The following is a 222,276-nucleotide window of genomic DNA, read 5'->3' on the forward strand; positions in this document are numbered from 1 at the left end:
GTGCTGTCCGACGTCATCGGGCGTTTGTCTGGTTCGACCGCCGGCGTGATGCCCCTGAACTACATCGGAGTGATGCTCGTGAGCAAGCGTACCTACCAGCCGAACAACCGCCGGCGCCACAAGGTGCACGGCTTCCGGCTGCGCATGCGCACCCGCGCCGGTCGTTCCATCCTGTCCTCCCGGCGGCGCAAGGGCCGCAAGAGCCTCGCGGTCTGATCCTCGACCCGACTGGCTCGTGACCCGGACCTGTGCTGCCGGCGACGCATCGACTCACCCGAGGTGGTGACCTGCGGCGCGTCTCCCGCACCGGTCAACGCGCCGGCTCCGGCTCCCTCGTCGTGCACGTCGTGCTCGCCGACGCGCAGGGGCCGGCCCGGATCGGGTTCGTGGTCAGTCGAGCCGTGGGCAACTCCGTGGTCCGCCATCGTGTCCAGCGCCGTCTCCGTCATCTGTGCCGTGAGCGTCTCGGCGACCTCCCACCCGGGTGTGAGCTCGTCGTGCGGGCCCTCGCCCCGTCGGCGTTCGCGTCGTACGCGGAACTCGGCGCCGACCTCGACCGTTGTCTGCAACGGGGCCTGGTCCGCAGGCCCGGGACGGTGAGCTGAGCGTGCGGTTCCTGACCCTGCTGACCCGGATCCCGCAGTACCTGCTGATCGGTGTGCTCCGCCTGTACCGCCTGGCGATCAGCCCGCTGTACGGCCAGGTCTGCCGCTACCACCCGTCCTGCTCCGCCTACGCCCTCGGCTCGGTGACCGAGTACGGCGCCGTCCGGGGTGTCTGGATGTCCGCCCGCCGACTGCTGCGCTGCCATCCCTGGGCGCCCGGCGGCTACGACCCCGTGCCACCGCGCACGACTCCCAACCAAGGAGCCTGACCCGTGCATTTCCTCGGCACCATCGGCCACTTCATCCTGACACCGCTCTACTACGCCATCTCGGTGGTGCTGGTCGGCTGGCACAGCCTGTTCAGCCTGTTCCTGCCCAAGGACGGCGGGATGTCGTGGGTGCTCTCGATCATCGGGCTGACCCTGGTGATCCGGGCGGCCCTGATCCCGCTGTTCGTCAAGCAGATCAAGTCCAGCCGGAACATGCAGCTGATCCAGCCCAAGGTCAAGGAGCTGCAGAAGAAGTACGGCCACGACCGTGAGCGCCTGGCCGCGGAGACGATGACGCTCTACCGCGAGACCGGCACCAACCCGTTCGCCGCCTGTCTGCCGCTGCTGGTGCAGATGCCGATCTTCATCGCGCTGTTCCGGCTGCTGGACCACGCGGCCAAGAACAAGACCGGGCAGGGCGTGCTCACCACGAAGCTCGCTACCAGCTTCGGTGAGGCCAAGCTGTTCGGGACGGTCCCGATCTCGGCGACCTTCGTCAAGCCGGACGGCGTGCTCGGGGTCCAGATCCTGGCCGCCATTCTGGTGCTGGCGATGACCGCCACCACCTTCCTGACCCAGCGCCAGCTGATGAGCAAGAACATGCCGGCCGACGCGCTGAGCGGGCCGTACGCCCAGCAGCAGAAGATGCTCCTCTACGTGCTGCCCGTGGTCTTCGCCGTGGGTGGCGTGGCCTTCCCGATCGGCGTGCTCTTCTACTGGACCACGACCAACCTGTGGACGATGGGCCAGCAGTTCTACGTGATCCGCCGCAACCCGGCGCCGGGCACGCCCGCGTTCGACGCGAAGCTGAAGCGCGACCGGGCCAAGGGCAAGGTCACCGAGGTGGCCGAGGAAGAGGCGCTGGAGGATGCCGTGGAGCATCCGACCGAGCAGCGCAAGCGCCAGCAGCCCAAGAAGATGACGCGGGAGCAGCGCAGGCGGGCCGCGCAGCGTCCGCCCCAGCGGGAGCCGGGCGAGAAGGATTCGGGCCAGACCGAACCGGGCCCAGCGGAGCCAGGCCAGTCCGAGCCGGGCGACGCGGACGACATCGACGATGAGGGGAAGCCAGCATGAGCGAGACCGAGACCCAGGCCGACGGCACGGAGTTCGACGGCACCGAGTTCGACGGCACGGAGACCGAGGCCACCGAGAGCAACGACCTCGGGGTCGAGGAGCCAGCGGCGGACCTCGAGGGCCCGGATGACGACGCGGTCGAGGAGACCGGCGACGACGCCGCCGGGGAGCCCGTTGACGCGTCCGACGACGACCTCGCCGGAGAGCCGGGCCGCCCGTCGCTGCACGACCGCCTCGAGCACGAGGGTGACGTCGCCGCGGACTACCTCGAGGAGCTGCTCGACATCGCCGATCTGGACGGTGACCTGGACATGGACGTCGAGGGCGACCGGGCCGCGGTCTCGATCGTCGGCGCCGACCTGACCCACCTGGTGGGCGAGCGAGGCGAGGTGCTGGACGCGCTGCAGGAGCTGACCCGGCTGGCGGTCTACCGCGAGACCGGCGAGCGTTCCCGCCTGATGCTGGACATCTCCGGTCATCGCGCCGAGCTGCGTCGCCAGCTCGAGGAGCTGGCCGGCACCACGGTGGCCCAGGTGAAGCAGAGCGGCGAGAAGGTCGCGCTGCGTGCGATGTCGCCGTTCGAGCGCAAGGTGGTGCACGACGCCGTCGCCGCCGCGGGCCTGGTCTCGGAGTCCGAGGGTGTCGAGCCGCGGCGCTACGTGGTCGTTCTGCCGGCCTGAGATGGCCGATGTTTCACGTGAAACACCGGAGCCGGACCCCGCGCTGATCACGGCCGTCTTCGCTCCGGACCGGCTGCCGGCCCTCCGGAGGTACGTCGCACTGCTGGCCGGGGACGGAGTGGACCGGGGCCTGATCGGCCCCCGCGAGGTGCCCCGGCTGTGGGACCGACACGTGGTGAACTGTGGGCTGCTCGCTCCGCTGCTGCCCGAGGGTGCTCGGGTGGCTGACCTGGGCTCGGGAGCCGGTCTGCCGGGCCTGGTGCTGGCGATCGCCCGCCCCGACCTGGCGGTGACCCTGGTGGAGCCGATGCTGCGGCGGACCACCTTCCTGAACGAGGCGTGCGAGGCGCTGCACCTCGAGCGGGTGCAGGTGGTCCGCGGTCGCGCCCAGGAGCTGGTCGGCGAGCGGTTCGACGTGGTCACCGCCCGGGCCCTGGCGCCACTCCCGAAGCTGCTCACCTGGGCGCTGCCCCTGGTGGCCCCGGGCGGCGCCCTGCTCGCCCTGAAGGGCTCCTCGGCGGCCGACGAGGTGACGGCGTCGGCCGACGAGCTGGGGCGATGGCGTGCTTCGGCCGAGGTGCTGAGCCTGTCGGTGCCGGGCTCCTCGATCACCACCGTGGTCCGGGTGGTCCCGGGCCGGACCACGGCGATAGGTTGGCGACCCGACCCCGCACCAGGATCGTCGCGCCCGAAACGGAGGAAGCGCTCGTGAGCCACCAGCAGGTCGACCATCCGGCGGCGCGCAGCTACGGCGACCTCGGCTGGCCGTCCGAGACCGGGTCCGGATCTGGCGGCGCGGAGTTATCCACCGGTCTGGGATGGCCCGCTGAGCGTGAGCGTCCACAGGTTTCCCCTAGTTATCCACAGCCGGGTGGGACTAGACCGACTACCGAGGGGACTAGTCCCGTTTCACGTGAAACCGAGCCGGCCACGACGGCAGGGGCCGTCACCGCCGCCGCCGACCCCCCGATGAGCACGTCGGCGCCCTCGGCGTACCGGACGGCCGGCGAGCTCGCCGCCGCCAGCACCGGGCTGGACGACGACACCACGCCCCTGGCCCGAGCCGCGGCGGACACCGTCCTGGCCCGGCAGGCCGCCGGCCAACGGCCGCCGCTGCCGCGGCCCGAGCGCACCCGGGTGATGGTGGTGGCCAACCAGAAGGGCGGCGTGGGCAAGACCACGACGACCGTGAACGTCGCGGCCGCCCTGGCCCAGCTCGGCCAGCGGGTCCTGGTGATCGACCTGGACCCGCAGGGGAACGCCTCTACGGCTCTGGGGGTCGCCCACCAGCGTGGCGTGCCCTCGACGTACGACGCCCTGGTCGACGGCGAGCCCCTGGCCGACGTGACCACCGCGTCCCCCGACCTGCCGCTGCTGCACGTCGTCCCGGCCACGATCGACCTGGCCGGCGCGGAGATCGAGCTGGTCAGCGTGGTCGCCCGGGAGAACCGCCTCCGGCGGGCGATCGCCGGCCATGCCCTGATCGGCTCGGCGGAGGCGGCCGGCGACGACCGCTACGACTTCGTCTTCATCGACTGCCCGCCGTCCCTGGGCCTGCTGACCCTGAACGCACTGGTCGCCGGGGCCGAGATGCTGATCCCGATCCAGGCCGAGTACTACGCCCTCGAGGGGCTCGGCCAGCTGATCGAGACCGTGGAGATGGTGCGGGCCCACCTCAACCCCGGGCTGGCGATCTCCACCATCCTGGTCACGATGTACGACGCCCGCACCCGGCTGGCCTCGGGCGTCGCCCAGGAGGTCCGGTCCCACTTCGGTGACCAGGTGCTGCGCACCTCGATCCCGCGCTCGGTGCGAGTCTCCGAGGCGCCGTCCTACGGGCAGACCGTGATGACCTACGACCCGGCGTCCCCGGGAGCATTGTCCTATCTCGAGGCGGCTCGGGAGATCGCCAGGAAGGGTGCCCCGCGATGAGCCAGGACCGACCCCGCCGTGGTCTTGGCCGCGGCCTCGGCTCGCTGATCCCGACCGGGCCTCCCTCCGGCCCCTCGGATGCCACCACCCCGCCCGGACCCACGGACGCCTCAGCGGACAGCGGCGCGGTCGCGGCGGGGTCCGGTACCGAGACAGGCGTCCCGGCCGGCGCCTACTTCGCCGAGGTCCCGATCGACCAGATCACGCCCAACCGGGTCCAGCCGCGCGAGGTCTTCGACGAGGACGCGATGGCCGAGCTGGTGCACTCGATCCGCGAGGTGGGCCTGCTCCAGCCCGTCGTCGTGCGGGCCACCGGCCCGGAGGCCTTCGAGCTGGTGATGGGCGAACGCCGGTGGCGGGCCGCCCAGGCAGCCGGCCTGTCGCTGGTCCCCGCCATCGTCCGGCAGACCGACGACGCCGACATGCTGCGCGACGCCCTGCTGGAGAACCTGCACCGGTCGCAGCTGAACCCCCTGGAGGAGGCCGCGGCCTACGCCCAGCTGCTCGAGGACTTCTCCTGCACCCACGAGGAGCTGGCCGAGCGGATCGGTCGGTCCCGGCCCCAGATCAGCAACACCATCCGCCTGCTCAAGCTCTCGCCGGCGGTCCAGCGCCGGGTCGCTGCCGGGGTGCTGTCGGCCGGGCACGCGCGCTCTCTGCTGGCCGTCCCCGACGCCGACCAGCAGGACCGGCTCGCGGCTCGGGTGGTGGCCGAGGGGATCAGCGTGCGTGGCCTCGAGGAGATCGTCGCGGTCGGCGGGCAGGAGTCGGCCCAACCGACCACCCGCCGCAACCGCCCGACGGCGCCCGGCCTGGCCGACCTGGCCGAACGGCTCTCGGACCGGTTCGAGACCCGGGTCAAGGTGGATCTCGGGCAGCGCAAGGGCCGGATCAGCGTGGAGTTCGCCTCGATGGACGACCTGCGACGGATCGTGGACATCATGGATCCCCGCAACCGGAGCGACCGCCCGATCTAGCGACCTATCGACAGGTCGATAAGTCGACAAAGAGATTCGTCGATGGAACGACGTGCGGTGGTCAGTGGTGGCGCTGAGCGCGGGCGGCGGCCCGCTTGGCGGCCCGCTCGCGCTTCTCGGCCGCGTCCAGCTCGGCCGCGCGCTCCGGAGTGGGCGCCGAACCGCCGTACGACGCGGGCAGCCACCAGGCGCCCGGCTCGTGCTGCGGGTAGGCGGCGATCGACTCGGCCAGCAGGCCCTGCAGCGCCTCACGCAGGGCGCGGGTCTCAGCGATCGGGTCGGCCCCGGTGACCGGGATCGGCGGGCCGATCCGGATCGTGATCGCGGTGCCCCGCGAGAAGTCCTTGTCGTGGTCCTTGGTCATCAGCCGCTGGGTGCCCCACAGGACCATCGGGATCAAGGGAGCGCCGGCGCGCTGGGCGATCCGGGCCGCGCCGGTCTTGAGCTCCTTGATCTCCATCGACCTCGAGATCGTGGCCTCCGGGAAGATCCCGACCAGCTCGCCCTCCGAGAGGTGCCGCAGCGCCTCGGCCAGCGAACCCTCGCCGTCGGCCCGGTCGACCGGGATGTGACGGCAGGCCCGCATGATCGGGCCGCTGACCTTGTGCTCGAAGAGCTCGCGCTTGGCCATGAACCGCACCCGCCGGCCGATCCGGTCGGGCGCGAAGCCGCCGTAGATGAAGTCGACGTAGCCGATGTGGTTGAGCGCCAGCATCGCCGGCCCGGTCCGGGGCAGGTGCTCCAGGCCGGTGATCTCGATCGGCTGCCCGAGGGCCCGCATCGCGAGCTTCGCGGTGCGGATGACATTGGTGTAGACCACCTCGGGCATGCGGGCAGCCTAGGCCCGCCGCGGTACGGCGTTCAGCGCCGGGTGGTCAGGAACTCGGCGATCCGGCCGATCGCCTCCTCGAGGACCGCGACGTCGGGCAGCGTGACCAGGCGGAAGTGGTCCGGCTCGAACCAGTTGAAGCCGGTGCCGTGGGTCACCAGGATCCGCTTGGCGCGGAGCAGGTCGATCACGAAGGCCTCGTCGTCCTCGATGGCGTAGACCGCGGGGTCCAGGCGCGGGAAGCAGTACAGCGCGCCGCGCGGCGTGACCGACGAGACGCCGGGGATGCAGTTCAGCAGGCGGTCGGCCAGCATCGTCTGCTCGTGGAACCGGCCGCCGGGCGCGACCAGCTCCTCGATCGACTGGTAGCCGCCCAGGGCGGTCTGGATCGCGTGCTGGGCGGGCACGTTGGCGCACATCCGCATGTTCGCGATCAGGGTCAGGCCCTCGAGGAAGTCGGTGGCCAGCTCCTTCGGGCCGGAGATCATCACCCAGCCGGCCCGGAAGCCGCAGACCCGGTAGGCCTTGGACAGCCCGCTGAAGGTCAGGCAGAGCACGTCGTCGCCGGCGTACGTCGCGGCGTGGTGGTGGACCGCGTCGCCGTAGAGGATCTTCTCGTAGATCTCGTCGGCCATCAGGACGAGGTCGTGGCGACGGGCGATGTCGACCAGCCCGCGCACCGTCTGCTCGCTGTAGACGGCCCCGGTGGGGTTGTTGGGGTTGATCAGCACCAGGGCGTGGGTGTTCTCGGTGATCCGGGCCTCGATGTCGGCCAGGTCGGGGTCCCAGCCGTTGCCCTCGTCGCAGCGGTAGTGCACGGGGGTACCCCCGGAGAGGGTGACGGCCGCGGTCCACAGCGGGTAGTCGGGGGCGGGCACCAGGATCTCGTTGCCGTCGTCGACGAAAGCCTGGAGGACCATCGAGATCAGCTCGGAGACGCCGTTGCCGATGAAGACGTCGTCGACGTGGACGTCGCGCAGGCCGCGCTCCTGGTAGTAGTGCGCGACCGCGGTGCGGGCGGGGTAGATGCCCTGGGACTCGCTGTACCCCTGGGCCTCCGGCAGGTGGTGGATCATGTCGGCGAGGATCGCCTCGGGAGCCTCGAAGCCGAACGGCGCGGGGTTGCCGATGTTCAGCTTCAGGATGCGGTGACCCTCGGCCTCCAGCCGCTGGGCCTCGACCAGGATCGGCCCGCGGACGTCGTACCGCACGTGCTGGAGCTTGCGGCTCTGTCGGATGGGGCGCACGCAGTCATCCTCTCAACATCGTGGACGTGCCTACGATGGTGTCCGTAGCGGGCGACGCCCCTCGTCTCCCGCACCGGCGGAGGTCTCCATGTCACGCAAGGTCGTCCGGATGACGCTGGACCACCTCGCCGAGCTCGAGGCGCCGTGCCGCACCTGCGTCTTCTGGGAGCTCGACCCGGTCAGCCGGGCCCGGGTCGAGGACCCCGCCGACGAGAAGCAGACCTGGGTCTCGACGGTGCTGCGGGAGTGGGGCTCGTGCGGGCGGGTGGCCCTGCAGGACGACCGCCCGGTCGGCTACGTGCTCTACGGTCCCCCCGCGTTCTTCCCGGGGGCGAACGGCTTCCCGACGGCGCCGGTCGCGGCCGACGCCGTCCTGCTGTCGGCGGTGTACGTCGATCCGGCGGCCCGCGGCGGCGGCCTCGCCCGGATGCTGGTCCAGGGGATGGCCCGCGACCTGATCGAGCGCGGGGACATCCATGCGGTGGAGGCGTTCGGCGACACCCGTGGGCCCGGCCTGGCCGGAGGCGGACGATGCGTCACGCCCGTGGACTTCTTGACCAGCGTCGGTTTCCGGACCCAACGCGCGCACGCCACGACGCCGCGCATGCGGATGGATCTGCGCAGCGCGCTGTCGTGGCGCGACGAGGTGGAGTCGGCGCTGGAGAGGCTTCTCGGAGCGGTCCGGCCGGCACCGAAGCCGCGCGCGGACCACCCGAGGGCGACCCGGTCGAGCGACTGATCAGGCGGTGATGAACTCGTCGAGCTCCTTGAGCAGCGCCGCCTTGGGTCGGGCACCGACGATCGACTTCACGACCTCGCCACCGTGGTAGACGTTGATGGTCGGGATGCCGTTGACGCGGTAGGACGAGGGGACGACGGGGTTCTCGTCGACGTTCATCTTCAGGAAGGTGATCTTGTCGCCGTGCTCGGCGGCCAGCTCGTCGAGGATCGGGGCCACCTGGCGGCACGGCCCGCACCACTCGGCCCAGAAGTCGACCAGGACCGGCTTGTCGGACTTGAGCACCTGCGAGTCGAAGTCGGCATCGGTGACGGCAGCGAGGTTCGCCACGGGGGTTCCTTCCTGTTGGCACCCGGCCTCGGGGGCCGGGCGTCTGAGTCGCGCGTCTGGGGCACCAGCGCTGTCACTGGAGTGAACACCATGATGCCGACACTTGTTCCGCGTCCGGGGACGGCGCGCACGTGGCGCCGGCACCGGAGCCGGCGTGAACGCTCAGAGACCGGCGGTCGTGACGTGCTCGTCGGCGGCTGACCCGGCCACGGCCCGCTGGGCCTCGCCCGAGGTGGCCGCACTGTGGTCGAGCTCGGCGACGTAGCGCTCGGCGTCGAGGGCGGCGGCACAGCCGGTGCCGGCGGCGGTGATCGCCTGGCGGTAGTGGTGGTCGACCAGGTCGCCGCAGGCGAAGACGCCCGGCAGGTTGGTGGCGGTCGACGGGTGGGCGACCAGCGCGTAGCCCTCGTCGTCGAGCTCGACCTGCCCCTTGACCAGCTCCGAGCGCGGGTCGTGGCCGATCGCGATGAACAGACCGGTGGCGGGCAGCTCGCTCTCGGTGCCGTCGACGGTGTTGCGCAGGGTCAGCGACTCGAGGCGCTCGGTGCCGTTGATCGCGGCGACCTCGGAGTTCCACACGATCTCGAGCTTGGGGTCGGCGAAGGCCCGCTCCTGCATGATCTTGGACGCGCGCAGCTCGCCACGGCGGTGGATCAGGGAGACCTTGCTGCCGAAGCGGGTCAGGAAGGTCGCCTCCTCGATCGCCGAGTCGCCACCGCCGACCACTGCGATGTGCTGCTCCCGGAAGAAGAAGCCGTCGCAGGTCGCGCACCACGAGACGCCGCGACCGGAGAGCTCCTTCTCGTTGGGCAGGCCCAGCTCGCGGTAGCCGGATCCGGTAGCCAGGATCACCGAGCGGGCGGAGTAGGTGTCGGTGGCGGTGCTGACCGTCTTGACGTCTCCGGTCAGGTCGACCGAGACGACGTCGTCGGAGACCAGCTCGGCGCCGAAGCGCTCGGCCTGGGCCCGCATCTCGTCCATGAGGGCCGGGCCCATGATGCCGTCGCGGAAGCCGGGGAAGTTCTCCACCTCGGTGGTGTTCATCAACGCACCGCCGGCCGTCACCGAGCCCTCGAAGACGAGGGGCCGAAGGGAGGCGCGGGCGGCGTACACCGCAGCGGTGTATCCCGCCGGACCCGAGCCGACGATGATCACGTTGCGGACGTCGCCGGAAGCGGACTGCGGGGACTGCGTCGTTGCCTGGGACATGACTCCTGCTCCTGAGTGCCGGATCGGGACTGCTGGACGGGCCACCGGCGCGGCTCCTCGACCGTTCGTACAACAGATCGTAGGGGAGCGGGATTCCCGGGTTGCCGGCCCCGGCTCAGGGTGACGGCAGCGTGACCGAGCGCACCGGCCGGGACGAGCCGCAGACGTAGAGGTCCACGACCTGGGTGCTGCCGGCCGGGGCGTGGTAGACCAGCGCCGCGGGTGCCTTCTCGTACGTCGCCCGGAGCACCACGGCGTCGGGGACCTGGGGTGCGCACCGGCGCGCCACCCCCTCGAGCGCGTCGTACTGGCGCCCCGATCCCTGGGTCGCGACGGCTCGGGCGGACAGGGCGTCGGCGGGGAAGTGCCCGGGTCGCACGAGCACCCGGCCCGCCACCGCCTTCAGCGGCGCCGACGACTGCGTCTCGGGGCCCGGGGAGACCTGAGGTGCGCCGCCGGACGCACTCGGCAGCCCGGTGGAGTCACCGGCCACGCTGTCGCGTGCGGTGGTGCCGCCGGCCGTGGACCGGGTCCCCGAGTCACCCGGCAGGTGCTGGACCAGCGTGACGCCACCGACCACGATCGCGGCGGCCGCGACGAGCATCGCCGTGGCGCGCCGGCGTCGGTGCAGTGCCAAGGGGACGACCTCGGCTCCCCGGGTTGCCTCGCTCCGCTCGGCCGAGAGGCCGCTCAGGACGCGGTCCATCCGGGCCGCCACGTCGTCCGGGATCGGCTCCTCGTGCCGGGCCTCGGCCAGGAGGCGGCGTACCGCGACGTGCTCGGGACGCTCGGCGTCGGCGCTGTCGTCGCTCACGGTGCACCTCCTTCGGGGTCGGGACGGGTGGTGGTGGCAGGGATGGGACGGGGCGGACCCCCGGGTGGTTCCGGGTGAGGCCCGTCACGGGCCTCGCCCAGGCGGTCGCGGAGCAGACCGGCCAGCCGGTCGCGGCCCCGCGAGCACCGCGACTTCACGGTGCCCTCGGCGCACTCGAGCATCCGGGCGACCTCCGCGACGGGATAGCCCTCCATGTCCACCAGCACCAGGGCCGCCCGCTGCTCGGGCGGCAGCGTGGCCAGCGCCTCGAGCACCGCACGCCGCCGGTCGTCGGCGAGCGCCGCCTGCTCCGGGTCGTCGACCGGGCTGGTCGAGGTGTACGACGAGCCCCGCCCCGCGTGGTCGTCGAGGTCGTCGGGCAGGGCGTCGGCGCGTCGTACCTTCGCCGCGCGAAGCCGGTCCAGGCAGGCGTTGACCACGACCCGGTGCAGCCACGTGGTGACCGCTGCGTCGCCGCGGAAGCTGTCGGCCCGGCGGTACGCCGCGATCAGGCCGTCCTGCAGGCCGTCGGCCGCATCGTGGGGGTTGCCCATGGTGCGCAGCGCTACCGCCCAGAGCCGGTCGCGATGGCGGGTGAACAGCCTGGCGAACGCGTCGGGGTCGCCGGCCACGTGCGCGGCCAGGAGGTCGGCATCGGTGGGTTCGAGAGCGGCCGGCTCAGTCACCCTTGACCACGGCCTCGGCGATCTCGCCGCGGAAGCCACCGGGCACCGCGGGCAGGGAGGTCAGCCAGATCACGACGTAGCGGCCGCGTGCGGCCGGCTCGAGCCGGACCGCGCCCCGGGTGCCGGTGACGGTGGTCTGGCCGGCCACCTGGAGCCCCTGGAGGTCCGTGGGGCGGCGGGAGGCGACGTACACCTGCACCCGCGTCGGCGAGCCGACCGTGGTCAGGTCGACCTCGCTGACACCGTGGGTCGCCCCGAGGTCGAGCACCAGGCCGACACCGGTCTTGAGCCCGCCGGGGCCGAAGTTCTCGTTGTAGCGCAGGGTCTGCCACGTCGTCGCCGGGTTGCCGTCGACGACGTTGGGCGCCGAGGCGGGGTTCTCCTCCGGGGGGCTGCCCTGGGGGTCGAAGTCGGTCGCGCTGACCCCGGTGAGGACACCGGTGCTCGGGCCGCTGGACGACGGCTCGGGGGAGCGGCTCGTGGCCGGGTCGGAAGGGTTGGTGCCGAGCGCCGTGCGCCCGCGGCCGAGGTTGAAGGCGATCACGCAGCCGATCAGCAGGAGCAGGCACGCGGCGATGATCCCGGCCAGCCGGAGCCAGCTGGACCCCGGTCGGCGCGGCTCGTCGTCCTCACCCGGGACCGGCGCGAAGACGCCGCTGCCGGTGCTGCTGCCGGCCCCGGTGTGGGGCTCGGACTCCCACGGCCAGAAGCCGCTCGCGCCCCTCTCGGCCGGAGGTGGTACGACGCGTGGCCGGCGTGCGGGCGCGCCGTCGGCCGGGTCGGGGGCGAACAGCGGCCGGGCCGGCGGCGGCTCGAACGGCGGGGGCGGCGGGGCCGGCTCGCTGCGGTGCTGGAGCCAGGTCACGTCGTCGGTCTCGTCGTGGAAGATCGGCAGCCCGGCCTGCGTCGGCAGACCCTCCTCGGCGCGCGGCTGCCCGGCCACGTCGGACTCGGGACCTCCGGCTCCGGGGACTTGCGAGGCTGGAGGGGCTTCCGGGGTCTCTGGTGCCGGTTCCGCCGGGGGGTCGGGCAGCGGCGGGAGGACGACCGGCGCCTGACCGGGCTGCTGGTGCTCGATCCGGCCGAGCCAGGCCTCGGCCGCGCCGGCCGACGTACCGAGGAACTCGCGCAGCGAGTCCGCGACCCGAGCAGCCGGGACGTCGGCCACCTCGCGATGGTTGAGCACCTGGTCGCAGAGGGCGTCCAGGGGCCGCGGGATCCCGGCCCGGACCTGGCGCGGCCGCAGCACCCGACCGTGCTCGGAGGGAGCCGGAGGCATCAGCGAGCGGGAGATCCCGGCCCACTTGCCGGTTAGGCCGGCGTACAGCAGGCCCACGAGGTCCACCTCGTCGGCGGCGACCCGGCTGGCCGGGTGTCCGTGCAGGGCGGCATCGACGGCGAAGCCGATCAGCCGCACCGCGCCGTCGTGGTCGATCAGGACGTTCTCCGGCACCAGCCGGCCGTGCGCGACGCCCGCGTCGTGGGCCAGCGCCAGGGTGTCCCCGACCTCGGCGACGATCCACGCCGCGACGGTCGGCGAGAGAGGGTCCCGGTGGGTGAGCAGGATGTCGAGGCTGGTGCCGGACCCCCACTCGTTGACCACGAAGAGCCGGTCGTCGGCCTCGTCGATGTCGAGCACCCGCAGCATCCGGCGGTCCAGGATGGTCGCCGAGCGACGGGCCGCTTCGCGCAGGAGCGGGGCGCGCTCGTCCGAGAGCGAGATGATGTGCACGGCGACGTCGCGGTGGAGCACCCCGTCGAAGGCGCGCCAGAACCGGCCGCCCTGGCTCTCGGAGAGCAGGTCGGTCAGTCGGTACCGGTCGGCGAGCACGTCGCCGGGCCGGGTGTGCTCGGGCACCTGCCCCCTTCCGGTCGCCTCCGTTTCGGGCGGCCCGCCCAATCCTAGGAGGCGGGCGTGCCCCGGCGTCGGCGGACGATCACGTCGATCACCTGGGTCACCTCGGTCAGGCGCATCGCCCGCGCCATCGCCAGGAAGACCGCGCCGTCGACCCCGCTCAGCACGAGCACCCGCATCCCGGCGACCAGGTGGGAGGCGGTCCGCTCCGCGCCGGGCAGGACCGAGCCCAGGCCCCAGGCCGCCGCGGTCGAGACCAGGGCGGCGATCAGCAGCCGGACCAGGAACCGGACCAGCTCCTTGCTGTGCAGCCCGCCGAGCACGGTGCCCAGCATCAGGTAGGAGACCACCGACCCCACGAGGTACGACGCGGCGTAGGCCAGGACGAGTGCCGGCGAGGTCTGCTCCGCGCTCGCCCGCTGCACCAGGACCACCGCCACCGCGATGTTCGTGGCGGCGATCGCGCACTGGATGTAGAAGACCGTGCGGGTCCGTTCCAGCGCGTAGAAGCCGCGCAGCATCAGGTAGTGCACGGTGAACAGCACCGTGCCGGGCCCGAACAGGATCATCGACTGCACGAAGTGGTCGAAGGTGGACGAGGTCGCGCCGTAGCCGAACAGCACCTTGGCGATGTCGTAGGACAGCACCGGCAGGAGGAGGGCGAAGGGGATCGCCACGGCCAGGGCGGTGCGCAGGGTGTCGGCGAGGGTGGTCGCCAGGCCCCTCAGGTCTCCCTCGGCGGCCTTGGCGGACAGCCGCGGCAGGATCGCGGTCGCCAGCGAGACGGTGATGATCGCGTGCGGCACGCTGACGAACAGGTAGGCGCTGGAGTAGACGGTGAACCCCGTGGAGTCGGGCGCCGCACCCACGTGACCGCAGCCACCGGACGCCGTACCTCCGGAGGCGAGGCGGACCACCACGGTGAAGGCGACCTGGTTGACCACGACGAAGAGCACGGTCCAGATGCCCAGGCGCAGGGTGTGGCCCAGGCCGGTGTGCCGGAAGTCGTAGCGGGGCCGGTAGCGCACCCCGGCCCGGCGCAGGTAGGGCACGAGGATCAGCACCTGGACGACGATCCCTAGGGTCGCGCCCCCACCGAGCAGGAGCTCCTGCCTGCTCGTGTACGCCGACCCGCTGGCGTTCAGGGCGAGCGGGCCGAACCACACCAGGTAGATCACCAGGACGAGCACCGAGATCACGTTGTTGGCGATCGGCGCCCACATCATCGGTCCGAACCGGCCGCGGGCGTTGAGCACCTGTCCGAGCAGCACGAACATCCCGTAGAAGAACACCTGCGGCAGGCAGTAGCGGGCGAAGGCGATGGCGGACGCCCGCTGCTCGGCGAGGCCGGGGCAGTCGTAGGAGTGGTTGAGGAACAGCCGCATCACCAGCGGTGCCGCGATCACCAGCAGCACGGTGACCGCACCGAGGAAGAGCATGGCCAGGGTGATCACACGGTCGGTGTAGGCAGCACCGCCGTCGCGGTCGGACTTCTGTGCCCGCACCAGCTGGGGGACCAGCACCGCGTTGAAGACACCGCCCGCGAGCAGGATGTAGAGCATGTTCGGGATGGTGTTGCCGATGTTGAACAGGTCGGCGTGGAGCTCGTTGCCGATCGCGGCGGCGAGCAGCAGGTTGCGGGCGTAGCCGCTGACCCGCGACACCACGGTGCCGGTCGCCATCACCGCCGAGGAGGCCAGGATCCCCCGGCTCTCCTCCTGGTCGGCCCCGGAGCCCTCGCTCATGCGCGGCTCCGGCGCACCCGGCGGACGAGCCGGACCACGATCGCCCCGAACAGCAGGGCCAGGCCGGCCCCGATGATCACCCAGATCAGCTGGCTGACCTGCTCGGCCCGCATCGGGAAGGCGTCCTGGGAGCCGAGGGGGGTGCCGGCCTTGTTGGTCACCTCGAGGGTCACCGTGTGCACGCCGAGCACGTGGGTGGTCGCGTCGAGCAGGACCGACTGGCGTCCGTGCGGGGGCAGCTGGACGGTCTCGCCCCCGCTGATCTTCAGGTGGGAGTCCGCCACCGGCCGCACCCGCACGGTCACGGGCACGTCGAGGTCGTTGCTGACCAGCACCGAGAACTTGCCCGACGTGCTGGTCAGCGTCACCGAGGGCGGTGCGGCCAGGGTGATGCCGTCCAGACCGGCCCGGACCCAGGCGGTGGTGGAGCGCACGCGAGCGGTGGCGCCGAACGGGTCGGCGGCGGCGGCGTACGACGTGTTGCCGGTCGTCTCGTCGAAGATCTGCTGCTGGAGCACCCGGTTGCCGGGGAGGATCGACTGGAGGGTGCCGGCGTCACCGAGGACGAGCTCGACCCCGGCGAAGAACTCCGGCCCGAGCCCCGGGGAGGACGTGACCGGTTGGCGCAGCCGCGCGCCTTGCAGCGGCTTGGGTGGGCTCGTGGCGGCGCCGTCCAGGGTGGTGAGGTGGAGCCAGGGGACGTCGAGCCCGGAGAAGAAGGAGCCCGGGACCCGCGAGCGCCACCGGGTGGGCAGCTCGACCACGAGGGGAGCCCCGTTGCCCAGGAAGTGGAGGGCCGCCTCGCTCAGGATCCGCTGGCGGCGGGCGAGAGGGCTGTGCGGGTCCAGCGGGCCGGGACCGCCCTCGGCGGCGCCGGTCGAGGCGAGCACGACGCGTCGGCCGTCGACCCGGTTGACGACCGGGGCAGGTCCGACGACGCCGCGGTCACTGAGCAGCACCCGCGTGTGCCGCGGCAGAGCACCCACGACTGCGGCGGTGAGCCGGCCTCCGGGAGGAGCGACGACCGGGCCGGCGATGGGCAACTTCCACGGCGCCAGGGTGGTCCCGGTGCGCCGGAGATCGGCGTCGAGGTAGGGGCGGTCGTAGCGGGCGGCCGCGGAGACCTCGAGGTCGCCGTAGGGGAGGCCGAGGATCTCGCCGGTCCCGTTCGCCAGCACCCGGTGGAGGCGCCGCAGCCAACGGGCGGCCGACTGTGCGGTCGCCGACGGCGCGGTGCCGGCGGATGTCGACCCGGTGCCGGACGCCGAGGCGTCCGCGCTGGGCGACGCACCGGCCGAGGGGTTGCCGGAGGTCGAGTCCCTCGCCGAGGTCAGGCTCCGGGCCGGGTTGCCGCGGGCCAGGGCGCGCACCGCGTCGGTGACGGCGGGGTCCAGCAGCCAGGTCAGCGGCCGCCCGTGGGCAGCGCGCCCGAGGTCCGCCGCGTGGTCGAGCGCTCCCGAGTCGAGGTTCGCCATCCAGCCGAGGGCGTCGAGGATCGAGCCGTCGGTGCCGCGGGTCACCGCTGCCCGCACGGGTACGACGAGGGCCGCGTCCACCGGGATCGCGCCGTTGGAGGCCGACTCCGGCACCAGCGGCAGGAAGGTCCGGTCGCGCCCGGCGGCGCCGGTGCCGCTGCCGGCCGCGGTCGCGCCCAGGGCGTGCACCCCGAACCAGTAGACGCCGGGAGCCGAGACCGGGAGCTGCGAGCGGGGCAGCCGCACCGTGAACCGGACGGTCTGGCCGGGTTGCAGGGTCTCGAAGGTGTCGAACGTCCCGGGGGCGGTGATCCGGTGTCCCACGTCCGCGGTGACCGGGGTGGTGGCGGCCGCCGCCAGCTCGGCGCTGGTGGTGATCGGGGTCGCGCCGATGAAGGCCTCGACGTTGATCGCGGTCCACTCCTCGTTCGAGGCGTTGGTCAGCGTGCCGCGGACGACGATCGGGCCGTGGTCGGGGATGTAGTCGGGCGTGATCGACCGGATCCGCGGCACCAGCGGCTGGGCGGGGTCCCGCGGCGCGTCTGCCGCGGCCGACTCGGCAGCTCCCAGCCGCGGCCCGGCCAGTCCTGGTGCCACGACTGTCGCGCCCAGCGAGCCGGCCAGCACCGCGGTCACCACTGCCAGGGCGCGCGGCAGCGACGACGAGCGGAGCACGGGCCGACTCTAGTGGGCGGGCCCGCGGCCGCAGACGCACGCGCAGGGCCGAGGCGGCCACGGTCCGTCGTACCCCGTTAGGCTCCGGAGGGTGCCCAGTCCTGTGTCCGGCGAGGCAGATCGCCGGCCGCCGGGGTCCGTCCGGCTCGTCGACGCCCAGCGCGACGTCGCCGCCGAGCTCGACCGGCTCGCGCCGGTCCTCGACGCCCTCGGCGCCCGGTTCGACACCGCCGGGCACGAGCTGGCCCTGGTGGGCGGCCCGGTGCGCGACGCGATGCTCGGGCGTCGCCACAACGACCTCGACTTCACCACCTCGGCCCGACCCGACGAGATCGAGCGGCTGCTCGCGGGCTGGGCCGACGCCACCTGGGACATCGGGCGGGCGTTCGGCACGATCGGCAGCCGCAAGGGGCCGTTCCAGATCGAGATCACGACGTACCGCTCGGAGAGCTACGACCCGACGTCACGCAAGCCGGCCGTGGACTTCGGCGACTCGCTCGAGGGCGACCTCGGGCGGCGCGACTTCACGGTGAACGCGATGGCGGTGCGGGTGCCGTCGCGGGACTTCGTCGACCCGTACGGCGGTGTCCTCGACCTCGGGCACGGCCTGCTGCGCACGCCCAACCGGCCCGAGGACTCCTTCTCCGACGACCCGCTCCGGATGATGCGGGCCGCCCGCTTCGCCGCCCAGCTCGGTTTCACCGTCGACCCGGCGGTGGTCGCGGCGATGACCTCGATGGCCGAGCGGATCGCGATCATCTCCGCCGAGCGGGTCCGCGACGAGCTGACCAAGCTCGTGCTGTCGCCCTACCCCCGGCTGGGGCTGTCCCTGCTGGTCGAGACCGGCCTGGCCGCGCTCGTCCTGCCGGAGCTGCCGGCACTGATCCTGGAGAAGGACGAGCACCACCGCCACAAGGACGTCTACGAGCACACGCTGACCGTGCTGGAGCAGTCGATCGACCTGGAGGACCGGCTCGGCGGTCCGGACTTCGTCTCCCGCTTCGCGGCGCTGATGCACGACATCGGCAAGCCGCGCACCCGCAGGTTCATGGGCGACGGCACGGTCACCTTCCACCACCACGACGTGGTCGGCGCCAAGCTGACCCGGAAGCGGATGCAGGCCCTGAAGTTCTCCGGCGACGACATCGACGCGGTGGCGCGCCTGGTCGAGCTGCACCTGCGCTTCCACGGCTACGGCTCGGGGCAGTGGACCGACTCCGCCGTCCGCCGCTACGTCCGCGACGCGGGCGACCAGCTGGCCCGGCTGCACGTGCTGACGCGGGCCGACTGCACCACCCGCAACCAGCGCAAGGCCGAGCGGCTCCGGCAGACCTACGACGATCTCGAGGAGCGGATCGCCCGGCTGTCCGAGCAGGAGGAGATGGCGTCGATCCGGCCCGACCTCGACGGCACCCAGATCATGGAGATCCTCGACATCCCGCCGGGGCGAGAGGTCGGCGAGGCCTACCGCTTCCTGCTCGAGCTCCGTCTCGACGACGGCCCCGCGTCGTACGACGTGGCGAAGGCGGCGCTGCTCGCGTGGTGGGCCGCTCGCGACTGACCTGTGGAGGGGCCGCGGTCCGCCGTCGGTCGTGACTGGTAGACAGGTCGCGATGACGCCCACCACCGCCACCACCGACCGCGCAGCCGTCCGGGCCGAGGCGGAGCGGCACCTGCGCGCGCTGGTCGGCCGCGAGGCCGCGCGCCTGCGCGACGACCAGTGGGCGGCGATCGAGGCGCTGGCCGTGCAGCGCCGGCGCTCGCTGGTCGTCCAGCGCACCGGTTGGGGCAAGTCCGCCGTCTACTTCGTCGCGACCCTCCTGCTCCGGGCCGAGGGGGCGGGGCCGACCGTCATCGTCTCGCCGTTGCTGGCCCTGATGCGCAACCAGATCGCGGCCGCCGAGCGGGCCGGCATCCGAGCGGTCACCATCAACTCCACCAACTCCGAGGAGTGGGAGCCGATCCAGGCGGCGGTCCGGGCCGGGGAGGTCGACGTCCTTCTGGTCAGTCCCGAGCGGCTCAACAACCCCGGCTTCCGCGACGAGGTGCTGCCGCGGCTGGCCGCCACGTGCGGGCTGCTGGTCGTCGACGAGGCGCACTGCATCTCCGACTGGGGCCACGACTTCCGGCCCGACTACCGCCGCATCCGCACCCTGCTCGCCGAGCTCCCGGCCGGGATCCCGGTGCTGGCGACCACGGCCACCGCCAACGCCCGGGTCAGCGCGGACGTCGCCGAGCAGCTCGGCGCCGACGTGCTGGTGCTCCGCGGCTCCCTCGACCGCGCGTCGCTGCGGCTGGCCGTGGTGCGCCTGCGCACCCCGGAGCAGCGCCTCGGCTGGCTGGCCGACCACCTGGCCGAGCAGCCTGGGTCGGGCATCGTCTACTGCCTGACCGTCGCGGCCACCCAGGAGATCGCCGACTACCTCCGCTCGCGCGGCCACGACGTCGCGGCCTACTCCGGCCAGACCGAGCCCACCGAGCGGCTCGCCCTCGAGCAGCGGCTCGCGACCGGGCAGGTCAAGGCCCTGGTCGCGACCAGCGCGCTGGGCATGGGCTTCGACGCCACCCTCGGGTTCGTGGTCAACATGGGCGCACCGCAGTCGCCGGTCGCCTACTACCAGCAGGTCGGGCGCGCCGGCCGCGGCACCGACGAGGCCACGGTCGTGCTGCTCCCGCAGCAGGAGGACCGCGAGATCTGGGCCTACTTCGCCTCGCTCGCGTTCCCTCGCGAGTCGCTGGTGCGGCAGACCCTCGCGGTGCTGGCCGAGCACGGCACGATGAGCACGGCCGCCCTCGAGTCCTGGGTCGAGCTGGGCCGCAACCGGCTCGAGCAGATGCTCAAGGTGCTCGACGTCGACGGCGCGGTACGCCGGGTGCGTGGGGGCTGGGAGGCGACCGGTCGGGAGTGGACCTACGACGCGGATCGCTACGCCCGGGTCACCGAGGCGCGCGAGCGCGAGCAGCGCGCGATGCTCGACTACCTCGACACCGACCGGTGCCGGATGCGCTTCCTGCGCGACCAGCTCGACGACCCCGCGGTCGGCGAGGGTCCGCCCGAGTGCGGTCGCTGCGACAACTGCGGCGGCTTCGCGGTCTCCGACTCCGTGTCCGAGACCGCCCTGTCCGAGGCGCGGGCCCGGCTCGACCGGCCGGGCGTGGTGATCGAGCCGCGCCGGATGTGGCCGACGGCGCTGGCCAACCTCGGCCTCGACCTCAAGGGCCGGATCTCAGAGTCCGCGGAAGAGGGCCGGGCCGTGGCGCGGCTCACCGACCTCGGGCACGGCCAGGCCCTCCGCGAGCTCTTCGGCCGGGCCGATCCCGACGGCCCGGTCCCCGAGTCGCTGGCGCGCGCGGTCGTCGAGGTGCTCGCCGACTGGCGGCCGGAGGTGGCCGGCATCGCGGTCGTGGAGTCCGCGACGCGACCGGCGCTGACCGCCGATCTCGCCGACGGGCTCTCCCGTTACCTCCAGCGCCCGGTCGTCGCGACGTACGCGATCGTGGACCGGTCGGTGGCGCCCGGCGCCGGCGCCATGAACTCCGCGCAGCGGGTGGCAGCGGTCTCGCGGCGCTACCGGCTCGAGGGAGACGTGCCGGCCGGCCCGGTGCTGCTCGTCGACGACCAGGTGGCCACCGGCTGGACCCTCACCCTGGCCGCCCGGGCGCTCCGGGCCGCGGGAGCGACCAGCGTGCTGCCACTGACCCTCGCCGTCCGCTCCTGACCGGTCAGGGCACGACCGGGTCGCCCTGGAGCCGGCGGAACGTGTAGGCGAGCCCGATCAGGACCACCGGGCCGGCCACGAGCAGCCCGACCCCGCATAGGAGGGCGCCCACGATCAGGCAGATCGCGGCGAGCACGTAGAACAGCAGCGTGCTCACGAAGTTCTTGGTGACCAGCTGGACGCTGGCCTTGATCGCCTCGACCGCCTCCAGCTCCTTGTCGACGACGAACAGCAGCGTGTACATCGTCAGGAAGGAGAAGATCACGCCCGGCAGGTAGCACAGCACCGTGCCGATGAAGGTGCCCACGGCGATGAAGAGAGAGGCGTAGAGCACCTGGGCCTTGTTCCAGCCCTCGAACATCTGGTTCAGGCCGAACGGCTTGCCGTCGGTGACGTGCGTGGCGCCCTTGTAGAGGCCGGCCAGCAGGAGCTGCGCGACCAGGTTGATCAGGGCACCGGCGAGACCAGCCGCCAGCAGCTGGGTGAAGAAGCCGGGGCCGCACTGGGCGGAGACCTGGCCTCCGAACGTCGAGGTGGTGCACGTGTGGGTGCCGGTCATGGCGCCGATGATCGCGAACTCGACGATCAGCGAGACCACCACGATGCCGACGAAGACCACGATCATCGGGATCAGCAGCGTCGCCGGGCTGGCCGAGAACTTGCGCCAGCCGTAGGACAGCGCCTCCGTCGGGCTGTAGGCGCCGCCGGCGTCCCCGTCGTACGGCGGGGCCGGGGGTGGCGGGCCCCCGTAGGCGCCGGCACCTCCCGCACCGGGTGCGCCCCACGGACTGTCGGCCGCAGGCGGCGCGGAGGGCGGGGCCGGGGGTGCCGAGGGGGCGGGCTCGTCCGCGTAGCCGTCCGGACGAGGTGGTTCGTTGGTGTCACTCATGCGGCGCACCCTAGGGGTGAACAGCATCACCTGTCATGAGTCCCGTGGACCCGGGTGCTCCGGACGTGGGGACGACCGTGGGACGACGCGGGCCCCGGCCCGCCGAAGCGGGGCCGGGGCCCGGACGTCGTACGACCGTGCGGTCAGGACGAGACGGTCACTCCTCGCCGCGGATGAAGGCCTCGACGCGGGCGCGTCCCTCGTCGTCGGGCAGCTGCACCGGCGGGCTCTTCATCAGGTAGGACGACGCCGAGATGATCGGGCCGCCGATGCCGCGGTCCTTGGCGATCTTGGCCGCCCGGAGCGCGTCGATGATGATGCCGGCGGAGTTCGGGGAGTCCCAGACCTCCAGCTTGTACTCCATGTTCAGCGGCGCGTCGCCGAACGCGCGGCCCTCGAGGCGGACGTAGGCCCACTTGCGGTCGTCGAGCCACGCGACGTAGTCGGACGGGCCGATGTGCACGTTGCGGTCGAGGTGGCCCTTGCCGCCGAGGGGACCGGTCAGGTTCGAGGTCACCGACTGCGTCTTGGAGATCTTCTTCGACTCCAGGCGCTCACGCTCGAGCATGTTCTTGAAGTCCATGTTGCCGCCGACGTTGAGCTGGTAGGTGCGGTCCAGCACGACGCCGCGGTCCTCGAACAGCTTGGCGATCACGCGGTGGGTGATCGTCGCGCCGACCTGGCTCTTGATGTCGTCGCCCACGATCGGGACGCCGGCGTCCTCGAACTTCTTGGCCCAGACGGGGTCGGAGGCGATGAAGACGGGGAGCGCGTTGACGAACGCCACCTTGGCGTCGATCGCGCACTGGGCGTAGAACTTGTCGGCGTCCTCGGAGCCCACCGGCAGGTAGGACACCAGCACGTCGGCCTTCGTGTCCTTGAGGACCTGGACGACGTCGACGGCCTCGGCGTCCGACTCCTCGATGGTCTCGCGGTAGTACTTGCCGAGCCCGTCGAGGGTGTGGCCGCGCTGCACGATGACACCGGTCGGAGGGACGTCGCAGATCCGGATCGTGTTGTTCTCCGAGGCCTGCGTCGCGTCGGCGAGGTCGAAGCCGACCTTCTTCGCGTCGACGTCGAACGCCGCCACGAACTCGACGTCGGAGACGTGGTAGTCACCGAACTTCACGTGCATCAGGCCGGGCACGTTGCCGGCCGGGTCGGCGTCCTTGTAGTACTCGACGCCCTGGATCAGGGACGTCGCGCAGTTGCCGACGCCCACGATTGCTACTCGAACCGAACCCATGGGGTTTCCTTCCGTGCGGTGTGACCCTGAGGTCACGTGGTGGCGTCGGCCACCGTGGCCGCGCTCGTGGTGGTGGTGTCGTCCGCGGGCCCCGTGTCGGCGGCCGTGCGGGATGGAGCAGATGTAGCGGGTGTGACGGGCTTCGCGGGTGTCTCGGGCGTGGAGCGCTCGGCGTTGATCAGGTCGGTCAGCCACCGCACCTCACGCTCGACGGACTCGATGGAGTGCCGCCGCAGCTCGCTGAGGTAGCGGTCGTCGCCACCGGCGGCGTGCTGGGCGCGGTCGAGGCGCTCCTGCAGCCGGGACCGGCGTCCCTCGAGGATGCCGAGCCGGACGTCGGCGTCGGTACGGGAGAAGAACGCGAACCTCATGTTGAAGTTGTCGTCCTCCCACGCCGAGGGCCCGCTGTCGGTGATCTCCTCGCCGAAGAACTTCTTCCCGGCCGGGGTGATCTGGTACACGATCCGCTGGCGCCGCGACACCCCGGGGGAGGCCGCGGTCACCTCGGTGATCCAGCCGGCGCGCAGCAGTCGCTTCAGCGCCGGGTAGAGGGAGCCGTAGGACAGCAGGCGTCCCCAGCCGAGCAGGAGGTTGAGCCGCTTGCGCAGCTCGTACCCGTGCAGGGGGGACTCGTGGAGCAGGCCGAGAACGGCCAGCTCCAGCGATGCCGCCTTGCGTGCCATGCTCGGGATCCCGTCGTGGATGTGTCGCGATGTTCTATCGGCTGAACCTATCGTAACGATATATCAGGACACAAACCCGACGGGTTTCGTGGCGTGAGGGTCCGCCCCGTACCCTCGTCCTCGACGGTGTGCCGCGCCCCGGTGGTCTCCGGGTGCTGGCGGCCACCGTCGCGTGCACCGTTCCCCCGACGCACCTGGAGAGACCCGTGAGCGCCAAGCGCAGGGCCGACGGCCCAGCCGTCACCCGCACCCCCAAGCGGCCCGGCGTCGCGCGGCAGCGGCTCCGCCGTGTCCTGAAGTGGTTCCTGATCGTGGCTCTGGTCGGCACGCTGATCCTGATCGGCGGCTTCGTCTACCTCTACAAGACGATCCAGATCCCGAGCCCCAACAAGGACTTCCAGACCCAGACGTCGTTCGTCTACTACGCCGACGGCAAGACCCAGCTCGGCCAGTACGCCAAGCAGAACCGCGAGATCATCCCGCTCAGCGACATGCCGCAGCACCTGCAGGACGCGGTCGTCGCCGCCGAGGACCGCACCTTCTACTCCAACAGCGGCATCGACCCCAAGGGCATCATCCGGGCCGCGTTCAACGACGCCCGAGGCGGCCCCACCCAGGGCGCGTCCACGATCACCCAGCAGTACGTCAAGATCCTGTACCTCAACCAGGAGCGGTCGCTGACCCGCAAGATCCACGAGGCGATCCTGTCGCTGAAGATCCAGAAGCAGCAGAGCAAGGACGAGATCCTCACCGGCTACCTCAACACCATCTACTTCGGTCGCGGGGCGTACGGCGTCCAGGCGGCGGCGAAGGCGTACTTCGGCGTCGACGCCAAGGCGCTGACCCTCAAGCAGAGCGCCGTGCTGGCCAGCGTGCTGAACAACCCGTCGCAGTTCGACCCGGCCAACGGCAAGAGCAACAAGCGCGCGCTCAAGGCCCGCTACGCCTACGTCCTGGACGGGATGGCCAAGATGGGCACGATCCCTGCGGCCAAGGCCACGCAGGCGGCTCGGCACCTGCCGCCGTTCCCGGTGTTCCGGGAGTCCAGCCAGTACGGCGGCCAGCGCGGGCACGTCCTGACCCTGGTCCGCCAGCAGCTGCACAACCTCGACTTCACCGACTCCCAGATCGACGGCGGCGGGCTCCGGATCACCACCACCCTGACCGCCCGCGCCATGAACGCCGCGCGTCGCGGCGCGCTGCAGGTGCGGCCGAACATCAGCGACAAGTTCCTCCACGTCGCCGTCGCCTCGGTCCAGCCCGGCACCGGCGACCTGGTCGGGTTCTTCGGCGGTCAGGACTTCCTGCGCTCGCAGATCAACTGGGCCGAGGCCGGCGGCATGGTGGGCTCGACCTTCAAGCCGGTCTCGCTCGCTGCCGCGATCACCGACGGCTACTCGCTGAAGAGCACCTGGGACGGCAACTCGCCGTTCACGTTCCCCGACGGTCTCGAGGTGCACAACGAGGGCGCGCCGCCCGGCACCAGCTACGGCTCGAGCGTGACCTCGGTCTATGCCCTGGAGCAGTCGATCAACACCGCGTTCGTCGACATGTCCAACAGCATGAAGAACGGTCCGCAGAAGATCCTGGCGATGGCCAACAAGATGGGCATCCCGCCGGCCCAGGCAGATCCCCACTACCCCGGGATCCCCAGCTCCACGACCGACCTCGCGCCGGACGCCCTGATCACGCTCGGGAAGTCGCGGGTCAGCGCCATCAACATGGCCAACACCTACGCCACCATCGCCAACGGCGGGGTGCGTGCCGACGTGCACGTGATCGACAAGGTCACCGACAGCACCGGCAAGGTGCTCTACCAGTACAAGCCGCACGTCACCGAGGCCGTCGACCCCGACATCGACAAGGACGTCAGCTACGCGATGCAGCAGGTGGTGCTGCACGGGACCGGCACCAACGCCCAGGCGCTCGGGCGTCCCGCGGCCGGGAAGACCGGTACCGCCACCAACGACGCCAACCAGGTCTCCTCCTCGTGGTTCGTGGGCTTCACCCCGCAGCTGTCGACGGCCGTCATGTACGTGCGCGGCAACGGCAACGGCCAGCTGGACGGCGGCTGGCTGCCGCCGTACAACGGCGCGGCCGGCTACTTCGGCGCCGGCTACCCGACCGCCACCTGGGCCGCGGTGATGAAGGCGGACCTCGCCGGAGAGCCGGTGATGAACCTGCCCCTGCCGGCCAACGTCCCCGCGCACGCCCCGGAGCCCGGTCACGACCCGACCACCGCGCCGCCGCCCCCGCCGCCGAGCACCCATCACACGTCGGCGCCGCCCACGAGCTCCGCGTCGTCGAGCGCTCCGTCCTCCAGCCCGCCGTCGTCGAGCCAGACCACGACCTCTCCGGCGACGAGCGCCACGACCACGCCGCCGTCGTCGAGCCCGACGGCGACGATCAGCCTCCCGACCCCGACCGGCACGGGCGGCACGACACCAAGCGCCAGGCCGATGGCCCGGCAAGAGTCGTGGTGGTGAGCGGGAGCGAGGAGAACGACCACCGTCGGATCGTGCACCCGACGGTGGACGACCCGATCACGGCGGCGCTCAGCCTTGGAGTCGGCGGTCCGGTCGGGGAGCACGCCGGCCGGCACTCCTGGTGGACGCCCGTGCAGGTGCTGCTGGCCCTGACCGCGATCTGCTTCGCGCTCGGCTTCGTGCAGAAGACCCCCTGCTACCGGGCCACCTGGAGCAGCAGCGAGACCAACTACTCCGACATGTGCTACTCCGATCTCCCCTACCTCTACGTCGACCGCGGCTTCGCCGAGCTGGACTGGCCCTACTCGAGCGCGATCGCGGTCCGGGACCGCTACCAGGTCATGGAGTACCCCGTGGGGATCTCCTACTTCGCCTACGCCTCGGCGTACCTCACGCACTGGCTCTCCGGCTCACCGAACCTCGATGCCCGCGGGGGCATGTCGCAGCCGCAGCTGGCCGCCGACCCGAAGGTGCATCGCGAGACGCTGCTGTTCACCGCGGTCGAGGGTGTCGGCTTCGCGCTGTGTGCGCTGCTCGCCGTGTGGTTCCTCAGCGGGGTGCACCTGCGCCGGCCCTGGGACGCGGCGTACTTCGCGGTCTCCCCGGCCCTGCTGCTCGAGGGCCTGATCAACTGGGACCTCCTCGCCGTGGTCTGCGTGGCCGGCGCCCTGTGGGCCCACGCCCGCGGCAGACCGGGGTTGACCGGGGTGATGATCGGGCTCGGCACGGCGATGAAGCTCTACCCGCTCTTCCTGCTCGGTGGGCTGGTGGTCGTCTACGGCCGGGAGCGGCGCTGGCGCGACCTGGCCGGGGCCACGGCGACCGGGCTGGCGACGTGGGTGGTCGTCAACACCCCGGCGTTCGTCTCCGGTCGGGCCCAGTGGAACGTCTTCTGGAGCTACAACACGCACCGTGAGGCCGACCTCGGCTCGGTCTGGCTGATGCTCCAGCAGATGACCCAGCACACCTTCGGGGTGCACACGATCAACGTCGTGTCGTGGCTGTTCTTCGGCGCCTGGTGCGCGGCCGTGGCCGTGCTGGGCTTCAGCGCCCGGCTGACGCCCCGGCTGGCTCAGCTCGGCTTCCTGCTGGTCGCCGGGTTCCTGCTGGTGAACAAGGTCTACTCGCCGCAGTACACCCTCTGGCTGCTCCCGCTCGCGGTGCTCGCCCGGCCTCGCTGGCGTGACCAGCTGATCTGGCAGGGCGGCGAGATCCTCTACTTCGCGTCGGTGTGGTGGTACCTCGGCGGACACCTCGAGCCCGGCGGCGGCGGCGACCCCGGCTTCTACTGGCTGGCGATCATCGTGCGGATGGCCACCGAGCTGTACCTCGTGGGCATCGTGGTCCGCGACGTCCTCCTGCCGGAGTACGACGTGGTGCGCGAGGTGAGCTGGCGCGACCACTTCTCGTGGTGGCGTCAGGGCGGGCCCGGCCAGCTGGCGCTGACCCCGTCAGCCGACGGCGCCGGCTGACCGTCGTACGACGTGGTCAGGAGATGTCGACGCGGTCGAAGGTCGTGGCGGTGTGCCGCACCCGGACCGCGACCTCCTCGCCGACCGCCGGCACCCGGGGTCCGTGCGGGAGGAACAGCATCGAGACCTGCATGTGCGGCGGCTCGGCGAACAGTCGCGGCTTGCCGTCGACGGTGAACGGCGAGCGCACGAAGCCGGCCGCGTCGAGCCCGCCGCGCGCCACGGCGGCGGCACGGGCCTTGAACGAGTGGTCGCCGATGGGAGCCTCGAGCCCGATGCCGTGCGACGTACCGCCGGAGACGACCAGGATGTGCCCGGCCTTCGGCACGGTGCGGCCGCGGTAGCCGAAGACGTCGCCGCGCTCGACCTCGTGGACGTCGAGCACGGTCGCGGTCACCCGCAGCGCCCCGGGGTCACCCAGCCAGAGCGCGGTGCCGACGCGTGGGCGCACGTCGTAGTCGGCGTACGACGCCCGCAGCCGGGCCAGCTCGGGCGGCGTCAGGTGGCTGATCCACAGGGTGCGGGTCGGCAGCTCGGCGGCGACCACGTCGTTGACCAGGTGCTCGACCTCCGTGAGGTGGGCCCCGTGCGCGAGCGGTAGATGGAAGGCGACGCCCTCGAGCCGGGCCGGCCGCTGGTCCAGGAGCCGGCCCGCGGCGCGCAGCTCCTCGGCCGACATCCCGTGCCGCCGCATGCTGGTCAGGCGCTCGAGCACGATCCGCGCGTCGGGCTGCCGGTCGAGCAGGGCCAGCAGGTCGGCGAGGCGGCTGACGGTGTGGATCACCCGACCCGGGGCCAGGGACTCAGGGGCCACCGGACCGGTGGGACGCCAGGGGCCGAGCACCATCAGGTCACCGGCGAAGGCCTGCTCGACCGCGGACAGCTCGTGGTAGGTGCCGACCGCGATGGTGTCCACGCCGAGCCAGGTCGCGGTCTGTGCCAGCCGGGTGATCCCGAAGCCGTAGCCGTTGCCCTTCACCACCGGCACGAGGCCGGGGTCGGCGTCGGCCACGCTCCGCAGGTGGCGGCGCCAGCGCTCGCCGTCGACGGTCAGGGTCAGGCTCATCCGGTCACCCGCCGCGGCGCGCGAGGTAGAGCTCGAACCCGCGGTAGAGCACCCGGTTGAGGGGGAGGTCCCACTCGCCGACGCTCTCCACCGCCTCGCCACCCGTGCCGACCTTGAACTGGATCAGGCCGACGTGGGGGTCGTCGGGGTCGAGGGTGTCGGTGATCCCGCGCAGGTCGTAGACCTCGGCCCCCTGCGCCATGGCGTCGCGGATCATCGCCCACTGGACGGCGTTGGACCCGCGGACCTCGCGCTTCGCGGTCGAGGACGCGCCGTAGGAGTACCACGCGTGGGTGCCGACGCGGACCGCGATCGTCGCGGCGACCAGGTCGGACTCGTGGTGCGCCAGCCACAGGGTGATCCGGTCGGGGTCCTCTGCGCCCAACGCGTCGTACATCGTCTCGAAGTAGGACAGCGGGCGCGGCGTGAAGTGGTCCCGCTCGGCCGTGTGCGCGTAGAGGTCGTGAAACGCCTTGAGGTCCTCGGCCCGACCCTGCGTCACCACCACACCGGCCTTGTCCGCCTTGCGGATGTTGCGCCGCCACAGCTGGTTCATGCCGGCCAGCACGTCGTCGTCGGTACGACGCGCACCGGCGTCGTCGACCAGCGGGATCACGAACGTGTACTGCGGCTGGCCCGCGGCGAAGCCACCCTCGGAGACCTGCGGGCGCCAGCCGAGCGCCTCGAGCTGCTGGATCACCCGGGCGCCCGCGGCGGAGCGCTCCAGGGGCGCGATCTCGCCGAGCCGGGCGACCCCCTCGTCGGCGATGCCCTCCTTGACCTGGGCCGCGCTCCAGCGGCGGGTGACCACCGGCGGACCCATCCGGACACCGAAGGCGCCCTGCGAGCGCAGGTGCGTGGTCATCGGTGCCAGCCAGGCGCCCAGGTCGACGGCCCAGTCGAGGACGGGACCCTCGGGCAGGTAGGCGAGGAAGCGCTTGACGCGGGGCAGCTGGCGGTAGAGGACGAGCCCGGCCCCGACCAGCCGGCCCTCGTCGTACCAACCGAGCGACTCGGCCCGCCACTCGGACTTCACCGCCGCCCAGGCCGGCGTCTGGAGGAAGCTGGCAGACGAGCGGCCCGCGATGAAGGCGCGGTGCTCGTCGGCCGAGATCGGCCGGACGGTCGGAGTCACCCGACGAGGCTACCGGGGGGTGCGGGCTCCCCGGCGGCCGCCGTCACAGGTGCGCCCGGATCGCCTCGAAGTCGGCCAGGTGCTCCTCGGCGCCGCCCGGCGTCTCGAAGACCACGGGCGCGGCGGCGTCGCGGACGACCTGGGCGAGCAGGGCGGGGTCGATCCGGCCGCTGCCGACGTTGGCGTGCCGGTCGGCGCCGGAGTCGAACTCGTCGCGGCTGTCGTTGCAGTGCACGAGGTCGATCCGGCCGGTGATCGCGCGGATCTCGTCGACCACCGTCTCCAGCGCGATGCCGCCGGCATGGGCATGGCAGGTGTCGAGGCAGAAGCCGACCTGGTCGCGACCGTCGGCGGCCGAGACTGCGTCGAAGACGCCCTTGATCCGGTCGAGGTGACGGGCCATCGCGTTGTCACCACCGGCGGTGTTCTCGATCAGGAGCGGGATCTTGAGGTCGGTGGCCTCGATCGCCTTGCGCCAGTTGTCGAAGCCGACCCCGGGGTCGTCGTCCTTGTTCACGTGGCCGCCGTGCACGATCAGGCCCCGCGCCCCGATCGAGGCCGCGGCGTCGAGGTGCTGCTGGAGGAGCTTGCGGCTCGGGATCCGGATCCGGTTGTTGGTCGTGGCGACGTTGACGATGTAGGGCGCGTGGACGTAGAGACCGATGCCGGCCGCCTCGGCGTCGGCCCGCAGCCCCTCGGCACCGCCGGCGTAGCGGATCTCGGGGCCCTTGTATCCCTGGGGGTCACCGAGGAAGAACTGCACGTGCGGCGCCCGCCGCGCCTGCGCCTCGGCGATCGGGTCGGTCTGCTCGACGTGGGCCCCCAGGGCCGGGTCTCCTGCTGGAGTCATGTCGACATCGTAGGAAGAGGCGCCGACACCGCCCCGGTCGGCCGCGAGTGGCAGGATCGGGCCATGAGCATCGTCGTGCTGATCGCCCTTCTCCTCGTCTTCGGCGGCATCGTCGCCGCTGCGGCCGCCGTGCTCGTCGCGGTCGCCAGCAACCGCACCCGCAACTGAGCGTCGTACCACCGGCGTCGCGTGGACGGCTCCAACTCGGGCCGCCCCCGGTCACCCGAGCGAGCCGGCGCGGGGCCTCACCGCCAGGTCGGCAGCCAGGTGCCCAGCCCGGAGCGCCGCTCGGGGTGCCGGTCGGGTACGTCGGGTGGGTGCGGTCGCCGCAGCCACGGCGCCCCCTCCGGCACGCCGGTCCGGCGCAGGAGGTCCAGGGCCGCGGCCGCGCTGGGTGGCCGCTGGTCGGGAGCCGCCGCGACCAGCGCGCGCAGCACCGGCCGGAGCGGGCCGGGCGGCAGGTCGTCGGCTGCCGCCGGCAGCCGGCCGGTCAGCAGCTCGGCCGCGGTCATGCCGGCGGCGAAGAGGTCCTGACGGAGGTCGGGCGGCGCCCCGGCGGCCTGGTCGGGGGCGAGGTAGCCGTCGGTGCCGGCGGCTTCGGCCCCCCGGGTGCGGCTGGTCTCGACGGCGACGCCGAAGTCCGCGAGGCGCAGGTGGGGTCGGCCGGTGCCGGTGGGCTCGAGCAGGAGGTTGGCCGGCTTCACGTCCCGGTGCACGAGCCCGGCGCGGTGCACCGCGTCGAGCGCCTGGAGCACCTGGTCGAGCAGCACGGCCACGTAGGCCTGCGGCAGGGCGCCGTACGCCGCGAGCAGCTGGTCGAGCGAGCCGCCGCGGACCAGGTCCATGGCCAGCACGACCACGCCGTCGTCCGCGGCCCAGCCGTGGGGCGCCACCACGTGGGGGTGGGCGACCCGCAGGGTCTGCTCGCGGACGAAGCCCAGCACCTCGTCGGCTCCGCGCCGCGACAGCACCTTGGCGGCGACGGTCCGGCGATGGCGCCGCCGGTCGCGGGCCCGCCAGACCGTGCCGGTGCGGCCACGGCCGATCTGCTCGATCAGCTGGAAGCGGCCCGCCACGACCTGGTGCACCGCGGCAGGTTAGGGGTCTCCGGCAGCTCGCTGCTCGGGGGCGCGGGCACCCTGTGGACGGGCGCGGCGGGACGGCCGGACGGCCTAGTCCGCTGGGACGATCTTCGGCGAGGAGCGTTGCGTTCGCCTGCGTTTAGTAGGACGCTTCCGCTGTCCAGAGCACCCAGGAGGGTGGAAACGCCATGACCGAGCAGCCCGGGAACCCCACGGATCCCACTCAGCCCGACCCCGCCGCGTCGAGTGACGCAGCGCCGACTCCTCCGCCCGCAGCGCCCACGCCACCCGCGCAGTCCAGTGCGCCGGCCGCCGGTGCGTCCCAGTACGACTTCAACCAGGCCAAGTCCACGCTCCAGGGTGCCCACAAGTTCGACCTGGGGATCATGGCCGCGGGCCTGGTCGCCTTCATCGCCGGACTCCTGCCCTTCTACACGATCTCGGTGAGCGCCGGCGGCTTCGGCGGCGCCTCGGACTCGGTGACGGCCTGGCACGGCTTCTTCGGCTGGTTCGGCGTGCTGCTGGCCCTGGTCGGGGCCGTGGTCGTGGCGCTGGCCCTGTTCGCCAACGTCACGCTGCCGATGCCGCTCTACCAGCTCGCCACGGCCGCCTTCGGCGCGGCCCTGATCTGCCTGATCCTGGCGCTGTTCGTGATCCCCGGTGGCGGCTGCAACGGCGCCGGCGCCTTCGGCGTCAAGTGCGACACCGGCCACGGCATCGGCTACTGGCTCGCCCTGCTCGCGGTGATCGCCGGCCTGGCCCTGTCGGTGCTGCGGATGCGCGAGACGACGACCACGGGCACCACCGCGGCCGCCTGACCCGCTCCCGAACGACCACGACCGAGCCCCGCGGGCAGCGCCCGCGGGGTTCGTCGCGTCCGGATTCGTGGGCCTCCGCGGGCCGCTGCTAACCTTGCCCGGTTGTCCTCCGCCCCTGGTGGTGGGCGACCTCGGCGGCCGGCCCACGTCGTACGCCGAGGAAACGCACAGCCCTCCTGCCACGGATCGTCCGTGGCCGCTCTAGCCCAGAGGAGGTGGAGACCGCTATGCGTGCCTATGAAGTCATGGTCATCCTCGACCCGAGTCTCGAGGAGCGTACGGTCGAGCCGTCGCTCGACAAGTACCTCAACGTCATCCGCAAGGACGGCGGCTCGGTCGAGTCCGTCGAGGTCTGGGGCCGGCGCCGCCTGGCCTACGAGATCCGCAAGAACGCCGAGGGCATCTACGCCGTCGTGCAGCTCACCGCGGAGCCCGCGACGGTCAAGGAGTTCGACCGCCAGCTCGGCCTCAACGAGTCGATCCTGCGTACCAAGGTGATGCGTCCCGACGCTCACTGAGCGCTCCACCGGTGGTCGAGCGACGTCGAGACCCCCTGTGGATCACCAGTGGCGGATGTCGGTGCGTCACGCAACGATGACCTCGATCCTTACCCATCCCGCTGAGGAGACCTGACATGGCAGGCGATACCCAGATCACCGTGGTCGGCAACCTCGTCGACGACCCGGAGCTCCGCTTCACGCCCTCGGGCGCCGCGGTGGCCAACTTCCGGATCGCCTCGACGCCGCGCACGTTCGACAAGCAGTCCAACGAGTGGAAGGACGGCGACGCGCTGTTCCTGTCCTGCTCGGTGTGGCGGCAGGCCGCGGAAAACGTCGCCGAGTCCCTCCAGAAGGGGATGCGGGTCGTCGTGCAGGGCAACCTGCGCTCACGTCAGTACGAGACCCGCGAGGGTGAGAAGCGCACCGTCTTCGAGATCCAGGTCGACGAGGTCGGTCCGTCGCTGAAGTACGCCACCGCCAAGGTGACGCGGACGCAGCGCTCGGGCGGCTCGTCGTACGGCGACGGTGGCGGGTCCCAGGGTGGCGGTCAGGCCTCCGGTCCGTCCGGCAACGACCCGTGGGCGACCCCGGCCCAGGGCGGCGGCGCACCTGCCGCCCCCGCCGGCGGGAACGACCCGTGGGCCACGCCGGGCGTCAGCGGCAACGACGAGCCCCCGTTCTGACCCAGCACCTTCCACAACCGAATAGCCCAGTTCAGGCCCACCATTCCGGCTCAGCACTCGTTGCGGCCGGGCTCACTTGAGAGGGAGCACCACAATGGCCAAGCCAGTCTTGCGCAAGCCGAAGAAGAAGGTTTGCCAGTTCTGCAAGGAGAAGGCGACCGGAGTCGACTACAAGGACTCCACGCTGCTCCGCAAGTTCATCTCCGACCGCGGCAAGATCCGCGCGCGTCGGGTCACCGGCAACTGCGTCCAGCACCAGCGGGACGTCGCGATCGCGGTCAAGAACGCCCGCGAGGTCGCGCTGCTGCCCTACACGTCCACCGGACGCTGAGCGGAGGCTGCGACATGAAGATCATCCTGACCCAGGAAGTCACCGGCCTCGGGCAGCCCGGCGACGTGGTGGAGGTCAAGGACGGCTACGGCCGTAACTACCTCCTGCCGCGCAACGTGGCGATCCGCTGGACCCGTGGCGGCGAGAAGACCGTCGAGTCGATCAAGAAGGCCCGCGCCTCCCGCGCGGTCCGCGACACCGAGCACGCCGACCAGATCAAGGGCAAGCTCGAGGCCGCCCCGGTCGATGTCCGCGTCAAGGCCGGCCCGGCCGGCCGCCTGTTCGGGGCGGTCACCACCAACGAGATCGCCGGTGCGCTGGCCGAGGTCGCCGGCGAGTCCGTCGACCGCCGGACCATCGCCCTGGCCAACCCGATCAAGACGCTCGGCTCCCACTCGGTGACCGTGCGCCTGCACGACGACGTCTCGGTGGACGTGGCGCTCAACGTCATCCCCGCCTGACGCAACCACGTCACCACCACAGCCCGTTCCGGTCCGCCGGGGCGGGCTGTGGTGCGGTAGGCCTCAGGCGCGGTCGAGCAGGGCGGCGATGCCCTGCTCGGAGTCGAACATGACGCGTACGCCGCTCACGTCCTCGTGCGGCACGCCGTACCTCATCAGCAGGATCCGGACCTGCGCCGGCAGCCAGCCCTGGCGCTCTAGCGCGAGGTGCTGCTCCTGCGTGGCGGTGGTCAGCCAGAGCACCGGCTCGCCGTCGGGCCCGGGCAGCCAGTGCGCACCGGTGACCCCCCACGGCAGGAGGGAGGCGACCAGGCCGGGGATCGCGTTCCCGACGTCGCGACCGGCTGCCCGGCTCATCGCGTCACGCCCTCGGGGACCATGCCGTCGAGCCTAGGTCGTGGCCCCTGAACGGGTTCCCGCTGCCGCCCTGCGCCCCGCCCGGGACCTCTCAGTCGAACCAGCCGCTTCTCAGGCGATATTTCGGCTGGGTAGCGTCGGTTTCACCGGTGGACCGGGGAAACCTGCGCCCCCGCCCACGCCCGCGAGGCGTAGGCGAAGAGCAGCCAGACCAGCAGCAGGAGGGCCAGCGAGGCGGCGACGTACGTCGCCCCGACCAGGCCGTCGAGGCCGCCGCCGAAGACGACCGCGGGCAGGACGGTGACGACGACCAGCAGGGTCCGCGCGGTGAGCAGCCAGCGGCGGGCACCGAGGTCCTCGGCGGCCAGTGCCTGCTGGGCCAGGGCGTGGGCCAGCACGATGGTGGTGACCAGCTGCGGGAGGTTGGCGGCCCAGGTCAGGGACGGGTCGACGTCGTCGAGGTGGGCCGGCACCGACGGGATCCACAGCGCGCACGAGACCGCGAAGGCCAGCCAGCCCAGCCCGAGCAGGGTGCCGCGCTGCGGGCAGGGAAGCGCTCGCAGCCCGGTCAGCGCCAGCAGCCAGCCCAAGGGGTCGGGCAGCAGGTCGTAGCCGTGCACGGGGGCGGTCAGCAGGACGATCACCAGGCCCATGCCGACGGCCTGCAACGGCTTCACGGCGGTCAGGGTATCGGGGGCCTGTCCGGGCTGTGCAGAAGCGGTGGATATCCCCCGGATCGGCCCCGGGTCGGGCCTAAGTCGACAAACCAACTGCCAAATCCCAGATGGCGAGTAGATGAACGAGAATTGCCGGCACCTTTTCGGTTTCCACAGCTGTGGAACGGCGTTTGTGCAGGTCAGGGGCCTGTGGCGCGAGCCGACCCGGGAGTTGTGCACAGGTTATCCCCGGCCCGGACCACAGCCCGCCGCGTGTCGTCCACGCCGGGACCTGAGTTATCCCCAGCACCTGTGGACAGGGTCCTATCCAACCGGGTCCGGAGCGCCTAGATTCGCCGCTCGGCAGGTCGGTTCCGCAGCAGGGGTGACCGTGGTGGGGATCCAACCCCACGCATCGCAACCTCCGCCAGGGACGCTCGGGCGCCACTGTCGGCGGTCACCCCTAGCGTCACTCCTGTCACAGCGGTCCGGCTCATCCAAGATGTCGGGCAGGCACGGAGGAGGCGGGGTTGAGCATCACCGAGCAGGGGTCGTGGGACGTCCCCGGAGCATCGGAGCCGCCCCGAGACAGCGTCGGCGACGACTGGGGCGACGGCCCCGCGGCGTACGAGCCGGGTCAGCGGCCCAGCCGCCCCGGCGACCGCACGCCGCCCCAGGACAACGCCGCCGAGCAGAGCGTGCTCGGCTCGATGCTGCTCTCCAAGGACTCCATCGCCGACGTCAGCGAGGTGCTGCGCGGCATGGATTTCTACCGTCCGGTCCACGAGGTCATCTACGACGCGATCATCGACCTCTACGGCCGCGGTGAGCCGGCCGACCCGATCACGGTCTCCAACGAGCTCCAGCGCAAGGGCGAGCTGGCCCGGGTCGGCGGAGCGCCCTACCTCCACACGCTGTCGGCCAACGTCCCGATCGCGGCCAACGCCGGCTACTACGCCGAGATCGTCCGCGAGAAGGCGATCCTGCGTCGGCTGGTCGACGCCGGCACCCGGATCGTGCAGATGGGCTACGCCGGCGCCGGCGAGGTCGACGACGTCGTCGACGCGGCGCAGGCCGAGGTCTACCAGGTCACCGACCGTCGCTCCGCCGAGGACTACGCGCCGCTGTCCGACATCATGGACGGCGTCCTCGACGAGATCGAGGCGATCGGCAACCGCGACGCCGGGCTGTACGGCGTGCCCACCGGCTTCGCCGACCTCGACGACCTCACCAACGGTCTGCACAACGGCCAGATGATCATCGTCGCGGCCCGCCCCGCGATGGGGAAGTCGACGCTCGCCCTCGACCTGTGCCGGGCGGCGTCGATCCACAACAACATGACCAGCTGCTTCTTCAGCCTGGAGATGACCCGCTCCGAGATCACGATGCGGCTGCTCTCGGCCGAGGCCAAGGTGCCCCTCAACCACATCCGCAACGGTCAGATGAACGACGACGACTGGCAGAAGCTGGCTCGCAAGATGGCCGAGGTGTCCAGCGCCCCGCTGTTCATCGACGACTCGCCCAACATGACGATGATGGAGATCCGGGCCAAGGCCCGGCGGCTCAAGCAGCGTCACGACCTGCGCGTGATCGTGATCGACTACATGCAGCTGATGTCCTCGGGCCGCAAGGTCGAGAGCCGCCAGCTCGAGGTCAGCGAGTTCTCCCGGCAGATCAAGCTGCTGGCCAAGGAGCTCGAGATCCCGATCATCGCCCTCTCCCAGCTCAACCGTGGCCCCGAGCAGCGCGGCGACAAGCGGCCGATGATGAGCGACCTGCGCGAGTCCGGCTCCCTGGAGCAGGACGCCGACATGGTGATCCTGCTGCACCGCGACGACGTCTACGAGAAGGAGTCGACCCGCCCGGGCGAGGCCGACCTGATCGTGGCCAAGCACCGCAACGGCCCGACCCGTGACATCACCGTCGCCTTCCAGGGTCACTACTCCCGCTTCGTCGACATGGCGCACTGACCGGCGTCGGGCGATGAGGTTCACCGAGCACGAGCTGACCTCCGCACTCACCGGGGCCGCGAAGGCGGTGCTGGCCGCTCAGGACAAGGACGTGCGCCGGGGTCGGGTCGACGTCGAGACGGTCTGGGCCGCTCTCGACCGCTATCAGCGCTTCCAGATCCTGGACGGGCTCGGGAGCCAGATCCTGCCGGTGCTGGTGGCGCTGCCGGACGTGCCCGTCGCCGCCGGCACCCGGGCGTCGTACTCCGACCGCCAGGTCAGCGACACCGTGGAGAGTGTCGTCGGCGACGCCGGCGGCAGGGTGCGTCGGGCCGTGCTCGTGAAGGCCCGGACCGCCCTGGTGCAGTCCGCGCTCGCGCACCTCCCGCCGCGCCAGGACCCCGACGGCCTGATCGTCCCCGATCACCTGTAGCCGGGGTCGCCAGCGCGACGCGGTACAACTGGCGCATGGCGAACGACGCGATCAGCACCTCCCGACTCCTCAGTGCCGACGTCGCGGTCGAGGCCGTCCGCCCCGACGGAGCGTCGGCCGCCCTGGCCACGGCGGCGGCGACCCTCGCGGAAGGAGCGGTCGAGATCGGGCTCTGGGAGGCCGGGCCGGGCACCGATACCGACACCGAGGTCGACGAGGTGTTCCTGGTGCTCTCCGGCACCGGGTCGGTGACCTTCGACGAGGACGGCAGCACGATCGACCTGCGGCCCGGCGTGCTGGTCCGGCTCCGGGAGGGCGACCGGACGACGTGGAGCGTCACCGAGCGGCTGCGGAAGCTCTACCTGGCCTGAGCGTCAGCGGTACGGCGTGGACCGCACCAGCTGGAGCGCGCGGTCCTTGGCGAACGGCTGGCTGCCGACGTGGTGGAGCCAAGGGCGGCCGAACCACAGGTAGGCATCGACGTGGCGTCGGGCCTGGGCGGCGGCGGTGTCCGACAGTCCCCACGAAGCGGCGGCGACGTCCGCGGTCGGCGGGATGCCGAGGGTCTCGCAGGTGACCGACTTCGCGGTGGTGACCGAGGGACACACGACCGGGTTGACGGCGTCCGGGCCCGTGTACTGGCCGTACTTGTAGGGGTGCCCGCTCGAGCTGGTGTTGATCACCGCGGTCCGGCCCGGGTAGCCGCGCGCGGCCAGGGTCTTGGCGATCGCGGTGGCCCGCCCGATCTCGTCGCTGACGGAGTCCTCGTGGGTGGTGTCCAGTGCGAAGCCGTGGGCGTACTGGATGCCTCCGCGCACCAGGATGTCGACCGCGGCGTCCACGCCGCCGTTGCTGCCGAACATCGGCCAGTCCGCGGCGCCCGCCTCGATGTAGACGTCGGTGCGCGGCTGCGCCGACAGCACCCGGGCGGCGTACGACACCAGCTGCGAGGGGACCGTCGAGCCGTGCGGTGCGCACAGCGCGAAGGGACCGTCCGGCTGGAGGACGATCGCCATCGGGGTGTTCCCGATGGCGGTGGCGAAGCGGTCGATCCATGTCTTGTACGACCTGCGCTCGGCCCGGGTGGGCAGCCGCGAGCAGATCTCGTGCTCCCACGGCTCCATCCGGAAGATGCTCAGCTGCACCAGGGCGTTCGGGTCGCCGTGCTGGGCGTTGGCGACGTAGGTGTGCACCTGCTCGGCGATCTTGTCGTCGGGGTTCCACGAGCCGAACCAGTGCGCGATCGGCTGGTGCGCGATGTAGCCGAGCAGCTTCTTCTGGTGGCCGGTGGCCTGCACGTAGGGGTTCCAGGTCTGCTCCATCGGGCCCTGGTACACGCCCCACGGGTAGGCGCGGAACGGGTTGTCGCTCGCCGTCGACCGGGCCGGCGCGGTCGCGGCAGGCGTCGTCGAGCCGGCCCGGCCGGTCGGGCTCGTCGGATGCGGGGCGAGTGACGGCAGCAGACCGGTGGCCAGGCTGAGCACGAGGGCAGGCAGGAAGAGCAGGTTCGCCATGGGGGGATCGCTTTCGGGGGGGAGCCCGCGCCGGGCGTCGACGCGAGCTGGCCCCAGCATGCCTTCTCCCGCGGGGCGATGGTCAAGTTTTCGCAGACTCGCGTAGCTACTGCGGGGCCCGGGCGTCCTACGCTGCGAGCTGATGACGACGTTGGCCGAGCGGGTCAGGGCACGCCCGCACCCCACCCGGGAGACCGTGCTCGTGGGAGCCGGCCTGCTGCTGATCTACGTCGTGTGGGGCTCGGTGTACGTCGCGATCCGCTACGTCGTGCAGGACGTGCCACCCCTGCTCTCGATCGGGGTGCGCTACGTCGTCGCCGGCCTGCTGCTCGCGTCGTACGTCGCGGCTCGGCGGGGGACCCGCGTGCTGCGGACGAGCAGGCGGGCGCTGCTGGGGTGCGTGCTCCTGGCGGTGCTGCTCCAGGTGCTGACCAACGGCACCACGACCTGGGCCGAGGCAGCCGGGGTGCAGGCCGGCCCGGCGGCGCTGCTGTCCGCGCTGGCACCGATCGGGATCATCATGTTGCGGCTGGGGACCGGCGACCGGCCGCGGGCCGTCACCTGGCTGGGCGTCGTGGCCGGGTTCGCCGGCCTCGCGGTGCTCCTGCTGGGTGGGCGCTCGGTGCCGGGCTTCCCGCTGTGGCCCTCGCTGCTGGTCGTCGCCGCCGCCGGCTGCTGGGCCGTCGGCTCGTTCCTCCAGCCTCGACTCGACCTGCCGGTGGACACCTTCGTCACCGCAGCCTTCCAGCTGCTCGTCGGCGGGGCGCTGCTCACCCTGGCCGGGCTGCTCGGGGGTGAGCGGACGAGCCTCGGCTTCCCGGGCGAGACCTGGTGGGTGCTGGGCTACCTGACCCTGTCGTCGGTGGTGTCGTACACGACGTACGTCTGGCTGCTCGCTCACGCCCCCATCTCACTGGTCTCGACGCACGCCTACGTCAACCCCGTGGTGGCTGTCGTCCTGGGCTGGTGGTGGCTCGGGGAGCCGGTGACCTGGCCGGTGGTCGTCGGCGGGGCCGTCGTGCTGGTGGCGGTGGGGCTGATCATGGCCGAGCGCCGCCGGCTGCCCGAGGAGCCCCCCGTCGCCTGACGGTCGGCCGAGGCTCAGCGGCCGTCCTGGCGCTGCTCGTCGAAGTACGGCGTGAGGCGCGCCATCGCGCGGTGGGCCCGGACCGAGTCGTCCCAGATGTCGCGGATCGTGCCCCGCAGGCGGCGGGACTTCCTGGTGGTGGAGTTCGTGGTCATGTCTCCATGCTGAGCCGCCTGACTGTTCAGGACAAGCGAATGTTACTAACGAAAGATGTAGCAGTGCTGTAGAGTTGTGGCATGCTCGACATCCAACGACTCCGGGTCTTCCGGGCGGTGGTCGCCAGTGGCTCGGTACAGGCCGCCGCCGACCACCTCGGCTACACCCCCTCGGCGGTCAGCCAGAGTCTCAGCACCCTCCAGCGGGAGACCGGGCTCGTCCTCTTCGAGAAGGCGGGCCGCGGGATCGCCCCCACGCCGACGGCCCGGGTGCTCGCTGCCGAGAGCGAGGAGCTGATGGGCAGCCTGTCCCGGCTGGGCGGATTCGTCGATCACCTCCGCGAGGGGCACACCGGGAGCCTCTCGATCGGCTCGTTCGCCTCAGCCGCCCAGTTCTGGATCCCGCAGGTGGCCAAGGGGCTGCGCCGGGAGTTCCCCGACCTGGTCCTCGAGCTGAGCCTCACCGAGTTCGGCCCCGGCCCGGGCAGCCCCGAGCGCCACGACATCGACATCACCACCGAGCCGGCGGACGGCCCCGGTCCGGCCAGGCCGGGCTACAGCCGACACGTCCTCGTCGAGGAGAACTACCGCGTGGTGGCCCCGCGCGGGCACCACCTGCTGGCCGAGCACGCCGAGCGGGTGCCGATGGCGGCCCTGGACGGGGTCCCGATGGTCGACAACGACTTCCACGACAACACCTGTGGCCGGATCCTCGCCGAGGCCTGCCGTGCGGCCGGCTTCTCCCCCCGTTTCGTGGCCCGGTCCGAGGACCACCACACCGCCCTGGCGTTCGTCGCCGCGGGCATCGGCGTCACCGTGCTGCCGGAGCTCGCCGTACCCGAGGCCACGGCCGGCATCGACCACCGTGAGCTCGTCAACCCGGCCCCCCGCCGGCGGATCGTCGCCCAGATCCGGGACGGCGCCCAGTCGGCACCGCCCGTGGCGTGTGCGATCGAGCTGATCGAGGCCGCCGTCGCCGACACGGTGCGGCGGCGCGGAGGTCGCTGAGACCCGGGCCACGGGCCGGCACCGGTAAAGATTGCGGCGATCGGCCACCGCGACCGCCCGACGGGAAGACGATGAGTTCCACCACCATCGCTCACCCCCCGGAGCACCTGATGACTCGCACCCGCTGGGCGGCCGCCGCAGTCGCGGCCCTCGCCCTGACCCTCGCCCCGACCGTCGTCGCCCAGGCGCACCCGGGCCACACCCACCTGCACGGCCACGGTGCGACGCACACGTCGGCCGGACACGGACCCGACGCCCGCGCGGCCAAGGCGCTGGCTCACCTCGACCGCCGCCTCGCCGGCGCCGTCAAGGACGCCCGGCTGGCCCGCCTCGGCGACGCGGACTCCGCGGCGCTGCGAGCCAACGCCGCCGCAGACGAGGCCACCGTCGAGGCGGCCGCCGCGGCCCTCAAGGCGGATGGCAGCGATCAGAACCTCGCGGCCGCGCACGACATCCTGGGCTCGTTCCGCCCACAGGTGTACGTCGTCGCGACCAACATCGTGCGCCACGGCGAGCGGGTGCTGGCCCGGGTCACCGACCTCCAGCCCCTGGTCACCCCCGGCAGCACCGACGAGACGGACCTGACCACCGCGGCCGGTCTCCTGGCCTCGGTGCAGGCAGGCGGCTTCACCGCCACCACCGACGGCGCCACCCTGCGCGCCGCCCAGCACGCCGTCGTCGCGGCCCAGGCGCTAGCAGCCCGGGTCGCGGACGACGTCGCCGGAGGCTGAGCCGGACCTCGGCCTCCCAGCACCGGGTCCGTCGCCCCATGGGGCGGGCCCGGTGCGCACACCACAGACGACGCCCGGCTCGCGGTGGGTGCGAGCCGGGCGCCCTGGGTCTCGGAGCTCAGCTGGCCAGCGCGAGCTCGTCGTGATCGTCGGCGAGGTGCACCGCCCGATGGGCCGAGCGGAGCGCGGCGAACGCCGTCGCGCCCCCGGCGACCACGAGCACGGCCGCGAGCAGCAGACCGGCGTGGAAACCGCTCAGGTAGGCGTCGACCGGCGTGTGCCCGGCGGCCAGCGCCGCCCCCTGACGGCTGGTCAGTACGGCGCCGATCACGGTGATCCCCAGGAGCCCTGCCACCTCGCGGGAGGCGTTGAAGACCGCGGAGGCCACGCCGGCCTGACCGGTCGGCATCACGCCGAGGACGGTCGCGGTCAACGGGATCGTCAGCCCGCCGCCCACCCCGATCACCGCGAAGCTCGGCATCAGGGACAGGAACGAGGCGTGTGCCCCGAGCAGCGCGGTCGACCCGATGCCCAGGCCCATGGCCAGCATCCCCACGCCGGTCGACCGGTAGGCGCCGAACCTGGCCGCCACCCGGTCGGAGACGATCGCCGAGGCCGCCATCAGCAGGGCCATCGGGACGAAGGCGGAGCCGGCCTTGGTCGGCGAGAAGCGCAGGACGTCCTGCAGGTACAGCGACGTGAAGAAGTAGATCCCGAACAGCCCGAAGGCCCACAGCATCAGAGCCACGATGCCACCGCTGAACTCGCGTCGCGCGAAGAGGGTGACGTCGACCATCGGCTGCGCCACCCGGCGCTCGACCGCGACGAAGGCGACGGCGGTCAGCGCGGCGAGGCCGAAGGCGCCCAGGACGAGGGCGGAGGTCCAGCCCCGGTCGTGTCCCTCGATCAGGGCCCAGGTCAGGGCGAAGAGCGAGGTCGTGGACAGGCTCAGACCGGGCAGGTCGAGGGGCCGCACCTCGGGCTCACGCGACTCCGTGATCGACCAGGCGCCCAGGGCCAGGGTGGCCACGCCGATCGGCACGTTGATCCAGAAGATCCACTCCCACGAGACGTGCTGGGTGAGCAGTCCGCCGAGCACCGGACCCACGGCCAGGGCGAGGGCTCCGACACCGCCCCAGATGCCGACCGCGGCATTGCGCTCGCGCGGGTCGGAGAAGGTCGCACTGATGATGGCCAGCGTGGTCGGGGTGACCAACGCGGCGCCGACACCCTGCACCCCCCGGGCGGCGATCAGGGTCGCGGCCCCACCCGCGAAGCCGGCGAACAGTGACGACCCCGTGAACACCGCGAGCCCGACCAGGAAGAGCCGGCGGCGACCGAACGCGTCGGCCAGGCGGCCTCCCGCCAGCAGCAGGCCGGCGAAGGTGAGGATGTAGCCGCTGACCACCCACTCGATGCCGGCCGTGCTGAGGCCCAGCTCGCGCTGGATGTCGGGGATCGCCACGTTGACGATGTTGTTGTCGAGATAGGTCATGAAGGTGGCCAGAGCCACCGAGACCAGGGTCCATCGGTTGCGGTTCACCACATCTCCTGTACGTCGTACATGTATGACGTACAGGGAACGCTCTACAGCGTATATTTGTCAAGCCATATCGTGTATAGTTCTGCTCATGAGCCCCAGGACCGCCACCGCGACACCGTCCACAGGGGCGACGCCGGGCCGCACCGAGCTCAGCCGGGAGGCGATCGTCGACCGGGCCCTGACCGTGATGGACGCCGAGGGCCCGGACGCGATCACGATCCGGCGGATCGCGCAGGAGTTCGGGGTCACCCCGATGGCGCTGTACTGGCACGTCGCCAACAAGGACGAGCTGCTCGCCGCGATGGGCGACGCGTTGCTCGCCGGAGTCCGGCCCCCGCCGGCGACCGGCCCGTGGCACGTGCAGCTGCGTGGAGTCGTGGATGCGCTGATCACCGAGCTCTCCCGGCACCCCGCTGCGGCTGATCTGGCGATGCCGCGGATGCTCCAGACCGAGCCGGGGCTGCGGCTGGCCGAGTTCACGTTGACCCTGCTCGAGGGCGCCGGGTTCACCCGCGACCAGGCTGCCGACCTGGCCCGGATGGGCCTCCAGACCGCGCTGATGCTGGTCACCCAGCTCCCCGGCTCCGAGAGCCAGGCCGCGATGGCCGAGCGCGAGGCGCTGCAGGCCCAGAAGCAGGCTCATCTCGAGTCGCTGCCGGCCGACGACTACCCGCACGTCCGGGCCGCCGCCGAGGTGCTGACCAACTGCGACGACGAGGCCGCCTACTACGGCTTCGGCGTCGACCTCTACATCGAGGGAGCCCAGGCGCTGCTGCGCCGTCAGCGCCGCAGCGCCTGACGCGTCTGCGCCTCGGGACAAACCCCGCGACGCACCCCGCCGGATCGGGGATGCTGGCGCCCGTGCTGACGCGACGACTCCAGGTGCCGGCGGTGCTGCGCGAGGAGCCCCAGTACCGCCTGCTCTTCGGCAGCCAGGTGCTCTCGATCCTCGGCGACCGGGTGACCGGCATCGCGCTGCCGTTCGCGGTGCTCGCGGTCGGCGGCGGGGTCGGCAGCGTCGCGCTCACCTCGGCGGCGCAGTTCCTCCCGTTCGTGCTGCTGGCGCTGCCGGCCGGGGTGTGGGCGGACCGCTGGGACCGCAAGCGGATCCTGATCGCGTCCGACCTGGTGCGGCTGGTCACGCAGGCGGTCGCGGCCGTGCTCCTGCTCACCGGCACGGCCCACGTCGTCCACCTCGTCGTGCTGGCGGCGGTGTTCGGCGCGGCCGACGCCTTCTTCGCCCCCGCCTTCAGCGGGCTGCTGCCGACGACGGTGGCGCCGGCCAACATCCAGCCCGCGAACGCCCTGCGCGGCCTGACCTTCTCGCTGGGCAACGTGGTCGGGCCGGTGCTGGCCGGGTTGCTGATCGCCTACGCCGGCGGGCCGGGCAGTGCGCTGGTGCTCGACGCGGTCAGCTTCGCGGTCTCGGTGGCGCTGCTGCTGCCGCTGCGACCCCGCCTGGTCTCCGACGCGGTCGCCGAGGAGGACCCGACCGCGACCACCACGTCGTTCGGGGCCTCCCTGCGCGAGGGCTGGGGGGAGGTGCGTTCGCGCCCGTGGGTGCTCGGCTTCCTGGGCGGCTTCAGCGCCTACCACGTCGTCGTGCTGCCCTCGATCTTCGTGGTCGGACCGGTGCTGATGCTCCAGGAGTACGACGGGGCGCGGTCCTGGGCGCTGGTGACCGCGATGTTCGGGCTCGGCAACATCCTGGGCGACGTGCTGCTCCTGCGCTGGCGTCCCGCCTACGCGCTGCGCACCGGCGCCTACCTGCTGATCGGCTCGTCCTGTCAGGCGGCGATCATCGGCAGCCACCTGCCGGCGTGGGGGATCGGCGTGCTCGAGCTGCTCACGGGGATCTGCGTGACCGGCATGTTCACCCTCTGGGAGACCTCCCTGGGCGAGCACATCCCCAGCGCGGCGCTGTCGCGGGTGTCGAGCTACGACTACCTCTCGACCACCGGGGTGATCCCGCTGGGGAACCTCCTGGTCGGCTTCTCCGCGGCCACGTTCGGCCTGTACCCGAGCCTCTACGGGATGAGCGCGATCGGGATCGCGGCGGCCTTGCTCGTGCTGCGCGTGCCGTCGGTGCGGCACCTGCCGCGGGGCGCCGTGCCGGCCGAGACCTGACTCGGCGCGTCAGGCCGTCGTACCCGGCTCGAGCCGGGCACCGGCGGGGAGGACGGAGTCGACGGTGGAGCCGGCGCCGACGAGCACGATGTCGTCGTCGACGGCCACCCGACCGGACGGGACGGCGCCGATCCTGGCGCCGGGGCCGATCTCGCACCCCACGTCCACCACCGCGGTCTGCACGACCGCGCCGGAGCGCACCACGACGTCCTCGAACAGCACGCTGTCCACCACCCGGGCTCCCTTCTCCACCACCACGCCGGGGCCGAGCACGCAGCCGTCGACCTCCCCGGCGACGTCACAGCCCGGCGAGAGCAGGCTGTCGGTCAGCCGGGCGCCGGCCCGGACCCGCGCCGCGGGTCGGTCGGGCCAGTGCGAGATCACCGGCCGGTCCCGGTGGTCGAAGACGTCGACCTTCCCGGCCAGTAGGTCGCGGTGACCCTGGAGGTAGGTCCCGGGTTGGCCGAGGTCGCGCCAGTACCCGTCCAGGGGTACGGCGTGCACCGTGCCGGTCTCGATCAGTCGCGGGAGCAGGTGCTCACCGAAGTCCCCGAGGCCGCTGGAGTCGCCGTCCGCCTCGTCGTCGAGCTCGGCACGCAGTGTGGCCAGCGCCCCGAGCAGGGCCTCGGTGCGGTAGACGAAGATCTCGGTGGCGACGGTCCCGGTGCTCGGACGGGCGACCTTCACCTCGAGCCCGGTGACCACCCCGCCTCGACCCGTCAGCACCGCCACGTTGTCGGAGGCGTCCTTCTTGGTCACCTCCGCGGTGAGCAGGGTCGCGGTGCTCCCACGTGAGATGTGCTGCTCGACCACCGGCGCCAGGTCCATGTTGAACACGTGGTCGGCGCTGCTGACCAGCACGTGCTCGGGCGCGTGCGCGGCGATGTCTGCCGAGAGCTTGAGCAGCAGGTCGGCGTTGCCGTCGGAGAACCCCTCCTCGCTGGTCGGCCCGGTGCCGGTCTGGGGCACCATCCGCCGGAACCCGCCGCGGTTGCGGTCCAGGCTCCAGGGGCGGCCACCGGCGAGGTAGTCGTCGATCGAGGCGACCTGGTACTGCACGCTGACCCAGACGTCGACCAGGTCGGAGTGGGCCAGGCTCGACAGCGCGAAGTCCACCAGGCGGTGCACGCCGCCGAAGGGCAGCGCCGGCTTGGCGCGCTCGCGGGTCAGCACGTCCATCCGGGAGCCCTGGCCACCGGCCTGGACGATCGCCAGCACCTGTCCTCGTCGCATGCCGGGAGCCTGCCCCAGGCGTGGAGCACGCCGCCTCACCCCACCGAGGGAGGCGACTGTGGGCGCCGCCACCTACCCTCGGCCGGCATGGACATCATCCTGATCCCGGGCCTGTGGCTGACCGCCCGGTCGTGGGACGCGACCGTGCCCCTGCTCGAGGCGGCCGGTCACCGGCCCCACGCCCTGACCCTGCCCGGCATGGAGGCGGTCGACGCTGACCGGTCGGCGGTGACCCGACAGGCCCACGTCGACGCGGTGGTGGCCGCGATCGACGCGACCGACGCCGCGGAGGGCCCGGTCCTGCTGGTGGGCCACTCGATGGGTGGCGTCCTGGCCTGGGCCGCGGCCGCCGCCCGGCTCGACCGGGTGGCGGGGGTGGTCTTCCTGGCCAGCGAGCCCGACATCCCCGACGAGTCCGACTCGATGTTCCCGGTGGAGGGCGGCGAGGTCCCGCTTCCGGCATGGGACTTCTTCGACGACGAGATGGTCGCCGACCTCGACGACGACCTGCGCCGCCGGATCCGCGCGACCTCCGTGCCCTCACCGCTCACTGCCGTGACCGACCGCCTGGCCTTCGGCGACGACGGCCTCTACGACCTGCCGGTCACCATGGTCACGGCGGAGTACGACGCCGCCCAGCTCCAGGAGTGGACCGCTGCCGGGGAGTCCGGCACCGAGGAGATCGCCAAGCTCCGCCAGGTCCGCTGGGTCGACCTCCACAGCGGTCACTGGCCCCAGTTCAGCCGACCCGGCGACACCGCGCAGGTGATCCTGGAAGCCGCCCGCGACACCCGCGGCTGAGCCTCAGCGGGCCTTGAAGAGGCCGGCGACCAGGGCGTCGTCGGCGGCCAGGGCGAGCACCTCGTCGCCGGCCACGAGCTCGGTGGTCCCACGCACCTGCACCAGCCGCCCCGACCGGCTGACCATGCTGATCCAGACGTCCTCCTCGAGCGGCAGGTCGCCGATCGTGGTGCCGTCGGCGGCCGACCCGGCCTCGACCTCGAAGCGGTGCAACCCCTCGGGCTCGTCCCTGAAGCGCATCCCGAGCGCCCATGGCTCGGGCTCGACCACCCGCATCCGCACCTCCCACACCCGGGCGAGGGTCGGCACCAGCCCGCCCTGGACCAGCACGGAGACCAGCACCACGACGAAGATCACCGCATAGATCCGCTCCCCGCCGCGGACGCCCTCGGCGAGCACGTACGTGCCGAGCAGGATGGGCACCGCGCCCTTGAGCCCGGCCCAGAGCACGAATGCGCGCTCGCCACGACGCAGGCGGATCGGGGCGATCACCAGCCCGACGAACACCGGCCGGACGACCAGGATCAGCAGCGCGGCCAGGGCCAGGCCGGTCCAGCCGCGGCCGTGCCCGAAGGCCTGCGAGATCGGGATCGACAGGCCGAGCACGGTGAAGGCGACGATCTCCCCGAGGCTGCTGGCCGCCGAGGCGAAGCGCTCGATCTCCCGTTTGTACGGCGCCCGGACGTCGCCGACCAGGATCCCGGCGAGCAGCACCGCGAGGAAGCCGGACCCGTGCGCGAGTGTCGTGACGCCGTACACGAGGAGGGCGAAGGCCACCGCCCGCAGCGGGTACAGCGCCTCGTTGGGCAGCGGTACGTGCTGGAGGAGCCACCGCAGACCGAGGCCGCCGGCGACGCCCAGGACGATGCCGAGCACCATCTGGAGCGCGAACTCGCCGGCGCCGTGCGCGACCGCACCCCAGCCGGCCCCGGTGGCGCCGAGGATCGCGAGCATCAGCGCGATGCCCACGGGGTCGTTGGCGCCGGACTCCCCCTCGAGCAGCGTGCCGGTGCGGCCGGACACCTCGCGGCGTCCGAGCACGGAGAAGACCACGGCGGGGTCGGTGGGAGCCAGGGCGGTCCCCAACAGCAGGGCGCCCCGCCAGTCGAACCCGAACAAGCCGTGCGCGAGGAGGGCGACCGCACCGCCGGTCACGAACGTCCCCGCGACACCGAGCCAGACCACCCCGCCGGCGACCGGGCGGAACCTCTTCATGCCGATGTGCATCCCGCCGTCGAACAGGATCAGTACCAGCGCGACCGTGACGATGCGCTGGTCGGTCCGGATCGAGAGCGAGCCCAGCTCGTGGGGCCAGAGGTCGGCACAGACCGACGCCGCCACCAGGAAGATCGCCGGGGCGGGGATCCGCAGCCGCTCGCTGAGCCGGCTCGAGCCGGCGGCGGCGAGCACCGCGAGGGCGCAGGCGACGACCACGAGCGCGAAGGGGGCGACATCGTGCACGGGCGTCTCCTGGGGTCGAGGGCATCACCGCCGACCAGACTTCCCGGCACTCCGCCGTGCAGCCTAGCGACAACCGGGCCCGGCGGGCTGGTTGTCGCCGACCCCGGGCGGGTGAGGTGGGTCGACCGGGGACCGGCGAGACTGACCGGGTGACCACGGTTCTGGTGCTCGGTGCGACCGGCTACGTCGGCTCGCGGCTCGTGCCGGCCCTGCTCGACGAGGGGTACGACGTGGTGGCGGCGTCGTCGTCGGCGCCGGACCCGGAGCGCTTCGCCTGGGGCCACCGTGTCGTCTGGCGCCGGTGCGACGTGACCGACGCCGCGGCCGTGGGCCGGGCGGTCGACGACGTGGACGCGGTCTGCTACCTCGTCCACTCGCTCGACGAGCGCGACTTCACCGCCCGCGACCGCGTCGGCGCCGAGCACGTCCGCGACGCGGTGACCGCTGCCGGGGTCGGGCGGCTGGTCTACCTCTCCGGCCTGATCCCGGCCCTGGCGCCGGGCGAGCGTCAGTCGGCCCATCTCGCCTCACGGCTCGAGGTCGAGCAGATCCTGTCCGAGGCGGGGTGCCCGACCCTGACCCTGCGGGCCGGGGTAGTCCTCGGCGCCGGCTCCACGTCGTACGAGGTGATCCGGCAGCTGGCGTCGCTGCTGCTGGTCCAGCCGATCCCGCGCTGGCTGGACACCCGCGTGCAGCCGGTCGCCGTCACCGACGTGGTCCGGGCCCTGGTCGAGGGGCTCGCGGGCAATGCGACCGGCTCCCTCGACGTCGGGGGTCCCGACGTGGTGCCCTACCCCCGGCTGCTCGGCGCCTACGCCCGGGCTGCCCGGCTGCCCCGGCTGCGCGTGCCGGCCCTGGTCGCGCCGGTGACCGCGGTCGGCGTCGGTACGGCGCTCCTGGTCGGGGCGCCCTTCTGGACCGTGACCGCCCTGGTCGAGAGCCTCCAGCACGACATGGTCTGCCGCCCCGGTCACACCTGGGAGCCAGACGGCGAGCCGCTGCTCGGCGTCGGCGAGGCGATGGCCCGGGCGGTCGGCCGCCGTGGCCCGGAGGTGGCCGAGGCTCCGCTGCCCAGCGACCCGGCCTGGACCCGGATGCGGGCCCCACTCCTGGACCGCCTGCACGCCCCGACGGTGCTGCGAGCCGGTGCCAGCCTGGCCCGGCGCCGCGTGACCGGTCTGCTCAACCGTCCTTGACGCACCGCGTCGCCCAGGGCCGGGCCTCGAGCCGGCCCTCGGGGATCGGCTCGCCGCAGACCTCGCAGACGCCGTAGGTGCCCTCGACGACGAGCTGGCGGGCACGTCGTACCTCGGTGAGCATGGCCAGCAGGGCCTCCTGGGTGGACACGGCCGCCAGCCGGTCGACCGCCATCGAGGTGCCCTCCCCGACCCGCTTGCCGAACGAGATCGAGCCGATCTCGGCCGGCAGCCGGGTGAGCTCGGCCAGCTCGGCCTCGAGCTCGGCCTCGCGCGCAGCGAGGATCACGTCGGGTTCCATCTCTCCAGCGTAGGTCGGCCCGGCTAGCGTGGCCGCATGCTCTCCGCCCACCGCAGCTTCGTGACCTCCTCCGCCCCCGACACGGTCCACGCCTACCTCGCCGACTTCACCCACGCCGAGGAGTGGGACCCCGGCACGGTCGAGTGCACCCGCCTCGACGGTGACGGCGGTGTCGGCACCCGCTACCGCAACGTGTCGTCGTTCCTGGGCCGCACGACCGAGGTGCAGTACGTCGCCGAGGAGATCACCGCGCCGACGTTCGTGCACTTCGCCGGTCACAACGCGCAGTTCGAGGGTCACGACCGGATCCGGCTCGAGGCCGTCGGAGGTGGCACCCAGGTGACCTACGACGCGTCGTTCTCCTTCAAGGGGGCCAGCAAGGTCGCCGTCCCGCTGGTCGCGCTCTACCTCCCGATCCTGGCCAACAAGACCGTGGCACAGCTCAAGCAGTCGCTGGATCGCCTTGGCCCGGCCGCCTGACCAGCGCTTCCAGGGCACCATCGCCGGCCTGGGCTCGACCAGCGGTGTGCGGGTGGTGGTCGGCTGGTGGGAGGCGTCGCCGTACGGCGCCTTCGCCGACGTGATGCTCGCCCAGCCCGACGGCACCCGGGTGCTCCTGGCTCCCGACGCGCAGATCGCGGACTTCGTGGCCGGCACCTACTCCTTCGACCGGGTCGAGGTGGCACCGGTGGTGGTCGCGCGCACCGCGGCGACGGTGCACGTCCGTGCCGGCGCCCTCGACCTGTCGTACGACGTGGGCTCGCGCGCCCCGCTGGGCCGGCTCCTGCAGCTGGTCCCGCGCGCCCTCGCCACCAGCCCCGGCTGGAGCCGGGTGACCGACCCGGTCGCGCGGCTGGTCCTCCGGGGGGTGCGGACCCGCGGCTCGGCCGGAGGCGGCCGGACCGAGGTCTACGGAGCGACCGACCTGCACCGGATCGTGCGCCTCGACGGGACCTGGCAGGGGCGGCCGCTGGGCGACCTGCGACCGCTGACACCCGAGCCGGGCTTCGGCTTCGGGTCGACCCCACCGGCGCCGTCGGTGACCACCCTGGTGACGACGGTCCGCGACGCGCCTAGCCTGACCTCGTGACGAACGACTCCGACCAGACGGGCCCGGCCCACGGCGATCCGGCCCGGCCCTGCACCCACGTCCCCGGCGACGCGCTGAGCGAGGCCGACCCGACCCCGGGGATGACCCGCCGCCTCGCGTCGCACACCGAGGGCATGTGGACCGGCACCGTCGACACCGAGCCCGGCACGGTGTCGGGGTGGCACCACCACGGCGAGAACGAGACCACCATCTACATCGTCAGCGGGGTGATGCGGATCGAGTCCGGACCCGGCGGCCGCGAGGTCGTCGAGGCCGGGCCCGGCGACTTCCTGCGAGTACCGGCCGGCGCCGTGCACCGCGAGTCCAACCCCACCGGCGACCCGGCGCGGGCCGTGGTCGTGCGCTGCGGCAGCGGCGAGCCGACCTTCAACACCGACGGCCCGGCGCCCGACGCCTGAGCCAGCTCCACCACCCGCACCACCACGAGGAGAGCCGGCATGTCGATGATCACCCTGAAGGACGGACGCGACCTCGAGGTCGAGGTCAGCGGGCCGGAGGCCGGCGACGTCGTGGTCTTCCACCACGGCACACCGGGCGGCTCGGAGCAGGCCAGGTTCATGGCCCGCGCCGTGCACGCCCGCGGGCTGCGACTGGTGACGTGGTCGCGTCCCGGGTACGGCGCCTCGACCCGGCAGGCGGGCCGCACCGTCGCCGACGTGGTCGCCGACACCACCGCGGTGCTCGACCACCTGGGTGCGCAGACCTGCCTCGTGGCCGGCTGGTCCGGCGGCGGGCCGCATGCCCTGGCCTGTGGCGCGCTCCTGGCGGACCGCGTGCGTGGCGTGCTCTGCATCGCCGGCGTCGCGCCGTACGGCGTGACAGGGCTGGACTTCCTGGCCGGCATGGGCGCGGACAACATCGAGGAGTTCGGCGAGGCGCTGCGGGGTGAGGACGCGCTGCGCACCTGGCTGGACGCCCAGCGTCCCGAGATGCTGGAGCTGACCGCCGACCAGGTCGCCGACTCGCTGGGCAACCTGATCCCGCCGGTCGACGCCGCGGTGCTGACCGGTGAGTTCTCCGAGGACCTCGCCTCGGAGTTCCGCCAGGCACTGTCGGTCGGCGTCGACGGCTGGCTCGACGACGACCTGGCCTTCACCCGTCCCTGGGGCTTCGACCTGGCCGGGATCGCGGTGCCGACCTACCTCTGGCAGGGCAGCGACGACCTGATGGTGCCGTTCGCGCACGGGCAGTGGCTGGCCGGGCAGATCCCCGGCGTCACCGCGCACCTCGAGCAGGGTGAGGGCCACCTCTCGGTCGGGATCGGTGCCTTCTACCGGATGCTCGACGAGCTGACCGGCGCGTGAGCGCGGCCGCCTGATGGAGCGGCACTGGATCGCCGAGCGGCCCGGCGGGTTGGAGGTCTTCGACCTCGTGCCGTACGACCCGCCGGCACCGGCGGCCGGCGAGGTCACGGTGCGGGTGCGGGCCGCGGGCGTCAACCCGGCGGACGCCAAGCACGTGAAGGTCGGCAGGGCGGAGGACTTCCCGCGGGGCGTCGGCTACGAGATCGCCGGGGTGCTCACCGCGGTCGGCCCCGGGACCGAGATCGCCTCGGGCGGGGGCGTGGTCGGTGACGCGGTGCTCGCCTTCCGGGTGCGGGGCGGCTGGGCCACCGCGATCACGGTGCCGGCCCGAGACGTCTTCGCCAAGCCCGCCTCCCTCTCGTTCGAGGAGGCCGCCAACCTCCTCCTGGCCGCCACCACCGCCTCGGAGATGCTGCACGTGACCGGGGTCGCGCCCGGCGAGACCGTGGTCGTGCACGGCGCCTCGGGCGCGGTGGGGGTCAGCCTGCTGCAGCAGGCGGCCCGCCTCGGACTGCGCGTGCTGGGCACCTGCAGCGAGTCCCGCTTCGACGAGGTACGGCGCTTCGGCGGCGAGCCGGTCGGCTACGGCCCCGGGCTGGAGTCCCGGCTGCGGGCCGCGGCGCCCGACGGTTTCGACGCCGCGCTGGACTGCGTCGGCACCGAGGAGGCGGTCGACGTCTCGCTCTCGCTGGTGCCCGACCGTGACCGGATCGTCACGATCGCAGCCAAGCAGCGCGGTGCCCAGGTCGGGATCCGGGTGATCGGCGGCGACCTGCCCGAGAGCGCTGCCTATCGCGACGGCGTACGCGCGGAGCTCGTCCGGCTGGCCGGGGAGGGCGGGCTCGTGGTGCCGATGGCCCGGACCTTCCCGCTCGAGCAGGCGCTGGCCGCCGCCGACCTCCTCGCCGGTGGGCACCCCGGCGGGAAGGTCGCGCTGATCCCCTGAGCCGATCCGGGCGACCCGTCCGTCCACCCCGGGCACCCGATCCACGCCTGCCGGGTCGTGCGATGCTCCCCGCATGCTGCTGCGACGGATCCTGGTGCTCGCGGTCGCGGTCGCCTACGTCGGCTATCGCGGCTACCTCCGCTTGGCGCTGGCCCGCGCCCGGCGCCGGGGCGACGTCGCGCGTGAGCAGGTCCTGCGGCGGCGTTCGGCCGCGATCACAAGGTGGGCGGTCGGGGGCGCGCTCGTGGTGATGGCGTTCCTGGTGCTGCTGGTGGTGCTCAACTCGCGCCAGTGACCAACCGGTGGGCTCAGGAGTAGCGGTGGCTCTTGGCCGCGTGACCCTGCTCGCGGGTGCAGGTGCGGCCGCTCATGTTGCGGTGGCCGCAGAGCTCCTCGGCGGCGGCGGCGGTGGCGTTGGCGGCGGCCGGCTCCGGCGCCGACCGCACGGCTGTCGCGGTCGCCACCGTCGACGAGGGCCGCTTCGGTGCGGGAGTGCCCTTGCGGGCGCGGGCCTCCGCCTCGGCGTACCGGGCCTCGCGCATCGCCCGCAGGCCGTCCATCTTGCTCATCGTCGCCTCACCCCTCAGACCCTAGGTGCGGCCACCGACAGCGCTCGACCGCCTCGCCGGTCGGGTGCCGCTCAGGTGGTCGCGTGGTCGGCCAGGACGGCCCGGGCCAGGGCCAGCCGTTCGGTGCAGCGGACCGGCATGGTGGTCCAGTAGTAGGGGAAGGTCATCAGCGCCAGGGCCAGCGCCCAGGCCCGGCCGCGGAGCCAGGTCGCCTCGTCGACGCCGACCAGGTCGCGGAAGGTGGCTCGCGCCGCCGGGTCGAGGAGCTCCCAGGCGACCACCAGGTCGACGGTCGGATCTCCGACCGCCAGGCCGCCGAAGTCCAGCACCGCGGCGAGCCGTCCGTCGCGCCCGAGGAGGTTCTCGGCGAGGAGGTCGCCGTGGTACCAGCCGGCGGCGACGTCAGGCGTCCGCGGGAGCGCGACCGCGTCGTCCCAGACCTCCGCGCAGGCCACGAGGTCGAGGTCGAGGCCGGCGATCTCGCGGCAGGCGGCCAGCGCAGCCCGGGTCGAGGTGTCCATGGTGTCCAGCGGCTCGCCGCGGTACCAGCGCAGGTCCGGGTCCTGCAGAGCCGACGCCGGGACTGCCGTGTCGGCCAGCCCGGTCACGACGGCCGCGAGGTCGCGGGCCAGATCGTGGCGCGGGGGCTCCCCGGAGACCGGTGGCGTGGGCGGCTCACCCGTCAGCCAGCGCACCACCGACCACCGCTCGGGATAGCCGAAGCCCGGTCCGCCGACCTCCACCACCTCGGGGACGGCCACCGGCAGGGCGGGCTCGACGTACGGGAGCCAGCGCCGCTCCTTCTCGATCGTCGCCGTGCCGCCGGGCTGACGGGGCAGCCGTACCAGCAGGTCGCCACCCAGGCGGAACAGTGCGTTGCTCGAGCCCGAGGCATCGAGCCGGTGCAGGGGCAGCGCGTCGTACGACGTCGAGAGCGTGCCCAGCAGCGACCGCACCAGGCTCTCGTCGATCGGGATCTCGTCGTCGTGCAGCGGTCCGGTCACCCACCCACCCCACCGCACTCCGGGTGGGCTGTCGAGCCGGTTCCGGCGCGCGGTGGTAGACCTGAGCCCATGCCCGAGGCGTACGACGTCCCCGTCGCCGGGGGATCCCTGCGGGTGACGAGCTGGGCGGGCTCCGGCCCGCCGGTGCTGGCGATCCACGGCATCACCTCGTCGTCGCGCTCCTGGCCGTTCCTGGCCCAGGCGCTGGGCCGGACGGTGCTCGCCCCCGACCTGCGCGGCCGCGGGCGGTCCAGCGGCCTGCCCGGCCCGGTCGGGATGGCGGCGCACGCCGAGGACTGCGCCGCGGTGCTCCGCGCGATCGCCGACGAGCCGCTGGTCGTGGTCGGGCACTCGATGGGCGGCTTCGTGGCCGGTGTGCTCGCGGCCCGGCATCCCGACCTGGTCCGGGCGCTGGTTCTGGTGGACGGCGGGCTCCCGTTCCCGCCGGCCGACGAGCAGGCGACCCTGGCCGGCCTCGCGCCGATCACGCAGCGGCTCCAGGCGTCGTACACCCGCGAGGAGTACCGCGACTGGTTCCGGCGCCACCCGGCGTTCGCGCGCGACTGGACCCCCGAGGCGGAGGAGTACGCCGACTACGACCTGCCCACGGAGCCGGGCCGGCCCAGCGCCGACCCGGAGGCGGTCGCGGCCGACCAGGTCGACATGGTCAGCGGGACGACGTTCGCCGAGGCGATCACGCGACAGACCCACCCCCGGGTCTTCCTGCACGCCGGCCGAGGCTTCGCCGACGACCCGCCGGGGCTCTATCCCCAGGCCACGGTCGACGCGTACTCCGCCCGCTGGCCCGACCTCGACGTGCGCCGGGTCGCGGACGTCAACCACTACACGATCGTGCTCAGCCGCCGCGGCGCCGCCGCCGTCGCAGCGGCGGTCACCGACCTGGTGCCGTAGCTCAGCGCAGCCGGCTGGTTGCCGAGGCCCCGGTTCCGCGCTGCCTGGCGGCCCGGCTGGTCCCTGGTCTCAGGCGTCGGCAAGCGGCGGGAACTCGCCCATCGCGTGGTCGGCGATCCGCTTCATCATCCAGCTGTCGATCCCGGACCCCATCACCCCGCCGACCACGGGTACCCCGCGGCCGAGCCGGACGAACGCCTTCTCGCCCACCCCGCGCATCAACCGGAAGGCGATCGCCTTGTTCAGCATCAGCAGGGCTGCCGGTGGCAGCTGTCCGGACACGAGCCTCAGCGCCCGGCCGCCGCCGGTGGCGAGACCGGCCTTGGCCAGGACCTCGTCCGCGTCGGCGCCCACCAGGGTGAGCAGGATCGCCGTCCGGACCCGCGGCTCGTCGACGTCGTACCCGCGCAGGACCGCGATCGAGCCCACCATCCGGGTCGCGAGCACGTAGAACTCGACGACGTTGACGGGGAGGGCGATCGGCATCGTCACGAACCCGCCGATGCCGGTGACGAAGCCGCCGACCGCGCCGCGGGCGAGGTGCGAGCGGGCGACCCGGGCGATGGCGGCGTCGTTCGACCGGCTGCGCGCCACCGCAGCCGCAGCGATCTCGCGCGACGAGCTGAGCGGCCCGATGCCGTCGATCCCGGCGTCGAGCAGCACCTGGACCAGTCGGGACACGGCGTTGTCGTCCGTGGTCTGCGAGGCGGCGAGGTCGAGGGCGTGGACCGGCTCGAGGCTGCGCGAGCGCTTCGACGACCTCATGCCGGCTCCCCGACGTACGCCGCGACCGCGTCGTCGCAGAACGTCCAGAACCGGGCCCGGTCGGCCGCCGACTCCTGGTGCCGGCCGAAGGCGTGGGTCGGCCGGACGGCACGGTCGTGCCAGAAGCCGCCCGTCGGTGGCTCGAGGTGGTCGGCGGCCAGCAGCCAGACGATGGTGTCGGCGCCCTCCTCCGACGTGCGCAGGATCGGCCGGGTCAGGCTCCGGAACCTCGGCAGGTGTCGCTGGACGCCCGGGGTGTCGGCCCAGCCGGGATGCATGGCGCGGACGGTGATGTCGCGGTCGGCCAGTCGCTCGGCCCACTGCTCGGCCAGCACCACCTGCATCCGCTTGGCCCGAGCGTACGCCGTCACCCCGGAGTACTCGCCCTCGCGGAACTCCGGGTCGTCGACCGCCAGCGGCTGCGAGTACATGCCTCCGGAGGAGACGAACAGCACCCGTGACCCGGGCACCAGCACCGGGACCAGGAGCGAGGTCAGCAGGTGCGGCCCGAGCACGTGGACGCTGAGGGTGAGCTCGTGCCCCTCGGGGGTCTCGGTGCGCGGATCGGCCATCAGCCCCGCGTTGTGGACCAGGCCGTGGAGCGCGGGCACGCGGGCGCCGAAGTCCTGCGCGAACGCCGCCACGGCGGGCAGTGAGCCCAGGTCGCACTCCTCGACCACGATCTCGGCGTTCGGCACGCGGCGACGCACGCCCCGCGCCGCCGACTCACCGCGTTGCCGGTCGCGGCCCAGCAGGTGCACGGTGGCACCGAGCCGGGCGCAGGCCTCGACGGTCGCCAGCCCGAGACCGGACGTGCCGCCGGTGACCAGCACCACGCGGCCGTCGAGCGCACCGTCGGGCAGCGGCGACCACTGCCGCCGGCGCAGGTGGTAGCCGATCCGGGAGTAGCCCGGGGCCACGGTCCGGTCGAGCACCTGGTCGACGACGCCCGCTATGGAACCCATGTCCCGACCCTAGCCAGCCGCTCCGAAGCCGACCCCGCCCCAGGGGGTGGGTCGACGCCCCCGGGCCGGTGACAGACTCCGGGGAATGACCGCGTTCACCGTCCGCAACCGCTCGTCGGCCACCGTGGACGCCAAGCCGGCCGAGGTCTGGGCCGCGCTCACCGACCCCGACCTGCTACCCCGGCTCACGCCGTACCTCCGCGAGATCGAGGCCGAGGGCGACCGCTGGGTCTGGCACCTGAGCAAGGTGCCGGTCCTCGGCATCGCGATCGCGCCGTCGTTCACCGAGCTGATGTCCTTCGAGAAGCCCACGCAGATCACGTTCACCCACGACCCCGAGCGGGCCGGGGAGCGGGCCGGGGTCGACGGCACCTACCGACTCAGGCCCTCGGGTTCGGGCACCGACCTGGCGATCGACCTGTCGATCACCGTGGAGCTGCCGTTCCCGGGCCTGGCCCGCCCGGCCGTGCAGACCGCGATGCGCGGCGTCGTGGCGGCCATGGGCAGCCGGTTCTCCGCCAACCTCCTGCGCCATCTCGGCAGGTCGACCCGGGGTTCGGGTGTGCGCTCCTGAGTCGTGGGTACATCTCTGACATGACCGAACCAAGTACTGACCACGTCGCCGGCGCGGAGACCGAGATCTCCGCCTCGCCCGAGCAGGTCTGGGCCGCACTCACCGATCCCGAGGCGATCTCGCGCTTCATGTTCGGCTCGCAGGTCGAGACCGACTGGCAGGTCGGCAGCGCGATCACCTGGACCGGCGAGTACGACGGCACCTCGTTCGAGGACAAGGGCGAGATCCTCGAGGTCGACGAGCCCTCCCGGCTGCGGATGACCCACTACAGCCCGCTCAGCGGACAGCCGGACGAGCCGTCGAGCTACCACCACCTCGACTACCGCCTCGAGGCGAGCGACGCCGGCACCCGGCTCACCCTCGAGCAGGACGGCAACGACTCCGAGGAGCAGGCCGAGCAGTTCGCCGCCAACTGGCAGACCATGCTCGACCAGGTCAAGGAGTACGTCGAAGAGGGTCGCGGCAACCAGGGCTGAGCCGGCCCGCGCGCCCGGTCAGCGGAAGCGGCGCAGGCGCAGGCTGTTGCCGACCACGAACAGCGAGGATGCCGCCATCGCGGCCCCGGCGATCATCGGGTCGAGCAGACCGGCCGCGGCGAGCGGGATCGCGGCCACGTTGTAGGCGAACGCCCAGAACAGGTTGCCGCGGATCGTGGCGAGGGTACGACGGGCCAGCCGGATCGCGTCCGCGGCCACCCGCAGGTCGCCCCCGACCACGGTGAGGTCGGCGGCCGCAATCGCGACGTCCGTCCCGGTGCCCATGGACAGCCCGAGGTCGGCTGCGGCCAGCGCGGCCGCGTCGTTGACGCCGTCCCCGACCATCGCCACCACGCGACCCTCGGCCTGGAGCCGGGTCACGGTGGCGACCTTGTCGGCCGGCAGCACGCCCGCGACCACGGTCTCGATGCCGACATGCGCCGCGACCGCGCGCGCCGCCGACTCGTGGTCACCGGTCAGCAGCACGGTGTCCAGGCCGAGGGCGTGGAAGCGGCGCACCGCCTCGGCCGACCCCTCCTTGACCGTGTCCGCCACGGTGACGACCCCGCGCGCCCGGCCGTCCCAGCCGACCACCACGGGCGTGCCGCCGGCCACCGCCCCGAGGGCACGACGTACGGCGTCGGGCAGGTCGGCGAACAGCGACGGCCGCCCCACCGTGACGTCGTGGCCCTCCACCCGACCCCGGGCACCCTCACCGGCGAGGCCGGCGAAGTCCTCGACCGGGGGCAGCGGGCCGTGCTCGGCCGCGTACGCGGCGATGGCTCGCGCGATCGGGTGCTCGGAGGCGGCCTCGACGGCACCGGCCAGCCGCAGCGCCTCCGCGGTGGAGCCGTCGGCGACCACGTCGACCACCGACATCCGCCCCGTGGTGACCGTGCCGGTCTTGTCGAGCAGCAGCGTGTCGATCGCTCGCGTCGACTCCAGCACCTGCGGGCCCCGGATCACGATGCCCAGCTGGGCGCCGCGCCCGGTGCCGACCATCAGGGCGGTCGGTGTGGCCAGGCCGAGGGCGCAGGGGCAGGCGATGATCAGCACCGCGACCGCCGCGGTGAAGGCGTCGGTGGCCGAGGCCCCCGAGAGCAGCCAGCCGGCCAGGGTGAGCACGGCCAGGCCGAGCACCACGGGGACGAACACCGCCGAGATCCGGTCGGCCAACCGCTGGACCGGCGCCTTGCCCTGCTGGGCCTCCTCGACCAGCCGGGCGAGCTGGGCGAGCTGCGTGTCGGAGCCCACGCGGGTGGCGCGGACGACGAGCCGCCCCGAGGCGTTGACCGTCGCGCCGACCACGCCGTCGCCCGGACCCACGTCGACCGGGGTGGGCTCGCCGGTGAGCATCGACGCGTCGACGGCCGAGATGCCGTCCTCGACGACCCCGTCGGTGGCGACCTTCTCACCGGGTCGCACCACGAACCGGTCTCCGACCCCGAGCATCGCCGCGTCCACCAGCTCCTCGCGCCCGTCGCGCAGCACGGTGACCTGCTTGGCCCCGAGCTCCAGCAACGAGCGGATCGCCTCGCCGGCCCGGCGCTTGCTGCGTGCCTCGGCGTAGCGGCCGGCCAGCAGGAAGGTGGTCACCACGGCGGCACTCTCGGCGTAGAGGTGCCCCTGGCCCCGGAGCACCGCGACCGCCGACCATGTCCAGGCCGCCGAGGTGCCGATCGACACCAGGGTGTCCATCGTGGTCGCCCCGTGCCGCAGGTTGACCACGGTCGCTCGATGGAACGGCCAGCCGGCATAGCCCACGACGACCGCCGAGAGCACCAGCGACCACCACTCCCAGGCGGGCGGGCGGAGGCCGGGCGACATCGCGAAGGCGACCACCGGCACCGAGAGCACCGCGGCGACCAGCAGCCGGACCGGCCGGACGACCGGCTCCGGTGACGGGTCCGCGGTCGGCAGGGACGCGTCGTACCCCGCCGCGCGCACGGTCTGGATCAGCAGGTCCGCCGGCACGTCGGCGGCCCGGCGGACGTGCGCGCGCTCGGTGGCGTAGTTGACGCTCGCGGTGACGCCGTCGAGCTTGTTCAGCTTCCGCTCGATCCGGTTCGCGCAGGAGGCGCAGGTCATGCCGGAGATGTCGAGGTCGACCTCGACAGCGGCGTCCTGCGTGGTGGAGGTGGTCATCTCAGGCGAGCGCGTAGCCCGCCTCCTCGACGGCACGTCGGACGTCGTCGTCGGCGAGCGGGGCGTCGGCGGTCACGGTCACGGTGCCCTCGGCGAGGAGCACGTCGACGCTGCGTACGCCGGGCAGCTCGGCGACCTCCTCGGTCACCGAGGCCACACAGTGCTCGCAGGTCATCCCGGTCACGGTCCAGGTCTGGGTCTGGGTCATCTCGGTCCTCCTTCAGGAACGCACGAGGCGGGCGATCGCGGCCGACGCCTCGGCGAGCTTCTCGTCGGCGTCGACCCCGGTGCTGACGGCGTCCCGCACGCAGTGCGCGAGGTGGTCGTCGAGCAGGTTGAGCGAGACGGCCTGGAGCGCCTTGGTCATCGCCGAGACCTGGGTCAGGATGTCGATGCAGTACTGCTCCTCCTCGACCATCCGCTGCAGGCCGCGGGCCTGCCCCTCGATCCGACGCAGGCGCTTGAGCACGTCGTCCTTGCTGCTGACGTATCCGGGGTGGTCCATGACGCCACCATACCCCCTTGGGGTATTAACGGGAGAGTCGGAGGTCCTCTCCCCTCCCGGCGGGGCGGACCGGCCCGTGGGCGGCGACACACGTGCGTCACATCCATCGGGAACGATGCAGGCATGGACGACGACGCCAGCAGTACGCCGGACCGCGCCCTGCGCCGCGACATCCGCAGCGTCACCTCGATCCTGGGCGAGACCCTGGCCCGCACCGAGGGGGACGACATGCTCGCCCTGGTCGAGCAGGTGCGCTCGCACGCCAAGCACGGCCGGCTCGACCAGCTCCCGGACTTCGACCTGGCCACGATCACCCGCCTGGTGCGCGCGTTCACGGCGTACTTCCACCTCGCAAACATCACCGAGCAGGTGCACCGCGGCCGGGCCCTGACCCGCCAGAAGCAGGCGGACGGGGGCTGGATCGAGCAGGCCCTCGGCCGGATCCGCGAGGCCGACCTGCCGGCCGAGGAGCTGGCCGGCCTGCTGCGCACCGTGGGGGTGCGCCCGGTCTTCACCGCCCACCCGACCGAGGTGGCGCGGCGTTCAACGATCGACAAGCTGCGTCGCGTGGCGAGCCTGCTCGAGGAGCCGGAGGGGCCGCGCCGTGACCGCCGGCTGGCCGAGGCGATCGAGCTGCTCTGGCTCACCGACGAGCTCCGGATCGAGCCGCCCCAGCCGACCGACGAGGCACGCAACGTCGTGTACTACCTCGAGGGGCTCTCCGCCGCGGCCCTGCCCGACGTGCTCGAGGAGCTGCGCGACCGGCTGGCGACGATGGGAGTCGAGCTGCCGGCCGACGTGCGGCCCCTGCGCTTCGGCACCTGGGTGGGTGGGGACCGGGACGGCAACCCCTACGTCACGCCGGCGACCACCCGCGAGGTGCTGGCGCTCCAGGCCGTGCACGGCGTGCGGATGCTGCAGACCCTGGTCGATCGGCTGCGCCGCGAGCTGTCGGTCAGCGACCGGGTCAGCGCGGTCTCCGGAGAGCTGACCGACCGGATCGCGGAGCTGCTGCCGGGTCTGCCCGAGGTCGAGCCGCGCTACCGGCGCCTCAACGCCGAGGAGCCCTACCGGCTCTTCCTCACCTGCGTGCACGTGCGGCTGGGGCTCACCGAGCGGCGGATCGCCGGTGGGCGGCGGCACGTCGAGGGTCGTGACTACGCCGACGACACCGAGCTGCTCGACGACCTGCTCCTGCTGCACCGCTCGGTGCTCGCCCAGCAGGGCACCGTGGTCGCGAGCGGCGAGCTCGAGCGGCTGGTCCGCACCGTGGCGGCGACCGGGCTCACCCTGGCCACGCTCGACGTCCGCGAGCACTCCGCGAAGCACCACCACGCCGTGGGCCAGCTGCTCGACCGCGTCGGCGAGCTCGCCACGCCGTACGCCGCGCTCGAGCCGCACGCGCGGACCAAGGTGCTCAGCGAGGAGCTGGCCAGCCGCCGGCCGCTGGCCCGCAGCCCCCTGCCGCTCGACGAGGAGGGCGCGGTCACGGCCGAGACCTTCCGGGCGATCCGGTGGGGGCTCGACTCGCTGGGGCCCCGCGTCGTGGAGAGCTACATCATCTCGATGACCCACGACGCCGACGACGTGTTCGCCGCCGTGGTGCTGGCCCGCGAGGCCGGGCTGGTCGACCTGCCGTCGGGGGTGGCGCGTATCGGTTTCGTGCCCCTGCTGGAGACGGTGACCGAGCTCGAGCAGGCGGAGTTCATCCTCGACGCGATGTTCGCCGACCCGTCGTACCGCGAGCTGGTCCGGCTCCGTGGCGACGTCCAGGAGCTGATGCTCGGCTACTCCGACTCCAACAAGGCCGGCGGGATCACCACCTCGCAGTGGCAGATCCAGCGCGCGCAGCGGCGCGCCCGCGACGTCGCCCGGAGGTACGGCGTGCGGCTCCGGTTCTTCCACGGCCGCGGCGGCTCGGTCGGCCGCGGCGGCGGTCCGACGTACGACGCGATCATGGCGCTGCCGTCGGGCACCGTGGACGGCGAGGTCAAGATCACCGAGCAGGGCGAGGTGATCAGCGACAAGTACGCCCTGCCCGCGCTGGCGCGGCAGAACCTCGAGCTGGCGGTGGCGGCCACCATCGAGGCCAGCGTCCTGCACCGCACGGACCGCCGTACCCCCGACGAGAGCCGGCGCTGGGACGCGATGATGGACCGGATCTCCGAGGCCGCCCACACGCGCTACCGCGGCCTGGTCGAGGAGCCCGGGCTCGCCGAGTACTTCCTGACCTCGACGCCGGTGGACCTGCTCGGGGCCCTGCACATCGGCTCCCGCCCGGCCCGGCGGCCGGACTCCGACGACGGCCTCGACGACCTGCGCGCGATCCCCTGGGTGTTCGGCTGGACCCAGTCGCGCCAGATCGTGCCCGGCTGGTACGGCGTGGGGTCGGGGCTGGCGGCGGTCGCCGGTGACGTCGAGGTGCTGCGCGAGATGTACGCGCGATGGCCGTTCTTCCGCACCTTCCTGGGCAACGTGTCGATGACCCTGGTCAAGACCGACCTCGAGATCGCCGCACGCTACGTCGCCCTGGCGCCGGAGTCGCTCCGGCCGCTGCTGGAGAACGTCCGCGCGGAGTTCGACCTGACCGTCGAGCACGTCCTCGCCGTGACCGGCGACGCTGCGCTGCTCGACCGCGAGCCGACCCTGCGCACCACGCTGGACATCCGGGAGAACTACCTCGAGCCGCTCCATCACCTGCAGGTCGAGCTCTTGGGTCGCTACCGGCGCGGGGAGGACGATCCGGCGCTGGAACGTGCCCTGCTGCTGACCATCAACGGGATCGCGGCCGGAATGCGCAACACCGGCTGAGCCACCGCGCATCCGGCCCGGGCCCTTGTGTCGCCCCGATGGTCGCCGTACGCTCGCGATATATCGTGATCGGTCGACGACAGTGTCGGCTGGACGGGAAGAAGCGGGGCGATCATGGGTGAGCAGGGTTTCGGGCGTCAGTGGGCGCGCGAGTTCGAGTCGCGGTTCGGCAACCACCAGGCGTGGCAGAGCTTCGGTGGTCGGGGCGGCCCGTGGGGCGGCAGCTGGGGGCCGCAGGGGCGTTCGGGTCCGCCGCCGTGGCTGGCCGGGCTCTTCGGGCTGGCCGGCCAGGACCCGCCGCGCGGACCCCGGGTCCGCCGTGGTGACGTGCGGGTGGCGATCCTGGCGGTGCTGGCCGACGAGCCGCTGAACGGCTACCAGGTGATCGGCCAGATCGCCGAGCGCTCGGGCGGCGCGTGGCGGCCGAGCCCGGGCTCGGTCTACCCGACCATCTCGCAGCTGGAGGACGAGGGCCTGATCGAGGGTGACGACGAGCGCGGTCGTCGTACCCTGCGGCTGACCGCCGACGGCCGCACCTATCTCGCCGACCATGCCGACGAGGTGGCCGCGGTGTGGGCGCCCTTCGACGGACCCGGGGAGACCGGGGAGAGTGGCGAGGCCGAGCGGTCGTCCTCGTCGTGGGCCAAGGGCCGGTCCGACTTCTCGGCGCTGAAGCCCGAGCTGGGCCGGGTGATGAACGCGGTGTGGCAGATCATCAGCACCGGCACCGACGAGCAGCGCCGGGCCGCGATCGGGGTGCTGGTCGAGGCCCGCCGCGGCCTCTACGGCATCCTGGCCGACCACCCGGGCGACGAGATCGACGAGATCGACGACCTGGGCGACCGGCACGATCCGGACGGGCAGGACCTGGGAGACGGGGAGCGGTCGTGAGCGGCGCGCAACTGCGGATCGGCGACGACGACCGCGAGACCGCCGCCCGCGAGCTCGGCGAGCACTTCGCCCTCGGCCGGATCACCGCCGAGGAGCACTCCGAGCGGCTGGACCGGATCTGGGCGGCCCGGACCCAAGCCGAGCTGAGCCCGGTCTTCGCCGACCTGCCGAGGCCGCCGGGTGCGCGCCAGGCACCCTCCGGCCACGCGGCCTGGGGCTCGTGGCAGCCGCCGGTCGTCGCCCGGTCCCGTGGCTGGCGTCCGCCGGCTGTCCCGTTCCTGCTCAAGGCGCTGCTCGCGGTGATCGTGCTGGTCCTGGTGCTCTCCCACCTCTCGCTGCTGGTGGTGGCGCTGCTGCTCTACGTCTTCGGCGTACGGCGGCTCGCCCGCCGCGGCCACCGTCATCCCCGCTGGCGCTGACCGGGAGGATCAGACGTCGACGGCGCGGTGCACCCAGGTGCCGACGACCTGCATGCCGACCTTCTCGTAGAGCCCCAGCGCGCCGGTCCGCGAGTCGGTGGACAGTGCCGCCCGGGTCGCGCCGTGCTCGCGACCCCGCGCGAAGGAGTCGACGAGCAGCGCCTGGGCCAGGCCCTGGTGCCGCTGGTCGCTGCGCACCGCCAGCCGGCTGATGAAGGCCTCCAGCGGCGGACCCTCGAACATCTGGACCAGTGCGCAGCCGACGATCACCCCGGCCGCGTCGGTCACGACCCGGAAGTGCCAGGGCTCGAAGCCGGGGCGCCGGACCGTGACCGCCAGGAAGTCGTCGTACGTCGACCGCTCGCGCACGCTCCACTCCAAGAACGCGTCCTCGACGACGTCGAGCACCGCGGGGTACTCCTCGGGATCGGCCGTGCGGATCGCGTAGCCCTCGGGAAGGGGCCGCTCCGGGATGTCGGTGCCCTCCGGCAGGGCCAGCGCCCAGCTGGTCCAGCGGACGAACCAGCCCAGGCTCTCCAGCAGCCGGTCGGCGGTCGACCCCTCGGGGACCGGACTGCCGATGATCGTGCCACCGAGCCGCGCGGTGCGGACCGGCATCCAGGCCGCGAGCGCCGTACCGATCCCACGGCGGCGGTACGACGGGTGCACGCCGGCGTCGCCCCGGCCGCTCGCGCTCACCTCGGCGTAGGCGACCAGCGTCGGGCCGTCGAAGACGCCGACCGTCGACTCCTCGACGTCGAAGCTCGGCCGCTGCCAGTCGCCGACGATGTCGGCCTCCTCGATCTCGACCTTGCCGAGATCGGCCTGCTCCTGGGCGGCCATCACCTCGTAGACCGCCCGGGCGTCGGTCATGGTCAGCGGTCGTGAGGTCAGGCCGTCGGCCAGCACCTCCGCCGGCAGCGTCAGCTCGTCCACGGGCGGCATTCAACCGCCCCGGCCGCTCGGGTGCACCCCAATAAGCTCCGACCCGGCTGGTGGGCACCAGCCGGGTCGGAACGTCCTCGTGCTACTTGGCGATCGCGGAGATGTCGAAGTCGAGCTTGATCTTGTCCGAGACGAGGAAGCCGCCGGTCTCGAGGGCGGCGTTCCAGGTCAGGCCCCAGTCCTTGCGGCTGATCGTGGCCTGGCCCTCGAAACCGATCCGCAGGTTGCCGAACGGGTCGCGGGCCGATCCGCTGGCCTCGAAGTCGATCGAGATCGGCTTGGTGACGTCCTTGATGGTCAGGTCGCCGACGATCGTCCAGTCGTCACCGTCGCGCGAAACGTCGGTGGAGGTGAAGGTGATCTCGGGGTAGGTCTCGACGTCGAAGAAGTCGGCGCTGCGCAGGTGCGCGTCGCGGTCGGCCACGCCGGTGTCGATGCTCTCGGCCTTGATGTTCACGACGACCTTGCTGGCTGCCGGGTTGGCGGTGTCGACGACGGCCTCGCCGGTGAAGTCCTTGAACTGGCCGCGGACGGTGGTGACCATCGCGTGCCGCGTGCTGAAGCCCAGGCGGGAGTGGGTCGGGTCGAGCGCGTAGTCGCCCTTGATGTCGTCGACGACGGTGGTGGCGGGGTCGAACGTGTTGTCAGTCATGTGGGGGTCTCCTCTTGGATGAATTTTCAACCACTTGGTGAGTAGAACGCAGGACCGCCGAGAACATTCCCGGGACCTGGGGTGACCCAGGTCACACAGGCTCACCCGGGCGGCGCGCACCAGGTCGATGACCGGCGGACCGCCCGCCGGGGCCTCCAGAAACCTGGGGCTGACAAGCCGGTCACCGAGTGCTTGGCTCGGGCCATGCCCCGGACCGCCGACCACAAGATCCTGCTCGCCGAGAGCGAGATGCCGACCCGCTGGTACAACGTGCTGCACGACCTGCCGACTCCGCCACCCCCGGTGCTGCACCCGGGCACCGGCCAGCCGGTCGGCCCCGAGGACCTCGCGCCGCTGTTCCCGATGGACCTGATCCTCCAGGAGGTCTCGCAGGACCAGTACGTCGAGATCCCCGGCGAGGTGCTCGACGTCTACCGCCTCTGGCGGCCGTCCCCGCTGTTCCGTGCGCACCGGCTGGAGAAGGCGCTCGGCACCCCGGCCCGGATCTACTACAAGTACGAAGGCGTGTCGCCGGCCGGCTCGCACAAGCCCAACACCGCCGTGCCCCAGGCCTTCTACAACAAGCAGGCCGGCATCTCGAAGCTGACCACCGAGACCGGCGCCGGTCAGTGGGGTACGGCGCTCGCGTTCGCCTGCTCGCAGTACGACCTCGAGTGCGAGGTGTGGCAGGTGCGGGCGTCGTACGACCAGAAGCCCTACCGACGGATCATGATCGAGACCTTCGGCGGCGTCGTGCACCCGAGCCCGAGCGACCTGACCGAGGCCGGCCGGTCGATCCTGGCCCAGGACCCGAACTCCACCGGGTCGCTGGGCATCGCGATCAGCGAGGCGGTCGAGGTCGCGGCCCAGCGAGGCGACACCAACTACGCCCTGGGCAGCGTGCTCAACCACGTGCTGCTGCACCAGACCGTGATCGGCGAGGAGGCCCTCCTCCAGCTGGCGATGGTCGGCGAGACGCCCGACCTCCTGGTCGGCTGCACCGGCGGCGGGTCCAACTTCGGGGGTCTCGCCTTCCCGTTCCTGCGCGAGAAGTGGGCCGGCCGGATGTCGCCGGTGGTCCGCGCGGTCGAGCCCTCCTCGTGCCCGAGCCTGACCCAGGGCACCTACGCGTACGACTTCGGCGACACCCTCGGGATGACGCCGCTGATGAAGATGCACACGCTCGGTCACGACTTCATCCCCGACCCGATCCATGCCGGCGGCCTGCGCTACCACGGCATGAGCCCGCTGATCAGTCACCTCTACGAGACCGGCGAGATCGAGGCGATCGCGAAGAAGCAGTCGGAGTGCTTCGCCGCCGGCGTCCTCTTCGCGCGCACCGAGGGGATCATCCCGGCCCCCGAGCCGACCCATGCCCTCGCCGCCGCGATCGAGGAGGCGCACCGGTGCACCGAGACCGGTGAGGAGAAGGTGATCCTGACCGCGCTGTGCGGGCACGGCCACCTCGACCTCGCGGCGTACGACGCCTACCTGCGCGGTGAGATCACCGACCACAGCTGGGACGACGCAGACCTCCAGGCCGCGGTAGCCGCCGCGCTGACCCGGCTGCCTTCCCTGGCCTGACCGCCGGCCCTCCCGGGCCTTTGACAGGATGGCCGCCATGGGGACCCCTCGGCTGCCATCTCTCCTCGTCCTCCCGGCGGCGCTGGTCGCGCTGGTGCTCGCGCTGGCCGGCTGCGGGGGCGGGGGCGACTCCGGCCCGAGCCCCGACCCGACGGCGAAGGCACTGGCGGACGGACTCTCCTCCGGTGACCTGTCGAAGGTCGCGTTCGTCGGCAGCACCCCGACCATCGTGCAGAAGCAGTACGCCGCCGCCGTCTCGGGGCTCGGTGCGGTGAAACCGACGGTCACCGTTTCCGGCGTCTCGAAGAGCAGCAGCACCGCGGCGACGGCCACCCTGCACTGGACCTGGCCGCTCGGGAGCGGTTGGAGCTACACCACCCGCGTGCCGATGCAGACCACCCAGGACGGCAGCGGCTGGAGGGTCCCGTGGCGGCCGGCCCTGGTCGAGCCGACGTTGCAGCCGGCCGAGACCCTGTCGGCGACCACGGTGCCGGCGACGCGCGGCGACATCCTCGGGCCCGGCGGGGTGGGACTGGTGACCGACCGACCGGTGGTCCGCTTCGGGGTCGACCGCACCAAGGTGGGCCCCGCCGCCGCCCTCGACTCCGCCCGGCGGCTGGCGCAGCTGACCGGCATCGACGTCGCGTCGTACGTCAAGCAGGTCAAGGCGTCCGGCCCCCAGGCGTTCGTCCAGGCGATCGTCTACCGCCAGCAGGACGCGCCGTCGGGGCTGGTCGGGCGGGCGACCGCGATCAAGGGCGTCGACGCCCTGGCCGACCAGCTGCCCCTCGGGATCACCAAGGAGTTCGCGGCCCCGATCCTGGGATCGGTCGGGCCGGTGACCGCCGACATGATCAAGCAGAACCCCGGCGTCTACCGGGTCGGTGACCTGGCCGGCATCTCCGGCCTCGAGGCGCGGTACGACGAGCAGCTGCGGGGCACGCCGGGGGTCGAGGTGGACGCGGTCGGCTCGGACGGCAAGCACCGCAAGCTGTTCGCGACCAAGCCGGTCGACGGCACGCCGCTGAAGCTGACCATGGTGCCTCGCCTCCAGATGCTGGCCGAGCGGATCCTGGCGAACGTGGCCCCGGCCAGTGCGATCGTCGCGATCCGGCCTTCCACCGGCGCGATCCTGGCGGCGGCCAACGGGCCGGGCAACAACGGCTACAACGACGCGACCTACGGCCGGTTCGCGCCGGGCTCGACCTTCAAGACCGTCGACTCGCTGGCGCTGGCGAAGAAGGGCGTGACCCCGTCCACACCCGTCGACTGCCCGACCAGCGTCACGGTGAACGGCAAGGTGTTCACCAACGACAGCTTCTACCCGCCGTCGGCCAACGGCCGGATCACCCTGGCGACGGCGATCGCCAACTCCTGCAACACCGCCTACATCAACGAGCGGACCCGGCTGGGCTCCTCCGACCTCGTCGACGCCGCGGCCACGCTCGGCATGGGGGTCGACCACGACCTCGGCTTCCCGGCGTACTTCGGCAACGTCGTCCCGCCCGCGTCGGAGACCGAGAAGGCCGCGGACATGATCGGGCAGGGTCAGATCCTGGCGTCGCCGATGACGATGGCGACGGTGATGGCATCGGTCGTGGCCGGGCACACCGTCGTACCCCAGCTGGTCACGTCGGTGCACCCCGACCCCACCTCACCGACGCCGCTGACCTCGGCCCAGGACGCGATGCTGACGACACTGCTCCGCGGTGTCGTCACCGGGGGCACCGGTATCGGGCTCAAGGACGTGCCGGCACCACCGGTGATCGCGAAGACCGGCACCGCGGAGTTCGACCGCAACGGCAAGATCCTCACCCACGCCTGGATGATCGCCGGCCACGGAGACCTCGCCGTGTGCGCGTTCGTCGACGTCGGTACGACCGGCGCCGGCACCGCCGGTCCCCTGCTGGAGCAGTTCCTGCGCGGCGCGCACGTCCGGTGACGATCCAGCGGCGCTGCTGGACTGGCGCCGTGCCGAGCGCGACCATCGGTCATGGGCGATCGCGGACGGCGGCGGGGCGGGCGGGCGTCCGGCCTGGCCATCGCCCTCGTGCTGGTGGGCTGCGGCCACTCGCCTCCCGCCCCGAACGTCGCGACGGTCACTCGGACCGACGACGTGAGGGCGGCGTACGACGCAGCGCTCGCGGGGCTCGACGCGCAGTATTTCGACGGGCTCGACGTGAGCTCACCGACCACGGTGCGACAGGTGCTGCGCGTGGCTCCGGATGGACATGACCAGATGATCGCGGAGTGGGAGGGCGCGCTGGCCGCGGGGGCCGCTCGGGCCCGGCTCCGGCATCCCGCGCGGCTGAGCCTGGTCGCCGTCTTCGAGCACGCCGCGGGGGAGGCCGTGCCCGACGAGGAGGAGTACGGCTACCGGGTCACGGGTCATCCCGTCGCTACCCGGGCCTCCGACTCCGAGCTCGAGGCGGAAGCGACGGCTGTCCTGCGGGGCTTTCCCCTGACACCGACGACGGTGCGGGTGCTCCATCCCCTCGGCCCGGCCGTGGTCGTCGAGGCGACAGCGGCGGACGCCGCCTCGGTCGACGGCCGGATGGGGGAGCTCGAGACGGCGTTGTCGTCCCGGCTGCCCGGAATCGACGGTCTGTACCTCGCGGTGGACGGACCCCGCGGCCCGCTGTTCCGCGGCGAGAGCGCGGCCCGCATCTCCGAGGGCGGACAGTGGTTCGCGAAGGGGTTCGACAGCGGGATCGCGCACGGGTGACCCGGACGGACCAGGCCCCGCCTCAGCGGTCGCGGCGGGCGACGGTGGCGGCGACGTCCTCGGGCATCGGTTCGTAGTGGCCGAAGGAGCGGGTGAAGGCGCCGGCGCCGTGGGTGGCGGAGCGGAGGTCGACGGCGTACCTGACCAGCTCGGTCTGGGGCACCTCGGCGTTGATCACGGTGCGGTCGTCGCCGACCTTGTCGGTCCCGAGGAGCCGGGCTCGGCGTGCCGAGAGGTCGCTCATGGTGGGGCCGATGTGCTCGTCGGGTACGACGACGGCCACGACGTCGTAGGGCTCGAGCAACGTCACCGTGGTGCTCGAGGCGGCCTCCCGCAGGGCCAGTGACCCGGCCATCTGGAAGGCCATGTCGGAGGAGTCGACCGCGTGCGCCTTGCCGTCGGTCAGCGTGACCCGGAGGTCGACCATCGGGTAGCCGGCCCGGACCCCACGCTCCATCTGGGCCCGCACTCCCTTCTCGACCGAGGGGATGAACTGGCGCGGCACCGAGCCGCCGACCACCTTGTCCACGAACTCGAAGCCGGCGCCCTCGGGGAGCGGCTCCACCTCGACGTGGCACACGGCGTACTGCCCGTGGCCGCCGGACTGCTTCACGTGCCGGCCGAGTCCCTTGCCGAGGCCTCCGAAGGTCTCGCGCAGCGAGACCAGGAACGGCTGGGTGTCCACGTGGACGGAGTAGCGGTCGGCCAGCCGCGCGATCAGCACGTCGGCGTGCGCCTCGCCCATCGTCCACAGCACCAGCTGGTGGGTCTCGGGGTTGTTCTCGACGCGCACCGTCGGGTCCTCGGCGGCGAGCCGGGCGAGCGCCTGCGACAGCTTGTCCTCGTCCTGCTTGCTGCGGGCCACGATCGCGACCGGAAGCAGCGGCTCCGGCATCGACCACGGGCGCAGCACCCGAGGGTCGTCGACGGCCGACAGCGTGTCACCGGTCTCGGCCCGGCTCAGCTTGCCGATCGCGCACAGGTCGCCCGCGACCACCCTGTCGGCGGCCACCATCTGCCGGCCGAAGGGGTAGGCCAGCGAGCCGACCTTCTCGTCCTCGTCGTGGTCCTCGTGGGTCGAGTCGGCGAAGAACGACGTGAAATGGCCCGAGACGTGGACCGGTGCGTCGGGGGTCAGGGTGCCGGAGAAGACCCGGACCAGGCTGACCCGTCCGACGTACTGGTCGCTGGTGGTCTTGACGACCTCGGCGACGAGGGGCCCGGCGGGATCGCCGGTGATCGCGGCCGCGACCGCGCCGGCAGGGGTGAAGACCTCCGGCGACGGGTGCTCCAGCGGCGAGGGGAAGCCGTCGACCGCGAGGTCGAGCAGCTCGGCGCAGCCGACGCCGGTCACCGAGCACACGGGAACGACGGGATGGAAGCTGGCCCGGGCGACGGCCTTCTCGAGGTCCTCGGTCAGCGTCTCGTGGGCGATCTCCTCGCCGCCGAGGTAGCGGTCCATCAGGGTCTCGTCCTCGGACTCCTCGATGATGCCCTCGATCAGGGCTCCGCGGAGGTCGTCGTGCTCGCCGTCCTCGACGAGCAGGTCGATCACGCCGGTGACGGCGCCACCGTCGCGGACCGGCACGTAGAGCGGCAGCACCTTGTCGCCGAACGCCGCCTGCGCGGCCGCCAGCACGCCGTCGTAGTCGGCCCGGGCCTGGTCGAGCTTGGTGATCACCACGGCCCGGGGCATGCCCACCTCGGCGCACTCGCGCCACAGCGCGGCGGTGGCGTCGTCGAGGGCGTCGTTGGCCGCGATCACGAAGAGGGCGCAGTCAGCGGCCCGTAGGCCGGCGCGCACCTCGCCGACGAAGTCGCCGTACCCAGGGGTGTCGACGAAGTTGATCTTGGTCCCGCGGTGCACCACCGGTGCGATCGCCAGGGAGATGGAGCGCTCGTGGGCATGCTCGGAGTCCTCGAAGTCGCACACGGTCGTGCCGTCCCGGACCGAGCCGGCCCGCGGGATGGCTCCTGCGCAGGCGAGCAGCGTCTCGACCAGGGTGGTCTTCCCGGACCCGCCGGGCCCGACCAGCACCACGTTCCGGATCCGGTCCGGGCTGCCCGCCCCGAGATCTTGCCCGGCTGGTCTACGGCCGCCCGCCTTCTCCGCCATGTCTCGCCTCCAGGTCCGCTGGCGGCCGGAGTCGGCCGCCGACACGTGTCGCTGGTCCGAATCAACTCCTCCCGGAGCAGATGTTCAAGAGGCCAAGGGGCCCGGCATTCGGGGGAGGAACGGGCCGAGCCCCTCGCAGCATGGGGTCAGCGAGGGGCTCGGGTACGGCCAGGTGACATGCCCCCCGGCGCGCACGGACACAGTCGCAGAACCGCTTCAGAGGTGAGAAGGCTTTCGGCAAACTTCACCGAGGTGCGAGGCTATTTCACATGACTGGACTAGACCTCTTGGCAAAGACCGGCTCGCGCGGTCTGTTCATCGCTGGACAGTGGCGCGAGTCGAACACCGGGGCGAGGTTCCAGGTGCACGACCCGGCCGACGAGTCGGTGATCACCGACGTCGCGGACGGCGACACCTCCGACGCCATGGCGGCCCTCGACGCGGCCGTCTCCGTCCAGGCCGACTGGGCCGCCACCGCGCCCCGCGAGCGCGGCGAGATCCTGCGTCGCGCCTTCGAGGCGGTGATCGACCAGGCCGACGACTTCGCCGAGCTGATCAGCCTCGAGATGGGCAAGACGCTGGCCGAGGCCAGGGGAGAGGTGACCTACGGTGCGGAGTTCCTGCGCTGGTTCTCCGAGGAGGCGGTGCGGATCCACGGTCGCTGGATGCAGGCGCCGGCGGGAGGCTCACGACTGCTGACGATCCGCAAGCCGGTCGGTCCGTGCCTGTTCATCACCCCGTGGAACTTCCCGCTGGCGATGGGCACCCGCAAGATCGGCCCGGCCGTGGCCGCGGGCTGCACGATGATCGTCAAGCCGGCCGAGCTGACCCCCCTGACCATGCTGGCCCTGGCCCAGGTGATGGACGAGGCCGGTCTGCCGGCGGGGGTGCTCAACATCGTGACCACCCACCACAGCAAGGAGCTCAGCTCGACGCTGATGGCCGACGAGCGCCTGCGCAAGGTCAGCTTCACCGGCTCGACCCCGGTCGGCAAGGTGCTGGTCCGCCAGTCCGCCGACCAGCTCCAGCGGATGTCGATGGAGCTCGGCGGCAACGCGCCGTTCGTGGTCTTCGAGGACGCCGACGTCGAGGCCGCCGTCGACGGCGCGATGGTCGCCAAGATGCGCAACATGGGCGAGGCCTGCACCGCGGCCAACCGCTTCCTGGTGCACGAGTCGGTGGCCCGGCAGTTCGGCGACCTGCTCGGTGCGCGGATGGGTGCCCTGCGCACCGGTCGTGGCCAGGAGGCCGGCACCGACGTGGGGCCGCTGATCAACGACGACGCGGTGCAGAGCATCGGGCAGCTGGTCGCCGACGCGGTCGACGACGGTGCCGAGGTGCTCTGCGGTGGCTCGGCGCCCGACGGCCCGGGCCACTTCTACTCGCCCACGGTGCTGCTCGGCGTCCCCGCCCAGGCTCGGATCAACCGCGAGGAGATCTTCGGGCCGGTTGCGCCGATCACCACCTTCACCACCGACGAGGAGGCGATCGCGCTGGCCAACGACACCGAGTACGGCCTGGCCTCCTACGTCTACACCAGGGACCTGGCCCGCACGATCAAGGTCGCCGAGGCGCTGGAGTTCGGCATGGTCGGCATGAACACCGGCCTGCTCTCCAACCCCGCGGCGCCGTTCGGCGGGGTGAAGGCGAGCGGGTTCGGGCGCGAGGGCGGCTTCGAGGGCATCGAGGAGTACCTCGACACGACGTACGTCGCGCTCCCGGTGTGAGCGCCGGCTGACCGCGCGCCTTCCAGAGGTCAGCGCTGCTGGCGCGGCTGCGCCAGCGCGTCGGCCAGCTCGCCGCGCGAGGTGATCGACAGCTTGCGGAGGATGTGCGAGACATGCCACTCCACCGACTTCACGCTTACCCCGAGCTCCTCGGCGATCTCGCGGTTGCGCTTGCCCGTGACCACGCGCTGGGCCACCCGGCGCTCGGCGGCGCTGAGCTCGGCCAGGCGCCCCGGCAGCTCGCCGTCGGCGTGCTCGCCGAGGCGCTCGAGCAGCCAGCGCACGCGGGAGAGCAGGGGCCCGAGGTCCTCGCGCCGGGAGTAGGCCTCGGCCGAGCGGAGCAGCTCGACCGAGCGCGCCTTCTCCGCCGGCTGCAGGAGCATCAGCCAGCCGGCCAGGTCGGTCCGGATCTGCGCCTCGAGGCGGGCGGCGCCGACCCCGGCGAGGGTGTCGAGCGCGTCCTCCAGCAGCCCGATCCGGTCGCTGGTCGGGGCCACCGCCGCGAGGGTGCGCAGGGCATAGGCCACGGCGTACGGCGAGTCGCTGCTGCGCGCCTCCGCGAGCTCCTTCTCGACCAGGGCGTTGGCGGTCGCGATCTCACCGCGGCCGGCGATCAGGCGCGCCACCCCGCTGCGCCACGGCAGCCACGGGTGGTCGCGACCGGTGGACTGCTCCTCGTCGACGTGCTCGAAGGCCGTGATCGCGAGATCGGTCTGCGCCCGGGCGGCGGCGAGCTCGGCCAGCCCGTACCACGCGAGAGCGGCGACCCGACCTCGCTCACGGGTCAGGCCGGTCAGCTCGCGGGAGTAGGGAGCGGCGCCACGGACGTCACCGCGAGCGAGCCGCGCGACCAGACCGATCAGGGCCAGACCGGCCCGCACCTCAGCAGGGACGTCGTCGCGACCCACGCTGTCGACGGCGGCCGAGGCGTCGCCGATCCGACCCTGTGACAAGGCGTCACGGGCCAGGATCAGCACACGGGCGGAATCGTCCGCAACAGGTTCGTACGACGTGCTTGAGTCCGCCCCCCAGGGCTCGAGCATGGGTCGAGGGTAGGGGAGAGCGCACCCGGTTGGGGAGGGGCGGCCCCACTATTTAACGAGCCGCGATCAACAACGAGCCGCCGCCACGCCCAGAGCCCGGCGGGCGAGGGGCTCGGCGGCCTCCCGATCCTCGGCGACCAAGCCGACCCGGGTACGCCGGTCGAGGAGGTCGGCGACGTCGAGGGCGCCCTCGTGCGTGACCCCGAAGACCAGCTCGGCCAGGGTGACCGGAACCCGGGGCGACACGGGGGCGAGCAGCTCGTCGTCGGCCAGCCCGGTCACCGCCCGGGCGTCGGCGAGGACGAGGTCCGCGTCGGCGCCGTACCTGCGGACCAGGCGTGGCGACGGCCCGGCGGCGACGAGCCGGGCCAGCTCCAGCCGTGGGGCCGCGCCGGCCAGCGGCAGCGTCGCGGTGCGGCTCGGCGCCGCGCTCAGTCCGGGCCGGGACACGGCGGCGTCGACGGCGTCCTGGGCCATCCGGCGGTAGGTGGTGAGCTTGCCGCCGACCACCGTCACCACCCCGGTGGTCGAGGTCAGGACGGCGTGGCGACGGGACAGGTCGGCGGTGCGGCCCTCGGCCTGGAGCAGCGGACGCAGGCCGGCGAACGCCCCGACGACGTCGGAGCGGGTCAGCCGGTGGCCGAGGCCGGAGGAGACGGTGTCGAGCAGGAAGTCGATCTCGTCGTCGGTGGGCTCGGGCACGTCGGGCCGCTCGCCCTCGACCGGCTCGTCGGTCAGGCCGAGGTAGACCTGGCCGTCGGGCTGCGGGAGCGCCATCACGAAGCGGTTGCGCTCACCGGGGACCGGCAAGGTCAGGGCCACCCGGAGGGCGGGGAGGGTCTCGGCGCGCAGCACCAGGTGGGCGCCGCGGCTGGGGCGGAGCCGGATGTCGTCGACGAGGTCGCCGGCCCACACGCCGGCGGCGTTGATCACGGCTCGGGCGGTGACCTCGTGCGTCCGCCCGGTCACCTCGTCGCGCAGCCGTGCCCCCCGGCCGTCGAGCCCGACGACCCGGCTGTGGGTGCGGACGTCCGCCCCCAGGTCGGCTGCGGTGCGCGCGATCGTGGCCACCAGCCGGGCGTCGTCCTCGAGCTGGCCGTCCCACGACAGCAGGGCGCCGCGCAGGCCCTCGGCCGCCAGGACCGGTGCGAGATGGAGGGCCTCGGTGGCCGAGAGGTGACGAGGGCGGGGCAGGGTGCCGCGCGAGGTGCCGGCCGCCAGGCGCAGGAGGTCGCCGGCGCCGATCCCGGCGCGCAGCAGGGTGCCCTGGGTGCGCCCGGTCCCGGTGCCGAGCGGGAGCAGCATCGGGAGGGGGTGGGTCAGGTGGGGTGCGGTGACCTCCATCAGGATCCCGCGCTCGACGGCGCTCTCGTGGGCCACGGCGAGCTGGCCGTTGGCGAGGTAGCGCAGGCCGCCGTGGACCAGCTTGCTCGACCAGCGCGACGTACCGAAGGCGAGGTCGTGGGCGTCGACGGCGAGCACGCTCAGCCCGCGTGAGACGGCGTCGAGGGCGCAGCCGGCGCCGGTGACACCCAGGCCGACGACCAGGACGTCGACCGCCTCGGGAGCCTCGACCAGCCCGGGCCGGATCCGGCCGGTCGGCACCGGAGCCGTGCTCATCGGGTGACCGCCCGGCGCACGAGCTGCTCGAGCTCCTCGTCCAGGTCGGACTCCTCGACGTCGTCGTCGACCATGGTGTGCAGGCTCAGCACGAAGCCGTGCATGGCCAGCAGCAGGGCCCGGGCCATGGCGTCGGGCCGTCCCTCGCGGATGCTGCCGTCGCCCTGGCCCTCGCGGATCCGGCCGGCGACCAGGTCGGCGACCGCCTGCTGGCTGCGACCCCGCCGGGTCAGCAGGTAGGGCAGCAGCAGCTCGGCGTCGAGCTCCACGATCCGCACGAACAGCTCGTTGTCGCGCAGTGCCCGGCAGGTCGCGACCACCTCGGCGACGAGGCGGTCCGCCGCCGTCGCCGTCGTGCGGGTCGCATCGGCCTCGGCCACGGCGCGGGCCACCACGGCTCCCCACTCGCGGGTCATCAGGTCGCCGAGCACCGTCGGCATGTCGGGCCAGGCGCGGTAGATGGTCATCCGGCTCACGCCCGCGCGGCGGGCGACCTCGGTGAGCGTCGTACGCCGCCAGCCGACGTCGAGGATGCAGGCCCGGGCCGCGTCGAGATAGGCCGACTGCGGGCCCCCGTCGTCATTGTGACGAAGTGACGTCATGTGTCACACTGTAACACGTGAGCGACCTCGAGATGCACCCCACCCGCTGGGGCGACCCGGCCCGCGCGACCGCCCTGCCCGACTCCGCCCGCGGGCTGGTCGAGCTGGCGTTCCCGACCGGTGACCACACCGTCGCCGACGACGCACCGGTGTCCCTGCCCCCGGTGCGGCTGGAGCCCGAGGTGCTGGCGGCGTTCGCCGAGGTCCTCGACGCCGACCAGGTGCTCACCGACGACCGGAGTCGCCGGCTGCGCACCCGCGGCAAGTCGACCCCCGACCTGCTGCGGGCCCGAGCGGGCGACCTGGGCGACGCCCCCGACGCCGTGCTCCGGCCGGCCGACGCCCAGCAGGTGCAGGCCGTGCTCGAGGTAGCGACCCGTCATCGGGTGGCGGTGGTGCCGTTCGGTGGAGGTACGTCGGTCACCGGCGGCCTGGTCGCCCGTCGCGAGGGGTTCGCCGGTGTGGTCAGCCTCGACCTGGTCCGGATGAAGCGGCTGCTGGCCACCGACCGGGTCTCGATGACCGCGACGCTCGAGCCCGGGCTGCGCGGCCCCGAGGCCGAGGCCCTGCTGGGCGAGCAGGGCCTGACCCTGGGTCACTACCCGCAGTCGTTCGAGTACGCCACGATCGGCGGCTTCGCCGCGACCCGGTCCAGCGGGCAGTCGTCGGCCGGCTACGGCCGCTTCGACTCCCTGGTGACCGGGCTGACGGTGGCGACTCCCGTGGGCCCGGTCTCGCTCGGGCACGCCCCGGCGAGCGCCGCCGGCCCCGACCTGCGCCAGCTGTTCCTGGGCTCCGAGGGTGCGTTCGGGGTGATCACCTCGGTCACCGTCCGGGTCCGTCCCCGCCCCGAGATCCTGGTGCACGAGGCATGGCGCTGGCCGTCGTTCGACGCCGGGGTCGAAGCGATGCGGGTGCTGGCACAGGCGCAACTGCTGCCGACCGTGCTCCGGCTCTCCGACGAGACCGAGACCGCCCTCAACCTGGCCGACCCCGACTCGATCGGTGGCTCGGCCGCCGGCGGCAGCCTGATGATCACCGGCTTCGAGGGGACCCCCGAGGCCGTCACGGCCCGTCGTACCGCCGTGACCGCACTGTTCAGCGACCTCGGCGCCACCCTCGCGGGCGACGGGCCGGGCCGGGCCTGGGCCGCCGGCCGCTTCGACGCGCCGTACCTGCGTGACTCGATGCTCGACGTCGGCGTGCTGGTGGAGACGCTCGAGACCGCGACGTTCTGGTCGCACCTGCGTGAGGTGTACGACGCGGTGTCGGCCGCCCTGATCGCCGCCCTCGGCGAGCCGGTGATGGTGCTGTGCCACGTCTCGCACGTCTACGAGACCGGGGCGTCGCTCTACTTCACCGTGGCCGCGAGCGAGGGTGACGACCCGCTCGGGAAGTGGCTCGCCGCCAAGCGCGCGGCGATGGAGGCGATCGTCGCGACCGGCGCGACGATCACCCACCACCACGCGGTCGGGACCGATCACCTGCCGTGGCTGGAGTCCGAGATCGGGCCGGTCGGGGTGTCGGTGCTGCGGGCCGTCAAGGCGTCGCTCGACCCCGAGGGGATCCTCAACCCGGGGGTGCTGGTCGGCTGACGCCGGCCCAGGGACCGGTTCAGCCGTCGAAGGACCAGGCCAGCAGCTGGGTCGGCACCGCGGCCGTGACGCCGAGGCCGCGCCCACCGTGCTCGGTGAGCTCGAAGGCGTCGCCGGCCGCGAGGGGCTCGGCCAGGCTGGAGCGGACCAGCGCGCCGCTGACCACGAAGACGTAGGCGCGCGCCGCGTCCGGGAGCGCGATCGTCTCGCCGGCGGCGACGTCCGCGAGGTCGAGCCGGGCTCCGGCGATCCCGAGTGCGAGGCCGCCCTCGCCGGCGACCCGGACCCAGCCGGGAGCGCTGAGGTCGGGGGTGCCCACCTCGCGGCGGAGGTCGCCTCCGGAGGCATCCGGGGTCAGCCACATCTGCACGAACCTGGTGACCTCACCGGCCGCGCGCTCGCTGTGGGTGGTGCCGCTCCCCGTGGCGGTGACCGCGACCTGGCCCGCGGGCTGGCGCGTCGTACCGAGCGGGTCGGTGTGCTCGAGGCAGCCGGTCACCACCCAGGTGACGATCACGAGGTCGGAGTGCTCGTGCTCCGGGTAGCCGGCGTCGCGGCCGAGCAGGTCGTCGTTGAGGGCGACCAGCGGCCCGAAGGAGACCCGTTCGGGGTCGTAGAACGGCCCGAACGAGAACGAGTGGCGGGTCTGCCGCCCGGCCTCACGGGCCGTGAACCGGGCCAATCCCCGACGAACGACGACACTCACCGACACAATGATCCTCGTGGGTCACCCTCTGCTTCCACCGGGCTTCCGGTTCGGTGCCAGCACCGCGTCGTACCAGGTCGAGGGGGCGGCCTCCGAGGACGGCAAGGGGCCCAGCATCTGGGACACCTTCAGCCACGAGCCCGGACGGATCGTGGACGGGTCCACCGGCGACGTCGCCTGCGACCACTACCACCGCCTCACCGAGGATCTCGACCTGATGGAGCGGCTCGGGATCGGCGGCTACCGCTTCTCGATCTCGTGGCCGCGGATCCAGGCCACCGGCTCCGGTCACGTGAACGCCGACGGGCTGGACTTCTACGAGCGGCTCGTCGACGGCCTGCTCGAGCGGGGCATCCAGCCGATGGCCACGCTCTACCACTGGGACCTGCCCCAGGCACTCGAGGACGAGGGTGGGTGGCTGAACCGCGACACCGTCGAGCGGTTCGCCGAGTACGCCGCGCTGGTCGGCGAGCGGCTCTGGGACCGGGTCGAGCACTGGGTCCCGGTCAACGAGCCCAACGTCGTGACCATGCTGGGCTACGGCACCGGCACGCATGCGCCGGGCCGCACCCTGCTCTTCGACGCGCTGCCGGTCGCCCATCACCTCCTGCTGGCGCACGGCCGCGCGGCGATCGCGTTGCGGGCGGTCGGGGCCGGCAGCATCGGCTGCGCCAACAACCACGCCCCGATCTGGCCGGCCAGCGACGACGAGGCCGACGTGGGCGCCTCCAAGCTCTTCGACGCGATGTGGAACGGGATGTTCTCCGAGCCGATGCTCTTCGGCCGCTACCCGCGCGACCTCGCCCCGCTACTCGAGGACGTCGTCCACGCCGGCGACCTGGCCACGATTCGCCAGCCTCTCGACTTCTACGGCGTCAACTACTACAACCCGATCCGGATCGCCGCGGCCCGTGAGGACGCGCCGATGCCGTTCGAGGAGCGCGAGCTGGTCGGCTACCCGACCACCGACTCCGACTGGCCGGTGGTGCCGGACGCCCTGCGGGAGTGGCTGATCACGTTGCGCGCCCGCTACCGGGCCGCCCTGCCGCCGATCATCATCACCGAGTCCGGTTGCTCCTACGGCACCGCCCCGGACGCGGACGGTGTGGTCGACGACGCGGCCCGGATCGAGTACCTCGACGCCCACCTGCGGGCCGTGGCCACCGCGGTCCGGGCCGGGGTCGACGTACGCGGCTACTACACCTGGTCGCTGATGGACAACTTCGAGTGGGCCGAGGGGTACTCCCAGCGTTTCGGCCTGGTCTACGTCGACTACGAGACCCTCGAGCGGACGCCCAAGCGCTCCTTCGAGTGGTACGCCGAGACGATCAAGGTGCAGCCGCCCGACAACTGAGCGGTCGGGTCAGGCGTGGGCGAGCACGTACATCGACTGCCCGTCGGTCTCCTGGCCGTGCTCGAACCGGTCCACGCGGAGGCCGGCCGCGGCCATCAGGGACTCGAAGAACTCCCGGTCGAAGCGGACGCAGTGCAACGGCCCGCGCCAGTCGAGCTTGAGGTAGTCCTGGGGGTTCTCCACGCAGTCGGGGACGCCGTCCTCCACGAAGCAGGTCAGCCAGATCCGGCCCTCCGGCGCGAGCACGCGTGCCATCACCTGGGCGTAGCCGGCGACGTCGTCGGTGAGCATGTGGGAGAAGACCGAGTAGGAGTAGAGGACGTCGACGCTGCCGTCGTCGGCGGGGATCCGGCGCTTGGTCTTGCCGTCGGGGTTGTAGCGGTCGTTGTGCTGGTCGACCAGGGTGAAGCGGGTGTGGTCGTCGGCCAGGTGGTTCCGGGCCCAGCGGACCAGCTTCTTCTGCACGTCGACCCCGTGGTAGTCGGCGACGTGGCCCCACTCGTGCTTGACGCCGATCGCCAGCCGGCCCGCGCCACAACCCCAGTCGAGGAGGCGCGAGTCGCGCTGCAGCCCGGCGACCTCGGCGAGCAGCCGGACGTCGCGCACTCCGCCGGCGACGAAGTCCTCGTCCGAGGCGAAGTGGGCACCGCCCATGCGCAGACGCGGCGGCGGGAGCGGGATCTCGTCGGGCACGGCGACCAGTCTAGGGAGGCCGGTTCCGGGCTCAGCGCCGGCCGAGCCCCCGTACGGTCCAGCCGGCCGAGCGCCACGCGTCGTGGTCCAGGACGTTGCGCCCGTCGAGGAGCTGCGGCCGGGCCACCACGTCGGCGAGGTCGGAGGGCGAGACCTCGCGGAACTCCGGCCACTCGGTCAGGTGGAGGACGACGTCGGCGTCGCGGCAGGCCTCCACCGCCGAGTCGGCGTAAGACAGGGTCGGGAAGGCGACCGCGGCGGTGCCGTTGGCCCGCGGGTCGTAGATGCGGACCCGGGCTCCGCGCAGGTGGAGCTGTCCGGCGATCCAGAGGGCAGGGGAGTCGCGGACGTCGTCGCTGTCGGGCTTGAAGGCCGCCCCCCACACCCCGATCCGGGCTCCGGCGAGCTCGCCGACCATCCCGGCCACGATCCCGACGACGCGTTCGCGCTGGCGCTGGTTGATGTCGTCGACCTGGCGCAAGAAGGTCATCGCGTCCTCGACGCCGAGCTCCCCCGCGCGATGCACGAAGGCCCGGATGTCCTTGGGGAGGCACCCGCCGCCGAAGCCGATGCCGGCCTGGAGGAAGCGCCGACCGATCCGGGCGTCGTACCCGATCGCGTCGGCGAGGTCCACCACGTCGGCGCCGGTCGCCTCGCACACCTCGGCCATCGCGTTGATGAACGAGATCTTGGTGGCCAGGAACGAGTTGGCGGCCACCTTGACCAGCTCGGCGGTGGCGTAGTCGGTGACCACGACCGGGGTGCCGGCGTCGATCACGGTGGCGTAGAAGTCGCGCAGGGCCTTCTCGGCGCGGTCGTCGGCGACTCCGATCACGATCCGGTCCGGACTCATCGAGTCCTCGACGGCGTAGCCCTCGCGCAGGAACTCGGGGTTCCACGCGAGCAGCGCGTCCGCTCCCGCAGGCGAGAGCTCGGTGAGCAGCCCGGCCATCCGCTCGGCGGTGCCGACCGGCACCGTCGACTTGCCGATCACGACGGTGGGACGGGTCAGGTGGGGGGCCAGGCGGGTGATCGCGGTCTCGACCTGGGTGACGTCGGCGGCCAGGCTCTCGGGTCGCTGGGGCGTGCCCACGCAGACGAAGTGCAGCTCGCCGAACGCCGCCACCTCCTCGTAGGAGTCGGTGAACCGCAGCCGGCCGCCGGCCACGTGCCGCCCGAGCAGGTCAGCCAGCCCGGGCTCGAACATCGGCACCTCGCCGGCCGTGAGCGAGGCGAGCTTGGCCGGGTCGGTCTCCATGCCGAGCACCTCGTGACCCAGCTCGGCCATGGCCGCCGCGTGGGTCGCCCCGAGGTAGCCGCAGCCGATGACGGTGATCCGCATGCCGCGAGTCTAGGGAGGACCGGCCGCTCCCCGTCAGCCGGCGAGAGCCGCCGCCACCCGCGTGCCCTGCTCGATCGCGCGCTTGGCGTCCAGCTCGGCGGCCACGTCGGCGCCGCCGATCAGGTGAGCCTCGGTGCCGACCGCGACCAGCTCGTCGTACAGGCTCCGGACCGGCTCCTGTCCCGCGCACAGCACGACGTGGTCCACCTCGAGCAGGAGCGGGGCACCGTCGACGGTCAGGTGCAGGCCGGGGTCGTCGACCCGGTCGTACGACGCCCCGCTCACCTGGCGCACGCCCGACTGCTTGAGCACCGCGCGGTGCGCCCAGCCGCTGGTCTTGCCCAAGCCGATCCCGATCGGGGTGGTCTTGCGCTGCACGAGCGTCACCTCGCGGACCGCCGCGCGGGGCTTGGGCTCGGTCAGCCCGCCGGGGTGCAGGGCGGGGTCGCCGACCCCCCAGTGGGCCAGCCACGCGTCGAGGTCCTCGCCGGGCTCGTGGGTGAGGAAGACGCTGACGTCGACGCCGATGCCACCGGCACCGACCACCGCCACCCGTCGGCCGGGCACCACCCGACCGGCCAGGACGTCGGCGTAGGTGACCACGCTCGGGTGGTCCACTCCGGCGAGGTCGGGGATCCGTGGGGTGACCCCGGTGGCCACGACCACCTCGTCGTACGACGCGAGGTCGGCGGCCGAGGGCGTCGTGCCCAGGCAGACCTCGACGCCCAGCACCTCGAGCCGCCGGGTGAAGTAGCGCAGGGTCTCGGCGAACTCCTCCTTGCCGGGGATCTGCATGGCCAGCCGGAACTGGCCGCCGATCTCCTGCGCCCGCTCGAAGAGCGTCACCGCGAAGCCACGCTCGGCCGCGCTCACGGCGGCCGCCAGCCCGGCCGGCCCGGCCCCGACCACGGCCACGGTGGGGCCTCCGGTCGGTCGAGGGGGTTCCTTCGCCGGTTGAGCGGAGTCCCTCGCCGGTTGAGCGGAGTCCCTCGGTGGTCGAGCGGAGTCCCTCGGTGGTCGAGCGGAGTCCGTCGGTGGTCGAGCGGAGTCCGTCGGTGGTCGAGCGGAGTCGAGACCACCGATCGGCAGCAGCACCAGCTCGGTCTCCCGGCAGGCGCGCGGGTTGACCAGGCACGAGGCCTTGCGGTCGGCGAAGACGTGGTCCAGGCAGGCCTGGTTGCAGGCGATGCAGGTGTTGATCTCGTCGGCGCGGCCGGCGGCGGCCTTCGCCACGAACGCGGGGTCGGCCAGGAGCGGCCGCGCCATCGAGACCAGGTCGGCCTCGCCCGAGGCCAGGATCTCCTCGGCCAGGTCGGGGGTGTTGATCCGGTTGGAGGCGCAGACCGGGACGCCCACCTCGGCCTTGAGCCGGGCGGTCGCCGAGCGCCAGGCACCGCGCGGCACCTGGGTGATGATCGTGGGCACCCGCGCCTCGTGCCAGCCGATGCCGGTGTTGAAGGCGGTGACCCCGGCCTCCTCGAGCGCGTGGGCCAGGTCGACCACCTCGTCCCAGGTCTGGCCGCCCTCGACCAGGTCGAGCAGCGAGATCCGGTAGACGATCGGGAAGCCGTCGCCCACGGCCTCCCGGGTGCGGCGTACCACCTCGACCGGGAAGCGCATCCGCTTCGCGGCGCTGCCGCCCCAGGCGTCGCTGCGGTCGTTGGTGCGGGCGGCGAGCATCTGGTTGATCAGGTAGCCCTCGGAGCCCATGATCTCGACGGCGTCGTACCCGGCCTTGCGGGCCAGGCCCGCCGCGTGCGCGAAGTGGCTCGCGGTGCGGTCCACGCCGCTCGAGCTCAGGGCCGACGGCTTGAACGGCGTGATCGGCGACTTCGCCGCGGACGCACTGACGCTGAACGGGTGGTAGCCGTAGCGGCCGGCGTGCAGCACCTGGAGCGCGATCGCGCCGCCCTCGTCGTGCACCGCGCCGGTGACGTCGCGGTGCCGCATCGCCTGGAGCCGGGTGGTCATCTCCGACGCGAACGGCTTGAGCCAGCCGCGCTTGTCGGGGGCGTAGCCGCCGGTGACGATCAGGCCGACGCCGCCGCGTGCGCGCTCGGCGACGTACGCCGCGAGGGCCGGCAGGTCGCGGACCCGGTCCTCGAGCCCGGTGTGCATCGACCCCATCACCACCCGGTTGCGCAGCGTGAGGTCGCCGAGGGTGAGCGGCTCGAGCAGGTGCGGGTACGTCGTCACCCGCGACATTGAACCGTCGATCGGCGGCCACCGGGTCGTCAGAGCCATGTGATCCCTATTGCACCTGTATACCCCCCGGGGGTACCGTGTCGACATGGACACGAACTGGCGGATGGCGATCACGGCGACCCGGCACTGCCTGACCGGCTGTGCGATCGGCGAGATCCTGGGGATGCTGCTCAGCACCTGGTGGGGCTGGGGCAACGCCGGCAGCATCGCGCTCTCGATCGCGCTGGCCTTCTTCTTCGGCTACCTCCTGACCTACACCGGCGTACGACGTGCCGGTGCCGACGGGCGCACCGCTGCCCAGGCGGCCCTGGCCAGCGACACGGTGTCGATCGCGACCATGGAGATCGTGGACAACCTGTTCATCCTGGTGGTCCCGGGCGCGATGGCGGCGGGGCTGGACACCACCTTGTTCTGGTGGTCGCTGGCGGTCTCCCTGGCGGTCGCCTTCGTCGCCGCGGTGCCGGTGAACCACTGGCTGATGGCGCGCGGGAAGGGCCACGCCGTGGTCCACCGGTTCCACGACGCGCACGCCGGTCAGCACTGAGACAGGACTCCCGTACCATTCCCGGCATGCGCACGCCACGTAAGGCTGCCGTCCTCGCTCCGCTCATGCTCCTCGCGCTCGGGTGCGCGCCGCAGGCAAGCTCGACCACGGCCACCGACACGACCCCGACCACCGGCTCCCAGACCGCCGCCCAATGTGCCCAGGGCCACACGATGTCGAGCGGGAAGCTGACCATCGGCACCGACTCCCCGGCATACGACCCCTGGTTCCGGCACAACGACCCGACCAACGGGCAGGGCTACGAGTCGGCCGTCGCCTACGCCGTCGCCAAGCAGCTGGGCTTCGCCCCGAGCGCGGTGACCTGGACCAAGGTGCCCTTCAACTCGTCGTACGCCCCGGGCCCCAAGCACTTCGACTTCGACATCAACCAGATCTCGATCACGCCGGCCCGGGCCAAGGTGGTCGACTTCTCCGACGGCTACTACTCGGCGGCCCAGGCGATCATCGCGGTCAAGGGCTCCCCGGCGGCGAGCGCGACCAGCCTGGCCGACCTCAAGCAGTACAAGATCGGCGCCCAGACCGGCACGACGTCGCTGACCGCGATCCGCGACCAGATCCAGCCGAGCAGCGACGCGGTGGTCTTCAAGAACACCAACGACGCCAAGACCGCCCTCGCCAACGGGCAGGTGGACGCGATCGTGGCCGACCTGCCGACCGCGTTCTACCTGGTGGCGGCCGAGATCGACCACGGCACCATCGTCGGCCAGTTCCCGAGCGCGGGCGCCCCGGAGCAGTTCGGGATGCTGTTCGCGAAGCACAACCCCCTGGTCCCCTGCGTGAACCAGGCGCTGGCGACGCTCAAGAGCGACGGCTCGCTGGCCCAGTTCGAGAAGAAGTGGCTGAGTGACACGGTCAACGTCCCCGTCCTGAAGTGAGCGCGTCCGGACCCGGCTGGACCCCCAGCCCCCGCGAGCTCGAGCGGCGCGACGTTCGTCGGCAGCGCTCTCGTCGCGACCTGCTGGTCGCCACGGTCGCGGCCGTCGTCGTGATCGGCGGCCTGCTGGCCGGTCTCCTGCTCTCGCCGGGCTGGCCCACGGTGCGGTCGGGCTTCCTGAGCTGGCACGACGCCAAGGCGTCCTTCCCCGCGGTGATCAAGGGCTTCCTGAAGTACAACGTGACCGGGTTCCTGATCGCCGAGCCGTTCATCCTGCTGATCGGGGTGCTGGTGGCCGTCACCCGGGGCACCACCTCCGCGACGATGTTCCCCCTCCGGGTCATCGCCGTGGTCTATACCGACGTGTTCCGGGGGCTGCCGACCTACCTCGTGGTGATCGTCTTCGGCCTCGCGATCCCCGGACTGGGGCTCCAGGGCGTCACCACCAACACCTTCTGGCTGGGGCTCACGGCCCTGGTCCTCTGCTACGGCGCCTACGTGGCGGAGGTGTTCCGGGCCGGCATCGAGTCCATCCACCCGTCGCAGGTGGCCAGCGCCGACACCCTCGGACTGAGCCGGGGGCAGGCCATGCGCCACGTGGTGCTGCCGCAGGCGACCCGGCGGGTCATGCCACCCCTGCTCAACGACTTCATCTCGCTGCAGAAGGACACCGCGCTGCTGGGCGGCATCTTCGTCTTCGAGGGCCTGTTCGCAGCGCAGGACTACGGGGCCTACAACTTCAACTACACACCGATCACCGTCGTCGGCGTGCTGTTCTTGTGCCTCACGGTCCCGTTGACCCGGTTCACCGACTGGATCGGCCGGCGGGCGATGCGCCGGCAGTTCGCGGGCGTTCGGTGAGCGCCCTGCTCGAGGTCACCGACGTCCGCAAGACCTACGGCGACAAGGTGGTGCTCGCCGACGTCTCGCTGACGCTGCAGCCCCACGACGTGGTCTGCCTGATCGGCTCGTCGGGCTCCGGCAAGTCCACGCTGCTGCGCTGTCTCAACCTGCTCGAGGACATCGACGACGGGGTGATCTCGTTCGAGGGCCGAGAGATCTCCGACCCGCGGATCGACCGGCGGGAGGTGCGCAGCCGGATGGGGATGGTCTTCCAGTCCTACAACCTCTTCCCGCACCTGACCGTGCTCGACAACTGCACCCTCGCGCCGCGGCGCGTGCACGGCGTACCCAGGAAGGAGGCGGAGGAACGCGCTCGCCGCCTCCTCGAGCAGTTCGGCCTCGCCGACCAGGCCGACAAGCACCCCGACCGGATGTCCGGCGGCCAGCAGCAGCGGGCCGCGCTGGTCCGGGCGCTGTGCACCCAGCCCACCCTGCTGCTCCTCGACGAGATCACGGCCGCGCTCGACCCCGAGCTGGTCGGCGACGTGCTGACCATCGTCCGCGACCTGGCCGAGCAGGGCACCACGATGATCCTGGCCACCCACGAGATGAGCTTCGCCCGCGACATCGCGACCACGGTCTGCTTCCTCGACCAGGGGCGGATCCTCGAGCAGGGCCCGCCGTCGGAGATCTTCCACCACCCCCGCGAGGACCGCACCCGCCAGTTCCTGGCCCGCGTCCTGGGGTAGCGGTCCGGCTGAGAGGATCGGCGGTATGACGCTCGAGCTCGGCCGGGGGACCGGCCCGCTGCGCGGGGTGAAGGTCGTCGAGCTCGCCGGCATCGGGCCCGGGCCGCACGCCTGCATGATCCTGGCCGACCTCGGCGCGGACGTGATCCGGGTCGACCGGCCGGGCGGACAACCGCTGACCGGCGGCCCGACGGACCTGCTCAACCGCGGTCGTCCCAGCATCGCGCTGGACCTCAAGCACCCCGACGCGATCGCCACCGTGCTCGACCTCGTCGCCGGGGCCGACGTGCTGGTGGAGGGCCTGCGACCGGGTACGACGGAGCGGCTCGGCCTCGGCCCGGCCGCCTGTCTGTCCCGCAACCCGCGCCTGGTCTACGGCCGGATGACCGGCTGGGGCCAGGACGGGCCACTCGCCACCACCGCCGGCCACGACCTCGGCTACGTCGCGATCACCGGCGCCCTGCACGCGATGGGCCAGGACAAGGCGCGACCCCACTTCCCGGGCAACCTGGTCGGCGACTTCGGTGGCGGGTCGACGTACCTCGTGATCGGCATCCTCGCCGCCCTGCTCGAGGCCCGGGTGTCCGGCCAGGGCCAGGTCGTCGACGCGGCGATCGTCGACGGCACCGCCCACCTGAACTCCATGGCGACCGGCTTCCTGGCGAGCGGGCTCTACCGCGAGGAGCGCGCGGCCAACCTGCTGGACGGCGGCGCGCCGTTCTACGACGTCTACGAGACCGCGGACGGCCGGCACCTGGCGATCGGGGCGCTCGAACCGAAGTTCTACGACGAGCTGGTGCGCCTGCTCGGCATCTCCGAGACCGTGCCCGACCGCAACGACCCCGCCCAGCACGACGCCCTGCGCCGCGTGCTCACCGAGGCCGTCGCCGCGCGCACCCAGGCCGAGTGGGTCGAGGTCTTCGACGGCAGCGACGCCTGCGTGGCGCCCGTCGTCCCGCTCAGTGAGGCGTTCACCCATCCGCACCTGGCTGCTCGCGGCACCTTCGTCGACCGTGACGGCATCACCCAGCCGGCGCCGGCGCCGCGCTTCTCCCGCACCGGTGCCACGCTCACCACCCCACCTCCCGCCCGGGCCGGGCAGGACACCCGGGAGGCCCTCACCGCATGGGGGGTCGCCGACGTGGAGACGCTGCTGAGCTCGGGTGCGGCGGTCCAGGTGTGAGCCACGTCGACGTCCTGATCATCGGCGCCGGCCTGTCCGGCATCGGTGCGGCGGCGCACCTGACCCGCGAGCTGCCCGGCACGTCGTACGCCGTGCTGGAGGCGCGGGCGGTCAGCGGCGGCACCTGGGACCTGTTCCGCTACCCCGGCATCCGCTCGGACTCCGACATGTACACGATGGGCTACCGCTTCAAGCCCTGGCTCGACCAGGAGTCGCTGGCGCCCGGGCCGCGGATCCTCGACTACGTCCGCGAGACCGCACGCGAGTACGACGTCGAGCGGCACATCCGCTACGACCACCGGGTGGTCCGGGCGTCGTGGAGCAGCCAGGACGCCCGCTGGACGGTCGAGGCCGAGCGCGACGGCGCGACCGTCACCTTCACCGCCGGCTTCCTGTGGAGCTGCCGCGGCTACTACGACTACGAGCGCGGCCACGAGCCGGAGTTCGCCGGCGCCGCGGACTTCGCCGGCCCGATCGTGCACCCGCAGCACTGGCCCGACGACCTCGAGTGGGAGGGCAAGCGGGTCGTCGTGATCGGCAGCGGGGCGACGGCGGTGACCCTGGTGCCGACCCTGGCCCGCGACGCGGCCCACGTGACCATGCTCCAGCGCTCACCGTCGTACGTGATGAGTCTGGCCCGCCGCGACCCGGTCGCCCTGCGGATCCGGCGCTGGCTGCCCGACCGGCTCGCCCACCGGGTGGTCCGCTGGAAGAACATCACCACCACCGCGGCGTTCTACCGGCTGTCGCGGGCCCGGCCGGCGCTGGTGAGGCGGCTGGTCCGCAAGCAGAACCTCGCCCAGCTCCCTGAGGGGTACGACGTCGACACCCACTTCACGCCGGCCTACGACCCGTGGGACCAGCGGATGTGCTTCGTCCCGGACGGCGACCTCTTCAAGGCGGTACGGCGCGGCACCGCTGAGGTCGTCACCTCGACCATCGAGCGGTTCGACGAGTCCGGGGTCGTGCTGACCGGTGGCCGGCACCTCGACGCGGACCTGATCGTCACCGCTACCGGGCTGCGGCTCTCGCCGTTCGGCGACATCGCGCTCGAGGTCGACGGTGCCCCCGTCGACCCGTCGGCGGAGATGACCTACCGCGCCCTGATGCTGACCGGGGTCCCGAACTTCGTCTTCACCGTCGGCTACACCAACGCGTCGTGGACCCTCAAGGTCGACCTGGTGGCGGAGTTCTGCTGCCGGCTGCTGGCCCACCTGTCCGAGCACGGCTACCGCAGCGTCGTCGCCGTGCGCGACCCGTCGGTCACGCCGCTGCCGTTCATGGACTTCACCTCGGGCTACGTGCTGCGCGCCCTCGACCAGCTCCCGCGCCAGGGTGACCGCGAGCCCTGGCGGCTGCGGCAGAGCTACCTGCACGACCGCCGCACGATCCGGCACGCCGGCCTCGACGACGGGGTGCTCGCCTTCCGGTGACCGGGTCCTCGTGCATCGACCACCACGGCGGGGGTACGGGGCGGTCAGGAGGCTGCGCTCATGGGGGGCAGCCGCAAGAAGGGATGTGAACCCACATGGGTCTCGACGACAAGGCCGGCAACGAAGCCACCGATCTCAAGGGCAAGGCCAAGGAGTCCGCGGGCAAGGTCACGGGCAACGAGAGCATGGAGAACGAAGGCAAGGCGGACCAGGGCGAGGCCAAGGTCAAGAAGGCCGGCGAGCACGTCAAGGACGCCGCCAGCGACGCCAAGGACGCCATCACCGGCCACTGAGCCGCGTCTCCACGCACAGCGACGAGAGGGGTCCCGGCGTCAGGCCGGGACCCCTCTCGCACATAGGGTGGACCGGGTGATCGACGGCGTACGGCGAGCTGTGCGCCAGACCCTGTGGGAGAAGGTCCCGCGCGACCACCGGGAGTCGGACCGCAACCTGCGGCGCCGCCAGCTGGTCACCGCCGGGTTCGTGGTCCTCGGAGCCGTGCTCCTGGCGCTGTCGCTCCGGATCAAGCCCGGCAGCGACCTGTTCTACCCCGCCACCCTCGGCCTGGCCGCGGTCTGGACGGTCGGTGCCTTCACCTCCGGCCCGCTCCACCTCGGCCGCACCCTGCGCGGCGAGGAGGCCGGGCCGAGGCCGGTCGCGATGCCAGTGGTGTACGGCGCCCTGCTGGCGGGGCTGTTCGTGGTCGGCGGCCTCGTGGTCCGCCAGATCCCCTGGCTCGACGCCCAGGTCCGCCACGTGCTCGACCACGCCCAGCACGGGTCGGCCCCGCTGCTGATCGTGATCACCGCGCTGAACGGGATCGCCGAGGAGCTGTTCTTCCGGGGCGCGCTCTACGCCGCCACCCCGCGCCACCCGGTGATCGTCACGACCGTCGCCTACACTGCCGCCACCCTGGCCACCGGCAACGTGATGCTGGCGTTCGCCGCGATGCTGCTGGGGCTGCTGGTCGGGCTCGAGCGCCGTGCGACGGGCGGCATCCAGGCCCCGATCATCACCCATGTGCTGTGGTCGGTCTCGATGCTCTTCGTGCTGCCCGCCCTCTTCTGAGCAGGACCCGAGCCGTGTGCCATCGTGAGGTGGTGTCCTCCGCAGCCGCCTTCGACGAAAACCAGCGCGCCTGGGCGGACTACACCGCCACGCCCTGGGCCCGGATCCGCTATGCCGTCGTCCGCAAGACCCTCGCCGCGACGCTGGCCGGGCTCGGGCCCGGGCCTGCCCGGATCCTGGACGTCGGGGGTGGCGACGCTCTGGACTCCTTGCCGCTCGCGGCGTCGGGTCACGACGTGACGGTGCTGGACCCGTCGCAGCAGATGCTGTCGAGCGCGCGCGACCGGGCCGCGGCCGCCGGCGTACGAGTGCGGCTCCTGGAGGGCGGGATCGAGCTGCTCCCCGAGCTGGAGCCCTTCGACGTGGTCCTGTGCCACTTCGTGCTGCAGTACCGCGACGACCTCGCCGAGGACCTCGCCCGACTGGTGGCCGTCACCCGACCGGGAGGCGTGCTCTCGGTGATCGCCCCGAACCCCGCGAGTGCGGTGGTCACCCGCCTCCTGCGGGACGGTCCCGCGGCAGCGCTCGCCGAGCTGGGCCGCGACACGGTGCACACCGTGACGTTCGACCGCGACGTCCGCAAGCTGTCGTTCGCGGCCGTCGAGGAGCAGCTGTCGTCCTTGGGCTGCCCGGTCGTGGGGAGGTACGGCGGCCGGATCGCCAACGACCTGCTGACCGACGACGACCAGAAGCTCGACCCCGCGTTCTACGCGGACCTGGAGAGGCTGGAGCTGGCGCTGTGCGACCAGGAGCCCTTCTGGAGGACCGGTGCCTTCTGGCAGCTGGTGGCCCGAACCCCTCAGACCGGGTCGACGGCGAGCGCCCGCCGGACGGCCTCGGCGTAGGGGATCGGCTCACCCGGGACGATGTCGCGGATCGAGTTGTCGGTGACGATCACCTCGGTGACCATCGAGTCGATCAGGTTGCGGCCGGTGGTGACGTCGATGTCGGTGACCAGCGCCAGCCAGTACGACGAGAGACGCGGCGTGAGCACCGGCACGCGGAGGATCCGCACCCGGCGGCCGTTGGCCAGCTCCGCGGCCACCTGCAGCATCTGCTGGTAGGTGAGCTGCTCGGGGCCACCGATCTCGAAGACCCGACCCATGGCCTCGGGCTGGTCCACGACGCCGACCAGGTAGCGGACCACGTCGTCGAGCGCGACCGGCTGGGTCATGGTGTCGACCCACTTCGGGACCACCATCGCCGGGAGGTTCTTCACCAGCTGGCGGGTCAGCTCCCACGACACCCCACCCGCGCCGACCACGATCGCGGCCCGCAGCACCGTCACCGGGACCCCGGCCTCGCCCAGGAGGGACTCCACCTCGCGGCGCGAGCGCAGGTGCGGCGAGAGCTTCTCGTCGTCGGCGCCGAGGCCGCCCATGTAGATGATCTGCCGCACGCCGGCCTCGGCCGCCGCGCTGCCGAACGCACGCGCGGCGGCCGCGTCGGTCTTCTCGAAGTCGTTGTCGTCGAGCGAGTGGACGAGGTAGAACGCGACGTCGATGCCCTTCACCGCATCGGGCAGCGTCTCGGGCTGGTGGACGTCGGCCCCGACCGGCGTTCCCGGGCCGTCGTACCCCTCGGGGCGCCGCGTCATCGCGCGGACGTCGTACCCCTGGTCGACCAGGGCCCGAGTGAGCCGTCGACCGATGAACCCGGTCGCGCCGGTCACCAGGATCCTGCTGTCGGCTGCCATGTGCCTCACCCTAGGTCAGGGATCGCTCAGCGCGTCCTTCGGGCGATGTTGGCCCGGCGGGTCTCGTCCATGCCCGCCTCGTAGGCCCGGACCAGGGAGTTGATGGACAGCGGCTTGAGCCGCTCGACGACCTCCTGGATCCGCTCGGGTGAGACGCCCTGCTCCTTGTAGACCGGCCACACCTCGGTCCGGAACAGCTCGTAGAGCTCCTCGGCGATGGCCCGGCCGTGGGCGGTGTAGACCTCGTGCGCCGCCCGCGCGGCCTCGATCGGGTAGCCGAGGTCGAGCAGGCCGAGCCCGACGCCGAGCTGGGAGATCGAGACCTGGTAGCGACCGCCACCGCACGGCTCCAGCACGCCCAGCGCCTGCAGGGTCTCCAGGTCGTCGGTGCTGACGTCACGCCCGGCCCGTCGCTCGATCTCGGCGTGGGAGAGCTCCTCACGCGAGTCGGCCATCCACGGCGCGAGCATCGTCCGGTGCAGCGCGATGTCCTCCGGGCTGGCGTCGGCGGGGATCCCGGCGACGTACTTCTCGATCGCCGACAGCGTGAAGCCGTGCCCCTGGAGCTCCTGCACCAGCTGGAGCCGGGCCACGTGGTCGGAGGTGTAGTAGCCGCTGCGGCCGCGCCGCAGCGGCGGGGGGACCAGACCCTTGCTCGTGTAGAAGCGGATGTTGCGCACACTCATGCCCACGCGCTCGGTCAGCGTCTCGAGGGTGAGCAGCGTGACGGGTCCCACATCCCCGCCGTCCTCCTTGACGACCATGACAGTAAGAGTGTCACAATCGGAGGCATGGCTCCAGGACCCCAGCAGGCATTCGTCTACGACCACCTCCGTACGCCGCGCGGCAAGGGCAAGGCGGTCGGCGGGCTGCACGAGGTCAAGCCGGTCGACCTGATCGTCGGCCTGCTCGACGAGATCCAGGTTCGCAACCCGTCGCTCGACGTGAACCGCGTCGACGACGTGGTCCTCGGCGTGGTCTCGCCGATCGGCGAGCAGGGCGGTGACATCGCCAAGACCGCCGCGCTCGCGGCCGGCTACCCCGAGACCGTGGCCGGCGTCCAGCTCAACCGCTTCTGCGCCTCCGGTCTCGAGGCCGTCAACCAGGCCGCCGCCCGCGTGCGCAGCGGCTTCGAGGACCTGATCCTGGCCGGCGGCGTCGAGTCGATGAGCCGGGTCCCGATGGGCTCCGACGGCGGCGCCTGGGCGATGGACCCGGCCACCGCGCTGACCACCGGCTTCGTGCCGCAGGGCATCGGCGCGGACCTGATCGCGACCCTCGAGGGCTGGAACCGCCAGGACGTCGACGCCTACGCCGCCGAGTCGCACCACCGGGCGGCCAAGGCCTGGGCGAACGGCTACTTCAGCGAGGCCGTCGTCCCCGTCAAGGACGTCAACGGCGTGACCGTGTTCGACCACGACGAGCTGATCCGGCCGGACACCTCCGTCGAGGGCCTGGCCGGGCTCAAGCCGAGCTTCGAGGGCATGGGCCGCGACGCCGGCTTCGACGACGTGGCGCTGGAGAAGTACCACTGGGTCGAGCGGATCGACCACGTCCACCACGCCGGCAACTCCTCCGGGATCGTCGACGGCGCCGCGCTGGTCGCGATCGGCACCGAGCAGATCGGGCAGGAGCTGGGCCTCACGCCCCGGGCTCGGATCGTGATGACGGCGGTCTCGGGAGCCGACCCGACGATCATGCTGACCGGCCCCGCGCCGGCCGCGCGCAAGGCGCTGGCCAAGGCCGGCCTCGAGGTCGGCGACATCGACCTGTGGGAGATGAACGAGGCCTTCGCCGCGGTCGCCATGCGCTTCATCAAGGACATGGGGATCACCTCCGAGGTCACCAACGTCAACGGCGGCGCGATCGCGATGGGCCACCCGCTCGGCGCGACCGGGGCGATGCTCCTCGGCACCCTGGTCGACGAGCTCCACCGCCGCGACCTGCGTCGCGGCCTGGCCACCCTCTGCATCGGCGGTGGCATGGGCATCGCCACCATCGTCGAGGTCGTCTGACCGAGGAACGAGGTCAGGCGACCTGATGGTGGTCGAGCGAGCGGCACGGCTGAGCCCGCGATGCCGTGACCCGCGTGTCGAGACCCGGTGACTCCCGCACCAACCGCCCACAGACATCCACAGAAGGACTGATCACATGACCGACACGGTCTCGACAACCTCGACCAGCGAGGAGACTGCCGTGCGCTACGAGCGCGACGCCGACGGGATCGTCACCCTGACCCTCGACGACCCGACGGCCAGCGCCAACACGATGAACGAGCTCTACCAGCGTTCCATGCAGGCCGCGGTCGCCCGGTTGTACGACGAGCTGGCGGCCGACGAGCACAGCGTCACCGGGGTGGTCGTGGCCAGCGCCAAGAAGACCTTCTTCGCCGGAGGCAACCTGAAGCTGATGATGGCCGCGACCCCGGACGACGCGGCGTCGGTCTTCGCCGGGGCCGAGGCGATCAAGGCCGACCTCCGCAAGCTGGAGAAGCTCCCGCGGCCGGTGGTCGCGGCGATCAACGGCGCCGCCCTGGGTGGTGGCTTCGAGATCGCCCTGGCCTGCCAGCACCGGATCCTGGTCGACGACTCCGCGGCCGTGGTCGGCCTGCCCGAGGCGACCCTCGGCCTGCTGCCCGGGGGCGGCGGCGTGACCCGGGTCGTGCGGATGCTCGGCCTCCAGTCGGGGCTGATGGACGTGCTGCTCCAAGGCACCAGGTTCAAGCCCGCCGACGCGCTGGCCAAGGGCCTCGTCGACGAGCTGGTCGCGACTCGCGAGGAGCTGGTCCCGACTGCGAAGGCGTGGATCAAGGCCAACCCCGAGGCGTCGACCAACCCCTGGGACCGCCCGGACTACCGGATGCCCGGTGGCACGCCGCAGTCGCCGAAGCTGGCGGCGTTCCTGCCGGCGTTCCCGGCCCTGCTCCGCAAGCAGACCAAGGGTGCGGTCTACCCCGCGCAGCGCGCGATCCTGTCCGCGGCGGTGGAGGGAGCCGGTGTGGACGTCGACACCGCCAGCCGGATCGAGAGCCGCTACCTGACCCGGCTGATCGTCGGCCAGAACTTCAAGAACATGACGCAGGCCTTCTTCTTCGACCTGCAGGCGATCAACGCCGGGAAGTTCCGCCCGGAGGGTGTCGAGAAGTTCTCGGCCACCAAGGTCGCCGTGCTGGGCGCCGGGATGATGGGCGCCGGCATCGCCTACTCGTGTGCCCGCGCCGGCATGCAGGTCGTGCTCAAGGACGTCACCGCCGAGGCGGCCGCCCGGGGCAAGGCCTACAGCGAGAAGCTCAACGCCAAGGGCATCGAGCGCGGCAAGCTGACCGCGGAGAACTCCGAGGAGATGCTGGCCCGGATCACCACCACCGCCGACCCGGCCGACCTGGCCGGCTGCGACCTGGTGATCGAGGCGGTCTTCGAGGACCCGAGCCTCAAGCACCAGGTCTTCGCCGAGATCGCCGACCACGTGAACCCCGACGCGCTGCTGTGCTCCAACACCTCCACCCTGCCGATCACCGAGCTCGCGACCGGAGTCGACCGCCCCGCGGACTTCATCGGCCTGCACTTCTTCTCGCCGGTCGACAAGATGCCGCTGGTCGAGATCATCCGCGGTGAGCAGACCTCCGACGAGGCGCTGGCCAAGGCCTACGACGTGGTGCTCCAGATCCGCAAGACCCCGATCGTGGTCAACGACAGCCGCGGCTTCTACACCTCGCGGGTGATCGGCACGATGGTCAACGAGGGGCTCGCGATGCTCGCCGAGGGCGTGCACCCGATGTCGCTGGAGCGGGCCGCCACCCAGGCCGGCTACCCGGTCGGCACTCTCCAGCTCTCGGACGAGCTGAACATGGAGTTGATGGTCAAGATCGCGAAGGCGGCCCAGGACGCGGCCGAGCGCGAGGGCACGTCGTACGTCGAGCACCCCGGCGGCGCGGTGGTCGCGAAGATGATCGAGCTGGGCCGCCCGTCGCGGCTCAAGGGCGCCGGCTTCTACGAGTATGTCGACGGCCGGCGGCAGGGCCTCTGGCCGGGTCTGGCCGAGGCGTTCCCGCCCGCGGCCGAGCAGCCGCCGTTCGCCGACGTGAAGGACCGGATGCTCTTCGCCGAGGCCCTCGAGACCGCGAAGTGCTTCGAGGAGGGCGTCATCGAGTCGTCCGCGGCGGCGAACATCGGCTCGATCATGGGGATCGGCTTCCCGGCCAACACCGGCGGCGCCGCCCAGTTCATGACCGGCTACGAGGCGGCCGACGGCCGGATCGGGCTGGCGGCGTTCCTCGACCGGGCCGACGAGCTGGCCGCGTCGTACGGCGACCGGTTCCGGCCGACGGCCTACCTGCGCGACCTGGCGGCGACGGGTGAGGGCTTCCCGGCCTGACCTCACCTCCGCCGCGAGAACCGGACGCTGCCGTCGGGCAGTGACGCATGGACGAAGCCGGTGTCGTGGATGCGCTGGTGGTGGAAGTGGCACAGCGGCACCGCGTCAGCCAGATCGGTCGGCCCCTGCCTACTCCATGGTCGTCGGTGGTGGAGCTCGCACCAGGCGAACGGTCGCTCGCACCCGTCGGCCGCGCAGGTCTTGAACCGCAGGCCGAGCGCGATGCGCTGGGACGGGGAGAAGAGCCGCTTGAGCCGGCCCAGGTCGAGCACCTCGGACCGGCCACCGAGCACCGCAGGCATCACGCCCGCGTTACAGGCCAGGCGCCGGGCCTCGCCGGAGGAGATGCTGTCGCCGGTGTCGAGCCCGGCCGCGGCGACGGCGCCGCGGAGGGTGGCGTCGTCGAGGGTCACCACCACCGTCGCCGCGGTACGGGGGTGCAGGTGGTCGGTGGGCAGGTGCTCGAGCAGCTCGCAGAACGCCGTACCGCGGGCATGGTCCCAGTCCGTGTGGACTCCATGAGCCGCACCAGACTGAGCCAGCAAGGAGCCGAGTCGACCACGGCGTGGCGCGGTCACGGTCTCCAGGATCTTGCGCAGCAGGTGGCCCTGTAGCGTCGGGACGGTGAAGCGACCCGACACCGTGCCATCGTGGTCGTCGTGCAGCGACAGGCGGGTGCGGGCCCGGGCTTCGGCCTCCTCGTCGCGCAGGATCGCGTCCTCGTGGGCATCGACGACCGCGCGGTCGGGCTCGATCGCGGACAGGGCCCGCCGTGCGACCCGGCGCAGCGAGCTGGGGGACAGCGTCTCGGCCCGGGTCAGGAGCGAGCGCTCGACCGCGCTGCGCTGCTCCGGCGAGACCGTCGCCGGCAGCTGCCGGTCGGCGCGGACGATCACCTCGGCGTGGGCCGGTGAGATCTTGCCCTCGGAGAGAGCTCGCCGGGTGGGCGCGTGCCCGTCGAGACCGGTGGCCAGACCGACCTGTCGCTGGGTGTCGCCGCCGTCGGCATGCACGAGCCTGGCCGCCCACTGACCGGTGCTGGCCGCGCCGGCCCGCCTGGCGGTCTGCGCCTTCTCCGCGACCGCGAGCAGGGCAAGCCTGAGCCCGGCCAGCCGCGACTCGGCCCGGCTGAGCTCGAGCAGCAAGCGTGCCTGCTCTTCATCGCCGAGTCGGCTCGGCTCGATGGTGGCGAGTCTGTCGAGGCAGGCATGGAGCTCCGCGGTAGGTGAGGTGACCGCGAGCCCCGAGTTCATGCCGCGAGTCTAATCGAACAAGTGTTCGAATGCAACCACATTTCTGGCCCCCATGACCGGAGCGCACCGCATGCGGACGTAAGCGTCCACGTCATCGGAGCGAACGTTTCGCAATCTCGTGCGCGTCAGGATGACACGGGGTGATTCGGACACCCGAGCACCCTGAAACGCACTCACCTGCCGCGAGTCGGGTGATCACTGCATGCGACCAGTGCTCCCACCCTCCGCCGCCCAACGTCCAGCGAGCGTTGCCTTTCGCATTCTGCTCATCCTCGGACCGCCGGCGCGTAGTGTGCCGAGCCAGCGTTCGAAGTTTCAGAGACGAGGGAAATGTGAGCACCGCTCAAGCAGGCTGGTACGACGATGGAGCTGGCAAGAAGCGCTGGTGGGATGGTGGGAGGTGGACCGATGATGTTCAGCAGCCGCAACCTGACTCCGGTGGTGGCTCGGCCGGAGTGGTTCAGCAGGTCGATGCCGGGTTCGTCGCCAGCTCCCAACCGCGTCCGGCGCAGAGCGCGACCTACGTCGTCCTCCAGGTGATCTTGAAGGAGAAGTTCTTAGGGACCGGGTCAGGAAACCTAACGGAGCTGGAGAAGGCGATCAACGCCCAAGCCGCACTCGGCTGCCGGCTACACACCATCACCACTGCGTCCTCGGGCAGCAAGGGCCTGGGTGGCGGTGACCGGATTCAGGCAACGTTGGTCTTCGAGCGGCTCTCCTAGTCTCTGCGTTTGCGGGGTGGCTGCGAGCGATTGACAGGCAATCCTCCGCTGGCTCGGCACGCCCCTCCCCGAAGGCATCTGCCTACTGCAGCGTGGAGGGTCCTCTACGCACGCTCGGGCCGGAGCCCACACCGCTGTCCGCGCAGTCCGCTCACGGTTCGGCCGAGGAGGCGAAAGAAGCCCTGACGGTGCGTCGAAATCGACGTACGACGTTCGTTGAGCAGATGAAGGGCTGAGCCACGACCGGGAGCCGGCGTCGGTTGCCTCGAGAATGGGTCCGGCCGCACACCGATCGTCGAACTCCACCCAGGGGGAAACCGTGAAGCTCCTGCTCACGTCCGGAGGCGTCAGGAACGCCAGCATCCGTCGAGCGCTGGTCGACCTGTTGGGCAAGCCCACGGCCGACGCGACCGCACTCTGCATCCCCACCGCCCAGTGGGGCCACCCGATGTGCGGACCGGTCTCCGCGCGCGGCTTCGTGAGCGGCCTGCCCCCGTGGGGTGGCCTGGCCTCCCTGGAGTGGAGGTCGCTGGGGCTCCTCGAGCTGACGGCGCTGCCGACGATAGAGAGGGAGCGCTGGGTCTCCTGGGTCCACGACGCCGACGTGCTGCTGGTCGACGGCGGCGATGCGACCTACCTGTGCCACTGGATGCGGGAGTCGGGGCTGGTCGATCTGCTGCCCGCGATGACCGACACGGTCTGGGTGGGGGTCAGCGCCGGCAGCATGGTGATGACGCCCCGGATCGGCGCCGACTTCGTCTCGTGGCCGTCCGCACCGGACGACCGCACCCTCGGCGTCGTCGACTTCTCGATCTTCCCGCACCTCGACGTCTTCCCGGACAACACCATGGACGAGGCCGAGCGCTGGGCCGGCGAGATCGGCGTTCCGGCGTACGTCCTCGACGACCAGTCGGCGGTCGTCGTGAACGACGACCACGTCGACGTCGTCTCCGAGGGCCGCTGGAGGCTGCTCCTGCCCTAGTCGTGGTGGAGGAACCACGCCCTCGGTTGCTCGCCAGGGAGGCGGCGCAACCCTCGGCCGGCCGCGGTCTATGCCGACCCCGAGGCGGCGAGCCGCCGTGAGATCGGCTCGAGCGAGGCGACCAGCTCGTCGAGCTCGGACGGCGACAGGGCGTCGTACGGCGCCTCGGCCAGGGCGTCGGTCGACGACTCGATCCGGGCCTTGGTCGCGCGCCCGGCAGCGGTCAGGTGACCCGAGCCGTCGAGGAGGCCGCGGTCGCGCAGTCCGTCCATGACCGCGGCGAGCCGGGCCTTCGGGAGATGGTGGATCCTGCCGAAGGTCTCGGCCGGGTGGATGCCCATGTCGAGGGCGCTGAGCACATGCGACTCGGTGCCACCGACCTGCTCGGAGACCAGGGCGGCGATGTGGCCGTCCCCGCGGTGCTCGCGCAGCATGTTGGCTGCGTGCCAGAGCCTGGCCACCGGCTCCTCGGGCATCGAAAGCGCGCGCAGCCCGGCGTACATCACCCGTCCCTCGGTGGGGGCGCTGGTCGACGCCTGGGCGAGGAGGTCGGCCGCGCGGGAGAGGCTGGCCGTCCCGACCAGCTCGCCCAGGATCCGGTTGAGCGCCGCGACGCAGCCCTGCTCGCGTGCGCAGTGCGCCGCCTCGGGGGTCGTGGTCTCCCAGACCTGCGGGATGTGGCGGGCCACCTCGCCGTCGGCGAAGTTGTAGAACGCCGCGTGGACCACCTCGGCGGGGACCCGGCCGAGGGGAGCGGAGCGGCCCGCGAAGTAGCCGTCCCAGTAGTTGCCGAAACCCAGGGCTGCCATCGCCTGGTTGGGCTCCTCGGAGAAGAAGTTGACCAGCGAGATCGGCTCGGTGAGCTCGAAGAGGCGGCGAGCGACGGGCTCCGGGTGCGGCATCGAGATCATCTCCTGTGGTCGGGGTGCGCCCCGGTGGGTGGGGCGCTCACCAGTACGACGAACGGGCGCACCGCCATCCGACACGTCTCCGGCGATCCCTCGACCGGGACGCCGTAGCCATCAGGTCGCGGGCCCGGCCCGGCCCCGCTGCCCTGTGGCTGCCGAGCTACCGGCTGGTCTCGGCCATCGCCGGGTCCTCCGACCTCCAGTCCGAGGCGGCGTCGACGTCGGACGGCCCGGCGCGATGTGTCGACGGGGAGTCGGACTCCGGCGGCTCGGTCATCGGAGTCCGCCTCCTGGAGAGTGCCGACATCAGGAGCACGGCCAGGGCGGCCAGGGCACAGAGGCCCGCCAGCGTGAGCACGAGGGTGCGGGTCGCCGGCTGGTGCCACCAGATCGCGGCGTAGCCGACTAGCGGAAGTGAGAACTGGGCCCGGTAGGCGGTCGAGCCACGCAGGGTGACCCGCCACGGGTCGCGGACCGGGTTGGCGTCGCCCTGGGTCCGGATGACGGTCTCGCCGCCGGTGCGGTGAAGGGCGATGATCCGGTGCACCACGAGCTCACTGGGGACATCGGGCCGGTGGAACACGATCACGTCGCGTACCTCGAGCGAGGAGACCGGCACCCGCTTGGTCACCACGATCCCCCCGACGGAGAGGCCCGGCCGCATGCTTCCGGAGAGCACCGGGCGGGCCTGATACCGACCCGACAGCACAGCGACGGCGGAACCGACCGCGATCAGGACGACGAGGGCCAGCGCGATCGTGCGCAGCAGACGCGACACCAAGGCCCCCCGGGAGCGAGCGTGATGGGTCATGCGTACCTCCAGGTCGACCCGGCGCGGACCTCGGACCCCGCCGGGTGGCTCCCGGTGGGCCGCTCCCCCGAGCGGCCCACCGGGAACGGTGGCTCAGCCCGTGTAGCTGATGTCGATGCTCGGCGAGACGACGCCGCCCTGGGCCTCGTCGGTCAGGCTCGGAGCGGTGCTGGCGCCGCACTTCGTGGTGACGTTGCCGGCGTAGTACTCCGCGGTGTAGGAGTCGGTCTCGTTCGGGGGAACGTGACCGGCGATCTGCTGACCACCGGACTCGAGGGAGGTCAGCTTGTCGTTGAAGACGACGCCGCCCGGGCCGCCGTTGGTGCTCGGCGGGCTGTAGACGCAGACGTACAGCTGGTGCAGCAGGGCGAGGTCGCGGGCGCCACCGGGCGTGGTGTGGCTGGCGCCGAGGAAGACCTCGTCCGCCGCGATGTTGCCGTTGTTGGTGATGGTGACGACGTGCGGTGCGGTGGCGAAGGTCGAGCCCACCGGTGCCGCGTCGTTGAACGTGACGGTCTTGCCGTCGGCCGAGGTGGCGCCGTCAGGCGAGGTGACCGTCATGTTGAGCGTGCCGGCCTGGATCTTCTGGACGCTGTGGGTGGCGTCGGTGAACGTGGCGCCGGCGCCGAGGCCGATGACACCGAGGGTGGCCGCAGCCGACCCCAGGACCACGACCGCTGAACGTGTTCGAGACATGGAAAAGCCTTCCGAGTGGAGAGAATGAGCGTCGGGGGGAGGAGCTTCGCTCACGACCCGACGAGTCGCGGGATGAGTTGAACCCATCGAACCGAGCCAGACATCCCCCAATTACGGGAGCCATCGTGAGGTTCTGGCAGAGGCTGAGCGTGAGCACACCCCGAAGGGTGGAGCGGCGATGTGGAGCCGACGACCCCGCGCCTTTCTCGACGTTCGAGGGGCAAATCGCCCCCACCGCTGCGAGACTTGGCCGGTGAGCGATCCAGTCGTCGACGTCCGCAGCCTGCACGTGCGCTTCGGCGAGGTCGAGGCGGTCGCCGGCATCGACGTCCAGGCGTACGCCGGCCAGGCGACCGCGCTGCTCGGCCGCAACGGCGCCGGCAAGTCCACGACCATGCGCGTGCTGGCAGGTGTCGTCCCGCCGACCGCCGGCACCGTGACCGTGGCCGGCCACGACATCCGTACCGAGGCGCTGACGGTCAAGCAGCTCACCGGGTACTGCCCCGACGTGGGCGGCCTGGTGCCGCGCGCGACGCCGTGGGAGCACCTCCAGCTCAGCGCCAAGCTGCGCCGCATCACCGACTGGGAGGACCGCGCCCGCGACCTGCTCGAGCGGTTCGAGCTCGGCGACGTGTCCAACCGGGTGACCGGGGGCTTCTCGCACGGCATGGGACGTCGGCTCTCGGTGGTGCTGGCCGCGATGCACGAGCCCCAGGTGCTCCTGCTGGACGAGCCGTTCGACGGCGTCGACCCGATCGGGGTCGAGGCGACCTTCGAGGTGATCGCCGATGCCCGCGCCCGCGGTGCGTGCATCCTGCTCTCCACCCACCTGCGTGACCTCGCCATCCAGGCCTGCGGCTCCGTGCTGGTGCTGCGCGGCGGCTCGCGCGTCGCCTCCCTGGAGGCCGAGGAGATGGCCGGCGAGGAGGGGGCACGTGCCTACCGCGCTCTCCTCGACTGACGCCGCCGTCACGCCGTACCTCACCCCGGGCCGGGTCGCCGCTGCGCGACGCGCCTTCCAGGACGTCGCGATCCTGTTCCGCTTCCGGGCCCAGGCCGTACGACGCCGGCATCTGACCCGCACGCTGTCGATCTCGTTCACCGTGATCACCCTGGCGATCGCGATCGTGCCCGCCTACCTGCCCGGTGCCGCCGGTGCCGGCAAGGCCTTCGACATCTTCCTGCTGATCCCCTCGGCGATGGCGGGGGTGCTGGTCCTCAACATGAGCTCGGCGATCGCCTCGGGCGGCGGCCGCGAGCTGATCTCGCGCGACCAGGCGTCGCCGTACCCGATCAGCCCGACCACCGACCACCTCGGCGCGCTCGTGCTGGCCCCGCTCAACATCGCGTGGATGATCCAGGCCTGGGTGCTGCTCGGGTCGATGTCCTACAGCCTCGGGTCCGGCAAGCTGTTCCAGGCCCAGGTCGTGATGGTGCTGTGGCTGGTCTTCTCCACCGCGATCGGTCAGGTGATCGCCTGGTCGATGGAGGCGGTACGCCGGAGCCGGTTCGGGATCGCGATCACCCGCGGGCTGCTGGTGCTGATCGGCCTGGCCGCCGGGGTCGTCCAGCTGACTCACAACAGCCTTCACCTGCTCGACCGGATCCCGACCATCGGGGTCTTCCACGGTGCCGTCGACGGCTGGTCCGTGCGCTGGTTGCTGACGGTGCTGGGCCTGGTGGCCGCCGGTCTCGTGTGCGTGGTGCTCGGCGCGATCCCCGCGCACGTCGCCGCCCGGCGGATGCCGCGCGACGAGGCCCGGATGGAGACCGACCAGCACGAGCCGCGACCGCCGGCGCGCACGGTGCTCGGCACGCTGGTGCGTGGCGACCGCGCCTCGGTCTGGCGCTCGGTGCCGATGCGTCGCGGCATGATGGTGCTGGCCATCGGCCCCGGTCTGGTGGCGATCTTCGGCAACCTGCCCTGGCCCTCGATGACGATCCTGCCCGGGCTGGTCGCCTCCGGTGGGGCGCTGCTGTTCGGGGTGAACGCCTGGTGCCTCGACGGTCGCGGGGCCCTGTGGCGGGAGAACCTCCCGGTCGCTCCCACGGTGATCTTCGACGCCCGCACCTACGTGCTGGCCGAGTTCCTCGCCAGCGCCTCGCTGCTCACGATCGCGATCGGCGCGCTGCGGGCCGGCGTACCCAACGCCCAGGAGTTCTCCGCGCTGGTCTGCACGCTGCTCGTGGTGCTGCTCCAGGTGGTCGGCGCCTCGATGCGGTGGTCGCTGGCGCATCCCTACCCGGTGGACCTGCGCTCTGCCCGGGCCACGCCGGCCCCGCCGGCAGCGATGGTCGGCTACTCCGCCCGCCTCGCCCTGTGTACGACGGTCACCTCACTGTTCTTCTCCGGCTTGGCCCACGTGCCCGACTGGCGGGCGTCGGTGATGCTGGCGGTGCCCTGCCTGATCTGGTCCGGCGTGCGGCTGGTGCGCACCCGGCGCCGCTGGGAGGACCCGCTGCCCCGGGCGCTCGTGGTCACGACCACGGCAGCGTGACCGGGCGGCCTGTCGAGGGACCAACGACTCGGTAGCCGCACGATCCGCCGCACTAGGGTCGGGGCATGGACTTCACCCCCTCAGCACGGGCCGCGGACCTGACCGCCAGGGTCGCCGACTTCATGGCCACCGAGGTCACCCCGATCGAGGCGGACTACCGCCGCGACCTCGCCGAGGCACGGCGTACCGGTGACCCGTGGACGCCCCTGCCGGTGCTCGCCGAGCTCCAGGGCAAGGCCCGGGCCCAGGGCCTGTGGAACCTCTTCCTGCCGGTCGAGCACGCCGGGGAGTACGCCGCACGGTTCGGCACCGACGGCGGTGTCGGCTTGAGCAACGTCGACTACGCGCCGCTGGCCGAGCTGATGGGCCGTTCGGAGATCGGGCCTCTGGTGTTCAACTGCAACGCGCCGGACACCGGCAACATGGAGGTGCTGCTGCGCTACGGGTCGGACGACCAGCGGCGCGAGTGGCTCGAGCCGCTGCTGGCCGGTGAGATCCGCTCGGCGTTCACGATGACCGAGCCCGGGGTCGCGTCGTCGGACGCGACCAACATGGAGGCCACCGCGGTCGTGGACGGCGACGAGGTGGTGATCAACGGGCGCAAGTGGTGGTCGACCGGCGTCGGCAACCCGCACTGCAAGATCTTCGTCTTCATGGGCGTCACCGACCCCGACGCCGACCGGCACCGCCGGCACTCGATGGTGCTGGTGCCGCGCGACACCCCCGGGGTGAAGGTCGAGCGGATGCTGACCACGATGGGCATCTACGACGAGCCGCTGGGTCATGGTGAGGTCTCGTTCACCGACGTACGAGTCCCCGCGAGCAACGTGGTCTCCGGGCCGGGCGAGGGTTTCGCGATCGCCCAGGGCCGGCTCGGCCCGGGGCGGGTGCACCACTGCATGCGGCTGATCGGCCTGGCCGAGGCAGCACTCGAGCTGGCCTGCCGCCGCGGCCTGGAACGGACGGCGTTCGGCAAGCCGCTGGTCAACCTCGGCGGCAACCGCGAGCGCATCGCCGACGCCCGGATCGCCATCGACCAGGCCCGGCTCCTGGTGCTGCACGCCGCCTGGAAGCTCGACCAGGGCGGCCCGATGAACGCCCTCGCGGACGTGTCGGCGATCAAGGTGGCGGTGCCGACGATGGCCCAGCGGGTCATCGACATGGCCCTCCAGCTCCACGGCGGGGGCGGGATGTCGGACGACTTCCCCCTGGCGGCGGCGTGGATCGGGGCCCGGTCGCTGCGACTGGCCGACGGGCCCGACGAGGTGCACCGCGGCATGGTGGCCAGGCTCGAGCTCGGCAAGTACCAGGCCGCCCGATGAGCGGTCGTGTGCCTGAGGACGCGCCGGAGCGCGTCGAGGGGCACACGACCCGGCGGGTGCTGGTGACCGGTGCGGCGTCCGGGCTGGGTGCGGCGCTGACGGCGGCCTTCCGGGCGCGCGGGGACGAGGTGCTGGCGACGGACGTGGTCTCGACTCCGCTCGACCACCGGGACGGGCCGGTCGAGCACCGAGAGCACGACGTGCTGCGGCTCGACGTCACCTCCGACGACGACTGGGCGGCCGCGCTGGCGACGGTCGAGGAGCGCTGGGGCGGGCTCGACATCCTGGTCAACAACGCCGGTGTGGCCGGGGGCGGTCGGATCGACGTGGCCGGCCTCGACGAGTGGGAGTGGATCACCGGGATCAACCTGTTCGGGGTCGTCCGCGGCTGCCGGACCTTCGTGCCCATGCTCAAGCGTCAGCGCTCCGGGCAGATCGTCAACGTCGCGTCGCTGGCCGGGCTGGTGCACCCCGCCGGGATGGCGTCGTACAACGCGGTCAAGGCCGGGGTCGTCGCGCTGACCGAGACGCTCGGCCACGAGCTCGCACCGTACGACGTGGGCGCCAGCGTGGTCTGCCCGTCGTACTTCCGGACCAACCTGATGGACTCCCTGCGCGGCGCCGACGAGGCGCTCGGCGGCGTCGTCACTGCCCTCGTCGAGACCTCGCCGTTCACCGCCGACGAGATCGCCGCCGCGGTGCTCGCCGGGCTCGACGCCGGCGAGGAGGTCATCCTGCCCGACCCCGCCGCGCGGGCGGCGTGGGAGCTGAAGCAGACCGACCGGGCGGCCTACGTCGACCAGATGCGCCGCCAGGCGGCCCGGCTGGACCAGCTGGCGTAGCCCGACCCGAGATGCCGATCGGACAACAACGTCCCCGAACCGCCTCCGGCTGGGGCATCGTGGTGTCGTGACCAGTGGGTTCGACGAGTGGGCGACGGCGCGGACGCCGTCGCTGCTGCGGTTCGCCCTGGTGGTCGCCGGCTCCGACGACGCCGCGGCCACGGCGGTCCGGACCGCGCTGGCTCGCGCCTGGTCGTCGTGGGAGACCGGGTCGGGCACGGACGACCCCGACCTGCGGGCGCGGAGCCACGTGGTGGGCGCCAGCCCCTCCCGGCGCCGGGCGTCGGCTTCGGCACCCAGGCGGGTGGCCGTGCCGGTCGGCGCACCGACGGACGAGGTCGACGAGCGGCCGGTCGTCGCCTGGCTCGACGCGCTCCCCCTGCGGCGCCGGGCCGTGGTCGCGCTGACCTACCTCGAGGACCGCCCGGACGACGAGATCGCGGAGGTGCTCGGGGTCCCGCCGACGTGGGTCCGGGCCCAGCGGCAGCGGGCGCTGGCCGCCCTGCCCGCGTCGTTCCCCGCCGAGGGGCCTGACCGCGAGATCACGGTCCGCGCCGGGATCGCCGCCCTCGCCGACGCCGCGGGCGCCGACCTGGTCGATCCGGGCGCGGGCGTGGAGCCGCCTCGACCCCGGCCGGCCCGCGGCGTCTGGCTGCCGGTCCTGGCGGTGCTCGCCCTGATCGGAGCGGTCGGCTGGATCACCCACGTCAGCCGCTCGGAGGCCGGGGTGATCACCTATCCCCGGGTGAGCGTTCCGGAGTCCTGGCGGGTCGAGTCGTACGCCGGGGTGCAGGTGCGGGTGCCCTCGACCTGGGGCTGGGGCGGCGCGCCGATCCGCGCCGACTTCTTCGGCGGCAACGGCCTCGGTTCGTGCGGCGCCGGGACCGCCGCAGTCGGGCCCGACGTGGGGCCCGCGACGTACGTCTCCTCGGCCACCCCGTTCGTGGGTCGACCCGCGGTGCTCACCTTCCGGTGCCTGCCCTGGGGCAGCGACGGCGTGATGCCGTCGACCGACGCGCTCTGGTTCGACTCGCCGATGCGGGTCGGGCTCAAGGGCCTGGGCGCCGTGGTCGCCGAGACCCGGGCGGTCGGTGACCAGCACGTCACGGTGTTCTCCGCCGACTCCCGGCTGCGCCGTCAGGTCCTCGGCAGTGCGGAGGTCGTCGACACCGACGCCAACGGCTGCCCGGTCACCGCCGTGCAGCAGCCGCGCCGGGGCCCGGCCGGGCTGGTGCCGACGTCGCTCTCGGTCTGCGTCTACTCCCAGGACACCGGGGTCCCCGTGCTCCAGTGGTCCGGCCGGGTGACCGCCGGCGCGGCACGTGGGTACGTGGCCGCCGTCCCTCGCTCGGCGGCGGGGTCTCGTGCCGGCTGCGGCCGGACGCCGCAGGGTCAGTGGGTGGCCCTGGGCCTGCCCGGACCGGGCGGTGAGCGCTGGGACGTCGTGGACCCGGGCTGCGGCCGGATCATCCTCGCCGGCGGTACGGCGGTGCCGCTCGCGCCCGCCAACCTCGACCCGTGGGCCGACAACGCGATCCGCGCCTACGTCGCCCCGCGGCGCGCGTCGGCCGCGGTGGCGGCGTACTTCCGGAGCCCGACGCCCTGACCCGGGGAAACTCCTTCCGGTCCCACGCAACGAACGGCACCCGCACCACGTCAGTACGTCATGGTGGTACGCGTGGCGGGGCCGAGTTTCGACGAGTGGGCGACCGCTCGCGTGCCGGCGCTGCTGCGCTTCGGCTACCTGGTGACCGGCAGCACCGACGCGGCCGAGGACGCCGTCCAGACCGCGCTGGCCCAGGCCCTGGCCAGCTGGGACCGGGTCAGCGGGGCCGGCGACCCGGAGCGCTACGTGCGCCGGATGATCGCCAACGCCCACGTGTCGGGCTGGCGGGCGTTCGGCCGGCGGGTCTCGCCGGTCGCCGAGGTGCGGGGTGGGTCCGAGCCCGACGTGTCCGAGACGCTCGCCCGGCACGACGCGGTGTGGCGGGTCTGTCGGGCCCTGCCCGAGCGGCAGCGGGCCGCGGTGGTGCTGCGCTTCTACGAGGATCTCGACTATCCCGAGATCGCGGCCACCCTCGACTGCGCCGAGGCGACCGTGCGGTCCTACGTGCACCGGGCGCTGGCGGCGCTGCGGTCCGAGCTGGAACGGCTGGAGGCCGACGATGCCTGAGTACGACGACGCGACCCTCGAGCAGGTCATGCGGGAGGGCCTGGAGTTCCACGCCGGCTCGGCCGCCACCGACCTGGCCACGCCGCCGGGCCGCGACCGGCACGTCGTGCGACGTGGTCGGTGGGTGGCCCTGGTCGCGGCCGCCGCGGTCGTGGTGGCCGGCGGCGTGACCGTCGCTGCCCTGCACGGCTCGGGCGGCGACGACGGACAGGTCGCGGTCGATCCCGGGCAGGTGCCGTCGGACTGGCGCTACGAGTCGTACGACGGGGTGCAGGTGCGGGTGCCGCCCGACTGGGGCTGGGGCGGCGCGCCGATGTCGTCCGGGGGTCAGGTCACCATGTGCGGAGCGCAGGTCGCGGCCGTGCTCCCGAACATCGATGGCATCCAGCTGCTCGACCACGCGGCGTTCGTCGGCAGGCCGGTGATGATGAGCGATGCCTGCCAGGGCGGGGAGTCGGCCCTCGCCTGGCCCACCACCTCGGCCGCGGTCTGGTTCGGCTCGCCACTGCACGTCGGCACCGACTCCTCGGGTGACCAGGTCGCGCAGACGATCGCCGTCGGCGCCCAGCGCGTCACGGTGTTCGCCCGCGACGACACGCTGCGAGCGGAGATCCTCTCGACCGCCGAGGCGGTGCGGGTCGACGGCAACGGGTGCCCGACCGCTCCCGTCGACGCGCCCGCGCCGGGCCCCACCGGTGACGCCTCGGCGACCGGGCTGTCGGTCTGCGTCTACGGCGACGGGCGTCTGCTGTGGTCGACGACCAAAGCCGCCGAACAGGCACAGGCGTATGCAACGGCGTTCCAGCAGGCGTCGGCCTCCTTCGACTACGCCCAGCCATGCCCGCCGAAGCCGAGCGACCAGTGGGTGGCCCTGGGTCTGCACTACACCGGTGCACCGCCCCGGTGGGACCTCGCGGACTTCGGATGCGTGGCCCTGGTGGGCACCTACACGTACGGCCACCAGGGCAAGCAGTCGTCGACCGAGGCACCCCTGGTCCCGAGCACGGTCGAGCCGTGGGCCGGCGGCGGCATCAAGGCGTACGTCGCCGGGCCCGGCGTCACCAGTGCCGACGACCCCCTCACGACGTACTTCCGCGGCGTGATGGGCTGACTCGGACGCACCGGAACGGCCCGACATACTGGGGCCGTGACCATCGCCGACGAGTCCCGTCCGGTCCGCGACGAGGACGCGTTCGACGTCGACGCGGTCGCGGCCTGGCTGCGGGAGCACGCCGAGGCGTTCGGCGACGACCTGGTCGGCACGCCGGCGGTCCGGCAGTTCCCCGGCGGGGCGTCCAACCTGACCTACCTGCTGCGCTACCCCGCCCGCGAGCTGATCCTGCGCCGGCCGCCGGTCGGCGCCAAGGCCAAGAGCGCCCACGACATGGGGCGCGAGTACACCATCCAGCGAGCCCTCGCGCCGGTCTTCCCCTACGTCGCGCAGATGGTCGGCCTGTGCCGCGACGAGTCGGTGATCGGCTCGGACTTCTACGTCATGGAGCGGCTGGAGGGCACGATCCTGCGCCAGGAGCTGCCGTTCGAGCTGACCGCCGACGAGGCCTCGACGCTGTGCGAGCACGCCTGGCAGGCGCTGGTCCGACTGCACCGGGTCGACGTCGCGGCGGTGCCGGACCTGGCGGCGCTCGGTCGCGGCGAGGGGTACGTCGCCCGGCAGGTCGCCGGCTGGACCGACCGGCTGGCTCGGGCGGCGACCGACGACCTCGGCGACTGGAGCAGCGTGACCGACTGGCTTGCCGAGCACCAGCCGTCCGACGTCAGGCAGTGCCTGATCCACAACGACTGGCGGTTCGACAACATGGTGCTGGCGCCCGACGACCGGCTGCGCGTGCACGGCGTACTCGACTGGGAGATGGCCACGGTCGGCGACCCGCTGATGGACCTCGGCGGCGCCCTGGCCTACTGGATCCAGGCCGACGACGACGACTTCTTCCAGGCGTTCCGCCGGCAGCCGACCACAGCGCCCGGCATGTGGACCCGCGAGCAGGTCGTCGCCTGGTACGCCGCGCAGATGGGCTTCGAGGTCACGCCCACGCAGTGGCGGTTCTACGAGGTCTTCGGGCTGTTCCGGCTCGGGGTGATCTGCCAGCAGATCTGGTACCGCTACTTCCACGGCCAGACCACCAACGAGGCCTATGTCCGCTTCGGCCCGGCGGTTGCCTACCTCGAGTCACGCTGCCGGGCGCTGGTCGGCTGATGGGGCTGGTGCTGCTGGTCCGGCACGGCCAGGCGTCGTTCGGCGCAGACGACTACGACGTGCTCTCGGAGCCGGGGTTCGAGCAGAGCCGGGTGCTCGGCCGGTGGCTGGCCGCCGCGGGGATCGAGCCGGTCGCAGTGCTGCACGGGGCGATGCGCCGTCAGCGGGACACGGCGACCGCGATGGTCGAGGGCGCCGCATGGGCGCTCGAGACCGGTCTGGACGTGGGCTGGAACGAGTTCGACCACCTCGGGGTCGTCGCTCGTGGCCTGGAGTCCCTCGACGACGCCGGGCGCGCAGCCCTGGACGACCGGCGTGGGTTCCAGCGCGCCTTCGAGGACGCCACCGCTCGTTGGGCCGGCGGCGAGCACGATGCGGAGTACGACGAGTCGTGGCCCGAGTTCGTCGCCCGGGTCTCCGCTGCGCTGGAGCGGGCCTGCGCTCGCGACGGCACGACGGTGGTGGTCAGCTCCGGCGGCCCGATCGCGGTCGCCTGCGCCGCGCTGGTCGACCCCGCCGCCACGGCGGCCGAGCTGCCCCGCCTCTGGAGGCGCTTCAACACCGTGATCGTGAACTCCGCGGTCAGCCGGGTGCTGGTCGGCTCCACCGGCCGGCGCCTGCTGACCTTCAACGAGCACTCACACCTGGCCCGCGACCTGGTGACCTACCGGTGACCGGCTAGAGGCCGAGCTCGGTCAGGCCCGGGTGGTCTGCCGGGCGCGGCGCCGTCCGGTCCCAGTGGAACAGCCGGTCCGCCTCGTCGATCGCGATGTCGTTGATGCTGGCGTGCCGCCGGCTCATCAGGCCGTGCTCGTCGAACTCCCAGTTCTCGTTGCCGTGCGACCGGGACCACCGTCCGTCGGCGTCGTGGGACTCGTAGACGAACCGTACGGCGATCCGGTTGCCGGCGTACGTCCAGACCTCCTTGATCAGGCGGTACTCCAGCTCGCGGGCCCATTTCTGCTGCAGGAACGCCACGATCTCGTCGCGGCCGTGGACGAACGTGTCACGGTTGCGCCAGCGGCTGTCGGGTGTGTACGCCAGCGAGACCCGCTCGGGGTCGCAGCTGTTCCAGGCGTCCTCTGCCGCCCGCGCCTTCTGGGCAGCGGTCTCGGCCGTGAACGGCGGGAGGGGTGGGCGGTCGTTCATCGGGGCACCTCGCGCGATCGGGTCCGCAGCACGCTACAACCTCCCGCTCGCGATAGTCCGGCACGTACGGCACCTTCTCGGGGGTCCTCGAGGTGCCCTACGTGCCGGACTATCGCTCGGGGCTGCCGGGAGCGGATCTGCCGGGGGCGGATCCGCGCTGGGCGGTGCTGCCCGGAGCAGCACGCCGTTGGCCCGGCGTACGACGGGTGCCACGGTGGGACGCATGAGCGACCACCACACCTCCCCGAGCGCCGTCGACGACGACCTCGCCCGCAGCCTGCTCGAGCAGCGCACGCTGGTGCTGAGCGGGGTGCTCGACGACGCCATGGGCCAGCGCCTGAGCACCGGCATCCTGGTGCTCTCCGCGCGCGACCCGAAGGCCGACATCCACCTGTGGATCAACAGCCCCGGCGGCTCGGTGCCGTCGATGCTGGCGATCCGCGACGTGATCAGGCTGGTCCCCAACGACGTCAGCACGCTGGCGATGGGCATCGCCTGCAGCGCGGGGCAGTTCCTGCTCAGTGCCGGCACCCGCGGCAAGCGGTTCGCACTCCCGCACGCGCGGATCCTGCTGCACCAGGGCTCGGCCGGCATCGGGGGCACCGCGATGGACATCGCGATCCAGGCCGACGACCTGCGGCACACCCGCGACACCGTGCTGGCGCTGATCAGCGAGGACACCGGCCAGGACGTCGAGACCGTGGAGCGCGACTCGCGTCGCGACCGCTGGTTCAGCGCCGAGGACGCGCTCGCCTACGGCTTCGTGGACGCGGTGGTCAGCTCGATCGACGAGGTCCAGACCGTCGTACGACGTCCGCTGGGCCTGGGGGTCGGCCCGGCATGAGCAGCTACCCGATCCCCTACGTGACCACCCAGACCAACCGTGGCGAGCGCACGGTCGACGTCTACAGCCGTCTGCTCGCCGACCGGATCATCTACCTGGGCACACCGATCGACGACGGGGTCGCCAACACCGTGATCGCCCAGCTGATCCACCTCGAGTCGGAGAGCCCCGAGGTGCCGATCAACCTCTACCTCAACTCACCGGGCGGCTCGATCCCCGCGATGCTGGCGATCTACGACGCGATGCAGTTCGTGCGACCGGCCGTCGAGACCACCTGCGTCGGGCAGGCGGTGGCGACCGCTGCCGTGCTCCTCGCCGGGGGCGCCCCGGGGCACCGGCAGATCCTGCGGCACGGCCGGGTGGTGCTCCACGCCCCGGCCGCGGAGGGGCGCGGGACCATTCCCGACCTGATCCTGGAGGCCGAGGAGATCGAGCGGGTACGGTCGCTGCTGGAGCAGCTGCTCGCCCGCGACACCGGGAAGTCCGCCGAGCGGGTCCGCGAGGACACCGAGCGCGACCTGGTGCTGACCGCGGAGCAGGCGGTGGAATACGGGGTGGTCGACGCTGTTGTCACCCAGAGAGACTGGACACCGTGAACGGCGGGTCAGGCCGCCAGGCAGAGAGGGGCGTCGGATGACATCTCCACGGAGGCGACGCGCGAAGCGAGGTCAGCGATCGAAAGGCCGAGGGCTCCAGCCATCGCCGCGAGAAGCTCAGAGGAGGGGTCCTTCAGACCCCGCTCCACCTCGCTGAGGTACTGCGGCGACACCCCGGCGTCGCCCGCGACGTCGACCAGGCGTCGGCCCGAGGCCAGGCGCTCCTCGCGGAGCTCGCGCCCGACCGACTCGCGCCACAGCGGCTCGACCTCGTCCGGCTGCGGGCCGGACCGCTCCTGCGGCTCACCCGGACGGCGTACGACGAACGGCACCACGTCTCCCATGGGCCCACGCTAGCCCTCGCCGCGGCCGGTGCCCGCGGCATTCTGCTCAGGGCAGAACGCCCCTGCGGACGGGCCCGCCGTCCCCGGTGAGCTCCCAATCCCACCCGGGACAGCGAGAAGCGGCCCGGAGGACCGGGCCGCTTCGCAGTGCGGCACCCCATGTACCGCACTAGGGGAACGCGCGAGCCCGGAGTTCATGACGCGGTTCGCCAGAAGTTTCCGGCGGGTAGGCTCCCGGGTCATGGTGTCGACGCGGGCCTGCATCATCGGCGCCGGATCGTCCGGGATCACCGCCCTCCAGGTGCTCCGGGCGGCGGGCGTCGAGGTCGACTGCTACGAGATGGGCTCCGAGGTCGGCGGCAACTGGCGCTACGACAACGACAACGGCGTCAGCTCGGCGTACCGCTCGCTGCACATCAACACCTCCCGCGCCGCGATGGAGTACGCCGCCTACCCGATGCCGGCCGACCTGCCCGACTACCCCAGCCACTGGCAGATCGCCGCCTACTTCGACGACTTCGTCGAGCACTTCGGGCTGAGGGAGTCGATCACCTTCCGGACCGAGGTGACCAAGGTCGAGCCCGTCGAGGGCGGTGGGTACGACGTGACCGTGCGGTCGCGCGAGGCCGCCCGCGAGGCGCTCACCCACCACTACGACCACGTGCTGGTCGCCAACGGGCACCACTGGGACCCGCGCTGGCCCGAGCCGTCGTTCCCCGGGAGCGAGGACTTCCCGGGGCGGCAGATCCACGCGCACTACTACCGCACCCCGGACGTCTTCGACGGCCAGCGGGTGGTGGTGCTCGGGATCGGCAACTCCGCCACCGACATCGCGGTCGAGGCGAGCCGCTCGGCCAAGGCGACCTACCTGGCCATGCGCCGCGGGGCCTGGATCATCCCGAAGTTCCTGTTCGGGATGCCGACCGACCACCTGACCGACTCGCCGCTGGCCCGCGGCCCGCTGTCGGTCCAGAAGCTCGGCATGCGCACGATGCTGCGGATCGCGGTCGGCAAGATGACCGACTACGGCCTGCCGAAGCCGGACCACGACATCCTCGAGGCCCATCCGACGGTCAGCGACGACCTGCTGAGCCGGCTCGGGCACGGCGACATCACGGTCAAGCCGTCGATCAGCCGGTTCGACGGCTCGACCGTGCGCTTCACCGACGGCTCGAGCGTCGAGGCCGACGTGGTCGTCTACGCCACCGGCTACAAGATCACCTTCCCGTTCCTCGACGACACCGTGGTCCGGGCCGAGGACAACCACATCGACCTCTACCGACGGGTCGTCTCGCCGGACCGGCCCGGTCTCTACTTCATCGGGCTGGTGCAGCCGCTCGGCGCGGTGATGCCGCTGGCCGAGGCGCAGTCCCACTGGGTGGCCGACCTGGTCACCGGCCGGGTGACCCTGCCGTCGTACGCCGAGATGCGGCGCCAGATCGCGGCGTACGACGCGGCGCTGCGCAAGCGGTTCGTGGCCAGCAAGCGGCACACCATCGAGGTCGACTTCCACGCCTACCGCGCCGAGCTGGAGAAGGAGCGGAAGGCCCGCCAGGTCACTGCCTGAGCGGGCCTCCCGGGTCGGGCCGACCGGTCAGACCGGCGGCACCGGGTTGCTGGCGTTGACCACGACGGTGCTCATGATCTTGTCGGCGAAGGTCTGCTTCTTGGCGTCCCAGAGGGGCCAGAGGTAGCCGATGTAGCAGATGCCGTCGAGGATGTGCGCGAGCTGGCGGAGGAACGACATGCCCGCGCCGATCGGCCGGCCCTCGCCGTTGATCAGGCGGATCGAGAGCACGCCCTTGCCGATCGTGGCACCGGTGCGGCCCTGCTTGATGCAGACGTTCCAGATCCAGAACGCGGCGTAGGTGACGATGCCGACCAGGATCAGGATCGCGGCACCCGCACCTCCGCTGGTGTGCGTCGTGGTGACGCCGTTGGCGTCGGTGGTGGTCGTGGAGTTGGCGATCAGGATCCCGTAGCCGATCCAGGCCGGGATCCCGGCGACCGCCGCCAGCAGCCCGTCGATGATCGAGGCCGCCACCCGGGAGATCCACGATGCGTAGCCCGAGACCGCGAATCCCGGCGCCTGCTGGCCGTAGGGGCCGGACGCGCCGTAGGGGTTGGCCGGGGCGCCGTACGGGTTCGCCGGGGCGCCGCCGTAGGGGCTGCCGCCCGGAGCGGTGTAGGGGTCCTGCTGCGCGCTGCCGTAGGGGTTGGGCTCGCCGTACGGGTTGGGCGGCGGGGGTGCGCCGTAGGGATTGGCGGGAGGCTGCTGCCCGGACTGGCCCGGCTGCTCGGGATCCGGTGGGTTGCCGTACTGCGACATGCGTCGTCCCCTCATGGGCGGCGGGTCGGCGTCTGGTCGCCCACCCGGGTGGCACGAGTATGTCCGGTCCCGGGGCCCGGCGAACACGATCGACGCACCCGAGAGTTCGCGCAATGTGCTTGCATACCCGATATGCATGGGCGTATACATACTCCGTATCCATGGCCACGGGGGCCATGGAGCGAGAGGAGCTCTCGATGTCGGTGCGCAACGCGCTGCTGGCCCTGCTCGAGCAGGGCCCCCGCTACGGCTACCAGCTGCGGGCGGAGTTCGAGCACCGCACGGGGGGCACCTGGCCCCTCAACGTCGGGCAGGTCTACACGACCCTGGCCCGGCTCGAGCGGGACGGGCTGGTCGAGGGGCAGGGCGCGGACGGGGAGGGCCACGTGATGTACGCCGTCACCTCGACCGGTCGCGACGAGGTGGTCTCGTGGTTCACCTCCCCGGTCTCGCGCACCCAGCCGCCGCGCGAGGAGCTGGCGATCAAGCTCGCCCTGGCCGTCAGCGTGCCGGGCGTCGACGTCGGGACCGTGATCCAGCAGCAGCGCACCGCCACCATGACCGCCCTGCAGGACTACACCCGGCTCAAGCGCCGGAGCACCGGGGCCGAGCCTCAGGAGCTCGCGTGGAGCCTGGTCCTCGACTCGCTGGTCTTCGCCGCCGAGGCCGAGATCCGCTGGCTCGACCACTGCGAGGCACGCCTGCGCCGGGCCGCCCTGGAGCGCGAGGACGCACAGGCGCTCGGTGGTCGAGCGGAGCCTCCCGGTGGTCGAGCGGAGTCGAGACCCGCCGCCACGAGCGACCAGGAGGCCTCCCGATGAGCGCCGTCCTCGAGCTCGCGTCCGTCACCCGGGTCCACGGCGCCGGCGCCACCGAGGTGCACGCCCTGCGCGAGGTGAGCTTCGCGGCGTACCCCGGCGAGCTGGTCGCCGTGATGGGTCCCTCGGGCTCCGGTAAGTCGACCCTGCTGACGCTGGCCGGCGGTCTGGACACCCCGACCGCGGGCGTCGTCCGCGTCGAGGGCACCGACCTGGCCGGGCTCGGGCAGAAGGGCCGCGCCGCGATGCGCCGTACCTCGATCGGCTACGTCTTCCAGGACTTCAACCTGATCCCGGCCCTGACCGCGATCGAGAACGTCGCCCTTCCCCGCGAGCTCGACGGCCAGGGGAGCCGGGCCGCCCGCCGGGCAGCCGGGGTCGCCCTGGACGAGGTCGGCATCGGCGACCTCGCCGCACGCTTCCCCGACGAGATGTCGGGCGGGCAGCAGCAGCGGGTCGCCATCGCCCGCGCCATCGTGGGCGACCGCCGGCTGATCCTGGCCGACGAGCCGACCGGTGCCCTCGACAGCGAGACCGGCGAGGAGGTGCTCCGGCTGCTGCGGGCCCGGTGTGACGCGGGCGCCGCGGGGGTCCTGGTCACGCACGAGGCGCGGCACGCCGCGTGGGCCGACCGGGTGGTGTTCCTCCGCGACGGTGTGGTCGTCGACGAGTCCGGCAGTGACCGGCCCGACGCGCTCCTGGGCTCGACCCGATGAGCCTGCTCTCGGGCTGGCGGCTGGCGCTCCGGCTGGCCTGGCGGGAGGTACGCCGGTCCCGTGCGCGCAGCGCCCTGGTGCTGGTGATGGTGACGTTCCCGGTGATCGCCGTGGTCGCCGCCGACGTGGCCCAGGCGACCTCGAGCGTCAGCTCGGTGGAGGGCCTCGACCGGCGGCTCGGGCACGCCGAGGCGCGGGTCCAGCTGCTGCCGGGCGTCAGCTCGGTGCACCAGACCGCCGACCCCGACAGCGGGGGCGTCGCGACCCGCGACCAGCACGGCGCGAAGGGGCCGGCGACCCTGGCCGGGGTCCGGGCCGCGCTCGGCGGCATCCGTCCGATGACCGAGCTGCGCCTGCGGCAGGTCGGCATCCGCACGGAGGTGGGGGTCCTCCAGGCGGACGCGACCGGGCTCGACCCCCACAGCCCGCTCACCGCAGGGCTGTTCCGTCTGACCTCGGGCCGCCTCCCGTCCGCCGCCGACGAGGTGGACGTGAACGCCGCCCTGGCCGGACACGGCTATGCCGTCGGCGACCGGGTCACCCTGACCGGTGGCCAGAGCCTCACGGTGGTCGGCACCGCCGAGTCCGCCGACCAGCGCACGCAGCCGATCATCGTCGGCACCGTCGACTCGACCCTGGTGCACGTGGGTGGGCCGGGAGCCGGGGTGCGCACGTGGTTGTTCGGCGGCCCCCCGGTGACCTGGGCCCAGGTGCGGGCCGTGAACGCCGTGGGCGGTGTCGTGCTCTCGCGCCAGGTGATCGAGCACCCACCGGCCACGTCGCAGCTCGCACCGGAGTTCCGCGGCTACACCGGCGACAGCTCGCAGCTCTACGCCGTCCTCGCCCTGATCGGGGTGATGGCCCTCCTCGAGGTCGTGCTGCTCGCCGGCCCGGCCTTCGCGGTCGGGGCGCGCCGCCAGTCGCGGGCGCTGGCACTGATTGCCGCGAACGGCGGGAACCCGTCCCAGGCGCGCCGGGTCATCCTCGGCTCGGCCGTCGTGCTCGGGACGATCGGCGCGGTCGTCGGCACGGTGCTCGGGATCGGTCTGGCACGACTGCTCCTCCCCGTGCTCCAGGGGATGCAGGGCACCTGGTTCGGTCCGTTCCAGGTGCGCTGGACCCATCTGGCCGGGATCGCCGCCTTCGGCTTCCTCAGCTCCTTCCTGGCTGCGGTGGTGCCGGCCTGGATCGCCTCGCGGCAGGACGTCGTCGCGGTGCTGGCCGGGCGACGTGGAGACCGCGCGGCGAGCCGGCGCTCGCCGTTCGTGGGGGTCGTCCTGCTCGCCCTCGGCGTGCTCGGCGCGGTGCTGGGATCCCGTCAGGGCAGCGGGGAGTTCCTGATCGCCGGCGCCGCGGTGGTGTCGGTCTTCGGGATGATCTTCCTGGTGCCGGTGGTGGTCACCGCCGTGGCCCGGCTCGGCCGGGGGCTCCCGCTGCCGCTGCGGTACGCCGTCCGCGACGCTGCCCGGCACCGCACCCGGACCGTGCCGGCCGTCGCCGCCGTCGCTGCGACCGTGGCCGGGGTCGTGGCGCTCTCGATCGCGAACAGCAGCGACCAGGCCCAGGCGAAGGCGGAGTACCAGCCGCTGATGCCGGTCGGCCTCAGCGCGATCGACCTCAGCCCGCGGACCCCCGACTGGCCGGCGGTGCGGGCCGCGGTCGGGCGGATCGCCCCGGCGGCGGGGATCGAGGACGTGACCGGTGTCGACTCCGCGAGCCGGGTGTCCCTCCAGATCCCGGGCAACGGTGCCGTGCAGGCCAACTGGCACTCCACCTTCCCGTCGACGGTGCTGGTCGCCGGGTCGACCGACGGTGCCGTGGGTGCGCTGCTGAGCCCTGCGCTGGACTCAGCCGGCCTGACCCAGGTCGACCACGCGCTGCGCGCCGGCCGGGCGGTGGTGTTCGTGCAGGACGCCGAACCGGTGCACACGCTGGTGCTCCGCCTCGGCCCCGGGCACGCGACGACGGTCCCGGCGACCTACGTGGGTGTCGGGTCGGTCTCGACTCCCTCGCAGGCGGTCCTGCCCCCGTCGGTGGCCCGGCGGGCGGGGCTCAGCCCGCGACCGGTCGGCCTGCTCCTCGACGGGACCCCGCTCACCGGTGCCCAGGAGAGCACCCTGCGCGAGGCGCTGACCGGCCTCGACCCCACGTCGTACCTCTATGTCGAGCGTGGCTACCAGGTGCCGGGCAGCGAGCAGGTCGTGCTCTGGATCCTGTTCGGCCTCGGTGGAGTGCTGATGCTCGGCGGCACCCTGACCGCCACGTTCCTGGCCCTGTCGGACGCGCGTCCCGACCTGGCCACGTTGTCCGCCGTCGGCGCCTCGCCGCGGACTCGGCGAGGCGTCGCGGCGGCGTACGCCGTGGCGGTCGGGCTGGTCGGCGCGGTGCTCGGGGCCGGGGTCGGCTTCATCCCGGGGATCGCGGTCACCTATCCGCTGACCCGCAACTTCACCGGCGAACCCGGGCCCTCGCACTACCTCGACATCCCGTGGCTGCTGATCGGTGCGCTGGTCCTCGCGCTGCCCGTGCTCACCGCCGCCGTCGTCGGCCTCGTCGCCCGCTCCCGCCTGCCGGTCGTCGCCCGCCTCGAGTAAGCCGAGTCGGCGCAAAGAGGCACTGAGATCACGCCGCGTCGGCGCAAAGAGGCGCTCGGATCATGCCGAGTCGGCGCAAAGAGGCGCTCGGATTACGCCGAGTCGGCGCAAAGAGGCGCTCGGATCGCGGGGCCAACGGTCGTCAAGCACCGCGAACGGCTGGGTACGACGTGGCGACGCCGCGTGGAATGTCAGGATCGGAGCCATGGACGGTGTCGCAGACGACGGGCGATCGATGCGCGACCGGATGCTCGCGGGCGAGCCGTACGTGTTCGACGCGTCGCTCGACGCCGACACCCGCCGCTGCCGCCGGCTCCTCCACCTCATCAACACCGCCGCCCCCGATCGGGACGACGAGCGCGACGCCCTGCTCGGCGAGCTGCTCGGCCGCTTCGGTGAGGGCAGCAACATCCGCCCGCCGTTCCGGTGCGAGTACGGTTTCCAGATCGAGGTCGGGGCTCGAACGTTCGCCAACTTCGGGCTCCTGTGCCTCGACGTCGCCCGGATCACCGTCGGTGACGACGTACAGATCGGGCCGAACGTCCAGCTGCTCACCGCCACCCACCCGCTCGAGCCCGAGGCCCGCCGGGACAAGTGGGAGTCTGCCGAGCCGATCGCCATCGGCGACAACGTGTGGCTCGGCGGCGGGGTCATCGTGTGCCCGGGTGCGACGATCGGAGCGGACACGGTGGTGGGCGCTGGCGCGGTGGTCACCCGCGACCTGCCCGCGGGCGTGCTCGCCGTCGGCAACCCGGCCCGCGTCGTACGGTCGATCCGCGTAGACGGCTCGGCGTGACCTGAGCGCCTGTTTGCGCCGACTCGGCGGGACCTGAGCGCCTGTTTGCGCCGACTCGGCGGGATTGCCGTGTCCCTTTGCGCCGACTCAGCGTGATGGCAGTGCCTGTTTGCGCCGACTCGGCAGAAACAGTCAGGCTTGACTGTTTGTTTGTACGACGTCACGATGGGCCGGTGACGACCACCCGGGTGCCGCAGGGGGAGCGGTCGCGGGCGATGCGCGCCCGGCTGATCGACGCCACCATCGAGTGCCTGGTCGAGCGCGGCTTCGGTGGCACCTCGACCACTTTGGTGAGCGAGCTCGCCGGTGTCTCGCGGGGCGCCCAGCTGCACCACTTCCCGACCAAGAACGACCTGGTGGTGGCCGCGGTCGCCCACCTGACCGAGGTCCGCGGAGCAGAGCTCGCCACCGCGGCGGCCGCCGTACCGGACGGTCCGCAGCGGACCCGGGCCGTGCTGCGGATGCTCGGAGACCACTTCGCGTCACCGGTGTTCACCGCGGCGCTGGAGCTGTGGGTGGCGGCCCGCACCGACCCCGCCCTCCTCGAGGCGGTCGCTCCCCTCGAGCTCCGGATCGGCCGCGAGACCCATCGGATGACCGTCGACCTGCTCGGCGCCGACGAGACCCGGCCGGGCGTGCGCGAGCTCGTGCAGGCCACCCTGGACCTGGTCCGCGGCCTCGGCCTGGCGGCCACGATCACCGACGACACCCGCCGCCGCAACCGGATCCTCGACCAGTGGGCACGCACCCTCGACGTCGCCCTGGCGGCGGCATGAGCACCTCCCCGACGGACAGCGTGCTCGAGGGCGTGCTCGCCGACCTCGCCGCCGAGGGCGACCTGCTGGAGACGCTGGTCGCCGACCTCCCCGAGGCGGGCTGGCGCACCCCGACTCCGGCCGCCGGCTGGGACGTCGCCACCCAGATCGCCCACCTCGCCTGGACCGACGAGGCCGCCGTCGCCGCGGCCACCGACAAGACGACCTGGGACGCCCTGGTCACCGAGCTGATCGGCACCGGCGAGCAGGGCGTCGACCTCGCTGCCCTGGCCGGCGGCGCCGTCGCCCCGGTCGACCTCCTCTCCCGCTGGCGTACGGCGCGCACCGACCTGGCCGCGGCGCTTCGCGCCCACCCGCCCGGTGCGAAGCTGTCGTGGTTCGGGCCCCCGATGTCGGCCACCTCGATGGCGACCGCGCGGTTCATGGAGACCTGGGCCCACGGCCTCGACGTCCACGCGGCCCTCGGGGTCGAGCCCGAGCCCACCGACCGGATCCGGCACGTGGCCCACCTCGGGGTCCGGACCCGCGACTTCGCGTTCGCGGTGCACGGCCTCGACCGGCCGACCGAGGAGTTCCGGGTCTCGCTGACCGCCCCGTCCGGTGACCTCTGGGCCTGGGGTCCCGAGGACGCGGCGCAGACCGTGACCGGCGCGGCGTACGACTTCTGCCTCCTGGTCACCCAGCGCATCCACCGCCTCGACACGTCGCTGGTCGCGACCGGACGTGACGCCACCACCTGGCTCGGCATCGCCCAGTGCTTCGCGGGACCGCCCGGTGAGGGACGGGAGCGCCGATGACCGGTCTGGACCCCGCTCGACCGTCGTTGCGGATCGGCAACTGCTCCGGGTTCTACGGCGACCGGCTCTCCGCGATGCGCGAGATGCTCGAGGACGGCCCGCTCGACGTGCTGACCGGTGACTACCTCGCCGAGCTGACCATGCTGATCCTGGGTCGCGACCAGCTCAAGGACCCCTCGCTGGGCTACGCGCGGACCTTCGTCCGCCAGGTCGAGGACTGCCTCGGCCTGGCGCTGGAGCGGGGCGTGAAGCTGGTCTCCAACGCCGGTGGCCTCAACCCGGCCGGCCTGGCGGCGCGGCTCCAGGAGATCGCGGCCGCGCAGGGCCTCTCGCCCGCGATCGCGTACGTCCACGGGGACGACGTGCGGTCGCTCGGCATGACGGGCGCGCTCACCGCCAACGCCTACCTCGGTGGCTTCGGCATCGCCGAGGCCCTCTCCTCGGGTGCCGACATCGTGGTGACCGGGCGGGTCACCGACGCCTCGCTGGTCGTCGGGCCGGCGGTCGCCCACTTCGGCTGGGACCCCACGGCGTACGACGAGCTGGCCGGTGCCGTGGTCGCCGGGCACGTGCTCGAGTGCGGCACCCAGGCCACCGGCGGCAACTTCTCGGGCTTCCTCGCGATCCCCGATCCCGGACGACCACTGGGGTTCCCGCTCGCCGTGGTGCACGAGGACGGGTCGTCGGTGGTCACCAAGCACGGTGGGACGGGCGGGATGGTCACGCTCGACACCGTCACCGCGCAGCTGATGTACGAGGTGCAGTCCACCCGCTACCTGGGGCCAGACGTCACGGCGCACCTGGACACGGTGCGGCTCGGCGACGACGGCCCCGACCGGGTGCGGATCAGCGGCGTCTGCGGCTCGGCGCCGCCCGAACAGCTCAAGGTGTGCGTCAACGAGCTCGGTGGCCATCGCAACTCCGTCGACTTCGTGCTGACCGGGCTCGACGTCGAGGCGAAGGCCGCCTGGGTCCGGGCCCAGCTCGAGCCGCGGCTGACCGCGTCGTCGGTGACCTGGACCCTCGGCCCGTTGCCGCGCCCCGACGCCGACACCGAGGAGGGCGCGTCGACCCTCCTGCGCTGCACCGTCCAGGACGCCTCCGCTGAGGCCGTGGGCCGCGGCTTCAGCAGCGCTGCCGTCGAGCTGGCCCTGGCGTCGTACCCCGGCTTCACGATGACCGCGCCGCCCGGCCCCGGCTCGCCGTACGCCGTCTACCGCGCGGAGTACGTCGACCGCAGCTCGGTGACCCACACCGTCACGCACGCCGACGGACACGAGGTCGTGGTCGACGACCCGCCCGGGATCGGCGACGACAACGTCGACGAGCTGCGCCTGCCGGTCTACGCGGCTCGGGGCGAGGTGCTCCGCCGGCCGTTGGGGTCCTTCGTACACGCTCGCTCCGGCGACAAGGGCGGTGACGCCAACCTCGGGCTGTGGGTGGCCCGGGACGGGCACCCGTCGTACGACGACCGGGTGGCCTGGCTGCTCGGGCTCGTCACCCGCGCCTTCGTCCATGACCTGCTCCCCGAGACGGCGCCGCTGCCGATCGAGGTCTTCGCGCTGCCCGAGCTGGGCGGGGTGAACGTCGTGATCCACGAGCTGCTCGGCCGCGGTGTGGCCGCGTCGACGCGGTTCGACCCGCAGGCCAAGGGGCTCGGGGAGTGGGCCCGCTCGCGCCTGGTCGACGTGCCGGAGGAGCTGCTGTGATCTCGACTCCGCTCGATCACCGGGACGAGCCGCTCGATCACCGGGACGAGCCGCTCGAGCACCGGGACGCGCTGCGGGAGGTGGCGCGAGAGTTCACCCGCCGCGAGGTGCTGCCGCACCTCCAGGACTGGGAGGACGCCGGCGAGGTGCCGCGGGAGCTCCACCGCGTCGCTGCGCACCAGGGCCTGCTGGGGGTGTCCTTCCCCGAGGACGTCGGCGGCCAAGGCGGTGACCTGCTCGACAGCATCGCGCTCCAGGAGGCGATGTTCGAGACCGGGGCGTCGAGCGGCCTGATGGCGGCGCTGTTCACCGGCGGCATAGCCCTGCCGCACCTGGCCGCCAGCGGCAACCGGGACCTCGTCGACCGGTTCGTCCGCCCGACCCTGGCCGGTGAGCTGATCGGCAGCCTGGCCGTCACCGAGCCGGGCGGCGGCTCCGACGTCGCGGCGATCCGCACCCGGGCCCGGCGTGAGGGCGACGAGTACGTCGTCAACGGGACCAAGACCTTCATCACCAGCGGCGTCCGGGCCGACTTCGTGACCACGGCCGTGCGCACCGGCGGACCCGGGCACGCCGGCCTCTCGCTGCTCGTGGTGGAGAAGGGGATGCCCGGCTTCACCGTCGACCGGAGCCTGGCCAAGCTGGGCTGGCACTGCTCCGACACCGCCGAGCTCGGGTACGCCGACGTGCGGGTGCCCGGCGGCCAACCTGGTCGGCGAGGAGGGATCCGGGTTCGCCCAGATCGCCGAGCAGTTCGTGGTCGAGCGGATCGCGCTCGCCGTGCACGCCTACGGCATCGCCGCCCGCAGCCTGGCCCTCGCCGCGTCGTACACCCGCGAGCGGGAGACGTTCGGCAAGCCGCTGATCGCCAACCAGGTGGTGCGGCACCGGCTGGTCGAGATGCACCGCCGGGTCGCGGTCGCGCGCAGCTACACCCACACCGTGGCCGCTCGGCACGTGGCGGGCGAGAGCGTGATCGCCGAGGCCTGCCTGGCGAAACAGACGGCGATCGAGGCGTCGTCGTACGTCTGCGACGAAGCCGTGCAGCTGCACGGCGGCACGGGATACCTGCGCGGGACCGAGGTGGAGCGGCACTACCGCGACGCCCGGATCCTGCCCATCGGAGGAGGTTCGACCGAGGTGCTGACCGATCTGGCCGCGCGGCTGCTGGGATACACGCCATGACGCTGTCGCTGCACAAGCCACTCACCCGCGAGGTCTCGCTGCACGTCGACGCGCCCGTCGAGGAGGTCTGGGCCCTGGTCAGCGACGTCACCCGGATCGGGGAGTTCTCGCCCGAGACCTTCGAGGCGCGCTGGCGCCACGGGTCGACCGGGCCCGAGGTCGGTGCGAGGTTCAAGGGGCACGTGAAGCGCAACGGCGTTGGCCCGACGTACTGGTCGGCCTGCACGGTCACGCAGTGCGAGCCGAACGAGGTCTTCGAGTTCGCGGTCGGCACCGACGACCTGACCGTCAACAACTGGGGCTACCGGCTCGAGCCCGACGGCACCGGGACCACGGTGACCGAGTACTTCCGGCTGGAGCCGTCGCTGGTGATGCGCGCGTACTGGACGCTGCTCGGCCCGCTGCGCGGACGCACCAACGAGCGGGGCATGCGGACCACGCTCGAGCGGATGAAGGCGGTGCTCGAACGGTGACCACGCTGACCAACCGCGAGGCGATGCTGGACAAGCTCGCCGATCTCGAGGCCGAGCACGGCAAGGCCGTCGGCGGCGGTGGCCAGAAGTACGTCGACCGCCATCACGCCCGCGGCAAGCTCCTGCCGCGCGAGCGGATCGAGCTGCTCGTCGACGAGGGATCGGCGTTCCTCGAGCTGTCGCCGCTGGCCGGCTGGGGCTCGGACTTCTCGGTCGGCGCCTCGCTGGTCACCGGGATCGGCGTCGTGGAGGGGGTCGAGTGCCTGATCACCGCGAACGACCCGACGGTCAAGGGCGGCGCGAGCAACCCGTGGACGGTGAAGAAGGGCTTCCGGGCCGCGCAGATCGCCGAGGAGAACGGCCTGCCGACGATCTCGCTGGTCGAGTCCGGCGGCGCCGACCTGCCGACCCAGAAGGAGATCTTCATCCCCGGCGGCAAGGTCTTCCGGGACCTGACCCGGGCGTCGGCACGGCGTCAGCCCACCATCGCGCTGGTCTTCGGCAACTCCACCGCCGGCGGCGCCTACGTGCCCGGCATGAGCGACTACACGGTGATGGTGCGCGAGCAGGCCAAGGTGTTCCTCGGCGGGCCGCCCCTGGTGAAGATGGCGACGGGTGAGGAGTCCGACGACGAGTCGCTCGGCGGCGCCGAGATGCACGCCCGGGTCTCCGGCCTGGCCGACTACCTCGCCGAGGACGAGCGCGACGCGATCCGGATCGGGCGGCGGATCGTGGCCCGGCTGAACTGGCGGAAGGCTGGGGGTCTCGACTCCGCTCGACCGACGAGGGGGTGGGCCGAGCCGGACGCCGACCCGGACGGGCTGCTCGACCTGGTCCCGGCCGACCTCAAGGAGCCGTTCGACCCGCGCGAGGTGATCGTGCGGGTGTGCGACGGGGTCGGGCCGGGCAACGAGCAGTCGTTCGACGAGTTCAAGCCGCTCTACGGCACCTCGCTGGTCACCGGCTGGGCGCGGCTGCACGGTCGACAGATCGGCATCCTGGCCAACGCGCAGGGGGTGCTCTTCAGCGAGGAGGCGCAGAAGGCGACGCAGTTCATCCAGCTCGCCAACCAGATCGACGTGCCGCTGCTCTTCCTGCACAACACCACCGGCTACATGGTCGGCGCGGAGTACGAGCAGGGCGGCATCATCAAGCACGGCGCCCAGATGATCAACGCCGTCAGCAACTCCAAGGTCCCGCACCTCAGCGTGATCATGGGCGCGTCGTACGGCGCGGGCAACTACGGCATGAACGGCCGCGCCTACGACCCGCGCTTCCTGTTCACCTGGCCGAGCGCCAAGAGCGCGGTGATGGGGCCGGCCCAGCTCGCGGGGGTGCTCTCGATCGTGGCCCGCGCCGCTGCCGAGGCCCGCGGTCAGGTGTACGACGAGGAGGCCGACGCCGGGATGCGCGCCTTCATCGAGCAGTCCGTCGAGGAGCAGAGCCTGCCGTTCTTCCTCTCCGGCATGTTGTACGACGACGGCGTGATCGACCCGCGGGACACCCGGACCGTGCTGGCCGTCTGCCTGTCGGTGATCGAGAACGCGCCGATCAGGGGCACCGACGGCTACGGGGTGTTCCGCACATGAGCGACGCGAGCAGCGTGGCCTCGACTCCGCTCGGCCACCGGTCGGGTGGCATCCGGCGGCTGCTGGTGGCCAATCGCGGCGAGATCGCCCGGCGCGTCTTCGCGACGTGCCGGCGCCTCGGCATCGAGACCGTGGCGGTGTACTCGGACGCCGACGCAGGCCTCCCGTTCGTGCGCGAGGCGGACCTCGCGGTCCACCTGCCCGGCACCTCCCCGGCGGACACCTACCTGCGACGCGACCTTCTCGTCGAGGCGGCGAGAAGGTCGGGGGCCGACGCGGTCCATCCGGGTTACGGCTTCCTCTCCGAGAACGCAGACTTCGCCCGCGCCGTGATCGAGGCCGGGCTGACCTGGGTCGGCCCCACGCCCGAGTCGATCGATCAGATGGGCTCGAAGGTCCGCGCCAAGGAGCTGATGCGCCGGGCCGGCGTCCCCGTCCTGGAGGCGCCCGCCGACCCGGGCGTGGGCGACTTTCCCCTGCTGGTGAAGGCCTCTGCCGGTGGTGGCGGCCGGGGCATGCGGATCGTCCGCCGCCTGGCCGACCTGCCCGGTGAGATCGAAGCGGCGAGCGCCGAGGCGGCGAGCGCGTTCGGTGACGGCACCGTCTTCGTCGAGCCGTACGTCGAGCGCGGACGCCACGTCGAGGTTCAGGTGGTGGGTCACCGGGCCGGCGTGCTCGTGCTCGGAGAGCGCGACTGCTCGATCCAGCGCCGCCACCAGAAGGTCGTCGAGGAGTCACCGGCCCCGCGGCTCCCCGACGACACGAGGTCAGCGCTCCACGAGGCCGCCGAGTCGGCGGCGGCCGCGATCGACTACCGCGGCGCGGGCACCGTCGAGTTCCTCTACGACCCCGAGGCCGGCCGCTTCTTCTTCCTGGAGATGAACACCCGGCTCCAGGTCGAGCACCCGGTCACCGAGCTCGTGCACGGCGTCGACCTGGTCGAGCTCCAGATCGCGGTCGCCGAGGGCCGCTCGCCCGACCCTCGGGCGATCGGCGAGACCTACGGCCACGCGGTGGAGGTCCGGCTCTACGCCGAGGATCCCGCGTCCGACTGGCAGCCGCAGAGCGGCCGGCTGACCCTGGTCGACGTACCCGGGGTGGACGCGGAGTTCGACCTCCTCAACCGGCCCGGGCTGCGGCTCGACTCCGGGGTCGAGTCCGGGAGCGAGGTCTCCACCCACTACGACGCGATGCTGGCCAAGGTCGTCTCGTGGGCGCCCACCCGTGACCAGGCGGTACGACGGCTGTCCGCGGCTCTGCGCGGCGCACGGCTGCACGGCGTCACCACCAACCGCGACCTCCTGGTGAGCATCCTCGAGGACCCCGCCTTCGTGGCGGGCGAGGTGAGCACGGCGTTCCTGGCGGACCGGCCACCGGCCGCGACCCCGGCCGACGAACGCGCCGCGGTGGCGGCCGCCGCCCTCGCGCTCGCGGCAGGCACGAGCCTGACCCGTCGGGTGCAGCACGGCGTACCGGTCGGGTGGCGCAACGTCGTCAGCCAGCCTCAGCGCACGGTCTTCGAGCGGGGCGACGACGAGGTAGTCGTCGAGTGGTACGGCGGCCGTGACGGCTACGCGGTCGAGGGCCTGACCGTGGTCGCCGTCGCGCCCGACCAGGTCACGCTGGAGGCCGACGGCGTCCGCACGACGTACGACGTCGCGGTGACCGGCGCCGAGGTGGACGTGGACTGGGCGGCCGGGCACGTCGCGCTGAGCGTCGTGCCTCGCTTCACCGACCCGGCCGACGCGATCGCCAGCGGCAGCCTGCTGGCCCCGATGCCGGGGACCGTCGTAGCGGTCGGCGTCCGGGAGGGCGAACCGGTCGAGGCCGGCCAGGCCGTGCTCGTGCTCGAGGCGATGAAGATGCAGCACACCGTGGCGGCGCCCCATGCCGGCACGGTGACCGAGCTGACCGTCGCGGTCGGCACCCAGGTTGCGGCCGGCGAGGTGCTGGCTGTCGTAGAGGAGCAGTCATGACCAACTACACCGAGTCCGACGAGCGGCAGGCGCTGCGCCGTGAGGTGGCCAAGCTGGCCGGCAAGTTCGGCCGCGAGTGGTTCACCGAGAAGGCGCGCAGCGGCGAGAAGACCACCGAGCTCTGGCTGGAGATCGGCAAGAACGGCTACCTCGGCATCAACATCCCCGAGGAGTACGGCGGCGGTGGTGGCGGCATCGGCGACATCGCGGCGGTCTGCGAGGAGCTCGCCGCCCAGGGCTGCCCGCTGCTGCTGATGGTCGTCAGCCCCGCGATCTGCGGCACCATCATCAGCCGCTACGGCACCGAGGAGCAGAAGCACCGCTGGCTCCCGGGGATCTGTGACGGCACCTCGACGATGGCGTTCGCGATCACCGAGCCCGATGCCGGCACCAACACCCACAACATCACCACCACCGCCCGTCGCGACGGCGACGAGTGGGTGCTGAACGGGCGCAAGATCTACATCTCCGGGGTCGACGAGGCCGACAACGTGCTGGTCGTGGCCCGGGCCGAGGACGCCCGGACCGGCAAGGTGAAGCCGGTGCTCTTCGTGGTCCCGACCGACGCGGCCGGCTTCGAGGCCCGACCGATCCCGATGGAGATCGTCAGCCCGGAGCTCCAGTTCACGGTGTTCATCGACGACGTGCGGCTCTCCGACGACGCCCTGGTCGGTGACGAGGACGGCGGGCTCGTCCAGCTGTTCGCCGGGCTCAACCCGGAGCGGATCATGGCGGCGTCGTTCTCCACCGGTCTGGCCCGCTACGCGCTCGACCGCGCCGCGTCGTACGCCAAGGAGCGCACGGTGTTCCAGGGACCGATCGGCTCCCACCAGGCCATCGCTCACCCACTGGCGCAGTCGAAGATCGAGATCGAGCTGGCCCGGCTGATGACCCAGAAGGCCGCCGCGCTGTACGACGCCGGCGACGACCTGGGAGCCGGCGAGGCGGCCAACATGGCGAAGTACGCCGCCGCGGAGGCCGCCTGTGACGCCGTCGACCGCGCGGTGCAGACCCACGGCGGCAACGGGATCACCCAGGAGTACGGCATGGCCGGCCTGCTGGTCGCGACCCGAGCCGGGCGGATCGCCCCCGTCTCGCGCGAGATGATCCTGAACTTCGTCGCCATGCACTCGCTGGGGCTGCCCAAGAGCTACTGACGAGGTCAGGCGGTCCAGCGGATCGCCTCGAAGGCCAGGTCGGCCGGTGGGTGGACTCCGTGCAGGTCCGGCCGGTTGGTGAGCAGCACCGCGAGGCCGCCGGTGGTGCGGATCGCGCGGTCGCGGTCGGCGTCCGCGTCGCCGCGGGGCCGGCCGGGGCCGCGGCGGTGGGGGTCGGTGGGCTCGGACGTCGTGCTGCTCATGGGGGTCCCCCGTCTGTGTGCGCTCGTCGGTCCGGCCTTGAGTGGTGGCCGGAACCCCAGCAAACACAACGGTTCTTTCGTCCGCGTTACGTCACGTGAACACTCGGTGAAAGGTCGGGCTTCTGGTAGAACGTCACTCACCTGAAGGGAGCGGCCGTGGGACGAGAGACCTGGCGCTGGGTGACGGACGGCGGGCTCGAGACCGACCTGATCTTCCACCACGGCGTGGACCTGCCGGAGTTCGCGGCGTACCCGCTGGTGTGGACCGAGCACGGGCGTGGGCTCCTGCACCACTACTACGAGGGGTACGCCGCTGTCGCGGCGGCAGCAGACGTCGGCCTCCGCCTCGAGACACCGACCTGGCGGGCGAACCCCGACTGGGGAGCCGTGCTGGGCCACGACGCCTCCGCGCTGGAGGACGCGAACCGTGAGGCCGTGGCCCTGCTCCAGGGGTACGCCGAGGAGTGGCGCGGCCGGGTGCCGGAGGTGATCGTCAGCGGGATCATCGGCCCCCGGGGGGACGGCTACGCCGCGGGGCCGGTGGTCGACCCGGACGAGGCCGCCGCCTACCACGAGCCGCAGGTGCGTGCCTTCGCCGAGGCGGGTGCCGATGCGGTGTCCGCACTCACGCTCACCGACGCGGGCGAGGCCATCGGGGTGGTGCGTGCGGCGGATGCCTCGGGGCTGCCGGTATCGGTGGCGTTCACGGTCGAGACCGACGGCCGCCTGCCGAACGGGACGACGCTGGCCGAGGCCGTCGAGCGGGTCGACGACGCGGCGCCACCGGCGTACTTCATGGTCAACTGCGCCCATCCCACCCACGTGCTCGCGGGCCTGGCCGACCTCGGTGACCGCGCCGGGCGGATCCACGGCCTGCGGTCCAACGCCTCGACCCAGACCCACGCCGAGCTCGACGAGGCCGAGACCCTGGACGAGGGAGATGTCGGCCTGCTGGTGCGCACGCACCGTGAGCTCGCGGACCGGCTGCCCGCGCTCGCGGTCGTGGGTGGGTGCTGCGGCACCGACGTCCGACACGTCGCCGCCCTGTGGGGCGTCGACCCGCCGGGCTAGCGCAGCGGGACGAACCGGTAGGACCCGTGCCGCGTCACCTGCACCGCCCGCATCGAGCTGGCCACCCGCAGCATGGTGCCGGCGACCGGGATGACCATCACCCCACCGGTGTGCAGCTGCGCGACCAGCTCGTCGGGCAGCTCGCGGGCCATCGCCGAGACCAGGATCCGGTGGTACGGCGCGGCGTCCGGCAGGCCGAGCACGCCCGGCCGCGCCTCGTGGATGCTCGCCCAGGGCAGCTCGTGGGCATCGAGGTGGGCGGTGCCGAGGTCGACCAGGTCGGGCTCGAGCTCGACACCGAGCACCCGCCCGGTCGGCCCGGTCAGGTGGGCGAGCAGGGCGGTGGTCCAGCCGGAGCCCGAGCCCACGTCGAGCACCCGCTGGCCCGGATGCACGTCGAGCAGCCTCAGCATGGCCTCGACGGTGCGCGGCTGGGAGCTGGTCTGCCCCCACCCGATGTCGAGCGGACCGTCGTACGACGCCCGCCGCCGCTGGCTCGCGGGCAGGAAGTCGGCCCGCGGGAAGGCGGCGAACGCCTCCGCGACCCGGTCCATCCCGCGAGTCAACCACGCCTCCCGGCGCGGGCTGAGGGGGAGGAGTCAGGGGCGGCGGGGCGGGCGGGGGAAGAACAGCGGCACCCGGGCGGCGTAGGCGTCCCAGCCGGGGCGGGTGCTCATGGTCTTCTCCAGCAGCTTCGCCCCGGTCACGTTCCGGATGAAGTAGGTCATCGCCAGCGGCGACAGCACGGTCAGCAGCGCCGGCAGCCAGCCCGACGCCGCACCGCCGGCCAGCCAGATGCCCCACCACAGGCAGGCGTCGCCGAAGTAGTTCGGGTGCCGCGTCCAGGCCCACAGGCCACGGTCCAGCACCGGCCCGCGGTTAGGATCCTGCTGGTACGCCGTGAGCTGGGCGTCGCCGACCGTCTCGAAGGCCACGCCCACGGCCCAGACGACGACGCCGAGCACCACCACCGGCCAGGCGGTGAGGTCGCTGTGACCGCTCGCCACCAACGGGAGCGCGATCAGGCAGATCACGACGCCCTGGGTCAGGAAGACCTTGCGTACCGCGACCCCGAGACCCCCGCCGTCGAGCAGCTCCTCGTAGCGCGGGTCCTCACCCTTGCCCCGCGAGCGCCGAAGGATGTGCCAGGCCAGCCGGCACCCCCAGACGGCGACCAGCACCAGCACCAGCCAGCGCCGCCACGGGGTGGCCGTGCCCGCGACCGCCATCGCCAGGGCGATCGCCACCAGGGCCAGGCCCCAGGTGACGTCGACGACCGAGACCCGCCCGACCCGCCGGGCGACGAGCGCGGTGACCACCATCGCCGCGGCCGAGACCCCGACCGCCAGGAGCGCCAGCCCCCACCAGGTGGTGATCACCAGGACCGCTGCGGAGGCAGGGTGTGCTCGGCCCCCCGGCGCACGGCGAGGATCTGGTCGACCCCCATCCGGCCGTCCCGGAAGGCCATCGCACCGCCGACCAGGTAGAGCCGCCAGACCCGGACGTACTCCTCGCCCACCAGAGCGGTCAGCTCGGCCAGGTGCGCCTCGAAGTTCTGCAGCCACCCGGCCACGGTCCACACGTAGTGCTCGCGCAGCGCGTGCACGTCGCGCACCTCGAGCCCACCCGCCTCGAGGTGACCGACGGTCTCGCCGACCGGTCGCATGTGCATGTCGGGTGCGATGAACGACTCGATGAAGGGCCCGCCACCGGGGTGGGGTCCGGAGCGCGACATCTGCTGCACCAGCACCCGCCCACCCGGGCGCACCGCGCGGCGCAGCACCTCGACGTACGTCGGGTAGTTGCGCTCGCCGACGTGCTCACCCATCTCCAGCGAGCCGACCGCGTCGAAGTGGTCGCGCTCGGGCACGTCGCGGTAGTCCTGCAGGCGGATCTCGACCCGGTCACCAAGGCCGCGCTCGGCGATCCGTCGGTCGATGAAGCGCTTCTGCTCGGCCGCGATCGTCACCCCGACGACCTGCGCGCCGAAGTGCTCGGCGGCGTGCAGCGAGAGCGAGCCCCAGCCGCAGCCCACGTCGAGCATCGTGCTGCCGCGGCCGATCCCGAGCTTGCCGCAGACCAGGTCGAGCTTGGCCCGCTGCGCCGAGGCGACGCTCTGGGTCGGGTCGTCGCCGTAGTAGGCGCACGAGTAGGCCATCGCCGGGTCGAGGATCAGCGAGTAGAACTCGTGGGAGACGTCGTAGTGGTGGCTGATCGCGGTGCGGTCGCGCTGTGGGCTGTGCAGCCGTCCACGCACCCGGGCCTGGGACGCCGGCGGTGCCGGAGGGAGACCGAGCAGGCCCAGCTGCCGGACGGTGCGTACCCCCTGGGCGATCGCCGCGGCCGACGGGCGGCCGGTCACCCCGCGCCGGCGGCCGACCGCGAAGGCGTGGGTGAGGGTCTCGTCGAGGTCGCCGGGCACCTCGAGCTCGCCCGTGACGTAGGCCTGGGCGGCACCGAGCTCGCCGGGGTGCCAGAGCAGCCGCCGCAGGGCGTCGGGGGAGCGGAGCTCGACCACGGGCGCGTCCCGGGGCCCGGCCTCGGAGCCGTCCCAGGCGCGCAGCCGGACCGGAAGGTCGCCACCGACGAACGGCGCCGCGGCCTCGGCCAGCAGGGCAGCGACCCCCGAGGCCGCCACGTCGGCGCGCGCCGCGGACGTCGTACGACGGGTGCCGGATCGGGTCCCCGTCGTCGTCACGACCCGGTCTCCTGCCTCATCACGATCTGGTTGACGTCGATGTAGTCCGAGGCGAAGCCCGCCAGGGAGTACTCCAGGTAGAAGTGCCACATCCGGATGAAGGTCTCGTCGAAGCCGAGAGCCAGCACCTGCTCCCGCGCGGCGAGGAACCGGGTGTCCCACTGCCGCAGGGTCTCGGCGTAGTGCCGGCCGAACGAGAGCCGGTCGGTGACCCGCAAGCGGGTGTGGTCCCGGGTGATCTGGTCGATCACGTCGACCGAGGGCAGGAAGCCGCCAGGAAAGATGTACTTGTTGATCCAGGTGTAGGTGTTGCGGGTCGCCAGCATCCGGTCGTGCCGCATCGTGATCGCCTGGATGCCGACGGCACCCCCCGGCGCGAGCACGGCGTCGAGGGTGCCGAAGTACTCCTCCCAGAAGTCGAAGCCGACCGCCTCGATCATCTCCACCGACAGCACCGCGTCGTAGGCACCGAAGTGCGGCGACCCGACCGCGACGAGGTCGCGGTAGTCGAGCAGCTCGACGGTGACCCGGTCGGACAGGCCGGCGTCGGCGATGCGGCGCTCGGCGAGCTCCTTCTGCTCGGTCGACAGCGTGATCGAGTGCACGACCGCGCCCCGCCGTGCGGCTGCGATCGCGAGCTCGCCCCAGCCGGTGCCGATCTCGAGCACGCGGCTGCCCGAGCGCACGTCGGTGTGGTCGAGCAGGCGCTCGATCTTGCGCCACTGCCCCTCGGCCAGGTCCGAGCCGGGCACCGGGTCGGTGGCCCGGGTGAACCCGTCGTCGTGGACCCGCTCGGCCTCGAACAGCGCCGAGGAGTAGCTCAGGCCCGGGTCGAGGAACAGCTCGAACAGGCCGTTGGACAGGTCGTAGTGGTGGGCGATGTTGTTCTGCGAGTTGGCGGTGGTGCTCTTCTGGTGGTGCGGCGGGCGCAGCACCGCGAGTGCCCGCAGCCGCTGAAGGCTGGGCGGGACCAGGGTCGGCATCTCGGCCGCGAGCACGCTCAGGAAGGCCCCGAGGTCGGGCGCGTCCCAGGCGCCGGTGAGGTAGGCCTCGCCGAAGCCGATCAGTACACCCCGACCCAGCCGGGCGAAGAACTCCTCGGGCCGGTGGACGGTCATCGCCGGACCGCCGGTGCCCAGGGTCTCGTCGCCGAGGTGGACGGTGACCGGCAGGCGCCGGACGCCGGCCAGGAAGATCCGCCGGGCGACGGCGGCCGACACCGTGGTGCGCAGGCCCCTGGGCACGGCGGCGAGGTCGGGCCACTGGTCGATGGCCGGACGGGCGATGGAGACGGTCATCGGACGCCCTCCTGGTGGTGGTCGGGACGGGGCTGGATCGGCAGGCGGCGTGCCCACAACCAGATGCCCTGGGTTCGGATCGCGACGGCACCCCGGATTGCCTGGGGCGCGGCCCGCAGCGCGTTCGTCGTGGTCCGCTGCCCGGTCTGGGTGACGCTGAAGGCGGCACCGTCGTCGGTGTGCAGGGTGACCGAGACCAGCAGCTCGTCCCCGGGCACGGGGACGCTGAGGTCGTACCACCCGTCGGTGCCGTGGAACGGCGAGACGTAGAGCTTCTTGTCGGCCCGCGCGCGGCCGCGCTCGTCGGGGTGCACGAGGTAGGCGTGCCGGTCGCCGTAGGTGTTGTGCACCTCGACGATCACGCCGGCCGGGGCATGGTGGCGGTCGAAGCACCAGAAGACGCTGATCGGGTTGAAGCAGTAGCCGAACGCGCGGGCGTTGGCCGCCATCAGCACCCGGCCGCCGGTCAGGTCGATGCCGTGAGCGGAGAGGAACGCGTCCACGTTGGCCCGGATGCCGCGCTCGGGCGAGCCGAGATGGTCACGGCCCTCGAAGCGGCCCAGCAGCCCGTGGTCGGGCAGGTCGTCGAGGTCGACCATCCAGGTGTGGGCGCGGTTGTCGAAGCTGCGCTTGAACGGGCGCCGCCGGACGTGCCGGATCCTGGTGTCGAACATCCCGGTCTCCGGGCTCCGCCGGCCGGCCGCGGCGTGAGTCTGCTCGGGCCAGGCCAGACCGAGGTGGGTCGCGGCGGCCGCCCCGGACCGGGCGCCGTCCTCGTGGAAGCCCCAGCCGTGGTAGGCGCCCGCGAAGGCGAGGCGCTCGGTGTTCGCATCGGGCAGCTGCCGCTGGGCGGCGACCGAGGCGGGGGTGTACAGCGGGTGGGCGTACTCCATCCGCGCGATCACCTTCGACGGGTCGACCAGTGACTCGGTCCCGTCGCCGGCGCCGAGAGTGACCAGGTAGCGGGTCTGGGTCGGCAGCCGCTGGAGCCGGGTCAGGTCGTAGGTGACGGTCACCCCGGCGCGGGCCACGCGCGGGCGCAGGAAGTTCCAGGACGCCCGCGCGCGGGGCTCGCGGGGCAGCAGCGACTCGTCGGTGTGCAGCAGGGCGGGGTTGTCGGAGTAGGGGATGGCGACCAGCGCCTGGCGCTGGGCGGGGGTCGGGCTCTCGAGCATCGCCAGAGCCTGGTCGGGGTGGGTCGCGATGATCGCGGCGTCGTACGACGTGACCCGGCCGTTGCCGTCGGTGACTTCCACGCCGGTGGGGGTCTCGCGCACCGAGGTGACCTTGGTGCCGAGGCGCACGTCCGGCAGAGCGGCCGCGACCTTGGCGACGTACTCGCGGGAGCCACCGGCCACGGTGCGCCACTCGGGCGAGCCGGTGATCGCGAGCATCCCGTGGTGGGAGAGGAACTCGAAGAGGTAGCGGGCCGGGTAGTCCAGCGCGACCTCCGGGTCGCACGACCACACGGCCGCCACGAGCGGCTCCATGAAGTGCCGCCCGAAGTACGCCGAGAAGCGGCCCTCGCTGAGGAAGTCGCGCAGGGTCTGGTCGCGGTTGACCGCCGCTGCCGGGGTCTCCAGCAGCGCCCTGGCGCGCCGGTGGAAGCGCGGCACCTCCGTCAGCATCCGCAGGAACCGCGGTCGGGCCAGGTTGCGCCAGGTCGGGAACAGGCCGCTCGCGCCGAGGGCGCCGGCGTACTCCAGGCCCGCCTCCTCGTCGCGCACCGACATCGACATCTCCGACGTCTGAGTGGTGACGCCGAGCTCGTCGAAGAGCCGGATCAGGGTCGGGTAGGTCCGGCGGTTGTGCACGATGAACCCGGTGTCGATGGCCAAGCCGTCCACCTCGTGGGTGTCGGCATGGCCGCCGAGCCGGGTGTCGGCCTCGAACAGCGTCACGTCGGCGGTCTTCGCCGCGATGTGCGCTGCTGTGAGGCCCGCCACGCCGGACCCGATGACCGCGATCCGCCGGGCGGGGGTCACGTGGTCGACCTCAGCGGGAAGACCGCGATCGGGTCCGACGTCGGATGGGCAGAGCCGGTCTCGGGCTCGACGGTGATCGCCGCGGCGGTGGCCGTGGCGGCGTCGCCGGCGAGCACGGTCGGCTCGGTGCTGTCGGTCATCAGGCCTGCCGAGACCATGCCCTGTCCCGGCTGCTGGAGCCAGAGCTGGTACGTCGTACCGGCTTGCGGCTCGGGCACGTGGTCGCCGATCATCACCGCACGCTTGAGCGAGGCCGACCGGACGATGGTCAGCTTGCCGCCGCCCGGCACCGGCTCGGTGATCTTGATGGCGTCCGGTGCGTTGATGATCTGGTCGGCCAAGTTGGTCTGGTTGGTCTGGTTGCCGGTCCAGGGATGCCAGACGGCGGCGCCGCCGGCGGCCAGGATCAGCGCGACCACGGCAGCCACGAGTGCCGGCAGGGCGCGCCGACGCAGGCTCACAACCGATGCGCCAGCCGGAGCCGGGACAGGTGCAGTCGTCTCCGGCGGAAACGGACGCACCGTCCCGATGTCGGCCAACACCCGGGCGCGCAGCCCGGCGGGAGGCTCCTGGCTCTCGATCTCGGCCAGGTGGGCGGCCGTCTCGGTGAAGGACTGCACCTCGGCGCGGCACTCGGCACAAGCGGCCAGGTGACGCGCGAACTGCGCGCGCTCGACGTCGTCGACAGCGTCCAGGGCGAAGGCGCCCGAGAGGCCGTGAATGTCGCTGTTCATGCCTGTGCCACCTCTCCGACGCCTAGTGCGTCTCTCAGCCGGATCAGTCCGTCCCGGATCCGGGTCTTGGTCGTGCCGACCGGGAGGTCGAGCATCGTGGCCACTTCGGTGTGCGTGTAGCCGCCGAGGAACGCCAACTCGATCGCCTGTCGCTGCTTGATCGTGAGGTGGTCGAGGGCGGCTCGGACCCGTGAGGCCTCCAGCGAGGCCGTGGCCGACTCCGCCGTCGAGTCGTGGTCGACCGTCTGCTCCTGCTGGGTGTACGTCGTGTCCCTGCGGCTCGCCGCCTCGGCGGACCGGACCCGGTCGACCGACTTGCGGTGCACGATCGTGAGCAGCCACGAGATGGCGCTGCCCCTGGTGTCGTCGAACCGTGCGGAGCTGCGCCAGCAGTCGAGGTAGACCTCCTGGACCACCTCCTCGGCCTGCGCCCGGTCGCGGAGCACCCGGACCGCGAGGCCGAAGGCCCGCGAGGCGGTCGCGTCGTACCACTCGGCGAACGCGGCCTCGTCGCCCCGGCTCGAGCGCTTGAGCAGCTCGGCCAGGTGCGCGCCTCCGGATCCGCCACCCTCCGCAGGAGGGTCGGTGGGTACCGACGCGAGATGGTTCACGGTTCGATCCTTGCGTGTCCGGGAGGTTCTGTCAGCGGTAGGTGCTGACGAGTTGTCGGCGGGGATTCGCGGCCGTAGGTCTTCCGGATGGGTGACCTCCGCCACTCCGTACCCCCGGGCCGGTGGCAGGATGCGGCCATGACCGACGAGCTGGTCCACTACGGCGTCGCGGACGCCGTCGCGACGATCACCCTGGACTCCCCCCACAACCGCAACGCGCTGTCCGCGCAGCTGGTGGGCGAGCTGTTCGAGCGGCTCGAGCGGGCCGAGGCCGACGACGACGTGAGGGTGGTGCTGGTCCGGCAGGAGGGCAAGGTCTTCTGCTCGGGTGCCGACCTGTCGGAGGCGACCACCGTCGGCATGGCCGAGGGCGCCCGCCGGATCGTGGAGCTCCAGCGCCTGATCGTGACCATGGCCAAGCCCGTGGTGACCCGGGTCTCCGGTGCGGTCCGCGCCGGCGGCATCGGGATCGTCGCGGCCAGCGACGTCGCGATCAGTGCCGACGACGCGACGTACGCCCTGACCGAGGTGAAGCTCGGGCTGGCGGCCGCGATCATCTCGCTCACCGTCCATGCCCGGATGAGCCCCCGGGCGTCCTCCCTGACCACGCTGGGCGGCGAGCTGTTCACCGGTGCCCAGGCCGCCGACTACGGCCTCGTCACCCGGGCGGTGCCCGCCGACGAGCTCGACGCCGCCGTCGCCGGCGTCTGTGCCCAGCTGGCCACCGGCGCGCCGCAGGGGCTGCGGGAGTCCAAGCAGATCCTGAACCGCGACCTGGTCAAGCGGATCGACGAGTACGGCGCGGAGATGGCGTCGCTCAGCGCCCACCTGTTCGCCTCCGACGAGGCGCGCGAGGCGATGACCGCGTTCTTGGACCGGAAGAAGTCGTAGGCAACCTTCCGGTAGACCCGGCCGGTATCAACGGTCATGACCACCACGACCGCAGTCGACTCGGGAGGGCGCGTGCTGGAGGCCACGTTCGACGAGTTCGTCGCTGCCCGCTCCCGGGCCCTGCTGCGCACGGCGTACCTCCTCACCCATGACCACGCCCTCGCCGAGGACCTCCTCCAGACCGCGTTGACCAAGGCGTGGTTCGCCTGGCGACGCATCGACGGCAACCCCGAGCCCTACGTACGCCGGATCCTGGTCAACACCTACGCCTCGTGGTGGCGCCGCCGGTGGAACGCCGAGCACCCGACCGAGGAGCTTCCCGAGCACCCGACCGACGACCCGGCGTCGCACACCGCCGAGCCGACCGACCTCTGGACCGCGATGGCGCGGCTGCCGCGCCGCCAGCGGGCCGTAGTGGTGCTGCGCTACTTCGAGGACCTCACCGAGGCCCAGACCGCCGAGGTGCTCGGCTGCTCGGTCGGCACCGTGAAGAGCCAGACCAGCAAGGCCTTCGCCAAGCTGCGCATCGACCCCGCCCTCGCCACGTCGGAAGGAGCCCCGCGATGAACTCGCTGACCGACCTCAGGACCACCCTCGACCGGCACGCCGGGAGCGTCACCGACGAGGACGCCGTGATCCGGACCACCGCCGTGCGCCACCGCGTCGCCGCCGTGCGTCGTCGCCGGCGGGCCGTGGGTGGCGGCGCGCTCGCGGCCGTGATCGCCGCGACCGTCGGCGTCGTCGGTCTGCACCGCGCGCCCGGAGGCCGGGAGCCGGTGGTGCTGGGGCGGCGCGTACCGACCACGATGACGTCGCTCGGCTACACCTACCGCGCCGAGGGCTGGACCCGGACGGTCGCGGGACGAGGCAGCGTGCACATCGCCGCTTCCGATCAGCCCCGACTGCTGAGCTGGACGCTCGCGGGCACGTCGTCGGTCCGGCTGACCCTTCCCGGTGGGGACGTCTGGACCTCGCAGGCATCGGGCTTCGGCGACTTCGTGCAGATCCCGGCCGGCCAGGCCGGGGACCTCCGGATCGCCGCCGGCGACGGCAGCGTCGGGGTCGCGTCGTACGCCCTCACGAACGCGGCGCCCGTGGGCTACACCAAGGACGGCATCACCTTCCGTCAGACGGTGGACGGTGCACAGCTGTTGGGTGCTGTGATCGGGGACCGGGCGCAAGTCGACGCCAGCACGACGTTCACCGCGCCGTACGGCCGGCTCCAGGTCACCCTGTCGTGCCACGGCCTGCCGCGCGGCGACGCGGTGCACGTCTCCTTCAACGGTCACGAGCGGATCGCCGGTAACTGCAACGGCTCCGACACCTTCGACCCGGGGGCGGGCGGAGGCTCGCAGTTCCGGCTGCCCCACCCCGGCCGGCAGGTGACCATGCGGGTCTGGGCCAGCCACGGCGTCAAGGACCCAGTGCCTCTCCCGGTCGGTTCAGCGCCGCGGCTGCGGATGCTCGCGGGGGTCTACGGGCCCCTGGCCACGCAGGCCCTCGGTGGCTACCGCGTCGGGGAGTACGTCGAGTACGACGGCCACCTCTGGCAGGTCTTCACCCGCTACTCCTCACCCGAGGGGCTGCCTCTCCGCGCCCCCGCGCTGCACCGGCAGACGGTCGGGGCGATGGCCTGGCACTCCGGGGCAGGCCGGACCGTGGTCTCCTTCGGTGCGGAGGGGATGACCCCCGAGGGGGGAAGCTTCGCTGGAGGCAAGGGTGCCATCGGCGATCTCTGGGTGCCGGCCGGTGCAGCGGTCCACGCGCGGTTCGTGCGCGGGAGCGGCTCGTTCGCAATCGCTCTCTACCGGCAGGTCGATTGACACGCCAGCCGCGAGCCGGTCAGGTGTCGGCCAGCGACCGGGTCAGGTGCACCAGCGTCATGAAGGTCCGGAAGAGCCGGAGCGGGTCGTCGTCGGTGAAGGACACCCGACGCCCGTCGAGGCGGGTCACACCGGCGATCCAGGTGGCCTGCTCGGCCAGGTCGGGCGAGAGCAGCTCCACCTCGATCGTGGCGGGCAACGAGATCGCCGGAGCGGACGGCAGCGACCCCAGCGCGGCAGCCACGCCGTCGCGGATCCGCTCCCGGGCGAGGTCGGGGTGGAGGTGCTCGGCCGCGTAGCGGCTGACCGACCGCTTCACCTCGATCGCCTCGATGCCGGGGCAGAACGGGTCCGCCTCCGGCCCGACGTACTGGTCGCCGGTGATCACCGCGACCGGCACGCCGTGGTGCTGGGCGACGAGCGCGTTCAGTCCGGCCTCACCGGTCGTGGCCCCGTTGAGGGTGACGCCGGCGATCGCCCGCGGGTTGTAGGTGTGGGAGAGGACCCCCGGGTGTCGCCATCGCCGCGTGGTAGCCCAGGAAGACCACGGCGTCGAAGGACGCGTCGAGGCCCTCCATCATGTAGAGCGGCTTGAACCGACCCGAGAGGTACGACGCGCGGGCGCGCAGCGCGTCGGGCGGCAGGTTGCGCATGGCCGAGTGAGCGTCGTTCACCAGGATCTGCGACGACCCGGCCGCGACGCACCCGTCGATCGCGGCGTTCACCTCGCCCACGAGCAGGTCCCGCCCGAGCGCGTAGTCGTCTCCCCCCGCCAGGCACTGCTCCCAGGCGACGATGCCGGCCACGCCCTCCATGTCGACGGAGATGTAGACCTTCACCCGGTCGAGCCTGTCACACGCGCCGGATCTGGGCGTCGGGTCACCGACGAGCCGTGGGACCGGTTACGATTGTGGGCTCGCGAATTCAGAGGACACCGCCGATCGGCGGTCGGGGAACCGAGGGGACGCTTTCTTGGCAGACGAGTTGCTGGCGGCCGAGCTCGCCGCGGAGCAGACCTTCGTCGATCGGGTGTACGTCCAGCTGGAGAGGTCGGCCCGCAACGCCCAGGCGATCGCGAGCGAGGGCCACGGCCGTGGGCGACTCGGGCACGAGGGTGGCCTCGTCGAGCGCGACGCCATGGTCTTCCAGGCCGCCAAGCGGATCGCCCAGCTCGACGCCGCTCACGAGGGACTGGTCTTCGGGCGCCTCGACCTGCTGGCGACGCTGGACCCCGAGCCTCGTTACATCGGCCGGATCGGCCTGCGCGACGACCAGCGCGACTCGCTGCTGATCGACTGGCGGGCCCCCGCCGCCGCGGTGTTCTACCAGGCGACCGCCGCCGAGCCGCAGTCCGTCGTACGCCGTCGGGTGTTGCGCTGCACCGGCCCCCGGGTGGTGGGGGTCGAGGACGAGCTCCTGGACGCCGAGGCCGAGACCGACCTGCCGATCGTCGGCGAGGGCGCCTTGATGGCACAGCTCTCGCGGGCCCGCGACCGGTCGATGCACTCCATCGTGGCCACCATCCAGGCCGAGCAGGACAAGGCGATCCGGGCACCGGCGCGCGGTGTGGTCGCGATCAGCGGCGGCCCCGGCACCGGCAAGACCGTCGTCGCGCTGCACCGCGCGGCGTACCTCCTCTACAACGACCGCCGGCGCTACGAGAGCGGCGGCGTGCTGGTGGTCGGCCCGTCGGGCGTCTTCATGCGCTACATCGAGCGGGTGCTGCCCTCGCTCGGTGAGACCGCGGTGGCGCTGCGCTCGCTGGGCGAGGTCGTCGGCGGGCTGCGGGCGACCCGGCACGACACGCCCGCCGTGGCGGCGGTCAAGGGGTCGGCCCGGATGGCCGAGCTGATGCGGAGGACGTCGCGCCAGCAGGCGCCGGGCTCGCCCAAGGAGTTCCGGATCTTCTGGCGCGACGACGTGATCGTGCTCGACCGCGGCTTGCTCGGGAAGCTGCGCCGGCAGCTGATGGGGCAGGGGCCGCGCAACCGCCAGCTGCCACGCGTCGCGTCGTCGTTGCTCGAGGTGATGTGGCGCCAGGTGCGCGGGGAGCGCGGCCGCGACCGCGGGCGGGAGGCGTTCGACGACGACATGCTCTCCTCGCAGGCGTTCGTCGACTTCGCGCTGTCGTGGTGGCCGCCGCTGGAGGCCGGCGAGGTGCTCGGCTGGCTGCGCGACCCCGAGTTCCTGGCCCGCGTCGGCGACGGCGTGGTGACGCCTGACGAGCAGCGGCTCCTGGTGGAGTCCTGGCAGATCGAGTCGCTCGCGGTCGAGGACGTCCCCCTGATCGACGAGCTGCGCTACGCGCTGGGCGACGTACCCGACCGACGCGACGACGACCACGAGCTCGACGACTACCTCGGGGGCGACCTGGCCGGCGGGCGCGAGGAGCTGACCACCGCGATGGAGCGGGCCTACGGCCCCGACGCCCCGGTCTGGATGCCGCCGACGCACACGATCGAGGACGACGGTTACGCCCACGTGCTCGTCGACGAGGCACAGGACCTCACCCCGATGCAGTGGCGGATGGTCGGCCGGCGCGGCCGGGCCGCCACCTGGACCATCGTCGGGGACGCCGCCCAGTCGTCGTGGCCGGTGCCGGCCGAGTCGGCCGGCGCCCGCGCCGACGCGATCGCCGGCAAGGACCTCCACGAGTTCCACCTCTCGACCAACTACCGCAACTCCTCCGAGATCTACGACTACGCCGCCGCCTACGCCTCGCGGGTGGGGCTCGACGCCGATCTGCCGATCGCGGTCCGGTCGACCGGGGTCGAGCCGCGCGAGGTGGGTGCCGGCGACGACCTCGCCGCCGCGGTGCGGGCCGCGACCGCCGACATCACGGCCGAGGTGGCCGGCACGGTGGCGATCGTGGTCCCGATCGAGCGCCGGGCCGAGGTCGCCGGCTGGCTCGCCACCTGGCCCGAGCTCGCCGTCCACGCGCCCAACGCAGCCAACCCGGCCGCCGCCGGCGACGACCGGATCGTCGTGCTGGTCGGCATCGAGACCAAGGGCCTGGAGTTCGACGGTATCGTGGTGGTCGACCCCGCCGCGATCGAGGCCGAGTCGCCGACCGGGCGGGCCACGCTCTACGTCGTGCTCACCCGCGCCACCCAGCTGCTGACCCTGGTGCGCTGAGGCTCAGCCGAGCCGGTCGAGCACCTCGGTCAGCTCCGGGCCGACGTCGATCCGGATGCCGTCGGGCTCGTTGACCGTCAGCCGCTCCAGGGAGCCGTCGCGCCACCAGAAGACGTCGGGGGAGACCGGGCCGGGCGCGTCGTCGTACCCCGCCCGGGCCAGAGCGGCGAGCACGTTGAGCGAGGGGATCGCGGTCGCGTCGCCGAGCACGTGGAAGGCCAGCTGGTGGCGGAACGGCGCGGCCACGAAGACGCCGTACCGGCCCGGCGTCGGCAGCCCGAGCCGGGTCAGCACGTCGCCGAGCACCACCAGCGACGACGCCACGAACATCGAGTCACCGAGCAGGATGTCGACCCGGCCACCCTGGTGCTCGAGCATCTCGTGCTGGTCGAAGGGGACGGCCCGCAGGTTGACCAGGCCGGCTCGACGCAGGTCGGCGAGCGGACCGAAGCGCTCGACGTGCTCGTCGAGGAACATCGCGACGCTCTCGGGCAGGTCGACGTTGAGGACCTCGCTGACGCCCTCGGCCACCTCGCGGGCGTAGGCCGCCCGCACCTGCAGGAGATCCGCGGTCGGCACCAGGCGCACGTACGTCCCGGCGTACAGCTCTGCAGGAGTCATCGTGTCGAACGGCGACGGGGCGTCGGTCGCCCGCACGATCCGGTCCGTGTGCCGCGTGGTGATCTCCCGCCAGGCCCGCTCACCGCGCTCGTCGTTGTGGCACTCGGCAGCGACGTTGCCCAGCCCGAAGACGCGTCCCGAGCTGTCGACGACGTGGTCGGCGTACGCCGTGACCTCGAGACCCGCCTGGGCGAACCCCTGCCGCACCAGGTCGCGGAACACGGCCGCCTGCGAGGTCGTGAAGAACCCGAACGTCTCGTCCCGCGCCTCGCCGGCGTCGGGCCGCGGGTTCCCGGGGGCGGCCATGCCGGCCATCCCACCACGTCGACGTCCGTCCGGGGGCAGCGCCCGGCCTCGGTAGATTCCCCGGCATGACCGCCACCTCATCCGCCCGGGACGCCATCGCCGCGCTCCAGGGGCACGAGGCGTGGGCGATCATCCGCCGCTCGACCCGGGCCGGCGACCGCCAGACCGTCGGCCTGGTCGGTGGCCGCCGACGCGTGGTCGAGTCGATCCTCGACATCCCGCTCACCGGCGGGGTGCCCGAGAGCGGCCACATCGCCGACCGGCTGGTCGCCGTACCCTTCCGGCAGGTGCGCGAGCGTGGCTTCGAGGCGTACGACGACGGCACCCCGCTGGTGGTGGTCGACGTCGAGACGGAGCTGGAGTTCTCCGTGGCCGAGGTGCTCGACGCTATCGACGACACCGGCGTGGACCTGGCCGACCGGGGCGGCTTCGAGACCGACGACGAGGAGTACGGCAAGCTCGTCGACTCGGTGATCCGCGACGAGATCGGCCAGGGCGAGGGCGCCAACCTGGTGATCGGGCGGCACTACCGGGCCACCGTCGCCGACTGGGGTCCCGACAAGGCGCTCTCGGTCTTCCGCCGGCTGCTCGAGCGCGAGCGCGGCGCGTACTGGACGTTCGTGTTCTTCACCGGTGACCGCTACCTGATCGGCGCCAGCCCCGAGCGACACGTCTCGATCCACGGCGACGACGTGCGGATGAACCCGATCAGCGGCACCTTCCGGCTGGCCCCGGCAGGCTCGACCGGCGGGGAGGGCGACCTCAGGGAGGGGCTGCTCGACTTCCTCCACGACGAGAAGGAGATCTACGAGCTCTTCATGGTCGTCGACGAGGAGCTGAAGATGATGTGCGACATCTGCGACAAGGGCGGCCAGGTGCTGGGGCCGTTCCTGAAGCCGATGAGCCGGCTGATCCACACCGAGTACTTCCTGGCCGGCCGCACCAGCCGCGACCCGCGCGAGGTGCTGCGGGACACCATGTACGCCGCTACCGTCACCGGCAGCCCGGTGCAGAACGCCTGCCGGCTGATCAAGCAGTACGAGCGGCAGGGTCGCGGGTACTACGGCGCCGCGCTGGCGATCCTCGGCCGGGACGCCGACGGCAGCGTGATCGTCGACAGCCCGATCGTGATCCGCACCGCCGACGTCGACCTCGACGGGCACCTCACGGTCACCGCCGGGGCCACCCTCGTCCGCGACTCCGAGGCGGCCTACGAGGTCGCCGAGACCCATGCCAAGGCCGGTGGCATCCTCTCTGCCTTCGGGCTGGTCGCCCCGGCGCCGACGCCGAGCGTCGACGTCGCCGAGCTGGTCAACGACGAGGACGTGCTGCTCGCCCTCAACGCCCGCAACCGTCGGCTGTCGACCTTCTGGCTGACCGACCAGTCCGGCGCGGTCCCCGACCCGCGTCTGGCCGGCCGGCACGTGGTGATCCTCGACGGCGAGGACGACTTCGTGAACATGCTGCGCCACGTCCTCGGCGTCGCCGGCATGACCAGCGAGGTGGTGCGGCACACGGCGTACGTCGACGGCTCGCTCGATGCCGCCGACCTGGCGATCGTGGGCCCCGGCCCGGGCGACCCGCGCGACGGTGACGACCCCAAGATCGCGACCTTCCGCCGGGCGGTGGACCGCCTGCTGGCGCGCGAGCAGCCCTTCCTGGCCGTCTGCCTGGGACACCAGGTGCTCTGCGACCGGCTCGGGATCCCGCTGGCCTATAAGGACATCGTGTTCCAGGGCACGCAGGCCGACGTCATCATCGACGGGCGCCCGGAGCGGGTGGGCTTCTACAACACGTTCGTGGGCCGGGTCCCGACCGGCGGGGCCGCTGGCGAGGTCTCGGCAGGCGTCACGGTGGAGACCGATCCCGCGACCGGCGACGTGCACCTGGTCCGTGGCCCCCACTTCCGCGGCATCCAGTTCCATGCCGAGTCCATCCTCACCGAGCACGGCTCCGCCCTCGTCCACGGCCTGGTGCGCGACCTCCTGACCTGAGCGTCAGGAAGCCGTCAAGATCGCGGGGGGTCCGTCCGCGGCGGCGCAGGATGGAGTCGTGACCATGCACCAAGCGCTCGTCGGGCGCGTCGTCGACAACCCTCGGATGTGGCCGCCCCGCGGCCAGTGGCGGCCGGTCGCGCGGGTCGGTGCCCTGACGCTGCCGTTGCTCACCTGTGCCGTCCTCTCGACCGTCCGGGACCGGGTCCCGGCCGCGCCCGCGGTGCTGGTCCTGGTGCTCTGGGTGGTCGCGGCGGCCGCCACCGGCGACCGCCTGGCCGGCCTGCTCGCGGCGGCGTCAGGGGGCCTGTGGTTCGACTTCTTCCTGACCGCGCCGTTCCGGCAGCTCGCGATCAAGGGATCCGACGACGTCGAGACCACCGTCCTGCTGGTGCTGATCGGGCTCGCCGTCACCGAGATCGCCCTGTGGGGCCATCGGCAGCAGGCGCGCGCGGCCGGCCGGTCCGGCTACCTCGACGGCGTCCTGGGTGCGGCTCGCCTCGTGTCGGAGGGTGACACTCCCGCCGCGACGCTGGTCGAGATGGTGGCTCGGCAGATCAGCGAGGTGCTGGGTGTTGACGACTGCCGCTACGAACCCGGCCCGGTCTCGGACGCCCGCGTGGCGGTGCTCAGGCACGACGGGACGGTCACCCGGGGCGACCACGTGGTCGACGTCGACCGGCTGGGTCTGCCGTCCAACGACTTCGTCGCCATCCCGGTGGGGCGGGGAGCGCGGGTCGTCGGGCACTTCCTGGTGATCGCGGTGTCGCACGTCACCTACCCCACCCCCGAGCAGCGTCGGGTCGCGGTGCTCCTGGCCGACCAGGTCGCCGCCGCCGTCGAGACGGTCTGAGCCGAGCCATGACCTCCACCGCACCGGCCCCCCTGTCCCAGCGCGCCCGCCACTGGCTCGTCGACGAGGGAGAGGTCAACCACGCCGACCAGGGCCAGCCCTGGTGGAAGGTGATGTGCCTGACCGGGGTCGACTACTTCTCCACCCTCGGCTACCAGCCCGGCATCGCCGCCCTCGCGGCCGGCCTGCTGTCGCCGGTGGCGACGCTGGTCCTGGTCGCCCTCACGTTGTTCGGCGCCCTTCCGGTCTATCGACGCGTCGCCGAGGAGAGCCCGCACGGCGAGGGCTCGATCGCCATGCTGGAGCGGCTGCTGAGCTTCTGGAAGGGCAAGCTGTTCGTGCTCGCCCTGCTCGGCTTCGCGGCCACCGACTTCATCATCACGATGACCCTCTCGGCCGCCGACGCCTCGGCCCACCTGATCGAGAACCCCAACCTCAACCCGCTCCTCACCGGCCACCAGGTCGTGATCACGCTGTTCCTGCTGGCGCTGCTCGGTGCGGTCTTCCTGCGGGGCTTCACCGAGGCGATCGGGCTGGCCGTCGGCCTGGTCGGCCTCTACCTCGTCCTCAACGTCGTGGTGATCGGCGTGGGCATGTGGCAGATCGCCACCCACCCCCACCTGGTCCCCGACTGGAGCGCGGCCCTGACCCAGCAGCACGGCAACCCCCTGGCCATGCTCGGGGTCTCGCTCCTGGTCTTTCCCAAGCTGGCGCTGGGGATGTCCGGCTTCGAGACCGGCGTCGCGGTGATGCCGCACGTCAGCGGCGACCCGGACGACACCGAGTCCCGGCCCGCCGGCCGGATCCGTGGCACCCAACGGCTGCTCACCACGGCCGCGGTGCTGATGAGCGTCTTCCTCGTGACCAGTGCCTTCGTCACCACCCTGCTGATCCCTGCTGCCCAGTTCCAGCCGGGCGGGCACGCCAACGGCCGTGCCCTGGCCTACCTGGCGCACCAGTACCTCGGCAACGCCTTCGGTACGACGTACGACGCCTCCACGATCGCGATCCTGTGGTTCGCCGGCGCCTCGGCGATGGCCGGGATGCTCAACCTGATCCCGCGCTACCTGCCCCGCTACGGCATGTCTCCGGAGTGGGCCGGCGCCGTGCGTCCCCTCGTGCTGATCCTGACCGGCACCGCGTTCCTGATCACCTGGATCTTCCGGGCCAGCGTGGACGGCCAGGGGGGCGCCTATGCGACGGGGGTCCTGGTGCTCTTCACCAGCGCGGGCGTCGCGGTCACGCTGGCGGCCCGCAGGGCCGGGCAGCGCAAGCGGATGATCGCCTTCGCCGTGATCACCCTGGTCTTCGGCTACACCACGGTCAGCAACGTGATCGAGCGTCCGGACGGCGTGAAGATCGGCGCCTGCTTCGTGCTGGCGATCGTCGTGGTCTCGATGGCCTCGCGGGTCAAGCGGGTCTTCGAGCTGCGGGCCACCGAGATCGACTTCGACGCCACCAGCCAGGTCTTCGTCCGCGACTGCGCCCGTCGGACGATCCGCCTGGTGGCCAACCAGGCCGGGGCGCGCGACGTCGACGAGTACGTCGAGAAGCTCAAGCGCCTGCGCCGCGACCACGACCTGCCGGTGGACCCCGACGTGATCTTCGTCGAGGTGACCGTCGTCGACCCCAGCGACTTCGAGGGCCGGCTGCATGTCCGCGGCGAGGTCCGGTGCGAGCGCTACCGGGTGATGTCCGTGACCGCCCCGTCGGTGCCGAACGCCCTGGCTGCGCTGGCGCTGCGGATCCGCGACGACACCGGCGCCGTGCCCCACATCTACTTCGAGTGGACCGAGGGCAACCCGGTGCAGCAGTTCCTGCGGTTCCTGCTGTTCGGCAGCGGCGAGGTCGCTCCCGTGACCCGGGAGGTGCTCCGGCGGGCCGAGCCCGACCTGGCGCGGCGGCCCCGGGTGCACGTCGGCTGACCCGCCTCGCCTGACCCGGAGCCCGCGCGTGGTGGACACTGGGCGCGTGGACGACAGGGCCCCGGCGGCCGCGCTGAGCCCGCGTCGGCACGTGCTGGGCTGGACGCTCGCCGTGGGCGGCCCGGCGGTGCTCACCGGGGTGCTCGAGTCGTTCGGCCACCGTCCCTCCGGCACCGCTCTCGACACGATGCTCTACCTCAGCCTGACTGTCGGGGTGGCCCTGGTCGGCGGCCGGTGGCCGGCCCTGGTCGCGGCGGTGCTGGGGGCCCTCCTGCTCAACTACTTCTTCATCCCGCCGCGGCACACCCTCAACGTCGCGTCCGGCACCGACGTCCTCACCCTCGTGGTCTTCGTGGTGACCGGCGCCGCTGTCGCCGCGGTCGTGGACGCGGCGGCGCGCCGACGGGTGCAGGCCCGGATCGCCGAACAGGAGGCCGCGACCCTGGCGATGCTGAACCGGCAGGTCCTCGGTGGGGAGTACGACGTGTCCCGGCTGCTCGCGCTGGCCCGCGACACCTTCGGGGCGACCACCGCCGAGCTGGCGACCGGGGCGCCGCCGACCGGGGCGGCGGCCGTCGTCCTACCGGCCGGGGCCGGCGGGTGGCTGGTCCTGCACGACGCCGTGCTGGGCGACCGGGAGCGGTCGGTGGCCGCGGCCTTCGCCTCCCACGTGGGCGTGCTCCGCGAGCGCGAGGAGCTGGCCCGGCAGAGCATGGCGGCGCGGCAGCTCGAGGCGGGGAACCGGACCCGCACCGCGCTCCTGGCCGCGGTGTCGCACGACCTGCGGACGCCGCTGGCCGGGCTACGCTCGGCCGCCGAGACCCTGCGCGTGCACGACCACCAGCTCGGGGAGGGCGAGCGGCACGAGCTGCTGAACGCCATGGACTCCTCGATCTCGCGGCTCACCACGATGGTCAGCGACCTGCTCGACATGAGCCGGCTCCAGACCGGCGCCGTGCTGCCGATCGCCGACGACGTCCCGCTCCGTGAGGTCGTCGGCCGCGCGCTCGCCGGTCTCGACGGCGCCGAGCGGGTGGAGGTGGGCGAGCTGCCGACGGCGTACGTCGACGCCGGGCTGCTGGAGCGGGTGGTGGCCAACCTGGTGGCCAACGCACTGCGGTTCAGCGAGCTGGTCCGGATCGACGGCGTCGCCGACGGGCGTCGGGTGCGGCTGCGGGTCGTCGACCACGGGCCGGGTGTCGCCGCCGCCGACCGGGCCCGGATCTTCGAGCCGTTCCAGCGCGAGGGCGACGTCGGGACCGGCGTGGGGCTGGGGCTCGCGGTGGCGCGTGGCCTGACCGAGGCGCAGGGCGGGTCGCTCGAGGCGGAGGAGACCCCCGGCGGTGGCCTGACCATGGTGGTCGACGTCCCGGGAGAGAGCTCGTGAAGGTGCTGCTGGTCGACGACGACGCCACCCTGCGGCGGACGCTGGGGATCGGGCTGCGGGCCGCCGGTCACGAGGTGCTGGTCGCGGCCGACGGTCGTACGGCGCTCCAGGCCGCGCGCGAGGACCGTCCCGACATCATCGTGCTCGACCTGGGCCTTCCCGACCTGACCGGCTTCGAGGTGCTGCGCCGGGTGCGGGCCTGGAGCACGGTCCCGGTGGTGGTGCTCTCCGCGCGGGCGGAGTCCGCGGAGAAGGTCGAGGCGCTGGATCTCGGTGCCGACGACTACGTCACCAAGCCGTTCGGGATGGAGGAGCTCCTGGCCCGGGTGCGGGCCGCGGCCCGCCGCGCCGGCTCCGACGTACCGGTCCTCACCGCCGGCGACCTCGTGATCGACCTGCCGGCCCGACGGGTGACCAAGGCCGGCGTGGTGGTCCGGCTGACCCCCACCGAGTGGGGGCTGCTGGAGATGCTGGTGCGCACCCCGGGCCGGCTGGTCAGCCAGCAGGACCTCCTGCACGAGGTGTGGGGACCGACGTACAGCCGCGAGACCAACTACCTGCGCGTGTACGTCGGTGGGTTGCGCAAGAAGCTCGAGGACGACCCGTCCAGCCCTCGGCACCTGATCACCGAGCCCGGCATGGGCTACCGCTTCGAGGTCTGAGGGATCAGCCGGCGACCAGCGCGTGGCCGGGCAGCTGGAGCACCATCCGGGTGCCGCCGGCTGGCGCCTCGTCGGCCCGCACCGCACCGGAGTGCCGCTCGGCCACCTGCCGCACGATCGAGAGCCCCAGGCCCGAGCCGGGCATCGAGCGCGACTCCTCGGAGCGGTAGAACCGGTCGAAGACCTGGGAGCGGTCCTCCTCGGCGATGCCCGGCCCCTGGTCGTCGACGGTCAGCTGACCGTGGTTGAGCCGCACCGAGACGGTGCCGCCGCGTGGGCTCCACTTCACGGCGTTGTCGAGCAGGTTGGTGACCGCTCGCTCGAGCGACCTCGCCTCGCCGGTGACCCACCACGGCTCGGTGTCGACCTCGAAGACCAGGGAGGTGCCGCGGCGGCGAGCCCGGGCGACCGCCCGGTCCACCACGTCGGCGAGGTCGACCTGCTCGACCACGGGCCGGATCGGCTCGTCGCGGGCCAGCTCGACCAGGTCGCCGACGAGGGTCGACATCTCCTCGATCTGGGCCCCGACGTCGTCGAGCAGCTCGGCCCGGAGCTGGGGATCCAGGCCGCCGGACTCGTCGGCCTGGAGCAGCAGGTCGAGGTTGGTCCGCAGCGAGGTGAGCGGTGTGCGCAGCTCGTGGCCGGCGTCCGCCACGAGGCGCCGCTGCCGGTCGCGCGACGCCGAGAGGGCGGCCAGCATGGCGTTGAACGCCGTGGCGAGGCGCGCCACCTCGTCGCCACCCTCGACCGGCAGTGGAGTGAGCTCCTCGGTGCGGGCGATCACCTCGACGTTGTCGGTGAGCCGGCGCACCGGTCGCAGGCCGTTGCGGGCCACGGCCCAGCCGGCGGCGGCCGCACCGATCACGCCGGCCAGCCCGAACAGCAGCATCACCGCGCCCATCTTGCGCAGCACCCGCTCCTGGGGCGCGAGGTTCTGGGCGAGCACCAGCGCCGTGTCACCGCCGGCCGGGACGGTGACGACGCGGTAGTCGATCCTCCCGGCGGAGATCGTCCGGATGCTCGGCGCGCCCTGCGTGGACGCGACCGCCAGCTCCGGGGTGCCGATCTGGAACTTGGGGCCGGTGTCGGTGGTGTGGTTGCCGTGCGAGTCGATGTAGAAGATCCGGACGTCGGCGGCACCGACCGCCCACAGCGGGACCTGCTCGTTGGTGATGCTGGCCATCGTGGTGCCGCCCGCGGCCTTCTGGGCCCGCTCGAGCAGGGAGTTGTCGAGGGAGCTCTGCAGCGACATCCGCACCGTCAGGAAGGCGCCGAGCGCCACGAAGGCCACGGCCAGACCCACCGCGATCGTGGTCAGCAGCACGACCCGGCTCGCCAGCGACCGACGGTAGTGCCAGCGGCGCTCCTCCCAGCTCGACGAGCCGAGGGTCTCGCGCACGGTCGCGCTGTTCATGACTCCTTCAGGACGTAGCCCACACCCCGGACCGTGTGGATCAGGCGCGGCTCGTCCTCGGCCTCGGTCTTGCGGCGCAGGTAGCCGACGTAGACCTCGAGGGAGTTGGCGGTCGTGGGGAAGTCGTAGCCCCACACCTCCTCCAGGATGAACGACCGCTCGAGCACCCGCCGCGGCCGCCGCAGGAACATCTCGAGCAGGGTGAACTCGGTGCGGGTCAGCTCCATCGCGCGGTCGCCGCGCCGCACCTCGCGACTGCCGAGGTCCATCGACAGGTCCGCGAACGACAGCACCTCGGGATCACCACCGTCGGCGGGTACGACGCGCCGCAGCAGGGCCCGGAGCCGCGCGAGCAGCTCCTGCAGGGCGAACGGCTTGGTCAGGTAGTCGTCGGCGCCGGCATCGAGCCCCTCGACCCGGTCGCCCACGGCGTCCCGCGCGGTGAGCACGAGCACCGGCACGTCGTTGCCGGCCTGGCGCAGCGCCCGAGTCGTCTCGATCCCGTCGAGCCTCGGCATCATCACGTCCATGACCACCACGTCGGGGCCGATCCCGGCGATGCCGGCCAGCGCCTCGGCGCCGTCGCTGGCCAGGGACACGGCGTACCCGTTGAACTCCAGGCTGCGCCGGAGGGACTCGCGGACGGCCTTGTCGTCGTCGACGACCAGGACGCGCGGCTTCGCGGCGTTCGAGGAGGTCGTCGGGGTCACGGCCCTACTGTGCCAGCCGGTCCTGAGCCACGCCTGAGAAGAAGGACGGCGCGGTGGTCGAGCGGAGAAGTTCGGTGGTCGAGCGGAGAAGTTCGGTGGTCGAGCGGAGAAGTTCGGTGGTCGAGCGGAGAAGTTCGGTGGTCGAGCGGAGTCGAGACCACCTCACTGGAACCGTCCCGCGACCTCCGCCGCGCGGGCGCCGTACCCGCCACCGAACAGGCAGGCGTGGACCAGCAAGGGGAACAGCTGGTGGATGCCGACGCGGTCCTGCCAGCCGTCGGCCAGCGGCGCGACCTCCTCGTAGGCGTGCAGGACCCGCGGCAGGTGGGCGAGCCCGAACAGCGCCAGCATCGCCAGGTCGGTCTCGCGGTGGCCGCCGTGCGCCGCCGGGTCGATCACACAGCAGCCGCCGTCGTGGGTCCACACGACGTTGCCGTTCCAGAGGTCACCGTGCAGCCGGCTCGGCGCCTCCTCGGGCACCAGGTCGGCCAGCCGGCGCACGATCCCCTCGACCACGTCCGACTGCTCGGCGGTGATCGCGTCGCGGTCGCGGGCCAGCTTGAGGTAGGGCAGCAGCCGCCGGGTCGCGTAGAACTCGGCCCAGGTGGGCGCCGGGCGGTTGGGCAGCGGGAGCCGGCCGATGAAGCCGTCGCGGTCGAGGCCGAACGTCTCCGCTCCGGCCGCGTGGGTCTGGGCGAGCGCACGGCCGAAGGCCGAAGCAGCGTCGATGGTCATCTTGCCGGGCTCGACCCAGGCCAGGATCAGGCAGTCGGGCCGTACGGCGAGCACCTCGGGCACCGCGACGCCCCCGGCCTCGCCCAGCCAGGTCAGCCCCGCCGCCTCGGCCTCGAAGAACCCGTCCGGGGCATGGGTGAGCGTCTTCATGAACGCCGATCGGCCGTTGCCCAGCCGGAGCTTGGTGGCGGTGGAGATGTCACCGCCGGCCACCGGTGCGGTGGCCACGACCGGCGTGCTGAGGAGCTCCTCGGCACGACGCGCGACATGGGGTTGGCGGGTCATGTCGAGCACCTCCTCCGACGTGGCACGCCCACGGTAGTACGAGCCCGGTCAGTCGAGCTCCCAGCCGTGCCAGCTGTCGACCCGGATCCAGGCACTCACGCGCCGCCGTAGTGACGGGCCAGGCGGTCGATGTCGGCCCGGGCTCGCTCCTCGTCGTGCTCCCAGCGCACGATCGGGCCGCGGATGCTGACGTGGGTGTACCACTCGCCGTCCTTGAGGGCGCTCAGCGAGACGTAGGGGTGCTGCTGCATCCAGGCCAGCCGGGCGCGCCCGGCGTCCATGTTCACGAGGATCGTGCCGTCGTCCTCGACGAGGTACCACGTGGCCACCGACATCGGATGGCCGCTCGGCATCACCACGGCGATCACGGCCGGGTTGGGCTCGCGCAGCAGCGCGGCGGCAGCCTCGGGGAGCGGGGCCTGGGGCATCGTGGTCCTCCTGGGTGTCTCGGTCGGTCAGGCCAGCGTGTCCGCGACCTCGGTGACCAGCGCATCCGACGTGCGCTCGATCAGGTCCAGCACGACCGCGAAGCCGTCCGGGCCGCCGTAGTAGGGGTCCGGCACCTCGCCGGGACCTCCCGGGTCGAGGTCGCGGAACAGGCCGACCCGCTGGGAGCGACCGCCGAGGTCGTCGAGGTTGCTCTCGTCCATCGCCAGCACGAGGTCGTGCTCGGCGGGCCAGGTGCCGTCGTACTGCCGGGCGCGGTGCCGGCTCGGGTCGTAGCCGGCCCGGCGCAGCACGGCCGCCGCCCGGTCGTCCATCGGCCGCCCCACGTGCCAGTCGCCGGTACCGCTGCTGCGGACCACGACGCGGTCGTCGAGACCCGCCGCGGCGAGCCGCGACTCGAGGACGACGTGGGCCATCGGGGAGCGGCAGATGTTGCCCAGGCAGACCAGGGCGATCGCGTAGCGTCCGGGCTGCCGCGGTGGGGGCAGTGGTGGCACGGTCAGTCGTCGTCCTCGAGCACCACGGCGTCGATGAAGGTGTTCACCAGCGTGATCACCAGTGAGCCCCAGACCGCGGTCCAGAAGCCGGTCACGTGGAAGCCGATGCCCACCTGGCCGGCGATCCAGGCGGTCAGCATCAGCATCAGCGCGTTGATCACCAGCAGGAACAGTCCGATGGTGAGGATGATGAAGGGGATCGAGAAGAAGGTGACGACCGGCTTCACGAAGCTGCTGATCGCGCCGAGGATCAGCGAGACGAGCAGCAGCGGCAGGACCTTGTGCTGGATCTCGGCGGAGCCCGAGCTCGGTCCGGTGAAGTAGATCCCGTCGAAGAGCCAGGTCGCGACCGCGACGGCAGCCGCCGTGGTCAGGAGCCAGGTCACGAACCGCACCGGTTCAGCCTAGCGGGGCTGGCCGTCAGGCCAGGTCGAGCCGCTCGATGATCGCGTCCTCCGCGCCGGCCAGGTGCTGCTCGAGGTCGGCGACCGCCGCCTCGATGTCGCCGGACTCCAGCAGGTCGAGCAGGTGGTGGTGGGAGCCGGCCTGGTCGCGCGCGTTGCGGCGGACCCGGTCGATCTGGGCCAGGGCGAGCCGGAGCTCGGCGACCACGGACTCGGCCATCGCGACCAGGCGCGGCGAGCCGGTCAGGGCGACCAGGCTGAGGTGGATGGCCAGGTGGCGCTGGTTGAGCTCGCGGTACCCCGCTCCCTGGGCCACGGCACGCTCGTAGTCGGCGAGGGCGCGGCGTACGGCGTCGCGAGCCTCGTCGCCGGCGTCCGGCCAGTTCCGCACCCCGGCCATCTCGAGCACCGCACGGGCCCGGGCCACATCGCGCACCGAGTCGGGGTCCGGACTGGCCACGCTGACCCCGCGGTTGGGCTCCCGGGTGGCCAGGCCCTCGGCGACGAGGACGGCGAGCGCCTCGCGGAGGGTCGGCCGGGAGACCCCGAGGGACTCGGCGAGCGCCACCTCCCGCAAGGGGGTCCCGGACTCGAGCTCACCCTCGAAGACCGCGCGACGCAGCTCCTCGGCGACCCGGTCCACGGTCGAGGAGTGCTCGAGGTGCAGCGTGCCGAAGGTGTCCGGCGTGCTCGCGGTCATGAGCCCATTCTCCGGCACCGACTTGATCTGCGCCGCATCGTCCGGCACACTGACGTCCTTGTCAGATTGTCAGACAATTATGGTGGGAGGTGGGTCCGTGGGGACCACGCTGCAGTGGGGCCGGCGCTACGTGATGGTGCGGCCCGAGCACTTCCGGGTCGACTACGCGATCAACCCCTACATGGACCTGAACAACCAGCCGGACCCCGAGCGCGCGATGGCGCAGTGGGTCGACCTCGTCTCGACCATCGAGCGGGTCGGCGGCTCCGTCGAGGTCGTGCCGCAGCGCGCGGACTCTCCCGACATGGTCTACGCGATGAACCTCGGGCTCGCGCTGCTGCGCCCCGACGGCCGCTCGCACGTCGTGATGTCGCACATGCGGCACCCCGAGCGCCGGCGTGAGTCCCTGAGTGCCCAGCCCTGGTTCGAGGGCAGCGGCCGCAGCACGTCGTACGTCGGTCGCGACGGCGTCGGCGCCCACCTCGAGGCCGGTGACGTCTTCGCCTGGGGCGACGCCCTGGTGGCCGGCTACGGCCCCCGCACCGAGGAGCTCGCGCTCAAGCACCTCGCCGGCGACCTCGGCGTCCGGGTGCGCGGCGTCCGGATCACGCACCCGGCGATGTACCACCTCGACCTGGCGTTCTGCCCGCTCGACGAGCGCCGGGCGATGGTCGCCCCGGGTGCCTTCGACGACGCCTCCGCGTCCGCGCTGCTGGATCTGGTGCCCGAGCCGCTCGTGCTCACCGACAGCGAGGCCCTGACGACGTTCTGCGCCAACTCCGTCGTGGTCGGGCGCACCGTGGTGATGCCGGCCGGCAGCCCGGAGCGAGTCAAGGCCCGGCTGGTGGAGTGGGACTTCGAGGTGGTGGAGGTCGACGTCAGCGAGTTCCACAAGGGCGGCGGCTCGATCCGCTGCCTGACCAACCCCGTGGACGTCGAGCTCGGTCGAGACCTGCCCCTGGTACCCAACGGCGGACAGGTCGTGATACCACCGTTGTCCTGAGGGCACGCGCCCTCCGGGAGGGTCCATGTCCACGTCCTGGCAACCGGTGGCACGGGCGTTCGTGCTCCCTGTGCTGGCCCTCGCCCTGCCGGTCGTGCTGACCGGCTGCGTCAGCCGGCAGACGGCGGACCGGGCCGACGCGCAGGTGCTCGGTGGGCTGACCCGGGCCGAGTTCAACACGGCCATCCGGGTCGCACGGCATGCCGCGAAGCGTGAGGGAGCCGAGATCAGGACCGCCAGTGCGGGGGTGGTCACCGGCCGTCGGCGGTCGCTGCTCGGGGTGCACGGTCACGCCTGCCCGCCGGGCCGCCTCCTCGACGTACGGCTGGTCGGGACCTTCCCGCACGCGTCCCCGGCGCCGGGATCGGGGTCGAACGCGGTGGTCGGTGGCGAGGACCTGATCGCCGACCCGGCCACCGGCACGGTGTGCGCCCACTCCTACCTCGCCGGCCGGATCATCACCGACCTGTCCATGGTCAGGCTCTACTCCGGCTGAGGTGGGCCTGGTGTGGGAGCCGCGACGTGCGGCCACCTAGCCTCGTTGCATGGTCCCGATCGGCGGCACGACCTGGATGCTGCTCCTCGCGGCGGCGGCCGGCTGCTGCTGCCTGGTGGTCGCGCTGGCCGTCGGGCGGCGGATGGGCCCGGTCGCCGGAACGGCGTGGGGCGGCCTGCTCTGGAGCATCGTCGTGATCGGCCTGGTCACGCTGCTGCCGCCGGTCGATCATCCCGGGATCGTCCCGGCGTCCCAGCACCAGACGAGCTGCAGCTGGGACATCGGCGGTCCGTCTCCGGGCGGCTTCTGGATCTTCGGTGGCGGCCAGCAGCTGCTCAACGCGCTCCTGTTCGTCCCCGCGGGGCTGCTGATGACCGTCGCGTTCTCCCGGTGGCGGGCCGGGCGGCTGCTGGTGCCGATCGGCTTCCTGCTGCTGGCGTCGTACTCCCTCGGCATCGAGGAGATCCAGCTCCACGTGGCGCGGATCGACCGCGCGTGCGACGTCACCGACATCATCGACAACGTCGCCGGCGCCGGCATCGGCGTGCTTCTCGGGCTGGTGCTGCTGCCGGTCCTGCGGCCCTGGCGAGGGCGCGGTCGCGGCGCAGCTAGGTTGAGCCCATGACCGGTCCTCAGCCGCGCGCCTGCGTGACCCAGATCCCGGCGTACGTCGCGGGGAAGCCGCCGGCGCCACGTCCGGACATGACGACCTACAAGCTCTCCTCCAACGAGAACCCGTTCGGGCCGCTGCCGGGAGTGCTCGAGGCGGCGGCGCGGGCCGCCGAGCAGATGAACCGGTACCCCGACATGGGCAGCACCGCGCTCTACGCCGCGCTGTCCGACAAGCTCGGGGTGGCGACCGACGAGCTGGCTCTGGCGACCGGCTCGGTGGCCCTGATCTACCAGCTGGTGCAGGCGTTCTGCGAGCCGGGCGATGAAGTGGTCTATGCCTGGCGGAGCTTCGAGGCCTACCCGATCGGGGTCACCGCCGCGGGTGCGCGGAGCGTCCAGGTCCCGGTCACCGCGGACGGGCGGCACGACCTCGACGCGATGGCGGCCGCCGTCACCGAGCGCACCCGGATCGTGCTGGTCTGCACGCCGAACAACCCGACCGGGCCGGCGGTCAGCCAGCGGGAGCTCGACGACTTCCTGGCCAAGGTGCCCTCGCACGTGCTCGTCGTCGTCGACGAGGCCTACGTGGAGTTCGTCCGGATGAGCGACCCCGTCGACGGCGTCGCGACGGTGCGGGCCCACGACAACGTGGTGGCCACCAGGACCTTCTCGAAGGCCTACGGCCTGGCCGGCTTCCGGGTCGGGTATGCCGTGGGGCCGGCGCCGCTGACCGGCGCGCTGCGCGCGGTGTCGCTGCCGTTCGGTGTCTCAGGCGTCGCGCAGGCCGCCGCGCTCGCGTCGCTGGCGGCCGAGGCCCAGCTGCTCGAACGGGTGGACTCCCTGGTCGCGGAGCGGGACCGGGTGGTGCGGGGACTGGCCGAGGCCGGTGTCGTGGTTCCCGAGGCCCAGGGCAACTTCATCTGGCTCGCCACCGGAGACCGGACCGCCGAGCTCGCCGCGGCCGCGGACGACCTCGGCATCGTGGTCCGGCCGTTCGCCGGCGACGGCGCCCGGGTCTCGATCGGGGAGGTCGAGGCCAACGACCGGACCATCGAGCTGGGGCGCACCTTCTCGTTCGGCTCCTGAAAAGTCTCCCGCGTTCGTATTCACCGGGGGTGTCCCGGTCCTACGCTCAGGGTCACTCAGTCGCCAGCACCCAACGGGGAGTTCTCGCATGCGCACACGCCGCAGGTTCCGTCGCACCATCGCCGTCACGGCCTCGGCCGGGCTCGCCGCCGGGCTCGCCTGGCTGCCCGCCGGGCCCGCCTCCGCCGCCGTCGTGGCCCAGTTCGCCGCCCAGGGCAGCGCCAACACGTCGTCGTCGTGCACGCTCACGACCGGCGACGACCAACCGTCGTCCCCCGGAGCGACGTTCTCCAGCGGCACGCAGAGCCAGAGCGTCGACCTCGCCGCCACCTTCACCAACACCGGCAACTCGGCCGACACGGTCTCGATGACCGGCCACTACGCGACCACCATGACCGTGGCCAAGCAGGGCGGGGACCTGTCCAAGCTCGTCGCCACCGGCAAGGGCAGTGTGGGCATCTCCGCCGCGCAGGGCAGCGCGTCGGCGTGCCTCCCGCAGGCCTTCGTCGACCTGTTCGGGTTCTTCGAGTTCACCGAGTCCCACTCGGGCTGGATCTACATCACCCGCAACACGGTGCCGAAGCAGGGGATCGCCCTGGCCGCGGTCGCCGACGAGGCCACCAGCAGGGCCATCGCCTTCGACGTCTGGCAGGGGGCCGGGTCCTCGGCAGTCTCGCGCGGGTTCCTCACGCCCGGCACCTTCGGTGGCCAGATCGCGGTGGGCCTCACGGCCGGCAACGTGCCGCCGATCTTCCCCTTCAAGCGCACGCCGCAGAGCTCGATCGCCGTCACCTTCCACCGCTCGGGCTCCGCCTTCGCCGCGACGGCCGGCAGTGCCGGCAGGTTCGTGAAGTTCCCGGGCTCGATCTCCTGCTCCGGCCACAAGGCGACCCTGACCTGGAAGTCGGGGGCCTCCAAGGTCGCCTCGGGCTCGTTCCTGGTCAACGGCAAGACCAAGGCCTCGGACAGCAACCCCAGGTCCGGGCGCCAGATCGTGCTGCGACACCTGAGCAGCACGGCCGACAACACGATCACCGCCAAGCTGTCGCTCGCCGGCGGCGGCCACGCGTCGGCCTCGAGGACCTACGTGCCCTGCCAGGGCTGACGATCTGGTCTAGACCACGCCGGGATCGTATCCCCGGCCGGCCCCGATGCTCCTAACCTGCGAAAGGCATCTCACCCCAGCCCTGGAAGGATCCTCCATGCTCGGATCAACCCGTCACCAGCGCGTCCTCGCGCTGTCCGCCTGTGGCGCTCTCGTCTCGGCACTGGCGCTCCTGCCCGTGGGTCAGGCCTCGGCCCTCGGCCCGCCCGACGCCCTGTCAGTGGGCGGCAACGTCGACTTCTCCTCGAGCGGCCCGACCTGCACCGAGGTCGGTACCGAGCCCAGCGACACGGTTCCCATCGTCGGCGGTGGGGCGTCCGACAGCGTGTCCATGGACGTCACGGTCACCAACACCGATGCCGTCACCCCGGACCCCGGTGACCACACCCACGTCACGGGGAGCATCACCGCGGCCGCCCGGGTGAAGAAGCACAACGGGTCGATGACGTCCTTCAGCGTGTCCGGCACCGGCCGGGTGACGTCGGTGAGTGCCGAGGGGAGTGCCTCCCAGTGCAACGTCTCGGCCCAGATGGAGGCCGTGATGACCACGGTCTTCACCGAGGCCAAGCCCGGCTGGGTCTACGTGACCCGTGCGCAGCCGAAGGGGACCGCGACCTTGATGGCGATCGCCGACAGCACGGGCAGCACCGTGCCGTACGAGGATCTCTTCAGTGGGCCCAAGTCGAAGAACACCGAGCGGGTCTTCCTCAAGCCGGGGACCTACGAGGCGATCAACCTCTTCGTCGTCAGCACGTCCGGCACCGGGCTGCTGCTCAAGGCCGGAACGCCGAGCACCTCGCTCTCCGGCGCGTTCCACGCCGCGGGGTCCGCCCTGGGCGGCACCAAGGGTGCCGCGGGACGGTACGTGAAGTTCCCGGCGTCCATCTCCTGCAGCCAGCACTCCGCGAAGCTCACCTGGACCGGCCACGCCGGCCAGGTGGCGGCGGGCTCCTTCTCCGTGAACGGACAGAAGAAGGCGTCGGCACGCAACCCCCAGGCGGGACGCTCGGTGGTGCTGCACCACCTCGGCAAGACCGCGGACAACAAGATCACCGCCAACCTGACGCTCAAGGGCGGCGGCCACGCCACCGCGTCGCGGGTCTACGTGCCCTGCAAGGGCTGACCACGTCGCACGGGAAGGGCCGGAGGCGCTGCCTCCGGCCCTTCTGCATGCCGGCCCGCCGTACGAACCGGGCCAGACCAACGGGCGGCCGACGGGGGCGGTGCCCGGCACGGCCGATCAGACCGCGACCGGCGCGGGCTCGACGGCGCGGTCCATCTCCCGGAAACGAGGCAGCAGGGTCGGCGCCATGGTGGCCGCGAAGTAGCAGAGCCCGACCATCAGCAGGGCAGGGTCGAGTCCGATCCCGCTCACCAGCACGCCGCCGAGCACACCACCCAACGGCATCAACGACCAGCAGACGGCGCTGTTGAGGGCGGTCACCCGTCCGACCAGCGCCGGCGGGATCCGCTCGAACTCGACGGCGCCGAGCACCGGGTTGAGGAAGCCCGAGGCGCAGCCGCCGACCACGCACATGGCCAGGATCGCCCACAGGGGCACGCCGATGGCGAACAGCACGAACCGCGGAAGCCCGGTCACCAGGAAGGCCACGACGTACGTCGTGAAGCGCGGCAGGCGGGTGCCGTACGCGGCCGCCACGAACGAGCCGAGCATCGACGCACCGCCCCAGACCGAGAAGATCAGTCCGAGCACCCCGACCCCGGCGCCCGACTCGCGGGCCCAGACCGGCAGCAGCACCGCCGACCAGGCGAGGTCGAGCAGGTTGGTCACCGCGATCATCAGGCACAGGCTCATCAGCAAGGCGTCCGAGCGGAGGAAGTCCCACCCGGCCCGCAGCTCGGCGAGGTACGACGTGGGCTCGTCGTCAGCGGTCGGCTCACCGTCGACGGCTGACACAGGCTCGACCAGACCCCGGGTCGTGACCAGCAGCACCACCGCGCACACGCCGAACGACAGGGCGTCGACCGCCACGGCGTTGGCCGGCCCGATCGTGGCGACGAGCCCGCCGGCGAGGGCGGCGCCGATCATGGTGGCGCCGCGCTCGATCGCCGAGGCGAGGCCCGTGGCCCGCTCGAAGGGCACCTCGGCGCTCGCCACCAGGCTCGGGACCATCGCCCCGACGGCTGCGTCGCCCGGCCCCCGCAGGCCACCGCCGATCGCCACGAGCACCAGCGGCACGGGGAAGGTGAGGTGGTCGGAGCGGTGCAGCAGGGGGATCATCCCCACCGACACCATCGAGAGCGAGTCCGCGACGATCGCCAGCCGGCGCGGCCCCACCCGGTCGACCAGCGGGCCGCCGGTGGCCTTGAGGATCACCAGTGGGGTCAGCTCGGCGGCCGCGACGAGGCCGGTGCGGGTGGCCGAGCCCGTGGTGACCAGCACCAGCCAGGGGATCGCGATCATCGAGACCCGGGTGCCGAGCAGGGAGATCGCCTCCGCGGTCAGCCAGCCGTAGAGCGGCAGCCGGCGGGCGCTCATAACGCGGTCTCGTCGAGCACCACCGTGCCCGGCCGTGGGAAGGCGTTCAGGTTGACCACGAAGTCCCCGGCACCCGGGGTGTCCTCGCCGTCCTCCTGCTCCGACCACGAGTCCACCAGCGCGGCCAGGGCGTCGGTCAGCTGCTCGGCACGCTCGGGGGTCAGCCGGAGGTGCCAGTCGCTGGTGGTGCTCGCGCGCTGCCAGGCCGTCGGGAGGTGACGCCGTTCGGAGACGGCCTGCATCAGGGACTCGGTGTACATCATCGCCACAGACTGCAGGTAGCTCTCCGCGCTCTCGGCCTCCTCGGCGTCGTCGAACCGCAGCCCGGCGCGGGTGCTCTGGTGGGCCGCCCGCCACCAGCGGTCGCGGGCGTCGCCGCGCTCGGCGTCCTCCTCGATGAAGCCGTGCTCGGCCAGCTGGCGCAGGTGGTACGACGTGGCGCCGGTGTTGAGCTCGAGCCGGCCGGCCAGGCCGGTGGCCGTGGCCGGGCCCTCGAGCCGCAGCAGCATCAGCATCTTCAGCCGGGTCGGGTGCGAGAGCGCGCGCAGTCCGGCGGCGGTGGGAGTGATCGCGGAGGTCGCCATATCGCCAACATATCCTTGCAAAGGTATGTTTGCAAAGAGGTGTTGGCAGAAAGTCAGGTGGACCGCGACCCGATGGGTACGGGCCGGCATGACCCCCTCCACGGCGTACGTCACCCCCGGTCAGGCCTTCGAGCGCGACACCGACTACCTCCCGGACCGGATCACGGCCGAGCCGGGACGGTCCCGCGACCCCTACGAGCGGGACGACCTGGCCGCACCGACGCGACCCGCGGAGCCGGGGCGCTACCGGCTGGTCGCCGCGAAGGCGTGCCCGTGGGCGACCCGCGCGATCATCGTCCGCGAGCTGCTCGGCCTCGAGGGCGTGATCTCGCTCGGGCTGGCCGCGCCGACCCACGACGAGCGCAGCTGGAGCTTCGGGCTGGACGCCGGGGGGCGCGACCCCGTGCTCGGGATCTCCCGCCTCCAGGAGGCCTATCTGCGCCGCGACCCGTCGTACGACAAGGGCATCACGGTGCCGGCGATGGTGGAGATCGACAGTGGCGAGGTCGTCACCAACGACTTCCCGTGGATCACCCACGACCTCTACTTCGAGTGGCGTGACCACCATCGCGCCGATGCGCCGGACCTGTGGCCGGCCCACCTCCGTGAGGAGATGGACGACGTGATGGAGCGGGTGTTCACCGAGGTGAACAACGGCGTCTACCGCTGCGGCTTCGCGGGATCGCAGGAGGCCTACGACGAGGCCTACGACCGTCTCTGGAACGCCCTGGACTGGCTCGAGGACCGGCTCGCCGACCGCCGCTACCTCATGGGCGAGGCGCTGACCGAGGCCGACGTGCGGCTGTTCACCACCCTGGCTCGCTTCGACGTCATCTACCACGGGCACTTCAAGTGCAACCGGCAGAAGCTGACCGAGCTGCCCGCGCTCTGGGGCTACGCCCGCGACCTCTACGCGCTCCCTGCGTTCGGGGGCAACACCGACTTCGAGCAGATCAAGCAGCACTACTACGTCGTGCAGGGCGACGTGAACCCCTCGGGGATCGTGCCGGGCGGTCCCGACCTCTCGGGCTGGCTCACCCCGCACGGACGCGAGACCCTGTGACGCATGGCTGAGCAGGGCCGGGTGCGGGTGGGGATCTCGGGCTGGCGCTACCCGGCCTGGCGGGGCGACTTCTACCCGACGGGCCTGCCGCAGCGCCGCGAGCTGGAGTACGCCGCCTCGCAGCTGACCTCGATCGAGATCAACGGCTCCTTCTACTCCCTGCAGCGCCCGACGTCGTACGCCGCGTGGCGGTCCGAGACGCCGGACGACTTCGTCTTCACGGTCAAGGGCGGCCGCTACGTCACCCATCTCAAGCGGCTCGTCGACGTCGACACCGCGCTGGCCAACTTCTTCGCCTCGGGGGTGCTGGCCCTCGGGCCGAAGCTGGGGCCGTTCCTCTGGCAGCTGCCCGAGACGCTGCGCTTCGCCCCGGACGTCCTCGACGACTTCCTGGGCCGCCTGCCGCGATCGACGGCCGCCGTGGCCGCACTGGCCGAGCGCCACGACGACAAGGTGGCCCCCGACCGCGCCCTGACCACCACCGACACCGACCGGCCGGTCCGCCACGCGCTGGAGTTCCGCAGCCCGACGTTCGCCGTTCCCGAGGCGATGGCGGTGCTGCGCGCGCACGACGTCGCCTGCGTGTTCGCCGACACCGCGGGTCGCTGGCCACGGGTGGACGAGGACACCGGCCCGATCCGCTACGTCCGACTGCACGGGGACCAGGAGCTCTACGCCAGCGGCTACACCGCCCGGGCGCTCGACGAGTGGGCCGAGAGATGTCGGGGCTGGGTGGCCGGCGGTCAGGACGTCTTCGTCTACTTCGACAACGACATGAAGGGCTTCGCGCCCCACGACGCGATGGCCCTGATCGCGCGGCTCGGCTGACGTCGTACTCCGTCAGCGTGGGGGCCCGGCCTCCTGGGGCACCGAGCTGGCGGCCTCGTCGGACGGACCTTGCGGACCCCGGGCCACGAAGTCCTTCTGCCGGATCAGCACGAGCGAGAGCAGGCCGGCCGTGAAGGCGATCACGGCCGCGATCAGCGTCACGTGGTTGAGGGCGTCGACGACCGCGGAGGTGCCGACCTGGTGCACGAGGTCGTAGGCCTGCTGGCCGGCGCTCGGGCCCTGCGCCGCGGTCGCAGCTTGCTGCGCTCCGGCTGCGGCGGCCGAGACCTGGCCGCCCGACAGCGCCGAGGTCAGACCGTCGAGCGCCTGCGGTGGCACCTTCCCGGCCAGCCCGGGGCGGACCGCGTCGGCCACCTGCTGGCTGAAGATGGAGCCGAGTGCGGCGATGCCGGTGGCGATGCCGACCTGGCGAAAGGTGGAGTTCACCCCGCTGGCCATGCCCGCGCGGGCGACCGGGACGACGCCGACCGCGGTCGAGGCGAGCGGCGGGTTGATCATCCCGATCCCGACGCCCGCCACCAGCAGGCCCGGGATCAGGTGGGTCCAGGACGAGCCGTCCTGGATGCCGTGTACGAGCAGCAGGCCGACCCCGAGGATCAGGAAGCCCGGGGCGATCAGCCACCTGACCGGCACGTGCTCGGTCAGCCGGCCGGCGATCGCGGCGGCCACGAAGGAGGCTCCGGACAGGAAGAGGAAGCGCACGCCGGTGTCGACCGCCGAGTAGCCGAGCACGTTCTGGACGTAGATCACCAGGAAGGTGAGCAGCGAGAAGATCGAGGCGGAGACGCCGAACGCCGCGATCAGGCCGCCGGTGAAGGTCGGCTTGCGAAGCAGGCCGAGGTCGAACATCGGCTTGTCCTGGACCACCTGGCTGATCAGGAACACGACCAAGAGCAGGCCCGACGCGACCAGGGAGAGCACCACCCTCTGCTCGCCCCAGCTGGTCTGGCCGGCCTCGATCAGCCCGTAGACCAGGGCCCCGAGCGAGAGGGAGAACGACACGAAGCCGAACCAGTCGGGCCGGCCGGCCGCCGGGTCCTTCGACTCCGCGACCCGCATCAGCGAGACCGTCAGCGCGACCAGGCAGATCGGGATGTTGACGAAGAAGATCCAGCGCCAGGACAGCCCGCTGGTGAGGGCACCGCCGAGCACGGGGCCGATCGCGACGGCGACGCCGGTGGTGGCGCCGAAGACCCCGAACGCCGTACCCCGGTCCTTGCCGTGGAAGGCACTGGCCAGCAGGGCCAGGGCGGTGGCGAACATCGCGGCGCCCCCGATGCCCTGGAACGCCCGGGAGATCTGGAGGAAGAAGATGTCCTGGGCGGCGCCGCAGGCGATCGAACCGGCGGTGAAGAGGACCAGCCCGATCACGAAGACGCGGCGTCGTCCGTAGAGGTCGGCCAGGGAGCCGGCCGTGAGCAGCAGGGCTGCCAGGCTCAGGGCATAGGCGTCGATCACCCACTGGAGGTCGGACAGCGAGGCGTGCAGCTCGGTCTGGATGTCCGGCAGCGCGACGTTCACGATCGTGATGTCGAGCAGGAGCATGAAGACCCCGGTGCAGACGGCGGTCAGGGTCCACCACTTGGGGTCGCGTCCGCCCGTTCCGGCAACCGGTGAGTCGGCACGGGGTGCAGCGCTGTCCGAGGCCATGAGGTCCTGCCCGTCCGGTCTCCTCGAGGAGACCACATCATCACTGACTTAACGATTACCTGCGGTACGATACGCCCGGATCACTGATCGTCAAGTGCCTAACGATTGAGCTGATGATGAACACCGACGCCGGAGCAGCTGGTCGCGTGCTGCTGCCTGCCCTGGCCGAGCATCCTGGCCACCTGGTCTGGCGGGCGCGGGCGCGGGTGGTGGCGGCGCTCGAGGAGGTGCTGCCCGAGAGCGTGGACATCCACGGCTACGCCGCGCTCCTCGCCCTCGCCGGTGGCGTCACGAGGTCGCAGCAGGCGCTGGCCCGCACTGTGAGCGTCAGCGGTACGACGATGATGCGGGTCGCCGCGGACCTCGCCGACCGCGGTCTGGTGCAGCGGGTGCGCAACCCCGACGACCGCCGGTCCTACGCCCTGACCCGCACGCCCGAAGGCGCTGCCGCTGCGCGCACCTGGCGTCGCTACGCCGAGGACGTCGAGGAGTCGGTCACCTCGGGGTTCACCGTGCGCGACCGTGAGGACCTGCGCACCCTCCTGCTCCGGGTGGCAGCCACTGATCTGGCTCCCGACACCCCCGAACCGCTTCGCGAGAGCATCGCCTTCCTGGTGACGAGGGTGCACTTCCACATGCACCGCGACTTCCAGGCCGCCCTCGAGCCGGTCGGCATCGAGCCCGCGCACTTCGGGATGCTGGTCGCCCTCGGGTCGAGCGGCGCGGAGTCACAGTCGGAGCTGTCCCGGGCCTTCGGAGTCAGCGGCGCCCACATGGTGCAGCTCGTCGACGATCTCGAGCGTCGCGGCATGGTCGCTCGCCGCCGGCTCGAGACCGACCGTCGGGCGCAAGTGGTGGGCCTGCTGCCCGCGGGCCGTCAGGTGGTACGACGTACGACGCCCCTCGCGCAGCGCGTCGCCTCCGACCGCCTCGCGCCACTGACCTCGGCCCAGGCCCGACGACTGGTCGTGCTGCTGCAGCGGCTGGTCACGGCACCCTGACGGTGAGTGCGTCTCGCACCTAGTCGTGGCCGGGCTGGGTGCGGGAGTCGTCGGTCGAGCCCAGGAGAGCACGGGTCAGTCGGGCCGAGTCGGACTGAAGCTCATCGGTGGCGGCCTGGAGATCGCCGTCCCCGGGCTCGCGCCCGTCCATCGCAGCCAGCAGCACGGCTCGGCGGACCAGCTCCTTGGCATAGGACGCCGTGGTGCCCGCGGACGCGCCGGCGGCACGGGAGACGGCGTCGGCGGAGAACGGGAGGCCCGACGCATACAGATGGATGAGGGCGCGCCGGTCGGCCTCGCTCGGGAGGGGTATCTCCACAGCGAGGTCGACGCGTCCGGGCCGCTGCACGAGGGCCTTCTCCAGCGCTTCGGCTCGGTTGGTCGTGAGCAGGAAGACAACGTCGGCGTCCTCGTCCAACCCGTCCATGGCATCGAGGAGGGTGAACAGCAAGGGGGACGCGCCACCGCCGAAGTGATGGTCGCGGTCCTCGGCGATGAGGTCGCAGTCCTCGATCACCACGATCGCGGGTTGGTGCGCTCGAGCGATCTGGGCGGCCGCGCCCACGTGCTGCATGTCGGTGCCGCTGAGGAGCACGACGGTCGTGTCCAGGCCGGCGCTCACCAGATGGCGGACGGTGTGTGTCTTGCCCGTGCCCGGTGGGCCGTACAGCAGCACCCCGCGCTTGAGGTGCTGCCCCTGCTCGCGCAGCCGGTCGCGGTGATGCCCGAGACCGACCACATGCGCTCGCACCTGGTCCAGCGTGCCTTCCGGCAGGACCACACGGTCGGCCGGCAGCTCGGGGCGTCGGTGGAACGTCAGTCCCGACATGGAGCGTCCGTAGGGGTTGCCGCTGAAGCTGATCACCTGGCGCCAGAGCACGCTCCGGCGCATCGCCTCGTCGCGGAGACCAGCGAGCATCGCGGCGGCCGCGCCGGGGTCGACGGCGAGCACCTCCATGCGCGCCTGGGACCCGTACTCAGGGTTGCCGACTCGCTGCAGCACCGCCATGGGGGAGCCGTCGTGGTGGAAGACGTGGAGGCCGAACCCCACCGTCGCTCGCTCGGTGTCGGGCCCCGTGGCCACGTTGAGCCGATCGACCTGGCCACTGCGGAAGCGACCCCAGGGAGCGTTGGACATCAGATCGCTCAGGGAGCTGTGGTGCCGCTGGTCGCCGCCGCCCACGCCCAGCAGCCGGGCGTTCGGGTCGCGGGCGACCATCTCCTCCAGCGCGATGTCCATGTCGACCCACCGATGGGTCATGATCGGCTCGACCACGACCGGAAGCTCGTCGGCTGCAACCCCGAAGTGCTCGTCCAGGATCGGAAGCAGGTCCTCGCCTCGCCGGTCGGCAGCCGCCTCCTCGTGGAGCAGCTGCTTCATCAGGCGCGTCAGCGCAGTGCGTAGCTCGTCATCGGCCGGATCAGTGCCACCGAGGTCCATGGAGAAGAACGTAGTGGCTCACCTGCGCGCTCTAACGACCGCGGACGTCTCGATCTGGGGAGGGTCAGGACGGAGACATGAGCAGGCGAGGCACCGCTGCATGTGAGTGCGGTCGGACTCATCCGTCGAAGTGAGACCAGATGTAGAGCCAGACCGCGAAGGCGCCCGCGAGCATGAGTACCGCGACGACGCAGACCGCCACCAAGACGATGACCCACGGTTGCCACCCGGCGGCGTGTGGCTTCATCGGTGGTTCGGGGTCGGTCGGAGCCGGGTACCCCGGCCCGTAGTCCGCGCCCGTGGGGACGTCCTGAGAAGACGGCATGCGGTCAGGATGACTGGGACAGAGCCGTGACCGCACGATTATCCGGGGTTGACGCCGTCCGGGAGTTCCAGCCGGGCAGGGGACTGACGGGGCGGAGTCGCCCAACTCAGCGGAATGAGCAGGGCGTCATGAGAGCTCGTTCCTGCCGATCACGACGTAGCCAACGACGACGATGGCCAGGACGGCGACGAAGCCGAGGACCGACACGAGGACGCCGAGAAGACCGCCGACGCCCAAGCGACGTGTCCGGGGCGCGAACAGCGCTATCAGCCCCAGCACGCCAGACTAGCCATGCAGAGGAGCGGGATCAGGAACCCAACGCCCCAGTGACCGGTCATCAGCACGACCAGTCCTAGGCACGAGGCTGAGAAGTTCACGGCCACAGAACACCACAAGGCATCTGCGCGGCTGGCACCTTCCAAGCTCGACACGGACGAAGGGTAGGTGCCGGCGTGCCCAGCCGTCCGCGCATCGACAGTGGCGGCGCGGACAGAGGCATGTGAGGGCGATGGCCCGGCGATGCCTTACAGCGCGGGCGCGAGGTTCGCAGCCCCGGCTGTGAGTCTGAATCGCCCGACTGCGAATTCACTCGCGCATTGCTTGCCAGTGGTCGGGTCTGCCCTCACGGTGATCCACGTGTCTGGCCCGGGTGCCGCTCCTGCGTGACCTGCCAAGCCTCCTCCCAGCACGTTGGGGAAGTCTCCGACTATCGACACAACCAGCAGGTGACCCGAGGGACATGAGTTCGAGACGTCGTCTTGGGCCTGGACCCTGCCGCTAACGACGTAAGCCACGGCGCGGGACACCGTCGCACGATCCTCCGCCAACACTGAATGGGCAATCGCGACGGCTCTGTCGTACTGGGAGCTGGTCAGGGTGCCTCGGTCGGCTGTGTGGCGCGACCGCTCCTGCTGGTGGTGTACCAACACACCTGCGCTCATGCTGGCAATCACGACCAGCCCGAGACCTGCCGGCCAGATTCGAGTCCTCATCACCCGTCCCGCCCTCTCGCAGTCAGGATGGACGTCGCCAGGACCAGCCGCCAGGTCCGTGTTCAAAACGTTGTCACCGCTCATCGGCATGAGCGAGCACGGACAGCGGCATGAGAGGGCGTTCCGGTGGACTCCTGCTCTCGGGGGGAGTTCTGCGAACTTACTTGACTTCTGATCATTAGAGGTCTAGTAATAGGGCTCTCGGGTACTCACAACACCGAGGAAGGACAAGACAGACATGACCACACTGGCAGTGCGACACACGGTGCAGGACTTCAACACCTGGAAGGCCGGGTTCGACGGGCATGACCAAGCGCGTCGTAGCCATGGGTCCACCGGCTACCGGGTGCTCCAGGACGGCAACAACGTGCTGGCCCTGATCGAGTTCCCCGACGCTGCGGCCGCGCGGGCCTTCCAGACCGACCCGAAGCTGGGCGAGGTCATGGCCAACGCCGGCGTCCTCGGGGCGCCGGACATCAGCACCTGGTCCGAAGCATCCAGGGAGATGTACTGAACACGGGGCGAACCTCCGGCCAGAAGGGCTCCCGCACCGGGAGCCCTTCGCGGCGTCACGTCGCGACCGACTTCGAGCGCGAGTTCCCCGGGGGCAGCGAGTCGGCGAACACCTGCGCCATGGCTCTGGTCCGCACGGGCGAGAGGCTTCTCGCGTGCATCGACCAGGCCCTCCGGCACCACCGGCTGTCCAGGGCCGGACGCGAGGCCCTCGCCATCCTCGACGGGGCCGGGCAACCCTTGTCTCCGACCGCCATCGCGGAACGGCTCATCGTGACGACGGCGAGCGTCACTTCTCTGCTCGACACCTTGGAACGCCGTGGGCTGGTCGAGCGCCAGCCCGACCCCACCGACCGACGAAGGCTGCTCATCGTGATCACGCAGGACGGGAAGACCATCGTCGACCAGTTCCTGCCAGAAGTCGTCGCGCTCCAGACTGCCGCCATGGCCGGACTGACCGAGGCCCAGCGGCGACAGCTCGTCGAGATGCTGGCCACACTCGGGGCCGACCTGACCAGTCTCGACCCTGATGACGTCATCCACGCGGCTGCACCCAGAGGCATCCCGCGACATATCTGACACCAAGCAGACGCCCGCTCCTCGGCAGATCCGAGCGCGGACAGCGGCATGAGAGGACGCGGTGCACGTAAGCCGGTCATGCTGACTGGAACGGAGGTTGCACCTATGCCTGATGACGGGTTCGGATCGGCACTTTGGAAGAACGTGCAGGCCGTAAAGTTCGGAAAGGACGGCGGCATCGACGTGCCCGTCCGAGCCAACGGTCGCGACGGCATCGAAGTTGGGTTGGCCGCCATCGCCGAGGGTGAAAGGCGTGGAGCCGCAGAGGACCGCACCGACGTGGTCCCTCCTCGTCGTGGATGGCGACGCCTCCTGCACCGCTGAGCTCTGAGTGGCCGCGCCCGGACAGCGGCATGAGCGGCCGTTTCAGCGCGAACTGACTTCTGGACTCAGGGCCGCCAGTCGCGGTAGTGCGCCTGGACGGGGTCGCCCTTCCAGTCGGTAGTGCCGTTCGCGATCGTCGGCGGACTCAGCACAAGGATGAGCGTGTAGAGGAGGTTGGCCAGAAACAGCACAGCGACCCCGAGCAGGACTGCTTGTAGCCAGGACAGTCCAGTGATGGATTCGAGACTGGGATGCACTCGTGCCACGGGCGGGATGCTAGCCGATTCACACGGACAGCGGCATGTGAGTGCGTTGGAACTGGCACTCTGGCACCATGAAATGGAGTTCTGACGAGTTGCTGCAGGCCGTGCGCGCCACGCTGAGCGGCGGCGCATCGCAGTCGCCATGGACGAAGGCCAAGGCGGACCTCGACAGCGACGGGGTGTTGGTCGCCTTCACGATCGATGATGACGAGTATGGCGTCCGCTACCCGTTCACCGATGCGCCGCTCGGCCCGAACACCGCGGGAGCCATGCGACACCCCAAGAGACTGGGCGACCGAGATTCTTATTGATATGGACGAGCAAGTGTTGACTGGGGGTGTGCGAAGGGCCGAGCGCAGTAAGCGGCCCAACGGTCTCGTCGAGTTGCACTGGGTCCGGTGACGTGTCGGAGCCGATGCACACACAGCGGCATGTGAGTGCGCTCAGTCGTCGGTCTTGTAGTGCCGATTCGGGTGGTCGCACTGGCTGGGCTTCTCCGGGCGACTGGGACAGTAGGTGCACTCGGCATCAGTGCAAGCACGCTCCTGCCAGCGGTCGCACACGGGACAGAAGTAGGCGTCGTGCCTGTCGCAGTAGAGCAGGTCGCTGACGCACACCTCGCAGACCGACACGGTGGTCACCGTACCGACCCTGACAGCGGCATGTGAGTGCGTCGCCTACTTGGGTCGATGTGGGGAGCGCACCGCCTGCGAGGTCCACGAGGTCAAGCGGATCGACGAGGATTTCTTCTCAGAGTGACGGGCCACCCGGAGATTGCTGTGCAAGGAAAACGGCGAGCCCAAATTGCACGCAAGAAAACTTACCGGGGGCGGGTTGTGCCCCGACAACAACTGAAGTTCTTAAGCCCCCCAGTCGGCGGATGCTTCAGTGGAGCCCCCCGCTTGCAGTGGGCGTCGCGCCGCCGGGTGCATCTCGAGGGACGGAACGGGGGGCAACGCTTGGGCACTCAAGCCGCCCTCCGTCGGCTACGCTGCCGCGATGAATCAACGCCAACTCCTTCAACTCATGGAGTCAGTCAAGCTCGGGAGCGACGTGGCTGAACACGAGAGCGAACTGTCTGATCTCTTTGTGACAGATAACGAAGCCTTCTTGAGGTTGACCAGAGATGAGGTCGATATCATCGCTGGCGGCAAGGGTGCGGGGAAAAGTGCAATCTTCCGCATGATTACCGAGACTCAAATCCAACCTGACTTGCATGTCATTCGGGCCTCAAATCCGACGGCGGGCCCCGAGTTCCGCGCCCTCTTTCAGGGAGACGATTCGGAGGAACGTTTGCGGTCAATTTGGGCTGTTTACGTGACCAGCACGATCGCAAACTACGCGGTCGACTGCTTCTCGGACTCGACAGTAACGGCATCGATAGCACAAGAGATCAGCGACATCTTGACCTTGATGGGGCTTCGCACGGCAGAACCACAGGCGGAGTCCCTGCTATCCAGAATCCGCAAAGCAAAGTCCGTCCAGGGGGGCCTAAAGGGTGGGGTTGCAGGCCTGGAACTGGGCGTGGCCCTCAAGTTCGAGCTGCCCGAGGCAAACGATGATCGGCCCAAGTCCGTGACATTGAGCTATCCCGACTTCTTCTCGCTGCTACAGAGATGTGGCGATCTTTTCAAGCTCGAGAGACACCGAGTATGGCTTGCCTTCGACAGGTTAGATGAATGCTTCGTTCATGACTCCAGCATCGAACGTCGAGCACTCCGGGCTCTCCTGCGCACTCACTTAGACGCTTCCGAAGCGCTCCACCACAGCGGATGGATCAGACTCAAGATCTTCCTGCGAAGCGATATGCTCACCAGAATGACAGCTGACGGGGCCTTCACTAATGCCACGCATCTACGGATGGCCGAGATCGCGTGGACTTTCAACTCAATGCGCGACCTCATTGCGCGGCGGCTGATCAGGAACCAGAAGTTTGTCGACGCGTTCTTGTCTGACTTGCCGCTTGCAGAGTGGACAGAGGCAGCATGGGCCGCCTTTCTGCCGCAGGCCGCGCCGCCCAGGACGTCGACCCGGCCCGCGAGAGGGCGGCCTGCCCTCCCCGAGCCCACAGCTACCAGACTGACCCGGGACACATCAGACGGCACGCGCCTGTTCAATCCGAGGAACCTCATCACGTTGGTGTCGATGTCCCTCGACCGAGCTCGGCAGAATCTCCGCAGAGACATTCAGTTGGATCGTGCCAACCGTCACGTATCACCGCTCGTCCGGGAGAACGAGGTTGGGAGTGCTTTCGGCGAACTTTCTCGTCGTCGACTGCAAGACACGGTGCTGAACGAGTTTCCGGCGGTTCAGCAGTATTCGGATCGACTGCGCGGAGGTAGTGCAACGTATGCCACAGCGCAGGAACTCTTAGACAGGCTGGGCATCAAGTCGCCAGATGAGGGCGCTACTGCGATCGATCAACTGACCTTGAGCGGTTTACTGGGGAGCAACAATGGTGGGTTTGTTATCCCGCGCCTTTATAGATTTGCATTGAGCACCAAGAAGGCTCCTCCGAAGTAACTCAAGGTGGAGGGCAAAGCCAACTTTTCGGCCTAGGTCGAGCGGGCGAAGAGCCCCCGTTTATCTCTATCCGCTCCTCCGAGGGAGGAACCACCCCGCGACTTCCACACTCCTGCGTCAGATCGGCGTGGAGGCGTCGGTAGTAGCGAGCAAGCTGGCCGAATGGACCGACCTCACATCGGCATGTCAGGGCGCGGCATGAGACAGCGGAAACCCGCTTTGTTGAGTTCTGCACAGATCCGCCACGGCGCTGGATTCGTGGACAAGGGCAGCGTAGAATCGAACACATGTTCGAGTCCGCCGCTGCAGCCCAGGTCCGGGAGTGGACGGCGACGATCGCCGGCGGCCTCGACGCAGTGACCGACGAGGAGCGCCTGGCGATGATCCGTGGCCTCGAGGAGCTGAAGTGCGCCGCGGCCGCGGCCCAGGCCGTGCTCGCGACGGAGTTCGACCAGTCGCAGCGCCGCAAGCAGCGTGAGCAAGGTGTCCCGGCCGCCCAGCTCGGCCGCGGCGTCGCTTCGGAGCTGGCGTTCGCTCGTCGCGAGTCGCCGCACCGGGCGCAGCAGCAGCTCGGTCTCGGCAAGATCCTGGTCACCGAGATGCCCCACACGATGGCGGCGTTCCGTGCCGGGACGATCACCGAGTGGGCCGCCACGGTCCTGGTGCGTGAGACCGCGTGCCTCGACCTCGTGGATCGTCGCATCGTCGACGAGCGGCTCGCCTCCGACGCGGGGCGCCTGGAGCGGATGGGTGTCCGGGAGCTCGAGGCCGCCGCTCAGAAGCTGGCCTACCAGCTCGACCCCGGGTCCTTCGTCGCCCGCCGGGCCCGCGCCGACTCCGACCGACGGGTGACGCTGCGGCCCGCCCCCGACACGATGGCCCTGCTGTCGGCACTGACGCCGGCGGCGCAGGGCGTGGCGATGTACGCCGCGCTGACCGGCGAGGCCGACCGGCTCCGCGCCACCGGCGACCCGCGCAGCCGGGGCCAGATCATGGCCGACACCCTGGTCGAGCGGGTGACCGGCCAGGCGTCCGCGCCCGCCGTCCCGGTGACGATCGACGTGGTGATCTCGGACGCGGCTCTCCTGGCCGCCAGCGAGGCGCCGGCCTGGCTTGACGGCTACGGGCCGGTGCCGGCCGAGGTCGCCCGGCGGCTCGTCACCCACCCCGATGCCCGGGTGGAGGTCCGGCGGCTCTACGCCCGACCCGAGACCGGCGAGCTCGTCGCGATGGAGTCGGGCTCGCGCTGCTTCCGCGGTCCCCTGGCCACGATGATCGAGCTCCGCGACCAGATCTGCCGCACGCCCTGGTGCGGCGCCCCGATCCGGCACACCGACCACGCGCTCGGGACCGACGACGGTGGCCCCACGTCGTACCTCAACGGTCAGGGCCTGTGCGAGGCCTGCAACTACGCCAAGCAGGCGCCGGGCTGGCTGGCCCGGCCCGGGCCCGACGGCGACATCGTGACCAGGACGCCGACCGGGCTCGTCCACACCACTGCGCCTCCGGGCGTCCCGCCTCCGGCAGCTCCGGGCAGCCGTGCCGAGCTCTACCTGAGCGACCTCGTGCTGGTCGTCTGAGTCACGGCTTGCGCTCCACCTCGCTGCGCAGCTTCAGCACCTTCGCGCCGTCCTCCTGCTCGATCTCGTACGCCGGGTCCTCGGGGGTGCCGAGCCGCTTGATCCTGCTGCCCTTGATCTGTCGGCTGACCGGGCGGGGGTGGATGGCGACGACTTTCCCCTCCGCCGTGCCGGCTCCCCAGCGCCAGGTGACCGTGGTTCCGGTACGGATGTCCATGCCGAGGCAGTACCCAGGTTGATTGGCGACGCGCACGCCCGGCCCGGTAAGTTGAGAAGACCAGATGTGGTCCCAGTCACACCCCTCGGCGGCGACGCACCACCCCAGCGTCGTCCGCCGGACCGAGCAGCAGGCCGTGCGGTGACCCCGCCAGCCCCTGAACCAGAGGAGCAACCGTGACCCAAGCAGGCTTCGGCCCCGACCTGGCGGAGGTGTTCGGACCCGCCCACCAGGCCCATGAGGCCGGTGGCGCCCCGGACCTCGTCCAGCTCCTGACTCCCGAGGGCGAGCGAGTCGAGCATCCCGACTTCTCCTTCGGTGACGGTCTGAGCCGCGACGAGCTCGCCGAGCAGGTCAGGGGCTTCTTCCGCGACATGACGCTCACCCGCCGCATCGACGTCGAGGCCACCGCGCTGCAGCGGCACGGCGAGCTCGGCATCTGGGCCCAGCTGCTGGGCCAGGAAGCCGCGCAGATCGGCGCCGGGCGTGCGCTGCGCCCCCAGGACTACGTCTTCCCGACCTACCGCGAGCACGGCGTCGCCTACTGCCGGGGCGTCGACCCCTTGCTGCTGCTCGGCCTCTTCCGCGGGGTCGACCAGGGCGGCTGGGACCCGCGCGCGAACAACTTCGGTCTCTACACCATCGTGATCGGCGCCCAGACGCTGCACGCGACCGGCTACGCCATGGGCATGCAGCGCGACGGTGTCGTCGGCACCGGTGACCCCGACCGCGACGCCGCGGTGGTGGCCCACTTCGGTGACGGTGCCTCGAGCCAGGGCGACGTCAACGAGGCGTTCATCTTCGCCGCCTCCTACAACGCGCCCGTCGTGTTCTTCTGCCAGAACAACCAGTGGGCGATCTCCGAGCCGATCGAGCGCCAGACCCGGATCCCGCTCTACCAGCGGGCTCTGGGCTTCGGCTTCCCCGGCATCCGGGTCGACGGCAACGACGTCCTGGCGACGTACGCCGTCACCCAGGCGGCACTGCAGCGCGCCCGGGACGGCCAGGGGCCGACGTTCGTCGAGGCGTACACCTATCGCATGGGTGCCCACACCACGACCGACGACCCGACCCGCTACCGGCTCTCCGACGACGTCGAGCGGTGGAAGCTCAAGGATCCGATCGCCCGGGTCGAGGTCTACCTCAAGCGCAACGGCCTGGCCGACCAGGCCTTCTTCGACAGCGTCGCCGCCGAGGCCGACGACCTCGGCCACCGGCTCCGCGAGGGTTGCAAGGCGATGGCCGACCCGCAGCCGATGAGCATGTTCGACCACGTCTTCGCCGAGGAGACCGAGGAGCTGCGCGTCCAGCGCGAGGGCTTCGCGTCGTACCTCGAGAGCTTCGAGGGGGCCCGCGCATGAGCGAGAACACCAAGCAGAAGGTGACCCTGGCCAAGGCCCTCAACATGGGCCTGCGCCGGGCGATGGAGGACGACCCCAAGGTCCTGCTCATGGGGGAGGACGTCGGCAAGCTCGGCGGCGTCTTCCGGATCACCGACGGCCTCCAGAAGGACTTCGGCGAGGACCGCGTCATCGACAGCCCGCTCGCGGAGTCCGGCATCGTCGGTACGGCGATCGGGATGGCCCTGCGCGGCTACAAGCCGGTCGTGGAGATCCAGTTCGACGGCTTCGTCTACCCGGCCTACGACCAGATCGTCTGCCAGGTGGCCAAGATGTGCTACCGCTCGCAGGGCAAGACCCCTCTGCCGATGGTGATCCGGATCCCGTTCGGGGGCGGCATCGGAGCGGTCGAGCACCACAGCGAGTCGCCGGAGGCGCAGTTCGCGCACACGCCCGGCCTCAAGGTGGTCGCCTGCTCCAACCCGATCGACGGCTACTGGATGATCCAGCAGGCCATCGCGGCTCCCGACCCGGTGATCTTCCTCGAGCCGAAGCGGCAGTACCACGCCGACAAGGCCGAGCTCGACGACTCCGCCACCCCCGACCCGCTGTTCACCTCGCGCGTCGTCCGGCGGGGTGCGGACTGCACGGTGCTGGCCTACGGTCCGACCGTGAAGACCGCCCTGAAGGCCGCGGAGGCCGCCGCAGGAGAAGGCAAGTCGCTGGAGGTGATCGACCTGCGCACACTCTCGCCGCTCGACATGACGCCGGTGCTGGAGTCCGTACGCCGCACCGGTCGGGCCGTGGTCACCCACGAGGCCCACGTCAACCTCGGCCTGGGCGCCGAGCTGTCAGCGCGGATCACCGAGGAGTGCTTCTACTCTTTGGAGGCGCCGGTGCTCCGCGTCGGCGGCTTCGACACGCCGTACCCCGCCTCGCGGATCGAGGAGGACTACCTCCCCGACCTCGACCGCGTGCTCGACGCGGTCGACCGTTCGCTCGACTTCTGACCCGACTTCGGTGGTCGAGCGACGTCGAGACCACTGGTTCTGAGAGGAACGCGCATGGCCGAGTTCAAGCTGCCCGACGTGGGGGAGGGCCTCACCGAGGCCGAGATCGTGACCTGGAAGGTCAAGGAGGGCGACACCGTCGCCATCAACGACATCGTCGTCGAGATCGAGACCGCAAAGTCGCTGGTCGAGCTCCCCTCGCCGTACGCCGGCGTCGTGCAGCGGCTGATGGTGCCCGAGGGTGAGACCATCCCCGTCGGCACCCCGATCATCGCGATCGGCGACGCGCTGGACGCCCCGCTCGACACCTTGCCGAGCGAGCCGGGCGAGCCGGGCGAGCCGAGCGAGCCGAGCGAGCCGGGCGACGGCCCTGCCCCGTCGCCCGAGATCGACCTGTCCAACCCGGCCGCCAGCGGCGGCGGCGAGGGGGAGTCGCTGGTCGGGCGCAACAAGGCGGACCGCAGTGCCGTACGCCGGGCGCGGCACGCCGCCGTCCCCGCGTCGGCCGGTGGTGCCGCGGCGCAGCTGCAGCTCCAGGGCTCCTTCGAGCCGGGGCTCGCCTCGCCCGACGTGGCCGACGAGGCCGACGAGCCGGCGGTGCCCGCCACCACGGCGCCCGCCGCGGTGGCCGTGGTCCGGACCCTCGCCAAGCCGCCGGTCCGCAAGCTGGCCAAGGACCTCGGTGTCGACCTGTCCACGCTGACCGGCACCGGCCCCCATGGCACCGTCACCCGCGACGACGTGCAGTCGGCCGGCACGTCGGCGGCGCCCGGCGACAGCACGGCCGACTCCGCTCGACCAGCGCCGGCCGGGGAGCGCGAGACCCGCGAGCCGATCAAGGGGGTCCGCAAGATGATGGGCCAGGCCATGGTCGGCTCCGCGTTCTCGATCCCCCACGTGACCGAGTGGGTGACCATCGACGCGACCCGCACCATGGAGCTCGTGGAGCGGCTGAAGGCGCGCCGGGAGTTCCGCGACGTCAAGGTCTCGCCGCTGCTCGTGCTCGCTCGGGCGATCATGCTGGCGATGAGGCGCACGCCCGAGATCAACTCGTGGTGGGACGACGAGGCCTCGGAGGTCGTCTACAAGCACTACGTCAACCTCGGCATCGCCGCCGCGACTCCGCGCGGGCTCGTCGTACCCAACGTCAAGAACGCCGAGCAGCTGCCCCTCCTCGAGCTGGCCGGGGCGCTCAACGAGCTGACCGCGACCGCGCGAGAGGGCAGGACCCAGCCGGCCGAGATGGCGGGTGGCACCTTCACGATCACCAACGTCGGCGTCTTCGGCGTCGACAGCGGTACGCCGATCATCAACCCGGGCGAGTCCGCGATCCTGTGCATCGGGGCGATCAAGCCGCAGCCGTGGGTCGTGGACGGCGAGATCGTGGTCCGCCAGGTCACCACGCTCGCGCTGAGCTTCGACCACCGGCACATCGACGGCGAGAAAGGGTCGCGCTTCCTCGCTGACGTGGCTGGCATCCTCGAGGACCCCGCCAGCGCCCTGCTCTTCTGAGAGGTCGCCGGCTCCCGCGGGGGCGCCGGTGTCAGCGGAAGGTGTACGGCGGCTCGACGGTCGAGAGCAGCCAGCGGTGGAACACCGGCGTCAGGTGCTGTCCCGACTGCCTGCTCCACCAGGCGGCCAGGGTGTCGCGGCTCTGACTGGTGAGCCGGTGCGAGCGCGGCCACGCGGCGACCAGCTTCCAGAACTCCGCGTCGCCGAGCCGCTGCCGGATCGTGTCCCACATCAGCGCCGGGATGTAGTAGACGTTGCCCTCACCGAAGGAGCCCGGCCGGTAGCGCGCCGGCGGTCCGTACTGCTCGCGCATCGGCCCGACGAAGGTCTTGAAGTGGGTCAGGATGGCGCGCCGGGACTGTCGCCCGTGGTCCGCGGTCCAGTTCACCTCGGCCAGGTAGGTCGCCATCCCCTCGCTCATCCACAGGTCGCTCCAGTCCGCGGGCGTCACCTCGTCGCCGTACCACTGGTGCGCGAGCTCGTGCACCAGCACATCGCGGGAGAGCGTGTAGTCGCCGATGCCCAGGGTCACCGTCGACTGCGTCTCCATGGCGCTGTTCGAGGGCACCAGCAGCACCCCGAGCGTGGGGAACGGGTAGCGCCCCAGCTTGCCCTCGAGGTAGGCGATCGCCTGGGGGGTGTAGCTCAGGCCCTTCACCAGGTCGGGGCGCCCGGTCGGGGTCCAGTAGGTGATCGGCAGGCCGTGCGGCCCGGTGTCGGTGGTCGACCGGTAGTGCCCGATCGCGATCGTCACGAGGTACGACGAAGCCGGCTCGGGCAGACGCCAGCGGGTGACGGTCCGGCCGTCCACGGCTCGGCGCGACAGCAGCTCGCCGTTGGCGATGCCGACCATCGAGCCGGGCGAGGAGATCGTGAAGTCGTAGAACGCCTTGTCGGCGGGCTGGTCGTCGACGGCGTACCAGGAGTAGGCGCCGTAGGGCTCCTGCATGGTCCAGGCGCTGCCGTCGGAGGTGGTGGTCCAGCCCGTGGTGTCGAAGTCGGGCCGGTCGGTCGGTGCCACCACCGGCTCGGGCACCCCGGAGTAGGTCAGCTGGAGCAGGTGCCGGTCACCGGACGTCACCGGTGCCCCCACCACGAGGTCCTTGCCCGGGTGGCTGAACGCGACGGTGTGGCCGTCGAGCCACACGTGCGAGACCTCGAGCTGTGCGGCAAGGTCGAGCCGGAACGACGACGCCGTCGCCGACGCGCGGAACGTGAGGGCCTCGTTGCCGGTCAGGGTCACGTGCTTCGCGTCCCACGACAGGCCGAGGTCGTAGCTGAGCGCGTCGACCCCGGACCCGCCGACGTCGGGGTAGACGCTGTCCCGGCGCGGTGTGCTGAGCGCCGCGGACGATTCCGTGCCGGGGTCCACGGCGGTCCCGGTCGGTGCCGGGGTGGGCGGTGCGGTGTCGGAGGAGGACGAGCCGCATCCGGTCAGGGCGGCAGAGAGGACCACGACCAGGGCCGCCCCGGCCGCGACGGCACGCCGCACGGTCAGTCCTGGCCGCGCAGCAGCGGCCGCGCGAGCTTGCGGCCGTGGTGGATCTGGGCCTTGATCGTCCCGATCGGGGCGCCGACGTGCTGGGCGATGTCGTCGTACGACATCCCGTAGACGTCACGCAGGATCAGCGGCTCGACGTACTGCGGATGGTCGCGCTCGATGGTCTCCATCGCCTCGAGCAGGTCGAGCCGGGTGCCCGCGATCACGCTGGTGGTGCGCGGGTCCGGCTTCTCCATCGGCAGGATGTCGCTGGAGATCGCCTGGTTCTTCATCCGGCGGTACGTCGTGCGGGCGCTGTTGACGGCCACCACGTGCATCCAGGTCGTGAACCGGCCGTTGCGCCGCCACGAGCCGATCTTGTTGGCGACGTTGATCAGCGCCTCCTGGCAGGCGTCCTCGGCGTCGGGGGTGTAGGGCAGAACGCCGCGGCACACGGCCAGGCAGCGCGGGCGGACCGCGGCCAGCAGCATCTCGAGCGCGTCACGGTCGCCGTCCTGCGCCAGCCTCGCCCACTCGTCGATGTCGTCCGGCGTGATCTCCTCGCGCGTCATGCCCGTCCTTCTGTCCCCGTGAGCGCTCCTCGTGTGGGGAGCGGCCTGTTCCTGCACCATAATGCCGAGGGTGTCCATGCCTGCCCGTCTCGGTCGCTACGCCGTGCGCCGGCGTATCGGTTCCGGTGGTTTCGCCACCGTCTGGCTCGCCTATGACGAGCAGCTCGACTCTCCGGTTGCGATCAAGGTGCTCGCCGAGAACTGGACCGAGGACAGCCACGTCCGGCAGCGCTTCCTCGAGGAGGGTCGCTACCTGCGCAAGGTCGAGTCGCCGCACGTGGTCACGGTGTACGACGCCGGGTCGCTCGAGGACGACCGCCCCTACCTGGTGATGTCGTACGCCGACCAGGGCACCCTGGCCGACCGCCTCGAGGGGGAGGGCTTGACCGTCGGCCAGGCCAGCGAGGTGATCCGGCAGGTCGGCGAGGGGCTGGCCGCCCTGCACAAGCGGGGCGTCCTGCATCGCGACATCAAGCCGGCCAACGTGCTGTTCCGCACCGCCGACCCCGAACGCGACGGCACGGTGGTGCGCGCCATGGTCGGCGACCTCGGGCTGGGCAAGGCCCTCGACGTGTCGTCGCGGCTCACCATGATCGCCGGGACGCCGTCGTTCGTCGCGCCGGAGCAGGCCCAGGGCGAGCACCTCGACGCGCGCGCCGACCAGTTCTCCCTGGCGGCCCTGACCTACCTGCTGCTGGCCGGGCGGCCGCCGTACGCCCACAGCACCCTCGCGGCGGCGGCCTCGCCGACCCCTCCCGCGCCCTTGTCCACGTCCGACCGCCCCTTTCCGCCGGAGGTCGAAGCCGTGGTGCTGCGCGGCCTGGCCCAGGACCGCAACGACCGCTGGCCCGACGTGCTCACCTACGTCACCGAGCTGCGCCATGCGCTCGGCGACGAGGCGAAGGGCTCGTTGCCCCAACGCTGGCTCCCGGTGGACCCCCAGCTCACACAGCCCGGCAACAAGCCGTCCCTCGTGCCCGACGTCGGCGACCTGCCCGAGCCGGTGGCACCGATGCGGCGACGCTGGCCGGCGGCCGTCCTCGCCCTGGTGCTCCTCGCCGCGGGCGGTCTGGGTGGCTTCGCCCTGTGGCGGCAGGGTCATCAGCAGGTCACGCTCACCGACGCGCAGGGTGCCCTGTCGGTGACGGTGCCGCAGTCGTGGGGCCGGGACGTGGCCCGCGACGGCTGGACCCCTCCCGCGAGCACGACGACCTACCCCGCCGTGTCGAGCGGGGACGGGCCGTCCTGGGCAACGTCGGGCCAGGGCGTCTTCGTGGGCCTGATGCCCGAGACCACGTTGCCCAAGACCCTCCCGCAGCACCCGCTGTGCGGCGGGATCGGCCAGCCCGACCCGGCCAGCTATCGCGGCGACCCGGCGGTCACGGTGACGTCCAGCGGCTGCCGGGGGTCGGACCTGATCATCGAGCGGGTGGTGCAGGTGACCAGCACCGAGCTGCTCTGGGTGCAGGTGCGCAGCGACGACGAGGCGACGGCGCGCGACGTGCTCGGCTCGGTGCGCACCCACCTGCTGTTCTAGCGGCTACGAGCCCGACGCGTTGTCGGCGAACCGGTTGAACAGCGCCTTCAGCCCGGGCACGTCGCTCTGCCGGCCCGCCACCGACATCTCGAGAGTGGCGTTGGGCTGGCCGGGGACGGCGAACCACTGGAAGTAGTTGTAGCGGAGCCGGTTGCTGGGCAGTGCGTTGTAGCGGAAGTAGACCGAGTACGGCGTCTGCTTGAGCACCTTGAAGTGCTCCCGCGTGGCCGCCTGCTGCTGCTCGAAGCCGACGATCTTGGTGGCGACCATCTGCCCGACGTTGCTCAGGGTGTTGTCGAGGACCGCGACCCTCATCAGGTAGCCGCCGAGGGTCGGCTCACCCGGCGGCCGGAAGACCAGCTGGCGCTGCCGGTCGACCTGGCCCGGCTTGAGCACGGTGTCGGTCGGGATCTTGCACGTGGCCGGGGCCGGTGGGCACGCGGCGTACGGCGTCCAGCCCTCGGGGACGTGGTAGGTCCAGGTGGCGAGCCGGTTCTTGATCGTGTGCACGGTCTGGAGCGGCAGGTCGGGAGGCAGGGTGGGGTAGGTGATGTCGGGAGCGTGGCTCGGTGACCGGCGTACGTCGATCGGGACGCTCGGGGAGACGGCCCCGACCGGTCGCGGCGAGCCCGCGTCGTGGGTGTGCGGCTGCACGGCGTAGGCCACCAGTGCGCCGCCACCGAGCCCGAGCAGGCCACAGAGCAGCGCGACCACGAGTCCCCGCATGCTCATGGGCCGACCCTATCCAGCACCACCCCGGCGGTGCGGACCCCTCGGGGGTCACGCGGAGTCGAGACCACATCGTGATGTGACGGCGTTCCCCACGTTTGCATGGAGGTGTCACACCCGTCAGTGTTGCGGACATGACTTCTGCGTGGTTCGACAAGCACCGTGAGCGCCTCGACGCGGCGGTGGCCGCCTGCGCGTCGCGCGAGTACTACTCGGCCTTCGACGAGTCGCCCTCCCCGCGGGTGTACGGCGAGTCCGCGGCCGCCGAGGGCAAGGCGGCGTTCGAGGCGTGGCTGGGCACCGACTTCCCCCTCGCCACCCCGGGCAGCGACGGCACGGTGGCCACCGAGCGCTCGCCGTACGGCTTCGACCTCGCTGTGAGCTATCCGCGGGCCCGCGACACCGACGCGCTGATCCGGGCCGGCCTGTCCGGCATGAAGGCCTGGCGCGACGCCGGCCCGGACGCCCGGGCGGGGGTCTGCATCGAGATCCTGGACCGGCTGCACGCGCGGGTCTTCGAGCTGGCCAACGCCGTGCAGCACACCAGCGGCCAGGCCTTCGTGATGGCCTTCCAGGCCGGTGGCGCCCACGCGCTGGACCGCGCGCTGGAGGCGATCGCCTACGCATGGGTCGAGATGACCCGCATCCCGCGCACGGCCTTGTGGGAGAAGCCGGGGCGGGGCGAGCCGCTGCGGATGGAGAAGACGTTCACCGTGGTGCCGCGCGGCGTCGCCCTGGTGATCGGCTGCAACACCTTCCCGACCTGGAACTCCTGGCCCGGGCTCTTCGCCTCACTGGTCACCGGCAACGCGGTGGTCGTCAAGCCGCACCCCTCCGCCGTGCTGCCGCTGGCGATCACGGTGCAGGTCTGCCGGGAGGTGCTGGCCGAGGCGGGCTTCGACGCCGACCTGGTGAACCTCGCCGCCGAGGAGCCGGCCGACAAGCTGGCCTCCTCGCTGGCGCTGCGCCCCGAGGTGAAGCTGATCGACTTCACCGGCGGCAACGCCTTCGGTGACTGGCTGGAGAAGAACGCCACCCAGGCCACCGTCTTCACCGAGAAGGCCGGCGTGAACACCGTCGTGCTCGACTCCACGTCGGACTTCAAGGCGATGTGCTTCAACCTGGCGTTCTCGTTCGCCCTCTACACCGGCCAGATGTGCACCGCGCCGCAGAACGTCTACCTGCCCGCGGACGGGATCGAGACCGACGACGGCACCAAGACGCCGGCCGAGGTCGCCGCCGGCATCGGGGCCGCGTTCGAGAAGCTGCTCGGCGACGACGCCAAGGCGGTCGAGCTGCTGGGTGGCGTGGTCAACGAGGGCGTGCTGACGCGGCTCGACGCCGCGGGCGCGGACGGTGCGCGCGGCGAGGTGCTGGTCGCGTCGCGGACGGTGACCCATCCGTCGTACGCCGACGCCACGGTCCGGACCCCCGCGATCGTCGGGCTGACCGCCGCCGACGCGGACGTCTACGAGGCCGAGTGCTTCGGGCCGGTCGCCTACCTGATCTCGACCTCGGGCACCGACGAGTCGATCGACCTGTTCCGCACGACCGTGCAGCAGCACGGTGCGATGACGGCCGCGGTCTACTCGACCTCGGAGGACGTCGTCGAGCAGATGCGGGACTCCGCGCTGGACGCCGGGGTCGCCCTGAGCGAGAACCTCCTCGGCGGTGTCTTCGTCAACCAGTCCGCCGCGTTCTCCGACTTCCACGGCACCGGTGCCAACCCGGCGGCCAACGCGTCGTACACCGACGGCGCCTACGTCGCCTCACGCTTCCGCGTCGTCCAGTCGCGCCGCCACGTCTGACGGGCCGCGTCGGTGGTCGAGCGGACCCGCCGATAGCTCGGTGGTCGAGCGGACCCGCCGACAGATCGGTGGTCGAGCGGACCCGCCGATAGATCGGTGGTCGAGCGGACCCGCCGATAGATCGGTGGTCGAGCGGACCCGCCGACAGATCGGTGGTCGAGCGGACCCGCCGATAGCTCGGTGGTCGAGCGGAGTCGAGACCACCACTAGCGTGACCCCGTGGCCGACTTCGTCCTGCGCAACGTGCGCGTCGTTCAGCTCGGGCGGGGGCGGGGCTGGGTGGGGCCTGTCGACGTCTTCGTCGAGCAGGGCACGGTGCGCGAGATCGGGCACGGGCTCGACCATCCGGCCGGCATCGAGGAGCAGGACGCCGACGGTCGCTGGCTGATCCCGGGGCTCTGGGACCACCACGTGCACCTCGCCCAGTGGACGGCGCGGCGCGACCGCCTCGACCTGGCCGGCTCGGCGTCGCCCGAGGAGGTCGTCGCCCGCGTGGCCGACCACCTCGCCCGACGCCCCGGCCCGCTGGTCGGCGTCGGCCACCGGTTGGGGACGTGGACCAGCGAGCCGACGGTCGCCGAGCTCGACGCCGTCGCACCCGACGTCCCCGTGGTGCTGATCGCCGGTGACGCCCACCACGGCTGGCTGAACTCCCGCGCGCTCCAGGCCCTCGGGCTCCCCGACCGGGTGGGCGTCGTGGCCGAGAACGAGTGGTACGACGCCTACACCCGGATCGACGCGGTCGCCGAGCCCGACGTCTCCCCGCAGGCCTACCGACGCACCCTGGAGGAGGCCGTCGCGCTCGGGGTGGTCGGGCTGGTCGACCTCGAGCGCGGTCAGACGGCCGCGGACTGGGAGCCGCGGGACTCGCCGCTGCGGGTGCGGGTGGCGACCTACGCCGACGGGCTCGACGCGGTCATCGACGCCGGGCTGGCCACCGGGGCGGTGCTGCCCGGCTCGCCGTCGACGGTGACGATGGGCCCGCTGAAGATCATCTCCGACGGCTCGCTCAACACCCGCACGGCGTGGTGCTGCGAGGAGTACGCCGACGGTGGTGCCGGCGCTCCCAACCAGACCAGTGCCGAGCTGACCGCACTGCTCGAGCGGGCGCACGCGCACGGGCTCGAGGTGGCGACCCATGCGATCGGCGACCGTGCCCTCCAGGAGGCGCTCACGGCGTACGACGCGACCGCGGCCGCCGGCTCGATCGAGCACGCCCAGCTGGTCCGCCGCGACTCGCTGCCGCAGCTGGCCCGGCTCGGCCTGCGGGCCAGTGTCCAGCCGGCGCACCTCCTCGACGACCGCGACGTGACCGAGCTGTGCTGGCCGGACCGGGCCGGCCGGTGCTTCGCGTTCCGGTGGATGCTCGACGCCGGGGTGACGCTGGCGCTGGGCTCCGACGCGCCGGTCTCGCCGCTGGATCCCTGGCTGGCGGTCGCCGCCGCGGTCCACCGCAGTGCCGACGAGCGCCCGGCCTGGCATCCCGAGCAGGCGCTGACCGTGCGCGAGGCGCTGGCCGCCAGCGTCGACGGGCAGGGCAGCGTGCATGCCGGGATGCCGGCCGACCTGGTGCTGCTCGACGCCGACCCGCTCGCGGCAGCCGACGACACGGCGGCCCAGGCGGCGGCCCTCCGGGCGATGCCGGTGGCGGCCACCCTGGTCGGCGGCGAGGTCGTGCACGGCGGTCTCTGAACCGCACCGTCACCCCCAGGGGCGTGGTGGCGTCCGGGGCCGCGTGCTTGCGTGGTGGGCATGAGCGACGACGAGCAGACCACCGACGAGCAGGTCGACAACGACCGGACCGAGCACGAGTCTGCCGAGGACCACGAGAACGAGGACCAGCAGACGGACAAGCGCGACGACGACGCCGGGCTCCGCGTCGTCGACGCGGGAGGGGACGGCCGGCCGGTGGTCCTGATCCACGGATGGCCGCTGTCGATGGCGTCGTGGTCCGGGCAGGTGCCGAAGCTCACCGACGCGGGCTACCGCGTGGTGACCTACGACCGCCGTGGCTTCGGGCAGTCGGATCCCGGTGACGGCTACGACTACGACAAGCTCGCCGGCGACCTCGACAACGTCCTCACCGACCTCGACCTGACCGACGTCACGTTGGTGGGCTTCTCGATGGGTGGCGGCGAGGTCGCGCGCTACATCGCGACGTACGGCGAGGAGCGGCTGCACAGCGTGGTCTTCGCCTCGGCGGTGCCGCCGTACCTCCACAGGACCGACGACAACCCCGACGGCCCTCTCGACGACGACACGGCGGCGCAGCTGCGGAAGGGCCTCGAGGACGACCGGGACGCCTTCTTCGACGACTTCATGACGCAGTTCTTCACCGCCGGCGGCGAGCTCAAGGTCAGTGAGCAGCAGCGGCAGGAGGCGCTGGACGTGTGCCGACAGTCCGACCCGGAGGCCGCCTTGGCGTGCCTGGACGCCTTCGCCACCACCGACTTCCGCGACGACCTCACCAAGATCACCGTCCCGACGCTCGTGCTCCACGGCGACTCGGACGCGACCGTGCCGTTCGAGGGCTCGGGCAAGCGCACGCACGAGGCGATCGCGGGAAGCAAGCTGGTCGTGATCGAGGACGGGCCGCACGGCATCAACGTCAGCCACACGCTGGAGTTCAACAACGCCGTCCGCAACTTCTTGGACGAGGCGTAGCCGGGCTCAGGCCAGGGCGAGGGTGAGGTCGCGGATCGTGTCGGGGTCGTCGAGGCGGTCGCCGTACAGCTCGCGCAGCTGACCCATGCGGTAGCGCACCGTCTGCGGGTGCACGAACAGCGCGGCCGCGATGTCCTCGCGCCGGCCCTGGTGGAGCAGCCAGGCACGCAGCGTCTCGGCGAGCTTCTGCTGGCTGGCCGGTGTCAGCGTCGCCAGGGGCGCCAGCACCCGGGCCCTCAGGTCGGCGACCGCGTCGGCGTCGGCCGCCAGGATCAGGTCGGCGAGGTGCTCCTCGGTGTCGTAGGCCTCGTCTCCGGTGCGTAGGGCCACGGCGCGCACGGCTCGGGTGTACGACGCCGCGACGCCGAGCCACGGCCGCGCCGGGCCGGCGACCGCCGCGCGACGCGACAGCGTGCGCAGCAGCCGGACCCGGGCCCGGCCACCGGCATCGGGGACCAGCAGCGCGCTGAGCCCCTCCGGCAGGGGGACCGGCTCGCCGACCGCCGACAGCGTACGCGGGTCGAGCAGGCCGAGCACCGGGCGCACCTGGGAGTTGGGGAGCAGCACGGCGGTCAGGGTCTTCGGCGGCGTCCAGTCCGCGCGCTCGGCGGCCGCGATCAGCGCGTCCGCCGGGTCTCCGCGCAGGAGGCCTAGCGCCAGCCGGTCGAGATAGCCCTGCCGGGCCCGGCCGGTGGTCTCGAGCTCGTCGGCGTGCCCGGCCACCGAAGCGGCCGACAGCTCGTCGATGTAGGCGAAGACCAGCTCGGCGAACGACGCCAGGGTCTCGGCCGGGATGCCGCCCTCGACGGCGGTCTCGGCGAGCTCGCGCCACGCCACCCGGGCTCCGACCCGGTAGGCCGAGAGCAGCGCGTCGGCGCTGCGACCGCTGCGTGCCTCACCGCGCCCCAGGGCGTAGGCGCCCTCGAGCGCGGGGGACAACGGCGTACCGGCGTCGGTGGTCCGCCCCCGAGCGGCGAGCCGGAGGAAGCCGGCCAGCGCCATCTGCACGGCGTTCTCGATGTTGTCGGCCATCGGGCCACCGAAGGCGCCGACGTAGGAGGGGACCTCGTCGGTGACCGCAGCGATGGTGTGGGTGGCGACGTCGGGCAGGCGTCGCCGCAGCAGGTCGATCAGCCGGGGGTCGAGCACGAGCCGGGTGACGTTCGCGTCGCCGGTGGTCATGTCGGGATTGTTCCATACGAACAAAGAACGCCGGGCTTGTCTACGCACGATGGTCAGGAATAGTGCAGTTGAGTACGACAAACTGGAAGTCATGAGCACCTCGGTCGACACCCCCCGTGGCTGGCGTGCCTCTGCCCTGAAGATCGCCGAGGCCGCCACCCATCCGCTGGTGCCTGCCGACTTCCTGGATCTCTTCGCCCCGCTGCGCACCGGCGCCGAGCTGCGCGGCCGGATCGAGTCGATCCATCCCGAGACCGCCGACGCCGCCACCCTGGTGATCCGCCCCGGCGCCGACTGGGCCGGGCACGTGCCCGGGCAGTACGTCCGGATCGGCATCGACGTCGACGGTGTCCGCAACTGGCGCGCCTACTCCTTGACCCACGGTCCGCGAGCCGACGGCCGGATCTCGATCACGGTCAAGGCCGTGCCCGACGGCAAGGTCAGCAACCACATCGTCCGCGACTCCCGCCCTGGCACGCTGGTCCACCTCGAGCAGGCGGCCGGCGAGTTCGTGCTGCCGACCCCGGTGCCTGGCCAGAGGACCAAGCTCCTCTTCGTCACCGCAGGCTCCGGCATCACCCCGGTGATCGGGATGCTGCGCAACCTGTTCCCGGTCACCGACGCCGGCGTGGTCCGCCTGGCCCGGAGCGCGGCGTACGACATCACCGTCGTGCACGTCGCCCCGAGCCACCCCGACTCGATCTTCAGCCGCGACCTCGAGGCGCTCGACGCCGCCGGGTGCATTCGCCTGGTCGCGCGGTACGACGACGAGCACGGCATCCTCGACCTCGCCGACCTCGAGACGCTGGTGCCCGACCTCGCCGAGCGCACGACGTTCGGCTGCGGCCCGGGTGGCCTGCTCGACGCCCTCGCGGCCCACCACGACGCCCGCGGCCTCCCGTTGTACGTCGAGCAGTTCCGCGTCACCACCATCGTCGCCGGCGAGGGTGGCACGGTCGCCTTCGACCGGACCGGTGCCCTCGTCAGCTGCGACGGTGCCCGCCCGATCCTCGAGCAGGCGGAGGAAGCCGGCGTCCTGATGCCGAGCGGCTGCCGGATGGGCATCTGCTACCAGTGCGTCCTGCCGATGCGCGAAGGGGTCGTCCGCGACCTGCGCACCGGCGAGCTCACCACCGCCGTCCCCGGGGAGACCCCCTCGGGCGGCGTCCTGATCCAGACCTGCATCAACGCGGCCGCCGGGCCGTGCCACCTCGATCACTAGGAGCCGAGATGACCACGATCCAGAAGAAGCCCCGCATCGGACAGGTGAACCCGATCGCGCACCTCACCACCGAGGACCTCGAGGCGATGGCCGTCGAGCTCGACGCGATCCGCCAGTCGGTCGTCGACACCCGCGGCGAGGCCGACGCCCGCTACATCCGCCGGGTGATCAAGACCCAGCGCTCGCTGGAGCTGGGTAGCCGGGTCGTCCTGCTCGCGAGCATCTTCCCGCCTGCCTGGATCGTCGGGACCGCCGGCCTGAGTGTCGCCAAGATCCTGGAGAACATGGAGATCGGGCACAACATCCTGCACGGTCAGTGGGACTGGATGCGCGACCCGAAGATCCACTCGACCACGTGGGAGTGGGACTCCGCGACGCCGGCCGCGCAGTGGAAGTACGCCCACAACGAGCTCCACCACAACTTCACCAACGTGATCGGCAAGGACAACGACCTCGGCTACGGCATCATGCGCGTCGACGAGGACCAGCCCTGGCTCCCGATGCACCTCGGCCAGCCGCTGTGGAACTTCGTCAACGCCCTCTTCTTCGAGTACGGCATCGCGGCGTACGACGTGGAGCTGCGTGGCGCGATGCTGCACAAGACGACTAAGGACCCGAAGTTCCAGCGTGAGTTCAAGGCCGTCCTGGCCAAGATCCGGCGCCAGGTGACCAAGGACTACGTCGTCCACCCCGCCGCGTCGGCCCTGACCGGCTCCTTCCTGACCACGATCGCGGCCAACTTCACCGCCAACACCGTACGCAACCTGTGGTCGCACTCGGTGATCATGTGCGGTCACTTCCCCGAGGGCGTGCAGACCTTCGAGAAGCGCTCGATCGACGGTGAGACCAAGCCCGAGTGGTACGTCCGCCAGATGCTCGGCTCGGCCAACATCTCCGGCTCGAAGCTGATGCACATCATGACCGGCAACCTCTCCCACCAGATCGAGCACCACCTGTTCCCCGACCTGCCGTCCAACCGGTACGGCGAGATCGCCCCGAAGGTAAAGGACCTCTTCGAGCGCTACGGCCTCGACTACTGCGAGCGCCCGTTGTCGCAGCAGGTGTACTCCGCCTGGCACAAGGTGGTCCGGCTCTCACTGCCCAACGGCTGGCTCGACCAGACCACGACGCGCAACCTGCCCGGCCAGCTCAAGCGGCTCTACCAGATGACCACCGGTGGCCCCAAGGTCCGCCGTGCCCTCCAGGCCCGGATGACCCAGGAGAACCGCCGGATGGCGAAGGCCGCCTGACCCGCCGCAACGCCGTCACGTCGGAGCCGTCGATGGCGCCCTGCGGATGACGTCGCGGGTGTTCGGATCCGTGGCCGCGTCGCCCGACGACGTACGACGTGCGTTGCCGGGCGACGACCTCGTGCCGGACGCCGACGTGGTGATGGACCGCGCGTTCGACCTCGCTGCCCCGCCCGTCGCGGTGTGGCCGTGGTTCTGCCAGCTCGGCAAGCAGCGGGCCGGGTGGTACCTCCCGCGCGCGGTCGAGCGCTTCGTCCCGGCCGCCCGCCGCGGGCTCCGGCACCTCGAGCCGGGGCTGGTCGCGGAGGCGCAGGTCGGCCACGTGATCCCCGACTGGGGTGGTCGCCACGCGAGGTTCGAGATCGCGGTCGTGGACCCCCCGCACGCGCTGGTCCACACGACCACCCGCGGTCGCACGCACGGCTCGTGGGCGATCGTGCTCACGCCTCGTGGGGCCGGCACGCACGTCCAGCTCCGCCTGCGGCTCTCGCCGGTACGGCGCCGGTGGCTGGCCGACACCGTGGGCGAGGCGTTCGACGCGGCCACGGTCGCCGGTCTCGCGGCCGGGCTCCGGGAGCGGGTCCGCGACTAGGGCCGCCAGCCGTCCGGCGGGTCCTCGCCGACGACGCCGTCCACGTCCTCGCGGAGCAGGTCGGCCTGGCCGGTGTGACGCCCGTACTCCTCGACCAGGTCGCACAGCAGGCGCCGAGCGTTGATCCTGCGTCCCTCGGCCCACCCCGGGTCTGCGGGCCGGTCGAGCCCACCGTCGGACAGCGCGTCGGCCCAGCGGGTCCGCGCGCGGGCCACCGCCCCGTCGTACAGGGAGTAGAGCGTCGCGGGGGAGTCGTCGGCGGCGCTGCGGAACTCCCACTCGTCGTCGCCGTCCCAGCCGTGGTCCGCCCACTCCCGGCCCATGCCGACGCCGGTCAGCTTCACCCCCGACGCATAGTCCTCCTGGGCGGCGAGGTGCTTGAGCAGCCCGCCCAGGGTCAGGGACGACCGGCCGACGCGGTGGGCGAGCCCGGCCGCGTCGAGGCCGGAGGCCTTGTAGCGGAACGTCCAACGCAGCCGGTCGAGCGCGCCGAACAGCTGCTGCACCTCGGTGCCCGCGAGTGGCGGCTCCCACGGTCGCTCGTCTGTCGTCGTCATGCCGACGAGGCTAGGCCGGTTTCCGGACGGAGGGCTTCCGCGAACCGAGCTGGCTCAGACGCCGGGGAACGTCGCGCGCAACAAGTCGAGGTCGACGCCCTCGGCCACCACCGATTCCGGCGTGTGGTCGGGGTCCAGCCGGCCGTAGACCAGCCGGACGAAGGCTTCCGCCGGCAGCTCCAGGACGGCGTTCGCCGCGGTGTCGTCGTACGACGGTGACAGGGCGGCACCGCCCGGTCCGATGTCGAGGTGGAAGGCGCGCTCGGGGCGGGTGGTGCGGACCTCGACGGACAGCGGCTCGTCGCGCTTCTGTCCCGTGTAGCCGGCGATCATTGCGAGGTTGCCGAGCACGACCGCCGCGGCGTCGTCGGCCAGCCTGGCCGTCGGGTCGAAGGCGACCACGATGTCCCACGTGTGCAGCGTGTGCTCGGAGAGCCGCATCTGCAGGAAGTCGCCGAGGTCCCGCTCCGCGCCGAACAGGTCGAGCTTCCAGCCGTCACGGGTGGCGTCGTCGATGGCCTCGATCCTGGCCAGGAACGCGGCGTCGGCGACGACCACGTCGCGCACCTGGACCCCGGGCTCCTTGGCGTTCCACTCGTCCCAGATCGGCTGCATCGCCTCGACCCCGGGGGCGTCGCCGCCGGCGAGCCCGGCGTCCAGCATCAGCCGGAAGACGTCTGCGCCGGAGCCGAGGTGCGAGGCGACCTGGCCGACGTTCCAGTCGTCGTCGTAGGACTGGGCGCGCGCCTGCTCGGCGCTCAGGTCGCCGAGCGCTGCGGCCAGGCGAGCGTGCGAGGCGTGGAGGAGGTCGAGTGCCTCCCGAGATGTTGAAAGTTCACTCATGTACCCGAGCGTAGCCCGATCGCGGCTACAGCACCTCGACGTACGTCGGCTCCGGAAGCGGGCCGGTCGCTGCGTCCCTGGCCTGCTCGAGGGCCCGGCCGATCGCGTAGAGATCGCTCTCGGCGCCGCGGGCGCCCCAGATGCTGACCGCGACCGGGAGCCCGTGCGCCATCTCGACCGGCACCGTCAGGATCGGCGCCCCGGCCAGTGCGCTGGAGTCGCTGGCACCTCCCGAGCCGTGGTCTCCGTTGACGAGGTCGATCGGGGTGGGCGGGGCCATCGCCGGCGCCAGGAGGGCGTCGAGCCCGTGCGTGTCGAGGGTCCGGGTCAGCTCGGCGCCCCCGGCCGCGGCGCAGGCGTCGACGGCGTCGAGGTACTGCTGGGACGACGGGCCGTCCAGGGCCAGCGCCTTCTCGAACAGCGACTGGCCGAACCACGGGAGCTCGGCATCGGCGTTGGCCACGTTGAACTCCACGACGTCGGCCAGGGTGCGCACGCCGGCAGCGCGGCCGTCGAGGTAGCCGGCCAGCCCGTGCACCAGCTCGATCAGCATCAGGTTGAGGACGTGGTCGTCGTCGATCTCCTTCAGCGCGGGCAGGGCCAGGTCGTCGACGATCACCGCGCCCGCCGCGGAGAGCCGGGAGAGCACCCGCTCGGCAGCGGCGTCGGCGTGGGTGCTGTAGCCCCACAGGTCACGGGGTACGCCGATCCGGCGGCCGTTCACGCCCGTCTCGAGCGCCGCGGTGGTGTCGGTGCCTGCGATGACGTCGAGCAGGGCGGCGTTCTCGGCGACGGTCAGCGTCATCGGGCCGGGCGCGTCCTGGGTCCAGGAGATCGGGACGATGCCGGTGGTCGGCACCAGGCCGACGGTGGGCTTGAGGCCGACGCAGCCGCAGGCGGCAGCGGGGGCCGTGATCGAGCCGTTGGTCTCGGTGCCGATCGCGTACGGCGCGAGCCGGGCGCCGATGGCGGCGCCGCTGCCGGAGCTCGAGCCCCAGGCGGTCCGGTTGAGGGCGTACGGGTTGCGGGTGAGCCCGCCGTACCCGCTCCAGCCGGACGTCGAGTGGTCGTCACGGATGTTGGCCCACTCGCTGAGGTTGGTCTTGCCGAGCACGACCATCCCGGCCTCGCGCAGGCGGCGGACCAGCGGGGCGTCGGCGGCCGGCGGGGCGTCCGCGAGGGCCAGCGAGCCTGCCGTGGTGGCGAGGCCGGCGGTGTCGATGTTGTCCTTGATCAGCACCGGCCGCCCGTGCAGGGGGGAGCGGAGGTGACCGACGGCGCGCTCCCGGTCCCGGGCCTCGGCCTCGGCCATCGCGTCCGGGTTGATGGCGCAGACCGAGCGGATCCGCGGGTCGATCTCCTCGATCCGGGCCAGCGCTGCGGTGGTCTCGGTGATGGCCGGGCCGTCGTTGCTCACCGCGGCATCCTCTCAGGTCGGCGAGCGCTGCCGCCCGCTCGAGACGGCAGGCGACTCGCCGGGAATGCACGCGTACGGCGTACGGCGGGTACGCTGGGGTCTTCAGCTCGTCGAACTCTCGCCGCGAGTTGTCCGCACGTCGTAGCAGCTGACATCTGCTCCGTGCGTAGCCCCCCGAAAACCTTTCGGATCCCGGCTGTTGGTGAGGCATCGCACAGATAGCGCTTCCCTTGACTTCCTTCGCATCACTCGGCGTGCCCGCACGCCTGTCCACCGTCCTCGCCCAGCAGGGCATCGACATCCCCACTCCGATCCAGGCCGCGACGCTGCCGGACTCCCTGGCCGGCCGCGACGTGCTCGGCCGCGGCCGGACCGGCTCCGGCAAGACCTATGCCTTCCTGCTCCCGATCGTCGCCCGGCTCACCGACGGCCGCCCGGCCCGCAGGGGAGCGCCCCGCGCGCTGATCTTGGCCCCGACCCGCGAGCTGGTCGGCCAGATCGACGCCGCCCTGGCCCCGCTGGCCAAGGCCGCCGGCCTGACCACCCGCACCGTCTTCGGCGGGGTCGGCCAGAACCCTCAGGTCAACGCCCTGCGCAACGGCGTCGACATCGTGGTCGCCTGCCCCGGCCGGCTCGAGGACCTGATCCAGCAGGGCCACTGCTCCCTGGCCGACGTCCAGGTGACCGTGCTCGACGAGGCCGACCACATGGCCGACCTCGGCTTCCTGCCCGCCGTCCGGCGGCTGCTGGGCAAGACGCCCCAGCGCAGCCAGCGCCTGCTGTTCTCGGCCACCCTCGACAAGGCCATCGACACCCTGGTCAAGCAGTTCCTGCACGACCCCAAGACCCACCAGGCCGACTCGGCGCAGTCGCCGATCGCGACCATGACCCACCACGTGCTGCACGTCGACCGCGACAGCCGGCTGCCGATCCTGGTCGACCTCGCCAGCGCTCCGGGCCGACTGATCGTCTTCACGCGTACCAAGCACGGCGCCAAGGCGCTGACCCGCCAGCTCAACAGGAGCGGCGTACCCGCGGTCGAGCTGCACGGCAACCTCGGCCAGGGCGCCCGCACCCGCAACATGGAGGCCTTCCACTCCGGCAAGGCCTCGACCCTGGTCGCCACCGACATCGCCGCCCGCGGCATCCACGTGGACGACGTCGCCCTGGTGGTGCACGCCGACCCGCCGGTCGAGCACAAGGCCTACCTGCACCGCTCCGGTCGTACGGCGCGCGCCGGCAACGCCGGCACCGTGGTCACCCTGATGACCAGCGAGCAGGTGCGCGACGTGCGCGACCTGACCAAGGCCGCCGGCATCTCGCCGACGACCACCAGGATCAACGGCTCGACCCACCCGGTCCTGCTCGAGCTCGCCCCGGGCGAGCGCACCCTGTCCGGAAGCCTCGACCTCGCCCCGACCGCCCTGCACCAGCAGCGCGGCGGTGGTGGCGGCGGGCGCGGCGCGGGTGGTGGCGGGCGCAACCGTCGCCGTGGCGGTGGCGGCCAGGGCCGTCCCGCGACCGCGGGCGCCTCCGCCTCGCGCGCCCCGAAGCAGGGCGGCCAGAAGCAGGGTGCCCAGCGCTCGGGCGGCCAGGGCCAGGGCAGCCAGAAGCAGCCGACCGGTGGCGGTCGTGGCCAGCGCCGCCCCGCCGCGCGCACCTCGTCGGGTGGCAGCACGCACAGCGCCGCCTCGTTCAGCGGTCGTCGCTGACCGACACCCCCGCTCGCGCGGAACTGTGACCTCCCCGTGGTGGTCGCCGGCGGCGAGGTCCCCTAACATCGAGCGCGTTCGCGAACGCGTCGAGCCGTCTTGGGAGGCGGGCCCGTCTCGGCGTCGTCCCACTACCGTGAGGTGCACCCGTGGCCCGAGTGCTGCGCATGCCGGAGCTCGCCGAGGACCCCACCGCCGGAGTGCTGTCGGAGTGGCTCGTCGAGGAGTCGGGGGTGTTCGCCGGCGCCCAGAGCCTGGCGACGGTCGAGACCGAGAAGCTCGTGGTCAGCGTCGAGGTGTCCGAGCCCGGCGTCCTGGTGAAGACGCTGGTGCCCACCGGTGCGCAGGTCGACACCGGCACGCCACTGGCCGTGCTGGCTGATCCCGACGAGACCGTGGCCGACCTGGACGCGCTGCTGGTGGAGCTCGGCTTGGCCGAGCCGGTGCCGGTGGCGGTGCCCGAGCCGGCCTACGCCCCCCGCCGCGTGGCGGCCGAGCTGCGCCGGGCACCCGACCTCGACGACCCGCTGGTGGTGGCCGAGCCCCGCACCCGCAGCGTTGCCGAGGTGCTCGGCCTGAACGTAGCGGCGCCGCCGCTGACCACCCCGTCGCCGGTCGAGGACGTCGAGCCGCACCGGGTGGTCACGCCGACCGAGGTGGGGCCGATCGCCCAGCTCCACCTGCGTGAGACCGTCCGGGCCGAGCCCCTGCTCGCTGTCCTCGCCGAGATCAACTCCGACGCCGAACGGGTCACGCTCACCGACCTCGTGGTCAAGGCGGTGGCCTCGGCGTACGACGGAGCCGCGCTGGGCGACGCCCGGCCGATCGTCGACGTGGCGGTCGCCGTGCCGGCCCGGACCTCGGGGGCCACTCCGGTGGTCGCCGACGTCGGCTCGTTGACGGTGACCGGTGTGCACGCCGCCTTGACCGCAGCGACCGCGCGGGAGGTCGCCGACCCGCCGGCGCCGGAGCAGGAGCCCGCGCTGATCACGGTCGTCGACCTCGGGTCACCCGGCGTGGCCGAGCTGGCGGTCGACGTCACCCCGGACCGCCGCGCGCTGCTCGCGGTCGGTGGGGTGCGCGACGAGCCGGTGGTCGAGCACGGCGTGCTGGTGCCCGGCAAGGTCCTGACCGTGACCTTCTCGATCGACCAGGAGCTCGCCGACTCGCGGCTCGCCGCCCGGTGGGTGGAGGTCCTGGTCGAGCTGCTGGAGCACCCCGTGAGGTTCCTGGCCTAGTCGGGTCCCGCCGTCGCGCGGGAGGCCCGGCCCAGGCGGAACAGCCACCACAGCCCGATGAACGGCAGCACCAGCGGCACGTAGCCGTAGCCGTTGCCGTAGTCGGACCACACGCTGGCCTTGTCGATGTCGTCGGGGTGGCTGAGCGTTCCGATCACCAGCACCCCGGTCAGCTCCACGAGGATCGTCGCCATGGCCAGCCGGCGGTGGTCACTGGCCAGAGCCCAGGTCGCTGCGATGTAGACCAGCCCGGAGAACAGCGAGAGCGAGTACGCCACCGGCGCCTTCGAGGCGTCGGTGGCGAGCTGGACGACGGCGCGGGCGGTGGCGGCGACCGCGAAGACGCCGTACACGAAGACCAGGACGCGACCGAAGCCGGTGCGGGTCGAGGGGACCGTCCTGCTCACCGGACGACCCAGAGGTCGTGGAGCCGCAGGGAGAGGAACGGTACGACGAGCACCGCGACCAGCAGCACCGCGGTGCCCGACCGGGTCTGCTCGCCGGCCGACCACACGAAGCCGATCGGCAGCACCAGCAGGGCGCCGATGAGATAGCCGAGGTAGGCGGCGACGTTCACGCCCGGATGGTCGCCGAAGACCCGGATCAGCCCGATCACGAGCTGGACGACCACGCCGACCTCGAGCACCACCAGCGCGCCGAACACGGGGTCACCCGGCAACCGGTCGAGCACGATCAGGACGACCAGCCAGATCGCGACCAGCCCGGAGGCGGCCGCGAGCACCAGCTGCACCGTGGTCATGCGGGCGAGCCTAGCCACGTCTCGGGCCGGGCCCGGCACGACCTACGATCGAGCGGGTGACCCCCGTGGACGAAGGAAGCTGATGACGCAGGCACTTGTGGCGACCGGACCGGGCGAGCCGCTCGACGTGAGGGAGGTCGAGCTGCGGCCGCTGACCCGGGTCGACGTGCGGGTCCGGGTCGCAGGGGTCGGCGTGTGCCACTCCGACCTGTCGATGGTCAACGGCACCCTCGCCCCGTCGTACCCCCTCGTGATGGGGCACGAGGCCGCCGGCACCGTGACCGAGGTGGGCGATCAGGTCACCGGCGTCGCGGTGGGTGACCACGTCGTCCTGAACTGGGCGGTGCCGTGCCGCGTCTGCTGGTTCTGCACGCACGGGGAGCCCTGGCTGTGCGCTGCGATCGAGGGGATGACGGGCACCCCCGGTGGGACGCTGGCGGACGGCACGCCGTTCGAGGCCTGTCTCGCGCTCGGCGCGATGGCCGAGGAGGTCGTCTGCCCGGCCACCGCCGTGGTCCCGATCCCCGCCGACGTGCCGCTGGAGGAGGCGGCCCTGCTCGGCTGCGCGATCCTCACCGGGGTCGGCGCGGTCCGCAACGTGGCGCGGGTGCGCCCGGGCGACTCCGTGCTCGTGCTCGGCCAGGGCGGTATCGGTCTGGCCGCGGTCGCAGGAGCCCGGCTCGCCGGGGCCGGGCGGATCGTGGCCGTCGACACCTCGCCGGCCAAGGAGGCGTTGGCCCGGGCGGCGGGTGCCACCGACTTCCTGCTCGCCGACCGCGAGCAGCCCGCCTCAGCCCTGGGGAAGCAGCTGAGGGCGATGACCGACGGCCGCGGCGTCGACGCGGCGCTGGAGTGCGTGGGCTCGGCCGGCACGATCCGCCAGGCCTGGACGTCGGTACGACGCGGGGGCACCTGCGTGGTCGTCGGCCTCGGCCCGAAGGAGCAGGAGGTGACGTTCAACCCGCTGGAGCTGTTCCACTTCTCGCGGACCCTGGTGAGCAGCATCTACGGCAACAGCGACCCCGAGCGCGACATCCCGGCTCTCGTCGACCTCCTGGGCGAGGGGCAGCTCGACCTGGCGGGCATGGTCACCGACCGGGTCGATCTTTCCGGCGTTCCCGCGGCCTGCGAGCGGATGGCCCGCGGCGAGGGCGGCCGCACGCTCGTCGTGTTCGACGGGAGCTGAGCTGACCGGGTCGCGACGCTCCGGCTAGTCAGCCAGGAGGGCCCGCTTCAGCATGTCCGCGACCCAGGCGGCATGTCGCTTCCGGCTCCAACCCAGCTCGTCGCACAGGAGACGCCCGACGTCGGGACTGACGATCGCGAAGATCGTCTCGCCGGCCTTCCGGGTGCTCATCCGCAGGGGGCCCCGCGCCGCGAACCATGTCGCGTAGAGCTGCATGTTGCGCATCCGGTGCCTCTCCAGGGACGCCAGTGTCTCGGCCACCTCCGGCTCGCCGGGCGCGGCGCTACGGAGGACGTCGAAGACCGGTCGGAGCACGACGTTGAGCTTGGTAATGAAGTCGGCGAACAACTCGATCTGCCGGACCGGGTCGGTCTCGTCCATGACCGCGCGTCCGTCGGCGGAGTCCGCCACGTTGCGGACCGACCGGTCTGGCACCAGCCGCAGGTCGACGATCGCCGGGATCAACCGGGCTTTGTTGCCGAAGACGGCGTGCACCGTGTCGCGTGCGACGCCGGCGCGTTCTGCGATCTCCTTCATCGAGGTGCCGGCATAGCCGCGCTCGGTGAACAGCTCGTCTGCCGCCTGCACGATCCGAGCCCGGGTTCGCGCGGCCTGCTCGTCGCGCGCCGGTGACGAGTACGAACGGGGGGCCTTGACGTCGCTCACGACTTGATCCTACAGTGCGATGATTCATCCGACACAGTGTCGGAACAATTGGAAAGGAACCGGCCATGCCCTCGTCGACCACCTCTGTTTCAGCTCTCGCCGGGTGCGCCGTCTCCGATCTGGCGGCGGTGCCTCTGCTGCTCGGGTCCGATGACGGTCTGACCGTCGTCGGTGTCGGTGTCGGCCTGCTCGCGGCGCTGACCGCCGTCGCCGCCTTGGGCGTGTGGTCCGGCGCCGGCTGGGGTCGTCCGCTCGCCTTCGGCACCCGTGGGATCGACATCCTCGGCGCCATCCCGGTCGCAGCAGGCGGCGCCGGTGCGGCCGCGACCTCGGCCGCGGCTGCGACCGTCGTACTGTCGCTCGTCGCCATCGTCACGTTGCTGCGCCTGGGTGGCCACGCGGCGCGGACGGCTTGACTGGCATGGACCTGGTCACGGCGGCGCCGCCTGAGGAGGCGATCGCCGCGATGGCGGCCATCGACGGCCTGAACATGGTCCCGATCACGCTCAACACGCAGACCGGACCCGAGCGCCAACTCGGGCCGGAGAGCGCCGGAGCGATCCTGATCCTCCAGGGCACCTTCATCGACGAGGAGCGTTTCGCCGAGTTCTGGATGCACGTGGCCGACCTCATGCAGCTGCTGGCCGACGCGCCGGGCTTCATCCGTCGCTACAACTTCGCCGAAGGACCGCACTACACGCTGATCGCGTTGTGGCGCTCGATCGAGGAGGCGCACGGGTTCTTCAGCCGTCCGGAGCACCAGGCAGCGATGCGGACGTCCTTCGAGCGGCGCTGGAACTACACCCACTTCGCCGGGCTGTGGGAGGCCGCCTCGCCGCGGCCACGCTTGTTCTTCTGTCAGACCTGCGAGGGCGTCATGCCGTCGCCCGAACCTTCCTGCACCGGATGCGGAGCAGACCTACCCGACCCCTTCGGAGGGCGCGATGTCCGAGCAGCTCCAGTCATTTCTTGACAAGTGGATCCCGACCCAGATCGAGACCGGACTCGACATGCACAGTGGCGACCCCTCATCGTGGATCGCCGTCTGGTCACACCGAGACCCGGTCTCGGTCTTCGGCGCCGGTGTGCGCGCTCGGTCGGGATGGGACGACGTTCTGCGCACCATCACCTGGGTCGCCAGCCGGTTCGGTGACTGCACCGACTACGACTACGAGCTGGTCTCCGCCGACGTCGATGGCGACCTCGCCTACACGTGTGGGTTCGAGCGCTACACCGCGACCAGGCCCGACGGCGAATCGATCACCAACGAGCTGCGCGTCACCCAGATCTACCGACGCGAGGGCGGCGCGTGGAAGCTCGTCCACCGTCACGGCGACCATCCGCCGGACGACCCTCCCGAGTGATCGCGGTCGCAGCGGGAGGTGACGGGGCGGGAGCACGCGGAGGACCGGTCCTGCGGATGGCTATCGGCATCCGCCGTGAGCGGCGGGTGGCGCTCGCCCTCACTGCCGTCGATGATGCGGGGGTGACCCCCGAGCCGCTCCGCTTCGCGCACGAGACCCTGCCGCAGCGGGTCCGCTTCGCGCCTGGCGACGCGGGCGAGGCGGTAGCGGAGGAGGTACGCCGGCTGGGTGGCACGCGGGTGATGGCGATCGCGACGAACCCCCACCGCGCGGCCCCCGTGCTGGCGGGGCTCTCCGTCGCGGTGCTCCACAGCGACGTCGTGATGCACGTCCCGTTGGCGGTCGCCGAGCGGGCCCGATCGGTGGCCGCGGAGTACGACGCCGACGTCGTCGTCAGCGTCGGTGGCGGCTCGACCACCGGACTGGCGAAGGCGGTCGCCCTCAGCACCGGCCTCCCCGTGGTCGCGGTGCCCACGACGTACTCCGGCTCCGAGGCCACCGACGTCTGGGGCCTGACCGAGGACGGCCGCAAGACCACCGGGGTCGACCCGCGCGTGCTGCCGCGCGCGATCGTGTACGACGCCAGGCTGATGCTCGGCCTGCCGGTCGAGACCAGCGTCGCGTCCGGCCTCAACGCGCTGGCGCACTGCGTGGACTCGATGTGGGGCCCGCGCAGCGACCCGATCGACCGGGCGCTCGCGCTGGAGGGCATCCGGGCGCTCTGCGCCGGGCTCCCGCGGGTCGTCGCCGACCCACGGGGCCTCGAGGGCCGCGAGCAGACGTTGTACGGCGCCTACCTTGCCGCGGTGGCCTTCGCCTCGGCCGGCTCCGGCCTGCACCACAAGATCTGCCATGTCCTCGGCGGCCGGTTCGACCTGCCCCACGCCGAGACCCATGCGGTCGTGCTGCCCTACGTGCTCGCCCTCAACGCGCCGGCCGTTCCCGAGCTCGATGCCCGGATGGCCCAGGCCTTCGGCGCGGACTCGGCGCTGGCCGGGCTCGAGGCGCTGCGGAGGGAGGTCGGCGCACCCCGGTCGCTGGCCGCCCTCGGCCTCGCCGAGCGCGACCTCGCCTCCGCCGTCGCGCCGATCCTCGAGGCCGCACCGGCGGACAACCCGGTGCCGGTCACGGCCGAGGTGGTCGAGACGCTGCTCCGCCACGCCTACGAAGGGACCGGTCCCGATGCCTGAGATCCCGCCCGAGCAGGAGGCCCGCGAGTCGGAGCTCGTCGAGCGGGTCGTGGCGTCGTTCGCGGGGACGCCCGAGCCGCGCACCCGTGAGCTGGTGGAGTCGCTGACCCGGCACCTGCACGCCTTCCTGCGGGAGACCCGGCTGACCGAGGCGGAGTGGCGCGAGGCGATCGGGTTCCTCACAGCGGTCGGCGAGATCACCGACGAACGGCGCCAGGAGTTCATCCTGCTCTCCGACGTGCTCGGGGCGTCGATGCAGACGATCACGATCAACAACGAGGCCCACGCGAACGCCACCGAGGCCACCGTCTTCGGGCCGTTCTTCGTCGAGGGCTCGCCCCACGTCGGCCTCGGCGGCGACATCTCGGGCGGAGCGCCCGGGGAGCCGTGCTGGGTCGAGGGGAGGGTCTCCGACACGTCGGGCGCACCGGTCGCGGGCGCGCTCGTCGAGGTGTGGGAGGCGGACTCCGACGGCCGCTACGACGTGCAGTACGACGACGACCGGGTCGCCGCCCGTGGCCATCTCCACACCGACGCCGACGGCCGCTACCGGTTCTGGGCGGTGACCCCGACGCCGTACCCGATCCCCGACGACGGCCCGGTCGGCCGACTGCTGCGGGCCACCGGCCGCTCCCCGATGCGGGCGGCGCACCTGCACCTGATGGTGGTGGCCGACGGGTGCCGCACCCTGGTCACCCACGTGTTCCCGCGGGGCGACGCCCACCTCGACGCCGACAGCGTGTTCGGAGTGCGCGACTCGCTCGTGGTCGACGTCGAGCACGACCTTCCAGGCACCGAGACCCCCGACGGGCGCGAGGTCGTCGGGCCCTGGTCGCGGATCACCTTCGACGTGGTGCTGGCCCTGGAGGGACGACCCTCAGGCGAGACCCAGCAGCCGGAGCTTGGCCTCGACCAGTGAGCGGACCAGCGCGTCCGGCAGCGGCTGGTCGGGCGGGAAGTGCAGCGAGCCCGTCGTCCGCTCGTAACCGGCCAGGTCGTCGGCGAGGTCCGCGAGCACCTGCCCGCTGTGCGGCAGATAGCTCAGGTGCTTGGTGAAGGCGGCGAAACCGGCCACCACCGCGCCGTCCACCCGGAAGGCCGGCATCCCGTAGGAGATGCCCTGCTCGGCCTCCGGCACCACGGCGAGGATCGACCGCCGCAGGGTCTCGAGCGTGCTGCGTGCGGGCTCGGCGAGGCCCGCGAGATAGTCATCGACCTCGTGCACGGTCACGCAGCTGAGTCTTCCAGACCGGGGCCGGACGCCTCTGGCGGCGCGGACGGACTCGGCGGATGCTGGAAGGGTCCAACCTGGACAAGGTGTCGCACCGACACCGTCGACCGGGAGGTGCTCCATGAAGGTCACCCGTCTGCTCACCCCGCTCTGCGCACTCGCGCTGGTGCCCGGCGCCGCCGTCGGCGGGGTCATGGTGGGTGGCACCGCGGCGGCCGGACCGGCCGCAGCCGCCACCCAGCCGACCCTGGTCGCGGTCACCGCTGTCCACCAGGGCGCCGAGGACCGGCTGGTCTTCCGGTTCAGCGGGGGCCTCCCGGTCAGCCACACCGCGCACTACGTCAACCGGCTCGTCGCCGACGGCTCCGGCCGGGTGGTCCATGTCGCCGGCCGGGCGATCCTCCAGGTGAGCTTCCGCAACGCGCAGGCCCATGACGCTCAGGGCAGCACCGCTCCGGCACGTACGGCGTACCGGCTGCCCAACGCCATGCTCTCGGTGCGCTCCGGTGACTTCGAGGGCGTCGTGACCTACGGCATCGGGCTGGCGAAGAAGACGCAGTTCCACGTGACCACCCTCCAGAACCCGAGCCGGGTCGTGGTCCACGTCGGGGCGGCCTTCCGGACCGTGCCGCGCAAGCTCTGGCTGTTCGACCGTCAGGCCTTCGTGGCCAACACGCCGCCGTTCTTCGTGCCACGGTTGCGCCCGGTGCTCCCGGGGACACCCGCGACCGGTCTCATGGACCGGCTCTTCGCCGGCGCGCTCCCGCTCGAGCGCAGTAGCGGCCTGAGCACGCTGCGCTCGGGAGCGACGGGCTTCGTGATCCGCTCGATCGCCGACGGCATCGCGCGGGTCCAGCTCACCGGGACCTGCAGCAACGGCGGCTCGACGGTGACGATCGCCGGCGAGATCATGCCGACGCTGCGCCAGCTGGGCAGTGTCGACTTCGTCAAGATCTACGACCAGGCCGGGCACACCGAGCACCCGCTGGGCCACCAGGACTCCATCCCGGCCTGCCTGGAGCCGTGAGCCTCGACGCTCAGATCGAGGAGGTCTCCGCCGGCCGCGCCGACACCAGCTCGTCGTCGCGGTCGGCGGCGTAGGCGTAGTTGAGCTTGTGCCGTGAGATGTAGATGAACGACTCGGTCGACCGCACGCCGTCGACGGCCCGCAACCGCTCGACCACGCGGAGGAGGTCGTTGTTGTCGGTGCAGACCAGCTCGACCAGCAGGTCGAAGCTGCCCGCGCTGATCACGACGTACGTCGTCTCCGGCCAGGTCGAGACCAGCTCGGCGATCCGGTTGAGGTCGTTGCCGGCCTGGATCCCGATCAGCGCCATCACGCCGAACCCCATGTTGCCGGGGTCGGTCAGCCCGATGATCTGGAGGATTCCGGAGGAGGTGAGCGACTGGATCCGTGACCGGACCGCCGACTCCGAGATCCCCAGCTCGCGCGCGATCACGGTGTTCGGGCAGCGCCCGTCCTTTTGGAGGAGCGAGATGATCTGCTGCGAAATCCGGTCGATCTCCATGCGATATTCGTTCTCCCGGGGAGGTTTGGAACCGAACTTCGGGGATTGACCCAAGATATGGTGCGAGGTACGTTTGCGCAACGCAGTGGGCCGGGCCGCTTCGTGGGGGGTACGACGCGGGGGCGCTCGTCTTTGAAAGCAGGGCGGGCGCGTGCCCCCGTCCATGCACGTGCTGGCGGGAGACATCTGGCGTGAGCTCCGACGGGCCCGAGTCGATCTTCGACGTGGAGTTCCGCGCGGTCACCAAGAGGTTCGGTGACCTGACCGCGGTCAACGCCGTGTCCCTGCGGGTGCACCAGGGCGAGTTCCTCTCGCTGCTCGGCCCGTCCGGCTGCGGGAAGACCACCTCGCTGCGGATGATCGCCGGCTTCGAGCAGCCCGACGAGGGCGAGATCCTGATCGGTGGCGTCGACGCGGTCGGCACTCCGCCGTACAAGCGCAACGTGAACACGGTCTTCCAGCAGTACGCGCTGTTCCCGCACATGACGATCCTCGACAACGTCGCCTACGGGCTGAAGCAGAAGGGCATCGGCAAGACCGAGCGCTACGGCCAGGCCCGCGAGGCGCTCGAGCTCGTGCAGCTGACCGGCCGCGAGAAGCACAAGCCGACGATGCTCTCCGGGGGCCAGCAGCAGCGGGTCGCTCTGGCCCGGGCCCTGGTCAACCGGCCCCGGGTGCTCCTGCTCGACGAGCCGCTCGGCGCCCTCGACCTCAAGCTCCGTAAGGAGATGCAGATCGAGCTGACCCGGATCCAGCAGCAGGTCGGGATCACCTTCATCTACGTCACCCACGACCAGGGCGAGGCGCTGTCGATGTCGGACCGGATCGCGGTCATGTCGAACGGCGTCATCGAGCAGCTCGACACCCCCAGCGAGATCTACGACCGGCCGCTGACCGCCTTCGTGGCCGACTTCATCGGCGAGATGAACTTCCTCGAGGGCGACATCACGGCCACCTCGGCCGGTGAGTTCGACCTGGTGACGTCGACCGGGGTGGTGGTGCGCGGCCGCGGAGACGCCACCAACCGCACGCGCGCCCGGATCGGGATCCGCCCGGCCCGCCTGAGCATCGTCGCCGGGCAGGCGACCGGCTCGGCCAACACCGCCAAGGCGGTCGTCGACTCGAAGATGTATCTCGGGGACGAGGTCCAGGTGGTCGCCACCCTCGACGGCGGCACCCGGATGCTCATCCGTGAACAACGCGCCGGCACCGACGACTCGCACGACGCGATCCGTCCCGGCGACCCGATCACCATCCAGTGGGAGCGGACCGCTCCGGTCCTGCTGGCCGAATCCCCGGACCAGGCCCCGACCGAAGGTGACAGCCATGAGTGACCAGCCCGAGCAGCTCAACATCCTTGCGCCCATCGAGACCAAGTCGAAGATGGACGCTCTGCACCGCACCGTGGAGCGCGCGGCCGGCCATCCGATGTCGCGCCGCTCGGCGCTCGGGCTCGGCGGCCTGATGCTGCTCTCGGCCTGCGGCAGCACTTCCACGGGCCAGACCAACCCGGGCAGTGGCACCTCCACCGGCGCCGGCGGGCTGGCCGGAAGGCCCCTGGAGAACCATCTCGAGATCTTCAACTGGTCGGAGTACGACGACCCGTCGACGTACAAGAAGTTCATGGCGCTGCCCGACGAGTCGAAGGCCGGGCTGAAGATCCACGAGACGTACTACTCCTCCAACGACGAGCTGCTGGCCAAGCTCAACGCCGGCGGTACGACGTACGACATCATCGCGCCCAGCCAGAACGCCGTCGCGCAGCTGATCCAGGAGAACAAGCTGCTGGCGATGGACCCGACCCTGATCCCGAACCTGAAGAACCTCGACCCCTCGTTCCTCAAGGCGTCGTACGACCCGACCGGGCAGTACCACGTGATCAAGGACTACGGCATCACGATGATCTACTACAACAACCAGGTGATCACCGAGAAGCCGCAGACCATGCACGACTTCTACGCCCTGCTTCCGAAGTACGTGAGCAAGGGCCGCACCAACCTGCTCGACGGCGCCGAGGAAGTCGTCCCGCTGGCCCTGATGGCGCTGGGCCTCGACCCCAACACCAGCAGCAAGTCCGACTTCGATGCCGTCACGAAGTACCTGATGTCGTTCCGCAAGGGCGTCACCACGATCTCCTCGTCCTCCTACATCGACGACGCGATCGCCGGGAAGATCATCCTGGGCCAGGGCTGGAACGGCGACGTCCGCCGGATCGTGCAGGGCCGGAAGAAGCAGGGCGACATCACCGCGGTGCTGCTGCACGACACGTCGGAGATCTGGTCCGACAACTGGTGCATCCCCTCGACCGCGCCGCACCCGGTGGCCGCGCACGCGTGGATCAACTGGCTGTGCACCCCGTCGACCGCGGTCACGGAGATGGAGTACCACAACTACGGCATCCCGATCCCGGCGGCGCTCTCGCAGCTGCCGGCGTCGCTGGCCAAGGACCCGCTGTTCAACGTGCCCACGAGCTACACCGACAACTACAAGTACATCCTCAACGTGAGCCCGCAGGTGGTGCAGGAGCGGACCAAGATCTACACCCAGTTCCGCGCGGGCTGATGGCGTCGGCCCAGGACGTGCTCGGGCCGGGGCCCGGCCCCGAGACCGGGTCCCGTCGACCACGGCGGACCCGGCGGCGGTCGTTCAGCCCGCGCTACCCGGCCTGGCTGACGACGCCGTCGGTGCTCTACTACGCGATCTTCTTTCTGGGTCCGTTGGCGATCCTGGTCGCGTTCTCGCTGGCGACCCAGACCGGCTTCAACGCGATCTCCTACGGCTTCGACACCAGCCAGTACCACCTGGTCCTCGACTCGCTCTACCTCAAGATCTTCTGGCGCACGCTGGTGATGGCGGGGATCGGGTCGTTCCTGACGATGGTCGTCGGCTACCCGATCGCCTACTGGATGGCGCGCTATCTCACGACGTACAAGCTGCTGGCGCTCCTGCTCGTGCTGGTGCCCTTCTGGACGTCGTTCCTGATCCGCACCTACGCCCTGAAGATCATCCTGGACTCCCAAGGGCTGCTGGCGAAGTACACCGGCATCGACATCATGTACACCAAGTACGCCGTCGGTGTGGGGCTGGTCTACAACTACCTCCCGCTGTTCATCATCCCGGTCTTCGCCTCGCTCGAGCGGATGGACTGGTCGCTGGTCGAGGCGGCGACCGACCTCGGGGCCAAGCCCTTGAACGCGTTCCGCCAGATCACCCTGCGCCTCACCCTGCCCGGCGTCGTCACCGGTGCGCTGCTGGTGTTCATCCCGATGTCGGGGGAGTACATCATCCCGAACATCCTCAGCGGCGGTGGTTACCAGTTCGTCGGCAACGTGATCGGCGACCAGTTCTCCTCCGCGCAGAACCAGCCCTTCGGCTCCGCGATGTCGATCAGCCTGATGATCGCCCTGTCGGGCTTCGTCGCGCTCTACATCCTGTTCGCGACCAAGGAGGAGAGGTTCGGTGCCTAGACCCCGCAGGATCCTGACCGCCAAGCGCGGCTTCACCCTCTGGGCGATGGCGGTCTTCGCCTTCCTCTACCTGCCGATCGCGGTGATGGCGCTCTTCGCCTTCAACAAGCCGTCGCCCGCGGCGCTCGCCGACTTCCACGGCTCCAACGTCTGCGACATCCCGCCGTCCCAGCTGGGCAACCTGACCGTGTGGAACGGCTTCACCACCTGCTGGTTCAAGGTCGGGCTGCACGACCCGACGTACATCCCGGCGATCGAGACCAGTGCGAAGATCGCGGCCTCGGCGGCGATCGTCTCGACCCTGCTCGGGCTCGGAGCGGCGCTGGCCCTGGCCCGGATGCACAAGGTCGTGCGGGTGCCGTTCGACGCCCTGGTCTACATGACGCTGGTCGTTCCCGAGATCGTGATCGCGGTGGCGTCGCTGATCTTCTTCGTCCAGCTGCCCCACTACGTCAGCTTCTTCCCACCGCTGGGTGCGTGGACCATCTTCTTCGGGCAGGTGGTCTTCGGCGCCTCGCTCGCGATGCTGATCATCCGGGCCAGGTTCGTCGGCATGGGCGACACCCTCGAGGAGGCCGGCTACGACCTCGGTTCGGGGCGCTTCTCGACCTTCCGGCAGGTCACCCTGCCGCGGCTGTTCCCGGCGATCATCGCGGCCACCCTGCTGTCGTTCACGTTCTCCTTCGACGACTACGTGCTCCCGGCCTTCACCAACGGCACCACCAACACCTGGCCGATCGTGCTCTACTCGGCGGTCCGCTTCGGGATCACGCCCGCCGTCAACGCCCTGGCCACGCTGATGCTGGCGGTCACCATCGTGGTGATCGCCGCGACCGGCCTTGTCCTGCGACGCGCGCGGACCCCGGCCGGGGTGGGGTCGGGGGAGTCGGACGGTGTCGGCGCCCAGCTCGGCCTCGGCTGACCCGGTGCCCCGTTCCGTCGCGCCGCGACGGGCGATAGTTTCGTAGCAGCAAGCCCCGAGCCAGGAGATGTGTGATGACCCAGACCCAGACCTCCCCGACCTACCAGATCCTCAACCCGGCGACGGGCGAGGTGGAGCAGACCTTCGAGACGGCGACCGACGCCGAGGTGGAGGCAGCGCTCGCAGCCGCGCACACGGCGTACGACGCCTGGAAGGACGTCCCGATCGAGGAGCGGGCGGCGGTTGTCCACCGCGTGGCCGCGCTGTTCCGGGAGCGCCAGGACGAGCTCGGGGCGATCGCGACCAAGGAGATGGGCAAGCCGCTGAGCGAGGCCGTCGGCGAGGCGGACTTCTGCGGCGACATCTTCGACTACTTCGCCGACGAGGGCCCGACCCTGGCCGCCGACCAGCCGATCAAGACGTTCTCCGGTGGCAAGGCCGTCGTGCAGAAGCTGCCGATCGGCCCCCTGCTCGGGATCATGCCGTGGAACTACCCCTTCTACCAGATCGCCCGCTTCGCGGCGCCCAACCTGATGCTGGGCAACACGATCATCCTCAAGCACGCCGAGTCGGTGCCGGGCTCCGCCCTGGCCGTCGCCCAGCTGATGAAGGACGCCGGGGTGCCCGAGGGCGCCTACATCAACCTCTTCGCCTCGCACGAGCAGATCGAGACGATCATCGCCGACCCGCGGATCGCCGGGGTCTCGCTGACCGGCTCCGAGCGAGCGGGCGCGGTGGTCGCGGCGATCGCCGGCAAGAACCTCAAGAAGTGCGTGCTCGAGCTCGGCGGCTCCGACCCCTACGTGATCCTCGACACCGACGACGTGGCGGCCGCTGCCGACACTGCCTGGGAGACCCGGATCAGCAACACCGGACAAGCCTGTAACTCCAACAAGCGGATGATCGTGATGGACGACGTCTTCGACGGCTTCGTGGCACGGCTGACCGAGCATGCCAAGGACCTGCGCCCCGGCGACCCGACCGCCGAGGAGGACGGCACGTTTGCGCCGCTCTCGTCGCGCCGGGCCGCCGAGACCCTGGCCGAGCAGGTGCAGGACGCCGTCGACAAGGGCGCGACCCTGCACGCCGGCGGGGTGCTGGGCGACGGTCCCGCGGCGTACTACTCGCCGGCCGTGCTCACCGGGATCACCCCGGAGATGCGCGCCTATCGCGAGGAGCTGTTCGGCCCGGTCGCGGTGGTCTACAAGGTGTCCTCCGACGACGAGGCGCTGGCCCTGGCCAACGACACGCAGTACGGCCTCGGCGGTGCGGTCTTCAGCACCGACCCGGACCGCGCGGCCAGGATCGCCCAGCGACTCGAGGTCGGGATGTCCAACGTGAACACCCCTGCGGGCGAGGGTGCCGAGGTGCCGTTCGGCGGCGTGAAGCGCAGCGGCTTCGGCCGCGAGCTCGGCCCGCTCGGGATGGACGAGTTCGTCAACAAGCGGATGTTCTACGTCGCGGACTGACCGAGGCTGCCGGGCCTGACCCCGTCAGGCCAAGGCGTCGGCGAACTCGCAGAAGGCGTCGTAGGCGCGCGGGCCGTGGATGGTGGCGGGGCCGCCCTTCATCAGGAAGGTGACGCCGATCGCCTCGGCGGCCTCCTGCTTGCTGGCGCCGGCCTTGGCGGCTGCCTGGGCGTGCGAGGCGATGCACCCGTCGCAGCCCTCGACCACGCCGATCGCCAGGGCGATCAGCTCCTTGGTGCGGGCGTCCAGGGCGCCGGGTGCGAAGGCCGCCTGGTGCAGCGCGCCGAAACCGAGGTAGACGTCCGGCACCGCGCGGCGCAGCTCGCGGTGCAGAGGGTTGAGCTCGTGCAGTACGTCCTTGCCGTGCCCGTGGCCCTGCGTGCTGGTGGGGGTGGCGGTGACGGTCATCGTGTCTCCTCGGTGCGGTGTCTCGCGGATCTGCTTTGATACCCCGACGGGTATTCCACCAACTCTAGCGCATATACCCCTCTGGGTATGGCGGCGGCCACGATCCGCCTAGCCTGAGGCGATGCGGATCGACGACGTACGCCGGCTCGACCTCGGCTCGTTCGTGCGCCCGGCCGAGGAGACCGGGACGGGTCGGCCGGGGGTCGAGGCGGTCTACGGGTACGTCGTCCGGACGTCGGCCGGCGTGCTGCTGCTCGACACCGGCCTGGGACAGGCGGACGACGAGACGGAGGCGTGGTACCGCCCGCGGCGGGTCTCGATCGACGACGCGCTCGCCACGGCGGGGCTGGCGACCGGCGACGTCGGCCTGGTGGTCAACTGTCACCTGCACTTCGACCACATCGGGGCCAACCCGCGGTTCGCGGGCCGGCCGCTGTTCTGCCAACGTCGCGAGCTGGAGACCGCGCGGGCGGGCGACTACACGCTCCCCGGGCTGGTCGACTTCGCGGGTGCGTCCTACGAGCTGCTCGACGGGGAGGCGGAGGTCGCGTCCGGCGTGCTGGTGATCCCCACCCCGGGTCACGTCGACGGGCACCAGTCGGTGGTGGTGGTGTGCGACGACGGCTCGGTGGTGCTCGCCGGCCAGGCCCACGACACGGCGTCCCAGTGGTCGGCGGACGTGCTCGCCGCACGGGCCGGCGCCCTCGGGCACCGGCCGCCGCTGCCCGAGCCGAGCCCGTGGCTGGTGCGGATCCTGGAGCTCGACCCGCGCCGCGTAGTCTTCGCCCACGACGCGGCCGTCTGGTTCCCCTGAGTCGGGGCTAGGTGCTCGACCGCCCCGGCAGGGGTGGCCACCGGCGCGAGCGGGCCAGCCGTTCGGCGCGCTGCCTCCGGGTCGCCGGCGGCCGCGGTGGCACGACTCCGTCGACCTCGACGGCGGTACCGGCACGAGTGCCGGTCGAGTCGCGCGACGTCCAGGCCAGGCGGACCCGACGACCGCCCGGGCCCGGGGGTGACATCTCAGCCCGGGTCACGTGCACCTCGAGCCCCGACTCGTTCAGCGCCTCGGCCGCCAGCAGTCCGAACGCAGCCTCGTGCACCTCGTCGGGCAACCCGGAGTCGGGCAGGTCGGCCAGGAAGTCGCGGACCGGGCTCCGCGGGCTGAACGCGCCGAGCGGGCCGACCTCGCCGAAGAGCAGCTGCCGGACCGCGAGGCGGAGCATCTCGTCGGAGGTGTGGGTGCCGGTCGAGGTGCTGAACGAGCCACCGCGTACCGCGTGCCCGAAGGTCTGCTCGGGACGGCGCTCGAACACGATCACCAGCTCTGCCCCGTCGTCGGCGCCGGTGCGCTCCACCGACACCACCCGGCCGGTCAGGGACCGGCCCGACCAGGTCAGCCGCCTGCCGGGGTTGTTGAAAGTGGTCGGCCGCAGCCCCTCGATCGCGGTGGCGACCTCCTCCGACGCCGGTCGGGCCATGAGGGTCAGCCGCACGTGGGACTCGACGGGCGTGGTGGTCCGGAAGACGACGTTCCCGAGCTTGACCCACACCGCCGCTTTGTCGGCGGCCGGCGCCGCGGCGTCGATCACGAGGGTCATGGGGTCATTGTGCTGCCGCCGGGGCCGGGCCGCCCCGGCGACCGGTCAGCGGGTCTCGCCGCTGACCTCACCGGTCACCTCGCGGGCCCAGGCAGCGTGCTCGCGACGCGCCCAGCGCAGCGGCACCCGCCCGGTCCGGATCCCGGTCAGCGCGTCCGGGTCGCGCAGTGCCATGCCGATGTGACCGACCACGAGCAGGCCGACGGCCAGGGCGAACCAGTCGTGCACGAAGGTCGCGCCGCTGCGCCACGCCAGCGGGGTGAGGCGGGTGAGGTACATGACCGAGCCAGAGAGCAGCAGCACCCCGATCGAGCCGGCCGACAGCGACGCGTTCAGCTTCTGGCCGGCGTTGAACTTGCCGACCTCGATCCGCCCGTCCCGCCGGGTCCGGGACCGCAGCCACGCCCAGTCGCGGGAGGTGAAGCGGTTCAGCCGCCCGGCGTCGTCGCGGTAGGACCGGCTGGCGATGCCCGCCAGCAGCGGCACCGGCAGCGCGAGCCCCGACCAGAGGTGGGTCTGCTCGACCAGGTAGCGATGGCCCACGAGCACCGCGAGGGAGCCGTTGTAGAGCACCGCCGCGGTGAGGATGCAGACGATCATGAACAGGCCGGTCAGGCCGTGCACCCAGCGCACCGGCAGCGAGAACCGGTCGAGGTCACCCTCAGGTGCGCTCATCGATGCTCCGGCCGTTCGAGGCACCGACGAACCCGTCGACGTCGTACCCGCGGTGCTCCCAGTAGCCCTCGATCACGTGGTCGGTCACGTCGATGCCGGAGAGCCACTTGATGCTCTTGTAGCCGTACATCGGCGCGATGTAGAGCCGCACCGGACCGCCGTGGTCGTGACTGACAGGGCCCCCGAGCATCGACAGGGCGACGATGCAGTCGGTGAGCCGGGCCTGGTCGAGGGTCAGGCTCTCGGTGTAGGTGCCGTCGAAGGACAGCAGCCGCACCGCCTGCCCGGTCGGCTTCACGCCGGCCCGGTCGAGGACCGTCGAGAGCCGCACGCCGCTCCAGTGCACCTGCGGCACCCGCCACCCGGTGACGCACTGGAAGTCGCGAACGAGCTCGGTCTGCGGCAGCGCCCGCAGGTCGTCGAGGGTCAGCGTCAGCGGGCGGTCGACCAGGCCGCCGACGTCGAGGCGGTACGACGTGCCGTCACGGGTGGGCACCCCGCCGGTGACCGAGTAGTAGCGGAAGGTGTCGCCGACCGGGAGCAAGGAGGTCAGTCCGGTCGGGTCGCGGAGCTGGA

General features: G+C 72.0%; 222 protein-coding genes and 3 pseudogenes (1 of these 225 cut by a window edge). 133 read left to right on the top strand and 92 right to left on the bottom strand.

Going from position 1 to position 222,276, the window contains the following annotated elements:
- The first annotated feature begins 72 nt into the window (after nt 1-72).
- The 8 genes from rpmH (at nt 73) to E3N83_RS14430 (ending at nt 5,537) form a co-directional block, all read left to right on the top strand.
- A complete protein-coding gene (rpmH, locus tag E3N83_RS14395) occupies nt 73-216 on the top strand; it encodes a 50S ribosomal protein L34 (protein ID WP_151085304.1) in 144 nt (47 codons plus the stop codon).
- Nucleotides 217-248: 32 nt separating this feature from the next.
- Complete coding sequence (gene rnpA, locus E3N83_RS14400; RefSeq protein ID WP_151083882.1) at nt 249-605, top strand: ribonuclease P protein component; 357 nt, start codon at nt 249-251, stop codon at nt 603-605.
- A 2-nt stretch (nt 606-607) separates the two neighbouring features.
- Nucleotides 608-874, top strand: coding sequence for a membrane protein insertion efficiency factor YidD (yidD, locus tag E3N83_RS14405; RefSeq protein ID WP_238342919.1), 267 nt, complete (start codon nt 608-610; stop codon nt 872-874).
- Nucleotides 875-877: 3 nt separating this feature from the next.
- Complete coding sequence (yidC, locus tag E3N83_RS14410; RefSeq protein WP_151083883.1) at nt 878-1,948, top strand: membrane protein insertase YidC; 1,071 nt, start codon at nt 878-880, stop codon at nt 1,946-1,948.
- Nucleotides 1,949-2,169: 221 nt separating this feature from the next.
- Complete coding sequence (locus tag E3N83_RS14415; RefSeq protein WP_151085308.1) at nt 2,170-2,628, top strand: Jag family protein; 459 nt, start codon at nt 2,170-2,172, stop codon at nt 2,626-2,628.
- A gap of 1 nt (nt 2,629) precedes the next feature.
- The gene (rsmG, locus tag E3N83_RS14420) at nt 2,630-3,340 is read left to right on the top strand and encodes a 16S rRNA (guanine(527)-N(7))-methyltransferase RsmG (RefSeq protein ID WP_151083884.1); all 711 of its coding nucleotides are present in this window, start codon (nt 2,630-2,632) and stop codon (nt 3,338-3,340) included.
- 257 nt (nt 3,341-3,597) lie between these two features.
- Complete coding sequence (locus E3N83_RS14425) at nt 3,598-4,560, top strand: ParA family protein (protein WP_191908075.1); 963 nt, start codon at nt 3,598-3,600, stop codon at nt 4,558-4,560.
- Nucleotides 4,557-5,537, top strand: coding sequence for a ParB/RepB/Spo0J family partition protein (locus tag E3N83_RS14430; protein ID WP_151083886.1), 981 nt, complete (start codon nt 4,557-4,559; stop codon nt 5,535-5,537). Before E3N83_RS14425 ends, E3N83_RS14430 begins: the two co-directional genes overlap by 4 nt.
- A gap of 61 nt (nt 5,538-5,598) precedes the next feature.
- Here E3N83_RS14430 and E3N83_RS14435 read toward each other — a convergent pair whose 3' ends face one another.
- Nucleotides 5,599-6,366, bottom strand: coding sequence for a lysophospholipid acyltransferase family protein (locus E3N83_RS14435; RefSeq protein ID WP_151083887.1), 768 nt, complete (start codon nt 6,364-6,366; stop codon nt 5,599-5,601).
- 32 nt (nt 6,367-6,398) lie between these two features.
- Nucleotides 6,399-7,613 (bottom strand): pyridoxal phosphate-dependent aminotransferase, encoded by a 1,215-nt coding sequence (locus tag E3N83_RS14440; RefSeq protein ID WP_151083888.1) that lies wholly within the window; start codon nt 7,611-7,613, stop codon nt 6,399-6,401.
- Between the two features lie 88 nt (nt 7,614-7,701).
- On the opposite strand from E3N83_RS14440, the gene E3N83_RS14445 reads away from it, so the two are divergent.
- Complete coding sequence (locus E3N83_RS14445) at nt 7,702-8,352, top strand: GNAT family N-acetyltransferase (RefSeq protein WP_151083889.1); 651 nt, start codon at nt 7,702-7,704, stop codon at nt 8,350-8,352.
- On the opposite strand, the gene trxA is transcribed toward E3N83_RS14445, so the two are convergent.
- The 7 genes from trxA to E3N83_RS14480 form a co-directional block, all read right to left on the bottom strand.
- A complete protein-coding gene (trxA, locus tag E3N83_RS14450) occupies nt 8,353-8,682 on the bottom strand; it encodes a thioredoxin (RefSeq protein WP_151083890.1) in 330 nt (109 codons plus the stop codon).
- A gap of 162 nt (nt 8,683-8,844) precedes the next feature.
- Nucleotides 8,845-9,891, bottom strand: a complete 1,047-nt coding sequence (gene trxB / locus E3N83_RS14455; protein WP_151083891.1) for a thioredoxin-disulfide reductase — start codon at nt 9,889-9,891, stop codon at nt 8,845-8,847.
- Nucleotides 9,892-10,006: 115 nt separating this feature from the next.
- The gene (locus E3N83_RS14460) at nt 10,007-10,705 is read right to left on the bottom strand and encodes a hypothetical protein (RefSeq protein ID WP_151083892.1); all 699 of its coding nucleotides are present in this window, start codon (nt 10,703-10,705) and stop codon (nt 10,007-10,009) included.
- The gene (gene sigM, locus E3N83_RS14465; RefSeq protein WP_202879229.1) at nt 10,702-11,391 is read right to left on the bottom strand and encodes an RNA polymerase sigma factor SigM; all 690 of its coding nucleotides are present in this window, start codon (nt 11,389-11,391) and stop codon (nt 10,702-10,704) included. Before sigM ends, E3N83_RS14460 begins: the two co-directional genes overlap by 4 nt.
- Complete coding sequence (locus E3N83_RS14470; protein ID WP_151083894.1) at nt 11,384-13,249, bottom strand: protein kinase family protein; 1,866 nt, start codon at nt 13,247-13,249, stop codon at nt 11,384-11,386. The genes sigM and E3N83_RS14470 overlap by 8 nt, the downstream gene beginning before the upstream one ends.
- Nucleotides 13,250-13,293: 44 nt before the next feature.
- A complete protein-coding gene (murJ, locus tag E3N83_RS14475) occupies nt 13,294-14,991 on the bottom strand; it encodes a murein biosynthesis integral membrane protein MurJ (RefSeq protein WP_151083895.1) in 1,698 nt (565 codons plus the stop codon).
- Nucleotides 14,988-17,141, bottom strand: a complete 2,154-nt coding sequence (locus E3N83_RS14480) for a DUF6049 family protein (RefSeq protein WP_151083896.1) — start codon at nt 17,139-17,141, stop codon at nt 14,988-14,990. Before E3N83_RS14480 ends, murJ begins: the two co-directional genes overlap by 4 nt.
- Nucleotides 17,142-17,232: 91 nt before the next feature.
- Here E3N83_RS14480 and E3N83_RS14485 point away from each other — a divergent pair, with 91 nt between their 5' ends.
- Both E3N83_RS14485 and E3N83_RS14490 read left to right on the top strand, forming a co-directional pair.
- A complete protein-coding gene (locus E3N83_RS14485; RefSeq protein WP_202879230.1) occupies nt 17,233-18,702 on the top strand; it encodes a CCA tRNA nucleotidyltransferase in 1,470 nt (489 codons plus the stop codon).
- A 52-nt stretch (nt 18,703-18,754) separates the two neighbouring features.
- Nucleotides 18,755-20,860 (top strand): RecQ family ATP-dependent DNA helicase, encoded by a 2,106-nt coding sequence (locus E3N83_RS14490; RefSeq protein ID WP_151083897.1) that lies wholly within the window; start codon nt 18,755-18,757, stop codon nt 20,858-20,860.
- Between the two features lie 4 nt (nt 20,861-20,864).
- On the opposite strand, the gene E3N83_RS14495 is transcribed toward E3N83_RS14490, so the two are convergent.
- The 3 genes from E3N83_RS14495 to E3N83_RS14505 form a co-directional block, all read right to left on the bottom strand.
- Nucleotides 20,865-21,749 carry a DUF2189 domain-containing protein gene (locus E3N83_RS14495; RefSeq protein ID WP_151083898.1) on the bottom strand — a complete coding sequence of 295 codons (885 nt, stop codon included), beginning with the start codon at nt 21,747-21,749 and terminating at the stop codon, nt 20,865-20,867.
- A 157-nt stretch (nt 21,750-21,906) separates the two neighbouring features.
- Nucleotides 21,907-22,995 (bottom strand): inositol-3-phosphate synthase, encoded by a 1,089-nt coding sequence (locus E3N83_RS14500; RefSeq protein ID WP_151083899.1) that lies wholly within the window; start codon nt 22,993-22,995, stop codon nt 21,907-21,909.
- Nucleotides 22,996-23,027: 32 nt separating this feature from the next.
- On the bottom strand, nt 23,028-23,678 hold the full coding sequence (locus E3N83_RS14505) for a PadR family transcriptional regulator (protein WP_151083900.1): 651 nt from the start codon (nt 23,676-23,678) through the stop codon (nt 23,028-23,030).
- A gap of 206 nt (nt 23,679-23,884) precedes the next feature.
- Between E3N83_RS14505 and E3N83_RS14510 the strand changes: the two genes are divergently transcribed.
- Nucleotides 23,885-26,164: a transglycosylase domain-containing protein gene (locus tag E3N83_RS14510; protein ID WP_238342920.1), complete on the top strand. Its 2,280-nt coding sequence runs from the start codon at nt 23,885-23,887 to the stop codon at nt 26,162-26,164.
- Nucleotides 26,161-27,636, top strand: coding sequence for a glycosyltransferase family 87 protein (locus tag E3N83_RS14515; RefSeq protein ID WP_238342921.1), 1,476 nt, complete (start codon nt 26,161-26,163; stop codon nt 27,634-27,636). Before E3N83_RS14510 ends, E3N83_RS14515 begins: the two co-directional genes overlap by 4 nt.
- Nucleotides 27,637-27,652: 16 nt before the next feature.
- Here the strand turns inward: E3N83_RS14515 and E3N83_RS14520 are convergent, their stop codons facing one another.
- The 4 genes from E3N83_RS14520 to E3N83_RS14535 form a co-directional block, all read right to left on the bottom strand.
- Nucleotides 27,653-28,702, bottom strand: coding sequence for an alanine racemase (locus E3N83_RS14520; RefSeq protein ID WP_151083901.1), 1,050 nt, complete (start codon nt 28,700-28,702; stop codon nt 27,653-27,655).
- A 4-nt stretch (nt 28,703-28,706) separates the two neighbouring features.
- Nucleotides 28,707-29,837, bottom strand: coding sequence for a lipid II:glycine glycyltransferase FemX (locus E3N83_RS14525; RefSeq protein WP_151083902.1), 1,131 nt, complete (start codon nt 29,835-29,837; stop codon nt 28,707-28,709).
- Nucleotides 29,838-29,880: 43 nt separating this feature from the next.
- Complete coding sequence (locus E3N83_RS14530) at nt 29,881-30,687, bottom strand: deoxyribonuclease IV (protein ID WP_151083903.1); 807 nt, start codon at nt 30,685-30,687, stop codon at nt 29,881-29,883.
- A 245-nt stretch (nt 30,688-30,932) separates the two neighbouring features.
- Entirely contained in the window at nt 30,933-31,775 is an 843-nt protein-coding gene (locus tag E3N83_RS14535; RefSeq protein WP_151083904.1) for a serine/threonine-protein kinase, read from the bottom strand.
- A gap of 182 nt (nt 31,776-31,957) precedes the next feature.
- Here E3N83_RS14535 and E3N83_RS14540 point away from each other — a divergent pair, with 182 nt between their 5' ends.
- The 5 genes from E3N83_RS14540 (at nt 31,958) to rplI (ending at nt 34,562) form a co-directional block, all read left to right on the top strand.
- Nucleotides 31,958-32,587, top strand: coding sequence for a DUF2721 domain-containing protein (locus tag E3N83_RS14540; RefSeq protein ID WP_151083905.1), 630 nt, complete (start codon nt 31,958-31,960; stop codon nt 32,585-32,587).
- 227 nt (nt 32,588-32,814) lie between these two features.
- Nucleotides 32,815-33,105: a 30S ribosomal protein S6 gene (rpsF, locus tag E3N83_RS14545; protein WP_151083906.1), complete on the top strand. Its 291-nt coding sequence runs from the start codon at nt 32,815-32,817 to the stop codon at nt 33,103-33,105.
- A gap of 116 nt (nt 33,106-33,221) precedes the next feature.
- Nucleotides 33,222-33,770, top strand: coding sequence for a single-stranded DNA-binding protein (locus E3N83_RS14550; RefSeq protein WP_151083907.1), 549 nt, complete (start codon nt 33,222-33,224; stop codon nt 33,768-33,770).
- A 94-nt stretch (nt 33,771-33,864) separates the two neighbouring features.
- Nucleotides 33,865-34,101 carry a 30S ribosomal protein S18 gene (gene rpsR / locus E3N83_RS14555; protein ID WP_151083908.1) on the top strand — a complete coding sequence of 79 codons (237 nt, stop codon included), beginning with the start codon at nt 33,865-33,867 and terminating at the stop codon, nt 34,099-34,101.
- A gap of 14 nt (nt 34,102-34,115) precedes the next feature.
- Nucleotides 34,116-34,562 carry a 50S ribosomal protein L9 gene (rplI, locus tag E3N83_RS14560; RefSeq protein WP_151083909.1) on the top strand — a complete coding sequence of 149 codons (447 nt, stop codon included), beginning with the start codon at nt 34,116-34,118 and terminating at the stop codon, nt 34,560-34,562.
- Nucleotides 34,563-34,625: 63 nt separating this feature from the next.
- Here the strand turns inward: rplI and E3N83_RS14565 are convergent, their stop codons facing one another.
- Nucleotides 34,626-34,919, bottom strand: coding sequence for a hypothetical protein (locus tag E3N83_RS14565; RefSeq protein ID WP_151083910.1), 294 nt, complete (start codon nt 34,917-34,919; stop codon nt 34,626-34,628).
- A 143-nt stretch (nt 34,920-35,062) separates the two neighbouring features.
- Nucleotides 35,063-35,596, bottom strand: coding sequence for a hypothetical protein (locus tag E3N83_RS14570; protein ID WP_151083911.1), 534 nt, complete (start codon nt 35,594-35,596; stop codon nt 35,063-35,065).
- 509 nt (nt 35,597-36,105) lie between these two features.
- On the opposite strand from E3N83_RS14570, the gene dnaB reads away from it, so the two are divergent.
- The 3 genes from dnaB to E3N83_RS14585 are packed head-to-tail and all read left to right on the top strand — an operon-like array spanning nt 36,106 to nt 38,328.
- Nucleotides 36,106-37,545 carry a replicative DNA helicase gene (dnaB, locus tag E3N83_RS14575; protein WP_151083912.1) on the top strand — a complete coding sequence of 480 codons (1,440 nt, stop codon included), beginning with the start codon at nt 36,106-36,108 and terminating at the stop codon, nt 37,543-37,545.
- Between the two features lie 13 nt (nt 37,546-37,558).
- A complete protein-coding gene (locus E3N83_RS14580; protein WP_151083913.1) occupies nt 37,559-37,957 on the top strand; it encodes a hypothetical protein in 399 nt (132 codons plus the stop codon).
- A gap of 35 nt (nt 37,958-37,992) precedes the next feature.
- Complete coding sequence (locus E3N83_RS14585; protein ID WP_151083914.1) at nt 37,993-38,328, top strand: cupin domain-containing protein; 336 nt, start codon at nt 37,993-37,995, stop codon at nt 38,326-38,328.
- A gap of 3 nt (nt 38,329-38,331) precedes the next feature.
- Here the strand turns inward: E3N83_RS14585 and E3N83_RS14590 are convergent, their stop codons facing one another.
- Complete coding sequence (locus tag E3N83_RS14590) at nt 38,332-39,471, bottom strand: glycoside hydrolase family 6 protein (protein ID WP_191907815.1); 1,140 nt, start codon at nt 39,469-39,471, stop codon at nt 38,332-38,334.
- Between the two features lie 142 nt (nt 39,472-39,613).
- On the opposite strand from E3N83_RS14590, the gene E3N83_RS14595 reads away from it, so the two are divergent.
- Complete coding sequence (locus tag E3N83_RS14595) at nt 39,614-40,558, top strand: EamA family transporter (protein ID WP_151083916.1); 945 nt, start codon at nt 39,614-39,616, stop codon at nt 40,556-40,558.
- 14 nt (nt 40,559-40,572) lie between these two features.
- Here the strand turns inward: E3N83_RS14595 and E3N83_RS19615 are convergent, their stop codons facing one another.
- Complete coding sequence (locus E3N83_RS19615) at nt 40,573-40,713, bottom strand: hypothetical protein (RefSeq protein ID WP_191907816.1); 141 nt, start codon at nt 40,711-40,713, stop codon at nt 40,573-40,575.
- Between the two features lie 81 nt (nt 40,714-40,794).
- Between E3N83_RS19615 and E3N83_RS14600 the strand changes: the two genes are divergently transcribed.
- Together E3N83_RS14600 and E3N83_RS14605 are read left to right on the top strand one after the other, a co-directional pair.
- Complete coding sequence (locus E3N83_RS14600) at nt 40,795-41,721, top strand: LysR family transcriptional regulator (protein ID WP_151083917.1); 927 nt, start codon at nt 40,795-40,797, stop codon at nt 41,719-41,721.
- Between the two features lie 110 nt (nt 41,722-41,831).
- On the top strand, nt 41,832-42,452 hold the full coding sequence (locus tag E3N83_RS14605) for a hypothetical protein (protein WP_151083918.1): 621 nt from the start codon (nt 41,832-41,834) through the stop codon (nt 42,450-42,452).
- A 118-nt stretch (nt 42,453-42,570) separates the two neighbouring features.
- Here the strand turns inward: E3N83_RS14605 and E3N83_RS14610 are convergent, their stop codons facing one another.
- A complete protein-coding gene (locus E3N83_RS14610; protein ID WP_151083919.1) occupies nt 42,571-43,995 on the bottom strand; it encodes an MFS transporter in 1,425 nt (474 codons plus the stop codon).
- Nucleotides 43,996-44,083: 88 nt separating this feature from the next.
- Here E3N83_RS14610 and E3N83_RS14615 point away from each other — a divergent pair, with 88 nt between their 5' ends.
- The gene (locus E3N83_RS14615) at nt 44,084-44,794 is read left to right on the top strand and encodes a TetR family transcriptional regulator (protein ID WP_191907817.1); all 711 of its coding nucleotides are present in this window, start codon (nt 44,084-44,086) and stop codon (nt 44,792-44,794) included.
- A 62-nt stretch (nt 44,795-44,856) separates the two neighbouring features.
- Complete coding sequence (locus E3N83_RS14620; RefSeq protein WP_191907818.1) at nt 44,857-46,122, top strand: MFS transporter; 1,266 nt, start codon at nt 44,857-44,859, stop codon at nt 46,120-46,122.
- A 9-nt stretch (nt 46,123-46,131) separates the two neighbouring features.
- On the opposite strand, the gene E3N83_RS14625 is transcribed toward E3N83_RS14620, so the two are convergent.
- On the bottom strand, nt 46,132-47,355 hold the full coding sequence (locus E3N83_RS14625; protein WP_151083922.1) for a glucose-1-phosphate adenylyltransferase family protein: 1,224 nt from the start codon (nt 47,353-47,355) through the stop codon (nt 46,132-46,134).
- Nucleotides 47,356-47,442: 87 nt separating this feature from the next.
- On the opposite strand from E3N83_RS14625, the gene E3N83_RS14630 reads away from it, so the two are divergent.
- On the top strand, nt 47,443-48,156 hold the full coding sequence (locus E3N83_RS14630) for an alpha/beta fold hydrolase (protein WP_151083923.1): 714 nt from the start codon (nt 47,443-47,445) through the stop codon (nt 48,154-48,156).
- Between the two features lie 3 nt (nt 48,157-48,159).
- On the opposite strand, the gene E3N83_RS14635 is transcribed toward E3N83_RS14630, so the two are convergent.
- A complete protein-coding gene (locus E3N83_RS14635; RefSeq protein ID WP_151083924.1) occupies nt 48,160-49,617 on the bottom strand; it encodes a cation:proton antiporter domain-containing protein in 1,458 nt (485 codons plus the stop codon).
- Nucleotides 49,618-49,766: 149 nt separating this feature from the next.
- On the opposite strand from E3N83_RS14635, the gene E3N83_RS14640 reads away from it, so the two are divergent.
- Nucleotides 49,767-50,813 (top strand): NAD-dependent epimerase/dehydratase family protein, encoded by a 1,047-nt coding sequence (locus E3N83_RS14640; RefSeq protein WP_191907819.1) that lies wholly within the window; start codon nt 49,767-49,769, stop codon nt 50,811-50,813.
- Here E3N83_RS14640 and E3N83_RS20060 read toward each other — a convergent pair.
- Entirely contained in the window at nt 50,800-51,114 is a 315-nt protein-coding gene (locus E3N83_RS20060; RefSeq protein ID WP_238342922.1) for a TraR/DksA family transcriptional regulator, read from the bottom strand. The genes E3N83_RS14640 and E3N83_RS20060 overlap by 14 nt on opposite strands.
- A gap of 36 nt (nt 51,115-51,150) precedes the next feature.
- Between E3N83_RS20060 and E3N83_RS14650 the strand changes: the two genes are divergently transcribed.
- The 6 genes from E3N83_RS14650 (at nt 51,151) to E3N83_RS14675 (ending at nt 54,770) form a co-directional block, all read left to right on the top strand.
- Nucleotides 51,151-51,594 carry an SRPBCC family protein gene (locus tag E3N83_RS14650; RefSeq protein ID WP_151083926.1) on the top strand — a complete coding sequence of 148 codons (444 nt, stop codon included), beginning with the start codon at nt 51,151-51,153 and terminating at the stop codon, nt 51,592-51,594.
- Complete coding sequence (locus E3N83_RS14655; protein ID WP_151083927.1) at nt 51,578-52,204, top strand: hypothetical protein; 627 nt, start codon at nt 51,578-51,580, stop codon at nt 52,202-52,204. The genes E3N83_RS14650 and E3N83_RS14655 overlap by 17 nt, the downstream gene beginning before the upstream one ends.
- On the top strand, nt 52,201-52,623 hold the full coding sequence (locus tag E3N83_RS14660; RefSeq protein ID WP_202879231.1) for a cupin domain-containing protein: 423 nt from the start codon (nt 52,201-52,203) through the stop codon (nt 52,621-52,623). Before E3N83_RS14655 ends, E3N83_RS14660 begins: the two co-directional genes overlap by 4 nt.
- A 39-nt stretch (nt 52,624-52,662) precedes the next feature.
- On the top strand, nt 52,663-53,529 hold the full coding sequence (locus tag E3N83_RS14665) for an alpha/beta fold hydrolase (RefSeq protein ID WP_151083928.1): 867 nt from the start codon (nt 52,663-52,665) through the stop codon (nt 53,527-53,529).
- A gap of 13 nt (nt 53,530-53,542) precedes the next feature.
- Nucleotides 53,543-54,475 (top strand): NADP-dependent oxidoreductase, encoded by a 933-nt coding sequence (locus tag E3N83_RS14670; RefSeq protein WP_151083929.1) that lies wholly within the window; start codon nt 53,543-53,545, stop codon nt 54,473-54,475.
- A gap of 73 nt (nt 54,476-54,548) precedes the next feature.
- Entirely contained in the window at nt 54,549-54,770 is a 222-nt protein-coding gene (locus E3N83_RS14675) for a hypothetical protein (protein WP_151083930.1), read from the top strand.
- 13 nt (nt 54,771-54,783) lie between these two features.
- Here E3N83_RS14675 and E3N83_RS14680 read toward each other — a convergent pair whose 3' ends face one another.
- Entirely contained in the window at nt 54,784-55,044 is a 261-nt protein-coding gene (locus E3N83_RS14680; protein WP_151083931.1) for a hypothetical protein, read from the bottom strand.
- Nucleotides 55,045-55,115: 71 nt separating this feature from the next.
- Nucleotides 55,116-56,048 carry an aminoglycoside phosphotransferase family protein gene (locus E3N83_RS14685; RefSeq protein WP_191907820.1) on the bottom strand — a complete coding sequence of 311 codons (933 nt, stop codon included), beginning with the start codon at nt 56,046-56,048 and terminating at the stop codon, nt 55,116-55,118.
- A gap of 69 nt (nt 56,049-56,117) precedes the next feature.
- On the opposite strand from E3N83_RS14685, the gene E3N83_RS14690 reads away from it, so the two are divergent.
- Nucleotides 56,118-56,960: an alpha/beta fold hydrolase gene (locus E3N83_RS14690; protein ID WP_151083933.1), complete on the top strand. Its 843-nt coding sequence runs from the start codon at nt 56,118-56,120 to the stop codon at nt 56,958-56,960.
- A gap of 69 nt (nt 56,961-57,029) precedes the next feature.
- Here the strand turns inward: E3N83_RS14690 and E3N83_RS14695 are convergent, their stop codons facing one another.
- Together E3N83_RS14695 and E3N83_RS14700 are read right to left on the bottom strand one after the other, a co-directional pair.
- Complete coding sequence (locus tag E3N83_RS14695; protein ID WP_151083934.1) at nt 57,030-57,725, bottom strand: EcsC family protein; 696 nt, start codon at nt 57,723-57,725, stop codon at nt 57,030-57,032.
- Complete coding sequence (locus tag E3N83_RS14700) at nt 57,722-58,690, bottom strand: SDR family NAD(P)-dependent oxidoreductase (protein WP_151083935.1); 969 nt, start codon at nt 58,688-58,690, stop codon at nt 57,722-57,724. The genes E3N83_RS14695 and E3N83_RS14700 overlap by 4 nt, the downstream gene beginning before the upstream one ends.
- Nucleotides 58,691-58,775: 85 nt before the next feature.
- On the opposite strand from E3N83_RS14700, the gene E3N83_RS14705 reads away from it, so the two are divergent.
- Both E3N83_RS14705 and E3N83_RS14710 read left to right on the top strand, forming a co-directional pair.
- Entirely contained in the window at nt 58,776-59,264 is a 489-nt protein-coding gene (locus E3N83_RS14705) for an SRPBCC family protein (RefSeq protein WP_151083936.1), read from the top strand.
- 20 nt (nt 59,265-59,284) lie between these two features.
- Nucleotides 59,285-59,740, top strand: a complete 456-nt coding sequence (locus E3N83_RS14710; protein WP_151083937.1) for an SRPBCC family protein — start codon at nt 59,285-59,287, stop codon at nt 59,738-59,740.
- Nucleotides 59,741-59,758: 18 nt separating this feature from the next.
- Here E3N83_RS14710 and E3N83_RS14715 read toward each other — a convergent pair whose 3' ends face one another.
- From E3N83_RS14715 to E3N83_RS14725, 3 genes are read right to left on the bottom strand one after another with little or no spacing between them, the layout of a single operon-like run.
- Nucleotides 59,759-61,885 carry a heavy metal translocating P-type ATPase gene (locus E3N83_RS14715; protein ID WP_151083938.1) on the bottom strand — a complete coding sequence of 709 codons (2,127 nt, stop codon included), beginning with the start codon at nt 61,883-61,885 and terminating at the stop codon, nt 59,759-59,761.
- A gap of 1 nt (nt 61,886) precedes the next feature.
- Nucleotides 61,887-62,093: a heavy-metal-associated domain-containing protein gene (locus tag E3N83_RS14720; protein ID WP_151083939.1), complete on the bottom strand. Its 207-nt coding sequence runs from the start codon at nt 62,091-62,093 to the stop codon at nt 61,887-61,889.
- Between the two features lie 12 nt (nt 62,094-62,105).
- On the bottom strand, nt 62,106-62,390 hold the full coding sequence (locus tag E3N83_RS14725) for a metal-sensitive transcriptional regulator (RefSeq protein WP_151083940.1): 285 nt from the start codon (nt 62,388-62,390) through the stop codon (nt 62,106-62,108).
- Between the two features lie 123 nt (nt 62,391-62,513).
- Between E3N83_RS14725 and ppc the strand changes: the two genes are divergently transcribed.
- From ppc to E3N83_RS14740, 3 genes are all read left to right on the top strand, one after another.
- On the top strand, nt 62,514-65,201 hold the full coding sequence (gene ppc / locus E3N83_RS14730; protein ID WP_151083941.1) for a phosphoenolpyruvate carboxylase: 2,688 nt from the start codon (nt 62,514-62,516) through the stop codon (nt 65,199-65,201).
- 114 nt (nt 65,202-65,315) lie between these two features.
- On the top strand, nt 65,316-66,092 hold the full coding sequence (locus E3N83_RS14735; protein ID WP_151083942.1) for a PadR family transcriptional regulator: 777 nt from the start codon (nt 65,316-65,318) through the stop codon (nt 66,090-66,092).
- Nucleotides 66,089-66,511 carry a DUF1707 SHOCT-like domain-containing protein gene (locus E3N83_RS14740; RefSeq protein WP_151083943.1) on the top strand — a complete coding sequence of 141 codons (423 nt, stop codon included), beginning with the start codon at nt 66,089-66,091 and terminating at the stop codon, nt 66,509-66,511. Before E3N83_RS14735 ends, E3N83_RS14740 begins: the two co-directional genes overlap by 4 nt.
- Nucleotides 66,512-66,520: 9 nt before the next feature.
- Here E3N83_RS14740 and E3N83_RS14745 read toward each other — a convergent pair whose 3' ends face one another.
- Nucleotides 66,521-67,447, bottom strand: a complete 927-nt coding sequence (locus E3N83_RS14745) for a GNAT family N-acetyltransferase (protein ID WP_238342923.1) — start codon at nt 67,445-67,447, stop codon at nt 66,521-66,523.
- 91 nt (nt 67,448-67,538) lie between these two features.
- Nucleotides 67,539-68,108, bottom strand: a complete 570-nt coding sequence (locus E3N83_RS14750; RefSeq protein ID WP_151083945.1) for a YceI family protein — start codon at nt 68,106-68,108, stop codon at nt 67,539-67,541.
- Between the two features lie 204 nt (nt 68,109-68,312).
- On the opposite strand from E3N83_RS14750, the gene E3N83_RS14755 reads away from it, so the two are divergent.
- Genes E3N83_RS14755 through E3N83_RS14765 form a run of 3 tightly spaced genes read left to right on the top strand, consistent with a single transcriptional unit; the run spans nt 68,313 to nt 72,417 of the window.
- Nucleotides 68,313-69,692 (top strand): TrpB-like pyridoxal phosphate-dependent enzyme, encoded by a 1,380-nt coding sequence (locus E3N83_RS14755; RefSeq protein ID WP_151083946.1) that lies wholly within the window; start codon nt 68,313-68,315, stop codon nt 69,690-69,692.
- A gap of 37 nt (nt 69,693-69,729) precedes the next feature.
- Entirely contained in the window at nt 69,730-71,634 is a 1,905-nt protein-coding gene (locus E3N83_RS14760; RefSeq protein ID WP_238342924.1) for a penicillin-binding transpeptidase domain-containing protein, read from the top strand.
- A gap of 51 nt (nt 71,635-71,685) precedes the next feature.
- Nucleotides 71,686-72,417, top strand: a complete 732-nt coding sequence (locus tag E3N83_RS14765; protein WP_151083948.1) for a hypothetical protein — start codon at nt 71,686-71,688, stop codon at nt 72,415-72,417.
- Nucleotides 72,418-72,439: 22 nt separating this feature from the next.
- On the opposite strand, the gene E3N83_RS14770 is transcribed toward E3N83_RS14765, so the two are convergent.
- Nucleotides 72,440-74,533 carry an elongation factor G-like protein EF-G2 gene (locus tag E3N83_RS14770; RefSeq protein ID WP_151083949.1) on the bottom strand — a complete coding sequence of 698 codons (2,094 nt, stop codon included), beginning with the start codon at nt 74,531-74,533 and terminating at the stop codon, nt 72,440-72,442.
- Nucleotides 74,534-74,802: 269 nt separating this feature from the next.
- Between E3N83_RS14770 and E3N83_RS14775 the strand changes: the two genes are divergently transcribed.
- Nucleotides 74,803-76,260: an NAD-dependent succinate-semialdehyde dehydrogenase gene (locus E3N83_RS14775; protein ID WP_151083950.1), complete on the top strand. Its 1,458-nt coding sequence runs from the start codon at nt 74,803-74,805 to the stop codon at nt 76,258-76,260.
- A 29-nt stretch (nt 76,261-76,289) separates the two neighbouring features.
- Here the strand turns inward: E3N83_RS14775 and E3N83_RS14780 are convergent, their stop codons facing one another.
- The 3 genes from E3N83_RS14780 to E3N83_RS14790 all read right to left on the bottom strand — a co-directional run bounded on the left by E3N83_RS14780 (nt 76,290) and on the right by E3N83_RS14790 (nt 79,525).
- Complete coding sequence (locus E3N83_RS14780) at nt 76,290-77,303, bottom strand: helix-turn-helix transcriptional regulator (RefSeq protein ID WP_151083951.1); 1,014 nt, start codon at nt 77,301-77,303, stop codon at nt 76,290-76,292.
- 66 nt (nt 77,304-77,369) lie between these two features.
- Complete coding sequence (locus tag E3N83_RS14785; RefSeq protein ID WP_151083952.1) at nt 77,370-78,923, bottom strand: glycerol-3-phosphate dehydrogenase/oxidase; 1,554 nt, start codon at nt 78,921-78,923, stop codon at nt 77,370-77,372.
- The gene (locus E3N83_RS14790) at nt 78,920-79,525 is read right to left on the bottom strand and encodes a TetR/AcrR family transcriptional regulator (protein ID WP_151083953.1); all 606 of its coding nucleotides are present in this window, start codon (nt 79,523-79,525) and stop codon (nt 78,920-78,922) included. The genes E3N83_RS14785 and E3N83_RS14790 overlap by 4 nt, the downstream gene beginning before the upstream one ends.
- Before the next feature lie 17 nt (nt 79,526-79,542).
- Between E3N83_RS14790 and E3N83_RS14795 the strand changes: the two genes are divergently transcribed.
- Complete coding sequence (locus E3N83_RS14795) at nt 79,543-81,120, top strand: FAD-binding oxidoreductase (RefSeq protein WP_238342925.1); 1,578 nt, start codon at nt 79,543-79,545, stop codon at nt 81,118-81,120.
- Between the two features lie 19 nt (nt 81,121-81,139).
- Here the strand turns inward: E3N83_RS14795 and E3N83_RS14800 are convergent, their stop codons facing one another.
- Nucleotides 81,140-81,826 (bottom strand): pirin family protein, encoded by a 687-nt coding sequence (locus E3N83_RS14800; protein ID WP_151083954.1) that lies wholly within the window; start codon nt 81,824-81,826, stop codon nt 81,140-81,142.
- Between the two features lie 7 nt (nt 81,827-81,833).
- On the opposite strand from E3N83_RS14800, the gene E3N83_RS14805 reads away from it, so the two are divergent.
- A complete protein-coding gene (locus tag E3N83_RS14805) occupies nt 81,834-83,180 on the top strand; it encodes a GH1 family beta-glucosidase (protein WP_151083955.1) in 1,347 nt (448 codons plus the stop codon).
- Between the two features lie 9 nt (nt 83,181-83,189).
- Here the strand turns inward: E3N83_RS14805 and E3N83_RS14810 are convergent, their stop codons facing one another.
- Genes E3N83_RS14810 through E3N83_RS20065 form a run of 3 tightly spaced genes read right to left on the bottom strand, consistent with a single transcriptional unit; the run spans nt 83,190 to nt 87,459 of the window.
- Nucleotides 83,190-83,873 carry a class I SAM-dependent methyltransferase gene (locus E3N83_RS14810; RefSeq protein ID WP_151083956.1) on the bottom strand — a complete coding sequence of 228 codons (684 nt, stop codon included), beginning with the start codon at nt 83,871-83,873 and terminating at the stop codon, nt 83,190-83,192.
- Nucleotides 83,874-83,904: 31 nt separating this feature from the next.
- A complete protein-coding gene (locus E3N83_RS14815; protein ID WP_151083957.1) occupies nt 83,905-85,215 on the bottom strand; it encodes a UDP-glucose dehydrogenase family protein in 1,311 nt (436 codons plus the stop codon).
- Between the two features lie 33 nt (nt 85,216-85,248).
- On the bottom strand, nt 85,249-87,459 hold the full coding sequence (locus E3N83_RS20065) for an NADPH-dependent 2,4-dienoyl-CoA reductase (RefSeq protein WP_238342927.1): 2,211 nt from the start codon (nt 87,457-87,459) through the stop codon (nt 85,249-85,251).
- Nucleotides 87,460-87,505: 46 nt separating this feature from the next.
- On the opposite strand from E3N83_RS20065, the gene E3N83_RS14830 reads away from it, so the two are divergent.
- The 9 genes from E3N83_RS14830 to E3N83_RS14870 all read left to right on the top strand — a co-directional run bounded on the left by E3N83_RS14830 (nt 87,506) and on the right by E3N83_RS14870 (nt 94,980).
- Nucleotides 87,506-87,964 (top strand): DUF4396 domain-containing protein, encoded by a 459-nt coding sequence (locus tag E3N83_RS14830; protein ID WP_151083958.1) that lies wholly within the window; start codon nt 87,506-87,508, stop codon nt 87,962-87,964.
- A 26-nt stretch (nt 87,965-87,990) separates the two neighbouring features.
- Entirely contained in the window at nt 87,991-88,860 is an 870-nt protein-coding gene (locus E3N83_RS14835) for an ABC transporter substrate-binding protein (RefSeq protein ID WP_151083959.1), read from the top strand.
- The gene (locus E3N83_RS14840) at nt 88,857-89,720 is read left to right on the top strand and encodes an amino acid ABC transporter permease (RefSeq protein ID WP_151083960.1); all 864 of its coding nucleotides are present in this window, start codon (nt 88,857-88,859) and stop codon (nt 89,718-89,720) included. Before E3N83_RS14835 ends, E3N83_RS14840 begins: the two co-directional genes overlap by 4 nt.
- The gene (locus E3N83_RS14845) at nt 89,717-90,451 is read left to right on the top strand and encodes an amino acid ABC transporter ATP-binding protein (protein ID WP_151083961.1); all 735 of its coding nucleotides are present in this window, start codon (nt 89,717-89,719) and stop codon (nt 90,449-90,451) included. The genes E3N83_RS14840 and E3N83_RS14845 overlap by 4 nt, the downstream gene beginning before the upstream one ends.
- A gap of 25 nt (nt 90,452-90,476) precedes the next feature.
- Nucleotides 90,477-91,634 carry a CaiB/BaiF CoA transferase family protein gene (locus E3N83_RS14850; RefSeq protein WP_151083962.1) on the top strand — a complete coding sequence of 386 codons (1,158 nt, stop codon included), beginning with the start codon at nt 90,477-90,479 and terminating at the stop codon, nt 91,632-91,634.
- Nucleotides 91,631-93,067 (top strand): flavin-containing monooxygenase, encoded by a 1,437-nt coding sequence (locus E3N83_RS14855; protein WP_238342928.1) that lies wholly within the window; start codon nt 91,631-91,633, stop codon nt 93,065-93,067. The genes E3N83_RS14850 and E3N83_RS14855 overlap by 4 nt, the downstream gene beginning before the upstream one ends.
- Nucleotides 93,068-93,162: 95 nt before the next feature.
- Nucleotides 93,163-93,360 carry a CsbD family protein gene (locus tag E3N83_RS14860; protein ID WP_151083964.1) on the top strand — a complete coding sequence of 66 codons (198 nt, stop codon included), beginning with the start codon at nt 93,163-93,165 and terminating at the stop codon, nt 93,358-93,360.
- Nucleotides 93,361-93,436: 76 nt separating this feature from the next.
- A complete protein-coding gene (locus E3N83_RS14865) occupies nt 93,437-94,135 on the top strand; it encodes a CPBP family intramembrane glutamic endopeptidase (protein WP_151083965.1) in 699 nt (232 codons plus the stop codon).
- Nucleotides 94,136-94,167: 32 nt separating this feature from the next.
- The gene (locus E3N83_RS14870) at nt 94,168-94,980 is read left to right on the top strand and encodes a class I SAM-dependent methyltransferase (RefSeq protein WP_191907821.1); all 813 of its coding nucleotides are present in this window, start codon (nt 94,168-94,170) and stop codon (nt 94,978-94,980) included.
- On the opposite strand, the gene E3N83_RS14875 is transcribed toward E3N83_RS14870, so the two are convergent.
- Complete coding sequence (locus E3N83_RS14875) at nt 94,935-95,831, bottom strand: NAD(P)H-binding protein (protein WP_151083967.1); 897 nt, start codon at nt 95,829-95,831, stop codon at nt 94,935-94,937. The genes E3N83_RS14870 and E3N83_RS14875 overlap by 46 nt on opposite strands.
- 26 nt (nt 95,832-95,857) lie before the next feature.
- Nucleotides 95,858-96,595, bottom strand: a complete 738-nt coding sequence (locus E3N83_RS14880) for a MerR family transcriptional regulator (protein ID WP_151083968.1) — start codon at nt 96,593-96,595, stop codon at nt 95,858-95,860.
- 27 nt (nt 96,596-96,622) lie between these two features.
- Between E3N83_RS14880 and E3N83_RS14885 the strand changes: the two genes are divergently transcribed.
- Nucleotides 96,623-97,846 (top strand): acetyl-CoA C-acetyltransferase, encoded by a 1,224-nt coding sequence (locus E3N83_RS14885; protein ID WP_151083969.1) that lies wholly within the window; start codon nt 96,623-96,625, stop codon nt 97,844-97,846.
- 136 nt (nt 97,847-97,982) lie between these two features.
- Nucleotides 97,983-100,205 carry a 3-hydroxyacyl-CoA dehydrogenase NAD-binding domain-containing protein gene (locus E3N83_RS14890; protein WP_151083970.1) on the top strand — a complete coding sequence of 741 codons (2,223 nt, stop codon included), beginning with the start codon at nt 97,983-97,985 and terminating at the stop codon, nt 100,203-100,205.
- 2 nt (nt 100,206-100,207) lie between these two features.
- On the opposite strand, the gene E3N83_RS14895 is transcribed toward E3N83_RS14890, so the two are convergent.
- On the bottom strand, nt 100,208-101,458 hold the full coding sequence (locus E3N83_RS14895; RefSeq protein WP_151083971.1) for an HNH endonuclease signature motif containing protein: 1,251 nt from the start codon (nt 101,456-101,458) through the stop codon (nt 100,208-100,210).
- Nucleotides 101,459-101,790: 332 nt separating this feature from the next.
- On the opposite strand from E3N83_RS14895, the gene E3N83_RS14900 reads away from it, so the two are divergent.
- Both E3N83_RS14900 and E3N83_RS14905 read left to right on the top strand, forming a co-directional pair.
- Nucleotides 101,791-102,180 (top strand): DUF2510 domain-containing protein, encoded by a 390-nt coding sequence (locus E3N83_RS14900; RefSeq protein ID WP_151083972.1) that lies wholly within the window; start codon nt 101,791-101,793, stop codon nt 102,178-102,180.
- Between the two features lie 319 nt (nt 102,181-102,499).
- Nucleotides 102,500-103,162: a Type 1 glutamine amidotransferase-like domain-containing protein gene (locus E3N83_RS14905; protein ID WP_151083973.1), complete on the top strand. Its 663-nt coding sequence runs from the start codon at nt 102,500-102,502 to the stop codon at nt 103,160-103,162.
- Between the two features lie 68 nt (nt 103,163-103,230).
- On the opposite strand, the gene E3N83_RS14910 is transcribed toward E3N83_RS14905, so the two are convergent.
- The 3 genes from E3N83_RS14910 to E3N83_RS14920 all read right to left on the bottom strand — a co-directional run bounded on the left by E3N83_RS14910 (nt 103,231) and on the right by E3N83_RS14920 (nt 105,577).
- The gene (locus E3N83_RS14910) at nt 103,231-104,064 is read right to left on the bottom strand and encodes an SCO6745 family protein (RefSeq protein ID WP_151083974.1); all 834 of its coding nucleotides are present in this window, start codon (nt 104,062-104,064) and stop codon (nt 103,231-103,233) included.
- 166 nt (nt 104,065-104,230) lie between these two features.
- Nucleotides 104,231-104,881, bottom strand: coding sequence for a signal peptidase I (locus E3N83_RS14915; RefSeq protein WP_151083975.1), 651 nt, complete (start codon nt 104,879-104,881; stop codon nt 104,231-104,233).
- 93 nt (nt 104,882-104,974) lie between these two features.
- The gene (locus E3N83_RS14920; protein ID WP_151083976.1) at nt 104,975-105,577 is read right to left on the bottom strand and encodes a hypothetical protein; all 603 of its coding nucleotides are present in this window, start codon (nt 105,575-105,577) and stop codon (nt 104,975-104,977) included.
- A 253-nt stretch (nt 105,578-105,830) separates the two neighbouring features.
- Between E3N83_RS14920 and E3N83_RS14925 the strand changes: the two genes are divergently transcribed.
- The 9 genes from E3N83_RS14925 (at nt 105,831) to E3N83_RS14965 (ending at nt 115,301) form a co-directional block, all read left to right on the top strand.
- Nucleotides 105,831-106,538, top strand: coding sequence for an ABC transporter ATP-binding protein (locus tag E3N83_RS14925; protein ID WP_238342929.1), 708 nt, complete (start codon nt 105,831-105,833; stop codon nt 106,536-106,538).
- Nucleotides 106,513-108,075 (top strand): hypothetical protein, encoded by a 1,563-nt coding sequence (locus tag E3N83_RS14930; RefSeq protein ID WP_151083978.1) that lies wholly within the window; start codon nt 106,513-106,515, stop codon nt 108,073-108,075. Before E3N83_RS14925 ends, E3N83_RS14930 begins: the two co-directional genes overlap by 26 nt.
- A 65-nt stretch (nt 108,076-108,140) precedes the next feature.
- Entirely contained in the window at nt 108,141-109,397 is a 1,257-nt protein-coding gene (locus E3N83_RS14935) for an acyl-CoA dehydrogenase family protein (RefSeq protein ID WP_151083979.1), read from the top strand.
- 8 nt (nt 109,398-109,405) lie between these two features.
- Nucleotides 109,406-110,239 carry an SDR family NAD(P)-dependent oxidoreductase gene (locus tag E3N83_RS14940; RefSeq protein WP_238342930.1) on the top strand — a complete coding sequence of 278 codons (834 nt, stop codon included), beginning with the start codon at nt 109,406-109,408 and terminating at the stop codon, nt 110,237-110,239.
- Between the two features lie 67 nt (nt 110,240-110,306).
- Nucleotides 110,307-111,845 (top strand): sigma-70 family RNA polymerase sigma factor, encoded by a 1,539-nt coding sequence (locus E3N83_RS14945; RefSeq protein ID WP_151083981.1) that lies wholly within the window; start codon nt 110,307-110,309, stop codon nt 111,843-111,845.
- Between the two features lie 72 nt (nt 111,846-111,917).
- Nucleotides 111,918-112,412 (top strand): SigE family RNA polymerase sigma factor, encoded by a 495-nt coding sequence (locus tag E3N83_RS14950; protein WP_238342931.1) that lies wholly within the window; start codon nt 111,918-111,920, stop codon nt 112,410-112,412.
- Nucleotides 112,405-113,523: a hypothetical protein gene (locus E3N83_RS14955; RefSeq protein ID WP_151083983.1), complete on the top strand. Its 1,119-nt coding sequence runs from the start codon at nt 112,405-112,407 to the stop codon at nt 113,521-113,523. The genes E3N83_RS14950 and E3N83_RS14955 overlap by 8 nt, the downstream gene beginning before the upstream one ends.
- A gap of 36 nt (nt 113,524-113,559) precedes the next feature.
- A complete protein-coding gene (locus E3N83_RS14960; protein ID WP_151083984.1) occupies nt 113,560-114,627 on the top strand; it encodes a phosphotransferase family protein in 1,068 nt (355 codons plus the stop codon).
- Nucleotides 114,627-115,301 carry a histidine phosphatase family protein gene (locus E3N83_RS14965; RefSeq protein WP_151083985.1) on the top strand — a complete coding sequence of 225 codons (675 nt, stop codon included), beginning with the start codon at nt 114,627-114,629 and terminating at the stop codon, nt 115,299-115,301. Before E3N83_RS14960 ends, E3N83_RS14965 begins: the two co-directional genes overlap by 1 nt.
- A 4-nt stretch (nt 115,302-115,305) precedes the next feature.
- On the opposite strand, the gene E3N83_RS14970 is transcribed toward E3N83_RS14965, so the two are convergent.
- Nucleotides 115,306-115,776: a nuclear transport factor 2 family protein gene (locus tag E3N83_RS14970; protein WP_151083986.1), complete on the bottom strand. Its 471-nt coding sequence runs from the start codon at nt 115,774-115,776 to the stop codon at nt 115,306-115,308.
- Nucleotides 115,777-115,999: 223 nt separating this feature from the next.
- Between E3N83_RS14970 and E3N83_RS14975 the strand changes: the two genes are divergently transcribed.
- On the top strand, nt 116,000-116,620 hold the full coding sequence (locus E3N83_RS14975; RefSeq protein ID WP_151083987.1) for a ClpP family protease: 621 nt from the start codon (nt 116,000-116,002) through the stop codon (nt 116,618-116,620).
- Nucleotides 116,617-117,216, top strand: a complete 600-nt coding sequence (locus tag E3N83_RS14980) for a ClpP family protease (RefSeq protein WP_151083988.1) — start codon at nt 116,617-116,619, stop codon at nt 117,214-117,216. The genes E3N83_RS14975 and E3N83_RS14980 overlap by 4 nt, the downstream gene beginning before the upstream one ends.
- 8 nt (nt 117,217-117,224) lie before the next feature.
- Here the strand turns inward: E3N83_RS14980 and E3N83_RS14985 are convergent, their stop codons facing one another.
- Nucleotides 117,225-117,560, bottom strand: coding sequence for a helix-turn-helix domain-containing protein (locus tag E3N83_RS14985; RefSeq protein ID WP_151083989.1), 336 nt, complete (start codon nt 117,558-117,560; stop codon nt 117,225-117,227).
- A gap of 241 nt (nt 117,561-117,801) precedes the next feature.
- Between E3N83_RS14985 and E3N83_RS14990 the strand changes: the two genes are divergently transcribed.
- Nucleotides 117,802-119,127 (top strand): flavin-containing monooxygenase, encoded by a 1,326-nt coding sequence (locus E3N83_RS14990; protein ID WP_151083990.1) that lies wholly within the window; start codon nt 117,802-117,804, stop codon nt 119,125-119,127.
- Between the two features lie 27 nt (nt 119,128-119,154).
- Here the strand turns inward: E3N83_RS14990 and E3N83_RS14995 are convergent, their stop codons facing one another.
- Nucleotides 119,155-119,889 (bottom strand): RDD family protein, encoded by a 735-nt coding sequence (locus E3N83_RS14995; RefSeq protein WP_151083991.1) that lies wholly within the window; start codon nt 119,887-119,889, stop codon nt 119,155-119,157.
- Between the two features lie 161 nt (nt 119,890-120,050).
- On the opposite strand from E3N83_RS14995, the gene E3N83_RS15000 reads away from it, so the two are divergent.
- The 13 genes and pseudogenes from E3N83_RS15000 (at nt 120,051) to E3N83_RS15055 (ending at nt 134,475) form a co-directional block, all read left to right on the top strand.
- The gene (locus E3N83_RS15000; RefSeq protein WP_238342932.1) at nt 120,051-120,710 is read left to right on the top strand and encodes a PadR family transcriptional regulator; all 660 of its coding nucleotides are present in this window, start codon (nt 120,051-120,053) and stop codon (nt 120,708-120,710) included.
- Complete coding sequence (locus tag E3N83_RS15005; protein ID WP_151083992.1) at nt 120,707-121,423, top strand: ABC transporter ATP-binding protein; 717 nt, start codon at nt 120,707-120,709, stop codon at nt 121,421-121,423. Before E3N83_RS15000 ends, E3N83_RS15005 begins: the two co-directional genes overlap by 4 nt.
- The gene (locus tag E3N83_RS15010) at nt 121,420-124,017 is read left to right on the top strand and encodes an FtsX-like permease family protein (RefSeq protein WP_151083993.1); all 2,598 of its coding nucleotides are present in this window, start codon (nt 121,420-121,422) and stop codon (nt 124,015-124,017) included. Before E3N83_RS15005 ends, E3N83_RS15010 begins: the two co-directional genes overlap by 4 nt.
- Nucleotides 124,018-124,222: 205 nt before the next feature.
- A complete protein-coding gene (locus E3N83_RS15015; protein WP_202879232.1) occupies nt 124,223-124,813 on the top strand; it encodes a sugar O-acetyltransferase in 591 nt (196 codons plus the stop codon).
- 173 nt (nt 124,814-124,986) lie between these two features.
- Nucleotides 124,987-125,589 carry a TetR/AcrR family transcriptional regulator gene (locus E3N83_RS15020; protein WP_238342933.1) on the top strand — a complete coding sequence of 201 codons (603 nt, stop codon included), beginning with the start codon at nt 124,987-124,989 and terminating at the stop codon, nt 125,587-125,589.
- Nucleotides 125,586-126,386, top strand: a complete 801-nt coding sequence (locus E3N83_RS15025; RefSeq protein ID WP_151083994.1) for a TIGR03084 family metal-binding protein — start codon at nt 125,586-125,588, stop codon at nt 126,384-126,386. Before E3N83_RS15020 ends, E3N83_RS15025 begins: the two co-directional genes overlap by 4 nt.
- A complete protein-coding gene (locus E3N83_RS15030) occupies nt 126,383-128,095 on the top strand; it encodes an acyclic terpene utilization AtuA family protein (protein ID WP_151083995.1) in 1,713 nt (570 codons plus the stop codon). Before E3N83_RS15025 ends, E3N83_RS15030 begins: the two co-directional genes overlap by 4 nt.
- Nucleotides 128,096-128,202: 107 nt before the next feature.
- Nucleotides 128,203-128,724: pseudogene (locus tag E3N83_RS20070) on the top strand (acyl-CoA dehydrogenase family protein); the annotation flags it as partial.
- Between the two features lie 127 nt (nt 128,725-128,851).
- The gene (locus E3N83_RS20075; RefSeq protein ID WP_238343195.1) at nt 128,852-129,280 is read left to right on the top strand and encodes an acyl-CoA dehydrogenase family protein; all 429 of its coding nucleotides are present in this window, start codon (nt 128,852-128,854) and stop codon (nt 129,278-129,280) included.
- Nucleotides 129,277-129,753, top strand: coding sequence for an SRPBCC family protein (locus E3N83_RS15040; RefSeq protein WP_151083996.1), 477 nt, complete (start codon nt 129,277-129,279; stop codon nt 129,751-129,753). Before E3N83_RS20075 ends, E3N83_RS15040 begins: the two co-directional genes overlap by 4 nt.
- A 23-nt stretch (nt 129,754-129,776) precedes the next feature.
- Nucleotides 129,777-131,342, top strand: a complete 1,566-nt coding sequence (locus tag E3N83_RS15045; protein ID WP_151085326.1) for an acyl-CoA carboxylase subunit beta — start codon at nt 129,777-129,779, stop codon at nt 131,340-131,342.
- Nucleotides 131,339-133,318 carry an acetyl/propionyl/methylcrotonyl-CoA carboxylase subunit alpha gene (locus E3N83_RS15050; RefSeq protein ID WP_151083997.1) on the top strand — a complete coding sequence of 660 codons (1,980 nt, stop codon included), beginning with the start codon at nt 131,339-131,341 and terminating at the stop codon, nt 133,316-133,318. The genes E3N83_RS15045 and E3N83_RS15050 overlap by 4 nt, the downstream gene beginning before the upstream one ends.
- Nucleotides 133,315-134,475 (top strand): acyl-CoA dehydrogenase family protein, encoded by a 1,161-nt coding sequence (locus E3N83_RS15055; RefSeq protein WP_151083998.1) that lies wholly within the window; start codon nt 133,315-133,317, stop codon nt 134,473-134,475. The genes E3N83_RS15050 and E3N83_RS15055 overlap by 4 nt, the downstream gene beginning before the upstream one ends.
- Before the next feature lie 5 nt (nt 134,476-134,480).
- Here E3N83_RS15055 and E3N83_RS15060 read toward each other — a convergent pair whose 3' ends face one another.
- Nucleotides 134,481-134,678, bottom strand: a complete 198-nt coding sequence (locus tag E3N83_RS15060) for a hypothetical protein (protein WP_151083999.1) — start codon at nt 134,676-134,678, stop codon at nt 134,481-134,483.
- A gap of 156 nt (nt 134,679-134,834) precedes the next feature.
- Here E3N83_RS15060 and E3N83_RS15065 point away from each other — a divergent pair, with 156 nt between their 5' ends.
- Nucleotides 134,835-135,749, top strand: coding sequence for a homocysteine S-methyltransferase family protein (locus E3N83_RS15065; RefSeq protein WP_202879233.1), 915 nt, complete (start codon nt 134,835-134,837; stop codon nt 135,747-135,749).
- Here E3N83_RS15065 and E3N83_RS15070 read toward each other — a convergent pair.
- The 7 genes from E3N83_RS15070 to sigK are packed head-to-tail and all read right to left on the bottom strand — an operon-like array spanning nt 135,746 to nt 143,075.
- Complete coding sequence (locus tag E3N83_RS15070; RefSeq protein WP_151084000.1) at nt 135,746-136,303, bottom strand: protein-L-isoaspartate O-methyltransferase family protein; 558 nt, start codon at nt 136,301-136,303, stop codon at nt 135,746-135,748. The two genes, E3N83_RS15065 and E3N83_RS15070, sit on opposite strands and share 4 nt — an antisense overlap.
- Before the next feature lie 45 nt (nt 136,304-136,348).
- A complete protein-coding gene (locus tag E3N83_RS15075) occupies nt 136,349-137,128 on the bottom strand; it encodes a DUF1295 domain-containing protein (protein WP_272950262.1) in 780 nt (259 codons plus the stop codon).
- Complete coding sequence (locus E3N83_RS20255; protein WP_272950263.1) at nt 137,125-138,447, bottom strand: SAM-dependent methyltransferase; 1,323 nt, start codon at nt 138,445-138,447, stop codon at nt 137,125-137,127. Before E3N83_RS20255 ends, E3N83_RS15075 begins: the two co-directional genes overlap by 4 nt.
- Nucleotides 138,444-139,745: an SAM-dependent methyltransferase gene (locus E3N83_RS15085; protein WP_151084001.1), complete on the bottom strand. Its 1,302-nt coding sequence runs from the start codon at nt 139,743-139,745 to the stop codon at nt 138,444-138,446. Before E3N83_RS15085 ends, E3N83_RS20255 begins: the two co-directional genes overlap by 4 nt.
- The gene (locus E3N83_RS15090; protein ID WP_202879234.1) at nt 139,742-141,730 is read right to left on the bottom strand and encodes an FAD-dependent oxidoreductase; all 1,989 of its coding nucleotides are present in this window, start codon (nt 141,728-141,730) and stop codon (nt 139,742-139,744) included. Before E3N83_RS15090 ends, E3N83_RS15085 begins: the two co-directional genes overlap by 4 nt.
- Entirely contained in the window at nt 141,727-142,464 is a 738-nt protein-coding gene (locus tag E3N83_RS15095) for an anti-sigma factor (protein WP_151084002.1), read from the bottom strand. Before E3N83_RS15095 ends, E3N83_RS15090 begins: the two co-directional genes overlap by 4 nt.
- Nucleotides 142,461-143,075: an ECF RNA polymerase sigma factor SigK gene (sigK, locus tag E3N83_RS15100; protein ID WP_151084003.1), complete on the bottom strand. Its 615-nt coding sequence runs from the start codon at nt 143,073-143,075 to the stop codon at nt 142,461-142,463. Before sigK ends, E3N83_RS15095 begins: the two co-directional genes overlap by 4 nt.
- Before the next feature lie 138 nt (nt 143,076-143,213).
- Between sigK and E3N83_RS15105 the strand changes: the two genes are divergently transcribed.
- Genes E3N83_RS15105 through E3N83_RS15115 form a run of 3 tightly spaced genes read left to right on the top strand, consistent with a single transcriptional unit; the run spans nt 143,214 to nt 145,789 of the window.
- Nucleotides 143,214-143,966, top strand: a complete 753-nt coding sequence (locus E3N83_RS15105) for an enoyl-CoA hydratase-related protein (RefSeq protein ID WP_151084004.1) — start codon at nt 143,214-143,216, stop codon at nt 143,964-143,966.
- Between the two features lie 36 nt (nt 143,967-144,002).
- Complete coding sequence (locus tag E3N83_RS15110; protein WP_151084005.1) at nt 144,003-144,533, top strand: SigE family RNA polymerase sigma factor; 531 nt, start codon at nt 144,003-144,005, stop codon at nt 144,531-144,533.
- Nucleotides 144,530-145,789: a hypothetical protein gene (locus E3N83_RS15115; protein WP_151084006.1), complete on the top strand. Its 1,260-nt coding sequence runs from the start codon at nt 144,530-144,532 to the stop codon at nt 145,787-145,789. The genes E3N83_RS15110 and E3N83_RS15115 overlap by 4 nt, the downstream gene beginning before the upstream one ends.
- A gap of 19 nt (nt 145,790-145,808) precedes the next feature.
- Here the strand turns inward: E3N83_RS15115 and E3N83_RS20350 are convergent.
- A pseudogene (locus tag E3N83_RS20350) lies at nt 145,809-146,604 on the bottom strand (M55 family metallopeptidase).
- A gap of 157 nt (nt 146,605-146,761) precedes the next feature.
- Between E3N83_RS20350 and E3N83_RS15125 the strand changes: the two are divergent.
- Nucleotides 146,762-148,924, top strand: a complete 2,163-nt coding sequence (locus E3N83_RS15125; RefSeq protein ID WP_151084007.1) for a HelD family protein — start codon at nt 146,762-146,764, stop codon at nt 148,922-148,924.
- Between the two features lie 3 nt (nt 148,925-148,927).
- Here the strand turns inward: E3N83_RS15125 and E3N83_RS15130 are convergent, their stop codons facing one another.
- Nucleotides 148,928-149,851, bottom strand: a complete 924-nt coding sequence (locus E3N83_RS15130; protein WP_202879236.1) for a hypothetical protein — start codon at nt 149,849-149,851, stop codon at nt 148,928-148,930.
- Nucleotides 149,852-149,916: 65 nt separating this feature from the next.
- Between E3N83_RS15130 and E3N83_RS15135 the strand changes: the two genes are divergently transcribed.
- From E3N83_RS15135 to E3N83_RS15155, 5 genes are all read left to right on the top strand, one after another.
- Nucleotides 149,917-151,845 (top strand): anthranilate synthase family protein, encoded by a 1,929-nt coding sequence (locus E3N83_RS15135; protein ID WP_151084009.1) that lies wholly within the window; start codon nt 149,917-149,919, stop codon nt 151,843-151,845.
- Nucleotides 151,846-151,909: 64 nt separating this feature from the next.
- Nucleotides 151,910-152,698, top strand: coding sequence for a DUF4118 domain-containing protein (locus tag E3N83_RS15140; RefSeq protein WP_238343197.1), 789 nt, complete (start codon nt 151,910-151,912; stop codon nt 152,696-152,698).
- 8 nt (nt 152,699-152,706) lie between these two features.
- On the top strand, nt 152,707-154,623 hold the full coding sequence (locus E3N83_RS15145) for an APC family permease (protein WP_151084010.1): 1,917 nt from the start codon (nt 152,707-152,709) through the stop codon (nt 154,621-154,623).
- Nucleotides 154,624-154,669: 46 nt separating this feature from the next.
- Nucleotides 154,670-156,010, top strand: a complete 1,341-nt coding sequence (locus E3N83_RS15150; RefSeq protein ID WP_151084011.1) for a sensor histidine kinase — start codon at nt 154,670-154,672, stop codon at nt 156,008-156,010.
- Nucleotides 156,007-156,672 carry a response regulator transcription factor gene (locus E3N83_RS15155; RefSeq protein WP_151084012.1) on the top strand — a complete coding sequence of 222 codons (666 nt, stop codon included), beginning with the start codon at nt 156,007-156,009 and terminating at the stop codon, nt 156,670-156,672. Before E3N83_RS15150 ends, E3N83_RS15155 begins: the two co-directional genes overlap by 4 nt.
- A gap of 4 nt (nt 156,673-156,676) precedes the next feature.
- Here the strand turns inward: E3N83_RS15155 and E3N83_RS15160 are convergent, their stop codons facing one another.
- The 8 genes and pseudogenes from E3N83_RS15160 to E3N83_RS20360 form a co-directional block, all read right to left on the bottom strand.
- Nucleotides 156,677-158,086: a sensor histidine kinase gene (locus tag E3N83_RS15160; protein WP_151084013.1), complete on the bottom strand. Its 1,410-nt coding sequence runs from the start codon at nt 158,084-158,086 to the stop codon at nt 156,677-156,679.
- A complete protein-coding gene (locus E3N83_RS15165; RefSeq protein WP_151084014.1) occupies nt 158,083-158,796 on the bottom strand; it encodes a response regulator transcription factor in 714 nt (237 codons plus the stop codon). Before E3N83_RS15165 ends, E3N83_RS15160 begins: the two co-directional genes overlap by 4 nt.
- Nucleotides 158,797-158,958: 162 nt before the next feature.
- Complete coding sequence (locus E3N83_RS15170; protein WP_151084015.1) at nt 158,959-159,816, bottom strand: fructosamine kinase family protein; 858 nt, start codon at nt 159,814-159,816, stop codon at nt 158,959-158,961.
- A gap of 95 nt (nt 159,817-159,911) precedes the next feature.
- On the bottom strand, nt 159,912-160,244 hold the full coding sequence (locus tag E3N83_RS15175) for a pyridoxamine 5'-phosphate oxidase family protein (protein WP_238342934.1): 333 nt from the start codon (nt 160,242-160,244) through the stop codon (nt 159,912-159,914).
- Nucleotides 160,245-160,271: 27 nt separating this feature from the next.
- The gene (locus E3N83_RS15180; RefSeq protein ID WP_238342935.1) at nt 160,272-160,760 is read right to left on the bottom strand and encodes a low molecular weight protein-tyrosine-phosphatase; all 489 of its coding nucleotides are present in this window, start codon (nt 160,758-160,760) and stop codon (nt 160,272-160,274) included.
- 2 nt (nt 160,761-160,762) lie between these two features.
- Complete coding sequence (locus tag E3N83_RS15185) at nt 160,763-161,155, bottom strand: phage holin family protein (protein ID WP_151084017.1); 393 nt, start codon at nt 161,153-161,155, stop codon at nt 160,763-160,765.
- A gap of 25 nt (nt 161,156-161,180) precedes the next feature.
- A complete protein-coding gene (locus E3N83_RS20355; protein ID WP_420371847.1) occupies nt 161,181-161,624 on the bottom strand; it encodes an FCD domain-containing protein in 444 nt (147 codons plus the stop codon).
- A gap of 9 nt (nt 161,625-161,633) precedes the next feature.
- Nucleotides 161,634-161,864 (bottom strand): annotated as a pseudogene (locus tag E3N83_RS20360) (GntR family transcriptional regulator); the annotation flags it as partial.
- Between the two features lie 97 nt (nt 161,865-161,961).
- Between E3N83_RS20360 and E3N83_RS15195 the strand changes: the two are divergent.
- From E3N83_RS15195 to E3N83_RS15220, 6 genes are all read left to right on the top strand, one after another.
- Nucleotides 161,962-162,867 carry a dimethylarginine dimethylaminohydrolase family protein gene (locus E3N83_RS15195; protein ID WP_151084019.1) on the top strand — a complete coding sequence of 302 codons (906 nt, stop codon included), beginning with the start codon at nt 161,962-161,964 and terminating at the stop codon, nt 162,865-162,867.
- 25 nt (nt 162,868-162,892) lie between these two features.
- Nucleotides 162,893-163,363, top strand: a complete 471-nt coding sequence (locus E3N83_RS15200) for a hypothetical protein (RefSeq protein WP_151084020.1) — start codon at nt 162,893-162,895, stop codon at nt 163,361-163,363.
- Between the two features lie 49 nt (nt 163,364-163,412).
- Nucleotides 163,413-163,988 carry a VanZ family protein gene (locus E3N83_RS15205; RefSeq protein WP_151084021.1) on the top strand — a complete coding sequence of 192 codons (576 nt, stop codon included), beginning with the start codon at nt 163,413-163,415 and terminating at the stop codon, nt 163,986-163,988.
- The gene (gene hisC, locus E3N83_RS15210) at nt 163,985-165,061 is read left to right on the top strand and encodes a histidinol-phosphate transaminase (RefSeq protein WP_151084022.1); all 1,077 of its coding nucleotides are present in this window, start codon (nt 163,985-163,987) and stop codon (nt 165,059-165,061) included. The genes E3N83_RS15205 and hisC overlap by 4 nt, the downstream gene beginning before the upstream one ends.
- 88 nt (nt 165,062-165,149) lie before the next feature.
- On the top strand, nt 165,150-166,166 hold the full coding sequence (locus E3N83_RS15215) for a hypothetical protein (RefSeq protein WP_151084023.1): 1,017 nt from the start codon (nt 165,150-165,152) through the stop codon (nt 166,164-166,166).
- A gap of 97 nt (nt 166,167-166,263) precedes the next feature.
- Complete coding sequence (locus tag E3N83_RS15220) at nt 166,264-167,289, top strand: hypothetical protein (protein ID WP_151084024.1); 1,026 nt, start codon at nt 166,264-166,266, stop codon at nt 167,287-167,289.
- Nucleotides 167,290-167,406: 117 nt separating this feature from the next.
- On the opposite strand, the gene E3N83_RS15225 is transcribed toward E3N83_RS15220, so the two are convergent.
- Nucleotides 167,407-168,666, bottom strand: a complete 1,260-nt coding sequence (locus E3N83_RS15225; RefSeq protein ID WP_151084025.1) for an MFS transporter — start codon at nt 168,664-168,666, stop codon at nt 167,407-167,409.
- Nucleotides 168,663-169,250: a winged helix-turn-helix domain-containing protein gene (locus tag E3N83_RS15230; protein WP_151084026.1), complete on the bottom strand. Its 588-nt coding sequence runs from the start codon at nt 169,248-169,250 to the stop codon at nt 168,663-168,665. The genes E3N83_RS15225 and E3N83_RS15230 overlap by 4 nt, the downstream gene beginning before the upstream one ends.
- Before the next feature lie 88 nt (nt 169,251-169,338).
- Between E3N83_RS15230 and E3N83_RS15235 the strand changes: the two genes are divergently transcribed.
- Nucleotides 169,339-170,313, top strand: coding sequence for a glutathione S-transferase C-terminal domain-containing protein (locus E3N83_RS15235; RefSeq protein ID WP_151084027.1), 975 nt, complete (start codon nt 169,339-169,341; stop codon nt 170,311-170,313).
- Between the two features lie 3 nt (nt 170,314-170,316).
- A complete protein-coding gene (locus tag E3N83_RS15240; RefSeq protein WP_151084028.1) occupies nt 170,317-171,141 on the top strand; it encodes a DUF72 domain-containing protein in 825 nt (274 codons plus the stop codon).
- A gap of 12 nt (nt 171,142-171,153) precedes the next feature.
- Here E3N83_RS15240 and E3N83_RS15245 read toward each other — a convergent pair whose 3' ends face one another.
- Entirely contained in the window at nt 171,154-172,812 is a 1,659-nt protein-coding gene (locus tag E3N83_RS15245; protein WP_151084029.1) for an MFS transporter, read from the bottom strand.
- Between the two features lie 113 nt (nt 172,813-172,925).
- On the opposite strand from E3N83_RS15245, the gene E3N83_RS15250 reads away from it, so the two are divergent.
- Nucleotides 172,926-173,813, top strand: coding sequence for a MarR family winged helix-turn-helix transcriptional regulator (locus tag E3N83_RS15250; protein ID WP_151084030.1), 888 nt, complete (start codon nt 172,926-172,928; stop codon nt 173,811-173,813).
- 19 nt (nt 173,814-173,832) lie between these two features.
- Here the strand turns inward: E3N83_RS15250 and E3N83_RS15255 are convergent, their stop codons facing one another.
- The 3 genes from E3N83_RS15255 to E3N83_RS19620 all read right to left on the bottom strand — a co-directional run bounded on the left by E3N83_RS15255 (nt 173,833) and on the right by E3N83_RS19620 (nt 175,858).
- Nucleotides 173,833-175,194: an AAA family ATPase gene (locus tag E3N83_RS15255; protein ID WP_151084031.1), complete on the bottom strand. Its 1,362-nt coding sequence runs from the start codon at nt 175,192-175,194 to the stop codon at nt 173,833-173,835.
- A 178-nt stretch (nt 175,195-175,372) separates the two neighbouring features.
- A complete protein-coding gene (locus E3N83_RS15260) occupies nt 175,373-175,579 on the bottom strand; it encodes a hypothetical protein (protein ID WP_151084032.1) in 207 nt (68 codons plus the stop codon).
- Between the two features lie 126 nt (nt 175,580-175,705).
- Entirely contained in the window at nt 175,706-175,858 is a 153-nt protein-coding gene (locus E3N83_RS19620) for a hypothetical protein (protein ID WP_191907822.1), read from the bottom strand.
- Between the two features lie 951 nt (nt 175,859-176,809).
- Between E3N83_RS19620 and E3N83_RS15265 the strand changes: the two genes are divergently transcribed.
- Nucleotides 176,810-177,085, top strand: a complete 276-nt coding sequence (locus tag E3N83_RS15265; RefSeq protein WP_151084033.1) for a cyclase — start codon at nt 176,810-176,812, stop codon at nt 177,083-177,085.
- 119 nt (nt 177,086-177,204) lie between these two features.
- A complete protein-coding gene (locus tag E3N83_RS15270; protein ID WP_151084034.1) occupies nt 177,205-177,663 on the top strand; it encodes a MarR family winged helix-turn-helix transcriptional regulator in 459 nt (152 codons plus the stop codon).
- 389 nt (nt 177,664-178,052) lie between these two features.
- On the opposite strand, the gene E3N83_RS15275 is transcribed toward E3N83_RS15270, so the two are convergent.
- A complete protein-coding gene (locus E3N83_RS15275; RefSeq protein WP_151084035.1) occupies nt 178,053-178,253 on the bottom strand; it encodes a hypothetical protein in 201 nt (66 codons plus the stop codon).
- 68 nt (nt 178,254-178,321) lie between these two features.
- On the opposite strand from E3N83_RS15275, the gene E3N83_RS15280 reads away from it, so the two are divergent.
- From E3N83_RS15280 to E3N83_RS15290, 3 genes are all read left to right on the top strand, one after another.
- Nucleotides 178,322-178,561: a hypothetical protein gene (locus E3N83_RS15280; protein WP_151084036.1), complete on the top strand. Its 240-nt coding sequence runs from the start codon at nt 178,322-178,324 to the stop codon at nt 178,559-178,561.
- Between the two features lie 688 nt (nt 178,562-179,249).
- Nucleotides 179,250-180,773 carry a P-loop ATPase, Sll1717 family gene (locus E3N83_RS15285; RefSeq protein ID WP_151084037.1) on the top strand — a complete coding sequence of 508 codons (1,524 nt, stop codon included), beginning with the start codon at nt 179,250-179,252 and terminating at the stop codon, nt 180,771-180,773.
- Between the two features lie 287 nt (nt 180,774-181,060).
- Nucleotides 181,061-182,353, top strand: coding sequence for an HNH endonuclease (locus tag E3N83_RS15290; protein ID WP_202879237.1), 1,293 nt, complete (start codon nt 181,061-181,063; stop codon nt 182,351-182,353).
- Between the two features lies 1 nt (nt 182,354).
- Here the strand turns inward: E3N83_RS15290 and E3N83_RS15295 are convergent, their stop codons facing one another.
- Complete coding sequence (locus E3N83_RS15295; protein ID WP_151084038.1) at nt 182,355-182,570, bottom strand: hypervirulence associated TUDOR domain-containing protein; 216 nt, start codon at nt 182,568-182,570, stop codon at nt 182,355-182,357.
- A 176-nt stretch (nt 182,571-182,746) separates the two neighbouring features.
- Here E3N83_RS15295 and pdhA point away from each other — a divergent pair, with 176 nt between their 5' ends.
- From pdhA to E3N83_RS15310, 3 genes are read left to right on the top strand one after another with little or no spacing between them, the layout of a single operon-like run.
- Complete coding sequence (gene pdhA / locus E3N83_RS15300) at nt 182,747-183,931, top strand: pyruvate dehydrogenase (acetyl-transferring) E1 component subunit alpha (protein WP_151084039.1); 1,185 nt, start codon at nt 182,747-182,749, stop codon at nt 183,929-183,931.
- On the top strand, nt 183,928-184,920 hold the full coding sequence (locus E3N83_RS15305) for an alpha-ketoacid dehydrogenase subunit beta (RefSeq protein WP_151084040.1): 993 nt from the start codon (nt 183,928-183,930) through the stop codon (nt 184,918-184,920). Before pdhA ends, E3N83_RS15305 begins: the two co-directional genes overlap by 4 nt.
- A 54-nt stretch (nt 184,921-184,974) precedes the next feature.
- Nucleotides 184,975-186,432: a dihydrolipoamide acetyltransferase family protein gene (locus E3N83_RS15310; RefSeq protein ID WP_151084041.1), complete on the top strand. Its 1,458-nt coding sequence runs from the start codon at nt 184,975-184,977 to the stop codon at nt 186,430-186,432.
- A gap of 31 nt (nt 186,433-186,463) precedes the next feature.
- On the opposite strand, the gene E3N83_RS15315 is transcribed toward E3N83_RS15310, so the two are convergent.
- On the bottom strand, nt 186,464-187,924 hold the full coding sequence (locus E3N83_RS15315; protein WP_191907823.1) for a M1 family metallopeptidase: 1,461 nt from the start codon (nt 187,922-187,924) through the stop codon (nt 186,464-186,466).
- Between the two features lie 2 nt (nt 187,925-187,926).
- Nucleotides 187,927-188,484 (bottom strand): RNA polymerase sigma factor, encoded by a 558-nt coding sequence (locus E3N83_RS15320; protein ID WP_151084043.1) that lies wholly within the window; start codon nt 188,482-188,484, stop codon nt 187,927-187,929.
- 76 nt (nt 188,485-188,560) lie between these two features.
- Here E3N83_RS15320 and E3N83_RS15325 point away from each other — a divergent pair, with 76 nt between their 5' ends.
- Nucleotides 188,561-190,021: a serine/threonine-protein kinase gene (locus E3N83_RS15325; RefSeq protein ID WP_191907824.1), complete on the top strand. Its 1,461-nt coding sequence runs from the start codon at nt 188,561-188,563 to the stop codon at nt 190,019-190,021.
- 3 nt (nt 190,022-190,024) lie between these two features.
- Here the strand turns inward: E3N83_RS15325 and E3N83_RS15330 are convergent, their stop codons facing one another.
- Complete coding sequence (locus E3N83_RS15330; RefSeq protein ID WP_151084045.1) at nt 190,025-190,753, bottom strand: hypothetical protein; 729 nt, start codon at nt 190,751-190,753, stop codon at nt 190,025-190,027.
- 131 nt (nt 190,754-190,884) lie between these two features.
- On the opposite strand from E3N83_RS15330, the gene paaN reads away from it, so the two are divergent.
- From paaN to E3N83_RS15345, 3 genes are all read left to right on the top strand, one after another.
- Nucleotides 190,885-192,558, top strand: a complete 1,674-nt coding sequence (paaN, locus tag E3N83_RS15335; protein WP_151084046.1) for a phenylacetic acid degradation protein PaaN — start codon at nt 190,885-190,887, stop codon at nt 192,556-192,558.
- A 219-nt stretch (nt 192,559-192,777) separates the two neighbouring features.
- Nucleotides 192,778-194,250: an amidohydrolase gene (locus E3N83_RS15340; RefSeq protein WP_151084047.1), complete on the top strand. Its 1,473-nt coding sequence runs from the start codon at nt 192,778-192,780 to the stop codon at nt 194,248-194,250.
- A 60-nt stretch (nt 194,251-194,310) separates the two neighbouring features.
- Nucleotides 194,311-195,222 (top strand): alpha/beta fold hydrolase, encoded by a 912-nt coding sequence (locus E3N83_RS15345; RefSeq protein WP_151084048.1) that lies wholly within the window; start codon nt 194,311-194,313, stop codon nt 195,220-195,222.
- Between the two features lie 6 nt (nt 195,223-195,228).
- Here E3N83_RS15345 and E3N83_RS15350 read toward each other — a convergent pair whose 3' ends face one another.
- The gene (locus tag E3N83_RS15350) at nt 195,229-196,404 is read right to left on the bottom strand and encodes a PucR family transcriptional regulator (protein ID WP_151084049.1); all 1,176 of its coding nucleotides are present in this window, start codon (nt 196,402-196,404) and stop codon (nt 195,229-195,231) included.
- A 91-nt stretch (nt 196,405-196,495) separates the two neighbouring features.
- Here E3N83_RS15350 and E3N83_RS15355 point away from each other — a divergent pair, with 91 nt between their 5' ends.
- The 3 genes from E3N83_RS15355 to E3N83_RS15365 are packed head-to-tail and all read left to right on the top strand — an operon-like array spanning nt 196,496 to nt 199,468.
- Nucleotides 196,496-197,626, top strand: coding sequence for a ferredoxin reductase (locus E3N83_RS15355; RefSeq protein ID WP_151084050.1), 1,131 nt, complete (start codon nt 196,496-196,498; stop codon nt 197,624-197,626).
- Between the two features lie 8 nt (nt 197,627-197,634).
- Nucleotides 197,635-198,876 carry a fatty acid desaturase family protein gene (locus E3N83_RS15360; protein WP_151084051.1) on the top strand — a complete coding sequence of 414 codons (1,242 nt, stop codon included), beginning with the start codon at nt 197,635-197,637 and terminating at the stop codon, nt 198,874-198,876.
- A gap of 58 nt (nt 198,877-198,934) precedes the next feature.
- Nucleotides 198,935-199,468 carry a hypothetical protein gene (locus tag E3N83_RS15365; RefSeq protein WP_202879238.1) on the top strand — a complete coding sequence of 178 codons (534 nt, stop codon included), beginning with the start codon at nt 198,935-198,937 and terminating at the stop codon, nt 199,466-199,468.
- Here the strand turns inward: E3N83_RS15365 and E3N83_RS15370 are convergent.
- Genes E3N83_RS15370 through E3N83_RS15380 form a run of 3 tightly spaced genes read right to left on the bottom strand, consistent with a single transcriptional unit; the run spans nt 199,465 to nt 202,285 of the window.
- A complete protein-coding gene (locus tag E3N83_RS15370) occupies nt 199,465-200,025 on the bottom strand; it encodes a mycothiol transferase (RefSeq protein ID WP_151084053.1) in 561 nt (186 codons plus the stop codon). The genes E3N83_RS15365 and E3N83_RS15370 overlap by 4 nt on opposite strands.
- Nucleotides 200,026-200,079: 54 nt before the next feature.
- On the bottom strand, nt 200,080-200,868 hold the full coding sequence (locus E3N83_RS15375) for a maleylpyruvate isomerase family mycothiol-dependent enzyme (protein WP_151084054.1): 789 nt from the start codon (nt 200,866-200,868) through the stop codon (nt 200,080-200,082).
- Nucleotides 200,869-200,893: 25 nt separating this feature from the next.
- Nucleotides 200,894-202,285 (bottom strand): amidase family protein, encoded by a 1,392-nt coding sequence (locus E3N83_RS15380; protein ID WP_151084055.1) that lies wholly within the window; start codon nt 202,283-202,285, stop codon nt 200,894-200,896.
- A gap of 254 nt (nt 202,286-202,539) precedes the next feature.
- Between E3N83_RS15380 and E3N83_RS15385 the strand changes: the two genes are divergently transcribed.
- Entirely contained in the window at nt 202,540-203,997 is a 1,458-nt protein-coding gene (locus E3N83_RS15385; protein ID WP_238342936.1) for a DEAD/DEAH box helicase, read from the top strand.
- Between the two features lie 149 nt (nt 203,998-204,146).
- Entirely contained in the window at nt 204,147-205,235 is a 1,089-nt protein-coding gene (locus tag E3N83_RS15390; protein ID WP_151084057.1) for a 2-oxo acid dehydrogenase subunit E2, read from the top strand.
- Here the strand turns inward: E3N83_RS15390 and E3N83_RS15395 are convergent.
- Together E3N83_RS15395 and E3N83_RS15400 are read right to left on the bottom strand one after the other, a co-directional pair.
- The gene (locus E3N83_RS15395) at nt 205,232-205,642 is read right to left on the bottom strand and encodes a hypothetical protein (RefSeq protein WP_151084058.1); all 411 of its coding nucleotides are present in this window, start codon (nt 205,640-205,642) and stop codon (nt 205,232-205,234) included. The genes E3N83_RS15390 and E3N83_RS15395 overlap by 4 nt on opposite strands.
- Entirely contained in the window at nt 205,639-205,995 is a 357-nt protein-coding gene (locus E3N83_RS15400; protein WP_151084059.1) for a hypothetical protein, read from the bottom strand. The genes E3N83_RS15395 and E3N83_RS15400 overlap by 4 nt, the downstream gene beginning before the upstream one ends.
- An 82-nt stretch (nt 205,996-206,077) precedes the next feature.
- Between E3N83_RS15400 and E3N83_RS15405 the strand changes: the two genes are divergently transcribed.
- Nucleotides 206,078-207,181 (top strand): zinc-binding dehydrogenase, encoded by a 1,104-nt coding sequence (locus tag E3N83_RS15405; protein WP_151084060.1) that lies wholly within the window; start codon nt 206,078-206,080, stop codon nt 207,179-207,181.
- A gap of 24 nt (nt 207,182-207,205) precedes the next feature.
- On the opposite strand, the gene E3N83_RS15410 is transcribed toward E3N83_RS15405, so the two are convergent.
- Nucleotides 207,206-207,847 carry a TetR/AcrR family transcriptional regulator gene (locus E3N83_RS15410; protein WP_151084061.1) on the bottom strand — a complete coding sequence of 214 codons (642 nt, stop codon included), beginning with the start codon at nt 207,845-207,847 and terminating at the stop codon, nt 207,206-207,208.
- A 65-nt stretch (nt 207,848-207,912) separates the two neighbouring features.
- On the opposite strand from E3N83_RS15410, the gene E3N83_RS15415 reads away from it, so the two are divergent.
- From E3N83_RS15415 to E3N83_RS15435, 5 genes are read left to right on the top strand one after another with little or no spacing between them, the layout of a single operon-like run.
- Entirely contained in the window at nt 207,913-208,263 is a 351-nt protein-coding gene (locus tag E3N83_RS15415) for a hypothetical protein (RefSeq protein ID WP_151084062.1), read from the top strand.
- Between the two features lie 5 nt (nt 208,264-208,268).
- The gene (locus E3N83_RS15420; protein WP_151084063.1) at nt 208,269-208,820 is read left to right on the top strand and encodes an antibiotic biosynthesis monooxygenase family protein; all 552 of its coding nucleotides are present in this window, start codon (nt 208,269-208,271) and stop codon (nt 208,818-208,820) included.
- Complete coding sequence (locus tag E3N83_RS15425) at nt 208,792-209,211, top strand: YybH family protein (RefSeq protein WP_151084064.1); 420 nt, start codon at nt 208,792-208,794, stop codon at nt 209,209-209,211. Before E3N83_RS15420 ends, E3N83_RS15425 begins: the two co-directional genes overlap by 29 nt.
- Before the next feature lie 56 nt (nt 209,212-209,267).
- A complete protein-coding gene (locus tag E3N83_RS15430; protein WP_151084065.1) occupies nt 209,268-210,401 on the top strand; it encodes a maleylacetate reductase in 1,134 nt (377 codons plus the stop codon).
- A complete protein-coding gene (locus tag E3N83_RS15435; RefSeq protein WP_151084066.1) occupies nt 210,394-211,320 on the top strand; it encodes a dioxygenase family protein in 927 nt (308 codons plus the stop codon). The genes E3N83_RS15430 and E3N83_RS15435 overlap by 8 nt, the downstream gene beginning before the upstream one ends.
- Here the strand turns inward: E3N83_RS15435 and E3N83_RS19625 are convergent.
- The gene (locus E3N83_RS19625; protein WP_191907825.1) at nt 211,279-211,632 is read right to left on the bottom strand and encodes an iron chaperone; all 354 of its coding nucleotides are present in this window, start codon (nt 211,630-211,632) and stop codon (nt 211,279-211,281) included. The two genes, E3N83_RS15435 and E3N83_RS19625, sit on opposite strands and share 42 nt — an antisense overlap.
- A gap of 121 nt (nt 211,633-211,753) precedes the next feature.
- On the opposite strand from E3N83_RS19625, the gene E3N83_RS15445 reads away from it, so the two are divergent.
- Complete coding sequence (locus tag E3N83_RS15445) at nt 211,754-212,659, top strand: GerMN domain-containing protein (RefSeq protein ID WP_191907826.1); 906 nt, start codon at nt 211,754-211,756, stop codon at nt 212,657-212,659.
- A gap of 10 nt (nt 212,660-212,669) precedes the next feature.
- Here E3N83_RS15445 and E3N83_RS15450 read toward each other — a convergent pair whose 3' ends face one another.
- Nucleotides 212,670-213,161, bottom strand: a complete 492-nt coding sequence (locus E3N83_RS15450; protein ID WP_151084069.1) for an Lrp/AsnC family transcriptional regulator — start codon at nt 213,159-213,161, stop codon at nt 212,670-212,672.
- A gap of 191 nt (nt 213,162-213,352) precedes the next feature.
- On the opposite strand from E3N83_RS15450, the gene E3N83_RS15455 reads away from it, so the two are divergent.
- The 5 genes from E3N83_RS15455 (at nt 213,353) to E3N83_RS15475 (ending at nt 219,019) form a co-directional block, all read left to right on the top strand.
- Entirely contained in the window at nt 213,353-214,495 is a 1,143-nt protein-coding gene (locus E3N83_RS15455) for an ABC transporter ATP-binding protein (RefSeq protein ID WP_202879239.1), read from the top strand.
- The gene (locus E3N83_RS15460; protein WP_151084070.1) at nt 214,488-215,723 is read left to right on the top strand and encodes an ABC transporter substrate-binding protein; all 1,236 of its coding nucleotides are present in this window, start codon (nt 214,488-214,490) and stop codon (nt 215,721-215,723) included. The genes E3N83_RS15455 and E3N83_RS15460 overlap by 8 nt, the downstream gene beginning before the upstream one ends.
- Entirely contained in the window at nt 215,723-216,628 is a 906-nt protein-coding gene (locus tag E3N83_RS15465; RefSeq protein WP_151084071.1) for an ABC transporter permease, read from the top strand. Before E3N83_RS15460 ends, E3N83_RS15465 begins: the two co-directional genes overlap by 1 nt.
- On the top strand, nt 216,621-217,550 hold the full coding sequence (locus tag E3N83_RS15470; protein ID WP_151084072.1) for an ABC transporter permease: 930 nt from the start codon (nt 216,621-216,623) through the stop codon (nt 217,548-217,550). The genes E3N83_RS15465 and E3N83_RS15470 overlap by 8 nt, the downstream gene beginning before the upstream one ends.
- 74 nt (nt 217,551-217,624) lie before the next feature.
- Nucleotides 217,625-219,019, top strand: coding sequence for an NAD-dependent succinate-semialdehyde dehydrogenase (locus E3N83_RS15475; RefSeq protein ID WP_151084073.1), 1,395 nt, complete (start codon nt 217,625-217,627; stop codon nt 219,017-219,019).
- Nucleotides 219,020-219,043: 24 nt separating this feature from the next.
- On the opposite strand, the gene E3N83_RS15480 is transcribed toward E3N83_RS15475, so the two are convergent.
- On the bottom strand, nt 219,044-219,427 hold the full coding sequence (locus E3N83_RS15480; protein ID WP_151084074.1) for a carboxymuconolactone decarboxylase family protein: 384 nt from the start codon (nt 219,425-219,427) through the stop codon (nt 219,044-219,046).
- Nucleotides 219,428-219,548: 121 nt separating this feature from the next.
- Between E3N83_RS15480 and E3N83_RS15485 the strand changes: the two genes are divergently transcribed.
- Entirely contained in the window at nt 219,549-220,241 is a 693-nt protein-coding gene (locus E3N83_RS15485) for an MBL fold metallo-hydrolase (protein ID WP_151084075.1), read from the top strand.
- A gap of 7 nt (nt 220,242-220,248) precedes the next feature.
- On the opposite strand, the gene E3N83_RS15490 is transcribed toward E3N83_RS15485, so the two are convergent.
- The 3 genes in view from E3N83_RS15490 to E3N83_RS15500 are tightly spaced (at most 45 nt apart) and all read right to left on the bottom strand, a layout consistent with a single transcriptional unit that may run on beyond the window.
- On the bottom strand, nt 220,249-221,025 hold the full coding sequence (locus E3N83_RS15490; RefSeq protein WP_151084076.1) for a hypothetical protein: 777 nt from the start codon (nt 221,023-221,025) through the stop codon (nt 220,249-220,251).
- A 45-nt stretch (nt 221,026-221,070) separates the two neighbouring features.
- Nucleotides 221,071-221,700: a cytochrome b/b6 domain-containing protein gene (locus tag E3N83_RS15495; RefSeq protein WP_151084077.1), complete on the bottom strand. Its 630-nt coding sequence runs from the start codon at nt 221,698-221,700 to the stop codon at nt 221,071-221,073.
- A protein-coding gene (locus E3N83_RS15500) for a molybdopterin-dependent oxidoreductase (RefSeq protein ID WP_151084078.1) crosses the window boundary here: on the bottom strand, nt 221,687-222,276 show its 3' portion. The gene runs 139 nt beyond the window's last position; only the last 590 of its 729 coding nucleotides appear in the window; its start codon lies off the right edge, out of view; it ends in the stop codon at nt 221,687-221,689. Before E3N83_RS15500 ends, E3N83_RS15495 begins: the two co-directional genes overlap by 14 nt.

It is taken from the genome of Nocardioides cynanchi (assembly GCF_008761635.1).
Taxonomy (GTDB): domain Bacteria; phylum Actinomycetota; class Actinomycetes; order Propionibacteriales; family Nocardioidaceae; genus Nocardioides; species Nocardioides cynanchi.

Excerpts from the sequence above, each read along its gene's own strand:
- E3N83_RS14920 (WP_151083976.1), bottom strand. The coding sequence starts at position 105,577 with ATGTCTCGAACACGTTCAGCGGTCGTGGTCCTGGGGTCGGCTGCGGCC.
- E3N83_RS15445 (WP_191907826.1), top strand. The coding sequence starts at position 211,754 with ATGAAGGTCACCCGTCTGCTCACCCCGCTCTGCGCACTCGCGCTGGTG.
- E3N83_RS14700 (WP_151083935.1), bottom strand. The coding sequence starts at position 58,690 with ATGGGTTCCATAGCGGGCGTCGTCGACCAGGTGCTCGACCGGACCGTG.
- E3N83_RS15480 (WP_151084074.1), bottom strand. The coding sequence starts at position 219,427 with ATGACCGTCACCGCCACCCCCACCAGCACGCAGGGCCACGGGCACGGC.
- E3N83_RS15425 (WP_151084064.1), top strand. The coding sequence starts at position 208,792 with ATGTCCGAGCAGCTCCAGTCATTTCTTGACAAGTGGATCCCGACCCAG.
- E3N83_RS15280 (WP_151084036.1), top strand. The coding sequence starts at position 178,322 with ATGAAATGGAGTTCTGACGAGTTGCTGCAGGCCGTGCGCGCCACGCTG.
- E3N83_RS14755 (WP_151083946.1), top strand. The coding sequence starts at position 68,313 with ATGCCCCGGACCGCCGACCACAAGATCCTGCTCGCCGAGAGCGAGATG.
- E3N83_RS15475 (WP_151084073.1), top strand. The coding sequence starts at position 217,625 with ATGACCCAGACCCAGACCTCCCCGACCTACCAGATCCTCAACCCGGCG.
- E3N83_RS15285 (WP_151084037.1), top strand. The coding sequence starts at position 179,250 with ATGAATCAACGCCAACTCCTTCAACTCATGGAGTCAGTCAAGCTCGGG.
- E3N83_RS15405 (WP_151084060.1), top strand. The coding sequence starts at position 206,078 with ATGACGCAGGCACTTGTGGCGACCGGACCGGGCGAGCCGCTCGACGTG.
- E3N83_RS15325 (WP_191907824.1), top strand. The coding sequence starts at position 188,561 with ATGCCTGCCCGTCTCGGTCGCTACGCCGTGCGCCGGCGTATCGGTTCC.
- E3N83_RS14995 (WP_151083991.1), bottom strand. The coding sequence starts at position 119,889 with ATGTCGCAGTACGGCAACCCACCGGATCCCGAGCAGCCGGGCCAGTCC.
- E3N83_RS15430 (WP_151084065.1), top strand. The coding sequence starts at position 209,268 with ATGGCTATCGGCATCCGCCGTGAGCGGCGGGTGGCGCTCGCCCTCACT.
- E3N83_RS15345 (WP_151084048.1), top strand. The coding sequence starts at position 194,311 with ATGAGCGACGACGAGCAGACCACCGACGAGCAGGTCGACAACGACCGG.
- E3N83_RS14490 (WP_151083897.1), top strand. The coding sequence starts at position 18,755 with ATGACGCCCACCACCGCCACCACCGACCGCGCAGCCGTCCGGGCCGAG.
- E3N83_RS14850 (WP_151083962.1), top strand. The coding sequence starts at position 90,477 with ATGACGCTCGAGCTCGGCCGGGGGACCGGCCCGCTGCGCGGGGTGAAG.
- E3N83_RS14735 (WP_151083942.1), top strand. The coding sequence starts at position 65,316 with ATGGGTGAGCAGGGTTTCGGGCGTCAGTGGGCGCGCGAGTTCGAGTCG.
- E3N83_RS15485 (WP_151084075.1), top strand. The coding sequence starts at position 219,549 with ATGCGGATCGACGACGTACGCCGGCTCGACCTCGGCTCGTTCGTGCGC.
- E3N83_RS14425 (WP_191908075.1), top strand. The coding sequence starts at position 3,598 with ATGAGCACGTCGGCGCCCTCGGCGTACCGGACGGCCGGCGAGCTCGCC.
- E3N83_RS14650 (WP_151083926.1), top strand. The coding sequence starts at position 51,151 with ATGCTCTCCGCCCACCGCAGCTTCGTGACCTCCTCCGCCCCCGACACG.
- E3N83_RS14770 (WP_151083949.1), bottom strand. The coding sequence starts at position 74,533 with ATGGCGGAGAAGGCGGGCGGCCGTAGACCAGCCGGGCAAGATCTCGGG.
- E3N83_RS15215 (WP_151084023.1), top strand. The coding sequence starts at position 165,150 with ATGCGCACACGCCGCAGGTTCCGTCGCACCATCGCCGTCACGGCCTCG.
- E3N83_RS14625 (WP_151083922.1), bottom strand. The coding sequence starts at position 47,355 with ATGCGACGAGGACAGGTGCTGGCGATCGTCCAGGCCGGTGGCCAGGGC.
- E3N83_RS15135 (WP_151084009.1), top strand. The coding sequence starts at position 149,917 with ATGACCGCCACCTCATCCGCCCGGGACGCCATCGCCGCGCTCCAGGGG.
- E3N83_RS14675 (WP_151083930.1), top strand. The coding sequence starts at position 54,549 with ATGCTGCTGCGACGGATCCTGGTGCTCGCGGTCGCGGTCGCCTACGTC.
- E3N83_RS14990 (WP_151083990.1), top strand. The coding sequence starts at position 117,802 with ATGGTGTCGACGCGGGCCTGCATCATCGGCGCCGGATCGTCCGGGATC.
- E3N83_RS14985 (WP_151083989.1), bottom strand. The coding sequence starts at position 117,560 with ATGGGAGACGTGGTGCCGTTCGTCGTACGCCGTCCGGGTGAGCCGCAG.
- E3N83_RS15005 (WP_151083992.1), top strand. The coding sequence starts at position 120,707 with ATGAGCGCCGTCCTCGAGCTCGCGTCCGTCACCCGGGTCCACGGCGCC.
- E3N83_RS14715 (WP_151083938.1), bottom strand. The coding sequence starts at position 61,885 with ATGACCACCTCCACCACGCAGGACGCCGCTGTCGAGGTCGACCTCGAC.
- E3N83_RS15350 (WP_151084049.1), bottom strand. The coding sequence starts at position 196,404 with ATGACCACCGGCGACGCGAACGTCACCCGGCTCGTGCTCGACCCCCGG.
- E3N83_RS14765 (WP_151083948.1), top strand. The coding sequence starts at position 71,686 with ATGGGCGATCGCGGACGGCGGCGGGGCGGGCGGGCGTCCGGCCTGGCC.
- E3N83_RS15435 (WP_151084066.1), top strand. The coding sequence starts at position 210,394 with ATGCCTGAGATCCCGCCCGAGCAGGAGGCCCGCGAGTCGGAGCTCGTC.
- E3N83_RS14980 (WP_151083988.1), top strand. The coding sequence starts at position 116,617 with ATGAGCAGCTACCCGATCCCCTACGTGACCACCCAGACCAACCGTGGC.
- E3N83_RS15025 (WP_151083994.1), top strand. The coding sequence starts at position 125,586 with ATGAGCACCTCCCCGACGGACAGCGTGCTCGAGGGCGTGCTCGCCGAC.
- E3N83_RS15235 (WP_151084027.1), top strand. The coding sequence starts at position 169,339 with ATGACCCCCTCCACGGCGTACGTCACCCCCGGTCAGGCCTTCGAGCGC.
- E3N83_RS15400 (WP_151084059.1), bottom strand. The coding sequence starts at position 205,995 with ATGACCACGGTGCAGCTGGTGCTCGCGGCCGCCTCCGGGCTGGTCGCG.
- E3N83_RS20065 (WP_238342927.1), bottom strand. The coding sequence starts at position 87,459 with ATGGCTCTGACGACCCGGTGGCCGCCGATCGACGGTTCAATGTCGCGG.
- E3N83_RS14720 (WP_151083939.1), bottom strand. The coding sequence starts at position 62,093 with ATGACCCAGACCCAGACCTGGACCGTGACCGGGATGACCTGCGAGCAC.
- E3N83_RS15370 (WP_151084053.1), bottom strand. The coding sequence starts at position 200,025 with ATGACGACGACAGACGAGCGACCGTGGGAGCCGCCACTCGCGGGCACC.
- E3N83_RS15305 (WP_151084040.1), top strand. The coding sequence starts at position 183,928 with ATGAGCGAGAACACCAAGCAGAAGGTGACCCTGGCCAAGGCCCTCAAC.
- E3N83_RS14495 (WP_151083898.1), bottom strand. The coding sequence starts at position 21,749 with ATGAGTGACACCAACGAACCACCTCGTCCGGACGGCTACGCGGACGAG.
- E3N83_RS15260 (WP_151084032.1), bottom strand. The coding sequence starts at position 175,579 with ATGCCGTCTTCTCAGGACGTCCCCACGGGCGCGGACTACGGGCCGGGG.
- E3N83_RS14695 (WP_151083934.1), bottom strand. The coding sequence starts at position 57,725 with ATGAGGTCGTCGAAGCGCTCGCGCAGCCTCGAGCCGGTCCACGCCCTC.
- E3N83_RS15015 (WP_202879232.1), top strand. The coding sequence starts at position 124,223 with ATGGACGGTGTCGCAGACGACGGGCGATCGATGCGCGACCGGATGCTC.
- E3N83_RS14435 (WP_151083887.1), bottom strand. The coding sequence starts at position 6,366 with ATGCCCGAGGTGGTCTACACCAATGTCATCCGCACCGCGAAGCTCGCG.
- E3N83_RS15050 (WP_151083997.1), top strand. The coding sequence starts at position 131,339 with ATGAGCGACGCGAGCAGCGTGGCCTCGACTCCGCTCGGCCACCGGTCG.
- E3N83_RS14580 (WP_151083913.1), top strand. The coding sequence starts at position 37,559 with ATGAGGTTCACCGAGCACGAGCTGACCTCCGCACTCACCGGGGCCGCG.
- hisC (WP_151084022.1), top strand. The coding sequence starts at position 163,985 with ATGACCGGTCCTCAGCCGCGCGCCTGCGTGACCCAGATCCCGGCGTAC.
- E3N83_RS14830 (WP_151083958.1), top strand. The coding sequence starts at position 87,506 with ATGGACACGAACTGGCGGATGGCGATCACGGCGACCCGGCACTGCCTG.
- E3N83_RS15375 (WP_151084054.1), bottom strand. The coding sequence starts at position 200,868 with ATGAGTGAACTTTCAACATCTCGGGAGGCACTCGACCTCCTCCACGCC.
- rpsR (WP_151083908.1), top strand. The coding sequence starts at position 33,865 with ATGGCCAAGCCAGTCTTGCGCAAGCCGAAGAAGAAGGTTTGCCAGTTC.
- E3N83_RS14680 (WP_151083931.1), bottom strand. The coding sequence starts at position 55,044 with ATGAGCAAGATGGACGGCCTGCGGGCGATGCGCGAGGCCCGGTACGCC.
- murJ (WP_151083895.1), bottom strand. The coding sequence starts at position 14,991 with ATGAGCGAGGGCTCCGGGGCCGACCAGGAGGAGAGCCGGGGGATCCTG.
- ppc (WP_151083941.1), top strand. The coding sequence starts at position 62,514 with ATGGACGACGACGCCAGCAGTACGCCGGACCGCGCCCTGCGCCGCGAC.
- E3N83_RS15355 (WP_151084050.1), top strand. The coding sequence starts at position 196,496 with ATGAGCACCTCGGTCGACACCCCCCGTGGCTGGCGTGCCTCTGCCCTG.
- E3N83_RS15495 (WP_151084077.1), bottom strand. The coding sequence starts at position 221,700 with ATGAGCGCACCTGAGGGTGACCTCGACCGGTTCTCGCTGCCGGTGCGC.
- E3N83_RS15170 (WP_151084015.1), bottom strand. The coding sequence starts at position 159,816 with ATGACCCGCCAACCCCATGTCGCGCGTCGTGCCGAGGAGCTCCTCAGC.
- E3N83_RS15115 (WP_151084006.1), top strand. The coding sequence starts at position 144,530 with ATGAACTCGCTGACCGACCTCAGGACCACCCTCGACCGGCACGCCGGG.
- E3N83_RS15460 (WP_151084070.1), top strand. The coding sequence starts at position 214,488 with ATGAGTGACCAGCCCGAGCAGCTCAACATCCTTGCGCCCATCGAGACC.
- E3N83_RS14445 (WP_151083889.1), top strand. The coding sequence starts at position 7,702 with ATGTCACGCAAGGTCGTCCGGATGACGCTGGACCACCTCGCCGAGCTC.
- E3N83_RS14590 (WP_191907815.1), bottom strand. The coding sequence starts at position 39,471 with ATGGCGAACCTGCTCTTCCTGCCTGCCCTCGTGCTCAGCCTGGCCACC.
- E3N83_RS14595 (WP_151083916.1), top strand. The coding sequence starts at position 39,614 with ATGACGACGTTGGCCGAGCGGGTCAGGGCACGCCCGCACCCCACCCGG.
- paaN (WP_151084046.1), top strand. The coding sequence starts at position 190,885 with ATGACTTCTGCGTGGTTCGACAAGCACCGTGAGCGCCTCGACGCGGCG.
- E3N83_RS14785 (WP_151083952.1), bottom strand. The coding sequence starts at position 78,923 with ATGAGCACGGCTCCGGTGCCGACCGGCCGGATCCGGCCCGGGCTGGTC.
- E3N83_RS15225 (WP_151084025.1), bottom strand. The coding sequence starts at position 168,666 with ATGAGCGCCCGCCGGCTGCCGCTCTACGGCTGGCTGACCGCGGAGGCG.
- E3N83_RS15490 (WP_151084076.1), bottom strand. The coding sequence starts at position 221,025 with ATGACCCTCGTGATCGACGCCGCGGCGCCGGCCGCCGACAAAGCGGCG.
- E3N83_RS14775 (WP_151083950.1), top strand. The coding sequence starts at position 74,803 with ATGACTGGACTAGACCTCTTGGCAAAGACCGGCTCGCGCGGTCTGTTC.
- E3N83_RS14860 (WP_151083964.1), top strand. The coding sequence starts at position 93,163 with ATGGGTCTCGACGACAAGGCCGGCAACGAAGCCACCGATCTCAAGGGC.
- trxB (WP_151083891.1), bottom strand. The coding sequence starts at position 9,891 with ATGTCCCAGGCAACGACGCAGTCCCCGCAGTCCGCTTCCGGCGACGTC.
- E3N83_RS15450 (WP_151084069.1), bottom strand. The coding sequence starts at position 213,161 with ATGGAGATCGACCGGATTTCGCAGCAGATCATCTCGCTCCTCCAAAAG.
- rpsF (WP_151083906.1), top strand. The coding sequence starts at position 32,815 with ATGCGTGCCTATGAAGTCATGGTCATCCTCGACCCGAGTCTCGAGGAG.
- E3N83_RS14880 (WP_151083968.1), bottom strand. The coding sequence starts at position 96,595 with ATGGTCGTCAAGGAGGACGGCGGGGATGTGGGACCCGTCACGCTGCTC.
- E3N83_RS14430 (WP_151083886.1), top strand. The coding sequence starts at position 4,557 with ATGAGCCAGGACCGACCCCGCCGTGGTCTTGGCCGCGGCCTCGGCTCG.
- E3N83_RS15000 (WP_238342932.1), top strand. The coding sequence starts at position 120,051 with ATGGCCACGGGGGCCATGGAGCGAGAGGAGCTCTCGATGTCGGTGCGC.
- E3N83_RS14665 (WP_151083928.1), top strand. The coding sequence starts at position 52,663 with ATGTCGATGATCACCCTGAAGGACGGACGCGACCTCGAGGTCGAGGTC.
- E3N83_RS14690 (WP_151083933.1), top strand. The coding sequence starts at position 56,118 with ATGCCCGAGGCGTACGACGTCCCCGTCGCCGGGGGATCCCTGCGGGTG.
- E3N83_RS15140 (WP_238343197.1), top strand. The coding sequence starts at position 151,910 with ATGCACCAAGCGCTCGTCGGGCGCGTCGTCGACAACCCTCGGATGTGG.
- E3N83_RS14500 (WP_151083899.1), bottom strand. The coding sequence starts at position 22,995 with ATGGGTTCGGTTCGAGTAGCAATCGTGGGCGTCGGCAACTGCGCGACG.
- E3N83_RS15055 (WP_151083998.1), top strand. The coding sequence starts at position 133,315 with ATGACCAACTACACCGAGTCCGACGAGCGGCAGGCGCTGCGCCGTGAG.
- E3N83_RS15240 (WP_151084028.1), top strand. The coding sequence starts at position 170,317 with ATGGCTGAGCAGGGCCGGGTGCGGGTGGGGATCTCGGGCTGGCGCTAC.
- E3N83_RS14895 (WP_151083971.1), bottom strand. The coding sequence starts at position 101,458 with ATGAACTCGGGGCTCGCGGTCACCTCACCTACCGCGGAGCTCCATGCC.
- E3N83_RS14790 (WP_151083953.1), bottom strand. The coding sequence starts at position 79,525 with ATGACGTCACTTCGTCACAATGACGACGGGGGCCCGCAGTCGGCCTAT.
- E3N83_RS15360 (WP_151084051.1), top strand. The coding sequence starts at position 197,635 with ATGACCACGATCCAGAAGAAGCCCCGCATCGGACAGGTGAACCCGATC.
- E3N83_RS15010 (WP_151083993.1), top strand. The coding sequence starts at position 121,420 with ATGAGCCTGCTCTCGGGCTGGCGGCTGGCGCTCCGGCTGGCCTGGCGG.
- E3N83_RS14835 (WP_151083959.1), top strand. The coding sequence starts at position 87,991 with ATGCGCACGCCACGTAAGGCTGCCGTCCTCGCTCCGCTCATGCTCCTC.
- E3N83_RS14540 (WP_151083905.1), top strand. The coding sequence starts at position 31,958 with ATGACCGAGCAGCCCGGGAACCCCACGGATCCCACTCAGCCCGACCCC.
- E3N83_RS15270 (WP_151084034.1), top strand. The coding sequence starts at position 177,205 with ATGGCTCTGGTCCGCACGGGCGAGAGGCTTCTCGCGTGCATCGACCAG.
- E3N83_RS15200 (WP_151084020.1), top strand. The coding sequence starts at position 162,893 with ATGTCCACGTCCTGGCAACCGGTGGCACGGGCGTTCGTGCTCCCTGTG.
- E3N83_RS14605 (WP_151083918.1), top strand. The coding sequence starts at position 41,832 with ATGACTCGCACCCGCTGGGCGGCCGCCGCAGTCGCGGCCCTCGCCCTG.
- E3N83_RS14780 (WP_151083951.1), bottom strand. The coding sequence starts at position 77,303 with ATGCTCGAGCCCTGGGGGGCGGACTCAAGCACGTCGTACGAACCTGTT.
- E3N83_RS15030 (WP_151083995.1), top strand. The coding sequence starts at position 126,383 with ATGACCGGTCTGGACCCCGCTCGACCGTCGTTGCGGATCGGCAACTGC.
- E3N83_RS15220 (WP_151084024.1), top strand. The coding sequence starts at position 166,264 with ATGCTCGGATCAACCCGTCACCAGCGCGTCCTCGCGCTGTCCGCCTGT.
- E3N83_RS15060 (WP_151083999.1), bottom strand. The coding sequence starts at position 134,678 with ATGAGCAGCACGACGTCCGAGCCCACCGACCCCCACCGCCGCGGCCCC.
- E3N83_RS15095 (WP_151084002.1), bottom strand. The coding sequence starts at position 142,464 with ATGAACAGCGACATTCACGGCCTCTCGGGCGCCTTCGCCCTGGACGCT.
- E3N83_RS14585 (WP_151083914.1), top strand. The coding sequence starts at position 37,993 with ATGGCGAACGACGCGATCAGCACCTCCCGACTCCTCAGTGCCGACGTC.
- E3N83_RS14520 (WP_151083901.1), bottom strand. The coding sequence starts at position 28,702 with ATGAGCCTGACCCTGACCGTCGACGGCGAGCGCTGGCGCCGCCACCTG.
- E3N83_RS15110 (WP_151084005.1), top strand. The coding sequence starts at position 144,003 with ATGACCACCACGACCGCAGTCGACTCGGGAGGGCGCGTGCTGGAGGCC.
- E3N83_RS15160 (WP_151084013.1), bottom strand. The coding sequence starts at position 158,086 with ATGAACAGCGCGACCGTGCGCGAGACCCTCGGCTCGTCGAGCTGGGAG.
- E3N83_RS15255 (WP_151084031.1), bottom strand. The coding sequence starts at position 175,194 with ATGAAGCAGCTGCTCCACGAGGAGGCGGCTGCCGACCGGCGAGGCGAG.
- E3N83_RS15145 (WP_151084010.1), top strand. The coding sequence starts at position 152,707 with ATGACCTCCACCGCACCGGCCCCCCTGTCCCAGCGCGCCCGCCACTGG.
- E3N83_RS14890 (WP_151083970.1), top strand. The coding sequence starts at position 97,983 with ATGACCGACACGGTCTCGACAACCTCGACCAGCGAGGAGACTGCCGTG.
- E3N83_RS15420 (WP_151084063.1), top strand. The coding sequence starts at position 208,269 with ATGGACCTGGTCACGGCGGCGCCGCCTGAGGAGGCGATCGCCGCGATG.
- E3N83_RS14750 (WP_151083945.1), bottom strand. The coding sequence starts at position 68,108 with ATGACTGACAACACGTTCGACCCCGCCACCACCGTCGTCGACGACATC.
- E3N83_RS14875 (WP_151083967.1), bottom strand. The coding sequence starts at position 95,831 with ATGGCAGCCGACAGCAGGATCCTGGTGACCGGCGCGACCGGGTTCATC.
- E3N83_RS14910 (WP_151083974.1), bottom strand. The coding sequence starts at position 104,064 with ATGCCGCACCCGGAGCCCGTCGCTCGCCGCCTCTTCGAGCTCACCGAG.
- E3N83_RS15415 (WP_151084062.1), top strand. The coding sequence starts at position 207,913 with ATGCCCTCGTCGACCACCTCTGTTTCAGCTCTCGCCGGGTGCGCCGTC.
- E3N83_RS14805 (WP_151083955.1), top strand. The coding sequence starts at position 81,834 with ATGATCCTCGTGGGTCACCCTCTGCTTCCACCGGGCTTCCGGTTCGGT.
- E3N83_RS14710 (WP_151083937.1), top strand. The coding sequence starts at position 59,285 with ATGACCGAACCAAGTACTGACCACGTCGCCGGCGCGGAGACCGAGATC.
- E3N83_RS20060 (WP_238342922.1), bottom strand. The coding sequence starts at position 51,114 with ATGGAACCCGACGTGATCCTCGCTGCGCGCGAGGCCGAGCTCGAGGCC.
- E3N83_RS14705 (WP_151083936.1), top strand. The coding sequence starts at position 58,776 with ATGACCGCGTTCACCGTCCGCAACCGCTCGTCGGCCACCGTGGACGCC.
- E3N83_RS15465 (WP_151084071.1), top strand. The coding sequence starts at position 215,723 with ATGGCGTCGGCCCAGGACGTGCTCGGGCCGGGGCCCGGCCCCGAGACC.
- E3N83_RS19615 (WP_191907816.1), bottom strand. The coding sequence starts at position 40,713 with ATGACCACGAACTCCACCACCAGGAAGTCCCGCCGCCTGCGGGGCACG.
- E3N83_RS15175 (WP_238342934.1), bottom strand. The coding sequence starts at position 160,244 with ATGCCCCAGGCCCCGCTCCCCGAGGCTGCCGCCGCGCTGCTGCGCGAG.
- E3N83_RS15040 (WP_151083996.1), top strand. The coding sequence starts at position 129,277 with ATGACGCTGTCGCTGCACAAGCCACTCACCCGCGAGGTCTCGCTGCAC.
- E3N83_RS14550 (WP_151083907.1), top strand. The coding sequence starts at position 33,222 with ATGGCAGGCGATACCCAGATCACCGTGGTCGGCAACCTCGTCGACGAC.
- E3N83_RS15250 (WP_151084030.1), top strand. The coding sequence starts at position 172,926 with ATGATGAACACCGACGCCGGAGCAGCTGGTCGCGTGCTGCTGCCTGCC.
- E3N83_RS15290 (WP_202879237.1), top strand. The coding sequence starts at position 181,061 with ATGTTCGAGTCCGCCGCTGCAGCCCAGGTCCGGGAGTGGACGGCGACG.
- E3N83_RS14670 (WP_151083929.1), top strand. The coding sequence starts at position 53,543 with ATGGAGCGGCACTGGATCGCCGAGCGGCCCGGCGGGTTGGAGGTCTTC.
- E3N83_RS15245 (WP_151084029.1), bottom strand. The coding sequence starts at position 172,812 with ATGGCCTCGGACAGCGCTGCACCCCGTGCCGACTCACCGGTTGCCGGA.
- E3N83_RS15265 (WP_151084033.1), top strand. The coding sequence starts at position 176,810 with ATGACCACACTGGCAGTGCGACACACGGTGCAGGACTTCAACACCTGG.
- E3N83_RS15320 (WP_151084043.1), bottom strand. The coding sequence starts at position 188,484 with ATGACGCGCGAGGAGATCACGCCGGACGACATCGACGAGTGGGCGAGG.
- E3N83_RS14530 (WP_151083903.1), bottom strand. The coding sequence starts at position 30,687 with ATGACTCCAGCAGGAGACCCGGCCCTGGGGGCCCACGTCGAGCAGACC.
- E3N83_RS15295 (WP_151084038.1), bottom strand. The coding sequence starts at position 182,570 with ATGGACATCCGTACCGGAACCACGGTCACCTGGCGCTGGGGAGCCGGC.
- E3N83_RS14935 (WP_151083979.1), top strand. The coding sequence starts at position 108,141 with ATGGACTTCACCCCCTCAGCACGGGCCGCGGACCTGACCGCCAGGGTC.
- E3N83_RS15085 (WP_151084001.1), bottom strand. The coding sequence starts at position 139,745 with ATGACCGTCTCCATCGCCCGTCCGGCCATCGACCAGTGGCCCGACCTC.
- E3N83_RS14565 (WP_151083910.1), bottom strand. The coding sequence starts at position 34,919 with ATGAGCCGGGCAGCCGGTCGCGACGTCGGGAACGCGATCCCCGGCCTG.
- E3N83_RS15105 (WP_151084004.1), top strand. The coding sequence starts at position 143,214 with ATGACCGACGAGCTGGTCCACTACGGCGTCGCGGACGCCGTCGCGACG.
- E3N83_RS14815 (WP_151083957.1), bottom strand. The coding sequence starts at position 85,215 with ATGCGGATCACCGTCATCGGCTGCGGCTACCTCGGGGCGACCCACGCG.
- rsmG (WP_151083884.1), top strand. The coding sequence starts at position 2,630 with ATGGCCGATGTTTCACGTGAAACACCGGAGCCGGACCCCGCGCTGATC.
- E3N83_RS15045 (WP_151085326.1), top strand. The coding sequence starts at position 129,777 with ATGCTGGACAAGCTCGCCGATCTCGAGGCCGAGCACGGCAAGGCCGTC.
- E3N83_RS15205 (WP_151084021.1), top strand. The coding sequence starts at position 163,413 with ATGGTCCCGATCGGCGGCACGACCTGGATGCTGCTCCTCGCGGCGGCG.
- E3N83_RS14955 (WP_151083983.1), top strand. The coding sequence starts at position 112,405 with ATGCCTGAGTACGACGACGCGACCCTCGAGCAGGTCATGCGGGAGGGC.
- E3N83_RS14975 (WP_151083987.1), top strand. The coding sequence starts at position 116,000 with ATGAGCGACCACCACACCTCCCCGAGCGCCGTCGACGACGACCTCGCC.
- E3N83_RS14915 (WP_151083975.1), bottom strand. The coding sequence starts at position 104,881 with ATGACCCATCACGCTCGCTCCCGGGGGGCCTTGGTGTCGCGTCTGCTG.
- E3N83_RS14725 (WP_151083940.1), bottom strand. The coding sequence starts at position 62,390 with ATGGACCACCCCGGATACGTCAGCAGCAAGGACGACGTGCTCAAGCGC.
- E3N83_RS15310 (WP_151084041.1), top strand. The coding sequence starts at position 184,975 with ATGGCCGAGTTCAAGCTGCCCGACGTGGGGGAGGGCCTCACCGAGGCC.
- E3N83_RS14600 (WP_151083917.1), top strand. The coding sequence starts at position 40,795 with ATGCTCGACATCCAACGACTCCGGGTCTTCCGGGCGGTGGTCGCCAGT.
- E3N83_RS14760 (WP_238342924.1), top strand. The coding sequence starts at position 69,730 with ATGGGGACCCCTCGGCTGCCATCTCTCCTCGTCCTCCCGGCGGCGCTG.
- E3N83_RS15230 (WP_151084026.1), bottom strand. The coding sequence starts at position 169,250 with ATGGCGACCTCCGCGATCACTCCCACCGCCGCCGGACTGCGCGCGCTC.
- E3N83_RS15130 (WP_202879236.1), bottom strand. The coding sequence starts at position 149,851 with ATGGCCGCCCCCGGGAACCCGCGGCCCGACGCCGGCGAGGCGCGGGAC.
- E3N83_RS14615 (WP_191907817.1), top strand. The coding sequence starts at position 44,084 with ATGAGCCCCAGGACCGCCACCGCGACACCGTCCACAGGGGCGACGCCG.
- E3N83_RS15330 (WP_151084045.1), bottom strand. The coding sequence starts at position 190,753 with ATGAGCATGCGGGGACTCGTGGTCGCGCTGCTCTGTGGCCTGCTCGGG.
- E3N83_RS14505 (WP_151083900.1), bottom strand. The coding sequence starts at position 23,678 with ATGGCACGCAAGGCGGCATCGCTGGAGCTGGCCGTTCTCGGCCTGCTC.
- E3N83_RS14965 (WP_151083985.1), top strand. The coding sequence starts at position 114,627 with ATGGGGCTGGTGCTGCTGGTCCGGCACGGCCAGGCGTCGTTCGGCGCA.
- E3N83_RS14630 (WP_151083923.1), top strand. The coding sequence starts at position 47,443 with ATGGACATCATCCTGATCCCGGGCCTGTGGCTGACCGCCCGGTCGTGG.
- E3N83_RS14970 (WP_151083986.1), bottom strand. The coding sequence starts at position 115,776 with ATGAACGACCGCCCACCCCTCCCGCCGTTCACGGCCGAGACCGCTGCC.
- rplI (WP_151083909.1), top strand. The coding sequence starts at position 34,116 with ATGAAGATCATCCTGACCCAGGAAGTCACCGGCCTCGGGCAGCCCGGC.
- rpmH (WP_151085304.1), top strand. The coding sequence starts at position 73 with ATGCTCGTGAGCAAGCGTACCTACCAGCCGAACAACCGCCGGCGCCAC.
- E3N83_RS15070 (WP_151084000.1), bottom strand. The coding sequence starts at position 136,303 with ATGGACCGGGTCGCGGAGGCGTTCGCCGCCTTCCCGCGGGCCGACTTC.
- E3N83_RS14885 (WP_151083969.1), top strand. The coding sequence starts at position 96,623 with ATGGCTCCAGGACCCCAGCAGGCATTCGTCTACGACCACCTCCGTACG.